This is a genomic window from Janthinobacterium sp. SUN211 (assembly GCF_030587315.1).
Classification (GTDB): domain Bacteria; phylum Pseudomonadota; class Gammaproteobacteria; order Burkholderiales; family Burkholderiaceae_D; genus Janthinobacterium; species Janthinobacterium kumbetense.
This window is the reverse complement of the sequence record NZ_JAPWIC010000002.1, coordinates 115343-346028: the sequence shown is the minus strand read 5'-3', so window position 1 is coordinate 346028 and position 230686 is coordinate 115343. Positions and strand designations below refer to the sequence as shown.

The window sequence follows — 230686 nt, the reverse complement described above, 5'->3', positions numbered from 1 at the left end:
GCGACTCGAACCAGGCGCGCGCCTATTTTGAGCAGCGCAGCGGCGCCATTACCGCCACCGACCGAATTTGACGCCGGCCAACTCCGCCGCCTGGCGGCACTTGCCGTCGCAAACCCGCTGCAAAAATATACTCCATACCATTAAAGAAGATTATGTCCGATCAAAACAAGCCAGCCACGCCCAAGCAGAACAAGAAGCCTGAAAGCAAATACCCGGTCAACATGACGGAAACCCCGTTCCCGATGCGCGGCGACATGGCCAAGCGCGAGCCGCAATGGGTACAGCAATGGCAAGACAAGAAAATCTACGAGCGCGTGCGCAAGGCTGCCGCCGGCCGTCCGAAATTCATCCTGCATGACGGCCCGCCGTACGCGAATGGCGATATCCACCTGGGCCACGCCGTCAACAAGATCTTGAAGGACATGGTCGTCAAGTCGCGCTCGCTGGCCGGCTTCGACGCGCCGTATGTACCGGGCTGGGATTGCCACGGCATGCCGATCGAGATCCAGATCGAAAAACTGCACGGCAAGAACCTGCCGACGGCCGAAGTGCTGGAAAAGGCCCGCGCCTACGCCAACGTGCAAGTCGAGCGCCAGAAGAAGGACTTTATTCGCCTGGGCGTGCTGGGCGAGTGGGACAACCCGTATCTGACCATGGCGCACGGCAATGAAGCGGACGAATTGCGCGCGCTGGGCAAGCTGCTGGAAAAAGGCTATGTGTACCGCGGCTTGAAGCCCGTCAACTGGTGCTTCGACTGCCAGTCGGCGCTGGCCGAGGCGGAAGTGGAATACGCGGAAAAGCGCGATCCCGCCATCGACGTCGGATTCAAGTTCGCCGAGCCGGAAAAACTGGCAGCCGCCTTCGGCCTGCCTTCCCTGCCGACCGATAACGGTTTCATCGTCATCTGGACCACCACGCCGTGGACCATCCCGTCGAACCAGGCGCTGAACGTGCACCCGGAAGTCAAATACGCGCTGGTGAAAGCCGAGCGCGAGGGCCAGCCGCTGCTGCTGATCCTGGCGCAAGACCTGGTCGTCGCCAGCCTGGCGCGCTTCAAGCTCGATGGCACGACCATCGCCACCTGCGACGGCGCGGCCCTGGCCGGCATCAGCTTCCGCCACCCGCTGCATGCGGCCGATGCCTTCTATGACCGTCTGTCGCCCTTGTACCTGGCCGAATACGTGACCACGGAAAGCGGCACGGGCGTGGTGCACTCGGCGCCAGCCTACGGCCTGGACGACTTCATCTCGTGCAAGGCGCACGGCATGAAGGACGACGACATCATCAAGCCCGTCATGGGCGACGGCAAGTTCGCCTCGACCCTGCCCCTGTTCGGCGGCATGACCATCTGGGAAGCGTCGAAGCCGATCTGCAACGCCCTGCGCGAAGCCGGTGCGCTGTTCGAAGTCAAGATGTTCGACCACAGCTACATGCATTGCTGGCGCCATAAGACGCCGATCATCTACCGCGCCACCTCGCAGTGGTTTGCCGGCATGGACGTGACGCCGAAAGACGGCGGCGCGACCTTGCGCGAAACGGCCTTGAAAGGCATCGCCGACACCGAGTTCTTCCCCGACTGGGGCCAGGCGCGCCTGCACGGCATGATCGCCAACCGTCCCGACTGGACCCTGTCGCGCCAGCGCCAGTGGGGCGTGCCGATGGCTTTCATCGTGCACAAGGAAACGGGCGACCTGCATCCGCGCACGCCGGAACTGCTGGAGCAAGTGGCCAAGCTGATCGAAAAAGGTGGCATCGAGGCCTGGCAGGCGCTGGACCTGGCTGACCTGATCGGCGACGAAGCGGCCATCTACGCGAAGAACAAGGACACGCTGGACGTGTGGTTCGATTCCGGCGCCACGCACCAGACGGTGCTGGGCGGCCCGCAAGCGCACGGTTCGCACTCGACGCAGCTGCAATTCCCGGCCGACCTGTACCTGGAAGGCTCGGACCAGCATCGCGGCTGGTTCCACTCGTCCCTGCTCGTGTCGTCGATGCTCAATGGCCGTCCGCCGTACAAGGCCCTGCTGACGCACGGCTTCACGGTCGATGGCGAAGGCAAGAAGATGTCGAAGTCGCTGGGTAACACGCTGGCGCCGCAAAAGATCTCGGACACCCTGGGCGCGGACATCCTGCGCCTGTGGATCGCCTCGACCGATTACACGGGCGAACTGTCGATCTCCGACGAAATCCTGAAACGCGTGACGGAATCGTACCGCCGCATCCGCAACACCCTGCGCTTCCTGCTGGCGAACACCTCGGACTTCAATCCGGCCACGGACGCCGTGCCGGTGGCCGAGATGTTCGAAATCGACCGCTATGCGCTGGCCAACATGGCCTCGCTGCAAACGCAGATCGAGAACAACTACGCGCGCTACGAATTCCACCCGGTCGTGTCGAAGCTGCAGACGTACTGCTCGGAAGACCTGGGCGGCTTCTACCTGGACATCCTGAAGGACCGCCTGTACACCTCCGGCCTGACGTCGCACGCGCGCCGTTCGGCGCAGACAGCCCTGTGGCACATCACGCAAAGCCTGCTGCGCCTGATGGCCCCGGCCCTGTCGTTCACGGCCGAGGAAGCGTGGGCCGTCTTCGCCGGCAGCGAAGCGTATGCCGCCAGCGATGAAACCATCTTCACGCAAACCTGGTGGCAGCTGCCGGAAGTGGCGGATGCGGCCGACCTGCTGGAGAAATACACGGCCCTGCGCGCCGTGCGCACGGACGTGACGAAGCAGCTGGAAGACTTGCGTACCTCGGGCGCCATCGGCTCGTCGCTGCAGGCGGAGCTGACGATCAAGGCCGCGCCGATGAAGTACAAGCTGTTGACGACCCTGGGCGAGGACTTGAAATTCGTCTTCATCACCTCGCAGGCCAGCGTGGCCGAAGTGGCCGACGAAGCGGCCGAGGAAATTGTCGTGGCCGCGTCGACGGCGCCGAAGTGCGAGCGCTGCTGGCACTACCGCAGCGACGTGGGCACGGACGCCGCGCATGCCACCCTGTGCGGCCGCTGCGTCAGCAACCTGTTTGGCAAGGGCGAAGTTCGCCGCTTCGCCTAAACAACGGCGTCAAAATCTGCTGCGCGTCGCGATTTGCGGCCTGCGATGCTCACCGTACTAGAGTACGGTTGCGCTTCTCGGCCACAAATCGCTGCCGCTCGCTACGATTTTGCCCGCCGTTGTATGCTATCCGTCCAACCGCCGCCTGCTGCCAGGCGGCGGCTTTATCTTCCCTGGAAAAATATGGCCACTAAAAACCGTTTTTCATCGAAACCGCAATCGCCGCTGACGCTGTGGCTGGGCATTGCCGCCATCGTCATCCTGTTCGACCAGATCACCAAGATCACGATCCTGAAGACCTTCCGCTATGCGCAGGAAATGGTCATCACCTCGTATTTCAACCTGGTGCTCGCGTATAACAAAGGCGCCGCATTCAGCTTCCTGTCCGACCAGGGCGGCTGGCAGCGCTATTTCTTCACCGGCATCGCCCTGGCGGCCGCCATCTACATCATCTACCTGCTGAAAAAGCACGCCGGCCAGCGCATGTTCTGCTGGGCCCTGTCGCTGATCCTCGGCGGCGCGCTGGGCAACGCCATCGACCGCCTGATGTACGGCCACGTGGTCGACTTCCTCGACTTCCACTGGAAAAGCTGGGGCCATTTCCCCGCTTTCAATATCGCCGACAGCGCCATCTGCATCGGCGCGGCCCTGTTCATCATCGATGAACTGCGCCGGGTAAACAAATAAACACGCAGGAGAACGGCATGGAACTGTCCGGCAAAAAAATCGTCCTGGGACTCTCGGGCGGCGTCGCCTGCTACAAGGCGGCGGAATTGTGCCGCGCACTCACAAAAGCAGGCGCCTCGGTGCAAGTGGTGATGACGGATGCGGCCAGCCACTTCATCACGGCCGTCACGATGCAGGCCCTGTCCGGCCACCCCGTGCACACGAGCCAGTGGGATGCGCGCATAGCCAACAACATGGCGCATATCGATTTGACGCGCCATGCGGACGCGATTTTGATCGCGCCGTGTTCCGCCGACTTCATGCGCAAGCTGGCGCACGGCGTGTGCGACGACCTGCTGTCGACCCTGTGCCTGGCCCGCCCATCCCACCTGCCCCTGCTGGTGGCGCCGGCCATGAACGTGGAAATGTGGCAAAACCCCGCCACGCAACGCAATGTGCAGCAGCTGCGCGACGACGGCATCAAGCTGTTCGGCCCGGCCGCCGGCGAACAGGCGTGCGGCGAAACGGGGCTGGGCCGCATGCTGGAACCGGAACAGCTGCTGACGGAGCTGATCGCCGCCTTCCAGCCGAAGGTATTGGCGGGCAAGCGCGTGCTGGTCACGGCCGGCCCCACGTTCGAAGCCATCGACCCCGTGCGCGGCATCACCAATCTGTCCTCGGGCAAGATGGGCTATGCGGTGGCGCGCGCGGCGCGCGAAGCGGGCGCCGAGGTGCTGCTCATTTCCGGCCCCACGGCCCTGGACGCCCCCTTCGGCGTGCGCCGCATCGACGTGCAAAGCGCACAGCAGATGCACGATGCGGTACTCGCCCACGTCGATGGCCAGCATGTCTTCGTCGCCGTGGCCGCCGTGGCCGACTGGCGCGTGGCCAACGCCAGCGAACAAAAGATGAAAAAGCAGGCCGACGGCTCCGTGCCGGAGCTGCAGTTCGCGCAAAATCCCGACATCCTGGCCACCGTGGCGGCGCGCACCAACCTGGCCGGCTATCCGTACTGCGTCGGTTTTGCCGCCGAATCGGAAAACCTGGTGGAATTCGGCTCGACCAAGCGCGAAAAGAAGGGCATCCCCTTGCTGGTCGGCAATATCGGCCAGAACACCTTTGGCCAGGATGACAACACCATCATCCTGTTCGACGAGGAAGGCCATACCGTACTGCCGCGCGCCCCGAAACTGAACCTGGCGCGCCAGCTGATTTCGGAAATCTCGAAGCGGCTGGCCAAGAATTCGCTGCTCAAATAACCTTTTATACGACTTAGCTTAGTTAGTTAGATTAATGAAAAATATCGACATCAAGATCCTCGACGCCCGCATGAAAGAAATGCTGCCGGCCTACGCCACACCCGGCAGCGCCGGCCTGGACCTGCGCGCCTGCATCGACGAGGCGATCACCATCGAAGCCGGCCAGACCGTGCTCATTCCCACGGGCCTGGCCATCCACATCGGCGACCCGTCGTATGCGGCCATGATCCTGCCGCGCAGCGGCATGGGCCACAAAAACGGCATCGTATTGGGGAATCTGGTAGGCTTGATCGACTCCGATTACCAGGGCCAGTTGATGGTATCGACCTGGAACCGGGGCCAGAGCGCTTTCACGCTCAATCCCATGGAACGCCTGGCGCAACTGATTATCGTGCCGGTGCTGCAAGTGGGCTTTAACGTCGTCGAGGAATTCGGCGACAGCGAACGCGGTGTTGGCGGTTTCGGCAGCACCGGCAAACATTAAGGATCGTCTTATGCCAGGTTTCCGCCATCTGATCACAGCCCCAACTTCGCTGCGCCAACTGGCCACTCCCCTCCTGCTGGCCAGTGCGGCCATGCTGGCCGGCTGTACCACGCCAACGACGCATGTCAGCGGCCCGTTCAACGTGGTGCCGGCGCCCGATGCGCCCGCCCCGACGGCGCAGCAAAAGGCGGCGCAGGAAGAACTGGTGAAGATGGTGGCCCTGCAGGACCGCCTGTCGAAAGTCTCGGCGCCCCTGCTGATCAACAATGCGGACCTGTGCAAGACGTATGCGCGCAACTTGCTGGGCTTCACGGCGCAGAACAAGTATTCCTACCCCGGCATCTATGCCGACGCGGCGCAGGCGGCTCTCGGCTACGGCGAACAGATGCAAGTCTCCGGCGTCTTGCCGGGCAGCGGCGCCGCACGCGCCGGCTTGCGCAAGGGCGACGGCTTGCTGGCCGCCGAAGGCAAGCCGCTGCCGGCCGGCCCAAAGGCGGAAGGCCCGTTTGGCGCCATCGTCGGCCCGCTGGCCTCGAAAAGCGCGAACCTGAACATGACCATCGCCCGCGACGGCCAGCAGCAGGACCTGAAGATTCCCGTCACGCGCGCCTGCGCCTTCCGCGTCGCCCTGGGCAATGCGGACAATATCAACGCGTATTCGGACGGCGCGCGCATCATGCTCACGCGCGGCATGGTCAATGCGGCGCAAAACGACGAAGGCATCGCCTTTGTCATCGCCCGCGAAATGGCGCACAACATCCTCGACCACGCGCGCAGCCAGCGCACGGCAGGGACGGCCGGCAGCATCATCGACAGCCTGGGCGCCGTGCAGCCCGACGTGTCGATGCTGACGGGCGCCGCCGGCATCAAGGCCATGCCGCAGGAACTCGACGTGCAAGCCGACACCCTGGCCATCTACCTGCTGGCGCGCGCAGGCTACAACGTCGACAACGCGGCCCGCTTCTGGCAGCGCCTGGCCACGCAAGTGCCGGCCACGGTCGCCAACGGCTACACGGCCCTGCATCCGGGTACCAACTCGCGCATGGCCGCCGTCAACCGCGCCGTCATCGACGTGCGCGCCAAGCAGGCGGCGAAGAAACCGCTGAAGCCTTAGAGCGCCTACCATAACCTACTGCGCGTCGCGCTTTGCGGTCTGCGATGCTCACTGTGCTCAATCCTGATCAAACAGGGTTTGCTCAGGCCCCCGGGAAGTTGGGGAAGTAGGTGCCCATGATCCAGGTCAGGGCACCGCAGAACACCACGGCTAGAAACAGGACAATGAGCAGCTTGCCGAACTTGGGAATACCCTCTTCTTGCGTCTTGACTTCATTTGACATGAAAATTCTCCGCAGGGTGGTGGAACAGGTAGTATATCCACAATCTTGAATACTTTTCCATACTTTGCCGCAAACATGCGGCATGTAACTCGCGCGCGCCATGGACAGCATCGACCTTGAAGTTCTGAAAACCAGCGCCGCCTGGCTCGCCGCCGGCCGCCGCTGCGAACTCGTCACCGTCATCAAGACCTGGGGTTCCAGCCCCCGTCCCGTGGGCGCCACCCTGGCCATCTGCGACGATGGCACGGTGGTCGGTTCCGTTTCCGGCGGCTGTATCGAAGATGACTTGATCGACACCGTGCGCGTGCACGGTATCGTGCGCAGGCGGCCCGAAATCGTCAGCTACGGCATCAGCGCCGACGAGGCGCACCGCTTCGGCCTGCCCTGCGGCGGCACCATCGAACTGGCCATCGAGCCGCTGCACGCGGGCAGCCGCGTGGCCGAACTGCTGGCGCGCCTGGAAGCCCATGAACTCGTCGAGCGCCGCCTCGATCTGCGCAGCGGCGCGGTCACCCTGCAGCGCGCCACGCCGGGCGCCGTGCTGGCCCTGGAAGACGGGGCGCTCACCACGCAGCACGGCCCGCGCTGGCGCCTGCTGATCATCGGCGCCAGCCAGCTGTCGCGCTTCGTGGCGCAAATCGCCACGGCCATGGATTACCACGTCATCGTCTGCGACCCGCGCGAGGAATACCGGGGCGGCTGGAACGTACCGGGCGTGCCCCTGCTGCACGCCATGCCGGACGACCTGGTGCTGGAATTAAAGCTCGACAGCCGCAGCGCCGTCGTCGCCCTCACGCACGACCCCAAGCTCGACGACCTGGCCCTGATGGAAGCATTGAAATCCCCAGCGTTCTACGTGGGCGCCATCGGCTCGCGCGCGAATAACGCCAAGCGGCGCGAACGGCTGCTGCAATTCGACGTCAGCGCCGAGCAGCTGGCGCGCCTGCACGCCCCCATCGGCCTGTACATCGGCAGCAAGACGCCGGCCGAAATCGCCATTTCCATCCTGGCCGAACTGACGGCCGTGAAAAACGGCGTGCCCGACGCGCTGCAGATCCAGCACGCGGCCGCCTTGAGCCCGCCCAACCCTGACCTCTGCGTGCGCTGAAGCCTGCAAAGCAAGAAACGGGATGCGCCAGCATCGTCCCCCTGATACCTTCCCTGACTTTGGCCCGCCATGACCCTGCTGCACTGGACCCTCCCCCTGCCCGCCGGCTACCGCCGCGACGACGTCATCGCCTTCCACAGCCGGGATACGCAAGCCGTGGCGGAACAAGTCACGCCGACAGGCCTGCGCAAGGGCATCCTGCTTGCCGGCGTACCCGTCGTACTGGACGTGGCCTTCACGCAGGATGCCGCCATCTGCCAGGCAGACCTCGACGACAATGACGACACCGTCGCCGACCTGCAAACGCCGCTGCACGGCGCCCTGCTGAACATCCTCGGCCTGCGCATCGACCCGCAGCCGTTCGCGCACCTGGCCGCCGCCGACCCGCTGCTGGCGCCCTTGATCCGCGTCAACCCGGGCTTGCGCATCGTGCAATCGGCCAGCCCCTTCGAAGCGCTGACCTGGGCCATCATCGGCCAGCAAATCAACCTGCCGTTCGCCATTTCCCTGCGCCGCACCTTCATCGTGCAGGCGGGACGCCAGCATGGCAGCGGCTTATGGTGCTACCCGGAGGCACGCGACGTGGCGCGGCTATCCGTCGAGGATTTGACGAGCCGCAAATTCTCGCGTGCCAAGGCGGAAACCGTGCTGCGCCTGGCGCATCTCGTCAACGATGGAGAACTGTCGCTGGAGCTACCCCCTTCCGGCGACGTGGCGGCCATTTCGCAGGCGCTGCTGGCCGTGAAGGGCATCGGCCCGTGGACCGTCAACTATGCGCTGCTGCGCGGCTACGGCTATGCCGACTGCTCGCTACATGGCGACGTGGCCATCCGCGCCGCCCTGCAAAAGCTGCTCGGCGAAGAGGTCAAGCCGGACATGGCGCGCACGGAGCAGTGGCTGCGCCAGTACGCGCCGCACCGCACCATGGCCGCCGCCCACCTGTGGGCCAGCCTGCACGCGCCGGAAAAAAATATTTTGCCGGCCGGGGAATAAACGGCGGGCGGCACGCGTCTATCCCTTGCAAGCCCCCAAAACCTCAAGGAGACCACCATGCGCTTTACCACTTTTGCCGCCACCGCCCTTTTCACCGCCTTGTCCGCCCCGCTGGCCTTTGCCGCCGACGTCATGCCCGCCAACGGCATGCTGGTCAACGCCAGCGGCATGACCGTGTATGTGTTCGACAAGGATATCGCCGACAGCGGCAAGAGCGCCTGCAGCGGCGGCTGCCTGGTGGCCTGGCCCGCCGTCATCGCCACCGAAGCGGCGCCCGCCGCCCCGTATGGCAGCATCAAGCGCGAAGACAACGGCGCCATGCAGCTGACCTACAAGGGCAAGCCCCTGTACCTGTACAAGGAAGACAAGAAACCGGGCGACGCGGCCGGCGACAATTTCAAGAACGTGTGGCACGTCGCCAAGCCTTAAGCACGCCATCCCGCCGCCACGATGACCACGCAAGAGGACAGCCGCCAGCTGCAAGCCTGCCTGCCCGGCCTGCGCCGCTATGCGCGCGCGCTGGCGGGCGCCGCGCACGCGGACGACCTGGTGCAGGATACCGTGGAGCGGGCCTGGCGCAAGTTCGACCAGTGGCAGCGCGGTGGCGAGATGCGGCCCTGGCTGTTTTCCATCATGCATAACCTGCACGTGGATCAACTGCGCCGCCCCGGCCTGGCGCTGCAGGAACTCGACGACGACGCCCTGCTGCCCGCGCCGGAGCGCGCGCCAGGGCAGGCCATCGCCATCGGCGAAATGGATGCGGCGCTGGCCCGTTTGCCGCTGGGGCAGCGCGAAGTCATCCTGCTCGTCGCGCTGGAACAGATGCCGTACGAGCAGGTGGCGTCCACGCTGGGCATCCCCGTCGGCACCGTCATGTCGCGGCTGTCGCGCGGGCGCGAGCGGCTGCGCGAACTGCTCGACGGCCGCCCCGCCGGCAGCCATGGCGCCCCTACCCTGAAAGTCGTGAAATGACAACGCAAGCCATCAGCGAAGCGCAATTGCACGCCCTGGCCGACGGCGTCCTGCCCGAGGAGCAGCGCGCGGCCATCGACGCCCACCTGCGCGCGCACCCCGAGGACGCCGCCAGGGTGGATGCGTGGCGCGAACAGAACTGGCAATTGCGCGCCCTGTTCGATCCCGTGCTGGACGAAACCGTGCCGCCGGCCCTGCGGCAGGCGGCATCGCCAGCGGCGGCAAACGGCGCCTGGCGCCGCCCCGCCATGCAGGCGGCAGCGGCCATCGTGCTGCTCATCGCCGGCGGCGCGGGCGGCTGGCTGCTGCGCGGCGGCGATGGCACGAGCGCCAGCGCCAGCCCCCTGACCCTGGCGCGCAGCGCCGCCATCGCGCATGCCGTCTACACGCCCGAAGTACGCCACCCCGTCGAGGTGGGCGCGGCACAGGAAGCGCACCTGGTGCAATGGCTGTCGAAACGCCTGGGCACGCAACTGCAGCCGCCCGCGCTGTCGCCACTCGGCTATCACCTGATCGGCGGGCGCTTGCTGCCCGGCGACGGCGACGGCCCCGTAGCGCAATTCATGTACGAAGATGGCGCTGGCAAGCGCCTGACCCTGTACGTGGCCAAGGAACGGGCGGGCAGGCAGGAAACGGCTTTCCGCTATACGCAGGAAAAGGATCTGAGCGTGTTTTACTGGATCGACGGCCAGCTCGGTTATGCCCTCTCGGCGAGCCTGCCCAAACGGGAACTGGGCAAGATCGCCGACGCCGTGTACGCGCAGCTGGAGCAAGCCCGCTAAGCCCCTCCATCCATGCGCAAGTGCGCTGAACGCCAGTCAAGTATCAGCCCAGCGCGCGCTTGAGTTCCGCATACGCGTCGACCAGCCGCTCCTTCGAATAGCCGCGATTGAGGCCACTCGGATTGGGCAAGATCCACACGCGCGCGCCGCCGAAGCGCTCTGGCTGCTCGCCCCACGCCAGCTGGCGTTTTCCCGTCATCGCCGCGTAGGCGGCCTTGCCCAGAAAGGCGATCCACTGCGGCTGCGCCCATGCCAGCTTGTGCCGCAGGCCCGCCGCCGCTTGCGCAAATTCGTCCTTCCCCACCTGATCCGCGCGGCTGGTCGGTCGTCCGACGGCCGCCGTCAAGCCCAGCCCGAAACCGAGCACGCTGGCATCGTCCTGCGGCGCCACCAGGTGCGGCGTGAAGCCGGCCAGGTGCAGCACGGGCCAGAAGCGGTTGCCGCGGCCGAGAAAATGGTGGCCGGCGGCCGCCGCGTCCACGCCGGGATTGAGGCCGCAAAAAACCACCTGCAAGCCGGGAGCGAGGATGTCGGGCAAGCCCGGCGCCGTTGTGGGGTATGTCATGGAAAACTCCGATATCAGAAGCCGCAGTATGCCACCGGCGCCATCTCCTGCAGCGCAGGGCGAGCGGTGCTACCATCCCCTACTGATGAGCTAATCCGTCTGGCGGATGGCCGTCGCGCTGTCCCGCACCATCCCCACTCCGAGGAATACACATGACGACCCTGACCATCAATGGCAAGCAGCACGACCTTGCACTGCCTGAAGACACGCCCCTGCTGTGGGCCCTGCGCGACGAACTGGGCATGACCGGCACCAAATTCGGCTGCGGCATGGCCCTGTGCGGCGCCTGCACCGTGCACCTCGATGGCGAAGCCATCCGCTCCTGCGTGACGCCCATGTCGGCCGCCGCAGGCAAGAAGATCACCACCATCGAAGCGGTGGGCGAAGACAAGGTCGGCCTTGCGCTGCAACAAGCCTGGCAGGAACACGGCGTGCCACAATGCGGTTACTGTCAGGCCGGGCAAATCATGTCGGCCACGGCCCTGCTGCACAAGACGCCGAGACCGAACGACCAGCAAATCCGCGAAGCGATGAGCGGCAATATCTGCCGCTGCGGCACCTACACGCGCATCCACGCGGCCATCAAGCAGGCTGCAAGCAGCATCCACGCAAAAGGAGCGGCCAAATGAGCATCCATGACACTGCCGCAGCACATTCGCCTGCGCGGCGCAACTGGCTCAAGGCCGCCGGCGCGCTGACCGGTTTGACCCTGTTGGCCGGCCCTTCCGGCCTCGTGATGGCGGCCGATGCCGTCAAATACGGCGGCGACAATATGGCTGGCGGGGTGGTCGACGACACCCTGGTCTTCCTGTCGATCGGCGCCGACGGCATCGTCACCATCGTGGCGCACCGCTCCGAAATGGGCCAGGGCATCCGTACCAGCCTGCCCATGGTGGCGGCCGACGAACTGGGCGCCGACTGGGCGCAGGTGCGCGTGCAGCAGGCGCCCGCCGACGAAGCGCGCTACGGCAGCCAGGATACGGACGGTTCGCGCAGCATGCGCCACTCGTTCCGCGCCATGCGCCACGTGGGCGCCACGGCGCGCCTGATGCTGGAAACGGCCGCCGCCGTGCGCTGGGACGTACCCGTGACCGAAGTGAAAGCCGTCAATCATGCGGTCGTGCATGCGGCCAGCGGACGCTCGCTGTCCTTCGGCACGCTGGCCGAAGACGCGGCCAAGTTGCCCGTGCCGCCACGCGCGCGCATCAGCCTGAAAACGGCGGGCGAGCTGCGCTACATCGGGCAAACCAGCACGCGCGGCATCGACTTGCACGACATCGTCACGGGCAACACCCACTTCGGCATCGACACGCGCCTCGATGGCATGGCGTATGCCGTCATCGCCCGTCCGCCCGTCTTCGGCGGCAAGCTGAAAAGCGTGGACAAGACGGCGGCCCTGAAAGTGCCGGGCGTGCTGCGCATCGTCGAACTGGCGGGCAGCCCGCCGCCGGCCATGTTCAATCCGCTGGGCGGCGTGGCCGTCATCGCCAGCAACACCTGGGCCGCCATCAAGGGCCGCGAAGCGCTGGTGCTGGAATGGGACGACGGTCCGAACGGCGCCTACGATTCGAAAGCCTTCCGCAAGACGCTGGAAGCGGCCGTGCGCCAGCCGGCCAGCCCGGCGCGCGACCAGGGCAAGACGGTGGCGACCTTGGCCGCCGCTCCCGCCGCGCGAAAATTCAGCGCCGAGTACTATCTGCCCCACCTGGCCCACGCCACCATGGAGCCGCCCGCCGCCACCGTACGCATCGCCAACGGCAAGGCCGAAGTGTGGGCCTGCGTGCAGGCGCCGCAGGCGACGCGCAGCAACGTGGCCAAGGCCCTGGGCCTGGCGTATGACGACGTGACCGTCCACGTGACCCTGCTCGGCGGCGGCTTCGGGCGCAAATCGAAACCCGATTTCGCCGTCGAGGCGGCGCTGCTGTCGAAAGCCATGGATGGCGCGCCCGTCAAACTGACGTGGACGCGCGACGACGACCTGCAGCACGACTACCTGCATACGGTATCGGTCGAACGGCTGGAAGCGTCGCTCGACGCGAAAGGCATGCCGACGGCCTGGCTGCACCGCACGGCCGCCCCCACCATCACGTCGACCTTCGCCGCCGGCGCGAACAAGCAGGCGCCGTTCGAACTGGGCATGTCGGCCATCAACGTGCCGTTCGCCATTGCGAACATCCGCGTCGAAGTGCCCGAGGTGCCGGCCCACACGCGCATCGGCTGGTTCCGTTCCGTGTCGAACATCCCGCACGCGTTTGCCATCCAGTCGTTCACGGCCGAACTGGCGCATGCGGCGAAGAAGGACCACCGCGACTACCTGCTGGCGCTCCTGGGCCCCGCGCGCAAGATCAACCCGGCCGACCTGTCCGACGGCTGGAACTATGGCGAAGATCCGGCGAAGTATCCGGTCGATATCGGCCGCATGCGCCACGTGATCGAGCTGGCGACGGCCAAGGCGGGCTGGGGCCGCAAGCTGCCCAAGGGACGGGGGCTGGGCCTGGCCGTGTCCTACAGTTTCGTCACCTATGTGGCGGCCGTGATCGAAGTGGAGATCAATGCGGCCGGCGAAGTCATCGTGCCGAGGGTCGACATCGCCATGGATTGCGGCCCGCAGATCAACCCGGACCGCGTGCGCTCGCAGATCGAGGGCGCCTGCATCATGGGCCTGTCCCTGGCCATGAGCGGCGAAATCAGCTTTAAAAATGGTCGGGTCGAGCAAAGCAATTTCCACGACTACGCCGTGCTGCGCGCCGCCGACGCGCCGCGCGTGATCCACACGCACCTGGTGCCGGGCACCCTGGACATGGAGCTGGGCGGCGTGGGCGAGCCGGCCACGCCGCCCATCGCGCCCGCCCTGTGCAACGCCATCTTCGCCGCCACGGGCAAGCGCATCCGCGCCCTGCCCGTGGGCATGCAACTGGCGAAGAAAGGCTAGCCGCGCCGCGCCGCCGGCAACTGCAGCAGCAAGGCGGCGGCGGCGACCAGGGCGGCGCCGGCCGCCAGCAGCCACATGGGCCAGTCCAGCAGGAGCAGCACCCCGCCCGTGGCGGCGCCGATGGCGCTGCCCAGGTACAGCGCTGATTCGTTGAGGGCGATGGCCAGGTTGCCGTCGCCCTGGCGCGCGCGCACGGCCAGCAGTCGCTGGTTTTGCGGCACTTGCAGGGCCCAGCCGGCCGCGCCCCACAGCACGATAGGCGCGAGCATCAGCCAGGCCGACCAGCCGGCCGCCAGCGGCAGCGCGCCCAAGGCCAGCGCCAGCAGCAGCAAGATGAGCCAGGTCAGTTTCGGCGCCGCCACCTTGTCCGCCCATGGCCCGACCAGCACGCTGCCAACGATGCCTCCCACGCCCCACGCCCACAGGAAAGGCGTGGCGGAGATCGCCAAGCCCTGCGCCGACCACGCCAGCAGCGGCGCGATGAAGGTGTACATGCCCAGGCTGGCGATAGCCGCCAGCAGCGACACGAGCAGGATGGCCAGCACCTGCCCGTCGGCCAGCAAGGCCAGCTTGCGGCGCAGCGAGATGGCCGGCGCGGACGATGCGGCAGGCAGCGCGGGCAGCTTCCACAGCAAGCCCGCCAGCGCCAGCGCACCGAGAAGCGCCACCAGCCACAGGGCCGCGGCCCAGCCCAGCTGCTGCGCCAGCAGCAAACTCAAGGGCACGCCCAGCACCGTGCCGCCCGCCATGCCGCCCATGATCACGCCGATGGCCTTGCCCCGCTGCTGCGGCGCCGACACGCCGGCCGCCGCCGCGATGCCCAGCGCCAGGTACACGCCCGCACCGATGCCGGCGATGGCGCGCCATGCCAGCAAACCGCTGAAACCGGGCGCCAGCGCGCTGGCCCCGTTAGCCAGCACGAACACGCCCAGGGCGACCAAAAGGCCGGAGCGCTGCGCGCGCGCCGGCAGCAAAGCCACCATCAGCGGCGAGCCGAGGCCATAGGCCAGCGTAAACGCCGTCACCAGCTGCGCCGCCATCGCCAGGGAAACGGAAAACGCGCCGGCGATCATCGGCATCAGGCCTGCCGTCACATACGACGCCATGCCCAGCGCGAACGCGCCCACGGCGATCAGATAGACGGTGGCGGGCAGCACGGCGGCGGAAGTGCCAGTACTGGCGTGAGAAGAATAGTCGGACATGGGCAAGCCTTCGGGAAGAAAGCAGGCATTCTGGAATACAATATAAACAATTACAATTTAACTGTTTATGCTATTACTGATAGCAACAGGCTTACCTGAAAGGCAGCACCATGCGCACTTTGGCCCGCACCCGCCACGAACTGGCCGCCTACCTGCAGGCGCGCCGCGCACGCCTGTCGCCGGAAGACGTGGGTTTGCCCGGCGGCGGGCGGCGCAGGACGCCCGGCTTGCGCCGTGAAGAAGTGGCGGCGCTGGCCGGCGTGGGACTGACCTGGTACACCTGGCTGGAACAGGGGCGCGACATCGGCGTCTCGAGCGCCTTTCTCGACAAGCTGGCCGAAGTGCTGAAACTGGACGCGGGCGAACGCCGCCACCTGTTCCTGCTCGCGCACGCGCGTCCGCCGGCCGAAGAGGGCAAGACGTTTTGCGTGGTGCCGCCGCCGGTGCGCCGCCTGATGCACGAACTGGCGCATCCCGCGTATGTGCTCAACCTGCGCTGGGACGTGCTGGCGTTCAATGCGGGCGCGGACGCCCTGTTCGGCTTCGGCGCGCATGTGCCGGCGCGGCGCAATCTGCTGTGGCTCTTGTTTACCGATCCGCTGCTGCGCTCGCGCTTCATCGGCTGGGAAGAGCAGGCGCCGCTGATGCTGTCGAGCTTTCGCCGCGACTATGCGCGCGCCACGCAGGAAGCGGACATTCACGCGCTGGTGGACGAACTGGAAAAAGTCTCGCCCGAATTCAAGCTGTGGTGGCGCCGCCACGACGTGCATGCGCCATGTGCTGGCGTGCGCTGCCTGGACGTCGGCGGCGAAGGCATCGCATATGAGCACACCTCGCTGACCATCGATGCGGACCGCCACCTGCGGCTGGTCGTGTATGCGCGCCAGCTGCCAGAGTAAACACCGCCGCACAACGAAAAAACCGCTGACCCTCTTGCGAGGAATCAGCGGCTTCGAATTGGTTGCGGGGACAGGATTTGAACCTGTGACCTTCGGGTTATGAGCCCGACGAGCTGCCAGACTGCTCCACCCCGCAGCAGAATTATATACCAGATTGTTGCGAGGCGTAAAGGGCAAGATTTGACAATTGCATGCGCGCCCCGCCTCGCGAAGATTGCCGATAGGCAGATGATGGGGTGCGCCAGGCGGAAATGAAAAAAGCCGCCGATCTTTTGCAAGAATCAGCGGCTTTCCGGTATTGGTTGCGGGGACAGGATTTGAACCTGTGACCTTCGGGTTATGAGCCCGACGAGCTGCCAGACTGCTCCACCCCGCACAAGAATTATAAGGGCAAACAGGTGACTTAGGCAATAGCTATCTCAACTTAGACCGCAATAGAGCCATTTTATTAAAAATGCGTTCCAAAGTGCGTCAAGCAGCTTGGCCAATTGCCGGTTGGCATTGTGTCCGCCCGTCACGCCACGCCGCACGCAATCGGTGTACAGTAAGCGGTGTACAGTAAGCGTTACACTAGACATCATTCTTTTCCTAAGCCCGCCCATGAAATTCTGCTCCGAATGCGCCCATCCTGTCAGCCTGTCCATCCCGGAAGGCGACAACCGTCCACGCTATGTGTGCGCCAACTGCGACGCCATCCATTACCAGAACCCGAAAATGGTGGTCGGCTCGATTCCCGTCTGGGAAGAGGATGGCCAGTTGCAGGTCTTGCTGTGCAAGCGGGCCATCGAACCGCGCCTGGGCTACTGGACCCTGCCGGCCGGCTTCATGGAAAACGATGAAACGACGTCGGATGCGGCCGAGCGCGAAACGGTGGAGGAAGCGGGCGCCAATATCGAACTGGGGCCCCTGTTCTCGCTGCTGAACGTGCAGCGCGTGCACCAGGTGCACCTGTTCTACCTGGCGCGCCTGCGCGACCTCGATTTCGCACCGGGCATCGAAAGCCTGGACGTGCAGCTGTTTACGGAAGCGCAGATTCCCTGGGATGACCTGGCCTTCCCCACCATCCGCGCCACCCTGGAACTGTTCTTTGCCGACCGCGTGAAAATCCGCGAAGGCGGCAGCTACGGCGTGCATACGGGCGACATCACGCGCCCGATGGCACGCACGGATGCAGAATAAGCTCCCCTCACCTGCCACCTTTGACGCCGCATGATTCCCTGGCTCGACATCCACACCCCGTTCCCCGACGTCTCGCGCGCCCTGACCGACGAGGCGCCCGGCCTGCTGGCGGCCGGTGCCGACCTGTCGCCCGCGCGCCTGCTCGACGCCTACCGGCGCGGCATCTTCCCCTGGTTTTCCGAAGGCCAGCCTATTTTGTGGTGGAGCACCGATCCGCGCATGGTGCTGATGACGGAGCATTTCAAGGTCTCCGACAGCCTGGCCAAGGCGATCCGCAAGGTCGAACGCAGCGCCGCCACGGACGGGCGCTGGCAGCTGCGCTTCGACGGCGATTTCGACGCCGTCATGCGCGCCTGCGCCGCGCCGCGCAAGGATGGCCCGGGAACGTGGATTTCCGACGAAATCATCGCCGGCTACACGGGCTTGCACAAGCTGGGCTACGCGCACTCGTCGGAACTGTGGCTGGACGGGGAACTGGTGGGCGGCGCGTATGGCGTGTCGATCGGGCGCATGTTCTATGGCGAGTCGATGTTCGCGCGCGTGACGGATGGCTCGAAGATCGCGCTGGCGCACCTCGTGCGCTTCCTGAAGGACCGCGGCGTGGCCATGATTGACTGCCAGCAAGAAACAAGACACCTGGCGTCGCTGGGCGCGGCGCCCATTTCGCGCGCGCGCTTCCTGGCCCACGTGCGCGTCGCCATTGAAGCAGCGCAAATCACGGATTGGCAGGCTGCACCGCCGGCATAAAAAAGCTATGATATCTCCACGCAGACTTCCATTGCCGCGGACAGACCAGACAGGATCAGCATGACGCACCTGAACGAACTACCGTTTGCCACCCTGCAGTTCTACACGACGGCGCCCTACCCGTGCAGCTACCTGGACGACCGCCAGGCCCGCTCGCAGGTGGCCACGCCCTCGCACCTGATCAACAGCGACGTGTATTCGGAACTGGTGCGCAACGGCTTCCGCCGCAGCGGCATTTTTACTTACCGCCCGTATTGCGATGGCTGCCAGGCCTGCATTCCCGTGCGCGTCGTGACGGGCGAGTTCACCCCGAACCGCAACCAGCGCCGCGCCTGGAGCCGCCACGCCGACCTGCAGGCGGGCGTGGCCACCCTGTCCTTCCTCGACGAGCACTACGAGCTGTACCTGCGCTACCAGAGCACGCGCCACGCGGGCGGCGGCATGGACCAGGACAGCCGCGACCAGTACGCGCAATTCCTGCTGCAAAGCCGGGTCAATACGCGCCTGGTGGAGTTTCGCGATGCCGAAGGCATCCTGCGCATGGTCAGCATCATCGACGTGCTGGCCGACGGCCTGTCGTCCGTCTACACCTTTTTCGATCCGGACGTGCCGGGCGCCTCCTACGGCACCTACAACGTGCTGTGGCAAATCGCCCAGGCCCGCGAACTGGGCCTGCCCTACATCTACCTGGGCTACTGGATAAAGCAAAGCCCGAAGATGGCGTACAAGATCAATTTCAAACCCTTGGAAGCCCGCATCAAGGGGCAGTGGGTCATCCTGTAAAAAAAGGGGCTCGCGCCCCTTTTTTCATGCCTGCCGTACCGGCTTACCTGCTCTTGTCCGGAAACGCAGGACGCTTGGGCTGCACGGGCGGATTCTTCGCCAGTTCGGCCTGGATCACCTCGATCGCCTTTTCCAGCTGCGGATCGCGGCCGGCGATGACGTCGGCCGGCGTTTGCTCGACGTCGATATCGGGCGGTACGCCTTCATTTTCCACGCCCCAGCCATTCTCGCGCGTCCAGAACGCCAGGTTCGGCGCCGTGATGAAGCCGCCGTCCATCAGCACGGGGAAGCCCAGTACGCCCACCAGGCCGCCCCACGTCGCCTTGCCGATCAGCGGACCCATGTTGTTTTTGCGGAACATCCACGGTAGCAGGTCGCCGCCCGAACCGGCCGTCTCGTCGATCAGCATGGCGCGCGGCCCCTGGATCGAGGCGGACGGCGTCTTCATGTCGGCGCCATAGCGCATGGTCCACCAGGCGATTTCCTTCTTCTGCAGGATCTCGATGTAGTAATCGGCCACGCTGCCGCCGCCGTTGAAACGCTCGTCGACAATGATGGCCTGCTTGTCCGCCTGCGGGAAGAAGTAGCGCTTGAAGTAGGTATGGCCCAGCCCCGCCGTATTCGGCACGTACACATACGCCACCTTGCCGCCCGTGGCCGCATTGACCTTGCGCATATTGCCTTCGATCCAGTCGCGGTTGCGCAAGGCATCCTCGGTCGGAACGGGCACCACGGTGATCGTGCGCGCGCCCTTGCCATCAGCCGACGGTCCCACGGTCAGGTCGACGGCCTTGCCGGCCGTATTTTCGAAGGCGCTGTAGATATTCGTCGGCGGCAGCAAAGGACGGCTGTCGACGGCCAGCAGGTATTCGCCCGCCTTGACGTTCAGGCCCGGCTCCGTCAGCGGCGCGCGCAGGGCCGGATTCCAGTTCAAGCCGCCATACACCTTCTTGAAGCGGTAATGGCCGTCGCGCACTTCATAATCGGCGCCCAGCAAGCCCCCCGGCACCTTCTTCGCCTCGATAAAATCGTCGCCGCCGCCGCCCCGGTGGTGGCCGACGGCCAGTTCGCTGCACATCCACTGTATCAACCGGTTCAGGTCCGCGCGGCTGGACAGCTCGGGCAGGAACACGGCGTACTTGTCGCGCATGGCCTTCCAGTCCATGCCATGCATGCCCGGGTCATAGAAATAATCGCGGTTGATGCGCCACACCTCGTTGAAAATCTGCGTCCATTCGGCGCGCGGATCGGCCTTCACTTCGATGGCGTCGACCTTGATCTTGCCCTCGCCCGGCGCCAGCAGCTTGCCCGTGGCCGACCCCATGGCCCAATTGTCCTTCTGGCGGTACAGCAGCTTCTTGCCATCGGCCGAGACTTCGAAATCATCGGCTTCCGCCACCACGGTTTCCGCCTTGCGCTCCTTCAGATCGAAGCGCTGCACGGCCTTCTTGCCGTCGCTTTCGCGCAGCAGGAAGATTTGCCCCGCAGCGCCAGCCGTCAGGCTGGAGAACTGCGCGGCCGGCAGCGGCAAGTCGACGATGCGCGTGGCGATGCCGTCGAAATCGATGTGGATCGGCGCCACCGGCGCCACGACCACTTTCGGGTCGTCGCGCCCCGTCTTCGGGTCGACCTTCGGCTCGCTCTTCGCTTCCGCTTCCCCCTTTGCCGTGTCTTTTTTACTCTCCGCGCCGGCCGCCTTTTCCTCGTCGCTTTCCTTGATCAGGGGCGACGGCAAGTCGCGCCGCAGCACGGCCATCCACACGGTGCGCGTCACCAGATTGTCTTCGTTCTGCTGCGAGAACCAGTTGTTGCTGGGGCCAGCATTCGTCGAGGCGAAGAAGTACAGGTATTTGCCGCTCTTGTCGAACACGGGCTGGGCCACGTCGGACAAGCCGTCGGTCACCGGCATCGACTTGTTCTGCTCGACGGAATAGATGTAGGCGCTGCGCGTGTAGGTGGGCGAATTGAGCGTATAGGCCAGCCAGCGCGAATCGGGCGCCCACGAGGCGCGCATGCTCTTGTCGACGCCATACATCGGCTCCGTGGCGATTCTTTGCACCTTGCCCGTGCCGACATCGATCACGTACATGCTCCAGCCATTGTCGGCAAATGCGATCTTCCTGCTGTCAGGCGACCAGACGGCGTTGTCATAGAAACCGCTGCCATTGAGCTTGAGCTTTTTCACGGCGCCCTTGCCGTCCTGCGAGCGCACATGCAGTTCATATTCTCCCGACTCGTCCGAGAAATACGCGACCGAGCGGCCATCGGGCGACCAGATGGGCGTGCGCTCGTGGGCGCCGGCCGTCTGCGTCAGGTTGCGCACGTCGCCCTTGTCGGCGGGGATGGTGACGATTTCGCCCCGGTATTCGAAGGCGATGCGCGCACCCGACGGCGAAATCGACGCGTCGCGGATGTATTTCGCGTTCTTGACCCAGCGGGGGCGCGCCTGCCCCAGGTCGCTGGCCACGGCGATGACCAGCTTGTGCGCCTGGCCGCTGGCGATGTCGAGCGAGTGCAGATAACCGGCCTGCTCGTAGACGATGGTGCCGTTCGCCGCCGACGCGTTCAGCACGGGGAAATCCTTGTGCTGCGTCAACTGGCGCACGGCTTTCGTCTTGACGTCGTAGGCAAACAGGTTGAATTCGCCGTTGCGGTCCGAGCGGAAGTACACGGTATCCTTGATCCACATCGGATCGACGTCGTTCGAGCGCGTCGTCGGCTGGGGGATTTTTTCAATCGATTTGTCGCTGGACGAAAACAGCCACAGCCAGGAATTGGTGCCGCCCCGGTAGCGCTTCCACTGCTTGAAGGCGGGCGCCAGCGGGTTGTAGGCGATGCGCTGGCCATCGGGAGAATACGTGGCGCGCGACGCGTTGGGGATTTCCAGCTGGGTTTCCACGCCGCCCGCCACCGGCACCGTGAACAGCTTCTGGAAGCGGTTGTTGAAGGCGGCGCGGGGCGAGGTGAACATCACGGACTGGCCATCGGGGGTGAACGATTGCGCCAGATCAACACCCGGGTGGAAGGTCAGGCGGCGCGGCACGCCGCCGGCGGCCGCGATCACATACACGTCGACATTGCCGTCGATGTTCGCGCTATACGCGATCAGGCTGCCGTCGGGCGAAAACACGGGGTTCGATTTGTCGCCCAGATCGGAGGTCAGGCGCCGCGCGCCGCCACCGTCCAGGTTCGATAGCCATACGTCGCCCGCATAGATGAAGGCGATGTGGCGGCTGGAGACGGCCGGTTCGCTCAGCATGCGGGTGTCTTGCGTATTGGGCAGTGCCAGGGCCGGATGGCTCAGCAGCAGTGCGCTGGCGGCTGCGATGGCGGTCAGGATGCGTGTCTTTTTCAATCGATGTCTCGCTTATGAAGTCAACAGAACAAAGAAAAAACAGGAAGGTCCACGGTCGAATGCGAATTAGCAAGGATTCAATATTGCATTAGACCAACAAGAACTATACACCCGGCAGCCGCGCGGAACACGGTAAAATACGCCACTTATTTCGCGCGCCGCCAGCCCTTCCCGGCAGCCCGCATACCTACTCAAAGCGCCCCATGTCTGAAAAATTCCTGTACTCCCTCGCCCGCCCCTTGCTGTTTTCGATGGATGCCGAAGCGGCCCACCATCTCACCCTGCCCGCCCTGAAACGCGCCAGCGCGCTGGGCCTGACGAAACTGGCCGGCAAACCGGCGGCGGACCCGCGCACGGTGATGGGCATCACCTTCCCGAACCCGGTCGGCCTGGCCGCCGGCCTGGACAAGGACGGCGCCTACATCGACGCGCTGGCCGACCTGGGTTTTGGCTCCATCGAAGTGGGCACCGTCACGCCGCGCGCGCAGGCGGGCAACCCGAAACCGCGCATGTTCCGCCTGCCGCAGGCGCAGGGCATCATCAACCGCATGGGCTTTAACAATGGCGGCGTGGACGCGTTTGTCGCCAACGTGCAGGCGTCGAAGTTCTACCAGAACCGCGCCGGCGTACTGGGCCTGAACATCGGCAAGAATGCCGACACGCCCATCGAGCGCGCGGCCGACGACTACCTGCTATGCCTGGAAAAAGTCTACCCTTACGCCAGCTATGTGACGGTGAACATCTCGTCGCCGAACACCAAGAATTTGCGCCAGCTGCAGGGCGCGTCGGAACTCGACGCCCTGCTGTCGCAGCTCAAAGATGCCCAGGCGCGCCTGGCGGACAAGCACAAGCGCTACGTGCCGCTGGCCCTGAAAATCGCGCCGGACATGGATGGCGAACAGGTGAAGAGCATCGCCGAGTCGCTCACGCGCCACCAGATCGACGGCGTCATCGCCACCAACACGACCCTGTCGCGCAGCGCCGTCGAAGGCATGCCGCACGGCGCGGAAGCGGGCGGCCTGTCGGGCGCGCCCGTGTTCGAGCTGTCGAACAATGTCATCCGCCTGCTGAAGGCGGAACTGGGCGACGCGCTGCCCATCATCGGCGTGGGCGGCATCATGCAGGGCAGCGACGCCGTGGCCAAGTTCGAGGCGGGCGCACAGCTGGTGCAGCTGTACAGCGGCCTGATTTACGCCGGTCCCGCGCTGATCAAGGATTGCGCGCGCGCGCTGCACGGCAAGCAGGCCCGCTAAGGACGGCGCATGGAAAAGATCAAGCTGGGTACCAGCAGCCTGGAAGTCAGCAGGATCTGCCTGGGCACGATGACCTTCGGCGAACAGAACACGGAAGCCGAAGCGCACAGCCAGCTCGATTACGCGCTGGAACGGGGCATCAACTTCATCGACACGGCCGAGATGTATCCGGTGATGGCCAGCGCGCAGACGCAGGGCAGCACCGAGCGCCACATCGGCAGCTGGCTGAAAAAAAGCGGCAAGCGCGGCAGCATCGTGCTGGCCAGCAAGGTGGCCGGGCCGAATTCGCGCATGCACTGGATACGCAAGGGAAAGACGGACCACGACGCGGTCAATATCCGCGCCGCCGTCGAAGACAGCTTGCGCCGGCTGCAGACGGAGCACATTGACCTGTATCAATTGCACTGGCCCAGCCGCAACCTGCCCATCTTCGGCGCCAGCGTGTACAACCCGCGCAAGGAGCACGCTTGCGTCGCCATCGAAGACACGCTGGCCGTGCTGGGCAAGCTGGTCGAGGAAGGCAAGATCGGCCACATCGGCGTGTCGAACGAATCGTCGTGGGGCGTGTGCGAATACATCAAGCAGGCGGAACTGAAGGGCTTGCCGCGCATCGCCTCCATCCAGAACCTGTACAACCTGACGGCGCGCCATTTCGAGACGAGTTTGCTCGACGAAACCTGCCACCGTGAAAATGTCAGCTTGCTGGCCTACAGCCCGCTGGCGTTCGGCCAGCTGACGGCGAAATACCTCGACGATCCGCAAGCCAAGGGCCGCCTGACGCGCTTTCCGGCCGGCTGGAGCCCCCGCTACGTGCGCCCCGCCACCATCGCGGCCGCCGGCCAGTATGCGGCGCTGGCCCGCGCGCACGGCTTGACGCCGGCGCAACTGGCGCTGGCCTGGTGCTACACGCGCTGGTTCGTGGCCTCCACCATCATCGGCGCCACCAGCGTGGAGCAGTTGCAGCAAAATATCGACGCCCATCAAGTCACCCTGTCGCCGGAACTGGTGGCGGCCGTCGACGCCATCCACGCCAGCGCGCCCAATCCGGGGCAGTAACCGCCCTGCGTCTGGCGGCGCATGCCGCCGCCAGGCTCCCCCCTCTCCTCGCAGATAGTCGTTTTTATACAACAGCTGGCAATTTACTGCTGTGCAGCATTGCGGCCTTGCCTTGCCCGGCCGTATGCTGGAAACGAGGCCATATGCGCTACTCGCGCCATGTTGACGTGTTTCAGATATTTATTGCATATCGATAGACAGAACGATTCGTAAGCACGCCACGTGCCCACTGTTAATCTGATTTCATCGTCGGACCGCCATGGTCCGCGTAACCACCAACCGAAGAGATATCGTCGATGAGTTCAAGCAACGCCCGCTCCCAGCTTCCCGCCCTGCCCGTAAAAACCGTTATCGCCGCCAGCCTGATCGCCTGCTTCAGCCTGCCCATGCAAGCGCAAGCGCAGCAAGAGCTGCCGGCCGAAGGCGAATTGCAATCGGTGGTTGTCACCGGCACCTTCGCCAAGAACCGCCGCACCATCGATTCCGAATCGCCGATCGACATCCTCACCTCGCGCGACCTGCAAAGCACGGGCTCGGCCGAACTGGCCACCGTGCTTGCGCGTTTGCTGCCCTCGCTGAACTTCGCCCGCGCCACGGGCGCCGACGCCAGCGACGCCGTGCGCCCTGCCCAGCTGCGCGGCCTGTCGCCCGACCAGACCCTGGTGCTGGTGAACGGCAAGCGCCGCTACACGTCGGCCGTCGTCAACGTCAACGGTTCCCTGGGCCGCGGCTCGGCGCCCGTCGACCTGAACGCCATCCCGCTGGCCGCCATCGACCACGTGGAAGTGCTGCGCGATGGCGCGGCGGCCCAGTACGGCTCCGACGCCATCGCCGGCGTGATCAACATCATCCTGAAAAAAGGCGCGGCCGGCGGCGACGTCGAAGTGGGCTATGGCCAGACGCAGGAACGCGACGGCAAGCAAAAATCCATCAAGGGTTCGGCCGGCTTCGCCCTGGGGGAGGACGGCTGGGTGCGCGTCTCGGCGGAAGTGGCCGAGCGCGACCCGACCAACCGCGCCGGCGCCGACTTCCGCAACCCACTGGAACCGCGCTACGGCAAGGTCAACCAGCGCTATGGCGACCCGGAAAGCAAGCCGGCGACGATTTTCCTCAACAGCGAATACCGCATCAGCGACAACCTCGACTGGTATGCCTTCGGCAACTATGGCAAGCGCGACACGTCGGCTGCCGCCACGTGGCGCACGGCGCTGATCCAGGATGCGGTCACCAAGGCGTATTCGCAGCGCACGCCGATCTACCCGGAAGGCTTCTTGCCGCTGCAAAACAGCACGCTGACGGACCAGTCCATCGTCACGGGCTTGCGCGGCGAAGCCGCCGGCTGGCGCTGGGATGCCAGCCTCAATTACGGCAGCAACAAGTTCGAGCTGGACCTGGACAACACGGTCAACCAGTCGCTGGGCGCGAACAGCCCCACGCATTTCTATGCGGGTTCGCTGAAAAACGAGCAGACCGTGTTCAACCTCGATGCGGCGCGCGAATTCCCCGTCGCCGCCTTCTCCGGCCCGCTGACGGTGGCCGTCGGCGCCGAAGCACGCCATGAAAAGTACAGCATCGGCGCAGGCAACGCAGCGTCGTACACGGGCGGCGGCTCGCAAGGCTTTGCCGGCTTCCGTCCTGCCAACGCGGGCAGCCATTCGCGCCACAACGAATCGATCTATGTGAACCTGGAAGCGGAAGCGACGAAGAAACTCTCGGGCGGCGTAGCCTTACGCCATGAGCGCTACAGCGATTTCGGCAGCACTACCTCGGCCAAGGGTTCCGCCCGCTATGCGTTCACGGATGCGCTATCCCTGCGCGGCACGGTATCGAGCGGCTTCCGCGCGCCATCGCTGGCACAGCAGTACTACACCATCACCACCACCAACTTCCAGGTCATCAACGGCAACAATACGGCCATCGAGACGGGCACCTTCGCCGTCAATACGCCGCAGGCGCGCGCCCTCGGTGCACAGGACCTGAAACCGGAAAAGGCCCGCAACTACAGCCTGGGCCTGCAGTTCCAGCCCAGCCGCAACTTCACGACGACGGTGGACGCCTACCGCATCGACATCGACAACCGCATCCTGTTCTCGGCCAACCTGGCGCTGAACGACAAGCTCAAGGCCCAGCTGGCCGCGCAAGGCACGCCGGTGGGCGCGGCGCGCTACTTCACCAACGCCGTCGACACGCGCACGGAAGGCGTGGACATCGTCAGCACCTACCGCATCGACCTGCAGGAGAAGGACCGCCTGGACCTCACCGTGGCGTACAACCACAACAAGAGCACGGTACGGAAAATCGCCGACAATCCGGCCATCCTGACGGCCAACAATCTGAAACTGATCGACCGCCAGAGCATCGACCGCATCACGGTGGCGTCGCCGAAGGACAAGTTCAGCCTGGCCGCCGACTACAGCTTCGGCATCTGGAATGCGCACGGCGTCGTGACGCGCTACGGCAGCTTCACCGTACCGCAAAATGACGTCAAGCTGGACCAGACGTACGACCCGCAATGGGTGCTGGACGTGTCCGGTTCCGTGAAGCTGGGCAAGAACTGGCGCCTGGTGGCCGGCATCGACAACGTCACCAACCGCTACCCGGCGCAAGTGACGAGCGCGGGCAACCTGAACGTCAACGGCACCCAGCCCTACAGCATCTTCGCGCCGAACGGCTTCAACGGCCGCTATTACTACGCCAAGGCCGGCTATAGCTGGTAAATGGCGCTCTGCCATGCAAAAAGCCTGGAACGCATCGCGTTTCCAGGCTTTTTTTTCATGCGTCAGCGCATGCGCCCGCAGGCGCTGCAGGCTCAGGCGCGGCGGCGCGCGGCAAATCCGACCAGGCCAAGGCCCAGCATCAGCATGCCGTAGGTCGCTGGCTCAGGCACTGCCGAAACCGAATTGAACGCGCGGAAATTGCTCAGGCCACGCGGCAGGTTGGCAATGGTGACAACCGTATTGGCGGCCAGCGGCGTGTCCCAGTGGAACAACAGTTCGCCACGGCCATAATGCACGGCCAGGTAGTCAAAGCTGGAGTTGACGGTGAACGAACCAGAGTTGCTGCTGGCCAAGTCGCCCTGGGCGGCAAAGACCAAGGAGCCGGTACCGCTGGACGGCAGGCCGAACGTGCTGCTGACCAAACTCTGGATGGCGGCCGCGCTTTGCGCGCCGGGCGGGTTGGCGCCGTCATAGACCCAAACCGAGTCCGCTGCCACGCTGCCATAGGTGACGGTCTTGCCGCCCACCGAAAAGCCCGTCATGGCAGGATCGGTGATTTCCACCCAGCTCGCCGCCTGGGCCAATGGCGCCAGGCAAGCCGCGGCGGTCAGGCAAAGCCCCAGCAACGCGCGTTTGGTCATGTTCATATATTTCCCTGATATAAATATTTCAATAAATGCAATATTGATTATTTTTCTGTCACTTCACATCGCAGAGCAAAAGATATCATTCAGGAAATCGAAATACAATAAAAGAAACAATTTTTACCATTGGCATTTTCAATTGGCCTTATCGATTTATGGCCGGTGCCGGCTATCGCGGGGCATGCCGCCCTCCCTGCCATGTCCGGGCGCCGCTCCTGGCAGCAGGATTGTTGTAGATCGGCACATGCCAGATAGCGGTGTAGCCCTGCGGCAACGGCAAGCCGGAAGGTAGGCGTGGTCATCCTGGCACGCAATCGGCTACCATGGGCGTTCCTCTTCTTGATGACGGATAACCATGCCCAGCTGGCACCTGGCCGACGCCGCAGAACTGGCGGCGCGCCATCCCTACACCTTCTACAAATCGCCGCCCGAGGCCATCGCCCAGGTGCGCCCCGGCGAGGTGGTCAAGCTGATCTTCGCCTTCCACAGCGACGATCCGCAGGCGCCGGGCGCCGAGCGCATGTGGGTGCTGGTCGATACGGTGGACGCCGGCGGCCACTTCACCGGCAAGCTCGACAACACGCCAGGCTACATCCGTGATCTGCAAGCCAAAGACCCCGTCGCCTTCGCGGCGCGCCACATCATCAATACGCAGCACGACGATGACGATAACCTCGTCAACCGCTATGCGGGCCTGTGCTTCGTCACGAAAAAAGTGCTGGAAGACGGCGCGCCCGTCGGCTATCTGTACCGCGAGGAACCGGACAACGCCGACGACAGCGGCTGGCGCTTCACGGCGAATGATGAAAGCGACAACTACATCAACGACAGCGCCAACGTGGCCCTCGTGTCGCTGGGCGCCGTGCTCGGCGTGGATGACCGCTTCATTGCGCTGCTGGACGCACCCGCCGGCGCGGCCTATGCCTTCGACCATAACACCCAACAATTCATGGCGGTTGACGAATGACAAGTGATGAACTGAAAGACGTTTGCGCGGCCCTGCCCGGCGCGCAAGCCGTGCTGTACGGTGCGCCGTCGAACATCCTCGTGTATGAAGTGAGCGGCAAGAAGTTTGCCTATTTTAAGACCAGCGCACCCGAGCAGTGGCGCTTCAGCCTGCGCGCCAGCGCCGGACGCTTTATCGAACTGACGGACATGCCCGGCGTGAAACCGGCCCGCTACATGGGCCGCTTTCACTGGGTGACCATCGTCGACGTGGCGCACTTCCCGTCCGATTACCTGGCGGAACTGGTGCAGGATAGCTACGCGCGCGCCGTGGCCAGCCTGACGCGCGCGCAAAGGGCTGCCATCGCCTAGAGGGCGTCCTCACCCGCCATGGCGCGGTCGATGTCTTCGCGCGTCAAGTCCGGCGCCAGCTGCAGGATGAACTCGTAGGCGTAGGCGCGCAGGTAGGCGCCCCGCCGCACGGCCAGGCGCGTCGTGTTGGTGGCGAACAGATGCGACGCTTCCACGGCCCGCAGCCCCTTGTCGCGGCCATGGTCGAAGGCCATCGAGGCGACGATGCCCACGCCCAGGCCCAGCGCCACGTATTGCTTGATGACGTCGGAATCCATGGCCGTCAGGATGATATCGGTCGCCACGCCCGCCTTGGCAAAGGCGTCGTCGATATGGCCGCGCCCCGTGAAACCCTTGTCGTAGGTAATCAGCGGATATTTCGCCAGGTCTTCCAGGCGGATGGGCGAATGTTCGAGCAGCGGATGGCCGTCGGGCACGACGATCAGATGGCTCCAGCGGTAGCACGGGAACGACACGAGGTCGGGGAACTGGCTCAAGCCTTCCGTGGCGATGCCGATATCGGTCTTGCCGGACAGCACCCATTCCGCGATGTGCTCGGGCGCGCTTTGTTGTAGCGCAATACGCACTTCGGGAAAAGCGGCGCGGAAGCTTTGCACCACTTTCGGCAGCGCATAGCGCGCCTGCGTGTGCGTGGCCGCCACGGACAAGGTCCCGCTGGTCTGGCCGCTGTATTCGAGGCTGGCCTGCTGCAGGTTTTCCGCCTCGATCAAGAGACGGTCGACGATCTTCAGGATACCCTTGCCCGGCTCCGTCAAGCCCGTCAAACGCTTGCCGTTGCGCTCGAAAATCACCACGCCCAGCTCGTCTTCGAGTTCGCGGATTTGCCGGCTCACGCCCGGTTGCGACGTGAACAGGGCGTTGGCCACTTCCGTCAGGTTATAGCCGCGGCGGGCCGCTTCGCGGATCGATCGCAATTGTTGAAAGTTCATGGCTATCCTGTATCAAGTTCGGGTGGGTTCAACAAATACATGGAGGCGTTTCGGGCGGACAACCAATGTCTCGCCTTCCTTCAGCTGCAGGTGGGTAAAACGCTCGTTCGACATCACCGCTTCGATCAGTTCGCTGTTATCCACGCGCTGCAAGTCCAGCTGGGCCAGCGGGCCGATCGCATGGGCGCGGCTCAGTTTCACGACGATGCCTTCCGCGCCCTGCGTGTAGCGGTCGATTTCCAGGTCGTGCGGACGCACATAGGCCGTACCCTTGCTGTCGCTCACGCCCGCGTAGTCGGGCACCTCGAAACTGGCGTCGCCCGTGGCCATCACGCCGTCATGCACGCGGCCGTGGAACAGGTTGACGTTGCCGAGGAAGCCATACACGAACGGCGACGCGGGGTGGTTATAGACTTGCTCTGGGGAACCGAGTTGCTCGACCGTGCCCTTGTTCATCAGTACGACCTGGTCGGCCACTTCCAGCGCTTCTTCCTGGTCATGCGTGACGAAAATACTGGTGACGTGCAAGTCGTCATGCAGGCGGCGCAGCCAGCGGCGCAATTCCTTGCGCACCTTGGCATCCAGGGCGCCGAACGGCTCGTCGAGCAGCAGCACGCGGGGCTCGACGGCCAGCGCGCGCGCCAGGGCGATGCGCTGGCGTTGCCCGCCCGACAATTGCGGCGGATAGCGGTCGGCCAGCCAATCGAGCTGCACCAGTTCCAGCAAATCCTTGACCTTGCGGCGGATCTGGTCTTCCGACGGGCGCTCGCTGCGCGACTTCACGCGCAAGCCGAAGGCCACGTTCTCGAACACGGTCATGTGCTTGAACAGCGCATAGTGTTGAAACACGAAACCGACCTGGCGCTCGCGCACATGGCGGTTCGACGCGTCTTCCGCGTCCAGCAGCACCTGGCCGCTGTCCGGATGTTCCAAGCCAGCAATAATGCGCAGCAAGGTTGTCTTGCCGCAACCGGACGGGCCCAGCAAGGCCGTCAGTTCGCCGGCGGGAAAGTCCAGCGAGATATTGTCGAGGGCGACGAAATCGCCGAAACGCTTGTGGATGTTTTTAACTGCGATGGTCATATCAGTGCTCCGTGGAACGTAAGGCGGAATCGTCGGCGTCGCTCTCGTTCAAACGCCACTCAATGAAGGCTTTCAGGGCCAGGGTCACCAAGGCCAGCAGGGCCAGCAGCGAGGCGACGGCAAACGCGGCGGCAAAGTTGTACTCGTTGTACAGAATCTCCACCTGCAGCGGCATGGTGTTGGTTTCGCCGCGGATATGGCCGGAGACGACGGACACGGCGCCGAACTCGCCCATGGCGCGGGCATTACACAGGATCACGCCATACAGCAGCCCCCACTTGATATTTGGCAAAGTCACGCGGCGGAAGGTGTTCCAGCCCGAGGCGCCCAGCACGATGGCGGCCTCTTCCTCTTCGCTGCCCTGCGACTGCATCAGCGGGATCAGCTCGCGTGCGACGAACGGGAAGGTAATGAAGATGGTGGCCAGCACGATGCCGGGCACGGCAAACAGGATCTTGATGTCGTGCGCCTGCAGCCACGGGCCGAACCAGCCCTGGGCGCCAAACATCAGCACATAGATCAGGCCGGAAATCACGGGCGAGACGGAAAACGGCAAGTCGATCAGGGTCAGCAAGATACTCTTGCCACGGAAGTCGAACTTGGCGATGCACCAGGAAGCGGCCACGCCGAATACCAGGTTCAGCGGCACGGCAATGGCGGCCGTGATCAGGGTCAGCTTGATGGCGGAAATCGCGTCCGGATCGATGATGGCGGCGATATACGCTTCCCAGCCCTTCTTGAACGCTTCCGCAAACACGGCCACCAGGGGCACGATCAAAAAGGTCGTCAGGAACAGCAGGGCAATGGTGATCAATACCGTGCGCACCCACAACGGTTCCAGCACGACGGGGCCGACATTCGGCTCGAAGCGGCGCGCCGTCGGGCGCGCATTGTCCACGCCAGCGATGGCAGTCGTATTCGTACTCATGATTTCTTCGCCTTTCCGCGCGTCCATGCTTGCAGCAGGTTAATCGTCAACAACAGCAGGAAAGACACCACCAGCATCACCACGGCGATGGCCGTGGCGCCTGCGTAATCGTATTGTTCCAATTTGGTAATAATGAACAGCGGCGTGATTTCCGACACCATCGGCATGTTGCCGGCGATAAAGATCACGGAACCGTACTCGCCCGTGGCGCGGGCAAACGCCAGCGCAAAGCCCGTCAGCAAGGATGGCAAGATCGTGGGGAAGATGACGCGGATAAACGTTTGCAATGAATTGGCGCCCAGGCTGGCGGCCGCTTCTTCCAGTTCCTTTTCCGCGTCTTCCAGCACCGGTTGCACGGTGCGCACGACGAAGGGCAAGCCGATGAAGGTCAGCGCCACCACCACGCCCAGCGGCGTGAACGCCACCTTGATGCCCAGCACGCCTTCGATGAACTGGCCGAACCAGCCGTTCGACGAATACAAGGCCGTCAGGGTGATGCCGGCCACGGCCGTCGGCAAGGCGAACGGCAAGTCGACCAGCGCGTCGATGATGCGCTTGCCGGGGAATTTGTAACGCACCAACACCCAGGCCAGGATGCCGCCAAACACCACGTTCAACAGGGCGGCGATCAGGGAAGCGCCAAACGTCAGGCGGTACGAGGCCATCACACGGTCGGACGTGACGGCGCTGAAGAAGGCGTCCCATGTCATGGTGAAAGTTTTCAGGAACACCGACGACAGCGGAATGAGAACGATCAAGGCCAGGTAAAAGAGCGTGAAGCCCAGTGACAGCTTAAACCCCGGCATGACACGAAACGGCGCTCCGCGCGCCTTGAGCGGTGCTGCTGATGCTGCAGACATAGAAACTCCTTCTTATTACATTTTTGAGTTATAGAGTGCAATAATCACATGCATTCGTTATAAAAAGAACTAACCATTTCTCATTTGCTTAGATGGATTTTGCATACTTGCCCTACGAATCGTTGGGCAAAAAAAAACGCACCGGTGAGGTGCGTTTTTGTGGGAACAAGAGCGCCGAATAAAACGTTCAGGGCTAGGCGCCTTGCCGAAGACAGTACGAATGTACGGCGAGGCAATGCAACAACGCCATGGACGTTTTTTCGGTGCTCTTATTTGTTTGGCTGCGGCGTGAGGCGCAAGTATGGCTTGGCTGCCGTAAATCCCTTCGGATATTTCTGCTTGATCACGTCCGGGTCTTGCACCGTCAGTGGAATGATGACGTCGTCGCCATCTTTCCAGTTGCCGGGCGTGGCCACCGTGTAGCCGTCCGTCAGTTGCAGGGCGTCGATGACGCGCAGGATTTCATTGAAGTTGCGGCCCGTGCTCAGCGGATACGTGAGGATCAGGCGCACTTTCTTGTTCGGGTCGACGATGAAGACGGAACGCACGGTGGCCGTGACGGACTGTTCCGGGTGAATCATGTCGTACAGCACCGATACTTTCTTGTCGACGTCGGCGATGATGGGGAAGCCCACCACCGTGTTTTGCGTCTCTTCGATATCCTTGATCCAGCTCTTGTGCGACTCGGCCGCATCCACGGACAGGGCGATGGCCTTCACGTTGCGCTTGTCGAATTCCGGCTTGAGCTTGGCCGTCAGGCCCAGTTCCGTCGTGCACACGGGGGTGAAGTCGGCCGGGTGGGAAAACAGCACCACCCAGGAATTGCCCGCCCACTCGTGGAACTTGAGGGGGCCGATCGAGCTGTCTTGTTCAAAATCAGGGGCGACATCGCCCAGGCGTAAAGTCATCGTGATCTCCTTGAGAGGTTGTGTGGCAATGGGATGTGCGTCGAATCAGGCTGCCTGACGGTGGCGTTTGTCGCTTTGCGCCAGATCAAACAGTGTTTGCAGTTGCGCCTGGCCATAGACCCAGTCACCAAGGCGCGACTCGGCGTTGATATGGCCCAGCGCACCGCCATCAATATACTTGCAATTCCAGCGCCGTGCCCACTGCGCCGCGTGTTCGGCCGTCATCCACGGGTCCGTCTGGCTGGCGATCAGGATGCCGGGGCAAGGCAGGCGCTTTTGCGGCAAGGCCTTGGCCACGCCAAACTTGTCGGGATCGGCCGGCCCCACCAGCAGCACGCCGGCCACGCCCTGCGGGTCGCGGGCCAGGCTGTGCGCCGTCGTCAGGCAGCCGAAGCTGTGGGCGACGATCAGGGTAGGACGCGCATCTTGCCGCCGCACCTGGTCCAGGCGCGCCGACCAGGTAGTCAGGTCGGGAGCGTTCCAATCGTCCTGCTCGACCCGCTCGAATTGCGGATACAGGCGCTGCCAGCGGCTCTGCCAATGCTCGGGACCGCTGTTATGCAAGCCCGGCACGATCAGTACCCGGTAATCGGAAAAGCTGCGCAGCGCCATGATGTGTCCTTGCGTGATCGATTCCGGCAAGCGTTGCCGCCTGCCAGTGAAGATTACTTCGGCTGATAGATCTGGTCGAAGATGCCGCCGTCGGCAAAGTGCGCCTTCTGTGCCGCCGTCCAGCCGCCGGCCACTTGCTCGATGGTGAACAGGTTGACCTTGGCGAACTGCGACGCGTATTTCTTCGCCGCCTTGTCCGTTGCCGGACGGTAGTAGTTCTTGGCGATAATGTCTTGCGCTTCATCCGTGTACAGGTAGTTCAGGTAAGCCTCGGCCACCTTGCGCGTACCGTGCTTGTCGGCAAACTTGTCGACGACGGCGACGGGCGGCTCGGCCAGGATGCTGACGGATGGCGTGATGATGTCGAACTTGGTCGGACCCAGTTCCTTGACGGCCAGGTAGGCCTCGTTTTCCCAGGCGATCAGCACGTCGCCGATACCCCGTTCGACGAAGGTGGTGGTGGCGCCGCGCGCGCCGGAATCGAGCACGGGCACGTTTTTATACAGTTTGCCGAGGAAATCCTTGGCTTTGGCTTCGTTGCCGCCCGGCTGGCGCAAGGCATAACCCCACGCGGCCAGGTGGTTCCAGCGGGCACCGCCCGAGGTTTTCGGGTTCGGCGTGATGACGGACACGCCCGGCTTGATCAAGTCATTCCAATCCTTGATGCCTTTCGGGTTGCCCTTGCGCACCAGAAACACGATGGTCGAGGTGTAAGGCGAGCTGTTGTGCGCCAAACGCTTTTGCCAGTCGGCGGCCAGCAGCTTGTGCTCGGCCAGCGCGTCGATGTCGTAGGCCAGGGCCAAGGTGACCACGTCCGCTTCCAGACCGTCGATGACGGCGCGCGCCTGCTTGCCGGAACCGCCGTGCGATTGCTTGATCTTGACGTTGTCGCCCGTCTTGCCTTTCCACTCCTTGGCAAACGCCGTATTCACATCCTGGTACAGCTCGCGCGTCGGGTCGTATGACACGTTGAGCAGGGTGATATCGGCAGCCTGCGCCGTTTGCAGAAGGGCAAACGCGCTGATGGCGGCGGCAGTGATGATTTTTTTCGACAGCATCTAAGATCCCCGTGTGGTTGAACTTTCAGAGCCACCAGATTACGGCGCTATGGCCGCAAAGAGAACGAAGCGTTTCGCCGTTTGATATACATTTTTCGCATATGGACGGCGCGCAACGGGGATAAAGCGGTTAATAGAAACGGTTGAACAGCACCACGGCCCACGCTGCAAAAGCCAGGATGCAGGTCAGCAGCACGGCCGCGCTGCCGAAATCCTTGGCGTTCTTCGACAGCGGATGGCGGTCCAGTGAGATGCGGTCGACCACGGCTTCGATGGCGGAATTGATCAGTTCGACGATCAGCACCAGCAGCAGCACGCCGATCAGCACCAGTTTTTCAAAGGCGGAGATGCGCAGCAGCAAGGCGATCACGGTGCCGACGACGAACAAACCGAGTTCCTGGCGGAACGCGTGTTCATGGCGCCAGGCCGCTTTCAAGCCATCGAGCGAGTAGAAAAAAGCGGAAAAAATCCGTTTCAAGCCACTTTTACTTTTGAATTCGTTTACAGGTTGCATAGTTTTCCATATGTAAAGCAGGCGCAGTGGGCACATTATGGGGGCGACATAGCACTGTGACCATTTATTCGCTGAATATCTCGGAACATTTCACTATTTTTTCACATCATGGTATAAAGAAGCATGAATACTGCATTGCACCAAATCCATCATGAAAATTGAACCGGTCGCTGCCCCGAAGACGACGATCCAGGTGATCGAACGCATGGTCGCCCTGCTCGATGCCCTGGCCAAATATTCCGACCCGGTCAGCCTGAAGGAATTATCCAAGGTTTCTGGCCTGCACCCCTCGACGGCGCACCGCATCCTCAACGACATGGTGCTGACGCGCTTTGTCGACCGCATCGAACCGGGCACGTACCGGCTGGGCATGCGCCTGCTGGAACTGGGCAATGTGGTGAAAAGCCGCCTCAGCGTGCGCGAAGCGGCGCTGGACTTCATGCGCCAGCTGCACAAGAAAACCCAGCAAACCATCAACCTTTCCGTGCGCCAGGGCGACGAGATCGTCTACATCGACCGCGCCTTTTCCGAGCGTTCGGGCATGCAGGTGGTGCGCGCCATCGGCGGGCGCGGTCCGCTGCACCTGACCTCGACGGGCAAGCTGTTCCTCTCCGTGGACGAGCCGAAAGCCATCCGCGCCTATGCCACGCGCACGGGACTGGCCGGACACAACAAGAATTCCATCACGGATCTGCAAAAGCTCGAGCGCGAGCTGAGCCTGGTGCGCGAGCGCGGCTATGCGCGCGACAATGAAGAGCTGGAACTGGGCGTGCGCTGCATGGCCGCAGGCATCCGCGACGATACAGGCAAGCTGATCGCCGGCCTGTCGATCTCGGCCCCGGCCGACCGCCTGCAGGATGAGTGGCTGGTGGATCTGGTGGAAACGGCGAACCAGATTTCCGTCACATTAGGTTATATCCCGCAAGACTGAGAACGCCTGACCAAACCTGCTGCGCGGCGCGCTTTGCGGCCTGCGATGCTCACCGTACTAGAGTACGGTTGCGCTTCTTAGCCACAAATCACTACCGCTCGCGACGGTTTTGTCAGGCGTCGTGACGACAACTTTCTGCATTAACCACCAGGCAGGCTCATGTTGGCTGGTTTCAAGGCTTCCAGCCACTTGCGCATGCGTCCCGCGTCAGCCGTACGCGACTGTTTCCCCTTGGAATCGAGGAAGACCATGATCACGGCCCGTCCTTCGATGACCGCCTGCATCATCAAACAACGTCCCGCCTCATTGATGAAGCCCGTCTTTTGCAAGCCGATTTCCCAGCCCGGATTGGCCACCAGGTGATTCGTATTGCCAAACTGCATGGGCTGGCCGCTGGCTTCGACGATGGCTTTCGGGTCCGTCGAGTACTCGCGCAGCAGCGGATGGCGGAAGGCGGCCATGGCCAGCTTGCCCAGGTCGCGCGCGCTGGCCACGTTCATCTTCGACAAGCCGCTGGAATCGACGTAATGCGTATCCATCATGCCCAGCTGGCGCGCCTTGCTGTTCATGGCGTCGACAAACGCCGGCAAGCCGCCCGGATAATTGCGGCCCAGCGCCGAGGCGGCGCGGTTTTCCGAGCTCATCAGGGCGATGTGCAGCATATTCGCGCGCGTCAATTGCGAGCCCACTTTCAGGCGTGAGCTGCTGAACTTGGCGCGGTCGACGTCTTCGTCCGTGATCGTCAGCAACTCATCCATGTCCTGGTGCGCTTCGACCACCACCAGGCCCGTCATCATCTTGGTGATGGAGGCGATGGGCAAGGCCACATTGGAATTCTTTTCAAACAGCACTTCCGCATTGGCCTGGTCCAGCACCAGCGCCACGCTGGACTTCAGATCGAGCGGATCGCGCGTCAGGTTCAGGCCGGCCAGGTCGCCCATGGTGGGCATCGGTGCGGCCATGGGCACGGCCACGCTGCTGACTTTTTGATAGATGACCTTGCGTTTGCCGCGCACCATGACGACCCGGCGCACGGTCTTTTCGCGCGGCGCGGCCGTCGCGCCCTTGCGCAGCACGACTTTGACTTTCTTGGTGTTGTGTTTCTTCGAGGCTGAGGATTTGCCGTTCGCTTCCTTGGCGTGCACGGCCGCAGCCGGCGCCAGTGCAAACAGCAGGGAAGCCAGGATACCCAGCGCAAGTTTAAACTTAGCCATTCGATAATTCCCCGTGAAGCTGTTGCCTTATTGCAGTGTAGCGAAATGCAGAGCAATCGCAAGCCTATTTAACAGTTAGGACAGTATTTATTGCAGCAATGAAATACAAATCGTTGGCGATCAGCAAACAAACTCATCCTTAACCGGCTGTTTTTCTCCGCCCGTCGCCAGTAATGTCTATTTGTCCATGAATTTAACAAAGCCGGCCAGCGGCTCGCGCTCCGTGTTCAGGCGGTTCTCGACCTTGTCCGGGTCGGCATAACCGAGGGCCATGCCGCACACCACCATTTCGCCGGCCGGCACGCCCAGTTCGTCGCGGATGATGTCATGGTAATGGATGAAGGCCGCTTGCGGGCACGTGTCGAGTCCCCGCGCGCGCGCGGCCAGCATGATGTTTTGCAAAAACATGCCGTAGTCGAGCCAGGATCCCTGCTCCAGTACCCGCTCGATGGTGAAGATCAGGCCCACGGGCGCATCGAAAAACTGGAAATTGCGCCCATGCTGGGCCGCCATGCCGGCCGTGTCGCCCCGTTCCAGACCCAGCAACTGGTACAGGTCCAGGCCGATCTTGCGGCGGCGCTCGATGAACGGCGCCGTCCACTGGCGCGGGTAATAGATATATGAGGCCGTGCGCGCGGGCGCATCGGGCGCCTTCGGTGCGGCGTAGGCGGCCAGGATGCGCTGCGACAGGCGCAGGCGGGCCTCGCCCGACAGCACATACACTTTCCACGGCTGCATGTTGGCGCCCGAAGGCGCGCGCGCCGCCACTTCCAGGATGCGCGCGATCTCGTCCTGCGCCACCGGCGTGGGCAAAAAGGCGCGGATGGAACGGCGCGACAGGATGACGCTATCGACGGCTTGCTGCGCCGCTGGTGTTTCCAATGCTTGCTTGTTCACTGCCCTGCTCTCCCGCTATAGCTTATTATTTCTTGACCACGAACACCACGCCGACCACGGCCACCAGCATGCCGGCGATGCCCAGCATATTAAAGGCTTCGCCAAACATCAGCCAGGCCATCACGGCCGTCGTGGGCGGCGTCAGGTACAGCAAGCCCGTCACTTTCGTCGCATCGCTGCGGCGGATCAGGGCGAACAGCAGGAAGATGGCGCCGATGGACAGCACGAGCACCGACCACAGCAAGGCGCCGATGAAATTCGCCGTCCATTGAACATTGCTGAAATGCAAGTCCAATCCTTCGTAATACAGGGCGAATGGCAAGACCACCACGATGGAAGCGGCAAACTGCACCACCGTGCCGGTGCGCAAGTCAAAGTGCGGACAGTGGCGTTTTTGGTACATGGTGCCGGCCGTCATCGACAGCAGCGCGAACACGCACAGCAGCACGCTTTCCACGGTCAAGCCCACGAGGTTGATCTTCGCATACACGACGAGGGCCACGCCCAGCAAGCCAAAGAACAGGCCCAGCCACTGGCGCGGGCGCACGGATTCGCCGATCAGGGGTGCGGCGCAGGCCGTCAGCACGGGCTGCATGCCGACAATCAGCGCAGACAGGCCGGCCGGCATGCCCAGCTTGATGGCGCACCACACGCCGGCCAGGTAGCCGGCCTGCATCAGGATGCCGGCCACGGCGATCTGGCGGAATTGGCCCACGGGCCACGGCGCGCGCAACAGCAGCACCAGCGGCAACAAAATGACCAGCACGCCCAGGAAGCGCAGCAGCAAAAAGGTCAGCGGCGGCGCATACGGCAAGCCGAACTTGGCCACAATAAAACCTGTGCTCCATAACAACACAAAGAAGCCGGGCAAGGCCATCGGCGCCAGGTTAGTCAGGAAAGAGGCTTTGCCGCTGGCGCCAGCCGCGGCGGGAAGATTGGACATGGTATCGACTCGGGAAACGGGATCGGCACCGGGGCGTTGCCCAGTGCGGGAGGCAAAGTCTAGCATGCTGCGCCGCGATCGTCCCCGCAGGCACTGGAAACGATAGTTTAAGCACAAACCATTAACAGGTAGAAATCAAATATTTCTCTTTAGAAACAATGACTTTTGATGCAAATCTATTCAATTGTTGCATCGCACAAGAATCGCTTGACTTACGTTTTTTTCGCCGTAGAATAGGGTTTGTTGCGTTGCACAATTCTTGTTCAGCTTGAAAAATTTAGATTCACCTGCTTTCCCAAACGGTACACGCAGCATCAAATTAACCAGATTTCGATTTTTTGGAGATTTATATGTTTTCAATTCCTGAGCAATTTTCGTCCGCTACCAAAGCCAACCTGGAAGCCCAATTCGCCCTGTTCTCGTCGCTGACGGGCAAGGCCTTCGAAGGCATCGAAAAGATCGTCGAACTGAATCTGACCGCTGCCAAGGCAACGCTGGAAGAATCGACCGCCGCCGCCAAGCAATTGCTGTCGGCAAAAGATCCACAAGAATTCTTCTCGCTGGCCTCTGCCCAAGCCCAGCCTGGCGCCGAAAAAGCCATCGCTTACGGCCGTCACCTGGCTGCCATCACGTCGGGCACGCAAGCCGAATTCAGCAAAGCTGCTGAATCGCAGATCGCTGAAACCAACCGTAAAGTCCTGTCGCTGGTGGAAGAAGTCACCAAGAACGCACCAGCCGGTTCGGAAAACGCCGTCGCCATCCTGAAAAGCGCCATCGGCAACGCCAATGCAGGCTACGAGCAATTCTCGAAAACCAGCAAGCAAGCCGTCGAAGCCATCGAAGCGAACCTGACGTCGGCCGTGAACCAGTTCACGCAAGCGGCTGAAAAAATCGTGCCGCGCACTGCCGCCAAGTAATTATCAAGCGACCGCCACGGCGGTCTGCTGTTATCGGCTCCTCCAGGCATCCATCCCGCACTTCCCCGACGGATGCCATTATGCCCCAGCCCAGCTGGGGCATTTTTTATGCCTGAACACTTCCCGAACGCGCTTACTCGCCCAGATACGCCGCCTTCACGCGCGGGTCGTCGAGCATGGCGGCCGCGTTGCCGCCCATGGTGACCAGGCCGGAATCCATCACATAGCCGCGGTGCGCCGCCTGCAGGGCCAGCCGGGCATTCTGTTCGACCAGCAAGATCGTGATGCCTTCGGACGACACCTTGCGGATCACCTCGAAGATTTTCTCGACCATGATGGGCGACAGGCCCATCGACGGTTCGTCGAGCAGCAGCAGCTTCGGATGGCTCATCAGGGCGCGCGCCATGGCCAGCATCTGCTGCTCGCCGCCGGACAGGGTGCCGGCCATCTGCGCCGCTCTTTCCTTCAGGCGGGGAAACACGTCGAACCAGCGGGCGATGTCGTCCTCGACGCCCGCCTTGTCCGTGCGCGTGTAGGCGCCCATCATGAGGTTTTCGCGGATCGACATGCGGGTAAACACGCCCCGCCCCTCCGGCACCATGGCCAGTTTCCTTTCCACCAGGTGGAACGATTTCGTGCCCTTCAGCGATTCGCCCAGGTAGCTGATCGTGCCCTCGATCTTGCAAGCAGGCAAAGTGCCCGTGATGGCTTTCAGGGTCGTCGTCTTGCCGGCGCCGTTCGCGCCGATCAGGGCGATCAGCTCGCCCTCGTTGACTTCCAGGTCGATGCCTTTCACCGCCTTGATGCCGCCGTAGGCCACGTGCAGGCCCGCCACCTTCAATATATTGCTCATGCGTGCGATCCCCCCAGGTAAGCCTCGATGACGGCCTGGTTTTGTTGTATTTCGGCCGGCAAGCCTTCTGCGATGCGCTTGCCATATTCGAGCACCGTGATGCGGTCGCACAGCCCCATCATCAGTTTCACGTCATGCTCGATCAGGAGCACGGTCTTGCCTTCCGCCTTGATTTTCACCAGCAACTCGCGCAGGGCCAGCTTTTCCGTCGCGTTCATGCCGGCCGCCGGCTCGTCGAGCGCCAGCAGAGTCGGGTCGGTGGCCAGCGCGCGGGCGATTTCCAGGCGCCGCTGGTCGCCATACGACAAAAAGCGCGCCGTCCGGTTGGCGAACTGGGCGATGCCGACGAAATCGAGCAACTCCATGGCCCGCTTGCGGATGGACGCCTCTTCCTCGCGCGCCGCCTTGTGGCGGAAGATGGCGCCGAAGACGCCCTGGTGCGAGCGCACGTGGCGCCCCACCATGACGTTTTCCAGCGCCGTCATGTCGCCGAACAAACGGATGTTCTGGAAGGTGCGCGCGATGCCCGCCTTGGCCACCTGGTGCGGCGCGGACGGCGAATACGGCTTGCCGGCCAGCTCGAAGGTGCCCGTGTCGGGCTGGTACAGGCCCGTGATGACATTGAAAAACGTCGTCTTGCCGGCGCCGTTCGGGCCGATCAAGCCATAGATCTGGCCCTGGCGGATGGTGATGCCCACGTCGGTGAGCGCCTGCAAGCCGCCGAAACGCTTGTTTACGCCGGCGATATTGAGAATGATCTGTTCGCTCATGTGATTCCCTCCCTTAAGCGGACACGACGCCGGTGGATTTGTTCGGCTGGTCCACATCGTGGTCGGGCCGGTCTTCGTGCTTCGGCGATGGCCACAGTCCCGCAGGACGATTGAGCATGATCAACACCATGGCCAGGCCGTACAGCAGCTGGCGCAGCACTTCCGCCTCGATCACCACGTGGCCGAACAGCGCCTGCTGGGCCGGCTCCACCACATGGCGCAGCACTTCCGGTATCGAGGCGAGGATCACGCCGCCGAGGATCACGCCGGGGATATGGCCGATGCCGCCCAGCACCACCATGGCCAGCACGGCGATCGATTCCGTCAGCGAGAACGATTCCGGCGAAACAAAGCCCTGGAAAGACGCAAACATGGCGCCAGCCACGCCGCCGAACGAGGCGCCCATGGAAAAGGCCAGCAATTTCACGTTGCGCGTGTTGATGCCCATGGCCTTGGCGGCGATCTCGTCTTCGCGGATGGCTACCCAGGCGCGGCCCAGGCGCGAATGCTGCAAGCGCTTGGTGAAAAACACGACGGCGATGCACAGGAAGAGGAACAGGAAGTAATAAGCGTTGACGGACGGCATGGAAAAACCGGCCACCGTCACGGTGCTGTTGGTACCCGCCTCGCCCGCCAGGTTGACGCCGAAGATGCGGATCGGATCGATCAAATTGATGCCTTGCGGACCGTTCGTGAAATTGATCGGATCGTTCAAATTGTTCATGAAAATGCGGATGATCTCGCCAAAACCCAGGGTCACGATGGCCAGGTAGTCGCCGCGCAGTTTCAAGGTGGGCGCGCCCAGCAGGGCGCCGAACAGGCCTGCCACGGCAGCGGCCAGCGGCACGATGATCCAGATCGACAGGTGGATGCCGTTTTCGCGGATTTCCGGCCCCATCAGCTGCACCAGGGATGCACCCAGCACCGGATATTGATTTACCACCGATTCGAGCAGGATGGCGAACTGGGGCGACGCCAGCAAGGCCGTCAGGTAGGCACCCACGGCATAGAAGGCGATGTAGCCGAGGTCGAGCAAGCCGGCGAAGCCGACGACGATGTTCAAGCCCAGGGCCAGCATGATGTACAGCAAGGCCACGTCGATGATGCGCACCCACGAGTTGCCGAACTGCGCGGCAAAAAACGGGAACACCATCAGCAGCGCGGCCAGGCCCAGCATGCCGGCGTAGGCTTTGGTCGGATTTTTCTTAGCGTCAAAATCGAGTAGTGCCATGATTCAGTCTCCCAGTTTCACATCAGGCACGGTCGGCCACACGTTCGCCCATGATGCCGGACGGGCGCAGGGTCAGCACGATGATCAGCACGACGAAGGCAAAGATATCCTGGTAGTGGCTGCCCAGGAAGCCGCCCGTGATGTCGCCGATATAGCCGGCGCCCAAGCTCTCGATAATGCCCAGCAAGACACCACCCAGCATGGCGCCGTAGATATTGCCGATGCCGCCCAGCACGGCCGCGCAAAAGGCTTTCAAGCCGGGGATGGCGCCCATGGAAAACTGGATGGAGGCGTAATTGGCGCCCCACATCACGCCCGCCACGGCGGCCAGCGCGGCGCCGATGGCAAAGGTGGCGACGATGACCTTGTCGGAATCGACGCCCATGAGGCCCGCCACGCGGGGATTTTCCGCCGTGGCGCGCATGGCGCGGCCCATTTTCGTTTTTTCCACCAGCAACACCAATCCGCCCATCGACAGCGCGGCCAGGGCCAGCAACAGCACTTGCGTTTGCGAAATCACAGCGCCCCCTATGTTGATGGGGTCCGTCGACAGCAATTGCGGGAAAGGCAAGGGATTGCGCGTCCAAATCATCATGGCGAAGGTTTGCAGCAGGATGGAGACGCCGATGGCGGTAATCAGGGGGGCGAGGCGGGGGGCATTGCGCAGGCGGCGGTAGGCGACCCGCTCGATGATGATGTTGACCAGAATACAGATGGGAATGGCGCCGAGGATGGCGGTGGCCAGTTTCAGATAGCCGGGCCAGTCCGGTACATAAATGCCCAGCAGCTTGAGTATGCTCAAGCCCACCATGGCGCCGATCATGAGCACGTCGCCGTGGGCGAAGTTGATCAGATTCAAGACGCCATACACCATTGTGTAACCGAGGGCGACTAAGGCATACATGCTGCCCAACACCAAGCCGTTGATGATCTGCTGGATGAATGTATCCATGATTGCCCTATCAAATATGCATTTTTCGGGAACAACTTCCGCCAGAACATGGGTCGCTGATACAAAAACGGCACCGGAGGAAGAATTCCTGCAGTGCCATCCCTGGACCGTTCTCACCAGCATGGTGCACGCACTCAAAAAGGGCGTGACCTTGCTTAGTCATAACGACAACATATTCAAGCTTGAGGCAATCATAACGATCTTTTGCAAAAACTAAGCTTGGAATAAATCGATCATTTCCGAATTAAATTCGGTTTTGAGGTAACTATTTCATCGATACTCAACAGCCGTACAGACTCAGGCGACGTCGCGCTTGAGGCCATCGAGGCCTTTCGGCATCGGGAACGTGACGGCTTCCTGTACGCCGTCGAGCGGGCGCACGCTCTTCACGCCGCACTCTTTCAAGCGGTCGATGACGGCTTGCACCAGCACCTCGGGCGCCGAGGCGCCGGCCGTCACACCCACGCGCAGCTTGCCTTCCAGCCAGGCGGGATCGATTTGCGAGGCATTGTCGACCATATAGGCAGGCGTGCCCATCTTCTCGGCCACTTCGCGCAAGCGGTTCGAATTCGAGCTGTTCGGGCTGCCCACGACGATCACCACTTCCACTTGCGGGGCCATGAATTTCACGGCTTCCTGGCGGTTGGTGGTGGCGTAGCAGATGTCGCCTTTTTTAGGCTCGGCGATATTCGGATATTTCGCTTTCAAGGCCGCAATAATGTCGCTAGTGTCGTCAACTGACAACGTTGTTTGCGAAACATAGGCCAGGCTTTCCGGATTGGCAACTTGCAATTTCGCCACATCCTCGAGCGTTTCCACCAGATGCATGCCCATATCGGCCTGGCCCATCGTGCCTTCCACCTCGGGATGGCCATCGTGGCCGATCATGATGATCTCGCGGCCTTCGCGGCGCATCTTGCTCACTTCCATATGCACCTTGGTGACCAACGGGCAAGTGGCGTCAAAAATGCTCAGGCCGCGCGATTCCGCCTCGGCGCGCACGGCTTTCGACACGCCATGCGCGGAAAACACGAGCGTATTGCCTGCAGGCACGTCATCGAGGTCGTCGATGAAGATGGCGCCCTTGTTGCGCAAGTCGGCCACCACATAGGCGTTGTGGACGATTTCATGGCGCACATAGATCGGTGCGCCAAATTGCTGCAAGGCGCGCTCGACGATTTCGATCGCCCGGTCGACGCCAGCGCAAAAGCCGCGGGGCTGGGCCAGTAACAGTTCCTTATCCATCGCTACTCCTTACAGGACCGAGATGAGCTTGACTTCAAAACGCAGCGGCTGGCCAGCCAGCGGATGGTTGAAGTCGAACAGGGCCGAGTCCTCGCGCATTTCGCGCAGCACGCCGGCAAAGCGGCCGCCGCCCGGCGCGGCGAAATCGACCAGGTCGCCGATCTTGTAGTCGGCGCCCGGCACGGAGTTCTCGTCCAGGGTGGCGCGCGAGACGGACTGCACCAGCTCGGGATTGCGCTCGCCGAAGCCTTCGCCCGCCGCCAGCTCGAACGTCTGGTGCGTGCCTTCAGGCAAGCCCAGCAAGCGCTGCTCGAGGAACGGTGCCAGCTGGCCCTGTCCCAGCATCAAGGTAGCAGGATTTCCGCTAAAGGTAGTGACAATATCAGTACCGTCAACAGTAGCAAGACGATAATGCAGGGTGAGGTAAGCCGCTTCGGTGACGACTGCTGGTTGCTCGTTGGACATAGTGAGTTTTCAAGTAGCTGATGCAAAACGATATTGTAAGCCACACTGGCCGCGCCTGCCCCATGGCTTCGTCAAAGAAGACCATGCCGGGGCACGCGCCGGTGACAAACAGGAGAACAGCATGGGCATCAAGGACTGGCCGGCCGGCGAACGGCCGCGCGAACGCCTGATCGAGGATGGCGCGCAATCGCTGTCGGACGCGGAATTGCTGGCCGTCTTCCTGCGCACGGGCGTGCGCGGCAAGAGCGCCGTGGAACTGGCGCGCGACACGGTCGAGCACTTCGGCTCCCTGCGGGGCTTGTTTGGCGCCAGCCTCGTGAGCTTTTCCGCCGTGCACGGCATGGGCAGCGCCAAGTTTGCCCAGCTGCAAGCAGTGCTGGAACTGGCGCGGCGCGCCATCATCGAAGACTTGCAGGCGGGCCAGACCCTCAATTCGCCGCACGCCGTGAAAGATTATTTGCGCCTGACCCTGGGCCACCTGGCGCATGAAGCATTCCACGTGTTGTTTTTGGACGTCAAGAACCGCCTGATCACGACCCAGGAAATGTTTCGCGGCACCCTCACCCACACCAGCGTGTATCCGCGCGAAGTCGTCAAGCAGGCGCTGCTGCACAACGCGGCCAGCGTGATGCTGGCGCACAACCACCCGTCCGGCGCGCCCGAGCCCAGCGAATCGGATCTATTGCTGACGCGCGCGCTGGTGCAAGCGTTGTCGCTGGTGGACGTGCGCATCCTCGACCATTTCGTCGTGGCCGGACGGCACGTGCATTCGTTCGCGGAACACGGCCAGATCTAGGCCAGGGCTGGCCAGGGCTGGCCAGGCGGCAGTTAACCATGTGTAAACAAGGACATACGTCACTGCAGCGAGACGCTTATCTAACAGTAAACAGCGCTGTTTACCAGTGCATTCCCCTATGAAGAAGGGGAAAAGTCAAATTGTTAAATTATTTCAATACAACATGACACAATTGTTTTTCGCAAGTCATTGATAAATCGGCTTATTTTGGATATACTCTCGTTTTTCCAATTTGGAATATCTTTAAGGAGTGCGCCATGGCACGTGTTTGCCAAGTCACTGGGAAGAAGCCGATGGTCGGCAACAATGTTTCCCATGCAAACAACAAAACCAAACGTCGTTTTTTGCCTAACTTGCAAAATCGTCGTATTTTTGTTGAATCTGAAAACCGCTGGGTCTCCCTGCGTTTGTCCAACGCCGGTCTGCGCGTCATCGATAAAGTCGGCATCGACGCCGTATTGGTCGATATGCGCGCTCGTGGCGAAAAAGTCTAATTAGCAGAATAAGGGAGCTATCATGGCAAAATCAGGCCGCGACAAAATCAAGTTAGAATCGACCGCCGGTACGGGTCACTTCTACACGACCACCAAAAACAAGCGTACGACGCCTGCGAAAATGGAGATCATGAAATTCGATCCTAAAGCACGCAAGCACGTAACGTACAAAGAAACCAAAATCAAGTAATTGATATTGTGTTCTGTAAAAAGAGCCGCTCCGATGAGCGGTTTTTTTTCGCCCTGATTTTCCTCCCGCCGCTCTCCCCTTGTGCCGGGACGAAAAAAAGGCCCTGGAAACCAGGGCCTTGATATGACGCAACAGCTTACTCAGGCATAGCTGCGCAGGCGCAAGGAAAAGTCTTGCAGCGACTTGATGCCCGACGCTTCGGCGCGCGTGCACCAGTCTTGCAGCTTTTGCAGCAATTGCTCACGCGTAAAGTGCGAACGCTCCCAGATGGCGCCCAGCTCCACGCGCATGTGGTGCATGGTTTCCAGCGCCTTGCTGTGCTGGAACAATTCCGACAGCTGTTCGTGGTGCGCATCGGCCAGCTTGCCCGGCTCGCGCTGCATCAGCTTGCGCGACGATTTCAGGAAGCGCTTTTCCAGTTCCGCCTTGTGCTTCAGGTGTTCCAGCTCTTCCTTCCAGGCATGCTTGATCGATTTCGCATACTTGGCCATCACGTCGTAACGGTTGGCGATGACCGATTGCAAGGTCTCGAAGTCCGCTTCCAGCTTGCCGTGCGAGAACTTCGGCTCCGGCGCCAGCTTTTTCACCTTGGCCAGGCCCAGCATTTCCAGCGCGCGGATATACGCCCAGCCGATATCGATTTCATACCATTTCGACGACAGCTTGGCCGAGGTCGCATAGGTATGGTGATTGTTGTGCAACTCTTCGCCGCCGATCAGGATGCCGAACGGAATGATGTTGGTGGCCGCATCGGCGCAATCGTAGTTGCGGTAGCCCCAGTAGTGGCCGATGCCGTTGATGATGCCGGCCGCCGTGATGGGGATCCACATCATTTGCACGGCCCACACGGAAATGCCGATCACGCCGAACAGGATGAAATTGATGACGAACAGCGACACCACGCCCAGCCAGCTGTACTTGGTGTACAGGTTGCGCTCGATCCAATCCGTCGGCGTGCCGTGGCCATATTTCGCCATGGTTTCCATGTTCTTCGATTCAGCACGGTACAGCTCGGCGCCTTCCCAGAAGACTTTCTTGATGCCGCGCGTCACGGGGCTGTGCGGATCTTCTTCCGTATCGCACTTGGCGTGATGCTTGCGGTGGATGGCCGCCCATTCCTTGGTCACCTGGCCCGTCGTCAGCCACAGCCAGAAACGGAAGAAATGGCTGGGGATCGCATGCAATTCCAGCGCCCGGTGGGCCTGGTGGCGGTGCAGGTAAATCGTGACGCTGGCGATGGTGATATGCGTGACCACCATGGTGTACAGGAAAACTTGCCATGCGGACAGATCGGTAATGCCAGTTGCCATGAACTGCAAAACGTCGTGTAAAACGGAACTCAATGTCATTACTACTACTCCAAGTGGACAGGGCGTGCGCACGGTCGCTCCAGTGACTCTGGAGGTCCGGCAGAGTTAATTTTAGGCGTGATTGTACGCCCTAATGGGTGCGGTCAGGCAAAATCGGAGGCAGGCAGCGAGGTTAAGGCTGGGTGCCGGATGGGGCGGACTCACCCTCTGCCGCGCTGGCGAGCGGGGCAGGAGGCGTACCAACAATACGCAATTCGCGTTGCGGAAACGGTACAGTGACCTTATGTTCCTGCAAGGTGCGCCAGATGGCGCGGTTCACATTCGACTTCACGCCGCCGGTGCCATTTTCCGGGTCCGCAATCCAGAAGCCGATCTGCACATCGAGGCCGTCGGCGCCGAAACGCACGAGGGTAGCCGATGGCGGATTGCTTTGCGACACACGCGGCACCTTGGCCGTCGCCGCTTCCAGCAAGGGGAAGATGACATCCAGATCCGTTTCATAGCCCACCGACACGGCCGTCGACAGCCAGACCATGCGGTTGCTCAGCGACATGTTCTGCACGCCGCCGGAAATCAGCATTTCATTCGGCACGATGGATTCAACGCCATCGCCACCCAATAACACAGTATAGCGCGTATTGATTTGCGTGACCTTGCCCGTGAATTGACCCACCGTAATCATGTCGCCGATGGTCAGGCTGCGGTCCAGCAGGATGATGAAACCGGACACGAAGTTCGCGGCGATCTTTTGCAAGCCGAAGCCCAGCGCCACGCCGAAGGCGCCGCCGAACACGGACAGCACCGTCAGGTCGATGCCCACCAGCGACAGGCTGACCAGCACGGAAACGAGGATCAGCACGGCGCGCCCCATGCGCGACAGCACCACGCGCAAGGAAGTGTGCAAGCCCTGCATTTTCATCAGGCGCTCGTCGAGCGAGGTACCGGCCCACATGGCCAGCACCAGCAGCACGGCCACGGAAATAGCGGCTTGCAAGATGGCAGCCACGGACACCTTGTTGCGTCCCAGCGGCACGACGATGCTTTCCAGGAAGGTGTGCAATTCCGGCCACAGGCCCGTGATGTACAGGGCCATACCGGCCCACACCACCACCGTGAAGATCTTTTCCAGCAGCAACATGGTCGGGCTGATGTCGCCGTGGCGGGCAAAAATGCGGCGCAGCACATAAAACCCGAAGCGCACCAGCGCCATCGAGGTGCACAGGGGAATGGCAATACTGAGCAGGTTCACGGACTGGAACTTGGCCAGGAAATGCTGCGCAATGCCCAGCAGCATGGCCGCCAGCACGGGCGTCAGGATGCGGATGAAACTATCCGTGCGCTGCAAGGTTTCCGGCGTGGCCGGGACAGTGGCCGCTTCCGCCCGCTGATGCAGGAACACGCGCAACTGCCGCACCAGCAGCCAGCTCAGCGCCAGGCAGGCGACGATGACCAGCGCCTGCCACAGGATGGCCGGTTGACGGAAATCATCGACAAAGTCAGTGATCAGATTCAGCAGTGGGGTTTCATTCATGGCGGATGCGGTCCGGAAGGTGAGACGGGTGGGACGGAGGTGATACGGAGGGGCTAGGCCCATGCCGCCAGGCGGGCTGGCGGCATTGAAAGCCGCCACTGCCAGGTGCAGCGGCGGCCCGTGACAGGCTTACTCGGCTTGTTCAGCGTCAGCATCGTCGGCCGGTTTTTCATCGGCGTAGACTTTTTTCGGCATGACCTTGCGCTCGAACACGGCGGCGAAGAAGCCGTCGGTCTGGTGCAAGTGCGGCAACAATTTCAGGTAGTCGCCCATTTCCAGCTCGATCTTCTGTTCGGCCAGCACCTTGCTCATCGGCACCAGGGTGAAGTCCGGATGGGCGGCCAGGAATTGCTCGGCGATAAAGTCGTTTTCTTCGTTCAGGAAGCTGCAGGTGGCGTACACCAGGCGGCCGCCGCCCTTGACCAGGCGCGCCGCGCCGGCCAGGATGGCTGCCTGCTTGGCTTGCAATTCCACGATCGAGTTCGGCTGCTGGCGCCATTTCACGTCCGGATTGCGGCGCAGGGTGCCCAGGCCGCTGCATGGGGCGTCGACCAGCACGCGGTCGATCTTGCCGGCCAGGCGCTTGATCTTGGCATCGCGCTCATGCGCGATCTGCACCGGATGCACGTTCGACAGGCCGCTGCGGGCCATGCGCGGCTTCAGCTTGGCCAAACGCTTTTCCGACACGTCGAACGCGTACAAACGACCCGTGTTGCGCATCAGCGCGCCCAATGCGAGGGTCTTACCGCCCGCGCCGGCACAGAAATCGACGACCATCTCGCCGCGCTTGGCGCCGACGATCTGCGACAGGATCTGGCTGCCTTCATCTTGCACTTCGATGGCGCCGCTCTGGAACAATGGCAGGTTTTGCAACGATGGCTTCTTGATCACGCGCAAGCCCAGCGGGGCATACGGCGTCGGCGTGCTGAGGATAGGCGCTTCGGCCAGGGCCAGCATCACGTCGTCGCGCGTTGCCTTGAGCGAGTTGACGCGCAAGTCCAGCGGCGCCGGCGCGTTCAGCGCATCGGCCAGCTTCATGGTTTCCGCTTCGCCGAACTGGGCGATCAGCTTGTCGAACAGCCAGGTCGGCATGTTGGCGCGCATGTTCGACGGCATCAGGCTGCGGTCGATCTGCGTGATGCGTTCCAGCCATTCCACTTCTTCTTCCGTCAAGCCGCCCAAGGAGTCGGCACCCACCGCTTCGGCCAGGCCGAGGATGGTCAAGCGGCGCATGGTCGGACCGCTGCCCGCTTCGGCGAAGTCCGTGAAGAACGATTTGTTGCGCAGGACGGCATAAATGCCTTCGGCGATGGCGCCGCGTTCGCGCGAACCGAGGCGCGGATGGTCGCGGAAATAGCGCGACAGGGTGGTGTCGGCCGGGGCCGTGAAACGTAAAATTTCGCGCAATACTTCTTCAGCATTGGCAAGTATCGCTGGTGGCAATCTCATTGTTATTCTTCCTGTAATATTTTATTGAGGGTCCACGCGGACCTGGCCATGCTCGACTGACAGTTTATCGTCAATGAACAGGCGGATGGCGCGCGGGTAAAGCAGATGTTCCTGTACCAGCACGCGCGCCGATAAGCTGTCTTCTGTGTCGCCTGGCAAGACTGGCACCACCGCGCTCGCCACGGCCGGGCCATGGTCAAGCTCGGCAGTCACGAAATGCACGGTCGCGCCGTGTTCCGTCACTCCCGCCTCGAGCGCCTGGCGGTGCGTCGCCATGCCCGGGAACAGCGGCAGCAGCGACGGGTGGATATTGAGCATGCGCCCCGCGTAATGCTCGACGAAGGGCGGCGTCAGGATGCGCATGAAACCGGCCAGCACGACCAGGTCGGGGGCGAAGCCGTCGATCACGGCTTGCAGCGCCGCATCGAACTGTTCGCGGCTGGCATAATCCTTGTTGGCAACGACTGCCGTCGCTATCCCGTGTTCCGCGGCAAAAACCAGTCCCTGGGCATCGGCCCGGTTACTGATGACGGCGGCAATACGGGCTGGCCATTGCTCGGCTTGCGCCGCGCGGACGACCGCTTCCATGTTGCTGCCGCGTCCGGAAATGAGGATAACGATATTTTTCATAGCGCGCATTGTACCCGCTATGGCGATGCGAATCTAGAAAGGCCGGTATTATTGTTGCGGCGCAACATGAGCGCCGGCGCGCCGCAGCCGCCCGGCGATGCCGGTTTTCACCTGCGCCGGAGGCCCGCTTGAGGGCGCTGCGGCAAGAGTAAGTATTTACTCAAACGAATAGAAGACGCGGAACGGGACTTTCTTCTCGGCCCAGTAGTCGGCCGCGTCGCGGAACACGTCGAGCAGGATCTCGCGCGCTTCCTTGTCGAATTTTTGCGTATTTGGCAATTGCTCGAGCACCACCAGGAAGCCCGTTTGCGTGCCCGCCTTGAACATGGTATCCGTCAGGCACAGGCGCAGGGCGTCGAAATTCTTCGCCAGGTTCTTCGGAAACAGGAATGCTTCTGCAATAATGCCGATGACTTGTTGTTTGGTCTGTCCAGCGTTGCAATGCGCATATAAAAAGTGCTGCCCGAGACGGATCGCCTCGTCTTGTAATTCGGTCACGCGAAAGGCACGGATGGACTGGACAAGGTTGGGCGGCACGGTTAGTAACAAACTCATTTTTCCCTCAAATCGACCTGTTATGTATGGATATCTTCTAGCTGCTCTTCTTATTGCATCCCCGCACGCGGGTCAATGCGCACGCGGTGATTCGATCTGTATCAACTTTTATGCGATTCAGTGCGATTTTATATAAGCCATACGCGTATTAGGGTAACGTGTTGTCCTGCATGAATCAACCCGAATATGATGTCAAACGCAAGATTTGTTACAAACCGCTGGTTTCAAGTCACTTCAACATCTTGTATCGATTGAAAGTGCATGTTACAGACTGTGGGGCAAGGGGCTTGGGCTGTTACATTTTGTTGCCACGCGAAACACTTGTCGCCGCCCGGCGGGATTACTATAGCCCCAAGTTGTAAAAAATACCCTGAAAGATTCTCTAGATAACGAGGTTACAAATGAACTTGCAAGCCAAATTGATGATGTCAGCCCTTTGTATCGGTGCATTGCCACTCGCCCAGGCCGCCGACTTTGAAGATTTCGGCAAGGTCGTGCGCGTCGTGCCGCAAGTGGAACAGATCAATCGTCCACGCCAGGAATGCCGTACGGAATACGTGCAAGTCCAGGCACCGCCGCAACAGCGCAGCGCTGGCGGCTCCATCGTCGGCGGTATCGCCGGCGCCCTGCTCGGCAGCCAGGTCGGCGGCGGCAATGGCCGCACGGCTGCGGCAGCCGCTGGCGCGATTGCCGGCGCCGTCGTCGGCGACCGTGTCGACAACCAGAACAACTACCAGGGCGGCATGCAGGAACAAGCCGTCAAGCAATGCCGTCAGGTCGACCACTGGGAATCGCGCAACAATGGCTACCAGGTCACGTACGATTACCGCGGCCGCAACTACACGAGCATCATGTCCTACGATCCGGGCGAACGCATCCGTCTGCGCGTATCCATCGAGCCTGCTCAACAGTAAGCGCGGCAACCGGCCCTTACCATGCCAGCCCCAGCGGCTGGCATTTTTTATGGCGCCCCGGCACGGGCTATAATGCGGCACACTTTCAGGCCGCCTTATGCTTATCAAACGAAAATCCATCGAACAAGTCGAATCCTCGCGCCCTGCGCGCAAGCCCCGCTACGCCCCTGTCACCCTGTCGGAAATGGATGGCGTGCGCTATCTGCATTTCGGCACGGAATGGGTGCAGGGCGCCATGCGCATCCGCAAGCCGGACTGGCCGGAACTCGAATACGCGCAGCAGATGATGGCGTGGATGCTGTGGATCGAACAGCCGCAGCGCCTCGCCCAGCTGGGCCTGGGCACGGCCGCGCTGACCAAGTTCTGCTACCGCCAGTTCCCGCAGGCGCAGGTCGAGGCCATCGAACTGAACCCGTCCGTCATCACCATCTGCGCATCGATGTTCAAGCTGCCGCCCAACGACGAGCGCCTGCACGTGCGCGAGATGGATGCGCTCGACTACGTCAATGATGACGCCAACCACGGCACGCTCGACGCCCTGCAAGTGGACTTGTACGACGCCACGGCGCGCGGTCCCGTGCTCGACAGCGCCGAGTTCTATTCCGCCTGTTGCGCCTGCCTGGCGCCGCACGGCATCATGACGGTCAACCTGTTTGGCGACCATCCCAGCTATGCAAAGAACATCAAGGCGATGAAGTTTGCGTTCGAACAGGTGATCTGCCTGCCGGAAGTCCATGATGGGAACGTGGTGGCCATCGCTTTCAAGACGAAAGTGGCACTCGATGCCGAAGCGCAAGCCGCCCTGCTCGAGCGCGCCAAGCAGATCGTCGCCGAGACCAAGCTGCCCGCCAAGTCCTGGGTCAAGGGCATCGTCAGCACCCTGTAACCGCCGGCAAGTCCAGGCAAGGCCGGCAGCCCGGAAAGGCGCCGGCCATGCCCGCATCCCCTCCTTCTCCCGATACGCCGCTGCAACTGTCGCAACTGCTGGCCTGGTTGCAGGAAGACGGCTTGCTCGACGCGGCGCAAGCGGCCGCCATCGGCGCCCAGGCCGCCCTGCTGCCGGCGCCGGCCCTGCATCCGCTGTGCAGCATCGCCCACGGCGCGCTGACGCTCGACACCCTGTGCGCCTGGCTGGCGCAACGCGCAAGCCTGCCGTATGTGCGCATCGATCCCCTGCACATCGATTTCAGCCAGGTGGCCGACGTCATGACGGCCGGCTATGCGGCCCGCTTCAACATCCTGCCCGTGGAAAGCACGCCGGAGCGCATCGTCATCGCCACGGCCCAGCCGTACGCGCTCGCTTGGCAGGCACAGCTGGGCAAGCTGGCGCCGCGCAAGCTGAGCCTGGTCATCGCCAATCCGCTGCACATCGCCGACGCCATCACGCAATTTTTCAGCCTGGCCAGTTCCGTCAAGGTGGCCCGGCAAGCCTCCACGCAAGACCTGGCGCTGCGCCAGAATGTCGAACAACTGGTGGAACTGGGCCGCAACAAGGGTAACCTGGACGCCAACGACCAGCACGTGGTGCGCATCGTCGACTGGCTGTGGCAATACGCGTTTGCCCAGCGCGCCTCCGACATCCATCTGGAACCGAAGCGCGACGCGGGCCTCGTGCGCCTGCGCATCGACGGCCGCCTGCACCAGGCCTACCAGTTGCCGCCCGTGGTCTTGCTGGCCATGACGGCGCGCATCAAGTTGCTCGGACGCATGGACGTGGTGGAAAAGCGCCGTCCCCAGGATGGCCGCATCAAGACGCGCAATGCGCAGGGCCAGGAAATCGAGCTGCGTTTGTCGACCTTGCCCACGGCCTTCGGCGAAAAGCTCGTCATGCGCATCTTCGACCCGGAAGTGGCCGTCAAGAGCCTGGCCGAGCTGGGCTTCCCACCCGCGGACGCCGAACGCTGGCGCCAGCTGACGGCACGCACGCACGGCATCGTGCTGGTGACGGGTCCCACCGGCTCGGGCAAGACCTGCACCCTGTACAGCACCCTGAAGGTGCTGGCCGGCAGCGAAGTCAATGTGTGCACGGTGGAAGACCCCATCGAAATGGTCGAACCGGCCTTCAACCAGATGCAGGTGCAAACCCAGGCCGGCATCGAACTGTCGTTTGCCGATGGCGTGCGGGCGCTGATGCGGCAAGATCCCGACATCATCATGGTGGGCGAAATCCGCGACCTGGCCACGGCCGAGATGGCCATCCAGGCGGCGCTGACCGGACACCTGGTTCTGTCGACCCTGCACACCAATGACGCGCCCTCGGCCGTCATGCGCCTGCTGGAACTGGGCTTGCCCGCCTATCTGCTGGAAGCATGCCTGGCCGGCGTGCTGGCGCAGCGCTTGCTGCGCTGCCTGTGCGCAGCCTGCAAGCAGCTGGACGCCGCTCCCGGCGCCGCTGCCTGGCAGCGCCTGACGGGCGGACAGCTGGAACGGCCGGCCGCAGCGTACCGCCCCGTCGGCTGCGCCCTGTGCCGGCACAGCGGCTACCTGGGGCGGGCCGGCATCTATGAACTGCTGGGCGTGACGGAAACGTTCGGCCAGCTGGTCAAGGCGGGCGCCGACCTGCACGCGCTGCGCCGCCAGAGCCTGCTGGACGGCATGACGCCGCTGCGCATCGCCGGCGCGCGCAAGATCATCGATGGCACGACCAGTCTCGACGAAGTGCTGAAGCTCACGGCGGCCCTGCCTTAGCAGGCCGGCACTTTCTCGCAGGAATGCTTTGCATTCTTTTTCAACTGATATATAATGCGGCCTCTTTCGGGTCGTTAGCTCAGCTGGTAGAGCAGCGGACTTTTAATCCGTTGGTCGCAGGTTCGAATCCCGCACGGCCTACCACGAATGCGCAGTACTAAAAAGCCAATCCTCCGGGATTGGCTTTTTTCGTTTCCAGCCCCCGGTTATACTGGCCCTTCGTCTTGCCAGCCCTGAAAGAAAAGCATGAAACTTGCCGCCACCCTCTTCCTCCTGGCCTGCGCCTGCCTGTCCGCACAGGCGCAAACACCCATCGTGCTCGACGGCCAGTACAGCGCGCGCACGGACGAGATGAGCCTGGAAATCATCGGCAACCGCGTCTGCTTCGCGCCCGACAAGGCGCAGTGGGGCCGTTTGCCCCGCCCTGCCGCCACGCACGATGCGTGGTTTTGTTTCAGCAACGATGGCGAGGCGCGGCGCCTGCTGCGCGTACCCGCGCGCCAGGCCGACAATTGCGGTTGGCAGGCGCGTGCGCGCATCGTCATTGATACGTATCAACCATATGTGGAGCAAGGCGACGGCAACGACATGGCGCGCCTGGCGTCGGTCATCAAAGTGGCGCAACCGAACGCCATCGCCTGCGAATAAATCAGTCGAGTTCGTATTCCTGCAGATAACGGGCGAACAGTTCCCCATCGGCCAGCGGGCACGCAAACCCCGCGCCCCAGTCGGCCAGCAGCAACCGTTCCTTCAAGGGCAGCAGCAACAGCTCGGGCATGCCATCGCTGCACCACAGGTCGCACACGATGCCCTTGTCGTCCAGGCCGGCGAACAGGGTTTCCGTGTGCTCGCTGCCAAAGGCCAGCACGTTCTTGCATTCCACCCGGTAACTGCTGTAGCCCGTGTAGACGGCGTCGTAGGGCGGCAAGGCGTCCGCCAGCGCCAGGCGCAGCTGGTCCGCCGTGAGGCCCAGCGCGCGCAGCGGCGACGGCGGCGCCTCGGGCACATACATGTCCGTCCAGCCGGCGCCGCTGCGGTGCGCGTCGGCGAACGCCTGCTGCTCGCCCATCTGCGTCAGACAGTGCTGTAGATTATCCAGCGGCAACAATTCGATCATGCAAAAATCGTCTTCGTGGTAGTACGCTTCCCGCATGGCTCAATTCCCCAGCAAATCTTGCAGTTGCACATTGCGCCGCGACGTCAGCCGGCCGGCCCAGGTCTCGCTCGTCACGGCTGGATAGCGCACGGCGCCAAAATTCATCCAGGCATCGCGGTACGCCAGCCACAAGCGCTGGGTGGCGCGGATGCCATCCTTACCCACAGCGCCCGCATGGGTTTCCGCCGGCTTTTTCATGAGCTTGCCGTAGATGGCGTTGAGTTCCTTGTCGAGCGCCGCCGCCTGTTCCTTGGACATGCTTTCTGGCAACTTGCCCGCTTCATACTCGCGCAGATCGTGCGCCAGTTGGTCGAGCTCGGCCGTGCGGGCGGCGATGCTCAGGGCGGCGCGCGCCGTGCCGCTCAAATCCGTTTCATTCGCCGCGCGCGCGTCGGCAAACTTGCTTGCCGCCGCCTGCAGCTTTTGCAGCGACGCTTGCGCCACGGCCGGCATGGCCGCACTGACCTTATCTGTCGCCTGCGCGCGCACGCGCTGCTTTTGCCGCGCATCGATGGCGCTGCACACGCCCATCATGTAGCCGCTGGTGATGTCGTCGCACAGGTCGATCATGCCGCGTCCGCTGGCATTGATCTGCTGCAAGTGCTCGATGCGTCCCCGCATCTCGGCCGGCGCCGCATCGATGCTGCACGCATACTTCAGCGCCAGCAACGGGTCTTTCTGCACGCCCTGCCCATTCTGGTACAGCATCATCAGCACGGCGCTGTTCTGCGTGGCCATGGCGCAATGGCGCGCGGGACGCCAGTCGGCCGGCTTGGGCGAGGACATACTCTTGGTATCGTAATACAGGTCCGTTGCCTGGCATTGCTGCAGGGACGCCACGGCGGACGGCGCCGGCAAGTCGGCCGGCGGCGCCGCATCCTTGACCTTCAGGCAAGCCGCATACCAGGCCGTGCTTTCCGCGTGACCCACGCCCATGGCGCTGGTATTCGGGTACGGTGCGGCGGCAGCGGCAAAAACCGGGGCGGCCAGCAGGCAGTTCGCGCCCAGCAATAGCGTTTTCAATAAGGGTAGACTAATTTTCATGTTGAATCGGCGCCAGCGTGAGTAAAGCGGCAAGTTTAACTGATCGGATACGCCCCACCCGTCCGCCATGCGTGCGCCGGCCTGGTAAGTAACGGTACACAGCCTTGGCAGTGCAGGAAACGATGGGCAATAATGTTGCCCGCTGTACTTTTTTCACTACTCCGGACCACGCCCATGACCTCACCCCGTCTTCGCCGTTCCCTCGGCTCGCTGCTGATCGCAGCGGCCTGCGCCTCGCTGGCAACGACCGTCCACGCCGCCAATACCAAGGCCACCACCCCAGTTGCCGCCACGCAGGCCAGGCACGCCATCACGCATGAAGACGTGTGGCTGATGAAACGGGTGGGCGCGCCCGTCGCCAGCCCCGATGGGCGATGGGCCGTGTTTTCCGTGGTCGACAGCGCCTACGACAACAAGGACCAATCGTCCGACCTGTGGATCAAGTCGCTGCTTGACGACAGCCCTGCGCGCCGCCTGACCTCTTCCAAGGGCGGCGAAAGCGCCGTGGCCTGGTCGCCGGACAGCCGCCAGCTGGTCTTCGTTGCCAAGCGCGACGGCGATGAAGCGGGCCAGATTTACCGCCTCGACGTGGCCGCCGGCGGCGAAGCGCAACGCCTGACCTCGCTCACCCTGGGCGCGCGCATGCCGAAATGGAGTCCGGACGGCAAGCAATTGCTGTTCATCAGCGACATCTATCCAGGCAACAAGACGGAAGCCGACGTCAAGCAAAGCGCGAAAGAGCGCAAGGAGCGCAAATACAGCGCCCGTTCGTATGAAACGACGGCGCCCCGCTATTTCGACAAGTGGCTGACCGACAAGCAGGTGCGCCTGTTCATCGTCGATGTGCAGCCTGATACGAAAGGTGAAAACACGCCGCGCGACATCCTGTCGGGCACGCAACTGGTCACCCTGCCGGGCTTCGGCGGCGGCCAGGGCGACGAGGGACAATCGCTGGACGCCGTCTGGACGCCGGACGGCAAAGCCGTCGTCTTCAACGCGGCCACCAACCGCGATGCGGCCCAGCGCGAAGCCGTCTACTCGCAACTGTATCTGCTGCCCGTGGCGGGCGGCGAAGCGCAGCGCTTGACGCAGGACAAACATAGCTACGGTTCCCTGAAATTTGCCGCCGACGGCAAGACCCTGTTCGCCCTCAGCGACGCGCAAACGCCCGGTAAAGTGTATGACGTGAAGCGCCTGGCCAGCTTCGCCTGGCCGATGAGCAACCCTGCACCGACCATCCTGACGGCCAAGCTGGACCGTTCGATCTCCCGCTTCGTGCTGCCCGAAGGCGGCAAGCGCGTCCTCTTCAGCTATGAACATGCGGGCCTGGAAAAGCTGTACTCGATCGACGCCAGGGGCGGCGACGTGCGCGAAGAGCCATCCTTGCCTACGGGCACCATCAACTCGCTGAGCAGCGGCGGCAAGGCCTTGGTCGGCGTGTGGGAGTCCGCCATCAACCCGCCGGAAATCTATGCCTTCAACGGCAAGCAACCGAAACGCCTGACGGCTTTCAATACGGACAAGGCAGATAAGATCGACTGGCAGGCGCCCGAGCACTTCTGGTTCACGACGGCCGACGGCCGCCAGATCCACAATATGCTCGTCAAGCCAGCCAATTTCGACCCGAACAAGAAATATCCGCTGTTTACTGTCATCCACGGCGGCGCGGCCAGCATGTGGCGCGACCAGTTCGTGCTGCGCTGGAACTATCATTTATTGGCCAAGCCCGGCTATGTCGTGCTGCTGACGGACTACAAGGGTTCCACCGGCTATGGCGAGGAATTCTCGCGCTCGATTCAATTCGACCCATTGAAGGGCCCGGGCGACGAAGTCAACCAGGGTGTCGATGAAGCCATCAAGAAATATCCATTCATCGACGGCACGAAACTGGCCGCCGGCGGCGCCAGCTATGGCGGCCACCTGGCCAACTGGCTGCAAGCGACCACCACGCGCTACAAGGCCATCGTCTCGCACGCGGGCGAAATGGACCTGATCATGCAGTGGGGCACCAGCGACGGAGGTTTCGGCCGTGAAACGAATGCAGGCGGCCCCGTCTGGTCGAACCTGCCCGTGTGGCGCGACCAAAGCCCGGTCATGCAAGCGGGCAACCACGAAAAAGGCACGGGCTTTACCACGCCGATCCTGATCACCGTGGGCGAGCTCGACTATCGCGTGCCGGCCAACAATGCCTTGATGAACTTTGCCGTGCAACAACGCCTGAACGTGCCGGCGAAACTGCTGGTCTTCCCGGACGAAAACCACTGGATTTTGAAGGGCGAGAACAGCCGCTTCTTCTACAGCGAACTGGAAGGCTGGCTGGCCAAATACCTCAAATAAGTCCTGAAACGTTCTTGAAAAATGAAAAAGCCAGGCTCCGCACACGCGGACCTGGCTTTTTTCATGCGGGCTGGGCGGAGGCCACGGCCGCCTTCTGACGTTGAATTGCCAGCACCATCAACGCGGCGACGAGGCAGGCGGCGCCGGCCGCGAACAGGGCCGGGTTGTAGGTCAGCATCAGGGTGCGGATGCGGCCCGCGCCATACGCGGCCACGGCGGCGCCCAACTGGTGGCCGGCGAAGATCCAGCCGAACACCATGCCCGCCCGCTCCCGGCCAAACGTGGCCCCCACCAATTTGACGGTGGGCGGCACGGTGGCGATCCAGTCCAGGCCGTAGAACATGGCGAACAGCGACAGGCCGTACAAGGTAAATTCCGAATACGGCAGCCAGAACAGCGACAAGCCCCGCAAGCCGTAGTACCAAAACAGCAATTTCCGGTTGTCATAGCGGTCCGACAGCCAGCCCGACAGGATCGTGCCGAACAGGTCGAAGGCGCCCATCATGGCCAGCACGGACGCGGCCGGCACGGCGGACAGGCCCGAGTCGCTGCACAGGGAAATGAAATGCGTCTGGATCAATCCGTTGGTGCTGAGGCCGCAGATGAAGAAGGTGCCGAACAGTATCCAGAAGGTGCGATTCGCGGCAACACTGCGCAAGATCAAAAAGGGCGTGGCAAACGTCATCTTCGCTGCTGGCGGTGGCGCCAGCGGCGTGGCCGGATCGGCGCCATACGGACGCAAGGCCACATCCTGCGGACGGTTGCGCATGCACAGGAAGGCCAGCACGGCGACGATGGCGCAGGCGGCAAACACGGGCATGACGGCCGTGCGCCAGCCGTAATGCTCGATCAGCCAGGCGCCCACGGGCAGGAACAGCAGCTGGCCCGTAGCCGAGCTGGCCGTCAGCACGCCCACCACCAGGCCCCGGTGCGTCTCGAACCAGCGGTTCGCCACCACGGCGCTCAAGACCAGCGCCGTCATGCCCGAACCGAGGCCCAGCAAGATGCCCCACAGGGCCACCAGGTGCCAGAACTGCGTCATGCGCGTGGCCAGCAGCATGCCGGCGGCGATCAGGCCCAGGGCCACGCAGATGATATTGCGCAAGCCGAAGCGCTCCATCAGGATGGCGGCAAACGGGCCCATCAAACCGAACAGCACGAAGCGCACGGCCAGGGCCGAGGAAATCTGCTCCGCATCCCAGCCGAATTCTCGGCTCAACGGTTGCATCAGCGCGCCCGGCAAGCCCAGCGCGGCCGACGAGGTTAATGCCGTGAGAAAAGTGATGGCGACGATGACCCAGGCAAAGTGGATGCCGCGCCGCTCCAGCCATTGCGAAAAAGGATAGGAAAGCATGCAGTCCCCATGAGAAAAGAGTTAGCCCAGCACCGCCTGCTGGCGGGCTTTTTCCCATGTTATATTATGATCGTAATTTATACAATCAAAAAAAGCTGGAGCTGCACTGCTGCGTGCGGCTCCAGCCCTGGCCTTAACATCTGTACAAAATGCGCTTACTTCACTTTCAAGCCATTCTTCACATCCGTCACGCCTTCCACGCCACGGGCCAGGTCGGCCGCTTTTTTCACTTGCGCCTGGGAAGGCACGAAGCCGCTGAGCATGACGACGCCGTTCACCGTTTCCACGTGCACATCGAGCGCTTTCAAGTCATTGTCCTTGACGAGGTCAGCCTTGATCTTGGTGGTGATGACGGAGTCGGCCACGGCCGTCTTCGTGCTGCCGGCCGCGTTGCGCGTCACGCAGGCAGCCTTGGCCGTCGCCTCCATGGCGTCGCAATTTTCCTTCGTCGTGGCGGGCGGATTTTGCGCCACATTGGTGCCGGCCCTGGCGCCCGTTTTCGCGTCGGCCAGGGCCGCCGTTTTCGCCGCCTTGGCATCGTTCATGCACGTGGTTTTATCGGCGCCAGTGCGGTCGCCGCACTTGGCCCTGGCCAGGTCATACTCGGCATTGGCGACGTCCTTGCGGGCCTTGCCCAGCTCGCGCGGCGTGTTGCGGTACTGGGCCACGGCGTCCGAATCGGCCTTGGCGCGCGCCACCCTGGCTTCTTCCACGCAGACTTTTTTCGCGTTGCCGCTATGGCTGTCGCAGGCGGCCTTGGCCTGCTTGTAATCACTGGATGCCTTGTCCGTCAAACTCTTGTATGAGGCATCCTGCGCATACGCGGGCGTGGCGGCAAGCAAGGCGCTGGCACTGGCGGCCAGCATGAGTGCGATCATTTTGTTCATGATGGTTCCTCTCTGGTTAATTGATGCCCAGATTAGACCCCTGCCGGACGCAAAGCTCCGTGCGACAGCACACGCTGACAGGCCATCCGCGTGAAAAATCATGTTTATTTGTCGCCGCTCAAGCCCTTCCGCCACAATACTTGCGCCTGTTCAAATGGTGAAGCGGAGTCATCAAATGCACCCGCGCCATCGGCCAGCGCCAGCCATGCCTGCGTGGCGTGCGAACCATCCACGGCCTCGCCAGCCGCGCGCACGCCGCGCATCCAGGCCAGCACCTGCTGGTACTGGCCGGGGTGGCGCCCATGCATCCAGGCCAGAGCCACCAGATCCGCATAGGCCTCTTCACGGCGCGTCTCGCACAACTCCTGCGCCAGCGGTGTCAACCTGCCCCGCTGCATGCTGAGCGGCTCGACAAAGCCGCGCGGCAAGGCATGCCAGTCGCCCTGCGCATAGCGCTGGCAATGGCCGATTTCATGCGCCGTCATCGCTTCGATCATGAAGCCGTCGCGCGCGGGCGGCACGCCCTGCAGGACAGTATCGGCCATGGCATTGCCGCGCAAGGACAGCACCAGCTTGCAGCGCCCGGCTGCGTAGCCCAGCGCCAGCGGCACGGCGCCGGGCGCCTCCTGCGGCTGCACGATGATATCGATGGGCAAACCTTGCGCCCGCGCAAACGCGATCACGGGCTGGCCCGCCTGCAGCCAGCGCACTTCCAGATCGGTGAGACTGGCGGCAGCCACGGCGGGCAAAGGAGATAGGGCGATGAGCAAGCTCATCAGTAAGAGCGGATTGGGCATGGGGTCGACAGGACAAATGGGGCAGCAACCATTGCAGGGTAAGCGGCGCGGATATTTCCACAAGGAAAAACTGGCAACTTTTCACAAATAAAGACGAAAAAAAACCGGCGCAAAGGCGCCGGCTTTTCACACTGAGAATAGTCAAGCTCGGGCTTATTTCTTCGCCGCCTTGTCCAGCGCGCGGGCCGTGACGAATTCCGGACGGATATCGTTGGGCACGGCCTTCATCTTGTCGAGCGCCACCTGCACTTCCGGGCGGATGACCACGTATTTGCTCATCATCGCTTGCGCGCGCGCATAGTCGCCCGTCGCCTCGATGGTCAGAAATTCGCGGTCCAGGTCGATCACGGCTTGCTTGATCTTGCCAAAATCGACGCCGAACTTGCCATCGCCCAGCGACACAAAGCCGCCCTTGTCGAGGATGTAATTCATCTGGATGGCCATGCCGCGCGCATGCGAATCCGTCAAGCCGAAATGCAGGGTGCGGAAACCGGAAGCGAGGAAAGTGTTGTACAGCTTGCGCTCGGCCACGTCGCCCTGGCCCAGGGTATCGTTCAACTGGCCCTTGTCCATCATGTAGCGCAGCGCAAACAGGCCCGTGATGTCGGCCTTGGCTTCTTCGATGGTGGAATACGCTTCCTTCAAGTCCTGGCGCGGCGTCGATGGCTTGCCGTCGACGATGGTGGCGTGCGGGCCCAGGCCGTGCATGATTTCATGCGCGAGGATGTGCGTGAAGAAGGAATTGAAATCCACGTCCTGCTGCGCTTCGGGCGTGAGCACCAGTTTCGAGATCGGCGTCAGGGTGGCCTTGAACTTGGCTTCCTGCACGTTTTTCAGCATGACGCGCTTGGAACCGCGCGCGCTGATGATGCGCTCGTCGTTCGGCAAGTTGTAGGCGGCCGTCTGCACGGCCATGTTGCCGTCGCCCGCGCCATACACTTGGTTGACCACCACCATCGGCGCCAGCGCGCCCACTTTCGGGTTGCGGTACTGGGCGTCGAGCGGCAGGTTGTCTTCCAGCTCCTGCATGTGCTTGGCGAAGAAGTTCAGTTTTTGCGTTTCTGCCTGGTCGCGGATGTTCACGTAGGCTTCGAAGGCGGCCTTGTAGCCGAACAGCTCGTCGTTATACGTTTCGTACGGGCCGATGGTGATGTCGACGGGCGAATCGAGGTCCATCCAGGCGAAGTCGGACGGCAGATAGTCGTTGTCGAGGAAAGCCTTGGCGCGCAGGGTCAGGAATTTCTTCAGCGATGCATTGTCCGTGGCGGTGGCCGCCTCGTCGAGCAGCTTGGCCAGTTGCTTCAGTTCCACCTTGTACTCGTCCGAGTATTTGATCGTCTGGTATTTGCCGTCCTTGCCCGCGCGGATGGTCGTGAAAAACCATTGCGCCTGCTGTTTGTCGTCTGGCGACAAACCATTCATCCACGTTTCCAGGCTGGCCTTGGTGGCGCCCTGCGGATAGAAATTGCCCGCTTCCGGCTTGTGCGCGGGAATCGTGATGCCGGCATAGCTGGCCGGCATGAACGAGGCGTGGGCGTCGAGCACCGACCAGGGACCCTTGTTGATCCAGAAATAGTTCAGACGGGCCTGGCCCAGGGCCGACTTGTCCTTCTTCAAGGCCGCCCACAGCGCTTCATTGCCGGACCAGCGCTGGCGCAGCTGCAGCACGTCGACCAGCTTGGCCGCCTCGACCAGCTTGGCGATGGCCTGGCGGTCGCCCGCGGACAGGTGCGTGACATCGGCCGTCAGCGCGACGGGCGCATAGCGGGCACTCATGCTGGTCAGCTGTTGCGCGGTGGCCGGGGTGGCTGGTGCGGCGGCTGGCGTCGCGGCGCAGGCGCTGCCGACGGCAGCGGTCATCAGCAGGGGAATCAGGATGTTTTTCATGGGGCCTCGGTGTATGGTTCACAGCAAGCAAGCGCCCCGCACCATCACGGCGCGGCCGCTTCCTTGTTCAGCCTGCGATTGTCCCACCTGCCCCATGGCATGGCAAGCGGCTTACCAGACCTTGTATACCTGTCCCGTCTGCGCCCCTTCCACGCTGCGGCTGTAAGCCAGGGCCACGCGGCTGGCGGCGACCGGTTCGAAGCCGTAGAAGAAGGGGCCATACGACTCCAGCGACTCTTCCAGCACCGTGGGGCTGACGACATTGATGCGCACGCCGCGCTGCAACTCGATGGCGGCGCCCCGCACGAAACCTTCCACGGCCGCGTTGGTCATGGTGGCGGCCGTGCCGAAGCGGATGGGCTGCTCGGCCACGATACCGCTCGTGAGCGTGATCGAGCCGCCGTCGTTCAGGTATTCCTGCGCCACCAGCGCCACGTTGACCTGGCCCATCAGCTTGCTGTCCAGGCCCAGCTGAAATTGCTCGGGCGTAAATTCGGCCAGGGGGCCGAAATGCAGCTTGCCGGCCGTGACGACGACGGCATCGACCTTGCCGATGCGCTTGAACAGGGCGCGCACTTGCGCGATGTCGCCCATGTCGGCCTGGTGCGTGCCACTGCGGCTGCCCACCTCGATGATTTCATGGCGTTGCGCCAGTTGGGCGGCGACAGCCGTGCCGATGGTGCCGCTGGCGCCGATGATAACGATTTTCATGATGCTTCCTTGTCTGGTTGAACGATGGAGCCAGTATGCGCCGCTTACAAAAAGGAATAAATACGCTAGAATTTACAAGATTACTAATCTACAGTTTGCAATCAAGGCGCCATGGATAAATTGCGCAGCATGGAAATTTTTGTCGCCGTCGTCGATGCGGGCAGTTTCACGGCCGCCGCCGAGGCATTCCAGATTTCGCCCGTGATGGTGGGCAAGCACATCAAATACCTGGAAGAGCGGCTGGGCGCGCGGCTGCTGGCGCGCACGACGCGGCGGCAAAGCCTGACGGAAATCGGCCAGCAATATGTGGAGCAGTGCCGCCAGATTTTGGCCAGCATCCATGCGGCCGAACGGGGTGCGGAAGCCATGCGCACGGCGCCGCGCGGCAAGCTGAAGATCACGGCGCCCGTGTCGTTCGGCAGCGAGTGCATCGCGCCGCTGCTGGCCGACTACCTCGATGCGTATCCGGAAGTGAGCCTGGAATTGAACCTGAACGACAGGACGGTGGACCTGGTGGAAGAAGGATTCGACGCCGCCATCCGCATCGGCAAGCTGGAAGATTCCGCCATGGTGGCGCGCGCGCTGCGGCCGTATGCGATGGTGATCTGCGCCGCGCCCGCCTACCTGGCCAGACACGGCACGCCGCGCACGCCGGCCGATCTGGCGCGCCACGAATGCCTCGATTTCATGCAGTGGACGCGCCATGTGCGCTGGCGCCTGGCCAGGAGCGGCGACGACGACGGCAGCCCCGTGCGCGAGAGCCGCTTCCGTTCGAACAATGGGCAGGCGCTGCGCGTGGCGGCCCTGCACGGCTTCGGCATCGTCATGCAGGCGGAAATCCTGATGGCCGGCGATATCGCCGCCGGCAAGCTGGTGCCGCTGCTGGCCGACTACGTACCGGCGCCGCGCCCCATGCACCTCGTGTATGCGCGCGACCGCCAGCCCACGCCGAAGCTGACGACTTTCATCGATTTTCTGCTGGAACGCTACGGGCCGGCGGCGACACCGCCGCCGGCCACGCTCACGTAACTGGAGGAGCCTAGTTGGCCTTTGCGGCGGGCGCCGACGCCAGCTTGGCCAGTTCGCCGTCCGGCTGCCAGCCGGCACCAAGGGACCTGGCCACGGCGACCGTCGCCAGCAGGCGCTGGGTCTTGATCTGCGCGGCGGCGCGGTCCGCCGCCAGCGAGCTGCGTTGCGCATCGGTCACGTCCAGGTAGGACGAGATGCCGCGCTCGTAGCGCGTGCGCGCCACCAGGTAGGCGCGCGCCGCCGCTGCCTGCGACAGGGCCTGGGCGTCGCCCTGCAACTGGCGCTGCTCCACATCGGACAGCGCATCTTCCACTTCGCGCAAGGCCGTCAAGAGCTTTGTTTCATGATTCGCCACGGCTTCCGCATAGCGCGCCTTGGACAAATCCAGGTTGGCCTGGTTGCGGCCACCGTCGAAGATGGGCAGGGACAGGGCCAGCGGACCAAAACTGAACTGGCGCGAACCGCCCTGCGCCAGGTCGCGCAGCTTTTCGGACGCATAGCCGAAATTGCCCGTCAATTGCAGCGAAGGGTAAAACGCGCCTTCGGCCACGCCCACCTGCGCATTCGCCGCGCGCAGGCCCGCCACGCTGGAAACCAGGTCCGGGCGGTGCGCCAGCAGGCTGGCAGGCAAGCCGACAGGGATACCTGGCGGCAGCGGCAGGCTGGAAGGCTCGGCGGCCACCGGCAGCTGCAGCGCCGACGGCGGCTTGCCCGTCAGGGTGGCCAGGCTGTTTTCCAGCTGGTTGCGCTGGCGCTTGACTTCATGCAGGTCGGCTTGCGCGTTCGACAGTTCCACTTTCGCGCGCGCCAGGTCCAGCTCATTCGTCAGGCCCGCGTTGAAGCGCGCCTCAACCAGCTGGGCCGATTCGCGGCGCGTGTCGAGCGCGCCATTCAAGATCGCCATTTCCGCATCCAGCCCCCGCAGCTGCCAGTAATTGCTGGCCACTTGCGCCGACAGCATCAGCAGCACGCCGTCGCGGTCCGCCTGCGCCGCCAGCGCCTGCGAGTCCGCCGCTTCGACCATGCGTTTGACGCGGCCCAGCAAGTCGACTTCATACGACAGCGTGCCGCCGACGGAAAAATTGTTGCCGCTGATGGAGCGGTTGCCCAGGGCCAGGCCCTGCGAGGTGTTGGCCGAGGTGCGCGAGTTCGAAATGCCCGTGCTGACGTTCACGCTCGGGCCCTGGTTGGCGCGCGCCGTGCCGCTTTGCGCCAGCGCCTGCAGCAGGCGTTCGCCGGCCGCTTTCACGCTCGGGTTGTCGCGCAGCGCGGCTTGTTCCAGCCGGTTCAGGGTGTCGTCGCCGAATACGTTCCACCATTCGGCCGGCAATTGCGCGGCGTCCGCGCTACCCGCGCCGTGGCGGAACGTGGCCGTGTCGATGCCGGCCAGATTGGCGGGCGCCTTGAAATCCTGGCCCACGGTGCCGCAGGCGGCAAGCAGCACGGCCAGCGAGGCGGCTGCGGCGATTTTGGTCATAACTGTGTTCATGATGTGTACCTTCTTGTTCTTGAGGTGCTGCACGTGCGGCCTGTGCGCGGTCAATGACCGCCGCCACCGCCACCGGGGGCTTTGAGTTTGTCGGCCAGCCACAGGGGCACGATACAGGCCAGCAGGATGGCGCCGACGAGGAAGAAGCCGTCGTTGTAAGCCATCACATACGCTTCGCGGCGCACGATGCCGTCGATCGCCTGCAAGGCCTGGTTGCCGGCCGTGACGGCGTCATAGCCCTTGGCCATGAACGAGGACGTCAACTGGTCGATGCGCAGCTGCGTGGCGCTGGAATACGCGTTGATCGCTTCACCCAGGCGCTGCGAGTGAAAGTGCTCGCGGGTGCTCAGGGCGGTGGCCAGCAGGGCGATGCCAATCGAGCCGCCCAGGTTGCGCGTCATGTTGAACAGGCTCGAAGCGGACGCCATGTCCTTCGGCGCGATACCCTTCATGGCGAAGTTCGACAGGGTCAGCATGACGAAGGGCTGGCCCAGCGCGCGCACCACCTGCGACCACAACAACTGGTCGTAACCGGTGGAAGCGTCCATGTAGGCATTCATCATGCACGAACCGCCGAACAGCAGCAGGCCGAACGAGCACAGGATGCGGTTGTCCACCTTCGACGACAGCTTGGCGACAAACGGCATGATGAACAGCTGCGGCAAGCCCACCCACATGATGACTTCACCGATCTGCATCGGCGAATAGCCGGCGATCTGGCCCAGGAACAGGGGCAGCAAAAAGGCCGAGCCATACAGGCCCATGCCCGTCACGGCCGACAGCACGGTGGCGACGAGAAAATTGCGCTGGCCGTACAGGGCCAGGTTGACGAACGGTTCGGCGCGCGTGGCGCTGGTGACGACCCAGCCCAGGATGCCCGTCAGGGCCAGCGCGGCGAAGGCGATGATGAAGCCCGAGTCGAACCAGTCCTTCGAATTGCCCTCTTCCAGGAAGATGGTCAGGCAACCGAGGCCCAGGGCCATGAAGAAGATGCCCAGCCAGTCGGCTTTCCAGAACAGCTTCAGTTGCATCGGCTCCTTGTCCAGGCCATAGATCATGCCGGCAATCAGCAGCACGCCCGGTACCCAGTTGATGTAGAAGATCGAAGGCCAGCCATACAGCTCGGAGAGGTAGCCGCCCAGAGTCGGGCCCATGGCCGGCGCCAGGGTGGCCGTCAGGCCGAAGATGGCCATGCCGACGGCGCGCTTCGACGCCGGCAGCTTGAGCATCACCAGGGTGAACGCCATCGGTATCAGCGCGCCGCCCGTAAACCCTTGCAGCATGCGGAAGACGATCATGCTTTCCAGGTTCCAGGCCGCCCCGCACAGGGTGGAGAACAGCAGGAAGAAGGCGGTGGTGCCGATCATGTAGGTACGCAGTCCGAACACGCGCGCCAGCAGCGCGGTGAGGGGAATGACGATAATTTCGGCGACCAGGTAGGCCGTGGAAATCCACGAGCCCTCTTCCTGGGTGGCCGACAGCGAGCCAAGGATATCCTTGAGCGAGGAGTTCGTGATCTGGATGTCGAGCACCGCCATGAAGGCGCCCAGCATGCCGGCGGCGACCGCCAGCCAGGTGCGCCCGGAGACTTTCTCGTCGATCACGGGAAACGCTGGCGGCTTCGCCAGCGTGGTGGAGGAGCTGCTCATGGAAGCTTAGCGGGTGGCGGTCTGGGCGGCAGGAGCGGCGGCGTGGCGCGCATCCTTTTCCGACACGGGCTGGTTCACTTCCACTTCGGCGATCACCGACATGCCCGGCACCAGGCGGCCATTCATGGCCTTGATGTCTTCCGGCTGGAAGACGATTTTCACCGGCACGCGCTGGACGATCTTGGTGAAGTTGCCGGTGGCGTTATCGGCCGGCAGCAGGGCGAACTGCGCGCCCGAGGCAGGGGCGAAGCTGTCCACGGTACCCACCAGTTTCTTGCCCGGCATGGCGTCGATCGTCACGTGCACGCTCTGGCCGCGGTGCAGGTCGGCCAGCTGCGTTTCCTTGAAGTTGGCGGTGACCCAGACGTTGTCCTGCACGATGGCCGTCAATTGCTGGCCAGGCTGCACGCGCATGCCCGTTTCCACGTTGCGCTTGCCGATGCGGCCGGCGACGGGCGCCAGGATGCGGTTGTATTGCAGCTGCTGTTCCGCGTCCTTCAATTGCACGCGCAGCACGGCCACTTGCGCCTTGGCCACGTCGCGCGCGGCCTGGGCGGCGCCGATCTGCGCCTTGGCGGCCGAAGCGCTGTCGCGGCGGGCGGCCAGGTCGGCCACGGCGCTCGAGCGGGCCGCATTGGCCGCGTCGAGTTCCGCTTTCGAGACGGCTTTCATCTGGCTCGTGTACAGCTGGCCATAACGCTCCGCATCCTGTTTCGCGCGCAGCAGCTGCGCGTCCGCTTGCGCCACTTGCGCCTGGGCGCCGCTGGCTTGCGCCTGCACCTGGGCGATCTGCGCATCCGCCTGCAGCACTTGCTGTTCGGCGCTGGCGATCTGCGCGGCGATCTGCTCGGTTTTCACGCGCTGGTCGAACGGGTCGAGTTCGGCGATCACGTCGCCCTCTTTTACGATTTGATTGTCGTCAATGAAGACCTTGGTGACGACGCCGGAAATACGCGCCGAGACGGGATGCACGTGGCCGGCCACATAGGCGTTTTCCGTTTCCACGAAGTAGTGGCTGCGGTACCACATGCGCGCGCCGGCGCCCAGGGCGACCAGGACGATCAGGCCGGCGATGATTTTCACGCGGTTATTCGGTGCTGCGGAGCTGGCGGAAGCGGCAGGCGCGGAAGATGCGGCCGGGGCCGCGGGTGGGACGGCGCTCAGCACCTTGTGCTCTGCTTGGCCTGGCTGGTTGGACATACTCGCTCCGGAAATGAAATGATGTAGGTTCATTATTGGGCAAAGAAAAGCCAAAGTCAAGAAATGAAACGATTGCATTTCATTTTAATTTGCACTACAGTGTGAGCCATCACTTACCTTCCCACTTATAAAGAGACCCAGACCATGCCCGATCCCGGCCTCAGCGATACCTTGCCAACCGATAAAGAATCCGACGAGACCGCCCAGGAGCTTTCCTGCTGCGGCAAGCCAGCCGGCCGCCCGCGCGCGGCCGACATGGAAGCGCGCATGGAAAACCTGCTGCACACGGCCGGTTGCCTGTTTCTGGAAAAGGGGTATGGAAAGGTCAGCCTGGAAATGATCGCCCGCGAAGCCCACGTGGCCGTGCGCACGATTTATGTGAAGTTTGGCGGCAAGTCGGGCTTGTTCAATGCCGTGGTGGAACTGCGCCGCGCCGCCTACTTCTCGACCATGCCGGCGCTGGAAACGGATATGCGGCCCCTGCCCACCATTCTGGGCGAGTTCGGCCTGCTGTTCGTGCAGCTCGTCACCATGCCGGCGGCGATCCGCCTGAATCGCATGGTGGTGGCCGAGGCGGCCACGCACCCGGAACTGGCGGAAACGTTTTACAAGGTGGGGCCGGGACAGACGCGCGAGATGCTGGTCAAGTTTTTCAGCCGGCCCGACATCGCGCCCCTGTTCCGCGCCGAACTGACGCCGTCCATGCTGGCGCTGCACCTACTCAATTGCCTGCTGGGCGACCAGATGTCGCGCCTGCTGTTCCCGCCACAGGCGCAACCGGACGTGGCGCAATTGCGCGCCAAGGTGACGGTCAGTCTCGACCTGTTCCTGCGCGGCACCCTGCGCCAGCCGCTGGCGGGCTGACGCGGGACGGCTGGCCGGCCAGGTCAGCCAGGGCGGCTGCAGTCTTCCGTCACCGCCGCGTCGGCGTGTTCATCGTTCAAGCCCAGCGCGCGCAGGAAAGGCTGGGCCGCCGATGCGCCATCAAGACTGAGTGAAGACTCACTTCCATCGTAGCGCTCGGGGCCATAGCGCATCAGGTCGAACGACGTCTCAAAGCGCTGCGCCAGGAAATACGTGCGGAAGTAATCGAAGGAAAACGCCACCTGGCCATCGGCCCGCAGCAGCAAGCCATGCGCATACAGCGGCGCCAGCCAGTCCCCGGCCGCCATGCTCCAGCCCTTCACGCCACAATAGTCGCCGGCAAAGCGCTCCAGCTCTGCCGCGCTGAGGAAGACGGTCTTCGCTTCGAACATCACGAACGCCAGCTCCATCAGGAATTCGCGCGCATCGGCAGCCGCGCCGGCGTCCACGCGCCGCGGCGCGCCCGCCATGCCCAGCAAGCCATCCAGATAGGCGCGCTCGCCTGCCAGTTGCGGCAGCAAGGTGGCAAACACATACTCGGCATCCACCTGCCCCGTTTCCTGCCCATTCGGCGTGTACAGCACCGACAGGGCGAAGTTCTTGCTCACGTCATCGAACTCGCGCAGGGACACCGTCCACTGCGTACCTGCCTTGCCGTCATCGGCCGCGGCCGCATCCGCACCGAACTCGAGTACGGCAAACGCCGCCATCTGGCCATGCGTACCGTACAGGCTGCCGGGATTGCTTTTAAACAAGATGCCCAGCGACTTCATCAGCGAACTGGCATCGCCCGTATGCTGGTGGCCATGGAACACGGCGTGGATATTCTTGTAGTGCGCGCGCTGCTCGGCACTGGCGTGCTCATCGGCGGAGAAAAAGCTGAAGCCGGCATTGCCCAGCGCCGCAGCCGCGACACCCTGCGCGCGGCTGCCCGGCACCAGGTAGAACCGCGCGCCGGGCAAGCTGGCCGCCTGCAGCAAGGGGCGCAGGAAGTATTCGTAGACATACACGGGCGTCGTACCGGCACAGGCGTCGGGCGCCACCAGCTGGCCCGTGAAGAAAATTGCATCGATCCTCTTGCCCGCCGCCAGAATAGCGGCCACATCCTGGTATAAGGCATGCAGCATCACGGCTTGCTCTTGCTCATCGGCCCGGCGCAAACGGACATCGGCAATATGGAGGGCGGTAAATTTTTTCATTGTTGCAAAACTTTCTTGGGGCCTATCCCAGTAGGGAGCGTCTTCTGCTGGCAGTTCATCAGGAGCGCGGACAAGGCGTGAGGAGCACGCGGGGCGAGCCACGCGACGACGGTCACCGCAGTCCCCGCTTCCGAGGAGCGCCAGCAGGGGATGCATTCATCCACCGGGGCAGGCTCTCATCGGTACAGCGGAACTTGACCGAACCCCACGCTGGCAACATTCCTGGAAAAATCACACGCTTCCATTGCAACAAAAAGAAGAACATGGTGACAGACCTCCATTCTGCCACTTTTTCCATACGGCAATACTCACCAATTTTCACATGGGGCGTATCCGCCACGCCCCATCTGCGATTTACGCTGCCAGGATCAAGGGATATAAAAAAACCCGCAATCGCTTGCGGGTTTTTTATACTGAAAATTAACTCTTTATCAGCGCTTGCGCGGCAGCGGCAAGTCCGTGCATACGCCTTCGTACACTTCCGCGGTTTTTTCAACCTGCAGATCGATTCACGCAGGGTCGGGTGCGGGTGGTAGCCCGCTCCAATAAAAAACCCGCAATTGCTTGCGGGTTTTTTAGTGTGACATGGTATGGCTACGGCATCAGCGCTTGCGCGGCGGCGGCAAGTCCGTGCACACGCCTTCGTACACTTCGGCGGCCATGCCGATCGACTCGCCCAGGGTAGGATGCGGGTGGATGGTCTTGCCGATGTCGGTGCCGTCGCAGCCCATTTCGATGGCCAGCGCGATCTCGCCGATCATGTCGCCCGCATGTGTGCCGACGATGGTGCCGCCGATGATGCGGTGCGTTTCCGCGTCGAACAGCAGCTTGGTGAAGCCTTCGGCGCGGCCGTTGGCCACGGCGCGGCCCGAGGCGGCCCAAGGGAAGTGGCCCTTCTCGACCTTGATGCCCTTGGCTTTCGCTTCGTCTTCCGTGATGCCGGCCCATGCCACTTCCGGATCCGTGTAGGCGACCGATGGAATCACCTTGACGTCGAAGTGCGACTTCTGGCCGGAAGCCGCTTCCGCGGCCACATGGGCTTCATGCACGGCCTTGTGCGCCAGCATCGGCTGGCCCACCAGGTCGCCGATGGCGAAGATGTTCGGCACGTTGGTGCGCATCTGGCTGTCGACATTGATGAAACCGCGGTCCGTCACTTGCACGCCGGCCTTGTCGGCCGCCAGCTTCTTGCCGTTCGGGCTGCGGCCCACGGCGACGAGCACCAGGTCGTAGATCTGCGGCGCCGGCGCCGTGGCGCCCGCTTCAGCCGCTTCAAACGTGACCTTGATGCCTTCCGGCAACGCTTCCACTGCGACCGTCTTGGTTTTGGTCATGATGTTGTCGAAGCGCTTCTCGTTGAACTTTTGCCACACCTTGACGGCGTCCCGGTCCGCGCCCTGCATCAGGCCATCCATCATTTCGACCACGTCGATGCGCGCGCCGAAGGTGGAATAGACGGTCGCCATTTCCAGGCCGATGATGCCGCCGCCGATGACCAGCATGCGTTTCGGGATCTGGCGCAATTCCAGCGCACCCGTCGAATCGACGATGCGCGGGTCTTCCGGCACGAAGGGCAGCTTCACCACGGACGAACCGGCGGCGATGATGGCTTGCTTGAACTGCACGACTTTTTTCGAGCCGTCGGTAGCCGTCACCTCGATGTGGTTCGCGGAGAGGAACTGGCCCACGCCCGTGACGACTTGCGTCTTGCGCGCCTTGGCCATGCCGGCCAGACCGCCCGTCATGTTCGAGATTACGCCTTCCTTGTACTTGCGTACCTGATCGATATCAATGGTCGGCTTGGCAAACGTCACGCCCGTGTTGGACATGTGCGCCGTTTCATCGATGACGGAAGCGACGTGCAGCAGCGCCTTCGACGGGATGCAGCCCACGTTCAGGCACACGCCGCCCAGGGTGGCATAGCGCTCGACGATGACCGTCGACATGCCCAGGTCGGCCGCGCGGAACGCCGCCGAATAGCCGCCAGGACCGCCGCCCAGCACCATCATGTCGACATCGATGTCGACCTGGCCGCTGTAATTGCCGGCCGGGATGGCGGCAACGGCTGCCGGTGCTGCCGCCGGGGCAGCCGCCGGAGCAGCTGCTGCAGGCGCAGGAGCGGCTGCCGGTGCAGCTGCCGCCGCGCCTTCAGATGCTTCCAGCACCAGCAGCGCGCTGCCTTCGGCGATCTTGTCGCCGACCTTGACTTTCAATTCCTTGACGACGCCTGCGTGGGTCGATGGAATCTCCATGCTGGCCTTGTCCGATTCGACCGTGATCAGGGACTGGTCCACCTTGATGATGTCGCCCACCTTGACCATCAGTTCGATGACTTCGACTTCCTTGAAGTCGCCGATATTCGGTACTTTTACCTCTACTGTGCTCATCAATCGCTCCTTACAGCAGAATTTTGCGCATGTCGGCCAGGACTTCGCCGAGGTACACGGAGAATCGCGCGCCCATCGCGCCATCGACCACGCGGTGGTCGTAGGACAGCGAGGTGCCCATCATCAGGCGCGGCTGGAAGGCCTTGCCATCCCATACCGGCTTGATCGAGGCTTTCGACAGACCCAGAATAGCTACTTCCGGCGCATTGACGATAGGCGTGAAGTGCGTGCCACCGATGCCGCCCAGGGACGAAATCGTGAAGCTGGCGCCCTGCATGTCGGCCGGTTTCAGCTTGCCTTCGCGCGCCTGCAGCGACAGTTCCGTCATTTCGCGGGCGATCTGCGAGACCGACTTCTGGTCCGCGCCCTTAATCACGGGTACCACCAGGCCATTCGGCGTGTCAGCCGCGAAGCCGATGTTGTAGTACTGCTTGAGGATCAGGTTTTCGCCCTTGGCATCCAGGGAAGCGTTAAACGCGGGGAATTTCTTCAGCGCGGCGACGGAGGCCTTGATGACGAAGGCCAGCATGGTCAGCTTGGCCGCATCCTTGTTCTTCGCGTTGGCCGCGTTGGTGTCGACGCGGAACGCTTCCAGGTCCGTCACGTCCGCTTCGTCGAACTGCGTGACGTGCGGGATCATGACCCAGTTGCGGTGCAGGTTCGGACCCGAGATTTTCTTGATGCGCGACAGCGGCAGCAATTCGGTCGTGCCGAACTTGCTGAAGTCCAGCGACGGCCAAGGCAGCAGATCCAGGCCCACGCCCGAACCGCCTTTGGCAGCGACCGGTGCGTTCGGCGCGGCGACAGCGCCCGACATCACGCCCTTGACGAAATTCTGCACGTCTTCCTGGGTGATGCGGCCCTTCGGACCGGAACCGCCCACGCGGGCCAGGTCCACGCCCAGTTCGCGCGCAAACTTGCGGATCGAAGGCGACGCGTGCGCCAGCTTGCCATTCACGGCAGGGGCGGCGGCAACTGGTGCCGGGGCAGCAGCGGCGACCGGCGCCGAAGCGACGGCGGCGGCAGGTGCGGCGGCAGCTTGCGCCGGCGCTGCGGCCGGGGCGGCAGCGGCAGGAGCGGCGCCACCGGTCGTTTCCACGACCAGCACCAGCGAACCCTTGGCCACCTTGTCGCCGACCTTGACTTTCAATTCCTTGACGATACCGGCGTGGCTCGATGGAATTTCCATGCTGGCCTTGTCCGATTCGACCGTCAGCAGCGACTGGTCGACCTTGATGCTGTCGCCCACCTTGACCATCAGTTCGATGACTTCGACTTCCTTGAAGTCGCCGATATCGGGCACGGTCACCTCGACCAGGGCCGGCGCGCCGGAAGCGGCAGGCGCTGGCGCGGGAGCGGCGGCTGGTGCAGCTTCAGCAGCCGGTGCAGGGGCGGCAGCGGCAGGCGCTGGCGCTGGCGCCGAGGCGTCGTCCGCCACTTCCAGCAGCAGGACCAGCGAACCTTCGGCGATCTTGTCGCCCACGTTGACTTTCAATTCCTTGACGACACCGGCGTGGCTCGATGGAATTTCCATGCTGGCCTTGTCCGATTCGACCGTGATCAGGGATTGGTCGACCTTGACCGTATCGCCTGGCTTGACCATCAGTTCAATGATCTCGACTTCCTTGAAATCGCCGATATCCGGGACTTTGACTTCCACAATGCTCATAGCTTGCTCCGTTATTTTATTTGTCAGATGGACCCGCACACACGCCAGGGCGGCACTTTCGCACCGCCCTGGCATCATCGGGTCCGCACAACGATTACTGGGTCACCGGATTCGGTTTGTTGGCGTCGATGCCGTACTTGGCGATCGCCTGCTCCACCACCGACACGTCGATCTTGCCTTCGTCAGCCAGCGATTTGAGCGCAGCCACGGTGACATAATAACGGTTCACTTCGAAGAACTCGCGCAGCTTGGCGCGGCTGTCCGAGCGGCCAAAGCCATCGGTGCCCAGCACTTTATAAGTGCGGCCCTTCGGCATGAAGGCGCGGATCTGTTCTGCAAACGCGCGCATGTAGTCGGTCGTGGCGACGATCGGGCCATCCGTGTCCTGCATCAGCGACGTCACGTAAGGCACGCGCTGCTCTTTCGACGGGTTGACCATGTTCCAGCGTTCCGCATCCTGGCCATCGCGGGCCACCAGGGTCAGCGACGGCGCCGACCACACGTCCGCAGCCACGCCCCAGTCGTTGGCAAGCAATTCGGCGGCGAAGATCGATTCGCGCAGGATGGTGCCGCAGCCGATCAGCTGTACGCGCAGCTTGGCGTCCGCCGGGCCTTCCTGCAGCTTGTACATGCCTTTCAGGATGCCTTCTTCCTGGCCTGGCTTGATGCCTGGCTGGGCGTAGTTCTCGTTCATGATCGTGATGTAGTAGAACACATCTTCCTGGTTGGCGATCATGCGGCGCAGGCCGTCCTGGATGATGACGGCGACTTCATGGCTGAAGGTCGGGTCGTACGGCATGCAAGTCGGGATGGTCGCGGCAAAGATATGGCTGTGGCCATCTTCGTGCTGCAAGCCTTCGCCGTTCAGGGTCGTACGGCCGGCCGTGCCGCCCATCAGGAAGCCGCGGGCGCGCATGTCGGCCGAAGCCCATACCTGGTCGCCGATGCGCTGGAAGCCGAACATCGAGTAGAAGGTGTAGAACGGGATCATGATGCGGTCGTTGGTCGAATACGACGTCGCCGCGGCGATCCACGAGCTCATGCCGCCCGCTTCGTTGATGCCCTCTTGCAGGATCTGGCCAGCCTTGTCTTCGCGGTAGTACATGACCTGGTCTTTGTCGACCGGCTCGTACAACTGGCCTTTCGGGTTGTAGATGCCGATCTGGCGGAACAGGCCTTCCATGCCGAAGGTACGCGATTCATCGACCAGGATAGGCACGACGCGCTGGCCCAGGTTCGGGTCTTTCAGCAGGGTCGAGATGACGCGCACGAATGCTTGCGTGGTCGAGATTTCACGGCCTTCAGGCGTCGCTTCGAGCACGTTCTTGAACGCGTCCAGGCCAGGCACGGGCAGGGTTTCTTCCGACTTCTGGCGGCGCTGCGGCAGGTAGCCGCCCAGGGCCTTGCGGCGCTCGTGCAGGTAGACCATTTCCGGCGCATCGTCGGCAGGCTTGAAGAACGGGATGTCGGCCAGCTTGTCGTCCGGGATCGGCAGCGAGAAGCGGTCGCGCATTTCGCGGATGGCTTCGTCGTCCAGTTTTTTCGTCTGGTGCGCCGTGTTGCGCGCTTCGCCGGACTTGCCCATGCCGTAGCCCTTGATGGTTTTCACCAGCAGGACGGTCGGCTGGCCCTTGTGTTCCTGGGCGATCTTGAAGGCCGCGTAGATCTTGTGCGGATCGTGGCCGCCACGGGTCAGACGCCAGATGTCGTCGTCCGTCATGTTGGCAACCATTTCCAGCAGCTTCGGATGCTTGCCGAAGAAGTGCTTGCGCACGTAGGCGCCGTCTTTCGCTTTGTAGTTCTGGTATTCGCCGTCGACGGTTTCCATCATCACGCGCTGCAGGATGCCTTCCTTGTCCTGTGCCAGCAGGGCGTCCCAGCCCGGGCCCCAGATGACCTTGACGACGTTCCAGCCGGCGCCGCGGAATTCGCCTTCCAGTTCCTGGATGATCTTGGTGTTGCCGCGCACAGGGCCGTCCAGGCGCTGCAGGTTGCAGTTGACCACGATGACCAGGTTGTCGAGCATGTCGCGTGCGGCCAGGCCGATCGCGCCCAAGGACTCCGGCTCGTCCATCTCGCCATCGCCGCAGAAGGCCCAGATCTTGCGGTTGTCGGTTTTCGCGATGCCGCGTGCGTGCAGGTATTTCAGGAAGCGCGCCTGGTAGATCGCCATGTGCGGGCCCAGGCCCATCGACACGGTCGGGAACTGCCAGAAATCAGGCATCAGCTTCGGATGCGGGTACGAGGACAGGCCCTTGCCGTCGACTTCCTTGCGGAAGTTCAGCATTTGCTCTTCCGTCAAGCGGCCTTCGAGGAAGGCGCGCGCGTAGACGCCGGGCGAGGAGTGGCCCTGGATGTACAGCAGGTCGCCGCCGTGGTCGGCCGTCGGCGCGTGCCAGAAGTGGTTGAAACCGATGCCCAGCATGTTCGCCAGCGAAGCGAACGAGGACAAGTGGCCGCCCAGGTCGCCGTCGGCGCGGTTGGCCTTGACGACCATGGCCATGGCGTTCCAGCGCATCCACGAGCGCAGGCGCTCTTCGTATTCCAGGTTGCCGGGGCAGTGTGCTTCTTGCTTGGTGGGGATGGTATTGACGTAGGCGGTGGTGCTGGAGAACGGGATCTGCGCGCCGCGGCGGCGGGCCAGGTCAACCATGCGCTCCATCAGGTAATGCGCGCGTTCCGGACCTTCATTTTCCAGAACGGCTTCGAGCGCGTCCAGCCACTCCTTGGTTTCCTGCATATCCGGGTCGGTGCCGATCTGTGTCGTTACCTGGTTCAGTTGAGCTGACATCTGTTGAGTCTCCTTTGTGAACGCCCCACCCCGATTTTCCGGATCGCTGTCGGACGGTATTTCGCTGATTATTTACTATTAAGTCGGTTTAGTGTGGGGATTCTAACAGCGTATTTACTATTTTTCAAATTACGATATAGCATTTCGTATTGTGAAATTGCCCTATGAGATTTATGCTGCACTGCCGCAAATTCTGCCCGGAAATTAGGGTGATCAGAGTAGCAAATAGCGCCGAAACCGGAAAACTTGCATGCCCTGGCCGCCCCTGCTCTACGAGCACATCAGCAAACCGAGTTAAAACCCCAGTCGTCCGCGCAGGCATACCGGGCCAAGCGGGCCTGAAAAATGTCGAGGGCAAGGCGCGGCGACGCAGACAGTACGCCAGTACGGCAAGGAGCTGCAACGCCGCCATCGGCATTTTCTCAGGCTCGCGTCTGTGGCCCGCTTTTATGCCGGGGCAGGCGGGCCTGAAAAATGTCGAGGGCAAGGCGCGGCGACGCAGACAGGCCAGTACGGCAAGGAGCTGCAACGCCGCCATCGGCATTTTCTCAGGCCCGCGTCTCCGGCCCGCTTTTTAACGTCACGGCATTGGCGCCAAAACCGCCCCTTTGCGCCGCCCGGCTTTATAATCTGACTTTTCCCTCCCACTGCTCTCAGCCTCCCTACCATGCCAGCACAACTGATCGACGGAATCGCCCTCTCCCAAAAACTGCGCAGCGAGATCGCCACGCGCGCCGCTGCCCTCACGGCCAAGGGCACCCAGCCCGGTCTGGCCGTGATTCTCGTCGGCGAAGACCCGGCCAGCCAGGTGTATGTCCGCAACAAGGTCAAGGCGTGCGGCGACGTGGGTTTCCACTCGGTGCTGGAAAAATATGAAGCGGACCTGTCCGAAGCGGACTTGCTGGCACGCATCGCCAGCCTGAATGCCGACCCGGCCATCCACGGCATCCTCGTGCAAATGCCCTTGCCCAAGCACATCAATCCGCACAAGGTCATCGAAGCGATCGCCACGACGAAAGACGTGGACGGCTATTCCGTCCTGAGCGCCGGCGAACTGATGACGGGCTTGCCCGGCTTCCGCCCGTGCACGCCGTACGGCTGCATGAAACTGATCGAAAGCACGGGCGTGGACTTGCGCGGCAAGCACGCCGTCGTCATCGGCCGCAGCAACACCGTCGGCAAGCCGATGGCCCTGCTGCTCTTGCAAGCGAACGCTACCGTCACCATCTGCCATAGCGCGACCCCGGACCTGGGCCTGTACACGCGCCAGGCGGACGTGGTCGTGGCCGCCGTCGGCCGCCGCAACACCCTGACGGCCGACATGGTCAAGCCGGGCGCCATCGTCATCGACGTGGGCATGAACCGCGACGACGACGGCAAGCTGTGCGGCGACGTGGATTTTGCCGGCATCAAGGAAGTGGCGTCGCACATCACCCCGGTACCGGGCGGCGTGGGTCCGATGACGATCACCATGTTGCTGATGAACACGGTCGAAGCCGCCGAGCGCATTTAAGAGGAGCACCTGAGACAATGCTCATGGTGGCGTTGCCTGGCCTTGAACATTTTTCAGGCGCTCCATATATGAAGACAGAATGGACGAACCGACGATGAATACCAACCCCCTGCTTGATTTTTCCGGCCTGCCACGCTTCGACGCGATCACACACGAGCATGTCACGCCTGCCATCGACACCCTGCTGGCCCAGGCGCGCGCCACGGTGGTGCAGCTGGAAGCGCCCATGGAAGAAGTGAGCTGGGAGAACTTCGTCACGCCACAGGACCAGATCGACGAAACCCTGGGCCGCGCCTGGAGCATCGTCAACCATCTCAACAGCGTGGTCGATACGCCGGAACTGCGCGCCGCCTACAATGCGAACCTGCCCAAGGTGACGGAATTCTGGACCGAACTGGAGCAGAACGACATCCTCTTCGGCAAATACAAGCAACTGCAAGCGAGCCCCGCTTTCGCCAGTATGTCGCCGGCGCGCCGGCGCATCGTCGACAATGCCGTGCGCGACTTCCGCCTGGGCGGCGCCGAGTTGCCCGAGGACAAGAAAGAGCGCTTCGGCGCCATCCAGGAAGAACACGCGGCCGTGTCGACGCGCTTTTCCGAAAACGTGCTCGACGCCACCAATGACTACAAGTTGCTGGTCGAGAACGAAGCTGACCTGGCCGGCTTGCCCGACGACGTGAAGGCTGCCGCGCGCGCCGCCGCCGACAAGGCGGGCAAGCAAGGCTATGAATTCTCGCTGCACTTCCCCTCGTATTACCCGATCCTGCAATTTGCCGACAACCGCGCGCTGCGCGAAACCATCTACCGCGCCAACGCCACCAAGGCATCGGACCAAGGCGACGTCTTCAGCAAGAAGGACGAGTGGGACAACACGCAGAACATCGTGACCCTGTTGCGACTGCGCAACGAAGAGGCACAACTGCTCGGCTACGCCAATTTCGCCGAAGTGTCGCTGGTCTCCAAAATGGCCACTTCGCCCGCGCAAGTCATCGCTTTCCTGGAAGACCTGGCCCAACGCGCGCGCCCGTTCGCCGAGAAAGACTTGTTAGAACTGAAACAATTCGCAAAGGAAGAACTGGGGATTGCCGAACTGCAAGCATGGGACGTGCCGTACGCTTCCGAAAAGCTGCAGGAACGCCGCTACGCGTTCTCGGCCCAGGAAGTCAAACAGTATTTCCCTGAACACAAGGTGATCGACGGCCTGTTCCGCCAGATCCAGAACCTGTTCGCCGTCGAGATCAAGCTGGATACGGCGCCCGTCTGGCACAAGGATGTGCGTTTTTACCGCATCGAGCGCGACGGCAAGCTGATCGGCCAGTTTTACCTGGACCTGTATGCGCGCGCGGGCAAGAGCGGCGGCGCCTGGATGGACGACGCGCGCGGCCGCCGCGCCGACGCGCAACACGTGCAAACGCCAATCGCTTATCTCACCTGCAACTTTACGGAACCAGCCGTGGTCGACGGCAAGGTACAGCCAGCCCTGTTCACGCACGATGAAGTCATCACCCTGTTCCACGAATTCGGCCACGGCCTGCACCACATGTTGACGGTGGTCGACGAGCTGGGCGTGTCGGGTATCGCCGGCGTCGAATGGGATGCCGTGGAACTGCCATCGCAATTCATGGAAAATTTCTGCTGGGAATGGGAAGTGCTCGAGCACATGACGGCGCATGCCGTCACGGGCGAACCGCTGCCGCGCGCGCTGTACGACAAGATGCTGGCGGCCAAGAATTTCCAGTCCGGCCTGCAAACCCTGCGCCAGGTGGAGTTCTCCTTGCTCGACATGCATTTGCACTATGACTACGATGCCAGCACGGGCCAGAGCGTGCAGCAGCTGATCGACGGCGTGCGCGCCAAGTTTTCGCTGCTCATCCCGCCGCCGTTCAACCGCTTCCAGAATTCCTTTGGGCACATCTTCGCCGGCGGCTACGCGGCTGGCTACTACAGCTACAAGTGGGCCGAGGTGCTGTCCGCCGACGCGTATGCGGCGTTCGAGGAAGCCAAGGTGCTGGGGCCTGCCGCCACCACGGCGGCGGGCAAGCGTTACCTGCAGGAAATTCTGTCCGTCGGCGGCTCGCGCCCCGCGCTGGAATCGTTCACGGCCTTCCGCGGCCGCGAACCATCGATCGACGCCCTGCTGCGCCACAGCGGCATGGCCGCCTGAGTCCGCCATGAGCCGCGTCGATTTTCACAGCAACGTGCCGGACAAGCTGGCCTACGCCTGCCGCCTGGCGCGCAAGGCCTATATGGCCGGCAACAAGGTCGTCGTCCTGGCGCAAGATGGCGCCCAGCTCGACGCTTTGAACAGCGCCATGTGGACCATTTCCGCCACGGATTTCCTGCCCCACGTGCTGGCCGGCGATCCGCTGGCGGCGCAGACGCCCATCATCCTGACCGATGACGCAACGACGGACTTGCCGCACCACGACATCCTCGTCAACCTGTCGCAGTTGCCGCCCGCTAATTACGCGCAATTCCAGCGCGTCTTCGAGATCGTCTCCATGGATGAGCAAGATGCGCAAGCGGGCCGCCAGCGCTTCCTGCACTACCGCCAGCAAAACGTGCAACCGACCCACTTCGTGGCAGGCAAGTCATGAGTGATCAACCATTCGACCAGGGCATCCCCCTGCTGACGGAAGTACTGCTGGGGCCGGAAGTACCGGAACCTGTCGCTCCAGCTGCGGCTGCGCCTGCCGTCGAGGAAGCGCCGGTGTTGCCCCCGAGCATAGTGCAACCCGACTGGGACGCCATCGAACAGCGCCTGACGCAGCGCATCCTGCACCAGGTGCAAGGCAAGATCGACCACCTGCTGGAAGAGCGCATTGCCCACGTCCTGCAGACGGCCCTGCAAAACGCCCTGATCGGCATGCGCGGCGCCCTGCGCGAAGACTTGCAGCAGTCTCTGGAACAGATCGTCGCGCATGCCGTCAGCCATGAATTAGGTCACCTGCACCCTCCCGCACACTAAGACACCTGCAAAAACCTACTGCGCGTCGGTATAGGCGGCCTGCGATGCTCACCGTACCCTGGTACGGTTGCGCTTCTCAGCCACCTCTCCCTTCCGCTCGCTACGGTTTTATCAGGTGCTGTCAGTTTACTAGGCATATTTGGCCTGATTTCTCTACACCTGTATCCCTCCCAACGCCATTCTTTGGTGCGCTCGCGCCTGCGAAATCGGTGCATCGCGCCTCACTTTGGTGATTGTTGCGACAAAATGCAAAAAGCCCAAAAAGCGGCTTTGCGCCGCCTGTTTTTTGTTGTACCTTCTTCAAATGCACCGCCCCTCGAAGCGGTTTTCACGAGACGCCGCCGTATCTTTATCCATTGGAGAATGTTTATGCTGCTCAAGACCAAAGTCCTTCCTCTCGCCGTCGCCCTCGCCTTTGCCGGCCATGCGGGCGCGCAGGAAATCATCAAGATCGGCCACGTCGCCCCGGTCTCTGGCGCCAGCTCCCACCTGGGCAAGGATAACGAGAACGCGGCCAAGATGGCCATCGAGGATTTGAACGCCAAAGGCTTCAAGATCGACGGCAAAGCCGTGAAATTCGTGCTGGTGCCCGAAGATGACGCGGCCGATCCCAAACAGGGCACGGCCGTGGCGCAAAAGCTGGTCGACGCCAAGGTCAACGGCGTCGTCGGCCACCTGAATTCGGGCACGACGATTCCCGCCTCGCGCATTTACTTCAATGCCGGCATTCCGCAGATTTCGCCTGCCGCCACCAACCCGACGTATACCCAGCAAAAATTCAACACGGCCTTCCGCGTGGTGGCCAATGACAACAAGCTGGGCGGCACCCTGGGCGCGTATGCCGTGGGCAAGCTGCAGGCGAAGAAAATCGCCGTCATCGATGACCGCACGGCCTACGGCCAGGGCGTGGCGGAACAATTCGTCAAGGGCGCCAAGAAGGCGGCGCCCGGCGTGCAAATTGTCGGCAAGGAATTTACCAATGCCAACGCGACCGATTTCAATGCCATTTTGACCAGCATCAAGTCGAAAAATCCCGACCTGATCTTCTTTGGCGGCATGGATTCCGTGGGCGGCCCCATGCTGCGCCAGATGAAGGCGCTGGGCATCAAGGCCAAATTCATGGGCGGCGACGGCCTGTGCACGGAACCGCTGGGCAAGCTGGCGGGCGACGCCGTGGGCGAAGACATGGTCACCTGCGCGGAAGCGGGCGGCGTGACGGGCGCGCAGCAAAAAGGCATGGACGATTTCCGCGCCCGCTACAAGCAAAAGTACAACATGGAAGTGCAGCTGTACGCGCCCTACGTCTACGATGCCGTGATGACCATGGCCACCGCCATGGCCGATGCCAAATCGTCGAAACCGTCCGTCTACCTGCCATTCCTGGCCAAGGTGCACTACCAGGGCGTGACGGGCCCGATCTCGTTCGATGCCAACGGCGACATCAAGGATGGCGCACTGACCTTGTTTACATATCGAGATGGCAAGAAGACCAAGATGGAAGTGGTCAAATAATAGAACCTACTGCGCGGCGCGATTTGCGGCCTGCGATGCTCACTGTGCATTCGCACAGCTCCGCTTCTCAGCCACAACTCACATCCGCTCGCTACGGTTCTTGCTGTCCGGCCACATAAGCCAGTAATCCTTCGGCCAGCGCGTCGAAGGTGGCGCGGCAGCGCAGGCTGCCGCGCAAGTCTTCATGCATGGTGACCCACGTTTCCATCGGCAGCGCAAACGCCTGCGGCAACACGCGCCGCAGGGCCGGATCGCGCGCTGCCAGCCCCGCCTGGCACACGCCGATACCCGCGCCCGCGCGGATCAGGGCCAGTTGCGCCAGATCGCTGTCGCTGCGCCAGGCAAAGTTTTCCCGCGAAAATCCCTGGAAGGCGGCGCCCGCGTTGCGCACGAAGGGGCTCGCTTCGTCGTAGCCGATGACGGCATGGCGCGCCAGGTCGGCCAGTGCCAGCGGCATGCCGTGCCGCGCCAGGTAATCCACGTGCGCGTGCAGGCCCAGTTCAATGTCCCCCACCTTGCGCGCCACCAGCTGTTCCTGGCGGGGCCGCAGCATGCGCACGGCGATGTCCGCTTCCCGGCGCAGCAAATCCTGCACTTTATTGCTCAATACCAATTCAATGGTCAAGTCCGGATGGCGCGCGCGCAACCGGGCCAGGATAGTCGGCAGCACTTCCACGCCCACCACTTCGCTGGCCGCGATGCGCACGACGCCGGCCACGCCCTGCCCTTGGCTGCTGGCGGCACGCTCCATCAGGGCGGCAGTGTGCTCCATGGTTTCCGCATGGGGCCGCAACGCCAGCGCCACTTCCGTGGGGAGCAAGCCCAGCTGGGAGCGCGTAAACAGGGTCGCTCCCAGCGCCTGTTCCAGCGCGGCGATATGCCGGCCGACGGTGGGTTGCGTGATGCCCAGCGCGCGGGCCGCGCCGGACAGGGAACCGTGCTTCAGCACGGCCAGCAGCGAACGATAGTATTCCCAGGCAATCGAATTGATCATACATAAATGTATAGCCTGTGGTCGATGCTCGTCAATTCCCAATTAACCTTGCGCGGCAGATACTGGCTCCATCAACCACACGGAGGTCAGGATGGAAAACACGAAAAACACGGCATTGGTACTGGGCGCCACGGGCGGCATCGGCGGCGAGATGGTGCGCCAGCTCCTGGCGGCGGGCTGGCAGGTGCGCGCCCTGACGCGGGGAGAAACGCCGTCGCCACGTGGCGATCACGTCGAATGGCTGCGCGGCGATGCGCTGTCGCGCGCGGACGTGCTGGCGGCCGCGAAAGGCTGCGCCGTCATCGTGCACGCCGTCAACCCGCCCGGCTACCGCCACTGGGGCCGGCTGGTGCTGCCCATGCTCGACAACACCATCGCCGCGGCGATTGCCGAAAACGCCACCATCGTGCTGCCTGGCACCGTGTACAACTTCGGCCCCGACGCCTTTCCTGTCTTGACAGAGGACGCGCCGCAGCGCCCGCTGACGCGCAAGGGCGCCATCCGCGTGGAACTGGAAGCGCGCCTGGAACGGGCCGCCACGCAGGGCGCCAGGGTCCTGATCGTGCGCGCGGGCGACTTCTTCGGCCCCCGCGCCGGCAACAACTGGTTTTCGCAGGGGCTGGTGAAACCGGGCCAGAGTGTGCGCAGCATCCTGTATCCGGGCGCGCCCGGCGTGGGCCACCAGTGGTCCTACCTGCCCGACGTGGCGCGCACGATGGTGCGATTGCTGGCCATGCGCGCTACCTTGCCCGCCTTTGCGCGCTTTCACATGGCGGGCCACTGGGACCACGACGGCCGGCAAATGACGGGCGCGATTGCCCGCGCGGTGGAGCAGGCGACGGGCGCCAAGCCCGCCATCCGGCGCTTTCCATGGTGGCTGGTGGCGCTGGCGTCGCCGTTCGTGGCCACCCTGCGCGAAATGCGCGAAATGCGCTATCTGTGGCAAACGCCCCTGTCCATGGACAATGCACGGCTGCTGGCCGTGCTGGGGCAGGAAGCGCATACGCCGCTCGACGAGGCCGTGCGGGCGACACTGGAAGGCATGGGCAATCTGAAGGCGACAGACAAAAAAAATGCGCCGGGATTGCCGGCGCGCTGACTGCAGGTACTGCGGCACAGATTATTTCTGTGCCAGTACCCATTTGACCAGGGTGTGGGCTTCAGCATCGCTCACTTGCGGGTTCGCTGGCATCGGGATCGCGCCCCAGGTGCCGGAACCGCCCTTCATGACTTTCGCCACGAGCTTGGCTTCCGCGTCTTTCTGGCCAGCGTACTTGGCTGCCACGTCCTTGAACGCAGGGCCCACCAGTTTCGTGCTCACCGCGTGGCAAGCCATGCAGTTTTTTGCTTTCGCCAGGTCCGGATTGGCCAACGCTGCTTGCGATGCCAGAGCCGATACGGTCAATACACTCACCAACATAAAACGTTTCATTGTCTTTTCTCCAAAGTTACTTCCTGCGGCATTTTACTGTGTTTCCGCAGATGCACCACGAGCCCAGATCAAGCGTTTCAATGTAGTAACGCAATGTAGACGAGAGGCAGTCATATTCTGCCCCATCTGCGCGCCCATGACCATGTTGTTTGTAAGGCGATGTAACGACAGCCGGCCCCGCGCAGCAGATCGGGGCCGGCTGTCTTACCTGCGCAACAAATCAGCGCTTCTTCAGCTGCGACAGGTCGCGCACGGCGCCCCGGTCGGCCGACGTCGTCAGGGCCGCATACGCCTGCAGCGCCTGCGATACGTAGCGGTCGCGGTTGACGGGCAGCCAGGCCGCATCGCCCTTCGCTTCCATGGCGGCGCGGCGCGCGGCCAGTTCGGCATCCGTCACGCGCAGGTTGATCGTGCGCTCGGGGATGTCGATGTCGATGAAGTCGCCCTCTTCCACCAGGCCGATGGCGCCGCCTTCGGCCGCTTCCGGCGACGCATGGCCGATCACCAGGCCCGAGGAACCGCCCGAGAAGCGCCCGTCCGTGAACAGCGCGCACGCCTTGCCCAGGCCCTTGGATTTGATGTAGGACGTCGGGTACAGCATTTCCTGCATGCCGGGGCCGCCTTTCGGGCCTTCGTAGCGGATGATGACGACGTCGCCTTCATGCACGGTGTCTTCCAGGATGGCAGCGACGGCCGCGTCCTGGCTTTCGAACACGCGCGCCTTGCCCGAGAATTTCAAAATGCTTTCATCGACGCCCGCCGTCTTGACGATGCAGCCCTTTTCGGCCAGGTTGCCGTACAAGACGGCCAGGCCGCCATCCTGCGAGTACGCGTGGGCCTTGTCGCGGATGCAGCCCGTGCTGCGGTCCGTGTCGACGGCAGCGAAGCGCTCCGACTGCGAGAACGCCGTCTGCGTCGGCACGCCGCCCGGCGCGGCGCGGAACAGTTCATGCACGGCCGGATTGTCCGTGCACATGATGTCGTTTTGCGCGATGGCGTCAGCCAGGGTGGGCGCGTGAATCGTCGGCAGGGTCGTGTTGAGCAGGCCGGCGCGCGCCAGTTCGCCCAGGATGCCCACGATGCCGCCCGCGCGGTGCACGTCTTCGATATGGTATTTGTCCGTCATCGGCGCCACCTTGCACAGGCACGGCACCTTGCGCGAGATGCGGTCGATATCGGCCATCGTGAATGCCACTTCCGCTTCGTGCGCGGCGGCCAGCAAGTGCAGCACGGTATTCGTCGAGCCGCCCATGGAGACGTCGAGCGCCATGGCGTTTTCAAACGCGGCCTTGGTGGCGATCGAGCGTGGCAGCACGCTGTAATCGTCCTGCTCGTAATGGCGCTTGGCCAGTTCGACGATCAGGCGGCCCGCGCGCAGGAACAGCTGCTGGCGGTCCGAGTGCGTGGCCAGGATGGTGCCGTTGCCGGGCAGGGCCAGGCCCAGGGCCTCGGTCAGGCAATTCATCGAGTTGGCCGTAAACATGCCGGAGCAGGAACCGCAGGTCGGACAGGCCGAGCGTTCGATTTCCGCCACGTCGGCGTCGGACACCGTGCTGTCGCCCGCCTTGATCATGGCGTCGACCAGGTCCAGCTTGATGATCTTCTGCGTGCCGTTGACCACCTTGACGACCTTGCCCGCCTCCATCGGCCCGCCGGAAATGAACACGACGGGGATATTGATGCGCATGGCGGCCATCAGCATGCCCGGCGTGATCTTGTCGCAGTTCGAGATGCACACCATGGCGTCGGCGCAGTGGGCGTTGACCATGTATTCGACGGAGTCGGCGATCAGGTCGCGCGACGGCAACGAATACAGCATGCCGCCGTGGCCCATGGCGATGCCGTCATCGACGGCGATGGTGTTGAATTCCTTGGCCACGCCGCCGGCCGCTTCGATTTCGCGCGCCACCATCTGCCCCAGGTCTTTCAGGTGCACATGGCCGGGCACGAACTGGGTGAACGAGTTGACGACGGCGATGATCGGCTTGTCGAAGTCGCCATCCTTCATGCCGGTGGCGCGCCACAGGGCGCGGGCGCCAGCCATGTTGCGGCCGTGGGTGGTGGTGCGGGAGCGGTATTGCGGCATGATGGACCTTCCAAAAGTGTTGGTGCCTGACTGTGCGGGCTTACAGAAAAATTTGCAGTAAAACCCTGCATGCAGTGGGGGTACGCCAGATTGCCTTGCGCGCGTCCCACTGTCAAATATATGATGCACGTGTCTGTGAGTCGTTTTATGTATCACAGCATCCGATCAGCATGGAAATGCATATGAATCTTGAATTACGACAACTTCGCTATTTCGTCACGGTAGCCGAGGAATTGCACTTCGGCCGCGCCGCCGCGCGCCTGCACATGACGCAGCCGCCCCTGTCGCAAACCATCATGGCCCTGGAAGACTTGCTGGGCGCGCCCCTGTTCGTGCGCACCCGGCGCGAGGTGCAGCTGACGCCGGCCGGCAACGCCCTGCTGCCCGAGGCGCGCCGGCTGCTGGCCCAGGCGCAGGACTTGCCGGCGCTGGTGCGGCGGGCCGCGCAGGGCGAGGCGGGGCGTCTGAGCCTGGCGTTTGTTTCCTCGGCCGATTACAGCGTGCTGCCGCCGCTGCTGCGCGCGTATCAGACGGCTTATCCGCAGGTGCAGATCGCGCTGCAGGAAGCCACGTCCGACCTGCAGCTGGACGAATTGCTGGCCGGGCGCACGGATGCGGGCTTGCTGATCCCGCCCCTGCCCGAGAAGGCGAAGGGGGAACTCGATTACCTGCCCGTGCTGGCCGAACCGCTGGTGCTGGCCGCGCCGTCCGGCCTCGACATCTTGAACACGCCGGGCCCCGTACGCCTGCGCGACGTGCCGGCCCTGCCCCTGATCATCTTCCCGCGCGCGATCTCGCCCGCCCTGCATGACGCCATCCTCGGCGTGTTCCGCGCGGCCGGCATCACGCCGCAGATCGGCCAGGAAGCGATCCAGATGCAAACCATCGTCAGCCTCGTCTCGGCTGGCATGGGCATCGCGCTTGTGCCACAATCGGTATCGAATCTGATGCGCCCGGGCGTAGAATACAGGCCGCTGCAGGACGCCACGCCGCTGGTGGAAACGGGCCTGGCCTGGCGCCGCGACAATCCGTCCGCCGTGCTGCAAGGTTTTCTGGCGCTGCTGCGCAAGCAGATCGGCGGTACTGCCAGTTAAATTAAGTGGCCGCTAAGGCAAAAAACCGCAAGCGCCCCCATACTACGCAACCTTAGCTTTAAACAAAGAAAGAAACCCCATGCTGATACACCCGATGCCCGACCCGATAGCCATCCAGATCGGCCCGCTCGCCGTGCACTGGTACGGCCTGATGTATGTGCTGGCCTTCGCCCTGTTCATTATCCTGGGCCGCGTGCGCATCAAGCAGCCGCATATCGCCGTGCTGGGCTGGAAGAAGGAAGACCTCGACGACATGCTGTTCTACGGCATGCTGGGCGTGGTGATCGGCGGGCGCCTGGGCGAAGTGCTGTTCTACCGCCCCGAATACTTCCTGCACAATCCGCTCGAGATCTTCATGGTGTGGCATGGCGGCATGTCCTTCCACGGCGGCTTCCTCGGCGTCATCCTGGCCATGTACCTGTGGAGCCGCAAGGCGGGCCGCAACCTGTTCGACGTGCTCGACTTCATCGCGCCGCTGGTGCCGCTCGGCTACGCGGCCGGCCGCCTGGGCAACTTCATCAATGCCGAACTGCCGGGCCGCATCGCCCCGGACACCCTGCCATGGGCCATGCAATGGCCGGGCATCCCGTATCCCGTGCACCCGTCGCCGATCTACCAGATGCTGGTCGACGGCATCCTGGTGTTCATCATCCTGTGGCTGTATGCGCGCAAGCAGCGTCCGCGCATGGCCGTGGGCGCCATGTTCACCCTGCTGTACGGCTGCGCGCGCTTCTTCACGGAATACTTCCGCACGCCGGACTGGGAAGTCGTGTGGCTGGGCGTGCCGATCACCTCGGGCCAGATGCTGTCCTTGCCAATGATCGTCGGCGCCATCGCGCTGCTCGTGTGGGCGTATAAAAGCCAGGTGATGGGCACGCCGCCCACCAAGGCCCGCCCCGCCAACACGTAAAACCGCTGTTCCCCCGATGGCGCGCCAGGCAGGCGCGCCATCCCCCTCCTCCGGCAACCTTTCCCTCAAAGCAGCACAATTTCCTTGCGGAATGAATCTTCACTTGCGATAGCGCAATGATCGCTTTACCCTGCAACAAGAGCAAGGCATGCAATCATGCTGTGTTGGCAATTCGAGCGGGGAGTCCCATCCATGCAGTATGCGAGGAAGACCACGACATTCTGGCTGGCGCTGGCGAGCGGCTACGTGCTGGCGCAGCTGGCCTTGACGGCCTGGGCCGGGACGCGCGGTCCCGCCGTAAGCTACCTGTTCGGCGTGACGGCGCCACTGCTGGCGCTGGCCGCCTGCTGCCGCAACGCCAGCCTGAGCGCACCCGGCGTCGTGCGCACGGGCTGGGGCCTGTTTGCGGCCGCCATGCTGTTCTGGAGCGTGGGCATGGCCCTTTCCGCCTGGCAAGACCTGAGCGGCCATGTGGCGTCCGACACGACGTATTTCTCCGATTTTGCCTATTTCATGTATGGCGCGCCCTTGCTGCTGGCCATTTCCTCGGTCAGCGACCGCCACCCTTCGCGCACCCTGCAATGGCTGGACGCCGTGCAAGTGCTGCTGGCTGCCTACCTGACCTACACGGCCATCTTTTCCGTCTCGCCCTTCGACCAGCGCTCGATCGCGCCGATACCCGCCAGCCTGCTGGTGACGACGTACAACGTGGAAAACCTCGTCCTGGCCTGCTGCGCCTCGCTGCGCCTGCTGGCGCACCGCCGCGATGGCGCACAAGGGCGTTTCTACCTGCTGCTCAGCGTGTTCCTGTGGTGCTACGCCGCCTGCGCGGGCGCCTATAATTACCTGACCCTGCACGCGCTGGCCGAATCCGGTCCCAGCGAGATACTGCCCAGCATGCCTTTCCTGCTGCTGGCGGTGCTGGCCATGCGCGTGCAGCCGGGCGAGGAAGAGGCGGCGCGGCCGCCGCGGCCGTTGACCTTGCTGATTGACAACTTCAGCCCCATCTTCTTCACGGCAGCCCTGCTGGGATTGGGATTCGTCGTGCTGCGCGAGAATTTTTACCTGGCGGCCAGCGCCCTGTTTGTCGCGCTGACGGTCCACGCGCTGCGCTCGGCCACCCTGCAAAGCCGCTACATGCAAAGCGAACTGGCCTTGCGCGCGGCGCATGACAAGCTGGAAAAGCTGTCGCTGACGGATGGCTTGACGGGCATCGCCAACCGGCGCTGCTTCGACCAGACCCTGCAGCTGGAGTGGCAGCGGGCCGCGCGCAACCAGCAAGCGCTGGCGCTGCTGATCATCGATATCGATTTCTTCAAAAGCCTCAACGATACCTTCGGCCACCCGTATGGCGACGCGTGCCTGGTGCAGATCGCGGCGGCCCTGCATTCCGCGCTGCCGCGCGCCAGCGACCTGGCGGCCCGCTTCGGCGGCGAGGAGTTTGCCGCCATCCTGCCCGCCACCGATGGCCCGGGCGCCCTGGCGGTGGCGCAGAAGATGCAGGAAGCGATCGCCGCGGCCGCCATCGCCCACGCGCCGTCGCGCGGCGGCCTGGTCACGGCCAGCATCGGCCTGGCCTTGAGTGACGCAGGACAAACGCCGGAAGCATTGCTGGCCGCCGCCGACCAGGCCCTGTACCGGGCCAAGCAGAATGGCCGCAACCGGGTCGAAGTCTAGGCTTTCAGCTTGCCGGTAATGACTTTCCATTGCGCCGGCGTCACGGGCGTGATCGACAGGCGGCTGCCCTTCTTCAGCAGCAGCATGTCTTCCAGCTCCGGCATCTGGCGCATCTCGGACAGGGGCAGCAGCGCCGTCTTCTTCAGGCCGCGCACATCGACGCTGATCCAGCGCGGCTGTTCAGGCGTGGCCTTGGCATCGAAATACTTGCCACCCGCTTCAAACTGGCTGTGATCGGGATACGCGCCGCTGGCCACTTCGGCCACGCCCGCCACGCCCGGCTGCGGACAGCTGGAATGGTAGAACAGCACGCCATCGCCCGGCTGCATGCCATCGCGCATGAAGTTGCGCGCTTGGTAGTTGCGCACGCCAAACCACGGCATGGTGTGCTGCGGCGCGGCCATCAGGTCGTCGATGCTCACTTCATCGGGTTCGGATTTCATCAGCCAGTATTGTTTCATGTTCACTCCCTATCAAAAGCAACAGGCGTAAAAAAACGGCTGAGCATGATGCTGCAACCGTTTTCTTTGTACTGCAAATTGGGCCCCGCCTGTGCCGCTATGCCGGCATCCCGAACCAAACGGTTCAAGGTGGTCACGTTAGTTCAATTTCGGGTTCGTCGAACGAGCGACGCTCACTCCCATCAAACAAAATTCGCAACCGATGCGCATAAATGGTTCAAGGAATATATGGCAATCGCGAACACCGCAGGGTAGACCCAAGTTTACTCCTTTGATCGCGCATCGCAAAGACAAATCGTCGCGTACGCGCTTAAAAAAGGTTTTCCTGGGGCGTCAGCGCACTATCCAATACTGTGTGCATGGCCGAGATTTTCTGCTTCACTTCCAGTATCGTCAATTCCGACAGCGGACCTTGCGGCGACTTCACGGACAGGAATTCCGCAGCCACGCCCAGGGCGGCCAGCACGGCGATGCGGTCGTTGCCCTTGACCTTGCCCGCGTCGCGGATGGCTTTCATTTTGCTATCGAGATAGATCGCCGCTTCGCGCAGCGCGCGCTCTTCGCCGTCGCGGCACACCATGCTGTAGGACTGGCCCATGATATTGACATCGACACGCGGCATTACGCTTCCTTCTCGTTCTCGGCAATATAGGCGCCCGCTTCCGAAGCGGCTTGCTCCAGGCCAGCTTGCACCAGTTCGGGAATTTTTTCCAGCAACGCTTCCACCCGCTCCTGCGCATCGCGCATGCGTTGCACGTACAGGGCGTTGTCGGCGGCCAGCGCGGCATTGTCCTTGCGCAATTGCGCGTTTTCACGGCGCAGCGCATGGGTCATTTCGGCCAGCAGGCCTATTTTGTCGGATAATTCGTTGAATTCGGAAATCATCCCGCCACTATAGGGCGGACGCTCCATGGGCGTCAATCGAATCACGCCGCTGTCACACATATTTACATCAATGCAGGGCAGTTGGCGGACAATACACGCTTTTTCCGGCGCTTTTCGCCATCTGCACGCATCCGCCAGCGCCGCGATGGCAGCGTTTTACTCGTCGACGTAATCGGGTTCGATATCCAGTCCGCCATAGCGGTTTTCGCAAGAGCGGCGCGTCAGCGTCTGTTGTCCACTCTTGCCGTCAAGCACCATCGTCAAGTCGCGGCAAGTACTGCGGTAGCTGCCAGGTTTGGCGTCCGTCCCCGAAGGCGTCAGGCGCACTGCCAGCGGCACCGCATTGCCCAGGCCCTTGTTGCTCCACTGGCGCGTCTTGCCATCCTCTTCATCCTTCAAGGTGCGCACGGCAGCCGTCAGCAAGGCTTTCTGTTCCTTCGCATTCAGCTTGGCGATGGTCACGTCGGACAGGAATGGCGGATACACGACGGGTGCTGGATCCTTGCCCTGCACATCCCAGTTGCCGCTGTTTTGCGAACAGGTGCGGCGGCTCAGGTCCTGCGACTTGCCAGCCGCCGTGACGACGAATTTCAGGTCGCGGCAGACGTGCGCCTTCAGGCTGTGTTCCGTCATGCCGGAGTTGCTGAAGTTATACGTGACTTTCACCAGCATGCCGCGGTCGCCGCCGTTGTCCCACACATGGGCTTCCTGGTCGTCGTCATCCTTGTTCAAGTCGTTGAACAAGTCATTGAGCAGCATGTTCTTTTCCAGCGGGGTCAGGGCCGCCACGGTGATTTCATCGACGATGGTGGGCGTTTGCGCGGCGGCATTGCCCAGGCAGGCGAGGCCGATGACGGTGACGGTGACGCCCAGCAGGCGCAGGGCGGGACGGGAAAGCGGGAATGGCATGGTTTCTTTCTGGCGCGAGCGGTGATATGTGGCGATATTGATATGCAATTGCAATCATCTTATCAAATTTCATAGTCAAACTCTGTTTCCTGTGCGTACAGGAACGCCCCCTCTCCGAACGACATGCTAGAGTCGCGCCTGTTGCTGACGCCCGGGAACGAGGCTTGTGCTGGCGCAAACCCTGTGTAGATGCAGGCTCTGCTCAGCATCTATCTATATGTTCCCCTTGAATAAGCCCTTGAAGTTGACCCTTAGCGTCCCTATAATTAGCACTCGTTAGTAGAGAGTGCTAACAAACTCTTTCGTAGCAATCCTCAGGACATGATGGTGTATGCCGGACAACAGCAGGGAACGCTACGCGGCGGGCGACGCCGCGATGCCACCACTGCCCAGCGCCGGCACGCACTCGATGACATGGGGTTTGCTTGACCGTTGCGGGCTGCTTTCAACGGCGGTCACTGAAAGCACGCCTGGCGCTGCGCCAGGCATGTATTCATTTAGCAACACCTATCCATTGAACTTTAAGGAGTTTTGTATGAATCTGCGCCCATTGAACGATCGCGTCATCGTCAAACGCCTCGACCAGGAAACCAAAACTGCGTCCGGCCTCATCATTCCTGATGCAGCTGCTGAAAAACCGGATCAAGGCGAAGTCCTTGCCGTAGGCAATGGCAAGATTCTCGACGACGGCAAAGTCCGTCCTCTGGATGTCAAAGTGGGCGACCGCGTCCTGTTCGGCAAGTACGCCGGCCAAACCGTCAAAGTTGACGGCGATGAGCTGCTGGTCATGCGCGAAGAAGACATCATGGCGATCGTCGTCAAGTAATTGTTTCCACGTTGTAGACAGATACATCCCGAAACTCAGGAGAATTGAACATGGCAGCTAAAGAAGTAGTATTCGGCGACGCAGCGCGCGCCAAGATGGTCGAAGGCGTCAACATCCTCGCCAACGCAGTCAAAGTAACGCTGGGCCCGAAAGGCCGCAACGTGGTCCTGGAGCGCTCGTTCGGCGCCCCTACCGTCACCAAGGATGGTGTGTCGGTAGCGAAAGAAGTTGAACTCAAAGACAAGCTCATGAACATGGGCGCGCAAATGGTCAAGGAAGTTGCTTCCCGCACCAGCGACAACGCCGGCGACGGCACCACCACCGCGACCGTGCTGGCACAAGCCATCGTGCGCGAAGGCATGAAGTTCGTTGCCGCCGGCATGAACCCGATGGACCTGAAGCGCGGTATCGACAAAGCTGTTGCAGCCACCGTCGAAGAACTGGCGAAAATCGCCCGTCCTTGCACCACGACCAAGGAAATCGCCCAGGTTGGCGCGATCTCGGCGAACTCGGACTACTCGATCGGCGAGCGTATCGCTGAAGCGATGGAAAAAGTCGGCAAAGAAGGCGTCATCACCGTAGAAGACGGCAAGTCGCTGAACGACGAGCTGGACATCGTTGAAGGCATGCAGTTCGACCGCGGCTACCTGTCGCCATACTTCATCAACAACCCAGAGAAACAAGTTGCCGTACTGGACAGCCCATTCGTCCTGCTGTGCGACAAGAAAATCTCGAACATCCGTGACCTGCTGCCGGTACTGGAACAAGTCGCAAAAGCTGGCCGTCCACTGCTGATCATCGCGGAAGACATCGAAGGCGAAGCGCTGGCGACCCTGGTTGTGAACAACATCCGCGGCATCCTGAAAACTTGTGCAGTGAAAGCCCCTGGCTTCGGCGACCGCCGCAAAGCCATGCTGGAAGACATCGCTGTCCTGACCGGCGGCCAAGTGATCGCTGAAGAAGTCGGCCTGACCCTGGAAAAAGTGACCCTGGCCGAACTGGGCCAAGCGAAACGCATCGAAGTGGGCAAGGAAAACACCATCGTTATCGATGGCGCCGGCGAAGCTGCCTCGATCGAAGCACGCGTGAAACAAGTGCGCGTACAGATCGAAGAAGCGACCTCGGACTACGACCGTGAAAAACTGCAAGAGCGCGTCGCCAAACTGGCTGGCGGCGTTGCCGTGATCAAGGTTGGCGCAGCCACCGAAGTCGAAATGAAAGAGAAAAAAGCCCGCGTTGAAGATGCACTGCACGCAACCCGCGCTGCCGTGGAAGAAGGCATCGTGCCAGGCGGCGGCGTAGCCCTGCTGCGCGCACGCGCCAACATCACGGTCAAGGGCGACAATCCTGATCAAGACGCTGGTATCAAGATCGTCCTGCGCGCAATGGAAGAGCCACTGCGCATGATCGTGCAAAACGCTGGCGAAGAAGCTTCGGTCGTCGTGGCAGCCGTACTGGCTGGCTCGGGCAACTACGGCTACAACGCTGCCAACGGCACGTATGGCGACATGGTTGAAATGGGCGTCCTGGACCCAGCCAAAGTGACCCGTTCGGCGCTGCAAAACGCCGCTTCGATCGCTTCGCTGATGCTGACGACCGACTGCATGGTCTGCGAAATCGCTGACGACAAAGCAGGCGGCGGCATGGGCGGCGGCATGGGTGGTATGGGCGGCATGGGCGGCATGGACGGCATGATGTAATGTCCGGCGGCCATCCGCGCAGGCGACGGCGCGACTGGCCGCATACGCAGGGACAGGGCTGGCAGACCAAAAGCTGCCAGCGCCTCCCGGCGGCCCCGAAAGCCACCTTCTACGGAAGGTGGCTTTTTTTCGCCTGGCGATTTGGCAAACCCGCTTCGCAAACCCGTTTGGCAAGCCCGGCGATTGCCGGCCTGTGCGTTTTGCTTTAGCATGGCCGCCATCGTCCCTCTTTCTCATGCTCACCATCATGCCGCCACGCGCCTCCTCTTCCAAAACCACCATCATCGCCGGCATCCTGGCCGGCTTGCTGGCCGCCGGGCTCGGCGCGTTCTACCTGCACCAGCAATCCGCGCCGCAGGCAGGCAATGCCCCGGCCGCGAGCAGCCAGACGGCGGCGCCGGAGCAGAACGCGCGCGCCATCGATGCCTTGATGGCTTTGCCGGAAATCAAGGCCTGGTCGGCGCATATCGAAAAGGCGTCGGGCGGCCGCGCCCATGGCGCCGTGATGGAAACGTCGCCCGAGACGCGCCTCGTCGATGGCGTCGCCTGTTATCAGCTGAGCTTTTTCGAAAATACGCCCGATGCGGCGCACCGGTGGGAGAGTTTCGTCGTCTCGCCCGACGGCAAGCGCATCCTCGTCGACGACATCGTCAGCGCTGAGCTGATCAGCCTGGAACAATGGCGCAAGGACAATGCGCCCATGCAGCGCGTCGCCACCCAGTAACACCCCTGCGCCGGCGACGGGCGCGATGGCCAGGGACGCTTGCCTTGCAGCACAAGCTTTACTTTCTGGCATCGAAGCCCGATACTCGCCCACATGCCAGCCATCACTGTCCGCCCCCTCGCGCCAGACGACGTTGCCGCCTACCGCGCGCTGCGCCTGGCCGGCATCGCCGAACTGCCCGCCGCCTTCTGCACCACGCATGCGGCGGAAAGCGGCTTGCCGCTGGCACAGATAGCCCAGCGCTTGCGCGCCACTTCCCACCAAATAATATTTGGCGCTTTCGACGAGGAACAATTGATCGCGCTGGCCGGCCTGCGCCGCGAACCGATTGCCGTCGTGCATGACAAGGCCAGCCTGTGGGGTGTGTACGTGGCACCGCAGGCGCGCGGACGCGGCGCGGGACGGCAACTGGTGCAGGCCGCCATCACCCATGCCTGCGCCATTCCCGAACTGGGCCGCGTGCGCCTGGCCGTGGCGCAGGACAACCACGCGGCATTGACCCTGTACCTCGCTTGCGGTTTTACCCTGGAAGACTGTCCCGCATCGGATGGCATGCTGCAAATGCAGCTGTGGCTGCCCCGCCCGGCGCGTGCAAGTGCCGAAAGTAATGTCTTTATGAAAATCAATACCTTACAAATCTCTGCGAAATAGCGGACAGGCCGTTTTTTCTGTTGCAAGCAAACGCGGCAGGCCTTAGCATCGCGGCTTACAAAAAAAACTTGGGGGAGAGCCAATGTCATCGGCCGAGACACAAACCGCCACGGGCAAAATGCCGCGGCAAATACCGTACATCATCGCCAACGAAGGCTGCGAACGCTTCAGCTTCTATGGCATGCGCAACATCCTGACGCCATTCCTCATCAGCACCTTGCTGCTGATGATCCCGATCGACCAGCGCACGGGCGAAGCCAAGCACGTCTTCCACACCTTCGTCATCGGCGTGTACTTCTTCCCACTGCTGGGCGGCTGGCTGGCCGACCGTTTCTTTGGCAAATACAACACCATCTTCTGGCTCAGCCTCGTGTATTGCGCCGGCCATGCCTGCCTGGCCCTGTTTGAAAACAGCGTCAACGGCTTCTATTTCGGCCTGTTCCTGATCGCTTTCGGTTCCGGGGGCATCAAGCCGCTGGTGGCCTCGTTTGTCGGCGACCAGTTCGACCAGACCAACAAGCACAAGGCCAAGCTGGTATTCGACCTGTTCTACTGGATCATCAACTTCGGCTCCTTCTTCGCCTCGCTGCTGATGCCGATGTTCCTGCGCGACTTCGGCCCGTCGATCGCCTTCGGCATCCCCGGCCTAATGATGCTGGCTGCCACCATCGTCTTCTGGATGGGCGCCAAGAAATACGTGCACGTGCCGCCGGCGCCGCCGAATCCCGATTCGTTCACCCGCGTGGCCCGCACGGCCCTGCTGGCCCGTGTCGACGGCGGTTCGCGTCCCGGCCTGTACGTGGCCTACGTCGGCGTGATCGGCGCCCTGTATGCGTTCTACAGCATTCCCGAATGGGGCTTCGTGATTGCCGCGTGTACCGCGCTGGTATTGCTGCTGGCCTTCGGCAGCATCGGCACGGCCATGCAGCTGGAACGCGCACGCGGCATCCACCCTGACGAAGCCGTCGAAGGCGTGCGCGCCGTGTTGCGCATCCTCGTCATCTTCGCCCTCGTCACGCCGTTCTTCTCGCTGTTCGACCAGAAGGCCTCGACGTGGATCGTGCAAGCGAACACCATGGAAAAACCAAGCTGGTTCCTGCCGGCGCAGATGCAGGCGCTGAACCCGATGCTGGTGATGCTCTTGATCCCGTTCAACAACCTGGTGCTGTACCCGATGCTGAACCGCTTCGGCCTGGAAGCGACGGCCCTGCGCCGCATGACGGCCGGTATCGGCTTTTCCTCGCTGGCGTGGATCGTCATCGGTCTGCTGCAGCTGGCCCTCGATAGCGGCAACGCCGTCTCCATCATGTGGCAGATCCTGCCGTACGCCCTGCTGACGTTCGGCGAAGTGCTGGTCTCGGCGACGGGCCTGGAATTTGCGTACAGCCAGGCGCCCGTGTCCATGAAGGGCGCCATCATGAGCTTCTGGAACCTGTCGACCACGGTGGGCAACCTGTGGGTGCTGATCGTCAACCGCAGCGTCATGAACGAAGGCGTGATCGGCAAGATCGCCGAGAGCGGCATCAGCGTGACAGCCTTCCAGATGTTCTTCTTCGCCGCCTTTGCCGCCGTGGCCATGCTGGCCTTCGGCCTGTATGCGAAGCGCTACAAGATGGTGGATAACTACCGCCAGGCGGTCATCCCGGCGAAAGCGTGATGCCGGTTTGATGTAACGCAAAAAGGGCGCCCTCGGGCGCCCTTTTTTACGTCGTCACCGTCGGCCCATCGCGCCCCGTGCGTGCGCGGATCTGCGCCACTGTTTCCGCCACGGCGATCAGCCCCGCCAGCGCTTGCTGGGTCGGCAAGTCATGCTGCGCCGGATCGGCTGCGTAGCGCTCCAGGTACAGGCGCAGGGTGGCGCCTTCGGTACCCGTGCCGGACAGGCGCAGCACGATGCGCGCGCCGTCCGTCATGATGATGCGGATGCCCTGCTGCGTCGCCACCGAACCGTCGACGGGGTCCGTGTAGCTGAAATCGTCGGCCAGCGCCACCGTGTAGCCGCCCAGCGCCTGGCCCGGCAAGGCGGCCAGCTGGCCGCGCACGGCTTCCATCAGCTGCGCCGCGCCGGCGCTGTCGATGTCTTCGTAATCGTGGCGCGAATAGTAATTGCGCCCATGGGTGGCCCAGTGGGCGCGCACGATCTCTTCCACCGATTGCTTTTTCTCAGCCAGCAGGTTGAGCCAGAACAACACGGCCCACAGGCCATCCTTTTCGCGCACGTGGTTCGAGCCCGTGCCGTAGCTTTCTTCGCCGCACAGGGTGGCCAGGCCCGCGTCGAGCAGGGTGCCGAAGAACTTCCATCCCGTCGGCGTCTCGTAGCACGGTATGCCCAGCGCGCTGGCGACCCGGTCGGCCGCGCCCGACGTGGGCATGGAGCGGGCGATGCCTTTCAGCCCGGCGCGGTAGCCGGGCGCCACGGTGGCGTTGGCGGCCAGGATGGCCAGGCTGTCCGAGGGCGTCACGTCGAAGCGGCGGCCGACGATCATGTTGCGGTCGCCGTCGCCATCCGAGGCGGCGCCGAAGTCGGGCCCATCGTCGGCCGCCATGATGGCGATCAATTCCTGCGCGTTGACGGGATTCGGGTCCGGGTGGCCGCCGCCGAAATCTTCCAGGGGCACGCCGTTGATGACGCTGCCCTTGGGCGCACCCAGCATGCCTTCCAGGATGGCCGTCGCATACGGGCCGGAAACGGCATGCATGCCGTCAAAGCAGATGCGCAAGCCGCCCGCGAACAGGGCGCGGATGGCGTCGAAGTCGAACAGCTGCTGCATCAGTTCCGCATAGTCGGCAACGGAGTCTATGACTTCGACCGTCATCTGTTCGATGCGCACCACTCCCAGGGTATCGAGGTCGATGTCGGCAGCGTCGCTGATGCGGTATTCGGTGATCGTTTGCGTGCGCGCAAACATGGCCTCGGTGACTTTTTCGGGCGCCGGGCCGCCATTGGCGATGTTGTACTTGATGCCGAAATCGCCGTCGGGGCCGCCCGGGTTATGGCTGGCCGACAGGATCAGGCCGCCGCTGGCGCCATGCTTGCGGATGACGCAGCTGACGGCCGGCGTCGACAGGATGCCGCCCTGCCCCAGCAGCACGCGCGCGTAGCCGTGCGCGGCCGCCATGCGCAGCACCGTCTGGATGGCCGCGCGGTTGTAATAACGGCCGTCGCCGCCCAGCACCAGGGTCTGGCCGCGGCAGTCGCCCAGCGTGTCAAAAACGCTCTGCACGAAATTTTCCAGGTATTGCGGTGCGCTGAAGACAGCCACCTTCTTGCGCAAGCCCGAAGTGCCGGGCCGCTGGCCGGCTATCGGCGCCGTATTGATGATTTGTATAGCCATCTTGCCTCCATATTAACTTCCCATGTTAACGCATGCCAGGCAAGCGGCAAAGCGTTGTACATCTGCCACGGTGCGCCAAGCCGCTTAGCACCACATCCCGGCATGACATATAATGAGAATCATTCTCATATGCGGCATTCCTGGCTGCGGACTCATACATCGGACGCCGTGGTTGCACGCTATTACCAAGAACTGTTGAACTTTTGCTGGCGCAGCTTGCGCAACCGCGAGGCCGCTGCCGACCTGGTGCAGGAAAGCTATGCGCGCGTGCTGGGTGAAGCGGCCGTGCGCGAACCGCGCGCGCTGCTGTACCGCACGGCGCGCAACTTGCTGATCGACAAGCACCGCCGCGCCGCCTTGCGCCAGCACGAGGAGCTCGACGCCCTGCCGGAGGCCGCGCATCCGGCCGCCCCCCGTCATCTGCAGCCGGAACAGGCGCTGGAAAGCAGCCAGGACTGGCAAGCCTGCGTGGCCGCCATCGACGCCTTGCCGCCCCGCTGCCGCGACGCCTTCGTGCTGCACGTGTTCGAGGAATTGCCGCACGCGCAAATCGCCGCGCGCATGGGCATTTCCGTGAGCATGGTGGAAAAACATATCGCGCGCGGCATGCTCAGTTGCCAGGCGCAGTTGCATTCTTTGCGGGAAGCCACATAATGGCGCCCATGACCGCCCACTCGCCCCGCCATGATTTCGGCCCCTCTGCCCAGGAGCAGGCGGACTTGCGCGAGTACGCCGACTTTGCCGCCACACAAGATGACGTGGCGCTGGCGGCCGCCACCTGGTTCAGCCGGCACGGCAACCTCGATGCGCAGGGCCAGTCGGCGTTTGCCGCCTGGCTGGCGGCCGATGCGCTGCACGCGCAGACATATGCGCAGCTGCAGCAGACCCACCGCGCAGCACGGCGGATTCCCGCGCAAGTCGCCGCGCGCTGGGCGGTGCCCCCGGCTGCGGCGCCATTGCCGCGCCGCCCGTTTCTGCGCTCCCTGCCGTATGCGGCCGCCGCCATGCTGCTGCTGAGCGTGGGCGCGGGCGGCTACCAGTGGTGGCAACAGCAAGCCGTGTTCAGCCAGTCATATGCCACCGTGCGCGGCCAGCGCCTGGCCGTCGCGCTGCCCGACGGCAGCCAGCTGCAGCTCGATACGGCCACGCAACTGCACGTCACCCTGTACCGCCAGCGGCGCGAAGTGCGCCTGGCGCACGGCGAAGCGCTGTTCCAGGTGCAATCGAAGCAGGGCCAGCCCTTCGACGTGCTCAGCGGTCCCTTGACAGTGACGGTGGTAAGCACGCAGTTTTCCGTGCGCAATACCCTCGAACACGACGGCAAGCTGCGCGTGGCCGTGCAGCATGGCCAGGTGCGCGTGGCGGGTGCACGGCAAGACCGGGTCGACCTGCGGGCCGGCCAGGGCGTCAGCAGCGATGCCAGCGGCCGCCTGTCTGCCATCGCCAGCCTGGCCCCGGGCAGCGTGGCGTCGTGGCGCGACGGCAGGATCACCTTCGACAATGTGCCGCTGGGCGCGGCGCTGGCCGAGTTCGAACGCTATGGCGACACGGGCTTCGTCGTGCGCGATCCCGCCGTCGCCAGGCTGCGCATCGGCGGCAGCTTCAGCCTGACCCAGCTGGACCGTTTCGCCGCAGCCCTGCCGCAGCTCTTGCCCGTGCAGATCGTGCGCAGCGGCACCGTCAGCACCATCGGCATGGCGCCGAAAGCCGCCGCGCAGGCACCGGCCATGCAACTGCAATAAATGAAAATAATTCGCATTCGCAGGTGAGGGTTTTCTCCGCTGCCGCGTCTACCAAGTTAATCGACAATAAATTAACCTGGAGAAATGCAACATGTGGTCCCCCCGCCTCAATCTGACACCCGCTCCCCTCGCCCTGGCCGCCATGCTGGCCTTGGGCAACATCCCCCTGGCACAGGCGCAAACCTTGTCCCCCGTCAAACTGGCCATCGCCGCCCAACCGCTGGGGCAAGCCCTGAATGAGCTGGCACGGCAAGCCAATCTGCAACTGCTGTTTGCGCCGGAACTGGTGGCCGGCAAGACGGCGCCTGCCGTCAGCGGCACCCTCAGCGTGGCCGACAGCCTGGAACGCCTGCTGGTCGGCAGCGGCCTGGCCGCCAGCATCGACGGCAACAGCGTCATCATCCGCCCCGCGCCCGCCGCCACGGGCAAGGTGGCGACCCTGGCGGAAATCACCGTCAGCGCGCGCCAGGACGCGACCATCGATACCGAGCTGACGAAGTCGTATGCGGCGCAAGCGGTGAGCATCGGCAAGGGCCGGCAAAGCCTGCGCGACATTCCCCAGTCCGTCTCCGTGCTGACGCGCCAGCAGCTGAACGACCAGAATTTGCTGAGCCTGGACGACGCCATGCGCGGCGTGACGGGCATCACCGTCGAAGCGAGCAGCACGGGCGGCAACCACGGCAATTTTTACTCGCGCGGCCATGCGCTTGACTCGGTGCAGGTCGATGGCGTGATGACGCCCGCCAGCACGGGTAACGACCTGTCGGCCGGCTACGGCCTGGCCATCTATGACCGCGTGGAAGTGCTGCGCGGCCCCGCCGGCCTGTTCCAGGGCGCGGGCGACCCGGGCGGCACCATCAACCTGGTGCGCAAGCGGGCGCGCGACACCTTCGCCGCCAGCGGCGTGCTCAGCGCGGGTTCCTGGGACCGCTACTATGCGGAAGCGGACGTCACCGGCCCCCTGAGCGCGGATGGCAAGGTGCGCGGCCGCCTGGTGGCCGCCTATGAACACCGGCGCTCCTTCGTCGACCACGTGTATGCGGAAAAACCGCTGCTGTACGGCACCGTGGCCATCGACGTGGCGCCGGGCACCGTGCTGACGGGCGGCGTCACCTGGCAGGAATACAAGGGCCGTCCCGCCTTCGGCCTGCCCGCCTATGAAGACGGGCGCCTGCTCGACGTGCCCCGCTCGACCTACCTGGACCCGGCCTGGAACCACATCACGGAAAAGGTCACGGAATATTTTGCCGAACTCGATCACAAGCTGGGCAACGGCGGCCAGTTCAAGGTGACCGCCCTGTCCCGCGAACAGGACGAACCATCGCGCCATTTCGGCTGGTCCGATTGTTCGGCAGACCCTGTCACGGGCGACAGCTGCCTGATCACCTGGAGCTACCGCAGCCACTGGAAGACGCAGGGACTCGATGCTTACCTGGCCACGCCCTTCCAGGCGTTCGGCCGTAGCCACGACCTGATCGTGGGCGCCGACTACCGCCAGGTGCACAAGAATTTCCGCTACGGCGGCGGCAAGGACACCCCGATCAACATCTTCCATCCGGATAACAATATCCCCCAGCCCAGCTACACTTTTACTGACGGCAACGACAACCGCACCAAACAGTTCGGCCTGTATGCGCGCACCCGCCTGCAGGCAACGGACCGGCTGGCCGTCAACCTGGGCGGGCGCCTGACGCACCGGAACAACCATACCATCAGCCGCAATACGTATTTCAACCAGTTCACCGACGTCAGCAACACCATCAAGGCCAAGTTCACGCCGTACGCAGGCCTGGTCTATGAGCTCGACAAGCAGGTATCGGCCTACGGCAGCTACACGCGCATCTTCTCGCCCCAGACCACCACGGACGCAGCAGGCCAAACCCTGAAGCCGCGCACGGGCCAGCAATTCGAACTGGGCTTGAAGGCGGAGCTGTTCGACAAGAACGTCAATGCGCATGCGGCCCTGTTCCGCATGGAAGACGAGAACCGCGACATGCCCGATCCGGCCAACCCTCTGTTTTCCATCGGCGCCGGCAAGATGCGCAGCCAGGGCCTGGAAGCCGAGCTGAGCGGCAGCCCCCTGCCGGGCTGGAACATCACGAGCGGCTATTCCTACACCAGCACGCGCACCCTCGAAGGCAGCGATGACCAGAAAGCGCAACTGTATTCCTTCATCGCGCCACGCCATAACTTCAACCTGTGGACCAATTACCGGCTCGCCGGCGCGCTCGACAAGATCAGCGTGGGCGGCGGCTTGCGCAGCGTCAGCAGCATGTACCGCCTGAACGGGCCCGTGAAATTCGAACAGGGCCCCGTCACCACGGTGGGCTTGCAGGCGGGCTACCGCCTCAGTCCCACGCTGGAGCTGTCGTTGACGGTGAACAACCTGTTCGACAAAAAGTACTACACGCGCGTGTGGGCCGCGTATGGTTCCAACTTCTATGGCGAACCGCGCAACGCCATGCTGACCCTGCGCGGCCAGCTGTAAACTCCGCGCTCCCGCGCACGCACGGCCGCCGCGTCACTGCGGTGGCCGTGCGCGTTTACAACATCACACTCTTGCATGTCTCGCAACCTCGCACTATAATAAGAATAGTTCTCATTCACATTTGGATTCCATTCGGAGTCTGCATCTCGCATATCCCGCCTGCCATCGACCGGCCAGGACGGCATGGCCGATGCGCAGCTGGATGACACGCTGCGCCAGCCAGGCATCCCTGCCAAGCAAGCCTTCCCATATCGATAACGCAAAAAGGTCGTTTCATGGCGCGAGCACGTTCGCTGGCCGGCGCTGCCGCCGCCACTTTTCGGTACTTTGCACCGCTGCGACAACCACGTTTCTCACCACAAACTAAGGCATACACCATGCACCTCACTTCCATCGCGCGCCTCGGCGCCCTCGCCGCCGCCCTGCTGGGCGCGGCCCTCGTTTCCGGCGCGGCCAGCGCGCACCAGATCTGGCTGCAGCAGGACGGCAAGACGGCCAGCGTGTACTTCGGCGAATTCGGCGACAACCTGCGCGAAGCCTCGCCCGGCTTGCTGGACAAGTTCAGCATCAAGAACGTGACGTGGGTGTCCGCCAAGGGCGCGCAACCGTTGCAGGCGAGCAAGACAGCCGGCGCGTTCATCCTGAATGGCAAGGTGGGCGCCGGCGAAAGCATCATCGTCGAGGAAGACAACTACCCGTCGTGGGAAGAGAAAAAGGATGGCAAGGCCACGCGCACCGTGTGGGTCCCGGCCGCGCGCCTGGTCGCCGACGGCAAGGCGCAAGCGCCCGCGCTGACCCTGGACCTGGTGCCGACCGGCAAACCAGGCCAGTTCCAGGTCAGCTACCAGGGCAAGCCGCTGGCGCAAGCCAAGGTCAACGCCGTGGTGCAGTCGGGCTGGGGCAAGGAAGTGTGGAGCGATGCGCAAGGCCTGGTCAGCTTCCCGCTGCCATGGAAGGGCACCTATGTGCTGGAAGTGCAACACACGGACAAGACGGCCGGCCAGCGCGGCGCGCAAGCCTATGACAAGGCCATGTTCGTGACGACCCTGAGCCTGGTGCAGCCGCAGGGCGTGACGCCGCTGCCGGCCGGCCCGGCCCTGCCACCGAGCAAGGATCACGACTGACCATGCAAGCGCCAGCCACCACTGAAAAAATGCCGCGCCTGCGGCTCTCCGCCGGGGCCGTGTACCGCCTCGGCGTGGCTTCGCGCAGCGTGGCGGCCATCGTTGGCGGCTACGTGCTGGCCGCGCTGGTCACCATGCTGCTGTCGGTGAGCCTGCCCATGGCCCGCTCCGAAGCCGTCATGACGGCCACCCTGCTGTCGTTTGCCATCTATACCTGCGCCGTGATGTGGGTCTTCGCCACGCGCAGCGCCCTGCGCGCCTGGCTGGGCCTTCTGATTCCCGCCGCCGTCATCGCCGCCATCCTGCAGTGGATGGACGCACTATCCTGGAGTCTCGCATGAAAGAAGGTTTCCGCCAGTCGATGGCATGGCTGCACACCTGGTCCGGCCTGCTCGTCTGCTGGATCTTGCTGCTGGTGTTTTGCGCCGGCACGGCCAGCTACTACCGCAATGAAATCACCCTGTGGATGCAGCCCGAACTGCATGGCGCCGCCGCCAGCGAAGTGACGACGGAAGTGGCGGCCAAGGTCGCGCAACAGGCGATGGAGGAGCGGGCCACGGGCGCCACGCGCTGGTTCATCAGCCTGCCCGGCGAGCGCAATCCCGCCACGCAGCTGGGCTGGAGCAAACCGTCGCAACCGGGCGAAAAGAAACGCGGACGGCGCGGCAATTTTCATAGCGAAAAGGCCGACCCGGCCACGGGCGAAGTGCTGTCCAAGCCGCGCGAGACGCGGGGCGGCGAATTCCTCTACCGCCTGCATTTCGACCTGCACTACATGTCCGCCATCTGGGGCCGCTGGATCGTGGGCTTCTGCGCCATGTTCATGTTCGTCTCCATCATCAGCGGCATCGTCACGCACAAGCGCATCTTCAAGGACCTGTTTACCTTCCGGCCGAAGAAGGGCCAGCGCTCGTGGCTGGACGCGCACAACGTGACGGCCGTGCTGGCCCTGCCCTACCACATGATGATCACCTACACGGGCCTCGTCACCCTGATGTTCCTGTACATGCCGTCCGGCGCCACGGCCGCCTACAAGGGCGACCAGGATGCCTTCTTTGCCGAAGCCTTCCCGGGCCGCTCGGACGAGCGCAAGGCGGCCGGCGTGGCCGCGCCGCTGACGCCGTTCGCGCCCCTCGTGCGCCAGGCGGAACAGCACTGGGGCGGCGGCAAGGTCGAGCGCATCTCCGTGAATAATCCGGGCGACGCCAACGCCACCGTGACGCTGTCGCGCGCGTCCGGACGCGACATGTCGTCGAAGCAGCCGTCGCTGGAATTCGATGGCGTGTCCGGCAAGCTGCTGGCCACCGACGGCGACGCGCTGCCCGGCGCGGCGGCCACGCACGGCGTGATGTATGGCTTGCACATCGCCCGTTTCGGCGGACCGCTGCTGCGCGCGCTATTCTTCCTGTCCGGCCTGGCCGGCTGCGCCATGGTCGCCACGGGCGCCTTGCTGTGGGCCGTCAAGACGCGCCAGAAACAGGCCAAGGCGCTGGCCGCCGGCAAGCGCGCCAGCTTCGGCCTGCGCCTGGTGGAAGCGCTCAACATCGGCGCCATCGCCGGCATCCCGATCGCCTTCGGCGCCTATTTCTGGGCCAACCGCCTGCTGTCGGTGACGATGGAGGACCGGCCGCAGGAGGAAATCGCCTGCTTCTTCGGCGCCTGGGCCCTGGCCGCCATCATCGCCCAGCTGCGCCCGTCGCGCGCCATGTGGCGCATGCAGCTGGCCGCCGGCGCCTTCCTGCTGGCGTCGCTGCCCGTGCTGAACGTCTTCACCACCGAATCGCACCTGGGCGTGACCCTGTTCCTGGGCCGCGGCCCCGTGGCGGTGGCCGCCTTCGACCTGGTGGTGCTGGTGCTGGGCCTGGGCCTCGCGTATGCGGCGTTCAAATTGAAACCGCTGCCCGTGAAGGCGGCCAAGGCACACAAGGCAACGGATGCGGTAAAACCGGCGCAAACGATGGAGGCCGCGTGATGGAACTGTTAGCCAATTTCCTCGTCTTTGCCTTGTGCTACGCAGGCCTGTCCTCACTGTGCCTGGCGATGGACCGCCACTACGCCGACTTGCACGGACGCGGCGCCGAACCGCCCGCGCCGCTGCGCCGCAGCCTGCAGTGGACGGGGTGGCTGGCGCTGGCGACCGGCCTGGCCTGGGCCATGCACATCGCCGGCGGCGGCTACGGCCTCGTCTACTGGGTCGGCAGCCTGACGGGCTGCGGCTTGCTGCTGATCTGGCTGCTGCCCTACGCGCCGCACCAGGCCATGCGCCTGGCGCGCCTCATCGGCGGCGCGGCCGTGCTGGCCGCCATCGCGCTGGCCGTGCTGTAGCGGGACTGGCTGCGCCGCCACGCGACGGTCATGCGTGGCGGCGCAGCAACAGCGCATTGCGCCGCCACGCCCGCCGCGCTAAAATGAGAATAATTCTTATTTGCATTAAGGTTTTCCCCACCATGCCAGGCAGTCCGTTCGCGCCCTCTCCCCTGCTGCCCACGCAGCTGGAAAACCATTACCGCGCGCACCACGGCTGGCTGGCACACTGGCTGCAGCGGCGCCTGGGCAATGCTTTTGATGCCGCCGACCTGATGCAGGATACCTTCGCGCGCCTGCTGGCCGGCGCCCCGGCACAGCCGCAGACACCGGCCCTGCGCGCGCCGAAAGCCTACCTGGCCACCGTCGCCAAGCACCTGCTGATCAACCACTTGCGGCGCCAATCGCTGGAACGCGCGTGGCTGGCAGCGCTCGCTGCCCTGCCCGAACAGCATCTGCCATCGACCGAGCAGCGCGCGCAAATTCTGCAGGCGCTGCAAGCGGTCGATGCCATGCTCGACGGCCTGAAACCGAAGGTGCGCACCGTCTTCATCCTGGCGCAGATCGAAGGCCATGCCTATGCGGACATCGCCGCGCAACTGGGCATCGGCGAGCGCTCCGTGAAGCGCTACATGGCCGAGGCGCTGACCGAATGCGTGCTGCTGGCGCCGGATCTGCTGCCATGAGCGCGGCCGCTCCACCGTCTCCTCTGCTGTCGCGCAAGGTGGCGCGCCAGGCCGTCGAATGGTATTTGCTGGAGCAGTCGGGCCAGGCCACGCCGGACGACCTGGCCGCCAGTGCGCAGTGGCGCGCGCTCGACCCGGAACACGCGCGCGCCTGGAACAGGGTGCAGCAAGTGAGCCAGACCGCCGGTCTGCTGCCGCCGGAGCTGGCCGTGCCTGTGCTGCGCCGTCCGCAGCGCCGCGTGGCCGTGCAGCTGCTGCTGGCGCTGATGGCGGCGCCCGCCGCCTGGCTGCTGGCGCGCCACGAGATACTGGCCGATTATCGCAGCGGCGTGGGCGAGCGGCGCGACATATCCTTGCCCGATGGCGGCACCCTGGTGCTCAACACGGACAGCGCCGTCGATGTGGCGTATGGCCCCGACGAACGCCGTCTGACCCTGCGCCGCGGCGAAGTGCTGGTGCAGACGCGCCCCGACCACGCGGGCAGCCGCCCTTTCATCGTCGCCACCTGCCATGGGCGCATCCGCGCGCTGGGCACGCGCTTCACCGTGCGCGTCGACGACGACGGCAGCCGCGTGACGGTGCTCGAACACGCGGTGGAAATCACGCCGCGCGCGCCCTCGGCCACCGTCCGCACGCTCATGGCGCACCAGCAAGGCCGCTTCGACGCCAGCCACGCCAGCCTGCCCACGTCGGCGCCGCCGCAAGCCGACGCGTGGGCGCGCGGCATGCTGGCGGCGCAGGACATGCGCCTCGACGCCTTCGCCTTCGAACTGTCGCGCTACCGCCCCGGCCTGCTGCGCGTGGAACCGCAGGTGGCGGGCTTGCGCCTGTCGGGAGCCTTCCAGCTCGACGACACGGACGCCGTGCTGGACAGCCTGGCGCGCATGCTGCCCGTCGACGTGCTGTACCGCAGCCCGTACTGGGTCACCATCGCGGCCCGCAAAAAATAACTTACAAAATTGGCCCCTTTTTTCACCGCTGCCTGTCCTGTGAGTATTACAACGACACTCACCGGAAAGGCAAGACCATGCACCCTCCTCGTCTGACTCCCCTCGCGCGCGCCATCGGCAGCGCCGTGCTCCTGCTGTCGCTGGCGCAGGCGCCGGCCATGGCAGCCGATGCCGCCGCCGCGCCAGTTGCCGCGCAAACGGCCTTCAACGTGCCGGGCGGCGAGCTGTCCGCCGCCATCGCCAGCTTTGCCATCGAGGCGAAGGTGAGCGTGGGCGCGGCTGCCGAACTGCTGCAAGGCGTGCGCACGCCGGGCCTGAGCGGCAGCTACACGGTGCCGCAGGCGCTGGCCCGCCTGCTGGCCGGCACGGGCCTCGAAGCACTGCCCAGCGGGGAGCGCAGCTACGTGCTGCGCAAGTCGGGCGCTGCCTCGCCCACCGCGCCGATCGCCGCCACGCTGGGCGAAGTGGCTGTCAGCTCCAGCGCCCTGCGCGACGGCACCACGGAAGGCAAGCGCGGCTACGCGGGCCTGACCAGCGCCACGCGCCTGAACCTGTCGCTGCGCGAAACGCCGCAAGCCGTCAGCGTCATCACGCGCCAGCAGATCGAGGACCAGGGCTTGAAGACCCTGCAGGACGTGCTGCTGCAGGCGCCCGGCATCACGGTGGACCATTCGTCGAGCACGCGCGAATACGACCAGGTGTTTTCCCGCGGCTTCGAAGTCACGTCGTACATGTTCGACGGTATCCCGACCAGCAAGAGCCTGGAAGCGCGTACCTACGACATGGCCATCTACGACCGCGTCGAGGTCATCCGCGGCGCGACAGGCCTGATCAGCGGCACGGGCAGCCCGTCGGCCGCCATCAACCTGGTGCGCAAGCGCCCGGGCCGCACGTTTGCCGCCACGGCCGGCGCGCAGCTGGGATCATGGGACCGTTACCGCGTCGAGGGCGATGTCTCGACGCCCTTGACGGCGGACGGCAAGGTGCGCGCGCGCCTCGTCGCCGCGCATGAAGACCAGCGCTCGTTCATCGACCGCTACCAGCAGAAAAAGGACGTACTGTACGCCATCGTCGAAGCGGACCTGTCGCCTTCGACGGTGCTCAGCGCCGGCATCAACTACCAAAAGGAAAAGCTCAAGGGCGCGGGGCGCGAATTCCCCGTGTTCTACGCCGACGGCTCGCAAACCCATTTTCCCCGCTCGATGAACGGCACGGCTGCGTGGAGCACGTATGACCGCGAACAGAACATGCTGTTCGCCACGCTCGACCACTATTTCGACAACGACTGGATCGCCAAGGTGGCCGTCAGCCGCAGCAGCAACCAGTACGACGCCCTGCAGGGTTTTTCCGGCAACGGCTACCCGGACCGCGTGACGGGCGGCGGCATGAAGCTGTGGCTGGCCAACTGGCACAGCAAGCCACAACAGACCTCGCTCGACGCGTACGTGAGCGGCCCGTTCCAGGCCTTCGGCCGCAAGCATGAACTGGTGCTGGGCGTGAGCGCCTCGGAACTCAAGACGAATGGCCCCATCTACCCGAACTGGCGCCTCGACGGCTACGACTACACGGTGCCGGATATCCACGCCTGGCATGGCGCCATGCCGGTGCCCGACTACAGCGACACGCGCCTGGGCTCCTCGTACGACAGGGAGCGGGAAAGCGGCGTGTATTCGACCCTGCGCCTGCGCCCGACGGACGCGCTGTCGGTGATTGTCGGGGCGCGGCTGTCGTACTGGAAGCGCGACATCCGCAGCGATTATTTCAACGACACGGACCTGTACGACGCCATGCGCGAAAACAGCAAGATCACGCCGTATGCGGGCCTGGTCTACGACCTGGGCCAGCACTGGTCGGCCTACGCCAGCTACACCAGCATCTTCACGCCGCAAAGCCAGCGCGACGTCAACAGCCGCTTCCTGGCGCCGCTGGAAGGCAAGAACTACGAAGTGGGCGCCAAGGGCGAATTCTTCGGCGGCAAGCTCACCACCAGCGCGGCCCTGTTCCAGCTGAAGCAGGAAAACCTGGCCGAAGCCGATCCGGGCAACATCTGGATCATCGGCACGGGCGGCGGCTCCTACGCCTATCACACGGTGAAGGGCGCCACCACGCGCGGCGTCGAGGTGGAAGTATCGGGCCAGCTGCGCCCCGACTGGCAGCTGACGGCCAGCTATGCGTATAGCCGCATCCGCAACGCCGCCGGCGAGCGCATCCAGACCAACCAGCCGCAGAACATGGCCAAGCTGTGGACCACGTGGCGCCTGGCGCAGGGCGTGCCTGGCCTGGTGCTGGGCGGCGGCGTGAACTGGCAGAGCGATATCTACATGGACGACCGCGGGCCGAACGGCGAACGCTTCACGCAGAAGGCGTATGCCGTGGCGGGACTGATGGCGCAGTACCAGGTCACGCCGCAGCTGATGGCGACCCTGAACGTGAACAACGTCTTCGACAAGAAGTACTACTCGACGGGCATGGGCGGCTACTATGGCGATCCGCGCAACGCCATGCTGTCGCTGCGCTATCAGTTCTGAATGGCTTCGCTGCTTTTGAGCAGCACCTCGATGCCCTCGGGCGCCATGGCGCGGCCCAGGAAATAGCCAAACGCCTCGTCGCAGCCCATCTCGGCCAGCAGTTCCAGCTGCTCGCCGCTTTCCACCCCGCCGGCGATGGTGCGCAATCCCAGCGTGCGCGCCATCGCCACGATGGCACGCACCATGGCGCCGTCGCCGCCCGGCTTGCCCACGTCGTCGACGAAGCATTTTTCGATCTTCACGGCATCCGTGGGAAAGCGCTTCAGGTAATTGAGCGAAGCGTCGCCCGTGCCGAAATCGCTGATGGCGATCGCCATGCCCAGCTGGCGGAACTGGCGCAATATCAGTTCGCAATTCTGGTTGCGGTCGATCAGGATGCCGGCGGCGATTTCCAGCTCGATGCAATGCCCCGGCACGCCGGCCGCTTCCAGCGCGGCGGCGAAATTGCGCGCGATGTCGCGCTGGTAGAACTGGCGCGCCGACAGGCTGACGGACACCGTCAGCATCTGCCCCTGCGCGATCCACCTGCGCGCCTGTTCCACCGCCGTGGCCATCACCCACGCTCCCACCGGCAGGATCAGGGCGATTTCCTCCAGCACCGGTAAAAAGTCGAGCGGCATCATCAAGCCCAGCTCCGGGTGCTTCCAGCGCAGCAGCGCCTTCACGCCCGTGATCGTGCGCGTCTTCAAGTCCATGCGCGGCTGGTAGAACAGGGCGAATTCATTGCGTTCGAGCGCGTGGCGCAAGGCCGTCTCGAGGATGGTGCGCGAATACGATTGCGTCTGCATGCGCGGCGCGTAGCGCAGGCAGGTGCCGGGCGCGTGGCGCTTGGCCGCATACATGGCCAGGTCGGCCTTTTCGATCAGCGCATTGACGTCGTCGTCATCGTCCGGGTACAGGGCCACGCCCACGCTGGCCGCCACCGACAGGCTGTATTCGCCGATGACGAAGGGGGCGGCGATGGCGCCGACGATTTTCTCGGCCACCCGCTCGGCATCGTGCGCCGTGCGCAATTCCGTCAGCAGGATGATGAATTCGTCGCCGCCCTGGCGCGCCACCGTGTCGACCTTGCGCACGCACTGCTGCACCCGGCGCGCGAACTCCGTCAGCACCTGGTCGCCCACGTCGTGCCCCAGGCTGTCGTTGATGGATTTGAAGCGGTCGATATCGACGAACAGCACCGCCAGCAACGCCTGGTGGCGGCGCGCGTAGGCGATGCCGTGCTCGAAGCGGATCTGGAAATGCAGCCGGTTCGGCAAGCCCGTCAAGCCGTCGTGGTGGGCGATGAATTCCAGCTGCTGCTCGGCGCGCCGGCGCGCCGACACATCGTGCAGCAGCAGCACCGCACCGCCCTGCGCCAGCGGTGCGCAGCTGTACTGCACGTCGATGCGCTTGCCGTCGAGATGGCGCAGCAGAACGGCGCCGCGTGCCACTTCCAGCACTTCCTGCTGCGCCACGCAGTCGCGCACCTGGCGCGCCGCATCGATGGGCGTGCCGTCATGGAACAGCGGCAGCAGCTGCGTCACGGGCTGGCCCAGGCCATCGTTGCCCAGCAGCCCGCCCATGGCGCTGGCGCGGGGATTCAGGTAGCGCACCACGCCAGCGTGGTCGGTGCCGACGACGGCCGCCGGCAAGGCGTGCAGCAGCGCCAGCGCATCTGCCATGCGCTGCGCCTGCGCCGCCTGCAGCACCACGCCTGTCGCATGGCGCAGGCGCCACGTGCGCGCCGCCTGCCACTGGCAGGCCAGCAGCACGCTCAGCATCACGGCCAGGGTCAGGCACAGCGCCAGCAGCAGCGTCGTCATGCGTCACCCGGCAGGCAAGAGGTGGAAGACATGCTTTTCCTTTGCAACGCGCGCCATGCGGCCAGGCGCAGAACCATGCGGAAAGGAAATAATATAAGAATTCCGGCGCGATATTTGCCTGATCGGGCGCCGCTTGACTGGTGTCAATCACGGCGGGGCGTGATCACTGTTGCAATCCTCCCACAGACAATCTCACCAATTATTGCAACAATTGCTGCGCAACACTAAAATGAGAATGATTCTCATTCTTGGGAGTCAACTCCATTCATCTGAGTCCCTGCGCCCACGCCAGGACCGCAGCGGCATGGCCAGGCAAGCCAGGCGCAACACTCCCCCAGCGACGCATATTTTGAAACAGGCATCCGCCTGCTTCATCCACCACATCATCGCGACACCGGGAGTAATCAATGACAATACACAGCGCACAGCGAAAGGCCGCCGCGTTGGCGCCGACCCTCATGGCCGCGGCCATTCTCGGCACCTTGGGTGCACCAGCCCATGGCCAGACGCAGCAGCAGGAACAGAATCTGCCCGAGGTGCGTGTCAACGCGCAGGCCGCCTCGGCCACCACAGAAGGCAACGGCTCCTACACCAGCGGCAGCATGAACGCGGCCACGCGCCTGAACCTGTCCGTGCGCGAGACACCGCAATCGGTCAGCGTCGTCACACGCCAGCAAATGGACGACATGAATATCCGCTCGGTCGAGGACATCGCCAATATCACGCCGGGTCTGAGCCTGAACAAGGGCGCCACCGAGCGGGCCAGCTTTTATTCGCGCGGTTTCTCGATCAGCAATTTCACGGAAGACGGCCTGACCATGTCGGCCGACGGCGACACCCTGGGTTTCGCTACCCTGGCCATGTACGACCGGGTCGAAATCCTGCGCGGCGCGGCCGGCATGCTCAATGGCGTGGGCAACCCGTCGGGCACGATGAATTTCGTGCGCAAGCGCCCCACGGCGCAGAACGAGGTGTCGCTCACGGGCAGCATCGGCCGCTACAACGACTACCGCGGCGAAGTCGATGCGCGCGGCGCACTGAACCAGGCGGGCAGCCTGCGCGGGCGCGCCGTGGCCGCCTACCAGGATACCGACACGTTCATCTCGAACTACCGCCACAAGCGCGCCCTGCTCTACGCCACCGCCGATGCCGACCTGTCGCGCGACACGACCCTGAGCGTGGGCTTTCACGTCAACGACGAGCGCAATCCCGGCTCCACGTGGTACGGCTTGCCAACGGCGCTCGACGGCAGTTTCCTGCCGCTCGACCGCTCGGCCAGCAACGCGCCCGACTGGACCTTCTGGAACAAGAAAAACACGCGCCTGTTCGCCGAACTCGAACACCGGCTGGGCGACGGCTGGAAGGTCAAACTGGCGGCGCAGGCGCTGCAGGACGAACTCGACTCCGTCGTCACGGGCATCGCCCGCGTGCCGAAGACGAATCTGTTCCGCCTCAGCGCGGCCAACGCCTTTGTCTACGACCGCCAGCAGCGCATTGTCGATGCGCAGGCAGCCGGCCCTTTCAGCCTGCTGGGCCGCCGCCATGAAATCGTCTTCGGCGCCAACTACCGCACGCGCGATACCGAGGACAAGGGCTACAAGTCGGTCCCCGACTACAGCTACACCTTCAACCCCGTGCGCTGGGATACGGGAGCGCCCGTGAAACCCGCGATCGGCACGTTCTATTATGGCCAGGACAGCAAGACGAAACAGACGGGCGTCTACACGACGGCCCGCTTCAGCCTGGCCGATCCGCTGGCCCTGCTGGTGGGCGGCCGTGTCGACTGGTACGACTATCGCGCCATCAACACGTTGTCGGGCGCGCGCTCCGGCTACAAGGTGAGCCGGGAAGTCACGCCATATGCCGGCTTGGTGTACGACGTCGACGCCCACCATTCGCTGTACGGCAGCTGGACCAGCATCTTCAATCCGCAAAGCGCCGTCGACAGGAATGGCGTGCTGCTCGATCCCGTCACGGGCATCAACATGGAAGCGGGCGTGAAGGGCGAATACTTCGGCGGCGCGTTGAACGCCTCGGCGGCCGTGTTCCGCATCGTGCAAAAGAACCTGGCGACCGCGCTGCCGCTGACGCAGTGCGGTCCCGGCCTGCTGTCTTGCTCCGAGGCGGCCGGTGAAGTGCGCAGCGACGGGTTTGAACTGAGCGTGTCCGGCGCGTTGACGCCGCGCTGGCAGGTGAGCGCGGGCTTTACCTACAACACGGCCGAATATGCCAAGGCGCAAGGCAGCAATGCCGTCGGCGCGCGCTATGCGGCCGAGCGCCCCAGCCGCCTGCTGCGCCTGTCCACCAGCTATCGCCTGTCCGATGCATGGCGCGTCGGCGGCGCGCTACGGGCGCAGAACCAGATCTACAAGACCAACAGCGCCATCCGCCAGGGCGGCTACGCGGTGGCCGACCTGAACGCGGGCTGGCAAGTGAGCCGCCAGCTCGACGTGCGCCTGAGCGTGACCAACGTCTTCGACCGCAGCTACTACCAGGCCATCAGCAGCATCGACAGCGGCAATGCATTCGGCGATCCGCGCAGCGCCGTGCTGACGGCGAAGTACACGTTTTAAGCCAGCGCCAGCCTGCCCGGCTTCAGTTCCGGCGTCGACGCCAGCGCCGGCGCCGCATGCAGCTTGAAGATGCTGACGGCGTCGGCCAGGCTGGCCGCCTGCTGCTGCAGCGCGTCCGCGGCGGCGGCGGCCTGCTCCACCAGGGCCGCGTTCTGCTGCGTCACGCCATCCATCTGGCTGATGGCGATGCTGATCTGTTCGATGCCGTCGCGCTGCTCCACGCTGGCCACGGCGATCTCGCCGATGATGGCGTTGACGCGCTGCACGCTGCTCACCACGTCATCCATCGTGCGCCCCGCCTGGCCGGCCAGCACGCTGCCCTCTTCCACCGTGCGCACGGATTCGCCGATCAACTGCTTGATTTCCATGGCCGCTGCGGCCGAGCGTTGCGCCAGGTTGCGCACTTCCGTCGCCACGACGGCGAAGCCGCGTCCCTGCTCGCCCGCGCGCGCCGCTTCCACGGCCGCATTCAGGGCCAGGATATTCGTCTGAAAGGCGATGCCGTCGATGACGGCGATGATGTCGACGATGCGCTTCGACGAGGCATTGATATGGCTCATGGTCTGCACCACCTGCGCCACGGCCTCGCCGCCGCGCTGCGCCACGTCGGAAGCGCCGCCGGCCAGCTGGCGCGCCTGGTCCGCGTTGTCGTTATTCTGCCGCACGGTGGACGTCAGCTCGATCATCGAGGCGGCCGTTTCTTCCAGCGAGCTGGCTTGCTCCTCCGTGCGCGAGGACAGGTCCATATTGCCGCTGGCGATTTCAGCGGACGCCGTGGCGATGGCGTCCGTGCCGGCGCGCACGCGTCCCACGATGGCGGCCAGGTTGCCGCTCATCGCTTTCAAGGCGCGCAGCAGGTCGCCGATTTCATCGCGGCTGCCGTCGGCCACCACGGCGCGCAAGTCGCCGGCCGCCACCTGCTGGGCGATGCCGACGGCCGCGCCCAGCGGCACCGTGATGCTGCGGATCAGCCACCACACCGTGATGGAGCCCACGACCAGGGTCACCAGCACGGTGGCCAGCATGGCGATGCTGGCGCTGCGGTGCGCGGCATCATCCTGCTCCTTCATCTGCGCCATCAGGGCGTGTGACTGCTTGCCGATGGCCGTGACGATGGCGTCGATCTGGCGCGTCGGTTCGCGGTCCATGCCCTTGACCAGCGCATCGACGGCCTGCGCGCTGTCGGCGCGCGCGCCGTCATACTTTTGCAGCGCCGCCAGGTAGCTCACGCCCAGCGCGTCGTGCGCCTGCAGCGCCTGCTCCACGGGTGCCGTGTCGAGTTTTAATGCGCCCATCATCGCCTGCAGGCTTTTCAATTCCTTGCGCGTCTGCGCACCGCTGGCGACAAACGCTTCGCGGTAGCGCTGGAAGGCGGCCGCATCGCCGCCGCGCAGCAGGATGTTTTTCCATTCCTGCACCTGGATCTTGAATTCCACCTGCGCGCTGCGCGCCGCGTCGACCGCTTCCGTCAGGGCCACGGAACGCTGCATGGCGTCCGCGCTGCGCGCACTGGCCGCATCGAGCGCGCTCCAGCCACGCGCGCCAACGAACACCAGCGCAAGAAAGAAGAAGGCGCCCAACAGACCCAGGCGGACGGAGATTTTCAGATTCGCGAGTTGCATGTGTTTCTCCCGGCGGCAAGAACAGGATGGCAACAAAGGCGCCACCAAAACTATCCAATTCTCACCAAATAGGGAAATCATGGGGCGCGCCCCGTGAAAAACCAAGCAGCGCTTTCGTTAGAGAAACACTTTCAACATAGAAACAACAAATTACAGCGCAAGGTTGACTGGATGGTCATGATTTTCCGTCACCGTCATGGTCATCCGGGCAAGCTTGCCCGTACCCGCATCAAGGCAGCATGCGGGTCAGTACATCGTCCTTGCGCACGCGGTGATGGAACACGGCGGCCAGCACATGCAGGCCCACCACGCCCCAGGCTACCCATTTGCCCAGGAAGTGGTGCACGATATCCACCGGCGCCTCGAAGCTTTCCCAGGTCATGCCGAAAGTCGTCGCCATCGACTCGAACAACGCCGTATCGCGAAAGCTGGGCACGGTAAACAGGCCAAAGTCGGTATGCAGGCCCGTGCCCACGTAGCCGGTCAGGGGCAGCACGATCAGCAGGCCATACAAGCCCCAGTGCGCGGCATGCGCCAGCCTGTGCTCCAGCGCGGAGCCGGGCGGGTCCTGCGGCTGCACGTCGAGCAGCCGCCACGCCAGGCGCGGCAGCACCAGCGCGCCCACCAGCAAACCCAGCATCCAGTGCACGTTCAATACCGCCAGCGTACCGGGCGCCTCCTCGTCCAGAAACCAGATCACATAGTAGACAACGACATACGCGCCGACAAAGGCGCCGGCGCTGGTCCAGTGAAAGAACTTGGCGAGCGCACCAAAACGGTCGGCGTTATTTTTCCATTGCATGGGGCGGTTCCTGGGAAGTGAAAGCGGATGCGGGGTCGGCCAACAAGCCAGTGAGCAGCTTGTCGAGGGCGGCCAGCGACATGGCCAGCCGCGCGGGCGGGTCGCCATCGGCTTCGGCGATCCAGAAGGCCGCTTCGGTCACGGCGCCATACAGCATGCGGGCCGTCACGCCAGTATGCGCAGGCAGCGCCACGCCTTCATCGATCAGCCCCTGCAGCGCCGCCTGCAACGCGGCGATGCCGACGCTCTGGTGCGCCTGCGGCACGTCGCCGAACATGGCGCGCGCATCCTGCAGGATGATGCGGCGCAGTTCGGGCACCAGCGCCAGTTCCAGGTAGCCCTGGCAGCGGCGGCGAAACGCCTGCCACGAAGAGGGCGTGGCGTCCGCCATGGCTTGCAGGCGCTCGCCAACTTCGCCCTCGAGCTGATCGATCACGGCAAGCAGCAATTTTTCCTTGCTGCCGAAATGGTGGTACAGCGCGCCGCGGGTCAGGCCGGCGGCAGCCGTGAAATCATCCATCGAGGTATTCGCATAGCCCTGCTCGGCGAACGCATGGCGCGCCGCCGCCAGCAGCCGGGCGCGGGTTTCCTCGATCATGCTGCTGCGGCTGCGGCGCGGGGGTGATACGGTGGAGACGGGCATGGACAGTCCTTTCACATACGTAGCGTATGTGAAAGCATGTTATTGACATACGTTGCGTATGTCAATGAAAAAATACCTGCCAGCGTCAGTGCGCAGCCGCTCCCGCGAACTCCGCGCGCAGCAGCGGATACAGCCGCCGGTAGCGCGCCAGGCGGTCGTCCAGCACGGCGGACGCTTGCGGCGCCACCGCTTCCTGCACGGGCGGGCGCGTGCACACCTGCGCGGGCGGCAAGCCCGTCACCGCCATCTGCGCCAGTCGCGCCGCGCCCATGGTGCCGCCGGCCACGCCATGGTCGTGGCGCAGCACGTCCAGGCCGGACGCATTCGCGCATAGCTGCGCCCAGAAGCGGCTGCGCGAACCGCCGCCCACGAATGACGCTTCCTTCAGCTGCGTACCGGCGCTGCGCAGGGCCGCGTTGCCGTCGGCCATGGCAAAGGCCACGCCTTCCATCGCGCTGTAGGCCAGCTCGGCGCGCCCGTGTTCCGTCGACAGGCCGAAAAACACGCCGCGCGCGGAGGCGTCGTTGTGTGGCGTGCGTTCGCCGCTCAAATACGGCAGGAAGATGGGCGCCGTGCGCGCCTCAACGTTTTCCGCCAGCCTTGCCAGTTCGCCGACGTCGCCCGACTGCGTCAGCCGCGCCACCCAACTGAGGCTGGAGGCGGCGCTGAGGATCACGCTCATCTGGTGCCAGCGCTCGGGCAGGCAATGGCAGAACGCATGCACGCCCTGGCCCGGATTCGGCGCAAAACCGTCGCTGCCGGCGAACAGCACGCCGGACGTGCCCAGCGACAGCAGGCCGGCCCCCGGCTCGACCACGCCCAGGCCCACGGCGGCGGCCGCGTTGTCGCCCGCGCCGCCGGCCAGCAGCACCGGATGCGCGATGCCCCACTCCTGGCACAGGGATGGGCGCACCTGTGCCGCAGCGTCGCTGCCTTCGACGAGGCGCGGCATATGCTCGCGCGTCAAGCCAGTAGCGGCCAGCATGCGCTCGGACCAGTCGCGCCTGGCCACGTCCAGCCACAGGGTGCCGGAAGCGTCGGACATGTCGGACACATACTCGCCCGTCAGGCGCAGGGCCACGTAATCCTTCGGCAGCAAGACCTTGGCCGTGGCGCGGAACAGCGAGGGTTCGTACTTTTGCAGCCACAGCAGCTTGGGCGCCGTAAAACCCGGCATGGCCTGGTTGCCCGTGATGGCGCGCGACTCGGGTACCAATGCTTCCAGTTCCACGCATTCGGCAAAGGCGCGCGTATCGTTCCACAGGATGGCCGCGCGCAGCACGTGCTGCTGCTTGTCGAGCAGGGTGGCGCCATGCATCTGGCCCGACAGAGCGATGCCGCGCAGGCCGGAAAACGCCACCGGCTGCGCAGTGCGGATGGCGGCGATGACGTCCAGGGTGGCATGCCACCAATCCTCGGGATTCTGTTCCGACCAGCCGGGATGGGGACTGGAGACGCGCAGGGGCACGCCGGCGCTGGCAAGGATGGACTGGGCGTCATCGGTGAGGATGGCCTTGACTTCGGAAGTGCCGATATCGATACCGAGATAAGTCATTTGATTCCAAAAGAAAGTTAAGAATGGCCGTCGCCGGACGGTTCGGGCATGTTCATCAGCAGGCAGGAGCGGAATTTCGACGGTGACATCTGCTTGTGCGCCAAAAACTGGCGGTTGAAATTGGAAAGGTTGTTGAATCCCGTGCGGTAGCAGATATCGGTAACCTTCATGTCCGTGTTCATCAGCAGCTCGCAGGCCAGCGCGATGCGCTCCTGGTTCACGTATTGAATGAACGAGGTGCCCGTATGCTTGCGGAAGAAACGCGTGAATTTCAAGGTGTTCATTTCCGCCACGTCGGCCACGTCCTGCTCGCAAAAATCGAGCGTGATGTTCTGCTTGATATAGGCCAGCACCAGGTTGATGGTGGACGACATGTAGCGCCCCGCCTGCGCCAGGTAGGTGACGCTGGCCAGCGGACGCCGCTCGCGGCAGTCGCACAGCTCGCCGAACAGGCGCGTAAACAGTTCGACGCGGCGCAAGCCCTGCGCCGTCGTCAATTCCTTCATCAGCGGCACCAGGCGCAGGCCCAGCGCATCGGGAAACTGCAAGCCCCTGCCCGCCTCGGCCAGCAGGGCTTTCAAGGGCGCCATCTCCGGGAACAGCAACGCGCAACGTTCGATGAAGTCGCTGGAAAACTGCAGCACCAGATCGCGCTCGGGCAGGACCACGCCTTCCGGCAGTTCGCTGACCCAGTTATGCGGCAGGTTCGGCCCTGTCAGGATCAGGTTGCCCGCCCCGTAACTGCCGATATGGTCGCCGATAAAAAATTTGCCATTCGATGTGATGATGAAGTGCAGCTCATACTCGGGATGAAAATGCCATTTCGCCACGGTGTGCGGAAAACCGTGCGCCCACGCGCGAAACGATTCGTGGATCGGTTTGTGGATCAGTTCCAGGTCAGGCGTCACGGCAGTTCCCTTGCGCAGTCTCGGTGCCAGCTATTCTAACCACTTACTGACCACTGAGCGCCACGGCCAGCCCGCTGTCGGCGTCGAACAGATGCATGTGCTCTTCATCGAAGGCCAGCGCCAGGCTCTGCCCTACCTGCGCCGCGCTGTTGGCCGCATTCGCCGGCAGCAGGGCCGACAAGGTCAAGGCGCCGCACTGAAAACTGATCAGCGCTTCCGCGCCCAGCAGCTCGACCAGGTCGACCACGCACGCCAGGCCATGCGTGCCGGCCGGTTCCTGCGTTTGTGCCTGTGTTTGTGCCTGCGCTGGTGCCGCGCGCAAGTGATTCGGGCGCAGGCCGAAGACCACGCGCGAACCCGCCGGCAGCGCGGCGAAGCGGGGCGAAATCAATGGCCAGCGGTAGCCGGCGCACACGAGCACCGTTTGCCCGCCCTCCTTTTCGACGACGCCATCGATGAAGTTCATGGCCGGCGTGCCGATGAAGCCTGCCGCGAACAGCGTGCGCGGATGGTTGTACAGGTCCGCCGGCGTGCCGATCTGCTCGATATGCCCGCCCTTCATCAACACCACCCTGTCGGCCAGGGTCATCGCTTCCAGCTGGTCGTGCGTGACGTACAACGTGGTGGTGCGCAGGCGACGGTGCAAGCGCTTGATGTCGGCACGCAGCTGCGCGCGCAGCTTGGCATCGAGGTTCGACAGCGGCTCGTCGAACAGGAACACTTGCGGCGTCTTGATCATGGCGCGCGCAATCGCCGTGCGCTGCTGCTGGCCGCCCGACATGGCGCGAGGCTTGCGCTCGAGCAGGCTGTCCAGGCTGAGGATGGCCGCCACCTCGCGCACCCGGCGCTCGATCTCGTCGTTCGGCACCTTCAGGCGACGCAAGCCGAAAGCGATATTGTCGTACACCGTCATGTGCGGATACAGCGCGTAATTCTGGAACACCATCGCCACGTTGCGCGCGCGGGGCGGCAAATCGTTGACGACGGCGCCGCCGATCAGCAGCTCGCCGCCGCTGATGTCTTCCAGGCCCGCGATCATGCGCAGCAAGGTCGACTTGCCGCAGCCCGATGGCCCCAGCAGGACGATGAATTCGCCGTCATCGATTTCCAGGTCGAACGGCTGCAGCACGGCCGTCTTCTCGTCATACGTCTTGTGCAGCTGCCTGCAGGCGATATTTGCCATGGTTAGTCTCCTGCCAGTTCGATCTGGATCTTGACGTCGCGCGGATGACACTTGGCCGCTTCCTCGAACGCCTGCACGCCGTCGGCAAAGCCGAAGGTGCGCGAAATGAAGGGCTTGACGTCGATCTTGCCGGAGGCCAGCAAGGCGATGGCGCGCGGGAAGATGTTCGCGTAGCGGAACACCGACTCGATGCGCACTTCCTTGGCCTGGATGGCGACGACATCCAAAGGCACCTTATCCGGCGGCATGCCGACCAGCACCAGGCAGCCGTTCGGGCACAGCAGGTCGACGATGTTGTCGTAGGCGCGCATGCTGCCGCTGGCCTCAAAGACGATGTCGGCGCCCCAGCCATCGGTAGCCTCGCGCACCGTGTCGGCCAGGCTGGCCTGGCGCACGTCGACCGTGGTCACGGCGGGATTGCCGGCGAACAGGGCCAGCTTTTCCGGCACCAGGTCGGCCAGGATCACGCGCGAGCAGCCGCCCGCCAGCGCGGCCAGGGTGTTCATGGCGCCGATGGTGCCCGCGCCGATCACCACGGCCACATCACCCGGCTTGATGGCCGCCTTTTTCGCCGCCTGCAAGCCGATGGCCAGCGGTTCGACGATGGCGCCTTCGCCGAAGCTGACGCTGTCGGGCAGCTTGAAGGTGAACGCGGCCGGATGCACGACGTACGGCGTGAGGCAGCCGTGGATGGGCGGCGTGGCCCAGAAGCGCACGGCCGGATCGAGGTTGTACAGGCCGCGCATGGTGGCCGGCGAATCGAACTGCGGCACGCCCGGCTCCATGCAGACCCGGTCGCCCACCTTCAGGTGCGTGACTTCCACGCCCACTTCCGCCACCACGCCGGAGGCCTCGTGGCCGAGCACCATCGGCGCTTCGACGGCGAAGGGGCCGATCCTGCCGTGCTTGAAGTAATGCACGTCGCTGCCGCAGATGCCCACGGTATGAATCCTGATTTTCACGTCGCGCGGGCCGACGGCGAGCGGCACGTCGATGTCGCGCAAGGTGATTGAATGCGCCTGTTCCAGTACGAGTGCTTGCATGATTGTCTTCCTTGTTTATCGTTATTTATGTTTGAGCATGGAGTTGAGCAACCGGCCCAGAATGCCAACGAACAGCAGCGGCGGCAGCGCCAGCAGCACGGTGGAAGCGTTCACAACGCCCCACGGCACTTCCTGCCCCATCGAGGTAAACGCCGACGCCACCACGGGCAGGGTCATGCTCTTCGACGAGGTGAGCGCCAGCGCGATCATCAGTTCATTCCAGACCAGCACGAAGCTGAAGACGATGCCGCCCATCAGGGTCTTCGAGGCCACCGGCAGGGCAACGTGCCAGAACACCTGGTACGGGCCGTAGCCATCGAGCGCCGCCGCTTCCTCGATCTCTTTCGGGATGCGTGCAAAGGCGGGAATCGACAGCCAGATGATGGTCGACAGGGTCACCAGCAGATACGTCACCACCATCGACAGGCGCGAGTCGTACAAGCCCAGGTCGATCCAGATCGAGATCAGCGGAATGGCGACGGCCACGGGCGGCAAGAAGCGCAGGGACAGCAGGAAGAACTGGATATCCTTCTTGGCCGGCACCGGATAGCGGGCGATCGCATACGCGGCCGGCACGCCCAGCACGGCGCCCAGGAGCACGGCCACGCCGACGATGGCCACGCTGTTGCCCAGTCCCGTCAGCACTTCCGGACTGGCCAGCACCTGCTTGTAGTTGGCCAGCGTCGGGCTGAAGAAAAAGCGCGGCACGGGCGTGACGATGTCCATCAGCTCCTTGAAGGAATTGAGCACGGCCCACAGGATGGGAAACAGCGCCACCAGGACGATCGCCGTGGTGATGGCAGTGGTGGTGACGGCGCCAAGGCCGCGCGTAACAGTCAGTTTTCCCATTTGGCGACCCGCTTCCAGAGTAAGGTAAAGATGACGGTGGTGGCCAGCATCATCAGCACGGCCATGCTGGACGCGTACGACACCTTGCCCATCAGGCCGATGCCTTGCGCATACGCGTACATGTCCAGCGTTTCGGTGGAGATGCCGGGGCCGCCCTTGGTCATCACGTAAATCAGGTCGAACGAGCGCAGCGACTCGACCATCTTGATGAACACGAGGCTCATGATGGGTACCTTCAGCATCGGCAGCGCAATGTACGCATACACCTGGAGCGTGCTGGCGTAGTCGAGGCGCGCCGCTTCCAGCGGTTCGGCGGGCAGGGTTTCCAGCAGCTTCAGGATGACGGCGCCGAAGAACAGGCCCCACTGCCAGATGTCGACCAGCGCCACCGCGTACAGGGCCGTGGCAGGGTCGGACAGCAAGGCCGTGCCGCCCAGGCCCACGCATTCAAGCAGCCAGTTCAAAATGCCCATCAGCGGCGAATACATGAACTTCCAGATAAAGGCGGCCGACACGCGCGGCAGCAGCACGGGCACGATCAGGAGCAGCGCGATGATGTCGCGGGTGCGGCCCTTGACTCTCTCGAACAGGAACACGGCCAGCAGCACACCGACGATCAGCGAGCCGGCCACGGTGACCACTTCCCAGATGGCCGACACCTGCACGGCGTTGACGAAGCGGCGGTCGCCGAACAGGCGGAGAAAATTGGCAAAGCCGATGTAGTCGCTGTCGCTGTAGCGCAGCACGCGGTTTTGCAGGGCCAGGTTGATGGCGGCGATGCTGGGCACCAGGCCCAGTATCAGCAGGATCAGCAGCGGCAGCGTCAGGAAGACGGCCGGCAGCCAGGTGTGGCGTTTTTTACGGATGGAATGCGGCATGGTCATGGCTTTCAAACGAGAACGGACAAGCAAACAGGCTGCGTCACGACACCTGACAAAACCGTAGCGAGCGGAAGGTAGAGGTGGCCGAGAAGCGGAACTGTGCTTTATGCACAATGAGCATCGCAGGCCGCCTATACCGACGCGCAGCAGGTTTGGTCAGATGTCTCTATTTGCGCTTGCTGGCCCGTTGCATCACTTCCGTCGCATACTCGTTGGCTTCATCGAGCGCGCTCTGCACATCGCCGCGCGTGCCCGTAAACACCTCTTCCAGCACGACGCCCAGGTTGTCGCCGATGTCCGGCCACTCGGGGCTAGGCCAGATGGTGACGCGCGAGACGGGCGTGGTGTCCGTCAGGCCAGCCTGGATCTGCGGCTTGACGTGCTTGCGGAAATAGTCGCTGTTGATGGTGCTGGTGCGGTTGTAGTCGCTGAAGACGTTGTCCTTCAGGCGCGCCTGTTCCTGCTCCTTGCCCGTGGCGAAAGCGATGAACTTGCCGGCCGCCTGGCGCGTGCATTCATCTTTGGCGCCCGTGGCGGAAATGGCCAGGCCATGGCCGTACGCGGCCGACGCCAGCGGCGCGGGCGGGCGCACGTAGCCGACCTTGTCGACCACCGACGATTTTTTCGGGTCTTCCATCCAGTCGGCGAAGGGCGTCGACTCGATCATGAAGGCCACCTTGCCCGACCTGAACGCTTCGAGCGCATTGCTCCAGTCGTAGGTGGCGCCGCCCGGCGGCGAATACTTGAACAGGTCGCGGTACAGGGTGGTCGCCTTGACGGCCTGCGGCGAATTGAAGGTCGGCACGCCGTCCTTTTCCCACTTGCCGCCGGCGGCCAGCATGAACGGCGACCAGCGCCAGACATTCATGCCCGAGCCGCGCTGGCCCCGCGCCGCCCAGCCGTAGACATTCGGCGGGCTGTTCATTTTCTTCACGGCGGCGACCAGTTCGTCGAGCGTCTTCGGCACGGCAATGCCGGCCTTTTCCAGCAGGTCGCGGCGGAAGAACAGGAAGTCGCTGCCGCCGATCAGGGGCGCGAAATACGCCACGCCCTTGTACGAGGCGACGGCGCGGCGGCCCGGCAGGAAGTCGTCGTAGTCGGCTTCCTTGGGCAGGTATTTGAGCAGGGGGACGACCCAGCCGGCCGTGGCAAATTCGGCCACGTTGGCTTCGTCGATGTAGTAGATCTGGTAGGAGCCGGCCTTGGTGGAAGCATCGAGCCTGGCCTTGGAGCGGCGGTCGTTTTCGCCGAAATAGCTGATTTGTACCTTGGTGCCGCTTTTCTTTTCATACTCGGCGAGGGTCTTTTCCATCACCGTCAGGCCCAGGCTTTTTTGCGCCAGCACCTTGATCACGGGCACCGAGCAGCTTTGCGCCGAGGCGTCTGCAAACCCGGCGGACATGAGGGCGCCCCATGCAACAGCAGTCATGATTTTCATAACACGTCTCCATTTTTATAGTCCGGCGGTTTTCCACCGGTAGGCCAACTATAAAAACAAAGACCGCGCGCCACCACTACAAAAGACGCGGCTTTCTAAATACTTTTTTTCACTTCACCGATACGGATTTTCCGCCTCAATCCTGGCGAAAATCCTTGCGGTAGATATTCGTCTCCCTGCCCTCCGGCGGCAGGCGCGAGAAACGTTCGAAGCGCAACCCCAGCTTGTTGAGCAGATTGATCGACGCCTGGTTCTGCTGCGAAGTGATGCCGTACAGGGTGCGCAGGCGCAGTACCTGCTGCGCGTGCCGCACGATGGCGGCCGCCGCCTCGTAGGCATAGCCCTGCCCCCAGTAGGCGGGGCGCACGGCATAGCCGATATCGGGGCCGGGCAGGCTGTCGCGCCGCACCAGGCCAGCCATGCCCACAGGCGCGCCATCGCTGCGGCGCTCGACGATGTACAGGGAATAGCCCTGCTCGCGGAACTGCGCCATCGGCCCCGTTTCCAGGGCCGCGCGGGCCGCCTCCACGGTGTGGAGATTACGCTGGCCGATGTTGGCGATCCACGACGGGTCGTTGACCAGCTCCAGGTAGAAGGCCGCGTCGTCCGGCGTCACGGTGCGCAGGCGCAGGCGCGGCGTCTCGCAGATGGTGATGGCGCCGCTCATGCCGGCCACTGCATCGGGTCGCTCAGCAGCTGGTACATTACGTAGGCGTCCACATAGCCCAGTTGCGCGTGGCGGTAGGCCAGCGGCAGGGTGGCGACAACCGTGAAGCCCAGTTTTTTCCACAGGGTGACGGCGGCCAGGTTGGTGCTGACGACGAAGTTGAACTGCATCGCCAGGTAGCCCGCGCGGCGCGCTTCCTCCATGCAGTGCACGCCCAGCAGGCGGCCCACGCCCACGCCCTGCGCGGCCGGGTCGACCATGAACGAGGCGTTGGCCACGTGCGAGCCATGGCCCGGCTGGTTCGCCACCAGCTTGTACATGCCCAGCAGCCGCTCCGTGCCCATCACGGCGACGAAGCTTTGCACGCCAGGGCCGAACCAGTAGGCGTGGCACGCTTCGCGCGTGGTATCGGCGGGAAAGGTATAGGTGTCGCCGGCGGCCACCAGCGTCTGGAAGATCGGCCACATGGCGTCAAAATCGGCTTCGGTGGCCGGGCGGATGTCAATTTCTTTCAAGGCGGTGCTCCCGATAACAAGTGATGGCTGATTGTATCAGCGCCCCAGGCGGAAATTCACGCTATCGGGCCGCCCCGGCAGGTGCAGGCGCGATTGTGCGCGGGGCGATTCGCTGACGACTTTCCCCCGGCGCAGCACCAGGCGCCGCGCCGCGCGCAGGCGCAGCGCTTCCACCGTCGAACTGCAATCGAGGATCAGCAAGTCCGCATGGCAGCCGGGCGCGATGCCGTAGCCTTCGAGACCCAGGATGCGCGCCGGCGTCTCCGTCACGGCCAGGAAGCAGTCGTGCATCGCTTTCTGGCCCGTCATCTGCGCCACGTGCAGTCCCATGTGCGCCACTTCCAGCATGTCGCCCGAACCGAGGCTGTACCACGGATCCATCACGCAGTCGTGGCCAAAGGCGACGGGAATGCCGGCGGCCAGCATCTCGGGCACGCGCGTCATGCCGCGCCGCTTCGGATACGTATCGTGGCGCGCCTGCAGGGTGATGTTGATGAGGGGGTTGGCGATGGCCGCCACGCCCGCCTCGCGGATCAGCGGCAGCAGTTTGCTCACATAGTAATTGTCCATCGAATGCATGGACGTCAGGTGCGAACCCGTCACCCGGCCCTGCATGCCAAGGCGCTGGCTGTGGAAGGCCAGGGTTTCGATGTGGCGCGACAGCGGGTCGTCCGACTCGTCGCAATGCATGTCCACCATCAGGCCCCGTTCGCAGGCAAATTCGCACAGCCGGCGCACGGATTCCGCGCCGTCGGCCATGGTGCGTTCGAAATGCGGGATGCCGCCCACCACGTCGACGCCCATGGCGATGGCGCGCTTCAGATTGTCGAAGGCGCCGGGGCTGCGCAGGATGCCATCCTGCGGGAAGGCCACCAGCTGCAAATCCAGATACGGCGCCACCTGGCGTTTCACGTCGAGCAGCGCTTCGACGGCCAGCAGGCGCGAGTCGCAGATATCCACGTGCGAGCGGATGGCCAGCAAGCCGCGCGCCACGGCCCAGTCGCAATACTGCAAGGCGCGGTCCACCAGCGCCTGCTGCGTCAATTGCGGCTTCAATTCGCCCCACAGGGCGATGCCTTCGAGCAAAGTACCGGAGGCGTTCACGCGCGGCAGGCCATAGCTGAGCGTGGCATCCATGTGGAAGTGGGCGTCGACAAACGGTGGCGTGACCAGGTCGCCGGCGGCGTCGATCTCTTGCGCGCCCGTCACGGGCAAGGCGGGGCCGACGGCGGCGATGTGGCCACCCTCGATGGCGATATCGATGGCGCGGCGCCCGTCGGGCAGGCTGGCATTGCGGATGACTAGGTCCATGCGGACACTCCTTCGGTTGACTGCGGTACCTGGTGCTTCCAGTGCATTGTCATCTTATTTCCTCAAGGATGCTGCAGTGCACGAATATACTCACTGGCAAAAGCGTAGCCATAGATTCCATGACAACGCTTTGCGCACGCGCAAACTTTCTGCAAATGCTGCCAGGCGCATGAATACAGCCAGCCCGTGGCAAACATGCGGCACACGCCCTTGAGAAAATAGCTTTCAACTAACTCGAATCACCGCTAGAATATTCATATTGCGTTGCATCATAAAAAGTCCATGATCAGCTTTTAGCGCGCTACCCACTTTACAAAACGCGGCCAACTCTGGTTTTCGGGATTTTGCAGAGCGTTTTGCCAGCATTTTAATCCGTACAAAGGAGTAAATATGTTTCCGCTTCCTGAACAATTTTCCAGCGCCGCCAAGTCGCAACTGGAAAACCAGCTGCAAATCTTCAGCACCCTCACCAGCAAAGTCTTTGAAAGCGCCGAGAAAATCATCGCCCTGAACTTGAACGCAGGCAAGGCCGCCCTGTCGCATACGGCGGAAACGGCGCAGCACCTGCTGGAAACGCAGGACCCGCGCGACTTCTTCAGCTATAGCACCAGCCAGGCCCAGCCGAACATCGAAAGCGTGCTGGCCTACAGCCGCCAGCTGTTCGGCATCGCCTCGAGCACCCAGGCTGAATTGCTGGCCTCGGCCAAGGCCCGCCTCGATGCGGTCGCCCCTGCCATCGCTCCAGCGCCTGCCGCAGCCAAGCCAACGCTGGCCGCCGTACCTGCGCCTGCGCCTGCAGCGGCACCTGCCCCCGTTGCCGCCAAGCCTGCCGACGTGGTCAAGCCTGCCGCCAAGGCAGCGCCAGCCCCCGCACCAGTCGCCGCGCCGGCAGCCAAACCGGAAGCGGCGCCTGCCAAGGTTGCCGAAAAGATTGCCGACAAGCCTGCCGTGAAAGCGGTCGAAGCCAAGCCGGCAGCCAAGCCTGAAGCGGCCAAGCCCGCACCGGCGCCCGTCGCCGCGCCAGCGAAAGCCGCCGCGCCAGCACCGGCCAAGCCGGCCGCGAAACCATTTCCTACGAGCAAATCGGCCAGCGCCGCCGGCAAGACCGTGGCCAAGGCCGCCGTGAAGCACACCCCTGCGCCAGCCGCCAAGCCGGCAGCCAAGGTTGCGCCCAAGGGCACGCCATCGAAACAGCTCGACATGCTGGGCGGCAAAGGCAGCGGTCGCAAGTAAGCCTCGCGCACGGCACTGATGCAGCAAAACAACGGGCTACGGCCCGTTTTTTGCGTGCCCGCCCACAGCGCGCTTTTCCGCCTTGTTGTATCCTACGCGTACTTTCCGTCCGCGTGCCCGTCCTTCCGCCCCGCGACACCCCATTATTCAAAACAAAAGGTAACCATGAGTTTATCGAGGCTCATCGCCGGCTTCGTGCGTCAGCATTGGCCGGCGTATGCCACCGCTGCCGTCATGCTGACAGGCGTGGCAACACTGACCGTCTGGATCCCGCGCCGCGTGGGCGCCATCATCGACGCCCTGGCCGCACACCGCATGACGGCGGCCGAACTGTGGCTTGAGCTGCTGACCCTGCTCGCCGTCGGCGTCGTCATCTACTTCCTGCGCGTGGGCTGGCGCATCACCCTGTTCAAGGCCGCCTACCAGCTGGGCGTGATGCTGCGCACGCGCTTCTACACGCGCATGTCGCAGCAGGGCGCGTCGTTCTACCAGAACCAGCGCACGGGCGACCTGATGGCGCTGGCGACCAACGACATCGACGCCATCGAAATGGCCGCCGGCGAAGCCATGCTGGCCGGCTTCGATGGCACCTTGACCCTGCTGATGGTGCTGGGCATCATGCTGCTGGGCGTGGACTGGCGCCTGGCCTGCATCGCCTTGCTGCCCTTCCCGCTGATGGGACTGGCCTTCTGGCGCATTTCCAGCCATATCCATACGGCGTCGACGGATTCGCTGAAGCGCTTTTCGGCGCTGAACGACCATGTGCAGGAATCGCTATCGGGCGTGCGCACCCTGCGCGCGCTGGGCCTGGAAGAGCGCAGCAGCAAGCAGTTTTCCACCCTGGCCGGCCACGCGGCCAACGCCAGCCTGACGGCGCAGCGCTGGGAAGCGGCGTACGAACCGGCCGTCGGCCTGACATTGACGGCCGCCACGGCGCTGACCCTGGGCCTGGGCGGCTACCTCGTGTGGCAAGACCAGCTGACCATCGGCGCGCTGACGAGCTTTTCCATGTACCTGGGCCAGCTGATCTGGCCCATGTTCGCCGCCGGCTGGGTGCTCTCGCTGATCGAACGGGGCCGCGCCGCCTGGCAGCGCCTGCAGCCGATGCTCGATGCGCCGCTGGCCATCGACGACCATGGCACTATTGATACGCTGACGCCCGGCCCCCTGCAATTGCAGGACATCGGCTTTGCGTATGCGGGCCAGACGGCGCCCGCGCTGTCCGGCATCTCGCTGCGCCTGCAGCCGGGCCAGACCCTGGGCCTGGTGGGCCCCACAGGCAGCGGCAAGTCGACCCTGCTGCGCGTGCTGCTGCGCCAGGTCACGCCGCAATCGGGCACGGCCACGTGGAATGGCCAGCCGCTCGACGCCTACACCCTGCATGCGCTGCGCGCGGCCATCAGCTGGGTGCCGCAGGAATCGTTCCTGTTTTCCGCCACTATCGCCGACAATATCGCCCTGGCCCGTCCCGGCGCCACGCGCGAGGAAGTGGAACGGGCGGCGCAGCTGGCCGACATCCATGCCGACATTTTGCAATTCCCCGACGGCTACCAGACCCACGTGGGCGAAAAGGGCATCACCCTGTCGGGCGGCCAGCGCCAGCGCGTGGCGATTGCCCGGGCTCTCCTGGCCGACAACGGCTTGCTGCTGCTCGACGATGCGCTGTCCGCCGTCGACACGGGCACGGAAACGCGCATCCTGCAGCACCTGGAAGAATTGCGCGCGCGCCGCCCCGAGCGCAGCGCCATCATCGCCAGCCACCGTCTGAGCGCCGTCGTCAACGCCGACCTGATTTTGGTGCTGCGCGACGGCCACGTGACGGAAACGGGCAACCACGACGCGCTGATGCAGCGCGACGGCTGGTACGCCAGCCAGTGGCGCTATCAACAACTGGAGGCCAGCCTCGATGCCATCTAAGACCGACCACGCCACCACCGCCACGCAATCCGTGCGCCGCCAGGCCGCGCAAGCCATCGGCCTGCTGCGCCGCGCCGCCGCGCCCGACCTGCGCCACCTGTACTGGGCCACGTTCTGGCTGATCCTCGCCGCCGCCCTGGAAGTGACGGGGCCGATCCTGGGCAAGGCCCTGATCGACCAGCATCTGCTGCCGCGCAATCTGGACTGGACGCGCATGTCCCTGCTGCTGGGCGGCTGCCTGTTGACGGGCTGGGTCGCTTCCGGCCTGCGCTACCTGCAGCTGGTGCGCCTGTCCGGCCTGGCCATGCGCTCGGTGCAGCGCCTGCGCGAAACCGTGTACCAGCACGTGCTGCGCTTGCCGATGAGTTTTTTCGACCGCGCCATCACGGGCCAGCTGGTCAGCCGCGTCACCAACGACACGGAGGCCGTGAAATCGCTGTACGTACAAGTGCTGTTCGTCATCCTCGACAGCTCCATCGTGCTGGTCGGCACCATGGCCGCCATGGCCTTCCTCGACTGGCGGCTGATGCTGATCGTGCTGGCCCTGCTGCCGGCCGTGCTGGTCATCGTCTTCCTGTACCAGCGCTGGAGCGCGCCGGCCGTCACGCGCGCGCGCGCCCTGCGCAGCGAAATCAACGGACAGATCGCCGAATCGATCGGCGGCATGAGCGTGCTGCAGGCGAATAACGCGGAAAAGCGCTTCGGCGCGCGCTTCACCGGCATCAACCAGGACCATTACACGGCGCGCATGCAGGAATTGCGCGCCAACGCCTGGCTGCTGCGCCCCGCGCTCGACATGCTCAACATCGTGCTGCTGGCCGTCGTCATCTTCAGCTTCGGCCGGCGCGAGATGGGCGCCGTCGAAGTGGGCGTGCTGTACGCGTTCATCAGCTACATCGCGCGCGTGATCGAACCCTTGATCCAGATCACCATGCAATTCAGTCAATTACAGCAATCTGTGGTGGCCACGGCGCGCGTCTCGGCCCTGCTGGACGAAGCGCAGGCGCTCGAACACGCGCAGGGAAGGGAAGCACCGGCCCTGCGGCAGACGAAAGCGGGCGTCGACCTGCCCGCCGTGGACATTTCCCGCCTGACGTTCGCCTACGTGGAAAACCAGCCCGTGCTGCACGACCTGTCGCTGACCATCCCGCAAGGCGCCTTTTTCGGCATCGTCGGCCACACGGGCAGCGGCAAGTCGACCCTGCTCTCCTTGCTGCTGCGCTTCTACCCCGTCACACAGGGCAGCATCGCCATCAACGGCGTCGCCCTCGACAGCATCGACAACGAGCATTTCCGCGCCGACGTGGGCCTGGTGCCGCAAGACCCCTTCCTGCTGGCTGCCTCGGCGCGCGAAAACATCGACATGGGCCGCGGCTACACGCAGCAGCAGATCGAGACGGCCGCGCGCGCCGCGCATGCGCACGACTTCATCGCCGCGCTGGAGCATGGCTACGACACGCCGCTGGGCGAAGGCGGCTCGCGCCTGTCATCCGGGCAGAAGCAGCTGATCGCGATTGCCCGCGCGCTGGCCGGCCAGCCGCGCATTTTGCTGCTGGACGAAGCGACGTCGCGCATCGATAGCCAGACGGAGCAGATCGTGCAGCTGGCCCTCAACGAATTGCGCGGCAAGGTGACCATCATCGCCATCGCCCACCGCCTGTCGACCATCCGCGAAGCCGACCGGATCATCGTCCTGAATCACGGCCGCATCACGGAAGCGGGGCCGCACGACGCACTGATGCAGATCGAAGGCGGCCTGTACCAGCGCCTGTACCTGCTGCAGCAGCTGGCGCAGTAAGGGGGCCTTGTCAATGCCTGCCGTGTGCACTTTCGCAAATTTCTGCGCACCACATGATATTTCTTGATTGCAACAGAATATAATCTGTTCAAGACAGGTGGTCATTGCGGGAGCGGGACGTTGGCAGGCAGACAGAGACGGGCATCATGGCGAAAGGCGCATTGGCTGCTGGTACTGGCCTGCCTGCTGCCGCCCGCCGTCCACGCCCAGGCCGGCAACCTGGAGCAGCAGATTGCCGCCGTGCGCGAAGATGGCCGCTTCGTGCCCGCGCGCGCCCTGCAGCGCCTGCAAGAGGTGGAAACGCAGGCGCGCAGCGCCCCCCTGCCCGTGCGCGCGGAATTCCTGACCCAGCTGAGCACCGTCCGCATGCGTCTGGGACAGAACGACCTCGCCATGCAGCTGGCCGAGGAGCTGATCGCCTACGCCCGCGCCAACAAGAACGACGTGGCGCTGGCGAAAGGCGTGCTCTGCAAGGCCTACATCACGTTTGCCCTGAACGAACGCCGCGCCTCGCACTTGCTGGCCTTCGAAGCGGAACGCATCGCCAACCGCACGGACGACTTGCCCGTGCGCGTGCAGGCGACCATCAGCGCGGGCCAGTCGTGGGCCGAGGAAGGCAATTTCCCGTTTGCGCTGGCCAAGCTGCAGGCGGCCGTCGACCTGGCGCGCCAGAGCAACTCCCCCACCAGCCTGGCCGCCGCCCTGAATGCCCTCACCCTGCTGTACACGCAGATGCGCGAATACGACAAGGGCTTCGCGGTGCTCGATGAATTGCTGGCCGTATCCGGCACCCTGGCGTCGCCGGGCCGCATGGCGCAAGCAAAGAATACGGAATACGGGCTGGCGCTCGACGCGCAGCAGCCGCAGCGGGGCCAGCGCGCCCTGCTGGCGGCCCTGGCGCTGGAACGCCAGCTGGACGCGCGCGGCATGGTGGCCGTTACCCTCGTCAACCTGTCGGACAGCTACCTGAAGGAAGGCGACTACGCGCGCGCGCTGCGCTATGCGAATGAAGCCATCACGGCGGGGCGCCTGGTCAACAATGAACAGGTGGAAGCGACGGCGCGCCTGAACATCGGCCAGGCGCTGATCGGCCAGGGACGCCTGCAGGAAGGCAAGCAAAGCGTGGCCACGGGCCTGGCCTACTACGAACGCACGGCCAACCAGCCGGACATGCAGGCCGTGCTGCTGGAATACGGCACGGCGCTGGAAAAGGCGGGCGACCTGCGCGGCGCCGTGACGGCCTACCACCGCGAGCGGGGCATCTCGAATAAGTTGTTCGAGAAACAACGGCAAAAAGCCGTATATGAGCTGCAAGAAAAGTATGAGGCGGAAAAGAAACAGCGCCAGATCGAGCTGCTGAGCCGCGAAAATCAGCTCAAGAGCACGGAAATCGACAACCGCCGCCTGCAGCAGCGCGTGTGGTGGCTGCTGGCGCTGGTACTGGCCATGGCGTCCGCCATCGTCGGCTTGCTGTACCGCAAGGTGCGCCACGCGAACGTGCAGCTGAAGGTGAAGAACCAGGAACTCAAGCGCCAGAGTTCGCGCGACCCGCTGACGGCCCTGTACAACCGCCGCCATTTCCAGGAATTCATGCGCAGCCATGCGGGCAAGCCGCAGCCGGCCTACGGCGGCGCCGATGTCGTGGGCGCGCTGTTCCTGCTCGATGTCGACCATTTCAAGCACATCAACGACCGTTACGGCCATGCCGCGGGCGACCTGGTGCTGACGACGATCGCCGAAACCTTGCACGACGTGTTGCGCGAAACGGACATGATTGTGCGCTGGGGCGGCGAGGAATTCCTCGCCTTCCTGCCGGCCGTCGCGCGCGACGGACTCGACGATATTGCGCGGCGCATCCTCAACGGCATGGCGGCGCAAAGCATCCACTACCAGGGGCAAGCCATCCAGGTGCATGTCTCCGTGGGATTCGCGCCCTATCCGCTGGCACCGCTGGGACGCCCGCTCACGTGGGAACGCAGCGTCAACCTGATCGACATGGCGCTGTACCTGGCCAAGGCGCACGGGCGCAACCGGGCGTATGGCTTGCGCGGTTTTCAGCAGGTGGAAAGAACGACCCTGGAAGCGGTGGAACAAGACCTGGAACGCGCGTGGCGCGACGGCTTTGTCGATTTGAGCGTGGTGCTGGGGGGAACGGACGGGGGCGATACTGCCGCTGCAGGCACGGCGACGCGGGGCAGCCAGGCTGGCGCCAGCGATGGCGTGACCGCAGCCGCCGTCACCTGACGACCGCTGCGGGGAGCGGACCGGCCGTGGCCGGCCCTGGCGATGTTATCGCGATGATTACTTGTGCGCGGCGTCCTGCATCTTTTCGCCCGCTTTTTCCACTTTCTTGCCGACGGCGTCGGCCGCTTCGCTCATTTTCTTGTCGGCGTCAGCGGCGACCTGGTCCATCTTGGCACCCGTATCGGCAGCGGCCTGGCTCACGGCAGTGTCAGCCTTGGCAGCGGCGGCCTTGATGTCGGCTTCAGCCTTGGCAGCGGCCGCATCGATCTTCTGGCCAGCCTGTTCCGCAGGGCCGGCGGCGACATCGCTCTTCTTCTGGCAGGCAGCCAGCGCCACGACCATCATCCCGGCGGCGCACACGGTCATCCAATTTTTGCTTACTTTCATGATATTCCCTTTCATTGTTATCAAAAGACACAGATCAGTTCGCAATATACACCTGCCTAAAATTTTCTAGCGTGCGCTAACGCACATAAAAACACGCTTTTGTGGCGTAGTTGTAAGCAATGGTATCTTGATATTTTTTAGCCATGTTTTCCCTGCGCAGGACCGGGCGCCCGATAGCCATCCGTCAGAGTGTGCAGGAAGGCGATCACGTCGGCGATCTCCGCCGCGTTCAGGGCGGGCGCCTGGCCCGGCTGGCGGTCGAACGGCGCTTCCACGTTCACGTTCGCTTCCATTCCCGGCGGCATATCGTTGTATTTCCGCACCTTGCCGTTCTTATCCTTTGGATACCACTTTTGCGGCGCCGTATCGCGCTGCACGTAAAAACGCAGCACCTGCTCCAGGCTGGTAAAGCTGCCGTTGTGGAAAAATACCTTGCGCAGGGCGACGTTGCGCAGGGACGGCGTCTTGAAGCTGCCGCAATATTCCTTGTGCTGCGTCAAGTCGGTGCGGTCCGGGCCGCACAATCCCAGGTCAAAGAACGCCGGGTCCGCATTGACCGGCAGCTTGCCGTTGCGCGGCACGCCGATATTGATCAAGCCGTAATCCGTAAATTGCGGGAAGGCGCCGCCGGCACTCACCTGGCTGATATGGCAGGAGGCGCAATTGCCCTTGCGTTCATCGTTGAACAGGGCCAGGCCGCGCGCTTCCTGCGGGCTCAGGACGGCCTGCTTACGCAGCACGGCGTCGTACTTGCTCGTGTAGGGATAGAAGTCGGCCGGGCTTTCCTGGAACACTTCCAGCGACATCAACGCCCAGCGCAGCGCCTGGCCCGGCTGTTCGAAAATATCCGCGCCATACGTCTGACGAAACTGCGCCGCCAGCGGGCCGGCCCGCAGCTTGGCGACGACGGCGGCCCCGTCGCGGTTGCCCATCTCGCGCGGCGACAGCAACGGCGCCAGCGCCTGCTCATGGCCGGACTGGGCACGGCCATCCCAGTTGCGCCCGCCCGTGGGGCCCGCGTCGACGCTGTCGTCGCCATCGTCGTCGTGATAGTGCTCGCTGAAGGCGGGCGCCGTCTGCAGGTAGCGCAGCGAGGGCGCCGCGCGCGTGCCCGCATCCTTCAATTCCGGGCCGCCCAGCTGCACCGCCAGCCCGTTCGGCGGGCCGTACGCATGCTCGGGACTGTGGCAGCTGGCGCAGGCCAGCTTGCCCGACACGGACAGGCTGGGCTCGAAAAACATGGCGCGGCCCATGGCCGTCATTGCCGCCACCGATGGCTGGCGCTTCAGGCTCGGCGCGTAGGCCGCGGCCAGGTAGGCGGGCGCGGGGGCGGCCCGGGCTTCCGGCGGCGGCGCGGGCTGGCAGGCGGACAGCATGCAAAGGGCAAGCAACAGAGGGGGTATCGTTTTCATCATGGGCTGGCAGCGTAGCAACGGCATGTGACAGCTGCGTGACAAAACCCCGCAAAACCTCATGTATCAAGTTCGTACATTACGTCATGTAACAGGAGCTGACATGTCACGCAGCTGACATATTGCCTGCCTAGCATGCGACGTTTTCCACCCAGAAGGCATGAACATGAACTTGCACGCAAAACCCTCCCTGCGGCCCCTGCCGTTGTTACTGTCGCTGGGCCTGGCCGCCTGCGGCAGCGACTATGCGATCACGCCCGGCACCCAAGGCCAGGTGATCGGCAGCTACTATGAAAACGCCCAGGTGTGCCTGGAAAGCGCCACCGCCAAGCTGACGTGCGACAACGCTTCCGCCACCGTGCGCACGGCCGCCGACGGCAGCTACACGCTGGACGGCCAGGGCGCCGTGCTGGTGGCCATCGGCACGGACGCCATCCGCCATGAAACCATCGGCGACAGCGGCAGCAAGGTGACGCAAAAACTGCTGCTGCGCGCTCCCGCCGGCCACAGCGCGTTTGTGAGCGCCCTGTCGACGGAACTGGCGCAAGTCATGGATGGCAACGGCGGCGACTTTGCGGCCGCCAGCAGCAAGCTGGCCGCGCGCCTGGGCGTGTCGGAAGCGGGCCTGGCGTCCGACTTCAACAAGGCCAGCGGCGACGAGCTGGCGAAACTGAAGGCGGAAAACGCCAGCGTGACGGCCTTGATCGCCAGCGCCAGCGCGCAAGCGGCGCCCGCCGACGCGCTGGCCGCCCTGAACGGTGCCCTGGCGCTGAACAATATCCAGACCATCGTCGTCATCTACGCGGAAAACCGCGGCTTCGACAATCTGTACGGCCTGTTCCCGGGCGCGAACGGCGTGCCGGGCGTCAACCCCACGTCAAGCTCCGCCTATGTGGCGCAGAAAGACATCGACGGCAGCACCCTGCCCGTGCTGCCGCCCACTTGGGGCGGCATGACAGCGGCGGGACAGAGTACCGTCATCACCCAGGCGCAATCGGCCAACCTGCCGAACAAGCCGTTCCAGATCGACGACGCCGCCAGCCCCCTGTACCTGCCGCAATCGGTGATCACGCGCGACCTCGTGCACCGCTTCTACAACAACCAGATGCAGATCAACGGCGGCGCCAACGACAAGTTTACGGCCTATTCCGATGCGGGCGGTTTGAGCATGGGCTATTACGACGGCAGCAAGATGCAGCTATGGGACATCGCTAGGCAATATGCGCTGGCCGACAACCTGTTCATCGGCGCCTTCGGCGGCTCCTTCCTCACGCACCAGTACCTGATCTGCGCCTGCGCCCCCACTTACCCGAACGCCGACACTTCGGTGGCCAAGGGTTCGATCGCCAAGATCGACGTCGACGCCAAGGGCAACTTCCTGCGCCTGACGCCATCCGCCACGGCGCCGGGCACCGTCCTGAACGGCGCGCCCGCGTATGCCAATGACGGCGCGCTGACGCCGGCCGACAGCACGGGCATGTTCTATGCCGTCAACACCATGCAGCCGCCATTCCAGCCAAGCAGCAACGCCCCGGCGTCTGGCGACAGCAGCAAGCTGTATGCGGACACGGGCAAGGCCACCACCCTGCCGCAGCAGACGCAGACGAATATCGGTGACTTGCTTTCAGGCAAGAACATCGACTGGGCCTGGTATGCGGGCGCCTGGAAAGACACGACGGCCCTGGCGACGGCCAGCGCGCGCGCCGGCAGCTTCCCGAATCCGCCGAACTTCCAGTTCCACCACCAGCCGTTCAATTACTTTGCGAACATGGATCCGGTGAAGGCGCCCGCCTACCGCGCCGCCCACTTGCGCGACTTCGACAGCCAGTTCCTCAGCGATGCCAGCGCCGGCAAGCTGCCGCCCGTGGCCTTCTACAAGCCGCAGGGCAACTTGAACCAGCACGCGGGCTATGCCAGCGTGGCCGACGGCGACGCGCACATCGCCAGCGTCATCGCCCAGTTGAAGAAAAGTCCGCAATGGAAGAACATGCTGGTCATCGTCACCTACGATGAAAACGGCGGCTTTTACGATCACGCGGCGCCGCCGAAGGGCGACCGCTGGGGTCCCGGCACGCGCGTGCCCGCCATCCTCGTCTCGCCGTATGTGAAAAAGGGATTAGTTGATCATACGCAATATGATTCGGCCTCCATCCTGCGCGCCATCACGCACCGTTTTGCGTTGCCCGTGCTCGATGGCTTGAGCACGCGCGACAAGGCGCTGGTGGCCAACGGCGGCAAGCCGATGGGCGACTTCAGCGCGGCGCTGGCGCTGGTACCGCAAGAGTAATCGCGCTCGCCGACAGGCGCGACGCCCGCACGGCCTGGCCGCGGTGGGCGTTTTTCATGCTGGGATTATTGGCCCGCTGCCGGGGCCGCATCGAGCAGCGAACGCTCGAGCAATTGCGACAACGCCGTGCGCAGCGTCTGCGTGCGCGCCGCCAGTTCCGGCCGTTTGTAGCGCTCGGCGGCGATCAGGCTGTTTTCCAGGCAAACCCGGTCCGACCTGGCCAGGCAGGCGTCGGCCAGGTCGAGCTGGGCGCTGGCCAGTGCCACTTTCACCTTGGCATCGAGTTCCAGGGTGTCGGGATCGTCGCCCCATCGTTTCACGTAGGCGGCCAGGCGCGTGGCGGCCAGATCCGGCTTGCCCCCATCGAGGGCCTGGCTGACGCTGTCTTGCAGCGCCGTCCACGCCTGTGCCCGCTGCTGTTGCCTGTCGCAGGCGGCGGCGGACTTGGTGATGCTTGCCTGCAAACGTTTCAGGTGCGCGGCGGGCGCCTTGGCGCTTTTCAGCACGGCCAGCGCGCTGCGCGCCCCGTCCAGGTCGCACTGCGCCGCCAGCGCCGTGGCGGCCTCGACCTGTTCCGCCACGCTGGCTGGCTTGTCGGCGGGCTTGTTGAAGAACCAGATACCGGTCAATACCACTGCCGCCGCGATCCACGTGCGCAAGCGCACGGGCGGGCGCGGTGGCGGCACCGAACCCTTGACGGCCGGTTTCGCGGGCGGCGCCTTGGCCGGCGCGGCAGGCGCTGGCGGGATTGCCTGGGGAACGGGTGCGGGCTGCGGCGCGGGCTGCGGCATGGGAGCAGGCGCAGGCGTGGGAGGCGCGACGGGCACGGGCGGCGGCATGCGCGGCACCGGCGGCGGCGCCACGGCTTTCTCCAGGACAGGCGCTTGCGCTATCTGGCGCGCGCCGCAAAACGGGCAATGCGCCACGCGCAGCGGCAAGGTCCGGCCGCAAGCGGCGTTGATGCAAACGTCATTCACTGTTTCAAGCACATTCCAACCTTTTCCTGGAGTCATTCCACTGCGTTCTGCCGCAATATTACCTTACGCAAGCACGGCAACGGCGCAACGGCGCCGTGTTTCATGGCCTTGATACCGATCAAAAAGCATCCGCCGCAGCGGTCTAAGCTACCAGCAGCGGCCAAGGACAAGGAGAACGCCATGCCAGCCCACCTGATCATCGAGGACGGCCAACCCTGGTGGTGGGACAGCGCCGATATCTGGGTCGTGCCGGGCAATGATCCGAATGGCCCGCCCGGCGCGCCCATCGCCGGCACCAGCAATTACCTGTGGGGCCGCGTGCACAACACGGGCAACGGCGCCTCGAACGGCGTGCGCGTGGACTTTTACTGGGCCGACCCTTCCGGCCAGATCGCCGTCGGCGCCGCCACGCAGATCGGCTCCGCGTTTGCCGACTTGCCGCCGGGCGCCACGCAGGAAGTGCTGTGCCTGGTGCCCTGGGTCCCCGTCATCGTCAATGGCGGCCACGAATGCCTGCTGGCCGTGGCCCACGGCGCGGGCGACATCAACCCGCTGCCCGATCCCCTGCCCAACGGTTTTCCCTTCCAGCCCACCTTGCACGAGCAGATTGCCCAGCGCAATGTCACTGTGGTGCTGGCGGCAAGGCGCGCGCAATCGCTGTCCATCGCGGTGGCGGCCCTGCCCCGCGCAACGAAAAAAGTGGAATTGCAGATTGAGCAGGGCGGCGAGCTGCCGGAACACTTGCTGGCCACCCTGGGCCTCGAGCGCTGGCAGCCGGCCAGGGACGCCCGCCTGATAGCGGGCCTGGCGCGCACGCCCCACTGCAATGGCGATGCGCCCGGCGAGCAAAAGCTGGCGCTGGAAGTGCCGCGCGGCCAGGCGCAGGCCGTGTACCTGAGCGTGCGCGCCGAAGCCTTGCCGCCGCGCCAGTATGCGCTGCTGCGCGTGCTGGAGAGCCAGGAAGGCAAGCTCATGGGCGGCATCACCTATATCGTCACCGATCTCGAGAAAGAGCAAGCGCAAGACCAGCAAAGCCCCGAGGAGCAAGCATCATGAGCGATACCCCCCTGCAGGTGCTGACGCGGCCGTTCGCAATCGAGCCCGTCACCAATATCATGCTGCCCGATGGCATCTTCGACAATGCCATCTATGGCTTGCGCATCGCCGCCCACGTCACCAATATGTCCAGCAGCGCCCTGAACAATGTCACCGTGTACCTGGAAAGCGTGGGCGACCCCGGCATCGTGCCCGTGGCGCGCACCTTCTTCTTTGCCAGCATTCCCGCCGGCGCGGCCATGCTGGTGATGTGGGATGCCGACTTCCAGCATGCGGCGCCCGGCAAGAGACTCGTCAGCTTTGTCGCCAAGGCGGACGGCTACACGCCGCACCGCTCGATCCAGCAAATCTTCGTCTCGCAGACGCGCTTCGACAGCGCCACCAACACGTACACGTGCACGGTCGAGGAAGGTACACTGGAACTGTCCAAGCCGCAAGGCCACCTGCCGGGCAAGCGCTGGGGCAGCACGGGCACGGATGGGAAGGAGTGCCGCTGCCCGCCCGGCCTGGGACCGATCGTGCCTACCGGCATGACCCTCGTCTGGACGCCGAACCCCGCCTATGCGGGCACGCATGGCGAGCTGCCGTTTTCCGACCCGTGGTGGAAGATACTCGCCATCATCATCGCCATCATCGCCGCCCTGGTGGCCATCATTTCGGCCGCGCTCGGTTCAGGCAAGGCCAGCTTCAGCGTGGGCGGTCCGTTCGAGGAAACCGATCCCAGCGTCGACTGCTGCTCGCTGGAAGGGGCCGGCTCGGGCCAGCCCGAATTCACGGTGGCGGGCGTGGCCTCGGCCATCGCCTCGGGCGCCATCGCCGTCGCCTGCTCCGATATCGCGGACCCGTTCTGGCGTGGCCAGGAAGCAACACCGCCAGCCGCCGGCGAACTGACACTGGCCGAGCGCGTGGTGGCGAAATGGGTGCTGCCGGAAGCGCCGAATGCGGGCCTGCCCTACACGGCCGACATCAGCTGGCAGTACGAGCGCTTCACCACGGGCGCCACCTACCAGCATGCCGTGAGCGAAACGCAGGTCAACATCCACCTGGCGGGGCCCGTGGAAACGGATACGCCCGCCGTCGTGCAAGCCTACGAACCGCTGTGGCTGCGCGCCAGCTTCAAGCGCGACAATGGCAATGTCTTCCGCGGTACAGAGCTGTATGCCTTCGTGCTGTTCCAGGCGCCGCAGGGACTGTATTTCGTCGAATCGCTGACCGACGACGGCCTGGGCTTCGATCCTGGCGCCAACGATGGCGTCTACGCAGGCAGCCTGGACTTGAAGCGCGCTTACCGCACCTTGCTGCAATATGATCAAAAGGTCTACGGCACCTGGCGCGTCTTCGTTTTCGCCCAGGACGTCAACCTGACCAAGCCCGGCACGCCGCCCGAAATCGCCGCCCAGCACATCGGCGGCATGTTCGTCGCCAGCGCCATCGAAATCACCTTCGACGACACCCTGCCCTGCCCGCTCAAGGCGCAGGCGAATATCGTGGTGGTGTAGTGATAAGCGAGGTCAGGCGTAGGTCGCGCAGGTCGGATTAGCGCCAGCGGCGCCATTGGATACTCATGCGCGCAGACCAGGAGCCGCTGAGAAAATGCCCAGGGCCAGGTGCCGCCCCGAAGACAGTACTTCAGTACAGCGAGGTAAATGCAGGGCAGGCAACAACGCCCAGGGCGTTGTATCCGCCGCTCTTAAACTTTAACGCTTTCAGGTTTCGCTATCACCGTGCGCGGAATGATATCCGTTGCCGGGCAAGTCTCCATCGCATCCGAATACGCGAGCCAGCGCTGCAGGCTTTCCATGCGGCGGATGGTGATGCCCTTGCCATTGATATAACCGATCTGCTCGAAATTGGCAGGGCTGGTGGTCAGTTTCGACACGGTGGGCGCATTATCGACCAGCCGGTCGTAGGCCTTGCGCGCCTTGTGTTCCCACTTGGCCAGCACGGGATCGTCAAAGCGGTTGCTTTCAAAATACACGGTGATGGTACGGTCGTGGTTGGCAAAGCCGACGATGGCCGCACCCTTGCGTATGGTCAACAGGACATCTTCCTTGACGCCCGTGACGGGAACGAAGACGGCGGCGCGCCCATCCGTATCCGGCCGCTCCATGGGAATATCTTGTCCGATTATGCTCATCACTTCACACTCTTCATCATCGCCTGTTGGCTTGTTGTCCCTGCATCACTGGAAGCGAGCCGCCGTGCGCATGCGTTTGCCGCTGCGCCGGGCCACTCCCAGGCTCGCTGCCATGCCCTGCAATACCATTTATCAAATAATACATTGCTGGAAAGCACTACACAAGTAATCAGGGGCGCGGCAGCCGCCTGCCCTCCGCCGGATGGGGAATGGTGTGGCCAGTGGCAATCACCTTATAATGCTGCGATTACTTCACGTCCCCCACCTCCGCACCATGACGCTTCCCGAGAATGACACCAGCCGGCTCGACGCCATCAGCGCCGCCGCCACCGAAGTGGCCGCGCAAAACGTGGCCGACCTGCTGGCCATGGCCATCTGCCACCGCCCCGACGAACCGGCCCTGATCGTCTGCGACAAGCGCAGCTGGCTCAATGTCGTGCTGACGGAAGCGTATCGCCAGGCCTTGCCGGACGCCGCCTTCATCGATTTCGACGACGTCACGCCCGACGCCGTGCTGGCCGCGTTTGCCGAACTGCCGGCGGGCAGCCTCGTCGTGCTGATCCAGTCGACCAGCTTCCGCCTGGAAGCGTTCCGCATCCGCATCGAGCTGTTCAAGCGGGGCCTGAAAGTCATCGAACACGTGCACTTGTCGCGCATGCCCGGCGTGCAGGGCTTGCACTACATCGCCTCGCTGGCCTACGACCCCGCCTATTACCGCGGCGTGGGCCATGCGCTCAAGGCGCGCATCGACGGCGCCCGCCACGGCATGGTCGAGAGCGGCGGCGAGCAGCTGGTCTTCGCTTCCCCGTTCGAATCGGCCAAGCTCAATATCGGCGACTACAGCGGCATGAACAATATCGGCGGCCAGTTCCCCCTGGGCGAAGTGTTTACGGAAGCGCAGGACCTGGAAGCCGTCAATGGCCGCGTGCGCATCTTTGTTTTCGGCGACACGCACTTTATGGTCAACCGCCCCGACACGCCGATCACCCTGATCATCGAAAAGGGGCGCGTGACGGGCACGGAGAACGCCACGCCGGAATTTACCGCCATGCTGGAAATCATCCGCGCGCACGAAGGCGAAGTATGGGTGCGCGAACTGGGCTTCGGCATGAACCGCGCCTTTTCGCGCGAACAGCTGGTCAACGACATCGGCACGTATGAACGCATGTGCGGCATCCATCTGTCGCTGGGCGCCAAGCATGGCGTCTATACAAAACCCCAGTTCAAGCGCAAGGATGCGCGCTACCACGTCGATATCTTCGCCGTCACGCAAGCCGTTTATCTGGACGACGAGCGCGTGTACGCGGATGGCGCGTGGACGGTGGAACCGGTCGCCTTCAACTAATTAAAAAAACCGGCCGCCGCCAGCTCGCGGTCCCACGGCGGCACGGGCTGGTATTCGGCCACCAGGAAATCGATCAGCGCGCGCACCTTGGGCGACGGCTGGCGGCTGGCCGGATACAGGGCGCTCAAGTGATTCAGGGGCAGCTCCCAGCCGGACAGCACGGGCACCAGGCTGCCATCGAGCAGGTTGCGCCAGGCGAGGAACGTGGTGCTGTAGACGATGCCGAGTCCCCGCTGCGCCGCCTGGTGCAGCACCAGGCCATTGTTCGCAGTAAAACCCGCCTGCACGCGCACGCTCACCGCCTCTTGCCGGTCTCCCTCCCCGCGCTGGAAATGCCAGTTCGTACCATCCGTCAGGTGGCTGAAATGCAGGCACTGGTGCTGCAACAGCTCTTGCGGCGTCTGCGGCACGCCCCATTGCGCCAGGTAGGCGGGACTGGCGCACAGCACTGCGCGGCACGGCGCCAGCGGACGCATGGCCAGCGCACTGCTGTCCGGGATGCCGCCCACGCGTATCGTCAAGTCAAAACCGTGACGTATCGGGTCGAGCAGCGCATCGTCGACAAACAATTCGGCCTGCACCTGCGGGTGCAGCAAACTGAAACGGGCGACGGCGTCGGCCAGCCACGCGCTGCCGAAACTCGATGGCGCCTGGATCCGCAGCGGCCCGGCCAGCTCCGCCCCGGCTCCCGCCTGCGCCACATGCGCCACCATGCGCGCCGCTTCCTGCGCCTGGCTGACGGTGGCCATGCACGGCGCCAGGTAAGCGCGGCCCGCGTCCGTCAGGCTCACTTCGCGCGTGGAGCGGTGCAGCAGGCGCGCATGCAGGCGCTCTTCCAGCTGCATGATGGTCTTGCTGACCATGGCGCGCGTCAGTCCCAGGCGCTGCCCGGCCACCGTAAAGCTGCGCTGGCGCGCCACTTCGACAAAGATTTCCATCGCTTTTAGTTGATCCATGTCAAGGATTGTCTTCGCTTTGGCGACAATCTGTCAACCGCAGGGCAATTGTTTGCCGCCCTCGCCCATCCTACAATGGCGCTTTCCATTGACCTCCGGAGCCGCCGCCATGCTAACGATCGAACAACAAGAACAATACCAACGCGACGGCTACCTCATCCTGCCCGGCTTCAAGGGGGCGGACGAAATCGCCGCCTTGCGCGCGCGCGCCGAACAGATTGTCAACGAATTCGATCCCAGCGTCAGCCAGTCGATCTTCACCACGCGCGACCAGGCGAAGAACACCAACGATTATTTTCTCGCTTCCGACAACACCATCCGCTGCTTCTTCGAGGAAGAAGCGTTCGGCGCGGACGGCCAGCTGAAGCAGGCCAAATCGCTGTCGATCAACAAGATCGGCCACGCCATGCATGACCTGGACCCCGTCTTCCGCAGCTTTTCGGCCGACCCGAAACTGGCCGCAGTGGCGCGCGACCTGGGCCTGGCAGATGCGCAGGTATGGCAATCGATGTACATCTTCAAGCAGCCCGGCATCGGCGGCGAAGTGCGCTGGCACCAGGACGCCACGTATTTCGAGACCACGCCGATCAGCGTGACCACGTTCTGGTTTGCGCTGGAAGACGCCACCCTGGAAAACGGCTGCCTGTGGGCGGAACCGGGCGGCCACCGGGGCCCGCTGCGCGAACGCTTCATCCGCAACGGCGACGCCGTGCGCGTGGAAAAACTCGACGCCACGCCATGGCCCGACGACAGCACGGCCGTCCCGCTCGAAGTCAAGGCCGGCGCCCTCGTCTGCTTCCATGGCTTGCTGCCCCATTACAGCGCGCCGAACCGCTCGCCCGTCTCGCGCCACGCCTACACCCTGCACGCCACGGACGGCCAGACGGAATACGCGGCCCACAACTGGATCCAGCGCAACGCAACGTTCCCCGTGCGGGGCTTCGTCTGATGCGCATCGACGTCTTTGCCGCCCACTGGGGCAATAACGAGCTGCCGCCCGACGTCTTCATCGACAAAGTGCTGGCGGCCGGCTTCGACGGCATCGAAATGTCGCTGCCGCTGGACGCCACCCTGCGCGAGGAATGGACGGACCGCATCGCCAAGGCGGGACTGCAGCTGATCGCCGCGCAGTGGGAAACCGTCTTCCACAGCGACTTCGATCTGCACCGCGCCGCCCTGGCCGAACTGCTGGAAAACGCCTGTTTGGCGCGCCCCGTGCTGGTCAACACGCACACGGGCAAGGATTTCTATACGCCGGCGCAGAATGCGCAGCTGCTCGACCTGGCCGCCGCCATCTCGGAAAAGCACGGCGTGCCCATCGTGCACGAAATCCACCGCAGCCGCTTTTCCGGCCATCCGATGCTGCTGCTACCCTACCTGGCGCAGTATCCCGAGCTGCCATTGACGGCCGACCTGTCGCACTGGTGCTGCGCCTGCGAATCGCTGCTGGAAGACCAGCCGCAGGCCCTGGCGCAGGTGCTGCCGCTGGTGCGCCACGTGCATGCGCGCGTGGGCCATGCGCAAGGGCCGCAGGTCGCCGACTTCCGCGCGCCGGAAGCGAAACAGGCGCTCGACGCCCACCTGGCCTGGTGGGATGCCATCGTCGCCCTGCGCCGCGCGGCCGGCGCCGAGCGCATGACGTTCACACCGGAATTCGGCCCCGCGCCGTACACGCAAACGCTGCCCTGGACGCAGCAGCCAGTGAGCGACGCATGGGAACAGAACGTCGCCATGCTCGATCTGCTGCGCACGCGCTACGCCGGCTAAGCGTCCGTGTCCCGGCGCCGGATCGCCAGGTCCGGCGCCGCGCATTGCAATTAGGTAGTGCGCTATATATACTGTCCCCATGGATACCACCACCGCCCCCAATCCCTTGCACCAGGTGCCGCGCCTGGACAGCCAGCTGTGCTTTGCGCTGTACTCGACCTCGCTTGCCATGAACAAGCTGTACCGCAAGCTCCTGCGCAAGCTCGGTCTCACCTATTCGCAATACCTGGTGATGATGGTGTTGTGGGAACGCGACGGCCTGACGGTGTCGGAAGTGGGCGAGCGCCTGTTCCTCGACTCGGCCACCCTGACGCCCCTGCTCAAGCGCATGGAGCAATCGGGCCTGTTGACGCGCACGCGAGCCTCCAGTGACGAGCGGCAAGTCATCATTTCCCTCACGGAACAGGGTGACCAGCTGCGCCACGAGGCGGCCCTGCTGCCCGAAGCCATCCTGACGGCCAGCCACTGCAGCGTGGAACAGGTTGTGGACATGAAACAACAGCTGAACCAGTTACGCGACAGCCTGATGAAAAGTGAGTAAAAGCGCCGCTTTTCCAAGCAAAATCAGGCAAAGTTCTCCCCTGACAGCGCCAGGCAAAAGCTGGCGTGAAATCCGCCTTTCTTTATTACAAATCGATACATGGATGGCCCCGCCCTGCGTATAGAATAGTTGCCACTATTTCCTTACAACAACATCAGGGTGAATATGCGCATACCTTTCGGCTCCGTAGCCTCGTTGGCTCTGTGTTTTACCGTGTCGGCCTTCGCGGCCGAACCATTCGACGACAAGTTCCGCCAGCTCGAAGAGGTGCTGCCCACCCCGAATACCTACCGCACCGCCTCCGGTGCGCCGGGCCACGCCTATTGGCAGCAACGCGCCGACTACACGATCCGCGCGACGCTGGACGAAGCCAAACGCGAGATCGCCGGCAGTGGCACCATCACCTATCATAACCAGTCGCCCGACACCCTCGGTTACCTGTGGGTGCAGCTGGACCAGAATATCTACAAGCCCGATTCCGACGCGCGCCGCATGACCACGGCGCCCTCGCGCCAGGCGTGGGCCAAGACGACGGGCGAAGAGACCATGAAGTTCGAAGGCTTGCGCGGCATCCTCGCGCGCGGCGACTTCCAGGGCGGCTTCAATATCCGCCGCTTGACAGGCGCGGATGGCCAGCCTTTGAAATATGTAGTGAACCGCACCATGATGCGCATCGACTTGCCGCAGCCCTTGAAGCCAGGCCAGGATTTCGTCTTCCAGATCGACTGGGATTACCGCATCAACGAACAGAAGGTGTTGGGCGGGCGCGCCGGCTATGAAGTCTTCGACGACAAGAACGCCCTGTTCGAAGTGGCGCAGTGGTTCCCCCGCATGGCGGCCTATTACGATGCGGCCGGCTGGCAGCACAAGCAGTTCCTCGGCTCCGGCGAATTCACGCTGGAATTCGGCGACTACGACGTGCAGCTGACCGTTCCTGCCGACCATATCGTCGCCTCCACGGGGGAGCTGCAAAACCCGCAGGAGGTGCTGTCTTCCGCGCAGCGCGAGCGCCTGGAAAAGGCCCGCGGCAGCGACAAGCCCGTCGTCATCGTCACGCAGAAGGAAGCCGAAGCGGCCGAAAAAACAGTGAGCCGCGCGCAAAAGACGTGGCACTTCAAGGCGGCCAACGTGCGCGACTTCGCCTGGGCCTCGAGCCGCAAGTTCATCTGGGACGCGCAGGGCTACAAGAAGGGCGGCAGCGATGTGATGGCCATGTCCTACTATCCGAAAGAGGGCAATCCCCTGTGGGAAAAGTACAGTACGCAAGCCATCGTGCACACGATTGAACAGTACAACAAGTACAGCATCGACTATCCGTATCCGACGGCCATCTCCGTCAACGGCCCCGTGGGCGGCATGGAGTATCCGATGATCTCGTTTAACGGCCCCCGCCCGGTGAAAGACAAGAAGACGGGCGAGCTGACCTACTCCAAGCGCACCAAGTATGGCCTGATCGGCGTGATCATCCACGAAGTGGGCCACAACTACTACCCGATGATCATCAACTCGGACGAACGCCAGTGGACGTGGATGGACGAAGGCCTCAACACCTTCGTGCAATACCTGGCGCAGCAGGCGTGGGAAGAAAACTACCCGGCCTCGCGCGGCGAACCGCGCGAGATCGTCGACTACATGCGTAGCCGCGACCAGGTGCCCATCATGACCAATTCCGAGTCCCTGCTGCAGTTCGGTAACAACGCCTACGCCAAGCCGGCGGCGGGCCTGAACATCCTGCGCGAAACCATCCTCGGGCGCGAACTGTTCGACTACGCGTTCAAGGAATATGCGCAGCGCTGGAAGTTCAAGCGCCCCACGCCCGCCGACTTTTTCCGCACCATGGAAGACGCCTCCGGCACGGACCTGGACTGGTTCTGGCGCGGCTGGTTCTATACGACCGACCCGGTCGACATCAGCATCGACGGCATCAGCGAATATGGCGTGAGCTCAAAAGATCCGGCAACGGAAAAAGCGTGGAAGAAGGCGCAAAAGGACGCCCAGCCGGAATCCGTCACGAGCCGCGCCAACAAGGGCATGCCGCGCCGGGTCGAGGCACATCCGGAGCTGAAGGATTTCTACAACCAGCACGACGATTTCACGGTGACCAACAAGGACCGCAACGCCTACGCCGAAGCGCTGGCCGCCCTGGAACCGTGGGAAAAGGACTTGCTGAAACAGGGCAAGCACCTGTACCTGGTCGACCTGTCGAACGTGGGCGGCATGGTCATGCCGCTGATCCTCGAAATCGAACTAAAAAGCGGCAAGAAGTACGTCGAGCGCGTGCCAGCCGAAGTGTGGCGCTACTCGCCGAAGAAAATCACCAAGGTCGTCATCACGGATGAACCGATGGTGGGCCTGGTGCAGGACCCGTACTGGGAAACGGCCGATATCGACACGAGCAACAACGCTTGGCCGCGGAAAATCACGCCATCGCGCCTGGAACTGTTCAAGAGCGAGAAGTCGCCCAAGGATAACCTGATGCGCGATTTTCATACGCCGCTGAAAGGCAAGAATGGCGGCTCGGCCAAGAGCGACGAGGCGTGAAGCGCTGGCGCCTGCTCGCTTGCGCCACGCTGGCCTGCGCCAGCATGGCGGCGGGCGCCCATAATTTCCACATGGGCATCGCCGATATCAGCTATAACCCGGCCAGCGGCAGCACCGAAGTGGTGCATACCTACACGGGCCACGACGTCGAGGCGCTGCTGACCAATCTGTACCAGCGCCAGTTCGACCTGGGTCAGGAAGACAGCGAAGCGGCCCTGCGCCGCTATGTCGAAAAACAGTTTTACCTCGTGGCGCCGGACGGCAAGCGCCTGCGCCTGAACTGGGTCGGCATGAAGGTCAATGCCGACAACGTGGTGATCTTCCAGGAGCTCGAACGCACGCGCCTGGCGCCCGCCACGCGCATCCACAACCAGCTGCTGATCGACTTCCTGCCCAGCCAGCGCAACACCCTCAACGTGCAGGACAGCGGCGCCATCCAGACGCTGATTTTCGACCGCCAGAACACGGAACTGCCGATCCGCTAAACACCGGCAAACTGCCGCCACACCCATACACCAATGACGCCACGCTCTCTGCCCCTCCTCCTCGCCGCCCTGTTTTTACCTGCCGCCGTCCACGCCGACGACATCTTCCAGCGCGTGCTGGTCGACGGTTCGCGCCTGAACCAGCTGGGCGTGGCCGATTCGGCCAACGCGGGCAGCGTCACGCAAAAGCAGCTCGATGCGCGCACCAGCTACCGGCCCGGCGAACTGCTCGAAGCCGTGCCGGGGCTGATCGTCAGCCAGCATAGCGGCGAGGGCAAGGCCAACCAGTTCTACCTGCGCGGCTTCAACCTCGATCACGGCACGGACTTGCGCACCACCGTCGACGAGATGCCCGTCAACCAACGCAGCCATGGCCACGGACAGGGCTGGACGGACCTGAACTTCCTGATACCCGAACTGGCCATGCGCCTCGATTACAAAAAGGGGCCATATTCGGCGACGCAAGGCGACTTTTCCTCGGCGGGAGCGGCGTCCGTCGTGTATGCGAACCGCCTGACGCAGGGCGTCGCCAGCGTGGGACTCGGACAAAACGGCTTTCGCCGCGCCCTGCTGGCCGATTCGCCCGATGCGGGCGACGGCAGCCTGCTGTACGCGCTCGAAGCGCAGCATAACGATGGCCCGTTCACGCAACCGGACCGCTACCGCAAGCTCAATGGCGTGCTGCGCTACAGCGAAGGCTATGCCAACAACGGCTTCAACGTCACGGCCATGGCGTATGACGCCAGCTGGAACGCCACCGACCAGATTCCGCTGCGCGCCGTGCAGGACGGCACGTTGGGCCGCTTCGACGCCATCGATGCCAGCGACGGCGGCAAGGCGCAGCGCTACAGCCTGTCGGGCGCCTGGCGCCAGACGACGGACGACGTGTCATCCAGGGTCAGCGCGTATGTGATCGCCAACCGCCTGGCCCTGTTCTCGAATTTTACGTATGCGATGGACGATCCCGACAACGGCGACCAGTTCGCCCAGCCCGACCGGCGCGTGACGGCCGGCCTGGATGCCAGCCACACCTGGCACCGCCACACGGACAGGGGCAGCAGCGACACCACCATCGGCCTGCAGCTCCAGAACGACAATATCCACAACGGCTTGTACAACACGCGGCAGCGGCAGATCCTGTCGACCACGCGGCAAGACCACATCGTCGAGTCGAGCATCGGCGTGTATGGCGAAAACAGCACGCGCTGGTCGCGCTGGCTGCGCACCGTGGCCGGCCTGCGCGCGGACGCCTACCGCTTCGACGTGCGCAGCGACCGCGCCGCCAATTCGGGCACGGCCAGCGACCATTTGTTCAGTCCCAGCCTGAGCGTGATCGCGGGACCGTGGCGCGATACGGAAGCGTATCTCAACATCGGCAATGGCTTTCACAGCAACGACGCGCGCGGCACGACGATCACGGTCGACCCGAAGACGGGCGAGGCGGCCGACAAGGTCACGCCTTTGGTGCGCTCGCGCGGGCTGGAACTGGGCTTGCGCAGCGCCGCCATCGCCGGCCTGCAAACCTCGCTGTCGCTGTACCGCCTGGACTTCGATTCCGAGCTGCTGTTCATCGGCGACGCGGGCGCCACCGAGGCGGGCCGCCCCAGCCGCCGCTACGGCGTGGAGTTTTCCAGCTACTACAAGGCGGCCAGCTGGCTGTCGCTAGACCTGGACCTGGCGTATGCGCGGGCGCGCTCGCGCGGCAGCGACCCGGTGGGCGACTTCATCCCCGGCGCCATCGAAGGCGTGGCCCAGCTGGCCATGACGGTGACGCCGCCGGGGCCGTGGTCGGGTTCCTTGCGCCTGCGCTACTTCGGCCCGCGCCCGCTGATTGAAGACAACAGCGTGCGCTCCGCGGCCAGCGTGGGCTTGAACGGGCGTATCGCCTACCAAATCGACAAGACCTTGCGCGTGGAAGTCGAAGGCTACAACCTGGCCAACCGGCGCGACTCGGCCATCGACTATTACTATGCCTCACGCCTGCCCGGCGAAGCACAACCCGTCGACGATATCCACTTCCATCCGGTGGAATCGCGCTCGCTGCGCCTGACCCTGGTAAAGAATTTTTAACTCAACAAGAATAATTCCTGTCTCACTGCACAGGAAACGCCGCGAAGTCGTAGAATGCCAGGCTGGATAAACTGAGACAGGCCGCGTTCCGGCCCGCACCGCCATGAGCACTTCCGCACCGATCTTTACCGACCCTTCCCACGTCAAGGAAGCCTTGCGCGATGACGGCTATGCCGTCCTGCGCCCGCAGGATGTGGCCGCGCTGGCCGGCTGCCCGCTGGCCGCGCTGCGCGCGCTGGAAGGGAGCTGGAATACCCTCCCACTGGACAATTACCTGAAGGATGGCGGCCGCTATCGCCGCCGGCGCCACTCGTGCTTCGTGCAGGATGGCGAGCGCCTGACGCAGACGGCGCACCGTCCGCACTGGCAACCGGTGGAATACAACGCCCTGCACGGCGGCATGCACCGCCTGTTCGAACCGGTCGAAGCGGCTATCGTTGCGCAAGCGGCCTGGCAGCATCTGATCCGCGCGCTGGGCGACGCCTGCTCGCAGGTCAAGGGCAGCCAACCGTGGTTCATCGAAGCGCACCAGTTCCGCATCGATACGACCGATGGCATCGGCCGCCCCACGCCGGAAGGCGCGCACCGCGACGGCGTCGATTTCGTCGCCGTGCTGCTGATCGGGCGCGAACAAGTCAAGGGCGGCGAGACGCGCATCTTCGAGGCCGATGGCCCCAACGGCAAGCGTTTTACCCTGACCGAGCCGTGGTCGCTGCTGCTGCTCGACGATGCGTCTGTCATCCACGAATCGACGCCGATCCAGCCGATCGGCGAACATGGCCACCGCGATACGCTCGTGCTGACTTATCGCGCAGGCCAGTTCCAGGGCGAAAACTGACAAGCGGCCACAGCATTCCCTGTGGCCAAAATAGTTACTTGGAAGTTACTTTTGCAGACCTAAATCCGATATAGTCATACGATGTCGATATTGCGCGCTCACCGCGCCCAGCATCACCACACTGAAATTCTAGGAGAGGTCTGTGGACTCCAACAACCAAATCAAGCCTGACGAAATCGAGATCCTGATCGTCGAGGATAGCCCGACCCAGGCGGAGCGCTTGCGCCGCCTGATCCAGTCCCTGCACTATAACGCGCGCGTGGCGGCCAATGGCCAGCTGGCCCTGGCCGCCATCCGCGAGCGCAAGCCGCACCTGGTGCTGTCCGACATCGTCATGCCTGAAATGAATGGCTACGACCTGTGCCGCGCCATCAAGTCCGATCCGACCTTGCGCGACATCCCCGTGATCCTCGTCACCTCGCTCAACGATCCGAAGGACATCATCCGCGGCATCGAGTGCGGCGCGGACAATTTCATCCGCAAGCCCTACGCGGAAGACTACCTGCTCAACCGCATCAGCCACATGCTGATGAACCAGAAGCTGCGCAAGAACCAGAATGTGGAAATCGGCATCGCCCTGTACCTGGGCGACCAGAAGCACTTCATCAATGCGGAGCGCCAGCAAATCCTCGACCTGCTGATCTCCACGTATGAACAGGCGGTGCAGGTCAACGGCGAACTGCAGGCGCGCGAACGCCAGGTGATCGAGCTGAACATGCGCCTGGCGCACCATGCGGCCGAACTGGAAACCATCAACCGCGAAATCGCCCTGAAAAACCTGGAGCTGGCCGAGGCGAGCCGCATGAAGTCCGCCTTCATCGCGAACATGTCGCATGAATTGCGCACGCCGCTCAACGCCATCATCGGCTTCACGGGCGCGCTGCTCATGAAACTGCCCGGCCCCCTGACATCCGACCAGGACAAGCAGCTGAACACCATCCGCGCGAGTGCGCGCCATCTGCTCTCGCTGATCAACGACATCCTCGACGTGGCCAAGATCGAGGCGGGCAAGCTGACCCTGTCGATCGAACCCGTGCACTGCCAGGAACTGATGGCCGACGTGGCCGACACCCTGCGCCCCCTGGCCCAGCAAAAGGGCCTGGCGCTGGAAATGGCGCTGGGAGAAGAAGGCCAGCCGCCCGCCATCATCGACACGGACCGCCGCGCGCTGACGCAAATCCTCATCAACTTGCTCAACAACGCCATCAAGTTCACGGAACAGGGCACGGTGCGTATCAGCCTTGCCCAGCGCGACGAAGACGGCGTGCTGGTGACGGAAATGAGTATCGCCGACAGCGGCGCCGGCATCAAGGAAGAAGACCAGGCCAAACTGTTCCAGGCCTTCTCGCAGCTCGATTCCACCTCCACGCGCCACGTGGAAGGCGCGGGACTGGGCCTGTACCTGTGCCAGAACCTGGCCAACGCCATCGGCGGCGCCCTGTTTTTCAACAGCGACTACGGCTCCGGCAGCACGTTTACACTGGCTCTGCGTAGCAAGGCCTGAGTTTCTGTGCGCCGCAGCATGAAATTTTGATTTCTTGCCATCCAAGACTGACCGATACAGTAGTTCTACGGTATTGCACCGCACCATTTTCAGCGCTATAGTAGAACTGTCTCCTCCAATTCGTTCTCCGAACATTGGATTACGCCCGCGAATACAACCGCGGGCTTTTTTTTGCCTGCGTTTTCCCTCATCTTCACCTTTCCTTAACTAAATCAAACGATTTAGTTATATCAATCGTTTGAGATATGTGATTAAATCTCCGGCATGATTGAAAAAAACGCCACCCCCACTTCCCACGCCGACGAGGGGCGCAAGCCCCGTTCCGACGGCGAACAGTCGCGCGAGCGCCTGCTGCATAGCGCCATCCGCCTGTTTGCCGAGCAGGGCTACGCCAAGACGTCCACGCGCGAACTGGCGCAGGCGGCCGGCACGAACGCGGCGGCCATCAGTTATTACTTTGGCGACAAGGCGGGCCTGTACCGCGCCGCCTTCGCCCAGCAGTCGCCGAACCCGCAAGACAATATCGCCCTGTACGAACAACCGCATTTCACCTTGCGCCAAAGCCTGGAAGGCTTTTATGCGCAGCTGCTCGCCCCCATGCAGCAGGGCGAGATCGCGCGCGACTGCATGCGCCTGTGGTGCCGCGAGATGCTCGAACCGACGGGCCTATGGGCGCGCGAAATCGACCAGAATATCCGCCCTGAGCACGAGGCGCTCACGCGCGTGCTGGCGCGCCACCTGGGCGCACCCGACGACAGCGACGATATGCACCGCCTGGCCTTTTCCATCGCTTCGCTCGCCCTGCAGCACATGGTGGGTGCGGAAGTGCTGCAAACCTTGCGCCCGCAGCTGCTGGAATCGCCGCAGGCCATCGACACCTGGCTGGCGCGCATGACCGACTACGCGCTGGCCATGGCCGACGTGGAGCGCCAGCGCCTGGCCCTTCCTCCCTCTCCCCCTACCGCTCAACGACAAGCAGAAAGACCAGCATGACGACTATTCGATGCACCGTTCAACGTGTCCTGGCCGCCAGCATCGTGCTGGCGCTGGGCGGTTGCGCCCTGCAGGGGCCGCCCGCAGCGGTGGCCACCAGCGCGCCCGCGCAGTGGCAGGCGCCGCTGCCGCATAACGGCAAGCTGACGGACCTGGCCAGCTGGTGGCAGGGCCAGGGTGACAGCCTGCTGGTGGAATTGATCACCGACGCGCAGCAGGTCAGCCCGACCATCGCCGCCGCCCGCACGCGCATCGTGCAGGCGCGCGCGGACAGAGTCGCCAGCGGCGCCGCGCTGGCGCCCGCGCTCGATGCGACGGGCAGCGTGGTGCGCACCAGCCAGCAATCGGCGCAGCCCGGCGGCACCACCTCGCAGGCCGCGCTGCAGGCGTCGTGGGAAATCGACGTCTTCGGCGCCAACCGCGCCACGCGCGATGCGGCGCAGGAGCGCTACGACAGCGCGCGCTCTCTCTGGCATGAGGCCCGCGTCTCGGTCGCCGCCGAAGTGGCAAACCAGTATTACGCCTTGCGCACCTGCCAGCAACTGCAGGCAGTGTCCGAACAGGATGCCGTCTCGCGCCGCGACTCGGCGCGCCTGACGGAACTGAGCGCCGGCGCCGGCTTCCAGCCTCCCGCCAACGCCGCTCTGGCCCGCGCCAGCGCCGCCGAAGGCGCCAGCCGCGCCATCGAACAGCGCGCCGCCTGCGACGTGAATGTCAAGGCGCTGGTGGCCCTGTCGGCCATGCCGGAAGCGTCGCTGCGCGAGAAGCTGGCGGCCAGCCCGGCGGTCCTGCCCTCGCCCGTGGCGATTGCGCAACTGCCGGCGCAAACCCTGGGCCAGCGTCCCGATATCTACAGCGCCGAACGCGAAGTGGCGGCCGCCAGCTTCGAAGTGCGCGGCGCGCAGGCGCAGCGCTACCCGCGTCTGAGTCTGGCCGGCTCCATCGGCAAGGGCAATATCCGCGCCGGAGGCACCAGCATCACGGCCAGCACCTGGAGCATCGGCCCGCTGGCCGTCAGCCTGCCCATCTTCGACGGCGGCACCCGCCGCGCCCAGGTCGATGCGGCAACGGCGCGCTACGACGAAGCCGTGGTGAAGTACCGTGCCGGCGTGCGCCAGGCCGTGCGCGAAGTGGAAGAAGCGCTGGTCAACCTGGCCAGCACGGACGCGCGCAGCGGCCACGCGAAAACGGCGCTGGAAGGCTATCGCGTGTCGTTTGTCGCCACCGAGGACCGCTACAAGAATGGCCTGGCCAGCCTGATCGAACTGGAAGACGCGCGCCGCACGCGCCTGGCCGCCGAAAACACCGTGGTCAACCTCGAACGCGAACGCAGCGCCGCCTGGGTAGCGCTGTACCGCGCCGCCGGCGGCGGCTGGAACAGCAGCAGCGCCATCGCCAACAACGCCCCCTGACGGATACGACAACATGAAAAAAATGACCTTGAAACCGATGGCTCTCGCCCTTGCCGCCCTCTGCATTGTGCTGGGCGCCGGCGTTACCCTATATTCCCCGTCCTCCACGGCGGCCGACGACGCCAAGGATAAGAACGCGGCGCAAAAACCGGCGCTCACCGTCACCACGGCCAAGCCGCAGACGGCCAGCCTGCCCATCAAGCTGAAGGCCAACGGCAACGTGGCCGCCTGGCAGGAAGCCGTCATCGGCAGCGAATCGAACGGCTTGCGCCTGACGGATGTGCGCGTGAATGTCGGCGACGTGGTGCGCGCCGGCCAGGTGCTGGCCGTGTTCTCGAATGACACAGTCAATGCCGACGTGGCGCAGGCGAAGGCCGCCGTGCTGGAAGCGGAAGCAAATGCCGCGGAAGCCGCCGCCAACGCGCAGCGCGCCCGTTCGCTGCAAAGCACGGGCGCCATCAGCGCGCAGCAGATCAGCCAGTACCTGACGGCCGAACAGACGGCCAACGCACGCATCGCGTCCGCCAAGGCGCAGCTGGCGTCGCAACAGCTGCGCCTGAAATACACGCAGGTGGTGGCGCCCGACAGCGGCATTATCTCTGCGCGCTCGGCCACCGTCGGCTCCGTCGTGGGCGCCGGCACGGAACTGTTCCGCATGATCCGCCAGGGCCGCCTCGAATGGCGCGCCGAAGTGACGGCCACCGAGCTGCTGAACCTGAAAGCGGGCACCCTGGCGCAAGTCAAGGCAGCCAATGGCAGCGTTTTGACGGGCAAGGTGCGCATGATCGCCCCTACCGTCGACCCGCAGACGCGTTCGGCCCTCGTGTACGTCGACCTGCCGGCCAGCACCGGCAATAATGCGCCGTTCAAGGCCGGCATGTACGCCAGCGGCGAATTCGAACTGGGCACCTCGGGCGCGCTGACGGTGCCGCAGCAGGCGATTGCCGTACGCGATGGCTTCAGCTATGTCTTCCGCCTGAATGCCGACCAGCGGGTCAGCCAGATCAAGGTGCAGGCCGGACGGCGCCTGAGCGACCGCATCGAGATTTTAGGCGGCATCACGGCCGACACCACCATCGTCGTCAGCGGCGCCGGCTTCCTCAATGACGGTGACCTGGTGCGGAATGTTCAAAACCCGGTGGCAACCCCGGTCGCAGCGGCTGCCAAGCCGGCCGCAGCGAAGAAGTAAGGAAAAACCATGAATTTTTCCTCCCTCTCGATCAAGAATCCGATCCCGGCCATCATGCTGTTCGTGCTGCTGACCCTGGCCGGCTTGCTGGCCTACAAGGCCAATCCGGTGCAGGATTTCCCCGACATCGAACTGCCCATCGTCACCGTCAGCGCGGTGCTGCCCGGCGCCGCGCCGGCGCAGCTGGAAACGGAAGTGGCGCGCAAGATCGAAGACTCCGTCGCCACCCTGCAAGGCGTGAAAAACATCTACACCAAGGTGCTCGATGGCGTCGTCACGGTGACCGTCGAATTCATCCTGGAAAAGCAGATCGCCGAAGCCGTCAACGATGTGCGCGACGCCGTCGCGCGCGTCAAGGCGGACATGCCGGCCGAGCTGCGCGACCCCACCGTCACCAAAGCGTCCACCGCAGGCAGGGTGGTGCTGACCTTTATCGCCACAGCAAAACCAGGCGTCGACAATCCGCTCGACGCGCCTGACCTGTCCTGGTTCGTCGACAACACGGTGGCCAAGCGCCTCCTGACCGTGCCCGGCGTGGGCGCCGTCACCCGCGTGGGCGGCGTCTACCGCGAGATCCAGGTGGAACTCGACGAGGCGCGCATGGCCGCCTTGAAAGTGTCGGCCCTCGACGTCTCGCGTCAGTTGCGCCTGGTGCAGCGCGAAGCGCCCGGCGGCCGGGGCGACATCAGCGGCGCCGAGCAGTCGGTGCGCACCATCGCCACCGTGAAAACGGCCGATGAACTGTCGCGCGTGGAAGTGCCGCTGCCGGACGGGCGCCACGTGCGCCTGGACCAGGTGGCCACCGTGCGCGACACGGTCGCCGAACCGCGCGCGCTGGCCGAGCAGGATGGCAAGACCGTCGTCGCCTTTGAAGTGTTCCGCACCAAGGGCGCCAGCGAAGTGGCCGTCGCCAAGGGCGCGCGCGACGCCATCGCCGACCTGCAGAAGGAAAACCCGAATGTCGTGCTGCAGCAGTCGATCGACAATGCCTTCCCCGTCGAGGAGAACTTCGACGGCTCGATGGAGCTGCTGTACGAAGGCGCGCTGCTGGCCGTGCTGGTGGTGTGGTGGTTCCTGCGCGACTGGCGCGCCACCTTGGTGGCCGCCGCCGCCCTGCCCCTGTCCGTGATGCCGGCCTTCCTCGGCATCTACTGGTTCGGTTACACGCTCAACACCGTCACCCTGCTGTCGCTGGCGCTGGTCGTCGGCGTGCTGGTCGACGACGCCATCGTGGAAATCGAAAACATCGAGCGCCATCTGCGCATGGGCAAGTCGCCCATGGAAGCGGCCATGGAAGCGGCCGACGAAATCGGCATGGCGGTGATCGCCACCACCTTCGCGCTGGTGGCCGTATTCCTGCCGACGGCCTTCATGAGCGGCATTCCCGGCCTGTTCTTCAAGCAGTTCGGCTGGACGGCCGTGCTGGCCGTACTGGCCTCGCTGGTGGTGGCGCGCCTGCTCACGCCGATGATGGCAGCCTACATATTGAAACCGCTGCCGCACAAGGAAGAACAGGATGGCTGGCTGATGACGCGCTACCTGCGCGTCATGCGCTGGTGCCTGAACCACCGCGGCACCACGGCCATCGCCGCTGCCCTGTTCTTTATCGGTGCCATCGCGCTCGTGCCCCTGCTGCCGACGGGCTTCGTGCCGGCCGCCGACCGCGCGCAGACGCAGATCAACCTGGAACTGCCGCCCGGCTCCACCCTGGGCGAAACGCAAGCCGTGGCGGCCCTGGCGCGCGATGCGGCCATGCGCACGCCAGGCATCCAGGGCGTCTTCAGTTCGATAGGCGGCGGCTCCAGCGGCGACGCCTTCGCCCCCGGCGCGGCGGCCGAGGCGCGCCGCGCCGTGCTGACCCTGACCACCGTGCACCGCACGGAGCGCAAGGAATCGATGGCGGGCCTGGAAACGCAGCTGCGCCACAAGCTCGATGCCATTCCCGGCGCGCGCTTCACGGTGGGGCCGCCCGACACGGGCGTCAAGATGCAGCTGGTGCTGCGCTCGGAAGACCCGGTGGCGCTGATGGCGGCGGCACAGAAAGTCGAGCGCGAGCTGCGCGGCCTGAAAGGCATCGGCAACGTCAATTCCAGCGCTTCGCTGGTGCGCCCGGAAATCATCGTGCGCCCTGATTTTGCCAAGGCCGCCGACCTGGGCGTGACGGCGGCGGCCATCGGTGAGACGGTGCGCGTGGCCACGGCCGGCGACTACGACACGGACCTGACGAAAATGAACCTGCCCGAGCGGCAGGTACCGATCCGCGTCAAGCTGCCCAACAGCGTGCGCGCCGACCTGGCCGCCATCGAGCGCCTGACGGTGCCCGGCAAGAATGGTCCCGTGCGCCTGGCGAACGTGGCCACCGTGACGATGGAAAGCGGCCCGGCGCAGATCGACCGTTTGAACCGCAGCCGCAACGTCACCCTCGACGTGGAACTCGGTTCGCGCACCCTGGGCGAACTGAATGAAGAAGCGCGCGCGCTGCCGTCGATGAAAAATCTGCCGCCATCCGTGAAGATCGCCGAACTGGGCGACGCGCAGGAAATGGCCTCGCTGTTCGCCAGCTTCGGCCTGGCCATGCTGATCGGCGTGTTGTGCATCTACTGCGTGCTGGTGCTGCTGTTCAAGGACTTCATGCAGCCGGTGACCATCCTGGCGGCGCTGCCGCTGTCGATCGGCGGCGCTTTCGTGGCCCTGCTGATCACGGGCAGCGCCCTGTCGATGCCGTCGATGATCGGCCTGATCATGCTGATGGGGATCGTCACCAAGAACTCGATCCTGCTGGTCGACTATGCGATCCTGGCGCGCCAGACTGGCATGAACCGCTTCGATGCGCTGGTCGACGCTTGCCACAAGCGCAGCCGGCCCATCCTGATGACGACGATCGCCATGGGCGCCGGCATGATGCCGCTGGCGCTGGGCTGGGGCGCCGACCCCAGCTTCCGTTCGCCGATGGCCATTACCGTCATCGGCGGCCTGATCACGTCGACTTTACTGAGCCTGCTGGTGGTGCCGGCCGTATTCACCTACATCGACGACCTGGAGCACCTGCTCAAGCGCGGCATGGCCAGACTGCGCCGCCAGAAGGCGCCGCTGCGGCGCGATGACAAGGTGGCGCTGGAAAAATAAGCGCCGCCACCGTTTGCAAAATCGCCCCCTGCGGGCAAGGAAGCGAAGGACCGGCCGCCAGGCCGCGCTCCCTCGCTTCCATCTATCTGGCATACTGGGCCCATTCTCCATGAACGCAATCTGCCCTGCCTATGAATTACCGCACCCCGCTCGTCCTGTTAATGGTATCCGCACTGCTCGGCGCCTGCTCGGACAAGACCGCCCCCGCCAGCGCCGACGCGGCAGCTGACGTGGCAAGCGATGTCCCCGCAGCCGCGGAGGCAGCCGACACGGCATCGGCCGAACACGTGCCGCCGCCGGCCGCCACCGCGCCCAGGACGGAAGCGATGAACACGCCGCAGGCGCGTGAACGCGAAGCGGGCATGATGCGCGCAGTCTTCGGCAAGGACTACCGCAGCGACAGCGACGATGCGCTGGCCGACCTGTCCGATCCGGACAACCATGTCGACAAACTCAGTTACGTGGTCAGCGCCGTCAGCCACAAGCTGCTGCCCGATGGCCGCGCCATCCTGGTGGCGAATGCGGAAACGGCCAACACGGAAGGCACGGCGGAATCGGCGCATGCCTCGCCGGGGCTGTTGAACGTCTTTTTCCTGGCGCCCAAGGGCCAGCCGGAAGACGGCCAGTGGCAAGTCGTGAAACGCCTGGAAAACATCGCCGCCCTGGGTTCATCGGGGCAGCTCGGCGAAGTCCACTGGGTCATGCTGGGTGCGAACAAGCCGGGACTGGCGATACGCCATGGCTATACGGGCCAGGGTTACACCATCACGCAGCTGGCCCTGTTTGAAATCGGCGACGGCAAAGTGACGGCGCTCGATGGCGGCATCGACCTGTATTCGGACAATATGGGCGCCTGCGGGCCTGACACGGACGAGTGCTGGATGGTCGACGGCAAGTGGCGCTTCGCGGCAGCGCGCAATGGCGGCGCCTACGACGACTTGCTGATCGATTTCAAGGGCGCCTCCGAGAAGATCAAACCGGGCGTCACGGTCAAGCCGGACGAAGACCCGCCGCGCATCGCTACGCCCTTGAACGGCCACGCGCGCTATGGCTTCGATGGCAAGGGGTACAAACTGGTCGAGGGCAAGAATACGGTGCCTGGCGTCTGAACTAGGCACCGGCAAAAAATCAGCGGCGCGCCGCCTCCAGGCGCGCCAGCAGCGGCGCATACATGGCACGCGTATGGCTGCTCCAGCGGGCCATGGCGCTGTCGATATCGAGCAGCAGGCGTTCCGACAATACCTTGTCGCCCTGCTGCAGCGCCCAGATCGCGCATTCGGCGCGGCACTCGAAGCTGTTGTAGCGCGCCAGCGCATCGTCGAATTCCGCCTTCGCCTCCGGCTGGCGTCCGCTTTGCGCCAGCGCGCGCGCCGTCAGCAGGGACACCATCTCGGGACGGAAATGGATATCCGTGCGACGGATAAACTCCAGGTGCGTCAAGGCCTCGGCGCCGCGCCCACATTCCAGGTAGGCGCGTGCCGCGCCCAGGCGGATTTCCAGATCCGAGGAAAACGCTCCCTGCAGGCAGGCTTCATACGTCGATGCCGCTTCCTGCGCATCGCCCGCTTCCAGCTGCGCGCTGGCCAGGCGCATCTGGTTCTGCGCCGTCGGCGTGTACTCGAAAGCGGCTTTCGCCTCGCGCAGTTCGCGATTCGGATCGAGCACTTGCACGGCCACCGAAGCTACCTTGCGCGCGCCTTGCGGCAGGCGCGAATTGGGCAGGTAGATGGCGAAGAAATACACCACGCTGCCCAGCAGCGGAAACATGAATAAAATGAGCAGCCAGTACAACTGCTGCCCGTTGCGCACCACGTGAATCGCAAAAAACAGCGCGATCAGGATGTGGATGCCTATGCCAAAAATCGTCATGTTACAACCTCGTTCGTGACGGGAGCCGCTGGCACCATGCCGCCGCTTTCCCTGGCTCAATATTACACCGGCCGTCGCGGCAAGCCCGTCGGGGAGACACGCGAACGGCGAAAAAAAAGCAGGACAGCCGCGAGACCGTCCTGCTTTCCTGGCGCGCCTATGGGCGTCAGAACGTGCTGATGGCGTTCAGGAACCAGCCCCGGCTGCGATACGACAAATCCGTCAAATCGTCCGAGAAGGTCGTGAAGTTGTAGCCGATGCCGATCTTGGCGTGCTTCGCCACATGCCGGTAGACGCCGACCAGGGCGCCGGCACGCGCATCGCCCGCCTCGCGCGCCTTCAGCCTGCGTCCCTCGATCAGGGCATCCCACTCCTTGACGATATGGAAGTCGGCGCGCAGCACCAGCAATTCCGCGCGGCTGGAAAACCACTCGCCTTGCGTCTTCGACGCGCGCAACTGGCCCGTGCGCACGCCGAATTTCCCGCCCAACGACAGCCATGGCCGCACGTCATACGTCGTATCGACATTCAGGATATGGCTTTTCTGCGTGTAGTCGAGCACCCCGCCCGTGACGCCGTCGACCTGGCCTGGCGATGGCAGGTTATAAAAGTACGTGTACTTGAACAGGGTATTCCAGCGGTCGTTGTCGACCGGGCGATAGGCCGCTCCCGTCACCACTTCCGTGTAGTCGCCATCGTAGAAGGCGCCCCGCGTGGAACTGCTGCGCGACAGGTTGAACTTGCCCAGCAGGCGCCAATCGCGGTCCAGCTGGTAGCTCAGCGCATTACGCGTCAGCCACACCTTGCGGTGTTCGCTGTTCGCGTCCGTGACGCAGCCGCCATCAGCCGGCACGGTGGCGCAACTGCCATCCACCGTCCCCAGCGACTTCGTGCGGTCCGTGCGGAACTCCAGCGCACTGGAAAACTTCAGCCGCTCGTAGGCATATGCCGCCGTCAGGCCGATGGCGTCGCGCTTCAAGTCGCCCGACAGGGGATTCGACAGCGTGCCCGTCTCGAACTTGATGCCCGTGGTCCAGCGCTCGGTGGGCGCCAGGTCCACGCCGAACGCGTGCGTCAGGCTTTGCGGCCCCGCGCCATTGCCCCAGCGGCTTTCCGCAAACAGGCCCGCCTTCTCGTTCAGGCGGTAGCGGCTGCCCGCCGTCAAGGTAGACTGGCGGCCGCTGTAGTTCACATCCGGCGTTTCCGTTTCCATGCGGTAGTTCAGGTAAACGCTGCTGCGCTCATCCATCTGCATGTTGCCGAACAGCTGGCCGCCCACGCCGCCGCTGCCGCCCGACGCTTCCGCCCCCAGGCGCAGGCGTTCGCTCACTTGGTAAGTGCCACCCAGTCCCGCGCGGTCATTCAGGGCGCGGTTGCCGCTGCGCGACAAGGTATGCTGCACGAAGCCGTACATGTCCCACGGCGCGTACAGCAATCCTGCCACGCGCGCCGAGGCCACGCCGGAAGCGAGCGTGGTGTCGGGGCCGTACTGCGGACCGCCAGCCATGCCCGCCTCGCGGCCCTGCGTCACCAGCTGGCCCGTGATGCCGCCTTCCAGTCCCTGCTGCGGCACGATGTTCGACGCCGGCGTCTTTTCCAGCGCGCCATCCCGGGCTTGCTGGCCCTCCTGCAATGGGCGATAGTCGACGCGCAGCACGGCGTCGCTGCGCCCGCCATCCTGGCTCAGGATGGCGCTGGCATTGTCCCTGCCCAACGCATTGTCGCGGCGGTCGTGCCGCAGGCCTGCCGACACGCCCCACTCCGCATCGAGCTTGTGGCGCAGCGCCGCTTCCACTGCGCGCGCATCCTGGCTGGTGGCCGTGCGGTCATCCGCCTTCAGCGACACTTCCGTGCGCTCGCCCAGCGGCACGGTCGCCGCCAGGCCCGTTTGCCTCACGGCCTCGCCGTTCAGGGTCTGCATGCCCGGTCCCGCGTAACCGGCTTCGCGGTCCTGCCAGTAGGCGGCGATGCGGCCGCGCGCCGCGCCGCCCAGGTCGGCCAGGTCCAGCGCGCCGTCGAAGCGCTTCGCGTTGGCAGGGCGGCCGCCCGTCGTCGTCTGGTTGAAATCGAAGCCGCCGCTCGATGAACTGAGCACGCTGCTGGCGTCGCCGCTGGAACGGGCCGCCTCGGCCTTGATCCAGGTACCCGGCTTGTAGCGCAAGGTCAGGTCCAGCTCCTTGAGGGTCTGGTCCGAACCCTGTTCGCCCTGGTGATAATTGCTGGCCCCGATGCGCACATGGTCGTTGAACCAGTGGCTGGCGCGCACCCCCACCGAGGTGCCGGAAATGGCGCTCAGGCCCGGCACATACTCATACGTCGCCACCAGGTACACGGGATTGCCGCTCAGGCTGGCGCTTTGCACCAGCGCGCCGCCATCGGCCACGGAGGACAGCGGCGAGCGCAGGGTCAGGCGTCCCTGCAGGTAGTTGATTTCATAATCCTGCGAAGGCGTCAGCTGGATGCGCTCGATCACCAGGCCCGAATCCTTGTCGCGCACTTCCACCCACAGGCGTTCCGAACCTTGCGTCAGGTCCAGGTGGCGCAGATAGTATTGCGAACCGCCCGTGCCGCGAAATTCCTCGCGCGACTGCAAGGTGCCCGGCGAAGCGGCAAAGGCGTTGACCGTGCTGGCCTTTTCGCCATGGCTGGTGCTGGCGGCGCCATTCCACAACAGGTTGGCGCCATACAGGCCGCGGCTGTACTGGGCCAGTTCCGAGCCGCTCCAGGTGGTCTGGAAATTCCCCCACATGACGGACGAATCGCCTTTTTCCAGGCGCACGTAAAAGCGCCCCTGGGTAGGCGCATCGTCGACGGTGGTGCTGTCGTCGCCGTACACGGGATAGTATTTGTCCGGATCGATGCGGCGCAGCAGGTAGTTCGGGTCCTTGCTCTGGAAATTGTGGAACAGGTCGCGCAGGGGCTGCTCGCGCGTGTCGGCGCTGGCCGTCAGCAGGTAGTCGCCCTTGATCTTGCCCTTCAAGTAAAACGCGCCGCGGCCGTCGGCCCAGGTCTCGTTCCGGTAGTGCTGCGTGTCGCCCGTGACCAGTTCCGCCGGTCCCTTGGTGCGGTCGCGGCCAATGGTCAGGTCGGCCAGCGCCACATAGAACCAGTCGCTGTCGGCGATATTCAGGTTGCGGCGGAAGGTCATGCCGGCCCCGCTGCCATCCTTCACGGCCACTTCCACCGTATGCGGTCCAGGACGCATGATCTGGCGCATGGCGAACTTGCCGCTGACGTCGACCGGCACGACCATGCCCAGCGCCGTCACCTGCTGGCCAGGCTTGATCTTCTCGCCGCTGATGGTGACGCTGCCGCCCGATGCATCGATATTGCGCAAGATCAGGCTCGACTCGCCCCAACCGGCCAAGGCATCGCCGCCGGCCTTCTTGCCCGGCGCTTCGGGCGGCGCCGCATCGAGCAGGCGCAGTGGCTGCAAACGCGTCTCGTCGAACTTGCCGCCTGCGTCGTAGACGCGCAGCAGGTAGCCGATCTGCTCCGGCGCATCGGCCGGTGCCTGCCAGGCCGTCGCTTCGCCCATCGTCGCGGGCACAATCGCAAATGGCTGCTCCTGCGTGCTCTGTCCCTTGGCGAAGATGCGGATCTCGGCGCGCTGCTGGAAAAATGCGTAATTGGTGTACGTGCCAAAACGCACAGGCGCCTGGCGCTGCGCATAAGGCGCTGCCAGCCAGACATTCAAGGCCGGCGCCACATTCAGGGGGTCGTACTTGACCTGGATGTCGGAACGCTCCAGCGCCACGTCGACGCAGCGCTGACGGTCCGCCTCCTGCTGCGGCGTATCGGTGTCCTGCACCACGCCGTCTATGCTGATGGAGAAGGCTGCATCGCGGTTGGCCAGCTGGCTGGCGACGGCGCAATCGTCGACCTGCACCACCGTCTCGATGCGCTTCGGCGGTGCGGCGGCGACAGCCGGCAGTTCGACGGCTTCCTCGTACCAGGCACGGATTTCCGTGCGGCGGTTCTGCGCCATGCCTTGCGGCGTGGCGTTCGACGCGATCGCTTCGCTCTCGCCCTTGCCGCTGGCGGAGAAGGCCGACGCCGGCAAGTCCAGCGCGCGCATCAGATAGGCCGTGACGGCCAGCGCGCGCGCCTCCGACAGATGCTGGTTGGTCGGGAAAGTCGGCTTCAACCAGGCGGCGATGCGCTGGTTGTCCGTATGCCCGATCACCTGCACGCGCACCTTCTGCTTGCCGCGCAAACGTGCGGCAAGCGCGTCAAGCCGGGCCGTGGCGGCCGGCAGCAGCACATCGCGGCCGGACTCGAAATTGGTGCCCGACAGCAGATCGTCGAAGGTCACGCTCTGCTGCGCCGGCGTGGCCGGCGGCACCGCTTCCAGGATCACGCGACGCTCGGCGCGACTCAGGCCAGACGGCGCCAGGCCGCTGAAAGCGGGCGACTCCTGCTCACCGCTCGAGGGTTGCTGCGCCCCCATGCTGTGGCTCCGGTCCAGCATTTTCCCGCGCAGCGCATGCTCGTTTGCCATTTGCGCATGCGCACCCAGACAGACAAAGCCTATGCTGCCGAGCAAATACACGAGCCGTTTGGGGACCGGCCTGGCCGCCGCTTTGAAGGTGCCTTGATTGCTAACGTTCATGGTCATTTTCGGTTTCATTGTGCGCCCTCGATCTCGATGACGAGGGGATATTCGTTTTGCAGTGCCTGCCAGCGCGCCTGCATCTCACTTTCGATCGCCTTGCTGCGGCGCTGCGCCAGCGCGGCATCGCCGCCAGCGGCATACGCGATGCGCAGTACCGATGGCTTGGCGCGCAGGCTAGCCACCAATCCTCCGATGCGTCCGGCCCATTCCGGCTGCAAGGCCGTTTCGCCCGCGACGAATGCGGCGTCGCTCAGCTCAAGACGCACGACACGGTGGATGGTGGCGCCGAAGTTCAGCTTGACCACCTTGCCTCGGGTCAGGCGCACATCGCGCGGATTTTCCGTCGTGACGCGGTAGCCGCTCGGCAGGGTGCGGTCATCGAGCTTCATGACGAAGTTCGAGCCGCGGTCCGCATTCGGAATCGCCGGACAAGCCACGTGGAAGCGTCCTTCCGCATCCGTCGTCACCAGCAAGCCGCGCGCCGTCGCCATGCGCACGCCGGCAATGCCCGCCTCGCCGTCATCCTGGTAGCCATTCGCGTTCCGGTCGTCGAACACCTTGCCGATGATGTCGGGACAATCGAAAGTGGCATCCGGCACCACGCGCACCGTGGCGGTAGCCAGGTTGGAAATACGCGTCTCGCCCGTCGCTGCCCAGGCCTGGTTGACGTATTCGCCATCGCCAACGCCGCTACCCACCATCAGCATCAGCTTGTAGGTCTTCTTCTCCTTCGGCGCGAAACCGCTTTCCTTCCAGCGCAAGCTGCGGCCATCGACGACAGGTTCCGCCGGCACGCCATTGCGGGTCGCGCTGCCGACGCGGTACTTGAAGCCGGCCGGTATCAGGTCGCGCACCTCCATCGCGCCCAGGGTCGCCGCCTGCGGATTGCTGGCCGTGATCGTGTACGGCACCAGGTCGCCGCGCGTGACGTTCAGCATCGGCGTCGCCTTCGTCACCATGATGCTGTCGCTGCCCAGCGGGTCGAGCGGGATATGGTTGTTCAGGATCGGTGCCGAACCGCCATTCGTGATGACAAAGCTCAGGTAATACTGCGTGGTCCTGGCGCCTCCGGCGACCAGTCCCGTGCAGTTGTTCGGATCGAGTTCCATCTTCGTCGACAATGCCGGCGCCAGCTCGCTGGCCTGGATAAAGGCCGGATCCGGCACCAGGCCCACTGTCAATGGTCCCTTGCAGGCCGGCAGGCTGCCGGACGGCGCCAGCAGGTAGTTCGCCGGCGCCACCACGCTCAGCGTATACACGCCGCTGGGGAAGCCGTTCTGCAGCAGGAACTGATACATGCCGTCGCTGCCCACGGTTTGCGTCTGCTCGGCAATACCGCCCACCAGGTGCGTGGCGCTGTCAAAACCGGCAGGGCCGCTGATCGACACCACGGCGCCAGCCACCGGCTTGCGCGTCACGGAGTCGTACACCACGCCGGCCGGATCGAGCGGCAGATTCTGCTCGACGACACGGTCGCCGTCGCGCAAGGTCAGGTTGGTGATGCGGCTACCGCCCGGCACCACCACGCCTTCGCCTCCCGTCGACACGGGCACATTCGGCATGTTGTTGCCATCCTTGAGGAAGGTGATCGCATAGCCGGAACCCGTCGGCAAGCCACTCGCCTCGTAGCCGGGGCAATGCAGGTTGTCGAACTGGTAGAAGCCTTTCTCGTCCGTGATGGCGCGGCAGATCAATTTGCCTTCCTGGTGCAGCTCGGCCGTCCAGCCAGCCACGCCAGCCTGGCTGCCGTCGAGCGGACGCACACGGCTGCCGTCGCGGTTCAGCCATACGTAGCCGTTGATGATGGGCGGCTTCAATTGCGGGATGCCCTTCTCGCCGAACAGATAGCCGCGCATGTCGTCGCCCGCCGCCAGCTTGATGCCGGTGATCGTATCCTTGTTGCCCACGCCGACAGGCTTGCTGGCGTTGGCCGTGCCCACCGATCCTGGCAGCACCGCCGTCTTGCCGTCCACATAGCCGGCCGGCTGCGTTTCCGTCAGGGTGTAGCCGGCGGCGTCGCTGACCGGCACCGTGTCGAACAGATAGCTGCCGTCGGCACCCGTCAGCACGCTCAGTTTGACGGGCTTGCCATCGACGGACGTGCCGCTCAGGACCACCGTCACGCCGGCAATGCCTGACTCGCCATCGTTGCGGATGCCGTCGTTATTCAGGTCGGCATACACCACGCCGCCGATCTTGCCCAGCATATGGCGTTCGCCAAACAGGTAGCCGCTCGCCTGCGTCGCCACCGGCAGCACGATGTCGCCGATCGTGTTATGTTCCGGCGCCGCGCCGAAGCTGGCGTTGTTCACCTTGCCGCCGGCGCTGCCGGCCATTTCGCGGCCGTCGAGATACACGGCAGGCTGGCTTTCCAGCAGGCTGTAGGTACCGGCAGGCAGGCCGTCGAAGCGGTAGCTGCCATCGCTTCCCGTCACCACCGTACGGGTCAAGCCGTTCGCGCCGCGCACAGTGATTTCAATGTCGGCAATGCCCGCTTCCCCCGTGTCCATGGCGCCGTTGTCGTTCAGGTCGCGATACACGAAACCCCGCAACGACGACACCTGTTCGCGGAAATCATAGCCGCTGCCATTGCCCTGGGGCGGCAGGACGATGCCGCTGACGACATCCACCACGCCGGTACCGACCGGTTTGCCGTTGATGCTGCCGACAAAGGTACCCGTCGCACCCGGATAATTCCCCAGGCCGGCCGGCTGCGTTTCAGTGACCGTGTAGCCGGCAGGACCGGATGGATACAGGCCAGGGAAGGTGTAGCTGCCATCGGCGTCCGTGACGACGGTGACATTGACCGGCTTGCCGTGGCTGTCGATGCCGCTCAGCGTCAGGCTCACGCCAGGCAAGCCTTCGCCCTTCTCGTAGCTGCCGCTGTCGTTCGCATCGCCGTACACGCGGCCGGAAATACTCGCCGCCTGCAGTTCGCCGAAGTCAAAACGCGTATGGCTCTTCGCCGCATCGAATGGAATGCGCGCGATCGTATTGGCCGTGCCGATGTCGCAGGCCGGATTGGCGCAGGAGGCGGCGCCGTCGATCAAGCCCTTGCGCTGGCGTCCGTCCAGATAGGCGGCCGGCTGCGTTTCCACCAGCGTATAGCCGGCCGCATTCGCGTGCGGCAGGTCACGCAAGCTGTAGCTGCCGTCGGCGGCCGTGATGGCCGTGCGGTTGACCGGCGTCACGCCATCGCGGGCGATGCCGGTCAGGGTGATGGTAACGCCGGCGATGCCCGCGGTTTCACCCGCATCGCGCACGCCATTGTCGTTCGCGTCGACGTAGACGGCGCCGCTGATGGCGCCTGTCTTCTCGCCGAAATCGTAGCCCGTCAATTGCGCGCCTGGCGCCAGCGCGATGGCGCTGACCACGTTGGCCACGCTGGCATTGCCGCCGCCATTGCCGGCCGCCTGGCCCGCATCGGCGTAATTGACCGGCTGCGTTTGCGTCACGGCATAGGTACCGGCGAGCAGGCCGTCGAAATGGTAGGCGCCGTTGGCATCGGTCAGTACCGTCACGGGACCGCCTGCGCCACCGGTCAGCGTCAAGGTCACGCCCGCCAGCGGCGTGTCGCCGCTGCCGGCCGCGCCATTGCCGTCGACGTCGAGGTAGACCTTGCCGGCGATGCTGCCCGTCAGTTCGCCAAAATTGTAATCGCGCGCGCTGCCGCCGTTCGGCAGCACGATGCCGTTGAACTGGTCGAAACGGGGCGCACTGCCGCCGATGCGGCCTGTCGCGACGCCATTGACCGTGCCCACGCTTTCCGCGCCATCGAGGTAGGCGGCAGGCTGGGTTTCAGCCACGGCATAGCCGTTGCCGTCGCTTTGCGGCAGGCCCGTGAAGCTGTAGCCGCCGTCGGCCGCCGTTTGCAGCGTGCACAAGGCAGGCACGATCACGCTGCAGACGTCGAAGCCGTCCGCCGTGGTGCCCGACAGCGTGACCGTCACGCCGGCGATGCCCGTTTCGCCCCCATCCTTGCGGCCGTTGCGGTTCGCATCGATATACACGTAACCGGACAGCGACTGCGCCACGCCCCCAGCCGCGCCTGGCGCCTGGCCGAAATGGTAGCCCGTCGCCGTGGCGCCGGGCAGCAGTACGATGGCGCCGGCAGTGCGGATCGCCGCACCCGGCACGCCCGTGCCAGGCACGCGCACGGCGCCGTCGATCAGGCCACCGAGGCTGCCTGCCTGCGCACCCGTGTGATACAGGCTGGCCGGCGGCGTGACCGTCACGGCATAGCCGGCAGCGTCGCTCGGCGCCAGGCCGGCAATCAGGTAACTGCCATCGGCGCCCGTCTGGAAGGTGCAGCTCGGCACGGCAATGCCGGGACAGACGGGATGACCGAGATGGTCGTTGCCGCTCAGGGTCAGCGTGACACCGGCCACGCCCGTGCTTTCACCACCCTGGCGCACCGCATCGCGGTTGCTGTCCATGTAGACGCTGCCGGCAATCGACGCCAGCGCCAGTTCGCCGAAATTGCGCTCGGTGTAGCTCAGGCCCGGTTCGATGCTGCCGATGACGATGCCTTCCGGCGCCGCGCGTCCCGCGCTGTTCGCCACGACATTGCCGGCGCCGTTCTGCTCCTTGCCATCCGCATGGCCGGCAGGCTGGGCCAGTTCGGTCACCGTGTAGGATTCTCCCAGACGGCTAGGCGGGACATTCGTGAAGCTGTATTTGCCATTGGCATCGGTGGTGGCCGTGCACGCGCTGCCCATCGCGACGCACACGTCGGCGCCCCAGAAGGTCAGGCCGGAGAGCTTCACCTGCACGCCGGCGATGCCATTTTCGCCCGCCTCGCGCAAGCCGTTGTTGTTCTTGTCGGCGTACACGTAGCCGCTGATGGCAGCATGCGCGTATTCCTGGAACAGGTAGCCCGTCGCCGCCGTATTCGGCGCCAGCACGATCTGGCCGATGGTGTTGTGCGCCGCGCTGGCGGAACAGTTGGCGCCGTTGTCGCAGCTGGCCGGCGGCGGCGTGCCACCGGCCGTGCCCGCGACTTCAAACAGGTCGGCGTAGCTGGCCGGCTGTGTCTCGACGAGGGTATAGCCGCCGGCCGCGGAGCGCGGCAGGCGGTCGAACAGGAAGTCGCCGCTGCTGGTGCTGAGGGTCAGCGGCGCGCCCGCCGTGCCGATATCGTTGCCCCAGAAATCCTGGCCGTACAGCGAGAACGTCACGCTGCTGGTGATCTTCTCACCGGCATCCATGCCGTTGCTGCGGTTCGCATCGTTATACACGGAGCCGGCGATGCTCGACTTGACGATCTGCACGTCGACGCTGGCACTGTTGTTGCCGGCGTTCGGATCGCGCGAGGTGCCCGGCGTCGGCACGATGCTGGCGGTATTCGTGATATTGCTGGCGAACGGTCCCGCATAGGCCGGGTATGGCGCCTTCACGGGGATGGTGATGGAGACCAGGTTGGCCGTGTCGGCGGCGCCCGAGGCAATCGGCAGCACGCCCAGCGTGCAGGTCACGGTGACCGGCGAACCGCCGCTGACGCAGTTGTTCAAGGTCAGCGAAGCGCCCGAGCCAAGGCGTGCCGTCGGTGCGCCCGTCAGCACGAAGCCGGCCGGCAGCACGTCGGTGACGACCGTGCTGGCCGCCAGGGCGGGACCCAGATTCCCCACCACCAGGGTGTAGCTAAAGGGCTGGTTGATGCTGAACGGCGATGCGGGCGAAACGGTTTTCGACACCAGCATCAGGTCGGTCTTCGGCAGCACGGTGGTGGTTTCTTCCACCACGTTGTTCGTCGCCAGCTTGTCGCCGGCAAACGGCGCAGCACCCGTTTCCAACGATTCGACGCTGGCGTTGATCTTGTAGGTGATCGATCCCAGCGGCGCATTGCTGACGGGACCCGTATCGAATTTCAGGCCGAACACGCGGCTGGCGCCGCTGGACAGCGTGCTATCGCCGGGCACGCTGGCCAGGTAGCACACCAGGTTCGTGCCCGCGCCGCCCGGCTGGCTGCACGAGGCGCCGGCCGGCAAGGTGGTACCGGCGGCATTCCACAGCATGGTATACGGCACGGCCGCGCCGTTTTGCGGCGGCGGCACGGGCGTGACGACCAGTTTCAGGCCGGTGGCCAGCGACGGCCCGTTGTTTTGCACGGTAACCTTGTACACCAGCGCATCGCCGAACGGGCTCTGTTCATAGCCCGTATCGACGGCCGACACGCTCAGGTCCAGCTCCTTGCTGATCACGGTGACGGTGGTGCTGTTGCTGTTATTGGCCGCGTTGCTGTCGTCGGTCGTCGTGCTGATGGTGGCGCTGCTGGCATAGGCCGCGTCGACCGCATCGGGGTACGGGAACACGGGGATGACAGAGAAGATCAGCTGGCGCGTCTCGCCGTCGCCGAGTCCAAAGGTCCGGCATTCGATGCCGGCCTGTCCCGCATAAGGCGCACCGCTGAAGGCGGGCACCAGCGTGCATTGCGCGGCGCTGCCCGCGATGCTGGCCGAGCCGGCCACATACGCCATGCGGGCAGGATCGATGACCTGGCGCAGCACCACATTGGCCGCGCTGCTGGGGCCATTGTTGCGGATCGAGGTGGTGAACACCAGCGGCACGCCGACGCGCACGGGATTCGGCGCACCAGCCATCGCCGTGACGCCGACGTCGGCCTGCGGCACCACGGTGACGGTGGCGCCGGAGCTGTTATTGGCCGCATCGGTGTCGATGGCATCCGGGCTCGATACCGTGGCGGTATTGAGCAAGGCGCCGTCCTTCAACGGGCGATTGAGCGTGATGGTGATGGTGCGCGACGCGCCATTGCCCAGGTTCAGCAGCGTGCACGTGATGGTCGACGCAAAGCTGCAGCTTTCGCCTGCGCCGCTGCCGGCCAGCACGACGCTGCCGCCCGTGGTGCCGCCGCTGCCGTTGTACCAGTGCGGCAAGGCGTCGACCACCTTGACGGTCGGTGCGCTGTCCGGGCCAGCATTGCTGACCACCAGGGTATAGCTGAAGGTATTCGAGGCGGCCGGCAAACTGACCAGGGACGCCGTCTTGACGATGGCCAGGTCGACGTTCAACGGCGTCGATGTGACGCTGGCGGTGTCGCAATTGCCCGTGCTCGCATTGTCCGGCGGCTGGTGCGCCGACCCGGCGGCCATGCCGGTACAGGCGGTATTGCTCAAGGTGCCGGAAAACCCCGCTTGCGCGCGCGTGGTCAGAACCAGGGCAGGCAGTTTCGCGCCGCGCGCCAGGCTGCCGGAAATCGTGTAGGTGCAGGTCACCAGCTGTCCCGCCGCGCTGCACGTCCAGCCCGCGCCGCTGGCGCTCACATAGCTTTCTTGCGGCGACAAGGTATCGGTCACGGTCACGGTGCCGCTGGCGGCACTGGTGGAGGTGCTCGCATTGGTGACCGTGATGGTATTGGTGATCAGGCCATTGGCCGCAACCAGTCCTGGCGACTTGCTCTTGCTCAGGGTCAGGTGGGCGAATGGCGCGACGATGGTGTAGGTGGCCGAGGCGGGATTGTTCAAGCCGTCGAGCGGGGCGCTGCGTGCCACGTCCACCACATTCGCGCCGCCCGTCGCACCCGTGGCGACGGTCAGCGGAATCAGGAACTTGGAAGAGGTGGCGCCCAGCGCCAGCGCGCCGACATTGCAGGTGATCGTCTGGCCAGCCTTGGCGCAGCCGGCCGGCAAGGTACCGATCGTGAAATCGCTGGACACCGTCGTCTTCACGGTGACGCCGCTGGCGTCCTGCGTGCCGCTATTGACGGCCCACAGGTTCAGGCTGACCGCCTCGCCCTGCGTCAACGAGCTCAGGCCGCTGGCGTTCGACACCAGGGTTTGCCGGGCATCGAGGTCGGTGCCCGGCTTGACCGTGACGATGACCTGGCTAGGTCCGTTGTTGCCGTCTTCCGGATCGCCGGTCTGCAAGTCGCTGGAAGCCACCGACGCGCCGTTGGTGATGGTGCCGGCGATGCTCTTGACAATGCGCCCGCCGATCGTGATGGGGGGAGCTTGCTGCCCGACGCCGATGGCTGCGCCGCTGTAGGTACAGGTCAGCACGGTGCCCGAACGGACGCATGCCCAGCCCGTGCCGGACGCCGATGCGTAGGTAAAATCTGCGCTGGCCGGCAAGTTGTACGTGACCTTGAATTGCGATGCGCTGTCCGGACCGGCATTCGCCACGTCCACCCGGTAGCCCACCGTTGCGCCGGCCGCTGCCGTACAAGCGGCGGGACAACCGCTCAAGCCCGTCGTGCCGCTGGCGGCGACGCTCAGGTCCGCGCCCTTGATGACGGTGACCGTCTTGATCGAATCGTTGTTGAAGCTGTTGCCGTCCGTGTCCACGTTGACAAAGGACACGCTGGCCTTGGTCACCACGGCAGACGCCGCCGAGCCCGTGCCGCTGAAATTGACCGTCCAGTTCGCGGTCTTGCCCAGTCCGCTGCGCGTGCAAGTGAGCAATTGCGGACTGGCTGCCAGATTGAAGGTGCAACCGGCCGGCGCCGTGCTCGACGCAAAATTCACATTGGCGGGCAATTCCACCGCCAGGCGCACGGTGCCCGTCGCATCGACCAGGTCCTCATTGTTCGTCACCACCACCGAAAAGCTGGCCTTGCCGCCACGCGGCACGGGGTCCGGCGCCTGCAGGTAGGCGGAAACGGACAAGTCGATTGCCGCCGCCGACGCCGTTCCCGCCGCGCCAAGGGTGCAGAAACAGGCGATCAGCCATAACAGGCGCTGCAGGAGACCGCGCGGCCCTCCCCGCTTGCAGGAGATCAGACAGGAAAAGATAGTGCGCAAAAAGGAGGACATAGGCATGGCAGTCGTCAGGGGGTTGTGCGGTGTGCTGCAACGGCACTTCCGGCCCAGAAAAAACAGCGAACGGCCTGCTTTTTCACCCTGCGGACATGGCAAGGCGGCACGAAAGTCAACAAATACTCAATGTGTAATTTATGACAACATTGATGATTTGCGACATTCTGGTGCATTTTTTAATGCTTTACAAGCAATAAAAATATTAAAAAATTAATCAATTGAGATTAAGCAAGGAAATGAAAAAATCACTCAAAGGCACTTGCACTCATGCTAACAAATGTGTCTATTTTGTTATTTTTTCAAATTGGTACTACGGCAGGTTTTTTGGCATCACGCCCCTGAAATGATAGAAAGCGAGGCTAAAGATGCCAATTTCGCTCAATATGCCACTATGTACTCTAGCGTACATATCAGAAAGAAAAGTGTTTCCCATGTGATACTAAAAATAATTCAAATGACAATGTTTATTGGTATCACAGGCGCAGCACGGCAGAAATCGCAAAAGAATTCCATGTGGAAATTTTTTATGTACTGCAACGTGAAAATGAAGTTGTGAAAATACAACAAGAAAGATCGGCGGCGCGCCGTCGCGGACAGGGGAAACGCGGGGAGTTTTGGGAAAGGGCGGCAAGACGTTACCGAAGCGCCTGCATCCAGGCAAAAAAACCGGATGCTGCGACAGGAGGGAGCAGGCGCTTGTCCCGGCAGAGGGATCCATCCCCTGCCGGGACAGCCGGGACAAGCGTTAAGGGCGGGCCGTTGCCGCCCAGCCGCCGCCCATGGCCCGGTACAGGTCGACCGAGGCGACGAGGATGCGCGTCTTCAGTTGCAGCAGCCCCACGTCGGCGCTGTACAGGGTGCGCTGGGCGTCCAGCTCTTCCAGGTACGAGGCATAGCCATTGCGGTAGCGGTTATGCGCGATGCGCAGGGTGTCCGCCGCCGTGGCGCGGCGCGCGTCGTTTTCCACGGCCTGCTGCTGGAGGCGGTAGATGGCGCCCAGGCTGTTCTCCGTTTCGGCGAAGGCGTTGCGCACCACGTTTTCATAGGTGTACGCGAGCTGGTCGCGCTGCGCGCCTGCCGCATCCGTCTGCGCCTGCACGCGCCCGCCGTCGAACAGGGGACCGGCCGCCAGCGCCGTCAGCCGCCACAGGGCCGTGGGCGCATGCAGGAAATCGGTGAGCGTCGTCGCTTGCCCGCCGCCGACGGCCGTCAGCTTGAACGAGGGCAGCAGCTGGTCGCGCGTGGCGGCCAGGCTGGCGTTGGCGGCCGCCAGGTTGTGTTCCGCGCGCGCGATGTCGGGCCGCCGGCGCAGCAATTCGGACGGCAGGCCGGCCGGCACGCCCGGCGCCGCCAGTTCGGCCAGCGGCAAGCCGCGCGCGATGGGGCCGGGATTGCCGCCGACGAGGACGGCCAGCGCGTTTTCCTGTTCAAAGATCTGCCGCTGCAGCTGCGGCACCTGCTCGGCCGCCGCATGATATTCCGATTGCGCCTGCAGCCATTCCAGCCGCGAGCTGTAGCCCACCTCGAACTGCTTGCGCGCCAGCTCGCGCGACTGTTCGCGCAGCTGCAGGGTCGATTGCGTGAGCGCCAGCTGCGCGTCGAGCCCCCGCAGATTCAGGTAACTCGTCGCCACGCTGGCGGCGATCGACAGGGCCGCCGCATCGAGGCTGGCCTGCTCGGCGCGGTAACTCTCGCCCGCAGCATCGCTCAGATTGGCCAGCCGGCCCCACACGTCGATTTCATAGCTGGCCTGCAGTTCGGCCTGGAAGACATTCGTCACATACGGTTTGCCGCTGGACGCCAGGGTGCGCGTGCGCGTGGGCGAGCCGTCGAAGGCCAGGTTGGGCGCGCGGTTCGCGTCGGCCTGCGCCAGGCGCGCGCGGTATTCCTGCACGCGGGCGCGGGCCACGCGCAAGTCGCCGTTGCGCGCCAGCGCCTCGCCCACTAGGTCGCTCAAGACCGGATCGCCGAACGCTTGCCACCACAGCTGCTCCACCTGCGCGCCATCGGAGGCGGCAATGAGCACCGGCGCACCGTCCGCCTGCGCGCGCCAGCCGGACGGCAGCTGCAATGCCGATGGCGGCTGCAAGGGCGCGTTGGCGGCGCAGCCGGCCAGCGCCAGCGCGCCGGCCATCAGCAGGACATGGCGCTTCATGGCTTGGCCTTCTTCGGCGGTGGCGGCGGCGCCGGATTGTCCGCCGAGTCGTTCAACACGGCGGACGTGTCGACGCTGACCACCACCGACATGCCGGGCACGAGCCGGCGCGCATTCGCCTGCCCCGCGTCGATGCGGATGCGCACGGGAATGCGCTGGGCGATCTTGAGGTAATTGCCCGTCGCGTTATCGGCCGGCAGCACGGAAAACTCGGAACCGGTGGCCGGCGAGATGCGCTCCACCTGGCCCGTCAGCACGGCGCCGTCGAGCGCGTCGACGTGGAAGGTGGCGCTCTGCCCCTCCTGCACGCCGTTCATCTGCGTTTCCTTGAAATTGGCGATCACCCACATCTGGCGCGGCACCAGCGCCATCAGCTGCGCACCCGAATTCACGTACGCGCCCTGGCGCACCGTCACCTGGCCCAGCTGGCCGTCGGAAGGGGCCACGATGCGCGTGTTATCGAGGTCGATCTTCGCCGCCTTGACGGCTGCCTGCGCATTCGCCACGGCCGCTTCCAGGGCCTGCTTGTTGACCACCACGGAATGCACGCTTTGCTGGGCGATGTCGAGATTGGCCCGCGCCTGCGCCAGCGCGGCCGCCATCTGCGCCTGCGCGGCGCGCGACTGATCGTGTTCGCGCTGCGACAGGGAACCGTCGGCCACCAATTGTTCCACGCGATTGAGGTCGGCGCTGGCCTTGCGCGCCTGCGCTTCCGCATTGGCCAGCGCCGCCTCGCTGACGGAAATGCCCGCCTGCGCGCTGGCCTTTTGCTGCGCCCAGTTCGACAGCGCCGCCTGCTGCGCCGCCAGCTGGGCCTGCGCCTGCTCGTAGCGCTGCTGGTAGATGCGGTCGTCGATGCGCACCAACAGCTGGCCTTCCTTGACGTCCATGAAATCCTGCACCGTCACTTCCACCACGTAGCCGGACAGCTGCGTGCCGATGATCGTCACCTGCCCCCGCACGGTGGCGTTTTCCGTCGTCACGACGGGGCTGGTGAAGGGCGGCAGCCGCCACGCGTACAGCACGATCAGCACGCCCACCAGGGCCACGGCGGCAAAGGCCAGCGCGGACAGCCACTGGTGGCGCCGGTCCGGCTGCGCCGTGGAAGGGGCGGCGGGTACGGCTGCTGGCGCCGCCGATGCAGGTGCGGGAGGTGGCGGTGGATTGTTATTTTCTGTCATTGCTCGGTTCCGAATTGGTAATGGGGACGATGGCCATGGCCGTCTGCGCATCGCGCACGGGGCCGACCAGGCGACGCGCGCCGGTGGTGATGCGGGTCCAGGATTGGCTGACCAGCATCCAGATCAAGGTGACGATGGCGACGCCGGCGATCATCAAAAAGACATCGTTATAGGCCAGCACATTGGCTTCGCGCGTGGCGATGGCGCCCAGGCGCGCCACGCCCTGGGCGCTGCGCAAGGCAGGATCCGTCAGCACGCCGCCGTAGCTCGCGGCGCCGGACTGCACGCGCGCGGCCACCTGCGGGTCGAGCATGGTGAGGTGCTCGACCAGATAGCTGGAATGGTATTTTTCGCGCGCCGTCTGGATGGTGCCGACGATGGCCGAGCCGAGCAAGCCGCCCAGGTTCTGCGTCATGGTAAACATCACGGAAAAGCTCACCAGGTTGCGCGGCTCGGCGATCACGGCGCCCATGCCGGCCACCATGGTAGGGCCGAGGAAATACGTGCCGCCAAAGGCCAGCAGGAACTGGCTGACATACATGTTGACGGGGCGCGTCTGGCTGGTGGCGTGCGCGTCGATCAGTGCGCCAGCGGCGATCAGCAGCAGCGCAAACATCAGCGAGCGGTTCAGGGTGGCCGGATTGATCGTCAGCGCGCTGACCACCAGGCCCGCCACGCTGCCCAGCAGCACCACGATGAACAGGTTCTGCATCTGGTCCGTGTTCAAGCCCAGCGCCTGCAGGAAGCCCACGGCCCCCGTCGATTCAGACAGCACGATGCGAAACAGCAGCACGGACAAGAACAGCTTGGCGATCTTGCCCGTGGTGAGCCAGCGCGTGTTGAGCAGCGGGCGCGCGCGGTTATGCTCGATGGCCAGCGACGCGGCGATCAGCACGATGGAACACGCCAGACATACGCCCACCCATTCGGATTCCATCCACCACGCCGTGCGCCCCTGCGCCAGCACGGCGCACAGCAGGGCCACGCCGGGCGCGAACAGGATGAAGGTGAGGAAATCGAGCGGCTCGAACGTCTGCACCCTGTCGCCGGGCGGCAGTTTCAGGGCCAGCACGCAGCCCAACGCCAGCAGGGCCAGTCCCAGCTCGAACAGGTACAGGCCATGCCATTCGCCGATCTGCAGCAATTCGGAAGTGAAGATGCGCGCCAGCGGCAGCGCCAATTGGGCAAAACCCAGGCCCAGCACCACACCTTTCAGGCGGTGCCGCGCGGGAAACGCCTGCAAGGTGTAGTACAGGCCCAGCACGCCCAGCGCGCCGCCCACCATGCCATGCGCGGCGCGCACGGCGATCGCCGACGGCAAGGTATTCGCATACAAGTGGGCGAACGTCACGAGCGCATACAGCACCAGGAACGCTTCCGTGAACAGGCGCAGGCCGAACTGCTGGCGGAACTTCACCAGCAGCAGATTCATGGACACGATGGTCATCACGTAGGCGGCCGGCAGCCACTGCATCTGGTAGGCATAGGCAGCCAGCGAACCTTGCAGGTTCAGCAGATTGGCCGTCACCAGGCCGTTGCCCAGTCCCCCCGTCAGGGCGACGATCAGGCCGACGATGAAGTACGCGACACGCTTGGGCGTCGAATGTTCGGGCATCGATGGCGACCCGGGCAAGGTCGGGCGTTCGCCCGGCCCCCAGGTACGAGGTGTGTACTTGTCCATGCGGTAATCGCGATCCGGTTTGCTGAAGCCGTTCCTTGCTGCCGTTATATAAATAGTTGCAAATGAACAGTTCTAGTCAGCAGCATATCACCGCAGGACGTTTTTATTGTTTACATTGTTGCATGGCGTTGCGCCTGCAACGCAGTAGGCAACGGGGCCGGCGGATCCGGCCCCCGTGCCGATACCGCCACTCACACCCGCGGCGGGTCCGTCTCGCGCGCAAACGCCCGGTGCGCGGCCAGCGCCTTCTTGAAGGCCGCCACGGCTTTCACCACGTCGCCGGACGGTGCGACGATGATGGCGGGATCAGGCTTGCCATCGGGCAATATCACCGGCACGCCCGCCTTGTCCAGCAAGTCCTTGCCCGCGCCGACAGCCAGCATGGGCTTGCAGTGGCGGTATTGCAGGCGCAGGAAGTCGAGCGCGTTGGCGTCGCCGCCCAGCTGCTGCACGGCGCCCTGGCCATCCGGCAGCACGACGGCGTCGAACAGCACGGACGGTCCCGTCTCGAGCGAGATTTCCACGTCGAGCGGCGCACCGCCGCTGGTGTCGACTTTCCCCAGGTGGCTGCCCACCAGGCGCGGCACGGCGCCATCGGCCAGCAGCGAGGCATAGATATTGCGCACCTGCGCGCCATCGCTGCCCGGCCCCACCAGGATCGCCACGCGCAGGGTATGGATGCCGGTCTTGCCGGGGCGGAAAAAGAGCGACAGGGCCGGCGACGGCGGATACGTGGGGATCGGCAGCATGGAAGCGCGCGGCATGACGGGCGGCAGCGCCAGGCCCAGGCCATCGGCCAGGCGCTGCGCCAGGGTCTCGTCGACATTGCGCAGCATGGCGACGATGCGCTTGCGGATGGCCACCGTCTGCACCTTGCTCAGTTCAAAGCGGAACGCATGCACGATATGGTCCTGTTCCACCGGCGTCTGGCTGATCCAGAACAGGCGCGCCTGGCCGAAGTGCTCGGCGAACTTCTCGGGCTTGCCGCGCACCTTGTCGCCTTCGGTCGCGGCGGGAAAGCTGTTGAAGCCTTTCGCGCCCGCCTGGAACGGACAGCCGCCCGCCAGGGAATTGGGTTCGTACGCGACCCGGCCCCGGTTGATGGCCTGGCGGTGGATGCCGTCGCGCTGGTTGTTGTGCAACGGCGCCAGCGGCGAGTTGATGGGGATTTCATGGAAATTGGCGCCGCCCAGGCGCGTGATCTGCGTGTCGACGTAGGAGTGGATGCGCCCCTGCAGCAGCGGGTCGTTGCTGAAATCGATGCCGGGCACGATGTGCGCCGTGCAGAACGCCACCTGCTCCGTCTCGGCGAAAAAATTGTCGGGATTGCGGTTCAAGACCATCTTCCCGACGGGGACCAGCGGCACGAGTTCTTCGGGAATCAGCTTGGTGGGGTCTAGCACGTCGAAGGGGAACGCTTCGGCCTGCGCTTCCGTGAAGATCTGGAAGGACAGCTCGTATTCGGGATACGCGCCGCACTCGATGGCTTCCCACAGGTCGCGCCGGTGGAAGTCGGAATCGGCGCCGCTGAGCTTGACGGCTTCGTCCCACACCAGCGAATACGTGCCGGCCATGGGCGACCAGTGGAATTTGCAGAAGACGGACTGGCCCTTCGCATTCACGAGGCGGAAGGTATGCACGCCGAAGCCCTGCATCATGCGGAAACTGCGCGGGATGGCGCGGTCCGACATGGCCCACATCAGCATGTGCGTGATTTCCGGCGACAGCGAGGCGAAGTCCCAGAAGGTGTCGTGCGCGCTGGCCGCCTGCGGCATGCCATTGTGCGGCTCGGGCTTGACGGCGTGGATCAGATCGGGGAACTTCATCGCATCCTGGATGAAGAAGACGGGGATGTTATTGCCGACCAGGTCCCAGTTGCCCTCGTCCGTATAAAACTTCACGGCGAAGCCGCGCACGTCGCGCGCCGTGTCGGTGGAACCGCGTTCGCCGGCCACCGTGGAAAAACGCACGAAGACGGGCGTGCGTTTGCCCGCCTTGGCGAACGGCGCGGCGCGCGTGTGCCTGCTTTGCTCCTTGTAGCATTCGAAATAGCCGTGGGCGGCCGAGCCGCGCGCATGCACGACGCGCTCGGGGATGCGCTCATGGTCGAAGTGCGTGAGCTTTTCGCGCAGGATGAAATCTTCCATCAGGGTGGGGCCGCGCAAGCCCGCCTTCAGCGAATTCTGGTTGTCGCCCACGGGCACGCCCTGGTTGGTCGTCAGCACGCAGCCGCTGTCATCGCTGCGGGCGTGATCCAGCGAATTATTCAACGCATTCTCGCCCAGCGCGGGCTGGCCATCGCCCGTCTTCGGGGAAGGTACCGTTTCGCCCGTGGTGCTGGCCGTGGCCAGCGCTTCGCCGCTTGCCACATGCACGCCTTCGGCCGGCGTGCGCGCCGCCTCGCCATACTGGCCCTCCTCCTTGGGATTGACGGCCATGGCGGCGGACAGTTGCTGGCCGGCGTCCGTCTTTTGCAGCAGCGCGCGGGTCAGGTCATTGTCCGCACCCAGGCTGTTCGGCGCATTGCTGTCGGATGGGCCGGACATGCTGCTCAATACGGAACCAGCACCGTCCGTGGACGGCGTTTTCTTGTTGGTAGCCATTACATCTCCTGTGAGTAGTCTGCCCCGGGAGAACGCTACAACTCCCTCATTCAGCGCACGAACAGGGCAATCAAAACAATGATGGGAATAGGTACACCGATCAACCACAACAAAATGGAGCGCATCTTCACTCTCCTTTACGGCCTGCTACTAGCTACTACCTTGTGCGCGTGGGCGCTGCTTCCTCCGCCATCACGGCGAGGGGAACAGCGCCCACGACAAATACCGGCCAGGAAGGCGTAAAACTTATTTACGCGAACCCAGCAATTTCGACAGGCCATACCCGGCCGCTGCCGCAATCAGCAGGGACACGGCCGGCCGTTCGCGCACGTAATCGCGGCCCGTCTCGCCGGCGCGCTGGCAGGCGGCGCCCAATTGCTTGCCGCGCGCCATCAAGCGTTCGGAAGCCTTGCTGACGCTGTCGCTGACCTGGTCGATGCGGTCGCCCACCTGGTCCACGCCGTCGTGGGCGCGCGTGGCCATCTTGTCGGCCAGGGGCTGGGCCTGACTTGCCACCTTGTCGATCGTGCGGTGCAAGTCCTGGCGGGTATCCTGGGCGGTGCCGTTGATATCGGAGCTGGTTTTTTCAATCGCGTTCATGATGGTTTCCTTTAACAGTGAATAATTTCAACCATGCTCGATGCCGTGACCGAATCATGATTCTCCTCGCTTCTGGGAAAAAGAAGCGGCTAAACGCTGCCGGGCTGAGCCATATCAAACAGTGGATCAGCAGCAAGCTGTTGGCACTACCTTAACCGCGCCTGCCACACGCCACCGTGCGCTGCCACACCTTGAAGGCCAGACTTAAATGCCTGCCAGAAATAACAACCCGTGCCGGCCTGGTGCGGCGGGCGGGGAGTAACGCTGCCTGATGCATGGTCCGCCCCGACGAGAAAGCCGGCCCCATACAAATGCATGGATTTTTATGCAGACTTTACGCATAATGTAGGTACCAAAATACATACATCAAGACAAAATGCCTCCGTCTAAATCCATACAAAAAGATGACCATGCAAGCGCGTGGATCATGCCGTTCGTGCAGCACGGCGGTCCGCGCTACCTGCAGATCGCCGACATGCTCGAGCGCGCGCTGTCCGGCGGCAGCCTGCGCCCGGGCGACCGCTTGCCGCCGCAGCGCAGCCTGGCCGCCCTGTTCCAGGTCGACCTGACGACCGTGACGCGCGCCTACGACGAAGCCAAGCGCCGCAACCTGCTGGAAGGGCACGGCGCGCGCGGCACCTACGTGGCGGCGCCGAAGGTGGAATTGACGCAGATGCTGGACCTGAGCATGAACATCCCGCCGCCGCCCGTGGGCGTGGATTTCGACGACCTGCTGAAACAGGGCGTGGCGCAGGTGCTGATGCGCACGGACAGCGATATGTTGATGAGTTATCACCTGGGCGGCGGCAGCAAGGCCGACCGCGCGGCGGGCGCCGCCTGGCTCGCGCCCATGTTCGGCAACGTCGATGGAGAACACGTCGTCGCCTGCCCCGGCGCGCAGGCGGCGCTGGCGGCGCTGATTTTGACCCTGAGCCGGCCCGGCGACGCCATCTTGACGGAGCCGGCCGTGTATCCGGGCTTGCGCTCGGCGGCGGGGCAGCTGAACCGCAAGGCCGTCGTCGTGGAAACGGATGCGGATGGCATGCTGCCCGAAGCGCTGGAAAAAGCTGGCCGCAAGCACCGCGCGCGCCTCGTGTATCTGAATCCCACCCTGCAAAACCCCACGGCGCACACCATGCCGGCCGCGCGCCGCCTGGCCATCACGCAAGTGGCCCAGCGCTGCGGCATGCACATCATCGAGGATGACCCGTACTGGCTGCTGGCGTCCGATGCGCCGCCGCCCCTGGCGCATTACGCGCCCGCCCACGTATCCTACATCGCCACCCTGTCGAAATGCCTGGCGCCGGGCCTGCGCATGGCCTATACCTTGATCGCCGACACGCAGCTGCGCGAACGCTTCCTGGACGCCCTGCGCTCTTTCAGCCTGATGGCCACGCCCGTGACGACGGCGCTGACGACGCAATGGATACACGACGGCTCCGCGCACGCGCTGCTGGCCGGCATACGCAGCGAAGCCGATGCGCGCCAGGACGTCATCCGCACCATCCTGACGGGCGCCACTCACCCGCGCAGCGATGGCATCCACGTGTGGTTTTCGCTGCCCGGCTACTGGACCTCGCGCGAACTGGCCGCCACCGCCCGTGCCCAGGGCGTGGCCGTCACGGCGTCCGACGCCTTCTACGACAACCGCCCGCCGAACGCCATCCGCATCTCGCTGGGCAGCATCCGCGACCGCGCGCGCCTGGCCAGCGCATTGAAGAAATTGTCGCTGCTGCTGGCGCACAAGCCTGCCGTGCGGCGGGAATTCGTCATTTAACGGCGCAACCGCGCATCCACCGAATACTTGCCCGCGCCGCCGATGGCAATCGTGCCGAAGACGATGATCAGCAACCAGCCGAACTGGCCGTCTGCGATGCTCCAGTCCGGGTGCACGAGCAGCATCGACACGCCCAGCAGGGGCAGGCAGGCCAGGCGCGTCAGCAAACCGGCGGCGACCAGCAGCGGGCAGAGGATTTCCGCGAACAGGGCGCAATACAGGGTGACGGCGCGGCGCGCCGCGCAAGGCCGCGCTCAAGCCGCAGGCACGGCCGGTCGCCCGCTACGCTGCTGCACTACGATCAGGGCCCCCAGCAAAATCAGGGGCACGGCCAGCGCCACGAAACCGAAAGCCAGGTAGGCAAAGGCGGCAGCGATGGCGCCCAGGGCAAAGGCCAGCAGCGGCCAGAAGAACTTCCCGCAGCGCGCATGGGTAGCGCCATCGGCCGCGCCGCGCAGCACGTCGACGGTGTCGATGACGATCTGCGTCACGTTACCCGTCATCATGGAAGTGGGCGCCAGATGCGCCAGCAGCAGCCGGCTGGTGGCGCTGTGCACACCCATGGCGGCCGTGCCCAGCAAACCGGCCGCCATGGCCATGGAACTGACATCCTTGCCGATCGGTTCGGCCAGGCAGCCAAACACCATGAAGCCGGCCAGCAAGGCCCACTGCAGCAGCATCGCCAGGGTCAGTGACGGGCCGGCGCGGCGCTCCACGGCCAGCACCATCAGGCGCGTGACGGCGACGCCGGCGATAAAGGCGGGGAAAGCGAGAAACTTCAACAGGATGGACGCGCGCGATGCATCCGCCAGGGCGGCGCCGATCAGCACGAAGTTACCCGTGACATGGGCCGTAAACAGGCCAAACAGGGCAATGAAACCCAGGGTATCGACATACCCCGCTAAAAATCCCAGGCTGGTGCCGAACAAGCGGCTATGTGGTGGCTGATCCATCGAATGACTCCTGATACCGTGCAATGCACTAAAAAACGAAAAACGCGCCAGGGAAGCGCCCTGGCGCCGATGCCTGCATGGTAAGCCATGTGACCGGCCGCCGCCCCCGTCCTTCGGCCAGTGCGTCCGCTCCACCTGATCTTTTGGCCCGTGTTCAAGCGCCGCCCGCTACACTGGACGAGGTGACTTGCGCGCCGCGCACGCCGGCCTGTTAGCGTACGGCTCCCGTCTGGCCAACGACCGCCACGGCATCGCCGACTTTGCCATCAACAGCCTGGGACGCAATGCAGAAACAAAGGGCGCCACCTTGTCGGGCATGGCGCTGGGATAAGGCACACTTTCTGAGCGGCGCTCAGTCCCAGCAGACTGACAGCACGGCATAGCCCTCCGAAGGCTCAGGAGCGTTGGCGGGCTTGCCGTATGGCCAGCCAGGAATGACGCCGTCGGCTTCCATGCCGGCGATCCAGCCTTCCACCTCGTCCTGGCGTGCGGACGTGAAGATGTGCACGTTTTCCGCCGGCGGGAAGCATTTCGCGTCCACGTCCGCCTGGCCATAATCGCACCAGTCCTGGTGCAAGCCGACCAGCACCTTTTCCACGTCCGGCCTGGCGGCGATCTCGCGGAACATGTCGTACAGCTGCGCAATCGGCGGGCGGCCATAGCCCCACTGGTTCGGCGCGATCGACTCTTCGTCGGCATTGCCCGCAAAGTAAAGATCGAGATCGACCACGGGTGGCGTATCGCCATCGTCCACACCGGGCGAGGTCAGGTACTGGTAGATTTTGTCGGGCATGGGCAAGGTTCCATTGATATGAAAGACAATGCCATATTGTAATCTGCAGACCGCGTATCCAGCCAAAGCACCGCGCCGGGGTTCGAGTGCGCGGCAAGGTGATGGCGACATACGCCGTCCAGATGCTGTGCCCCCTGATCACAGCAGGCTGCATGCCATGCCGCTGAAATCGAGGACAACAAAAAACCCGCTGACTTTTGCAAGTGAGCGGGTTTTCTGATGAAACTTGGTGCCGTTGGCCGGAATCGAACTGGCGACCTTCACATTACGAATGTGCTGCTCTACCAACTGAGCTACAACGGCGAAGACCCACATTCTACAAACAATGCACAAAATTTGCTAGTGTCAACGCGAACTTTTTTGCATTTTTTTAGCGGCCCGGCTGCAGGCCGCTGAAAATCGTGGAAAAGTGCGGCTTTTACTCCGCGTGGTAGGCGGTGACGCGGGCCACTTCGTCTTTCGAGCCGAGGAACACGGGCACGCGCTGGTGCAGCTTGTGCGGGGCGATGTCCATGATGCGCTGCTGGCCATCGGTGGCGGCGCCGCCGGCTTGCTCCACGATGAAAGCCATCGGGTTCGCTTCGTACATCAGGCGCAGCTTGCCGGGCATCGACGTGTCGCGCAGGTCGGCCGGGTACATGAAGATGCCGCCGCGGTTCAGGATGCGGTGCACGTCGGCCACCATCGAGGCGATCCAGCGCATATTGAAATTGGTGCCGCGCGGGCCCGTGTCGCCGGCCAGCAGTTCGTCGACATAGCGTTTCACGGGCGGATGCCAGTGGCGCGCGTTCGACATATTGATGGCGAATTCCTTCGTCGTCGGCGGAATCTGCATATTGCTTTGCGTGAGCACCCACGAACCCATCTCGCGGTCCAGGGTGAAGCAGTTCACGCCATTGCCGAAGGTCAGCACCAGCATGGTTTGCGGACCGTACACGGCGTAGCCGGCCGCCACTTGCTTGCTGCCGGCTTGCATGAAGTCCTGCTCCGTCGGCTCGCCCATGCCTTCCGGTGCCTTCAGCACCGAGAAAATGGTGCCGATCGAGACGTTGACGTCGATGTTCGACGAGCCATCCAATGGGTCGAACAGCAGCATGTATTCGCCCTTCGGATAGCGGTTCGGGATCGGGTGGATCGATTCCATCTCTTCCGACGCCATGGCCGCCAGGTGGCCGCCCCATTCATTCGCTTCCAGCAAAATCTCGTTGGAGATGATGTCGAGCTTTTTCTGCACTTCGCCCTGCACGTTTTCCGTGTCGGCCGTGCCCAGCACCTCACCCAGCGCGCCCTTGCTGACGGCGTGGCTGATGGTTTTACAGGCGCGCGCAACGACTTCGATCAGCAGGCGCAGTTCGGCCGGAATGCTGTTGTTCGAGCGCTGCTCTTCAACCAGGTATTGCGTAAGACTGATGCGTTTCATGAAATCCCTCTGTTTTAATAGCTTTTTGATAAATTTTTACGGTGTTAATTGGCCAATGCCTTGGAAACGACTTCCATCACGTCATTCGACAAGCTGGCCTGGCCGGCGACTTTTTCCAGCGCGTCGCGCATGTGGCTTTGCAGTGCGGGCACGTAACGGCGCCAGCGGTCCATGGAGCGTGCCAGGCGGGCTGCCACTTGCGGGTTCAGGGCGTCGAGCGCGATGACTTGCTCGGCCCAGAAGGCGTAGCCGCTGCCGTCAGCCGCATGGAATTGCGACGGATTGCCGTTCGTGAAATTGAAGATCAGGCTGCGCGCGCGGTTCGGATTTTTCAAGGTGAAGGCCGGATGCGTCATCAGCTGGCGCACGGCTTGCACATCGGTCGATGGCGCGGCAGCCTGCATGGCGAACCACTTGTCGACCACCAGCGCTTCGTTCTCGAAGTCGGCATAGAAACTGGCCAGCGCCGCCTGCGCGTGCGATGGCGAACCCGAATGGATCAGGGCGCCCAGCGCTGCCGCGCGGTCCGTCATGTTGCCGGCACCGTCGAACTGCTGCTGCGCCAGGGCCAGCTCTTGCTCGCCCGGCGCGATCAGCAGATAGGACAGGGCCAGGTTTTTCAGCGCGCGCTTGCCGGCCGACAGGGCGTCGGGACTGTACTCGCCCGGCGTCTGGTTGGCGTGGTATTGCGCCAGCAGTTCAGGTTTCAGGGCCGCCGCGATGGTGCGGCGCATGAACTGGCGCGCCGCGTGGATCGCTTGCGGGTCGACTTGCGCCATGCGCTCGGCGATGATGGTTTCCGACGGCAGGATCAGGGCCAGCTCGCGGAAGGCGGGATCGAGCGTGTCGTCGGCCAGCAAGGCGCGTTGCGCTTCGATGAAGGTGTCGTCCAGCGCCAGGTGCTCGCCGGCGGCGACGGCGCCGGTCAGTTTCAGCAGGCGCTCCATGGCCAGGCGCTGGCCCGCTTCCCAGCGGTTGACCGGGTCGCTGTCGTGGCGGAACAGGTGCAGCAGTTCCTCGTCGGTGTAATCGTATTCCAGCACCACGGGCGCGGAAAAGTCGCGCAGCAGCGACGGCACGGGCAACTCCGTCACATTCGTGAAGCGGAAAGTCTGCGACGCTTGCGTCAGTTCCAGCACGACGCTGGCAGCGCCGTTCGACACGACGCCATCGACGTGCAGCGGCAGGTCGCGACCATCGGCGGCCAGCAAGCCGACGGTGACGGGGATGTGGAAAGGCAGTTTTTTCGGCTGGCCCGGCGTGGCGGGGCAGTTTTGCGCCAGGGTCAGCTCGAACGTCTGGCTGGCCGCATCGTAGCGCGTGGATGCCGTCACGACAGGTGTACCCGCCTGGCTGTACCAGCGCTCGAACTGGCTGAAGTCGCGGCCATTCGCATCGGCCATGGCGGCGCGGAAGTCGTCGCACTGCACGGCCTGGCCATCGTGGCGCTCGAAATACAGGTCCATGCCCTTGCGGAAGCCGTCGCGGCCCACGAGGGTCTGGTACATGCGCACCACTTCGGCACCCTTTTCGTAGATCGTGACCGTATAAAAGTTATTGATCTCGACGAAGGAATCGGGACGCACGGGATGCGCCATCGGGCCCGCGTCTTCGGGGAACTGCGCCTGGCGCAGGGTGCGCACCTGGTCGATGCGCGTGACGGCGCGGCCCGTGTCCGTACCGATCATGTCGGCCGAGAACTCCTGGTCGCGGAACACCGTCAAGCCTTCCTTCAGCGACAGCTGGAACCAGTCGCGGCACGTCACGCGGTTGCCGGTCCAGTTATGGAAGTATTCGTGGCCCACCACCGCTTCGATGCCCGCGTAATCGACGTCCGTCGCCACGCGCGCATTGGCCAGCACATACTTGGTATTGAAGATGTTCAGCCCCTTGTTTTCCATGGCGCCCATGTTGAAATCGCCCACGGCGACGATCATGAAGCGGTCCAGGTCCAGTTCCAGGCCAAAACGCTCCTCGTCCCAGCGGATCGAGTTTTTCAGCGACTGCATGGCGTAGTCGGTTTTATCCAGGTTGCCGTCTTCCACCCACACTTGCAGCAGCACTTCGCGGCCCGACTTCAGGGTATAGCGCTCTTCCTGGCATACCAGGCGCGCCGCCACCAGGGCGAACAGGTAGGACGGCTTCTTGAACGGGTCTTCCCACTTGGCGTAATGACGGCCATCGCCGAGGTCGCCCTCTTCGATCAGGTTGCCGTTCGACAACAGCACCGGATACTTGTCCTTGTCGGCGCGCAGCATGACCGTGTACTTGGCCATCACATCCGGGCGGTCAGGGAAGAAGGTGATGCGGCGGAAGCCTTCCGCCTCGCACTGCGTGAAGAAATTATGGTTCGACACATACAGGCCGGACAGCGAGGTATTCTCCTGCGGCGCCAGCACGGTTTCGATATCGAGCGTCACCTCGTCCGGGGCCTTGGGGATGGTCAGCATGCCGGCCGTCAGCTTGTACTGCGACGGCTTCAATACCTTGCCATTCAGGCGCACCAGCACCAGTTCGATGTGTTCGCCGTGCAATTCGATGCTGCGGCTGGTGCTGGCCGGGTTATGGCGCATTTGAATCCGGCTCGCCACCACTGTGCGGGCGGGATCGAGATCGAAACCAAGTTCGACGCTGTCGACCAGGAAGCTGGGCGGCGTGTAATCTTTGCGGTAAATCGTCTGAGGGCTGTCTGTGCGCATAGGGATTTGGGTGGGAGCGGAGGCAAAAGCCTATTTTACCAACACCAGCCCCCGATAGTCGCGATTCAGGTCAGGAATGTTGGATTCCCTTACACGCAGACATGCCAGGTAACATTCTGTAATAATGAATAGAAACAAATAGAACTATTCTTATAATACTAAGCGAAGAATTGCGTCTACTAATCAGGAGGTCATGCAATGAAACGATATCTCACCATCATGATGGCCGCATTGACCGTGTTGCTCACCGGATGCGCCACCACCATACGCAGCGATGTGACCGTCTTCCATGAGTGGCCTGCGCAATTGCAGGACAAATCATATGCATTTGAAGCGCCGGCGGCCGAAGACGACACGCTGGAATACCGCAGCTACCAGAACCTGGTGCGCGCGGAACTGGCCAAACACGGTTTCGGCGAAGCGTCCGGCCCCGCGGCAGCCAATTTGCGCGTGGCAATGAATTTCTCCACCGTCGACTACCCTGAGCGCGTGCTGCAAGCGTCCGACCCATTCTGGTATGGCCCCGGCTACTGGCCTGGCCGCTACGGCTACCGCTACGGCGCATGGCCAGGCTATGGTCGCTTTGGCTACAACCCCTACTGGTATGGTCCGATGGACGTGGAAGAAACCGTACGCCATAAATACGAACGCGAATTGCGCGTGACGATCAATGACCGCAACGGCAAGAAACTCTACGACGTAACCGTGCAATCGACCAGCAACAAGCGCGCCACGTCGCAAGTAATGCCCGCCATGGTCGCCAGCGCCTTTGCCGACTTCCCCGGCCAGAGCGGCGTGCCCCGTAAAGTGGAAGTCAAGGTAGAGTAATTATCTGGCAACACTAAAAAAACCGGCTTGTGCAGCGATGCGCAAGCCGGTTTTTTTATGTCTACGAATAATACGCTTCGGCGGCAAAGGTCAGCGCGCCAATCAGGGCCACGGCCAATAGCAGCACGATCAGCAGGCGGCCGAACTTTGGCGTGCCATCATTGCCGCCGCTCATGGCACGATGATGGTCGAACCGGTCGTCTTGCGCCCTTCCAGGTCCGTGTGCGCCTGGGCGATATGGGCCAGGCTGTAGCGCTGGTTGATCTCGATCTGCACTTCGCCGCTGCTGACGACGCCGAACAGCGAGGTCGCCATCTCTTCCAGGTTCGCGCGGTTCGAGGCATAGCTGAACAGGGCAGGACGCGTGATGAAGAGCGAACCGCGCGACGCCAGTTCGCTCAAAGTGAAGGCCGGCACGGGACCGGACGCGTTGCCGAAGCTGACCATCATGCCCAGCGGCGCCAGGCAGTCGAGCGAACCCGTGAACGTATCCTTGCCGATGGAATCGTACACCACGGAGACGCCCTTGCCGCCCGTGATCTCGCGCACGCGCTCGACGAAGTTTTCCGTGTTGTAGTTGATGACATGGGCCGCGCCATGCGCCTTGGACAGCGCCGCCTTTTCATCGGAACCGGCCGTGCCGATCAGATTCACGCCCAGCACCTTGGCCCACTGGCAGGCGATCAGGCCCACGCCGCCCGCGGCCGCGTGGAACAGGATGGTATCGCCCGCCTTCAGGGCCACCGTGCGATGAAACAGGTATTGCACCGTCAAGCCTTGCAGCATCATGGCGGCGGCCGTATCGAAGCCTATGCGCTCGGGCAACACCAGCAGCAGGGCCGCCGGCAGGTTGCGCTGCTGCGCATACGCGCCATTGATGCGCGCCGCATACGCCACCCGGTCGCCCACCTTCACTTCCGTGACGCCCTCGCCCACCGCCTCGACGATGCCCGCCCCCTCGACACCGAGGCCATTGGGCAGCGGCTGCGGATACAAGCCCGTGCGGAAATACACATCGATGAAATTGAGGCCGATGGCCTCGTGCTTGACGCGCGCCTCGCCGGGACCCGGCGGCGGCAGTTCCACATCCACATATTCCATCACGTCCGGGCCGCCCACGCGCTGTACGCGGATGGCTTTGGTGGTAATCGTTGCGCTCACAATATGCTCCTTGAAGAAGAATCGGGAAAACGTCAGGCGGCAGCGCTGGCCCGCGCCTGCAATTGCGACAGCACCAGGTGCGCCGACGACAGATTGGTCGCGCACGCCACGTTGTGCACGTCGCAGGCGCGCACCAGGGCATTGATGTCCGGCTCATGCGGCTGCGGCGTCATCGGGTCGCGCAGGAAGATCACGCAATCGATCAAGCCTTCCACCAGCAGCGAGCCGATCTGCAAGTCGCCGCCGAACGGGCCGGAATGCTTGCGCTCGACCGCCAGGCCCAGCTCATTGATCAGGCGGCCGCCCGTGGTGCCCGTGGCCGACAGTTCACAACCCTTCAAAAAGTCCAGGTATTCGCCCGCCAGGGTAATCATGTCATCTTTTTTCTTGTCGTGGGCAATCAGGGCGATGCGTGTTTTCATGGTGGGGACATTTTCAGTGGGTGGAGGAATTATTTCTTTTTCGACAGCAAGTAAATGCCGGCCAATACCAGGCTGGTGCCAGCCAGTTGCCAGTTGGTGATCGGTTCATCGAGGATCATGGCGCCCAGGAACAGGGTCGACACGGGCCCTATCATGCCGGCCTGCGAAGCGACGGGTGCGCCGATGCGCTCGACGGCGATCATCGTCATGAAGACGGGCATCACCGTGCAAAAGATGCCATTGAGCAAAGACAAGCCGTACACGGGCATGGGTTGGATCAGCAGCTCGACGGGGCGCAGGATGAAGAATTGGGCGATGCAGGCAAAGCTGGCCACGCACATGGCATAGCTGACGAGGCGCATCGAGCCGATGCGTTTCACCAGCTCGCCCGAACCGAGCAGGTACACGGCGTAGGCACAGGCCGAGCCCAGCACCAGGGTCGAGCCCAGCGCCACATTGCTGGCGCCGCCCTGCAAGTCGTGCACGAACACCAGCACGATACCGCAGTAGGAGGTGAACAGGGCCAGCCACTGCAGGCGGCTGATGCGCTGCTTGAAGTACACGGTGGTAATCAGGAGCACGAAAGTAGGCGTAAGGAACAGGATCAGGCGCTCCAGGCCCACGGAAATGTATTGCAGGCCCAGGAAATCCAGATAGCTGGACAGGTAGTAGCCGACGAGGCCCAGCCCGACGAGGCGCCAACGGTCGCTGTTTGACAGCGGCGGCTCCGTGCGCATCTTCCAGCAAGCGATGACGGCGAACACGGGCAGCGAAAAGATCATCCTGAAGGCGATCAGGGTGACGGCGTCGATCTGGTAGCGGTACAGCAGCTTGGCGACGATGGCCTTGGTGGAAAACAGTACCGCCCCGCCTACGGCGATGGCCAGGCCACCGAGGTAGACGGAACGGGGAATCGATGAAGGGGATGCTTGCGGGGAACTGGAGCTCATGCCCAGATTGTAAGGCAAAAGCCGGGGCCAGACCCGGCGGGACTCGGCGTCCCCGTCTGGCCCCGAATAAAACCGGCGGCGGATTAAGAGACCACCACCGCCGCCGCACCTGCCGTCACCGTCGCCGTCGTCACGCGCGCAATCACGTTCGACGGCGCCGCCGTACCGACCAGTTTATTCACCTGCTTGAACTGCGCCACCAGCTTGCCCGGCGTCAAGGTGACCACCGTGTAACCCTGCGCATCCGTGTTCAAATGCTTGATCCATGGGTTGTTGCCCAGGCCGGATAATTGCTGCGCCAGGCCCAGCAAGGTTACACTGAAGTCAGTGCTCGCTTTCAAGCCAGCCTGCACGGCAGCGACAGTCGCGTCCAGCTGGGCTTCCGGCACACCCTTGGCAGCCAGGGCGCCGCGCAATTGCACGCGCAATTGCTCCAGCAGGCTGTCGACGGTGGGCGCCGCCTTGCCCATGGTGTAGTCGAGCAGGTTGATGTCGAGATTGACCGTGCCCAGGCCCGTGACAGGAATGGCCAGCGGATAGCTGACGAGGGTACCGATATCGCCCATGCTGCCGGCGGCCGACTTCAGGTAGCTGAAGAAGGAATCGGAGCTGACGCCAGCCGACACCAGGTCCACCATGACGGGCGTGCCGCCGCCGGCCGCGTCGAAATCGTCGCTGACCGTGCCCGCAAAAAACGAGTGGATATCGCCCGTGATGGCCACCACGTTGCCGATGGCATTGGTTTTCAGGTGCGCCATCAGGTTCTTGCGCTCGCTGTTGTAGCCATCCCATTGGTCGCAATTGAGCAGGAAGCGCGTGAAGAATGGCGTCAGCGCGGCTTGCTGGCCGGAAGCGGCGACAAAGCTCGATGCGGCGCCCTTGGCCTGTACGTCGGGCTTGATCCAGCCGAAGGCGATCACTTGCGCGGCGGCGGCCGGCGAGCCGCTGTTGTAGGCAGCCACCGTGATGCCGGCCTGGGCCGCGCTCAAACCGGCGCCCACGGCAGCGGCGCCCTGCGCGCCGGCGTTCGCTGCGGCGCCGGCAATCGCCATGGCGGCGGCCTGCGCCACGCTTGACGATGCGCCTGCCGTCGAAGCGGCCACGATGGCGGACGCCAGCGGCACGCTGCCGCCCACCAATGGCAGGGTGCTGGCGATGGCTTTGCCCACGTTGGCCATGGCGCCTAGGGCCAGCAAGGTGGCGATCGCATCCGTGCCATTCAAGCCCATGCGCAGCAACGACACTTCATTGCCCCACAGCTTCCAGGTCGCCGTGGCAGCCTTCATCTTGCCCTTCCACCAGTCGCGCTGCGTGCTGCCCAGCATGCCCACTGCCGCCAGCGGATCGGCGCCGGCCTTGGTGGCGGCCGCCATTTTCTGCCCTTCCACGCTGTCGAACAGCGCTTGCGGCACCAGGTAGCGGCTGCCGATGCTGCCCAGCGGCTTGCCCGTGGCGGGATTGATGGTCGACTCGGCGATCGCATGGTCGGCACGGTACAGGCGCTCGTCCGTCATCACCAGCTGCATCAGTTTGCCGAACTGGAAATCGCGGTAAATCTGAATATTCTGGAAGGTCGTCGCGGCCGCGTCGAACGTGACGTCGGCCGGCATGTATTCGAACCAGGCCTGGTTGGCGCTGCGGCGGCGGGCCGGCTGGTGCAAATCGCTGCCGTCGGTCGCCACGATGCCTTCATAGGTGGACGCATCCTGCCAGGCGTCGTCCGTGAATTCGTGGTCATCCCAGATGGCGATGAAGGCAAAACGCTCGTGCACGGCTTGCAGACGCGCATCGGTGCGGTATTTCTTGTACAGGTAGCGGTAATCGGCCACGGTGGTCGCGTATTTGGCGTCGGACGTGCCGCTTTTATACGTGCCGTCAGGCAATTTCAGCTGGTCGTGGCGGCTTTCCACGGCGCCGCTCTGGAAGGCCTCGCCCACCGTTTCATAGATGTAATCACCCAGGTGGACGATAAAATCGAGCGATTCGTTGGCGGCGATGTGCGACAGCGCCCCCCAGTGGTTGATGCTCCAGTCCTGGCACGTCAGGTAAGCAAATTGCAGCTGGGCAACGTCACTGGTCGCGGCGGGCGCCGTCTTGAAGCGGCCCACGTTCGAGCGCACGTCGCCGGCGATGAATTGGTAAAAATACACCTGACCCGGCTGCAAGCCCGTCACCTTGTGGCGCACGGTATTGTCGAAATCGGCTTTCAGCGGCAATTTCGCATCGACGATGGGCGTGCCGGCCAGGGCCGTATTGCCGCCCAGGGCGGCCGTATTGTCGCTGGCGCTGACGATCAGGCGCACGGCAACCTCTTCCTTGCCGGCCACGGCGGGCGCGACGGCGTCGAAACTGGCTGGCACGACGCGCGTCCACAACATGGCGCTGTCGGCGCGCGGGTCGCCCGAAGCCACGCTTTGCGGGAATTTCCAGTCGCTGCCCGAGGCCAGCGGCACGCCAGGATCGCTGTAATCGGTGCTGCCGCAGGCGGCGAGGCCGACAGTGGCCACGGAGACGGTAATAAAGCCGCCCAATTTCAGAAATTGCCGCCTGTCCATTTGACTTGCCATGATGTCGCGCCCTCGATATGGTGAAAGCGCGTCACTTTAGCAACAGATTGTGTCATCCTGATGACGGGGCCGCGCCGCTTCGCAGGGGGCCGATATGCTAAAATGTCGGCCACAATTGAACACCCGTCTAAGGAAGATTCGACATGGCAGGACATAGCAAATGGGCCAATATCAAGCATAAAAAGGCTGCCACCGATGCCAAGCGCGGCAAAATCTGGACGCGCCTGATCAAGGAAATCACGGTCGCGGCCCGCATGGGCGGCGCCGACGCCATCACCAATCCGCGCCTGCGCCTGGCCGTCGACAAGGCCGCCGATGCGAACATGCCAAAAGACAACGTCCAGCGCGCGATCAACCGCGGCAGCGGCGGCGTCGATGGCGCCAACTATGAAGAAGTGCGCTACGAAGGCTACGGCGTGGGCGGCGCAGCCGTCATCGTCGAATGCATGACCGACAACAAGGTACGCACGGTGGCTGAAGTGCGCAACGCCTTCAACAAGAACGGCGGCAACATGGGCAACGAAGGCTCGGTCGCCTTCATGTTCCAGCACTGCGGCCAGTTGCTGTTCGCGCCGGGCACCGATGAAGACAAGCTGATGGAAGCGGCCCTGGAAGCGGGCGCCGACGACGTCATCGCCGATGAAGAAGGCGGCTTCGAAGTGGTCACTCCCGTGCATGATTTCGCCGCCGTCAAGGAAGCGCTGGAAGCGGCCGGCTTCAAGGCCGAAGTGGCCGAAGTCATCATGAAGCCGGCGACGGAAACCGTCTACACGGGCGACGACGCCATCAAGATGCAAAAGCTGATCGATGCGCTGGAGCTGCTGGACGACGTCCAGGAAGTATTTACGAACGCCCTGATCGAAAACTAGGCACGGGGTAAAAAAGTCCATGGCGGCGTTGCATGGCCTCGCCGTACTAGCCGCACTGTCTTCGGCCATGCGCCTTGCCCTGAACATTTTTACCGCGTGCCAGGCAATATGTTAAACAAGGGCGGCACTGCCGCCCTGCAACCCACACTGAACGAACGGTTCCTATGAAAATTCTGGTAGTCGGCTCTGGCGGCCGCGAACACGCCCTGGCCTGGAAACTGGCCCAGTCCGAACGCATACAGATGGTGTATGTTGCGCCGGGCAACGGCGGCACCGCGCGCGATGCGCGCCTGGTCAATCTCGACATCAGCGACCCGCAATTGCTGGCCGACTTCGTTCAGCAGGAACACATCGGCCTGACCGTCGTCGGTCCGGAAGTGCCGCTGGCAGCGGGCATCGTCAACCTGTTCCGCTCGCGCGGCCTGAAAATCTTCGGCCCCACGAAAGAAGCGGCGCAGCTGGAATCGTCGAAAGACTTCGCCAAGGCCTTCATGCAGCGCCACGGCATCCCGACGGCCGCCTACCAGACGTTTTCCGACGTCGCTCCCGCGCACGCCTATGTCGACGCCGTGGGCGCGCCGATCGTCATCAAGGCCGACGGCCTGGCCGCCGGCAAGGGCGTCGTCGTTGCCATGACCCTGGAAGAAGCGCATCAGGCGGTCGACATGATGCTGTCCGATAACCAGTTCGGCGACGCCGGCGCGCGCATCGTCATCGAGGAATTCCTCGCCGGCGAAGAAGCGAGCTTCATCGTCATGTGCGATGGCAAAAACATCCTGCCGCTGGCCACCAGCCAGGACCACAAACGCCTGAAAGACCATGACCAGGGCCCGAACACGGGCGGCATGGGCGCGTATTCGCCGGCACCCATCGTCACGCCGGCCATGCATGCGCGCGTCATGCGCGAAATCATCGTGCCGACCATCCAGGGCATGGCCAAGGACGGCATCACGTTCACGGGCTTCCTGTATGCGGGCCTAATGATCGACGACAAAGGCACGCCGAAGACCCTGGAATTCAACTGCCGCATGGGCGACCCGGAAACGCAGCCCATCATGGCGCGCCTGAAGACCGACCTGGTGACCGTCATGGAGCACGCCGTCAACGGTACGCTCGACGCCGTGGAACTGGAATGGGACCGCCGCACGGCCGTTGGCGTGGTGATGGCCGCCGCCGGCTACCCGGACGATCCCGTCAAGGGCACCTCCATCGGCGACATCCCGGCCGAAACGCATGATTCCGTCACCTTCCATGCGGGCACCCGCATCGAGGGCGAGCGCCTGGTGACCAACGGCGGCCGCGTGCTGTGCGTGGTGGGCCTGGGCGACAGCATCAAGATGGCGCAGAAACAAGCGTATGAAACCGTGGAAAAAATCCATTTCGACGGCGCGCAGTACCGCCGCGACATCGGCTGGCGCGGCCTGAAGCACTAAGCACGCCACAGGCGGCAAACGGCAGGGCCGGCGCGGAATGCATCCGCCCCGGCCCTGTTTTGATTGGCGCGCCGGGAAAACGGACCTTGCGCTAAGATTTTTCCTTTCAGACAAAGTTGCAGCCCATGACCAGCCACGTCCATCCCGCCCTCGCTCAGGTACGCCAACTCCGCCTGATCACGGACAATGAACTCGACGACGCCATCGCCGAACTGGAAATCCTCGCCCTGGACGAGGAAGACGACGTCGACATGCCACGACTGGCCGCCGGCGCAGGTCCCGCCGAGGCCCTGGCATGGCTGCTGCGCACTGACCTGCTGCCACAGGACGACTTCCTGCGGCGCGTACAGGATCTGCCGCGCCGGCATGGCGGCGAAGCCCTGCTCGAGCGCCAGCAACTGGCCGCCGACGCGCTAAAGCTGGTCAACGGCCAGGCCATCGACACCCTGTACGACGAAGACCTGATCAACCAGTGGCAGCGCGATGCCGCCCACGCCAGCTTGCCGGAGAAGCGCCTGCTCGCCTCGCCGATTGACGCACTGCGCGAGATGCTCCGGCAAGGCACCTTGACGGCGCAGCAATTCGAGCTACTGCGCACGCGCCAGCACGGCTCGGAGCTGGGCCGCATCATCGTCGATGGCGCCGCGCGCCAGGCCCGCCGGGAACGCCCCGCCTATGCGCGCCCGGGAACGTGGGTGATGGCCGCGCTGCTGGTTCTGGTACTGGCCTTTGCCGGCCGCGCCATCGTCTCCTGGCAGGCACCCTCCCCCGCCGCAGCCCCCGTCACCGGGCAGGGCGTCGAGCGGCCCGACTTGCAGCAGCGCGCCGTGCACGCCGTGGAAAGCGCGCGCCTGCCCGGCGCCGGCGCGGACCTGTCCATCACGGTGGTGCAGGACGATGCCACGCCACCGGCACGCTGATCCACAACACAAACGCACAGCGCAAGCGCCGCCCTATCACAAAAACGCGTAACAGGGTACAATCCGTCCTTACTTTTTTATTTCGGCCTCGTCGGCCCACGCGATGTCGTCAACTCCCTCTCCTTCGGCCGTCAAGGCCTATTTGCTCGATTTGCAAAGCCGTATCGTGCAGGCGCTCGAAGCGCAGGACGGCAAGCCCTTCCTGACCGATGCCTGGCAGCGCCCCGAGGGCGGCGGCGGCATTTCGCGGCTGATCGAGGAAGGCAATGTGTTCGAGCGTGGCGGCGTGAATTTTTCGCACGTCACCGGCGCCACATTGCCGCCATCGGCAGCGGCCGCGCGCCCTGAACTCGGTGGCAAGGCGTGGGAAGCGATGGGCGTGTCGCTGGTGCTGCATCCGCGTAATCCGTATGCGCCCACGGTGCACATGAATGTGCGTTTCTTCACCACCGTGAATGCCGATGGCGAACCCGTATGGTGGTTCGGCGGCGGCATGGACCTGACGCCGTATTATGGCGACGCAGGCGACGTGAAGCACTTTCACCAGGTGTGCCATGATGCGCTGGCGCCGTTTGGCGAGGAACTGCATCCGAAGTTCAAGCAGTGGTGCGACGATTACTTCTACCTGAAGCACCGGCGCGAAGCGCGCGGCGCGGGTGGTATTTTCTTCGACGACTTCAATGCCCTGGGCTTTGACGACAGTTTCGCCATGATGCGCAGCGCCGGCGACGCCTTCATCGACGCCTATGTGCCGATCCTGGCGCGCCGCAAGGACACGCCCTACGGCGAACGCGAACGCGACTTCCAGTGCTACCGGCGCGGACGCTATGTCGAGTTCAACCTGGTGTTCGACCGCGGTACGCTGTTTGGCCTGCAGTCGGGCGGACGCACCGAGGCGATCCTGATGTCGATGCCGCCCGTGGTCAAGTGGCGCTACGACTGGCACCCGGAAGCGGGCAGTCCCGAAGCGGCGTTGTATACTGACTTCCTCGTGCATCGCGACTGGCTGCAGGCGTGAACCCAGGTAGCAGGGCATGCGTGGCGCTGCTCGGTGGCAGCTACGATCCGGTGCATATGGGCCATGTCGCGCTGGGCACGCATTTTTCCAGCCTGCTGCACGCCGATGAACTGCGCGTGATTCCGGCAGGCGCGCCCTGGCAAAAAAGCAAGCTGGGCGCCACGGGCCAGCAGCGCGCCGAAATGGCCGGCCTGGCGTTTGCCGGCCTGCCCCTGCCGGTCGTGATCGACCGCCAGGAAATCGCGCGCAGCGAACATGGCCAGGCCAGCTACACCATCGATACCTTGCGCCAGGTACGCGCCGAGCTGGGCCCGCGCGCTTCCATCGTTTTCCTGATGGGCGCCGACCAGCTGCAGCGGCTCGCGACATGGCGCGAATGGCAGCAATTATTTGAATACGCGCATATCTGCGTCGCGGCCCGCCCCGGCTTCGCGCTGAATGACACCGCAGTGCCGCAAGTGGTCGCCGACGAATTTTCGCGCCGCCTGGGGTCACTGGAAAGCATCCGCAACACGCCGCACGGTCTGACTTATCTGGCACAGGACTTCGCGGTGGATATCTCCGCCACCGAAATACGTGCGGCATTACAACGGGGGAATCGGGCAAACCCGCTTGTTTCCCCGCTAGTGCTAGACTATATTGAACAACATAATTTATACAAAAGCTAAATGGACATCAAAAAACTGCAAACCCTCGTCGTTGACGCCCTTGAAGACGTCAAAGGCCAAGACATCGCCGTCTTCGAAACGAGTCACCTGACCAGCCTGTTCGACCGCATCGCGATCGTTTCCGGTACCTCGAACCGTCAAACCAAGGCGCTGGCCGCCTCGGTGCGCAACAAGGTCAAGGATGCCGGCGGCGACATCATCGGCATGGAAGGCGAGGACACCGGTGAATGGGTGCTGGTCGATCTGGGCGACATGATCGTCCACATCATGCAAGCGCCTATCCGCGCCTACTACCGCCTGGAAGAAATCTGGGGCGATACCCCGGTCAAGCTGGGTGCCGCCAAGCGCGCGCCGAAAAAAGCGGCCGGCGACGAACCGAAAAAGGTCAGCGGCCATCTGGCAGCAAGCAAAGCCAATGTGGAAGCGACGCCCGTGATCGAGAAAAAGGCGCCTGCCAAGAAAGCTGCGGCAACCACCGCCGCCAAGAAAGCCCCGGCGAAAAAAGCCACTGCTTCCAAAGCCGTCGGCAAGACCGTGAAAGTCGCGCCAACCAAGACCGAAGCTGCCGCAGTGAAAGCGCTGAAAGCGCTGCCGGAGAAAAAAGTGCGCGCCCCACGCGCGGCCAAGCCGGCAACCGATGCTGCACCGGCAAAAACCGTGATCAAGCGTATCAAAAAAGTCGAAGCGTAAGCCTCGATGCAGCTCATCATCGCTGCGGTCGGCCATAAAATGCCGGCCTGGATAGAGACGGGCTTCGCGGAATACGCGAAGCGCATGCCGCCGGAATTGCGCATCGTGCTGAAAGAAATCAAGCCGGTGGAGCGTTCTGGCAGCAAGACCGCAGCCACGGCGATGGCGCTGGAACGCGAACGCATCGAAGCCGTCCTGCCCAAGGGCGTGCGCATCATCGCCCTCGACGAACGCGGCAAGGACCTGACCAGCGTCGGCCTGTCGCAGCAGCTGATGGCGTGGCAGCAGGATGGCCGCGACACGGCCTTCCTGATCGGCGGCGCCGACGGCCTCGATCCGCAACTCAAGGCACGTGCCGAAGGCATGCTGCGCATTTCCAGCATGACCCTGCCGCACGGCGTGGTGCGCGTGATCCTCGCCGAGCAGCTGTACCGCGCCTGGTCGATCACGCAAAACCACCCCTACCACCGCGTCTGAACTCCCCCATGAAACCGGCCGATAACAAGATCTATCTCGCCTCCAAAAGCCCGCGCCGGCGCGAACTGCTGCGCCAGATCGGCGTCGATTTCGAGTTGCTGCTGCTGCGCAGCGACGGCCCGCGCGGCGCCGACGTCACCGAGGAAGTCTTCCCCGGCGAGTCGGCGCTCGACTATGTGGCCCGCGTGGCGAATGAAAAAGCCGCCTTCGCCTGGGACCTGGTACGCCGCCGCCACCTGACCCCGCGCCCCGTGCTGGCGGCCGATACCACCGTCACCATCGACGGGGTCATCCTCGGCAAGCCGGCAGACCGGGCCGAGGCCGTGGCCATGCTGCAGCAGCTGTCTGGCCGCACGCACGAGGTACTCACCTCGATCGCCGTGCACTACAAGGATTTCGCCGAGCAGCGCACGCAGATCTCGCAAGTGCGCTTCGGCGTGCTGTCGCCCGCCTCGATTGCCGCGTATTGCGCCACGCCGGAACCGTACGACAAGGCCGGCGGCTATGGCATCCAGGGCAGCGCCGCGCTGTTCGTCGAGCACATCGAAGGCAGCCATTCCGGCATCATGGGCCTGCCCCTGTACGAAACTGCACAGTTGCTACGACTGGCAGGTTTGCCCCTGCCCTGATCGGGTATGATGTCATTCGTTGCCTCCACTCCCGCGCCTCCATGAACGAAGACATCCTGATCAATATCACGCCGCAAGAAACGCGCGTCGCCCTCATCCTGCAGGGCGCCGTGCAGGAATTGCACATCGAGCGCACGCTCACGCGCGGCCTGGCCGGCAATGTGTATTCCGGCAAAGTGGTGCGCGTATTGCCGGGCATGCAGTCGGCCTTCATCGACATCGGCCTGGAACGGGCCGCCTTCCTCCACGTGGCCGACATCTGGGAAGCGCGCGGCCACGACGGCCAGAACGCCACGCCGGCGCCCATCGAGAAAATCCTGTTTGACGGCCAGGTACTGACGGTACAGGTAATCAAGGACCCGATCGGCACCAAGGGCGCGCGCCTGTCGACGCAGATTTCCATCGCCGGGCGCATGCTGGTGTACCTGCCGCAGGACAAGCACATCGGCATCTCGCAGAAGATCGAGAAGGAAGCGGAGCGCGAGCAGCTGCGCGTGCGCCTGCAAAGCCTGCTGCCCACCGATGAAAAGGGCGGCTACATCGTGCGCACCATGGCTGAAGACGCGTCCGACGCGGACTTGAAGGCGGACGTCGACTACTTGAGAAAAACCTGGAGCACGATCACGCACGGTGCGCGCACGCGTCCCGCCACCAGCCTGCTGCACCAGGACTTGAGCCTGGCGCAACGCGTGCTGCGCGACTTCGTCGGCGATGAAACGGCCACCATCCAGGTCGATTCACGCGAAAACTACGTGAAATTGCGCGAATTCGCGGAAATCTACACGCCCAGCGAACTGACGCGTTTGCAGCACTACACGGGCGAGCGCCCCCTGTTCGACCTGTACGGCGTGGAAGAAGAGATCCTGCGCGCCCTGGGCCGCCGGGTCGACCTGAAATCGGGCGGCTACCTGATCGTCGACCAGACGGAAGCGATGACCACCATCGACGTCAACACGGGCGGCTTCGTCGGCGGACGCAATTTTGCCGACACGATTTTCAAGACCAACCTGGAAGCGGCGCACGCCATCGCGCGCCAGCTGCGCCTGCGCAACCTAGGCGGCATCATCATCCTCGACTTCATCGACATGGATAATGCCGAGCACCGTAACGCCGTGCTGGCCGAACTGAAACGCACCCTGTCGCGCGACCGCACCAAGGTCTCGGTGAGCAATTTCTCGCCGCTGGGCCTGGTGGAAATGACGCGCAAGCGCACGCGCGAATCGCTGGCCCATATCCTGTGCGAACCATGCCCCGCCTGCGCGGGCAAGGGACAAGTGAAAACCTCGCGCACGATCTGCTATGAAATCCTGCGCGAACTGCTGCGCGAAGCAAAGCAGTTCAACCCGCGCGAATTCCGCATCCTCGCCTCGCAGGAAGTCGTGGATTTATTTCTCGAGGAAGAATCGCAGCACCTGGCCATGCTCGGTGATTTCATCGGCAAGAAAATTTCGCTGCAGGTGGAGAATGCCTACCACCAGGAGCAGTACGACGTGATCCTGATGTAGTCATGCCGGGCACCACCGCCTTCTGGCGCGACCCGTCTCTCCCTCACGTGGAGAGCCGGCGCGCCTGCCACAGCCGGGCTTGCTACAAGCCCCACAGCCATCCCACGTTTTCCATCGGCGCCGTCGACTCTGGCGGCAGCATCTTCACGGGCAGCAAAGACGGCAAGGTCGCACTCGGCAATGGCAGCCTGGTGCTGGTGCCGGCCGGCTGCGTACACGCCTGCAATCCCCTGCCTGACGCCCTGTGGAGCTACCAGATGCTGCATCTCGATGCGCACTGGCTGCAGGCACACGCGCCGGCGCTCGATGGCGATACGGCGGCGGTGTTGCAGTGCCCGCTGCTGTACGCGCAGTTTTGCGCCATGAATACGCTGCTGTTTTCAACGGTCAGCGCGGTGGAGAAAAATGCGGCGCTGCTGGCGTTTCTGGTCGCCTGCACCAGCGCCTGTGCGGATCTGCTGCCTTCGGAACGCAAGCCGCTGCCGCAGCAGCTGGCGCCCGTGCTCGCAACGCTGCAGGCGCTGCCCTCGGCCAGCCTGCGGCAACTGGCGGAGGCAGCAAGCCTGAGCCCGTATCAATTGATCCGCGCCTTTCGCGCCGCCACGGGCCTGACGCCGCATGCCTACCAGCTGAATATGCACGTCAACCGCGCGCGCAGTCGCTTGCAGGCCGGGACGGCGTTGGCGCAACTGGCGCATGAACTGGGCTTTGCCGACCAGAGCCACCTGCAGCGCGTGTTCAAGGCGTATGCGGGCATCACGCCGGGGCGCTATCGGGGCCAGGGCAGCTAGAACGCCTGCAATTTTCTTCAATACAGGCTGTCGCCAGCCCCGGCATACTCGCGCATCGCCATTGCCGGAGCCAAACTCCATGCAGGATTTTCTCCTCATCGCCGCCGCCCACTTTCTTTCCCTGCTGTCGCCCGGTCCCGATTTTTTCCTGATCGCGCGCACCTCGCTGGCCCACGGCTGGCGCGGCGCCGCCGGCACGTGCGTGGGCATTACCGTGGCCAATGCGGTGTTTATCGTGGCGGCGTTTGCGGGACTATCGGTGCTGCGGGCGGGCAGCACGGCATTCATGCTGGTGCGGCTGGCGGGATGCGCCTATCTGCTGTACCTGGGCTGGCTGTTCCTGCGCCATGCGGGCAAGAGCAGCCTGGAGGCAAAGCCCGCCACCGGCAAGGCGCGCTGGCGCGGCGGTGTCGCGATGGGGTTTGTCTCCGCCATCCTGAACCCGAAGAATGCGCTGTTCTATGTCAGCCTGGCCACCGTGCTGGCCGCCAGGCAGACGAGTCCCATTGCGATGGTGGCGTATGGCGCGTGGATGGTCTTTGCCGTGCTGGCGTGGGATATGGCGGTGGCGCTGGCCATCGGCAGCGCCGCCCTGCGGCAGCGCTTTGCGCGCGCGCTGCCGTCGCTGGAACGGCTATCGGGCGTGGTGCTGATCGTGCTGGCGCTGGTGCTGCTGGCGGATCAGGCTGGCAGCGGATCCAGGTAAAACACGGCATACACTTTCAAGGGCGTGGTTTCCGTCGCCTTTTCCGAGCGCACGACGGAGCAGTCGTCGGCGGCCAGGCTGCGCCAGTTCTGGATGCCCGCCTTGGCGAACATGGCGTGCGCGGCGGCATTCGCGGCCAGATCCAGCACCAGGCAGGCGTTACGCGGGCCGGCGCCGTAGTTGACAGCGCGAATTTCAATGCCGAAGGTCGTCATCCACGGCTCCCACAAGCCTTTTTCCTTGCCGGCGGCCATGCGCTCCAGCATTTCGCCAAAGCTCAAGCCTTTCTTGACGGTGCTGCGCAGGGCTTCCAGCGACGGCGCCAGGCGGGGATCGGGCTGCTTGTTGCCGGCGCGGATCTCGGCGATCGCCTTCAATTCCTTGATGATGGCCGCATCGCGCTCCGTGTAATCGCGCATGCGCGCGTAAAACTCGGCATCGAGGAAGGGATTGACAGTCAGCTTGGCGACGCCCTCTTCGCGGCGTTTCGGGGAAGGCGTGTTGGTTTTGGTCATGGCGATAGAGGGGCAAAATACGTTGAGGGGCGCCAGTGTACCACCTTGCAGCGGCGCGGCCCCAGGCGCGGCCTCAGCCCCGGGGAGCGGCCGTCGATTCGCGCACCACCAGCTCGGGTTTCAGGCGCACGTCGAGCACGGCGGAGTCGGGCGAATCGATGGTTTGCAGGATCAGCCGGGCCGCTTCCGTGCCGATGCCGTGGTGGCGGATGCGGATGGTAGTCAGGGGCGGGCGGATCATGTCCATGTAGGGCATGTCGTTGTGCCCCACCACGGAAATATCTTCAGGGCAGCTCAAGCCCAGTTCGCGGATGGCGTCGTAGCAGCCGAGGGCCACCAGGTCGCTGCCCGTCACCACGGCCGTCGTCCGCGGCGATTGGCGCAGCAGCTCCAGCAGGGCTGCCTTGCCGCATTCGCGCGAATAGCCGCTGCTTTCAAACACGAACGCTTGCGAGGGATCGAGTTCGCTGGCCTGGATGGCGGCCAGGAAACCGAGGCGGCGCACGTGGCCCGTGGACAGGTTTTCCGGGCCGGCAATATGCGCGATATGCCGGTGGCCCAGCGCCAGCAAGTGTTCCACGGCCAGACGCATGCCGACCACGTCGTCGCTGACGACGCAGGAAGCGACGCCCGTCTCGTCGCTGCGGTTGACGGTCACCACCGGCACATTCTGGTCGATGCACATCTTGATGACGGGATCGTCGCGCCGTGCGGTAGCCAAAATCAGGCCATCGACCTGCTGCCCCAGCAGGCGGTTGATGACGAACAGCTGCTCTTCCTCGTCGGCGCCGACATTGGCGACGATGGCCAGGTAGCCATGCTTGCGCAAGCCTTCCTCGATGCCCAGAAGAATCGGCGGAAAAACCGCGTTGGTAATGTCGGGCAAAACCACGCCGATGATGCGCGACTTGCGCGTGACGAGGGTGGAGGCGGCGCGGTTCGGCCGGTAACCGAGCCGGCCTGCTTCGGCCAGCACGCGCGCGGCCACCTCGGCGCTGACCATTTGCCGCGTTGCCGGGTTCATCACGCGTGAAACGGTGGAAAAGTGCACGCCACTGGCCCGCGCGACGTCGCTTAAGGTGGGGTTCTTGTTTGTCATGGGCTTCCCGGATCGCAATACCGTGATTTTATCGTAAAAATTCCCCATTCCGTCAAAAACCGAGCAAACGCTTGCATTGAGATAAAGCCATTTCCCAAAGCGGTTTTGACACTCTTAAGTACAATCCAGCCTTGACAGCGTGCAAACGCTTGCATAACATGGCTCGGATTGACCACTCGGGCCCTGTATGCCCTTCCCAGAATTCCTATGTCTACTTCGCACAGCAAGCACGCCGAACAGAACGGCGAAACCTTCAACCTGAAAGAAGCCGCCCTCGCCTATCACGCCGAACCTCGCGCAGGCAAGATTTCCGTCACGCCAACCAAACCGCTGGGCGACGCCCGCGCGCTGACCCTGGCGTACTCGCCGGGCGTGGCCTTCGCCTGCGAAGCGATCGTGGAAGATCCGCGCACGGCCGGCACCTACACGTCGCGCAGCAACCTGGTGGCCGTGATCACCAACGGCACGGCCGTGCTGGGCCTGGGCGATATCGGTCCGCTGGCCAGCAAGCCGGTGATGGAAGGCAAGGCTTGCCTGTTCAAGCAATTTGCCGACGTCGACGTGTTCGACATCGAACTGGCCGAGAACGATCCCGACCTGTTCATCGACACCGTGGTGCGCATGGAGCCGACCTTCGGCGGCATCAACCTGGAAGACATCAAGGCGCCGGATTGCTTCTATATCGAACAGCAATTGCGCAAGCGCATGAACATTCCCGTCTTCCACGACGACCAGCATGGCACGGCCATCATCGTCGCGGCCGGCATCCTGAACGGCCTGGAACTGGTGGGCAAGGATATCGGCAACGTGAAAGTGGCCGTCTCGGGCGCTGGCGCGGCCTCGATCGCCTGCCTGGACTTGCTCGTCTCGCTGGGCCTGAATAAATCGCTGCTGAAAGTGTGCGACAGCCAGGGCGTGATCTACCCGGGCCGCGATGCCAATATGGAAGAGAACAAGGCGCGCTACGCGAACGACACCAGCGACCGCGACCTGGCCGACGCCATGGTTGGCGCCGACATTTTCATCGGCGTCTCGAAGGGCGGCGTGGTGAGCGCGCAGATGGTCGAATCGATGGCCGCCAAGCCGCTGATCTTTGCCCTGGCCAATCCGCATCCGGAAATTGCCCCGGAAAAAGTGCATGCCGTGCGCGACGACGCCATCGTGGCCACGGGCCGTTCGGACTACCCGAACCAGATCAACAACGTGCTGTGCTTCCCGTACATCTTCCGTGGCGCGCTCGACGTGGGCGCCACCACCATCAATGAAGAGATGAAGCTGGCCTGCGTGCGCGCCATCGCCGCGCTGGCCAAGGAACCATTGCCGGGCCATAGCACCAGCGCCCTGACGCCGCTGCAACTGATTCCATCGCCGTTCGACGAGCGCCTGCGCAGCTGGGTCGCGCCTGCCGTGTCGCAAGCGGCCATCGCCACCGGCGTGGCCACCCGCGTGCCAGCCACCGCCTGAAACGCATGACCGGCCTTGCGGCCTTGGCAAAATAACAGCAAGTTACCATTGCTTACAAAAAAACCATGGCTGAAAACCATGGTTTTTTTCATTTCCCCCTTGAGATCGCCCGTGCAGTTATCAAAGAGTAAAATTCCAGGGACGTTTTTGTTGCCACCTTCGATTACAATGACGCCTACTTTATGTTGCTACAGTTGCCATAATGGCGACGACGTGCGTTACCAAGGATATTCATGCTCGGCCTGACCTCTGTTTGTGTTTTTCTCTTTTCGGCATTAGCGCTGGCTGTCACCAGCGGATATTCATTCGGAGCCCTGGCCCTTCTGCTCGCGAGCACCTGCCTGCTATGGAAACGTCCCCGCCTGAACTTGCAACGCCAGGATTATCTGCTGCTGAGCACCCTGTTGCTATATTTCTGTGTTTTCACTGCCAACATGCTGTACCACGCAGATCCGGCGCGAGAACTCGACATGCCCTTGCGGGCACTGCTGGCCGTACCTGTCCTGCTGCTGCTGCTGGCATATCCGCCCCGGGCAGAGGCCTGGTGGGCAGGTGTAGCCATCGGTGCGGTTGCAGGCACAATATTAGCAATTTGGCAATTTTTTATGCAGGATATGCCACGTCCTCTTGCAGCAACCAGTAACGCGATTCATTATGGCAATATCAGCATCTTGCTTGGTATGTTGGCCATGTGCGGGCTCGACTGGGCCAGCACGCAACCTCACCGCTGGTTATGGAGAGCCGTCTTGCTGTTGGGCTGTTTGGCAGGCATCGTCGGTTCCATCATCAGCGGCAGTCGCGGTGGTTGGATCGCCTTGCCCGTCTGCCTGATTTTCTTGGTTATACACCACAGCAAGAAGCATGGAAAACGCTATCTGGTCATTGGGCTACTGGCCCTGGCGGGCCTTTCCATCGTGGCCTACGTTTTTCCACATTCGACGATCAAAGAACGTATTACCCTCGGCATTTCCAACCTGCACACATTTGAGGATCGTGGTGAAGTCAATACCTCCATCGGGCAAAGGATCGAAATGTGGCGCACCGCGATCGACATGTCCCAGCAACACCCCTGGACAGGCCTGGGCCGCAACGGGTATATGGAACAAAAATCGATGCTGGTGGCTGAAGGCAAAGCGAACATTTCCATACGCAGGCATACCAATGCCCACAACGACTACCTCGATGCCTTGGTCAAGCGCGGCATTATTGGTGTCCTGGCCTTGCTGGCGCTCTTCCTCGTTCCGTTGTCCCTGTTTGCCCGCGCCCTGCGCCACAGTGCCCCTGGAGCTCAGCCATATGCGCTGGCAGGCGTGGTACTGTGCACCTGCTACATGATTTTTGGTCTGACGACGAGCTCGCTCACCCTGAATATCGGCATCATCATGCTGGTCTTCCCGATGGTGATGCTATGGGCCATGCTGCGCCAGCAGGAACGCACTGCCTGAGCTCGTTTTTCGCCTGACCGTTTTTGCTGTCCCCTGCAAGGAACCATACCGATGCTCACGCCCGACCTGAAGCGTCTCACTGCGCTGCACGCGCCCTACAAGAAACACCTGGCCCTGGCCTTGCTGGCGATGGTCGTCACGGCGGCCACGGAACCGCTGCTGCCATATGCGCTCAAGCTGCTGCTCGACAATGGCTTTGGCGGCAAGGTGAATTTTTCCTTCTGGCTGGTACCGCTGATCGTCATCGGCATCTTTGCCATGCGCGGCGCGTCGACGTTCGCCAGCAGCTACCTGATGAGCTATGTCTCCACGCGCATCCTCAACGAGTTGCGGCGCCGGATGTTTGCCAGCATGCTCAACTTGCCCATCGACTTCTACAACACACACACGGTGGGCAAGGTCATCAACTCCATCATGTTTGAGGTGCAGCAGATCATCGAGATGGTGACCAAGGTGTTTACCTCGATCGTGCGCTCCTCGCTGACCGTGCTGGGCCTGCTGGCGTGGCTGCTGTACCTGAACTGGGTGCTGACCCTCGTGACCCTGGTGCTGCTGCCCCTGCTGACCATCGTCGTGCGCACCACGGGCAAGCGCCTGAAAAAACTCAACCGCGACTCGCTGGCCGTCAATGCCGAGCTGACCCAGGTCATCGAGGAAACCACGCGCGCCCAGCAAGTGATCAAGATCTTCGGTGGTCAGGACTACGAAAAAGCGCGCTTCGAAGAGCGTGCCGAGCAATTGCGCCGCTACAGCATGCGCATGACCACGACCTTTTCCGCCACCGTGCCCATCACCCAGGTGATCACGGCAGCCGCCGTGGCCCTGGTCATCGTGATGGCCCTGTTCCAGTCGGAGCAGGGGCAGATCACGGTCGGCGGCTTCGTATCCTTCATCACGGCCATGTTGATGCTGCTGACACCGTTGAAACAGCTGGCCGAGGTGAATGGTCCCTTGCAGCGCGGCATGGCCGCCGCCGAGGAAGTCTTCCAGCTGATCGACAAGACGCCGGAACGCACGGGTGGCACGCCGCTCGCCGGCCGCAGCAAAGGTCGCATCGAATTCAAGGACGTGAGCTTTGCCTACCCCGGACATCAGGAGCCGGCTCTGCGGCACATCGACCTGAGCATTGCGCCAGGACAAACGGTCGCCTTTGTCGGCATGTCCGGCGGCGGCAAATCGACCCTGGTCAGCCTGCTGCCCGGTTTTTATTCGGCCAGCAGTGGCGAGATCTTGCTCGATGGGCAGAATATCGATGCCATCGCCCTGACCAGCCTGCGCAGCCAGATCGCCATGGTCAGCCAGCAGGTGGTGCTGTTCGACGATACCCTGGCCGCGAATATCGCATATGGCGATGCAACGCCGGACCGGCAGCGCATCGAAGCGGCCGCCGCCGCCGCCTTCCTGTCGGACGTCATCGACGGCTTGCCCGATGGCCTGGAAACGCGCCTGGGCGACAATGGCTCGCGCCTGTCCGGCGGCCAGCGCCAGCGCGTGGCCATCGCCCGCGCCATCTACAAGGATGCGCCCATCCTGATCCTCGATGAAGCCACCTCGGCACTGGATACGGAGGCGGAACGGGCCGTGCAAGCGGCACTGGAACACCTGATGCAAGGAAAAACCACCTTAGTTATTGCTCATAGGCTATCAACAATTGAACGTGCGGACCGTATCGTGGTATTGTCACATGGGAAAATAATGGAAACCGGCAGTCACCAGCAATTATTGGATGCCAACGGCGCGTATGCCAATCTGCATCGCCTGCAGTTTTCCCAGCAAGTGGTTTGACACCATCGACCGAATACCTGAAATCGTACTGATACATGACGCCTTTGATTCCCGCCGAACTTCTACAAAAGTCGGACAAAATTCTTTTCATCGCCCATCTGGCGCTGGGAGACTTTACCTACCTGCAAAACGGTTTCCGCGCCTTTGCCGCGGCCTATCCCCATATCCAGATCCACCTGTGGGTCGATGAAGTCCGCCGCACGTCCGACTCCAGGCAATGGGAAGGCTTGCGCACCTATTCGCTGTACGACTGGGTGGAACAATCGGGCCTGTTCGCCAAGGTGTACCGCAAGACCTACAGCCCGGCGCTGTACGAAGAGTCACTGCGCGAAGCCCAGGCGGAACACTATCCTGTCGTCGTGTCGCTGGCCCACGTGCGGCCACAGCAGTATGCGGACCTTGCCCGCGCGATCAGCCCGCACGGGCTGGTGATCGGCACGCGCAAACCGTTCAGTCCGCTGCGCCCCTGGCATTACCTGGCCTACCGCAAGATCGATGCCGTGCTGGCCTCGTATGCGGGACAGGATGCGGGCGAGCACCATATAAGCAGCGTATATGCGGACTGGTTCCGTCAATTGACGGGCCTCGACATTCCCGAGGCCGAGCGCTATCCCTTCGTGCACATTCCCGAGCACGCACTGCAGCAGGCGCAGGAGCAGCTGGCCGCCTGGGGCTTTGCCCCGCGCCAGGGGCCGCTGGTGCTATTGAATCCGTTTGCCAAGTCGCACAAGCGCGGCTGGCCGCTGGAGCGCATCGCCGAACTGATCGCGCGCATGCAGGCGATGCCAAAGTGGGCAAATGCCTGTTTCCTGATCAATGCCATGCCGCAGGAACTGGCCAAGGTGAATGCCGTCGTGCAGGCGCATGGCTTGCCGCGTACGCAAGCCTTCAGCGCCGTCGACAACTTTTTCCAGCTGCCGGCCATGCTGGCGCAATGCGACCTGATTATTTCGGTGGAAACGTCGATCATGCACCTGGCGAACGCCGTGCATGTACCCGTGGTGGCGCTGATGCGCAAGAAGAATCCGGAATGGGCGCCGTTCGACAGCGCCAACAGCACCGTCATCACGGTGGCCCGGCGCAGCGACTGGGTCAAGGCGATTTCGGTCGATCAGGTATTGCAGACCATCGCCTAGACAACGCGGCAGCGGCTAGCCGGTGCCCAGCATGCTGATGCGCACTAGGTCGGCCACATTGTCGACACCCAGCTTGTCCATCAGGCGCGCCTTGTGCACTTCCACCGTGCGCACGGAAATACCCAGCGCCGGGGCGATATCGCGGTTGTGCTGGCCCGTCACCACCAGATGCATCACTTCCCGCTCGCGCGGCGTCAGGGCGCGCAGCAAGGCCTGCCCCTCCACCTGGCGCAGCAATTGGCCGCGCGCATGCGCCTCGCGCGAAAACGCTTCGTCGATGGCGGCCAGCAGCTTGTCGTGGTCAAACGGTTTTTCCAGGAAATCGCTGGCCTGCGCCTTGAAAGCCTGGCGTGCCAGGGTGACGTCGCCGTGCCCCGTGATAATGATGATGGGCAGCATGCATTTCAGCTCCAGCAAGCGGCGCTGCAGGCTCAGACCATCCATGCCGGACATGCGGATATCGACCAGCAGGCAGCCGGCCCACTCGGGCCGCCAGCTGTGCAGGAAATCCTCGCCGCAGGAAAATAGGGCCGTGCGATAGCCGCGTATGCCCAGCAGCAAACCCAGCGCATCGCGCACGGCGGGATCGTCATCCACGATAAACACTGTCAAATTACTTGTCACCATACTCTCCTGTAGCGGCCGCGCTGGCGCGCGCCAGGGGCAGGACAAAACGAAAAATGCCATGCCTGCCCACTTCGGCCCATAGCTGGCCGCCATGCGCTTCGACGATGCTGCGGCTGAGCACCAGCCCCAGGCCCAGGCCGCTGGCCTTGGTCGAGACGAACGGTTCGAACAGGCGTGCCGCCAGGCTATTGGAAATGCCGGGGCCGCTATCCTCCACGGACAGGCGCAGCCGCCCGCCTTCGAGCCGCTCGGCAGAGACCGTGATGCGGCGCCGGCCGCGCGGCTGGCCCATCACCGCATCCTGCGCATTGGCCAATAAATTACGCAATACCAGCTCGATTTGCAGGCGGTCGGCGTTGACGGCCAGCGGCGACGGCGGCGCCAGCACCAGTTCGATGCCGTGTTCATGAAACAGCGGCGTGAACTGGCGCGCCATGCCCTCGATCAAGGCGCTCGCCTCCACCGCTTCGAGCTGCATCGCGCCGGTGCGGAAAAAGTCGCGCAGGCGGCGCACCACGTCCGCGGCGCGTCCCGATTCGACGATCATATGTCCCACGGCGCCCTGCAGCAGGGCGCCAGTCTCGCCCCGTTCCAGCAAGTATTCGCACGCCTTGCCATAGGTCGACAAGGCCGTCAGCGGCTGGTTCAGCTCATGCGCGAGCGCCGCCGCCATCTCGCCGGCGGCCGCCAAGCGCATCGTGTGTTTCAATTCGTCGGCCACCTGGCGCATTTCATCGACGACGATGCCGATAAAAAACCCCACCAGCGCCAGCACGGCATCGAGCAGCTGCAATTCATAAAACTGGATATCGACCGCATGCGTCCATTTCACCAGGGTAATGATGCATAGTTGCAATACAAACACGGCCAGCACGGCGCCATGCAAGCCCTGGCGCGAGGCGGCCCAGATCACGGGAAGAAACAGGAAATAGAAATGCTTGTATTCGGAACGCACGATGGAGCCGAAAAGGCTCCACAGCACGAAGCTGGCGAGGGCCAGATACGCCAGGGTTTCCCAACGCCAGACGGCGGCATGCAGGCGTTCGCGCCCCCGCTCGCTGAACAGCACCCAGATCAGCGGCATCGATACCAGCATGCCGACCATGTCGCCGATGCCGAAGCGCCAGACTGCCGTCCCCCATTCGCCGGCCGGGATGCGTCCCGTCAGCGACAGCAAGGAAATGTAGCCGAGCGCATTGAGCACGGTGCCCAGCAGCACGATGGCAACCCAGGCGCTCAGGCGGCGCCGGTTGTCGAAGATGTCGCTGCTGCTGAAACTGCGGCGCAAGACTGCGCCGATACCGCCATAGCCGAGCATCAGCCACGCCGAACAGAGCAAGGTCAGGGGCAGGCCTGCCGGCATGCCGCGCACCAGCACCTCGCCGGCCACCAGGGCGATAAACCACGGCAGCGCCGCCTTGCGGCCGTGGATCAGCCAAAATACCAGGCCCAGCGCGGGATCGGGATTCCACGGGGTGATGTTCAGCCCGTACATCGGGTCGATATACGTGGCCCAGTCAAACAGCAGATACAGGCCGACAAAGGCGGGATACGGCAGGTAGCGGGACAGGAATGGGCGCATAACGGTGTTTTTTAACTGTCCCGCATTATGCATCGCAAGCGTGCGCCACGCCATGCCATCTTGCGTTATAAGCACACAAAATAATTTTCATGCAATATCGCAAGGCGCGCCGACAGAATCAGGCCTCGGCCAGCGGCAGGCGCACCTCCACCAGCAAGCCCAGGCCACCATTGCCTCTGTGCAACTGAATCGTGCCGCCATGCTGTTGCACGACGGAAGCGACGATGGACAAGCCCAGGCCGCTGCCCGGCTGCGCCTGCTGCGGCGCGCGGAAAAAGCGGTCGAACACGCGTTCATACAGCGCCGGCGCGATACCCGGCCCCTGGTCGGCCACATGCAACACGGCCTGGCCCCGCTCCGCATGCAGCGACACCGTCACGCTGCTGCCGCGCGGGCTGTACTTGATGGCATTTTCCACCAGATTGTCGATCAGCGACACGAGGCTCTCGCGCTGACCGGGCACGCTGAGCGAAACGCTGGCTTGCAATTCAAGCTCGATATCGCCCGCCTGAGCCAGGCCGGACAGGGCCGCCAGGCGGTCTTGCAGCAAGGTATCGAGCGCCTGGCGCCGCGGCAGCTCGCCCCCGCCGGCCTGCACTTCGCTGCGCGTCAGCTGCAGCAACTGCCCCACCAGGCGCGCGGCCCGGTTGCCGCTGTTCAAGATACCGTCCAGCAGCTCTTGCTGGCGAGCATCATGCGCCTGTCCCTGCAAGGCCTCGACATTCACGCGCATGGCCGCCAGCGGCGTGCGCAGCTCATGCGTGGCGTCGGCGATGAAGCTGCGTTCGCGCGCGGCACTGGCATCGACCCGCTGCAGCAGGGCATTGATATTGTCGACCAGCGCCGCCAGTTCGCCATGCGGCGGCTTGAACGTCAGCGGACGCAGATCCTGCGGCCCGCGCGCCGCCACCTCCTGCGCCACCTTGCGCCACGGGCGCATGGCAAGGCGGATCGACAGCCAGGCCGGCACCAGCAGGAACGGCAGGCTGATCAGCAACGGCAGCAGGTAGTAGCCGCGTGAATTGATCGTGATGAAAAATTGCCAGGCGCCGCCCACTTCCAGCACGGTCACGCGGGTGGCCCCTTCGGCCAGGCTGCGGCTGCGCCATGCCTGGCCCTTGACGTACACCACTTCCATCTGTTCCGGACCGGCGCTGCGGATGCCGCTGGGCGCACTCGGCGACTTGTAGACCAGCTTGCCCTCGCGCCAGACCAGGATGCGCGGCGCCAGTTCCGGCACCTTCCCCATTTCAAATTCCTCGCGCAAGGCTTCGTCGATGGCGCGCAAGCTTTGCTCCTGGCGCACGGGCTGGTCAGCCAGGTTGTCGGCCACGCTGATAATGGCGTGCAAGACCCCGCGGGTCACATTGCTCGCTTCGCTCGTGCCCTCGAACAGCACATATGCCACGGCCAGGCTCCACAACACGGTCAGCATCAGCATTTGCGCCATCATCAGGCGGCGCACCAGGGTGGGCCGGCGCAGCATGGCCCAGAAACGCCCCATCATGCGCCGGCACCCGGCGGGACGGATGTCTCGCCCTGCTGATCGATGACATAGCCGACGCCGCGCACGGTACGGATATAACCCTCGCCTATCTTGCGGCGCAAGTTGCCCATATGCACATCCAGGGTATTGCTGGCATTGGCCAGCCCGCCGGGCAGGATATGCTCTTCCAGCACGCGGCGCGTGATGACCCGGTTGGCGCGCATCAACAAGGTTTTCAGCAGGGCATATTCGCTGGCCGTGAGCTCCACGGGCCGTCCATGCACGCTGACCCTGCGCGTGGGCACCTGCAGCAGCAGGCCGCGCAACTCGATGGTGTCGCCATCGAAACCATAGCTGCGGCGTGCCAGGGCGCGCACGCGCGACAGCAGCTCGGCCAGCACGAAGGGCTTCACCAGGTAATCGTCGGCGCCGCCGTCCAGGCCCCGCAAGCGCTGCTCCAGCGTATCGCGGGCGCTGAGGATCAGCACCGGCAGGCGCGCCGCGCGCAGCCGGGCCAGCAAATCGAGGCCATCGCCGTCGGGCAATCCCAGATCCAGCAGCACCAGTTCGCAACTGTCGTGCTCGATGCTGCGCGCCGCATCCTCCAGACTGCGCACCCAGACCACTTGCATGCCCTGGTCGCGCAGGGCGATCCGCACGCCATTGCCCAGGTCCATATCGTCTTCAATCAGCAGTATCTTCATGGTGAGTATTAAACCACCGCAAGCTGAAGAATGGGTAAAGAAGCGCTCTTCATCCAATCTTAATAAAAGGCTCATTTTTCCTTCATGGCAAGGATAGATACTGTCGGCAGTCAATCGAGCCACTCCGGACTCGGTTCTCCACCTGACGGAAAATTCCATGCACGCACCCACAACCCTGCTGACCGCGCTGGCACTCGCCAGCGGCATGATCCTCAACCCGCTGGCCGCCGCCGCGGCCGAACCGGCCCCGCAAAATGTCTTCACCATCGGCGGCGGCGTCGCTGCCGTGTCCAGCTATTCCGGCGCCGACAAGCTGTCGGCCTCGCCCCTGATCATCCTCGATTACGCCATGGCCAATGGCCTGTTCTTCAGCACTTCGCGCGGCATCGGCTATGGCGGCCAGGCCGGCCCCTTCAGCTACAGCGCGGCATTGGGCTACCGCGGCAACCGCGAAGACCACAAGCGCAATGGCGCCAATGGCTGGGGCGGCAGCGACTACCTGAAGGGCATGGGCGAAGTCAAGGGCAACGCCAGCGCCCTGCTCAGCGCGGGCTATTCGCCCTTGCCGGGCCTGTCGCTGAGCGTGTCGAGCGACATTCCCCTGTCGAACCGCGAAAATGGCGCGAATGTGCATTTCGGCGCGGCGGGCCAGATCTACAGCCGGACCGATGCCAAGGGCGCGCAGCAGGATAGCGTGACCATCGGCGGCCAGCTGGGCTGGGGCGAGCGCAAGTACGTGCAGACCATGTATGGCGTGACGGCCACCCAGGCCGCGAACACCTCGTTCAAGCAATACACGCCCAAGGGCGGTTTCTATGAAGCACAGGCCACCATCAACTGGGAGCACCGCTTCGATGCGCGCTGGGGCATCAATACCCTGGTCGGCGTCGAGAGCCGCCTGGGCGACGCGGCCAAGAGCCCCATCGTGCAGCGCAAGACCTCCCCGGTCGGCGCCGTGTACGTCACCTACCGCTATTAAAACCGTGACGACATAAGGGAAACCCGTACGCTGTTTCGCCAATTTACAGAGGGAAAGGGCACCGATAAGATGGCGCGGTTTCCCCCTTCCCTTGACGTCCCTCCATGCATGCTTCGCGCCTTGCTCCGCAACGCCATGACCGCGCCCCAGACAGCGCCGCGGCCACCCACGGCACCGGGAGCCAGGATACGCTGCAGCTCCTGCTGCCGGTCAAACGGGCCAGCGACATCGTCTTTGGTGCGCGCTACGCCAAGCGGCTACAGGAATGGGGGATATGCGTGAGTGTCAGCCTGCTGCATGTGACGCCAGCGCAGGCACGCCCCGCCATAGGCCTGCCGCAGCAAGACGCAGCTGAAGACGCCGGCAGTACGCTCACGCTGGCAACCGAGCAAATCATGCACGAGGCCGGCTTGTACCTGAGCCGTTCACATATTGACTTCACCACCCACATTTTTTCCGGCGAAATCATTTTTACGATACTCGACACGGCCGAAATGCTGGGATGCCATGAAATTGTCTTACCTGCCATTAAGAAAAGTTCCTGGCGAAACCGATTCTCGGACGCCCTGGCGCGCAAGCTGGCCCGCGCCAGCCGTAGCGCCACCGTGCTGCTGGCCAATACCGATGGCATGAGCTGCCCGCCGCTGCGCTGAAGCACGGCCCGCAGCCACCACCGTTCCCATTCACCAAGGAAAATGCCTGATGACACAAGCAATTACTCTGCATGCTGGTCTCACCAATATGCCCCCGGGCATCGCCCGCCTGCGCGAGCTGTTCAAACTGCAATTGCGGGCACGCCTGCAGCAGCGGCAGACGCGCATCTGGCTCAAGTTGCTCAATTCCCACCCCGTCTTTGGCGACCTGTTGCAAGCCTACCCGCGCCTGGTCCACAAGGTGTACCGGCATTACCTGAGCAAAAGCCTGTCCTGCCAGCAACGAGTCTCCATGCTGGTCGACCACTATCATTTCATCCTGCAGCAAGGCTGGGGCAAGCTGATGGTACAAGCTGCGCACCAACCGGTCATGCTCGCCACGGTACCGGGAAAATCCGGTTCGCTCTACCATCTGCGCCTGTCTTCGCTGTTCCGCATGGACCGCGAAGGCGAGATGGTCTTGCAACTGATCCATGATGACGATGTGCTCTACACAGTGGTCTTTACCTTCTTCGGCTGCCGCACGCGCGCACCCAGCGATACCGGCGTGGGCATCGGCTGCATCCAGGGTCCGCAGGGCGCGGAAGGCTTGCGCCGCGTGCGTGAAGCCACGCGCGACCTGCACGGCATGCGCCCCAAGTTCCTGATGATACGCCTGGTACGTCAACTGGCATACGAGCACGGTTGCCGCACCATGCTTCTGGTCGGCAATGCCAACCGGGCCGGCCACCATTCGGCAAAGAAGAATGGACGGCTGCTCGCTGACTACAATGCATTGTGGCAAGAACTTGGCGCCACGGCCCGCAGCGATGGCGACTTTGAGTTGCCATGCGAAACGCTTCCTGCGCTCGTCCTCGAAGAGATCGCGTCCAAAAAACGTTCGGAAGCACGCAAGCGCCACGAACTGACCTTGAACATGATCGACAGCCTGCGCAACGGCCTGGCATCGCATCGCAGCCATGTCCACGTCGCCGTGCCCGGCATCGTCATGGCCGCCAATGACACCCAGCACCCGGCCGAATTCGACGACGAGCACTTTTCCGCCGCAACCTGACCCTCTCCCTGGTATTGGCCAGGCGCCCCGCCCCCGCGCCAGCAGTCATTCCTCCACGCAATACCCCAGTTCGCCTCCCGCACGTGCGCAAAAAACCATGCGCCGCACATTCCTGTTACGCTAGCAAGATCGGTGTGCATTCCTGGCGCGCCGGTTCCCCCAACGCTTACTAGGAGGCAAGTCATGCGCGTAGACATCTACCGCCGGGCCGAGCACGACGGCATTTTTTCCTACCTCGCCGTGCCGGAAGGAAAGCTCATTCCGGAAGAAGTTACCA

Annotated in this window: 192 protein-coding genes, 4 tRNA genes, 1 other RNA gene and 2 pseudogenes (2 of these 199 cut by a window edge); 104 read left to right on the top strand and 95 right to left on the bottom strand. The window is 63.8% G+C overall.

Going from position 1 to position 230686, the window contains the following annotated elements:
- The 6 genes from O3301_RS07235 to O3301_RS07210 form a co-directional block, all read left to right on the top strand.
- Positions 1–71: the end of a bifunctional riboflavin kinase/FAD synthetase gene (locus O3301_RS07235; RefSeq protein WP_077407919.1), read on the top strand. It extends 901 nt beyond the left edge of the window; only the last 71 of its 972 coding nucleotides appear in the window; its start codon lies beyond the left edge, outside the window; it ends in the stop codon at positions 69–71.
- 81 nt (positions 72–152) lie between these two features.
- Positions 153–3053, top strand: coding sequence for an isoleucine--tRNA ligase (gene ileS / locus O3301_RS07230; RefSeq protein ID WP_305056000.1), 2901 nt, complete (start codon positions 153–155; stop codon positions 3051–3053).
- 183 nt (positions 3054–3236) lie between these two features.
- A complete protein-coding gene (lspA, locus tag O3301_RS07225) occupies positions 3237–3740 on the top strand; it encodes a signal peptidase II (RefSeq protein ID WP_077407922.1) in 504 nt (167 codons plus the stop codon).
- Between the two features lie 17 nt (positions 3741–3757).
- Positions 3758–4978: a bifunctional phosphopantothenoylcysteine decarboxylase/phosphopantothenate--cysteine ligase CoaBC gene (gene coaBC, locus O3301_RS07220; protein WP_305055999.1), complete on the top strand. Its 1221-nt coding sequence runs from the start codon at positions 3758–3760 to the stop codon at positions 4976–4978.
- A gap of 34 nt (positions 4979–5012) precedes the next feature.
- Positions 5013–5462: a dUTP diphosphatase gene (dut, locus tag O3301_RS07215; protein WP_099666823.1), complete on the top strand. Its 450-nt coding sequence runs from the start codon at positions 5013–5015 to the stop codon at positions 5460–5462.
- Between the two features lie 10 nt (positions 5463–5472).
- On the top strand, positions 5473–6576 hold the full coding sequence (locus O3301_RS07210; protein WP_305055998.1) for a M48 family metallopeptidase: 1104 nt from the start codon (positions 5473–5475) through the stop codon (positions 6574–6576).
- Between the two features lie 82 nt (positions 6577–6658).
- Here O3301_RS07210 and O3301_RS07205 read toward each other — a convergent pair whose 3' ends face one another.
- Positions 6659–6799 carry a hypothetical protein gene (locus O3301_RS07205; RefSeq protein ID WP_162835767.1) on the bottom strand — a complete coding sequence of 47 codons (141 nt, stop codon included), beginning with the start codon at positions 6797–6799 and terminating at the stop codon, positions 6659–6661.
- 100 nt (positions 6800–6899) lie between these two features.
- Here O3301_RS07205 and O3301_RS07200 point away from each other — a divergent pair, with 100 nt between their 5' ends.
- From O3301_RS07200 to O3301_RS07180, 5 genes are all read left to right on the top strand, one after another.
- On the top strand, positions 6900–7907 hold the full coding sequence (locus tag O3301_RS07200; RefSeq protein WP_305055997.1) for an XdhC family protein: 1008 nt from the start codon (positions 6900–6902) through the stop codon (positions 7905–7907).
- 69 nt (positions 7908–7976) lie between these two features.
- A complete protein-coding gene (locus O3301_RS07195; RefSeq protein ID WP_305055996.1) occupies positions 7977–8900 on the top strand; it encodes a DNA-3-methyladenine glycosylase in 924 nt (307 codons plus the stop codon).
- A 57-nt stretch (positions 8901–8957) separates the two neighbouring features.
- Positions 8958–9329: a hypothetical protein gene (locus O3301_RS07190; RefSeq protein WP_305055995.1), complete on the top strand. Its 372-nt coding sequence runs from the start codon at positions 8958–8960 to the stop codon at positions 9327–9329.
- Between the two features lie 21 nt (positions 9330–9350).
- A complete protein-coding gene (locus O3301_RS07185) occupies positions 9351–9872 on the top strand; it encodes an RNA polymerase sigma factor (RefSeq protein ID WP_099666818.1) in 522 nt (173 codons plus the stop codon).
- Positions 9869–10654, top strand: a complete 786-nt coding sequence (locus O3301_RS07180; protein ID WP_305055994.1) for an anti-sigma factor — start codon at positions 9869–9871, stop codon at positions 10652–10654. The genes O3301_RS07185 and O3301_RS07180 overlap by 4 nt, the downstream gene beginning before the upstream one ends.
- A 43-nt stretch (positions 10655–10697) precedes the next feature.
- Here the strand turns inward: O3301_RS07180 and mug are convergent, their stop codons facing one another.
- Entirely contained in the window at positions 10698–11219 is a 522-nt protein-coding gene (mug, locus tag O3301_RS07175) for a G/U mismatch-specific DNA glycosylase (protein WP_305052950.1), read from the bottom strand.
- Between the two features lie 152 nt (positions 11220–11371).
- Here mug and O3301_RS07170 point away from each other — a divergent pair, with 152 nt between their 5' ends.
- Both O3301_RS07170 and O3301_RS07165 read left to right on the top strand, forming a co-directional pair.
- Positions 11372–11848, top strand: a complete 477-nt coding sequence (locus tag O3301_RS07170) for a (2Fe-2S)-binding protein (RefSeq protein ID WP_289903870.1) — start codon at positions 11372–11374, stop codon at positions 11846–11848.
- Positions 11845–14151 (top strand): xanthine dehydrogenase family protein molybdopterin-binding subunit, encoded by a 2307-nt coding sequence (locus tag O3301_RS07165; RefSeq protein WP_305055993.1) that lies wholly within the window; start codon positions 11845–11847, stop codon positions 14149–14151. The genes O3301_RS07170 and O3301_RS07165 overlap by 4 nt, the downstream gene beginning before the upstream one ends.
- On the opposite strand, the gene O3301_RS07160 is transcribed toward O3301_RS07165, so the two are convergent.
- Positions 14148–15353: an MFS transporter gene (locus O3301_RS07160; RefSeq protein WP_305055992.1), complete on the bottom strand. Its 1206-nt coding sequence runs from the start codon at positions 15351–15353 to the stop codon at positions 14148–14150. The genes O3301_RS07165 and O3301_RS07160 overlap by 4 nt on opposite strands.
- Before the next feature lie 110 nt (positions 15354–15463).
- Between O3301_RS07160 and O3301_RS07155 the strand changes: the two genes are divergently transcribed.
- A complete protein-coding gene (locus O3301_RS07155) occupies positions 15464–16252 on the top strand; it encodes a helix-turn-helix transcriptional regulator (protein WP_289903867.1) in 789 nt (262 codons plus the stop codon).
- Between the two features lie 59 nt (positions 16253–16311).
- On the opposite strand, the gene O3301_RS07150 is transcribed toward O3301_RS07155, so the two are convergent.
- Both O3301_RS07150 and O3301_RS07145 read right to left on the bottom strand, forming a co-directional pair.
- A tRNA-Met gene (locus O3301_RS07150) sits at positions 16312–16388 on the bottom strand.
- Between the two features lie 163 nt (positions 16389–16551).
- Positions 16552–16628, bottom strand: a tRNA-Met gene (locus O3301_RS07145).
- 224 nt (positions 16629–16852) lie between these two features.
- Between O3301_RS07145 and O3301_RS07140 the strand changes: the two genes are divergently transcribed.
- Genes O3301_RS07140 through O3301_RS07130 form a run of 3 tightly spaced genes read left to right on the top strand, consistent with a single transcriptional unit; the run spans position 16853 to position 18961 of the window.
- Positions 16853–17431 carry an NUDIX hydrolase gene (locus O3301_RS07140; protein ID WP_099666811.1) on the top strand — a complete coding sequence of 193 codons (579 nt, stop codon included), beginning with the start codon at positions 16853–16855 and terminating at the stop codon, positions 17429–17431.
- A 30-nt stretch (positions 17432–17461) separates the two neighbouring features.
- Positions 17462–18178 (top strand): leucyl/phenylalanyl-tRNA--protein transferase, encoded by a 717-nt coding sequence (gene aat, locus O3301_RS07135; RefSeq protein ID WP_251350684.1) that lies wholly within the window; start codon positions 17462–17464, stop codon positions 18176–18178.
- Between the two features lie 60 nt (positions 18179–18238).
- Positions 18239–18961 carry an arginyltransferase gene (locus O3301_RS07130; RefSeq protein ID WP_099666809.1) on the top strand — a complete coding sequence of 241 codons (723 nt, stop codon included), beginning with the start codon at positions 18239–18241 and terminating at the stop codon, positions 18959–18961.
- A gap of 43 nt (positions 18962–19004) precedes the next feature.
- On the opposite strand, the gene O3301_RS07125 is transcribed toward O3301_RS07130, so the two are convergent.
- Complete coding sequence (locus tag O3301_RS07125) at positions 19005–22316, bottom strand: S41 family peptidase (protein ID WP_305055991.1); 3312 nt, start codon at positions 22314–22316, stop codon at positions 19005–19007.
- A 203-nt stretch (positions 22317–22519) separates the two neighbouring features.
- Between O3301_RS07125 and O3301_RS07120 the strand changes: the two genes are divergently transcribed.
- From O3301_RS07120 to O3301_RS07110, 3 genes are all read left to right on the top strand, one after another.
- Positions 22520–23569: a quinone-dependent dihydroorotate dehydrogenase gene (locus O3301_RS07120; protein ID WP_099666807.1), complete on the top strand. Its 1050-nt coding sequence runs from the start codon at positions 22520–22522 to the stop codon at positions 23567–23569.
- Positions 23570–23578: 9 nt separating this feature from the next.
- Positions 23579–24625, top strand: a complete 1047-nt coding sequence (locus O3301_RS07115) for an aldo/keto reductase (protein ID WP_305055990.1) — start codon at positions 23579–23581, stop codon at positions 24623–24625.
- A gap of 296 nt (positions 24626–24921) precedes the next feature.
- Positions 24922–27342, top strand: coding sequence for a TonB-dependent siderophore receptor (locus tag O3301_RS07110; RefSeq protein WP_305055989.1), 2421 nt, complete (start codon positions 24922–24924; stop codon positions 27340–27342).
- Positions 27343–27434: 92 nt separating this feature from the next.
- Here O3301_RS07110 and O3301_RS07105 read toward each other — a convergent pair whose 3' ends face one another.
- Positions 27435–27989, bottom strand: a complete 555-nt coding sequence (locus tag O3301_RS07105; RefSeq protein WP_289911248.1) for a PEP-CTERM sorting domain-containing protein — start codon at positions 27987–27989, stop codon at positions 27435–27437.
- Positions 27990–28341: 352 nt separating this feature from the next.
- On the opposite strand from O3301_RS07105, the gene O3301_RS07100 reads away from it, so the two are divergent.
- Complete coding sequence (locus O3301_RS07100; protein ID WP_305055988.1) at positions 28342–28953, top strand: DUF2185 domain-containing protein; 612 nt, start codon at positions 28342–28344, stop codon at positions 28951–28953.
- Positions 28950–29303 carry an MmcQ/YjbR family DNA-binding protein gene (locus O3301_RS07095; RefSeq protein WP_305055987.1) on the top strand — a complete coding sequence of 118 codons (354 nt, stop codon included), beginning with the start codon at positions 28950–28952 and terminating at the stop codon, positions 29301–29303. The genes O3301_RS07100 and O3301_RS07095 overlap by 4 nt, the downstream gene beginning before the upstream one ends.
- On the opposite strand, the gene O3301_RS07090 is transcribed toward O3301_RS07095, so the two are convergent.
- The 8 genes from O3301_RS07090 to O3301_RS07055 form a co-directional block, all read right to left on the bottom strand.
- Complete coding sequence (locus tag O3301_RS07090; RefSeq protein WP_034785189.1) at positions 29300–30232, bottom strand: CysB family HTH-type transcriptional regulator; 933 nt, start codon at positions 30230–30232, stop codon at positions 29300–29302. The two genes, O3301_RS07095 and O3301_RS07090, sit on opposite strands and share 4 nt — an antisense overlap.
- A gap of 12 nt (positions 30233–30244) precedes the next feature.
- On the bottom strand, positions 30245–31315 hold the full coding sequence (locus tag O3301_RS07085) for a sulfate/molybdate ABC transporter ATP-binding protein (protein WP_034747519.1): 1071 nt from the start codon (positions 31313–31315) through the stop codon (positions 30245–30247).
- Position 31316: 1 nt separating this feature from the next.
- Positions 31317–32243, bottom strand: a complete 927-nt coding sequence (gene cysW / locus O3301_RS07080) for a sulfate ABC transporter permease subunit CysW (protein ID WP_034785420.1) — start codon at positions 32241–32243, stop codon at positions 31317–31319.
- Entirely contained in the window at positions 32240–33049 is an 810-nt protein-coding gene (cysT, locus tag O3301_RS07075) for a sulfate ABC transporter permease subunit CysT (protein ID WP_099408869.1), read from the bottom strand. The genes cysW and cysT overlap by 4 nt, the downstream gene beginning before the upstream one ends.
- A gap of 323 nt (positions 33050–33372) precedes the next feature.
- Entirely contained in the window at positions 33373–34011 is a 639-nt protein-coding gene (locus O3301_RS07070; RefSeq protein WP_034785187.1) for a peroxiredoxin, read from the bottom strand.
- A 45-nt stretch (positions 34012–34056) separates the two neighbouring features.
- A complete protein-coding gene (locus O3301_RS07065) occupies positions 34057–34623 on the bottom strand; it encodes an alpha/beta hydrolase (RefSeq protein WP_225242381.1) in 567 nt (188 codons plus the stop codon).
- A 53-nt stretch (positions 34624–34676) separates the two neighbouring features.
- Positions 34677–35681 (bottom strand): sulfate ABC transporter substrate-binding protein, encoded by a 1005-nt coding sequence (locus O3301_RS07060; protein WP_099666802.1) that lies wholly within the window; start codon positions 35679–35681, stop codon positions 34677–34679.
- A 130-nt stretch (positions 35682–35811) separates the two neighbouring features.
- Positions 35812–36195, bottom strand: coding sequence for a diacylglycerol kinase (locus O3301_RS07055; protein ID WP_251350676.1), 384 nt, complete (start codon positions 36193–36195; stop codon positions 35812–35814).
- 151 nt (positions 36196–36346) lie between these two features.
- Here O3301_RS07055 and O3301_RS07050 point away from each other — a divergent pair, with 151 nt between their 5' ends.
- Positions 36347–37126, top strand: coding sequence for an IclR family transcriptional regulator (locus O3301_RS07050; protein ID WP_099666800.1), 780 nt, complete (start codon positions 36347–36349; stop codon positions 37124–37126).
- A gap of 140 nt (positions 37127–37266) precedes the next feature.
- Here O3301_RS07050 and O3301_RS07045 read toward each other — a convergent pair whose 3' ends face one another.
- From O3301_RS07045 to O3301_RS07035, 3 genes are all read right to left on the bottom strand, one after another.
- Complete coding sequence (locus O3301_RS07045; RefSeq protein ID WP_289916897.1) at positions 37267–38340, bottom strand: serine hydrolase; 1074 nt, start codon at positions 38338–38340, stop codon at positions 37267–37269.
- 177 nt (positions 38341–38517) lie between these two features.
- Positions 38518–39237, bottom strand: coding sequence for a nitroreductase (locus O3301_RS07040; protein ID WP_099666798.1), 720 nt, complete (start codon positions 39235–39237; stop codon positions 38518–38520).
- 25 nt (positions 39238–39262) lie between these two features.
- Entirely contained in the window at positions 39263–40180 is a 918-nt protein-coding gene (locus O3301_RS07035) for a DMT family transporter (RefSeq protein WP_369812177.1), read from the bottom strand.
- Between the two features lie 350 nt (positions 40181–40530).
- Here O3301_RS07035 and O3301_RS07030 point away from each other — a divergent pair, with 350 nt between their 5' ends.
- A complete protein-coding gene (locus O3301_RS07030) occupies positions 40531–41097 on the top strand; it encodes a phasin family protein (RefSeq protein ID WP_099666796.1) in 567 nt (188 codons plus the stop codon).
- Between the two features lie 133 nt (positions 41098–41230).
- Here O3301_RS07030 and O3301_RS07025 read toward each other — a convergent pair whose 3' ends face one another.
- The 6 genes from O3301_RS07025 to O3301_RS07000 all read right to left on the bottom strand — a co-directional run bounded on the left by O3301_RS07025 (position 41231) and on the right by O3301_RS07000 (position 46613).
- Positions 41231–41950, bottom strand: coding sequence for an ABC transporter ATP-binding protein (locus tag O3301_RS07025; protein WP_070256673.1), 720 nt, complete (start codon positions 41948–41950; stop codon positions 41231–41233).
- The gene (locus O3301_RS07020; protein WP_099666795.1) at positions 41947–42720 is read right to left on the bottom strand and encodes an ABC transporter ATP-binding protein; all 774 of its coding nucleotides are present in this window, start codon (positions 42718–42720) and stop codon (positions 41947–41949) included. Before O3301_RS07020 ends, O3301_RS07025 begins: the two co-directional genes overlap by 4 nt.
- 13 nt (positions 42721–42733) lie before the next feature.
- The gene (locus O3301_RS07015) at positions 42734–43951 is read right to left on the bottom strand and encodes an ABC transporter ATP-binding protein (protein WP_305055986.1); all 1218 of its coding nucleotides are present in this window, start codon (positions 43949–43951) and stop codon (positions 42734–42736) included.
- A gap of 22 nt (positions 43952–43973) precedes the next feature.
- Positions 43974–44903: a branched-chain amino acid ABC transporter permease gene (locus tag O3301_RS07010; protein ID WP_077407985.1), complete on the bottom strand. Its 930-nt coding sequence runs from the start codon at positions 44901–44903 to the stop codon at positions 43974–43976.
- Between the two features lie 297 nt (positions 44904–45200).
- The gene (gene ispH / locus O3301_RS07005) at positions 45201–46148 is read right to left on the bottom strand and encodes a 4-hydroxy-3-methylbut-2-enyl diphosphate reductase (protein ID WP_099666793.1); all 948 of its coding nucleotides are present in this window, start codon (positions 46146–46148) and stop codon (positions 45201–45203) included.
- 9 nt (positions 46149–46157) lie between these two features.
- Complete coding sequence (locus tag O3301_RS07000; protein ID WP_070224501.1) at positions 46158–46613, bottom strand: peptidylprolyl isomerase; 456 nt, start codon at positions 46611–46613, stop codon at positions 46158–46160.
- A gap of 121 nt (positions 46614–46734) precedes the next feature.
- On the opposite strand from O3301_RS07000, the gene radC reads away from it, so the two are divergent.
- The 3 genes from radC (at position 46735) to rpmG (ending at position 48093) form a co-directional block, all read left to right on the top strand.
- Complete coding sequence (gene radC, locus O3301_RS06995) at positions 46735–47409, top strand: DNA repair protein RadC (protein ID WP_099666791.1); 675 nt, start codon at positions 46735–46737, stop codon at positions 47407–47409.
- 257 nt (positions 47410–47666) lie between these two features.
- Entirely contained in the window at positions 47667–47903 is a 237-nt protein-coding gene (gene rpmB, locus O3301_RS06990; RefSeq protein ID WP_010400928.1) for a 50S ribosomal protein L28, read from the top strand.
- A 22-nt stretch (positions 47904–47925) separates the two neighbouring features.
- Entirely contained in the window at positions 47926–48093 is a 168-nt protein-coding gene (rpmG, locus tag O3301_RS06985) for a 50S ribosomal protein L33 (RefSeq protein WP_010400929.1), read from the top strand.
- A 140-nt stretch (positions 48094–48233) separates the two neighbouring features.
- Here the strand turns inward: rpmG and O3301_RS06980 are convergent, their stop codons facing one another.
- From O3301_RS06980 to O3301_RS06960, 5 genes are all read right to left on the bottom strand, one after another.
- Positions 48234–49403 (bottom strand): fatty acid desaturase, encoded by a 1170-nt coding sequence (locus O3301_RS06980; protein WP_369811458.1) that lies wholly within the window; start codon positions 49401–49403, stop codon positions 48234–48236.
- A gap of 172 nt (positions 49404–49575) precedes the next feature.
- Positions 49576–50934 carry a mechanosensitive ion channel family protein gene (locus O3301_RS06975; RefSeq protein ID WP_099666790.1) on the bottom strand — a complete coding sequence of 453 codons (1359 nt, stop codon included), beginning with the start codon at positions 50932–50934 and terminating at the stop codon, positions 49576–49578.
- Between the two features lie 129 nt (positions 50935–51063).
- Positions 51064–52383 carry an RsmB/NOP family class I SAM-dependent RNA methyltransferase gene (locus tag O3301_RS06970; protein WP_099666789.1) on the bottom strand — a complete coding sequence of 440 codons (1320 nt, stop codon included), beginning with the start codon at positions 52381–52383 and terminating at the stop codon, positions 51064–51066.
- A gap of 21 nt (positions 52384–52404) precedes the next feature.
- Entirely contained in the window at positions 52405–53013 is a 609-nt protein-coding gene (gene purN / locus O3301_RS06965; RefSeq protein WP_099666788.1) for a phosphoribosylglycinamide formyltransferase, read from the bottom strand.
- Positions 53014–53169: 156 nt separating this feature from the next.
- A complete protein-coding gene (locus O3301_RS06960) occupies positions 53170–53568 on the bottom strand; it encodes a barstar family protein (protein ID WP_034747450.1) in 399 nt (132 codons plus the stop codon).
- Positions 53569–53969: 401 nt separating this feature from the next.
- Between O3301_RS06960 and O3301_RS06955 the strand changes: the two genes are divergently transcribed.
- The 5 genes from O3301_RS06955 (at position 53970) to O3301_RS06935 (ending at position 57818) form a co-directional block, all read left to right on the top strand.
- Complete coding sequence (locus tag O3301_RS06955) at positions 53970–54482, top strand: glycine zipper 2TM domain-containing protein (protein ID WP_034785134.1); 513 nt, start codon at positions 53970–53972, stop codon at positions 54480–54482.
- A 97-nt stretch (positions 54483–54579) separates the two neighbouring features.
- Positions 54580–55368, top strand: coding sequence for a spermidine synthase (locus tag O3301_RS06950; RefSeq protein ID WP_305055985.1), 789 nt, complete (start codon positions 54580–54582; stop codon positions 55366–55368).
- Positions 55369–55415: 47 nt separating this feature from the next.
- A complete protein-coding gene (locus O3301_RS06945; RefSeq protein ID WP_305055984.1) occupies positions 55416–57170 on the top strand; it encodes a GspE/PulE family protein in 1755 nt (584 codons plus the stop codon).
- Positions 57171–57238: 68 nt separating this feature from the next.
- Positions 57239–57314, top strand: a tRNA-Lys gene (locus tag O3301_RS06940).
- Positions 57315–57416: 102 nt separating this feature from the next.
- Positions 57417–57818 carry a hypothetical protein gene (locus O3301_RS06935; RefSeq protein WP_305055983.1) on the top strand — a complete coding sequence of 134 codons (402 nt, stop codon included), beginning with the start codon at positions 57417–57419 and terminating at the stop codon, positions 57816–57818.
- A 1-nt stretch (position 57819) separates the two neighbouring features.
- Here O3301_RS06935 and O3301_RS06930 read toward each other — a convergent pair whose 3' ends face one another.
- Both O3301_RS06930 and O3301_RS06925 read right to left on the bottom strand, forming a co-directional pair.
- Positions 57820–58287, bottom strand: coding sequence for a hypothetical protein (locus O3301_RS06930; protein WP_305055982.1), 468 nt, complete (start codon positions 58285–58287; stop codon positions 57820–57822).
- 39 nt (positions 58288–58326) lie between these two features.
- The gene (locus tag O3301_RS06925; RefSeq protein WP_305055981.1) at positions 58327–59370 is read right to left on the bottom strand and encodes a lysozyme inhibitor LprI family protein; all 1044 of its coding nucleotides are present in this window, start codon (positions 59368–59370) and stop codon (positions 58327–58329) included.
- Between the two features lie 174 nt (positions 59371–59544).
- On the opposite strand from O3301_RS06925, the gene O3301_RS06920 reads away from it, so the two are divergent.
- The gene (locus O3301_RS06920) at positions 59545–61707 is read left to right on the top strand and encodes a S9 family peptidase (RefSeq protein ID WP_305055980.1); all 2163 of its coding nucleotides are present in this window, start codon (positions 59545–59547) and stop codon (positions 61705–61707) included.
- A gap of 61 nt (positions 61708–61768) precedes the next feature.
- On the opposite strand, the gene O3301_RS06915 is transcribed toward O3301_RS06920, so the two are convergent.
- The 5 genes from O3301_RS06915 to O3301_RS06895 all read right to left on the bottom strand — a co-directional run bounded on the left by O3301_RS06915 (position 61769) and on the right by O3301_RS06895 (position 67343).
- The gene (locus tag O3301_RS06915) at positions 61769–63061 is read right to left on the bottom strand and encodes an MFS transporter (protein ID WP_305055979.1); all 1293 of its coding nucleotides are present in this window, start codon (positions 63059–63061) and stop codon (positions 61769–61771) included.
- A 155-nt stretch (positions 63062–63216) separates the two neighbouring features.
- Positions 63217–63948: a BON domain-containing protein gene (locus tag O3301_RS06910; protein ID WP_305055978.1), complete on the bottom strand. Its 732-nt coding sequence runs from the start codon at positions 63946–63948 to the stop codon at positions 63217–63219.
- 104 nt (positions 63949–64052) lie between these two features.
- Positions 64053–64745, bottom strand: a complete 693-nt coding sequence (locus O3301_RS06905) for a hypothetical protein (protein WP_305055977.1) — start codon at positions 64743–64745, stop codon at positions 64053–64055.
- 153 nt (positions 64746–64898) lie between these two features.
- Complete coding sequence (locus O3301_RS06900; protein ID WP_305055976.1) at positions 64899–66632, bottom strand: hypothetical protein; 1734 nt, start codon at positions 66630–66632, stop codon at positions 64899–64901.
- Between the two features lie 111 nt (positions 66633–66743).
- Complete coding sequence (locus O3301_RS06895; RefSeq protein ID WP_099388869.1) at positions 66744–67343, bottom strand: short chain dehydrogenase; 600 nt, start codon at positions 67341–67343, stop codon at positions 66744–66746.
- Between the two features lie 111 nt (positions 67344–67454).
- On the opposite strand from O3301_RS06895, the gene O3301_RS06890 reads away from it, so the two are divergent.
- A complete protein-coding gene (locus O3301_RS06890; protein ID WP_251350662.1) occupies positions 67455–68372 on the top strand; it encodes a LysR family transcriptional regulator in 918 nt (305 codons plus the stop codon).
- 10 nt (positions 68373–68382) lie between these two features.
- Here the strand turns inward: O3301_RS06890 and O3301_RS06885 are convergent, their stop codons facing one another.
- From O3301_RS06885 to O3301_RS06875, 3 genes are read right to left on the bottom strand one after another with little or no spacing between them, the layout of a single operon-like run.
- On the bottom strand, positions 68383–69861 hold the full coding sequence (locus O3301_RS06885) for an efflux transporter outer membrane subunit (protein WP_305055975.1): 1479 nt from the start codon (positions 69859–69861) through the stop codon (positions 68383–68385).
- Between the two features lie 50 nt (positions 69862–69911).
- Positions 69912–71510: a DHA2 family efflux MFS transporter permease subunit gene (locus O3301_RS06880; protein WP_077408028.1), complete on the bottom strand. Its 1599-nt coding sequence runs from the start codon at positions 71508–71510 to the stop codon at positions 69912–69914.
- A 6-nt stretch (positions 71511–71516) separates the two neighbouring features.
- Positions 71517–72710 carry an HlyD family secretion protein gene (locus O3301_RS06875; protein WP_251350661.1) on the bottom strand — a complete coding sequence of 398 codons (1194 nt, stop codon included), beginning with the start codon at positions 72708–72710 and terminating at the stop codon, positions 71517–71519.
- 144 nt (positions 72711–72854) lie between these two features.
- Between O3301_RS06875 and O3301_RS06870 the strand changes: the two genes are divergently transcribed.
- A complete protein-coding gene (locus O3301_RS06870; RefSeq protein ID WP_305055974.1) occupies positions 72855–73574 on the top strand; it encodes a TetR/AcrR family transcriptional regulator in 720 nt (239 codons plus the stop codon).
- 23 nt (positions 73575–73597) lie between these two features.
- On the opposite strand, the gene O3301_RS06865 is transcribed toward O3301_RS06870, so the two are convergent.
- The 4 genes from O3301_RS06865 to aceE form a co-directional block, all read right to left on the bottom strand.
- Positions 73598–74773, bottom strand: coding sequence for a hypothetical protein (locus O3301_RS06865; protein WP_305055973.1), 1176 nt, complete (start codon positions 74771–74773; stop codon positions 73598–73600).
- A gap of 602 nt (positions 74774–75375) precedes the next feature.
- Positions 75376–77160: a dihydrolipoyl dehydrogenase gene (lpdA, locus tag O3301_RS06860; protein WP_305055972.1), complete on the bottom strand. Its 1785-nt coding sequence runs from the start codon at positions 77158–77160 to the stop codon at positions 75376–75378.
- A 10-nt stretch (positions 77161–77170) separates the two neighbouring features.
- Positions 77171–78829: a dihydrolipoyllysine-residue acetyltransferase gene (gene aceF, locus O3301_RS06855; RefSeq protein WP_305055971.1), complete on the bottom strand. Its 1659-nt coding sequence runs from the start codon at positions 78827–78829 to the stop codon at positions 77171–77173.
- Positions 78830–78923: 94 nt separating this feature from the next.
- Positions 78924–81620, bottom strand: coding sequence for a pyruvate dehydrogenase (acetyl-transferring), homodimeric type (aceE, locus tag O3301_RS06850; RefSeq protein ID WP_251350656.1), 2697 nt, complete (start codon positions 81618–81620; stop codon positions 78924–78926).
- 667 nt (positions 81621–82287) lie between these two features.
- Between aceE and folD the strand changes: the two genes are divergently transcribed.
- The 5 genes from folD to O3301_RS06825 all read left to right on the top strand — a co-directional run bounded on the left by folD (position 82288) and on the right by O3301_RS06825 (position 87613).
- Positions 82288–83133, top strand: a complete 846-nt coding sequence (folD, locus tag O3301_RS06845) for a bifunctional methylenetetrahydrofolate dehydrogenase/methenyltetrahydrofolate cyclohydrolase FolD (RefSeq protein WP_099666771.1) — start codon at positions 82288–82290, stop codon at positions 83131–83133.
- 79 nt (positions 83134–83212) lie between these two features.
- Positions 83213–85297: a M3 family metallopeptidase gene (locus tag O3301_RS06840; RefSeq protein WP_369812176.1), complete on the top strand. Its 2085-nt coding sequence runs from the start codon at positions 83213–83215 to the stop codon at positions 85295–85297.
- A gap of 7 nt (positions 85298–85304) precedes the next feature.
- Entirely contained in the window at positions 85305–85730 is a 426-nt protein-coding gene (locus tag O3301_RS06835) for a DNA polymerase III subunit chi (RefSeq protein WP_305055970.1), read from the top strand.
- A complete protein-coding gene (locus O3301_RS06830) occupies positions 85727–86101 on the top strand; it encodes a hypothetical protein (protein ID WP_289911277.1) in 375 nt (124 codons plus the stop codon). The genes O3301_RS06835 and O3301_RS06830 overlap by 4 nt, the downstream gene beginning before the upstream one ends.
- Before the next feature lie 369 nt (positions 86102–86470).
- Positions 86471–87613 carry a branched-chain amino acid ABC transporter substrate-binding protein gene (locus tag O3301_RS06825; protein ID WP_070257968.1) on the top strand — a complete coding sequence of 381 codons (1143 nt, stop codon included), beginning with the start codon at positions 86471–86473 and terminating at the stop codon, positions 87611–87613.
- A gap of 91 nt (positions 87614–87704) precedes the next feature.
- Here O3301_RS06825 and O3301_RS06820 read toward each other — a convergent pair whose 3' ends face one another.
- Positions 87705–88607: a LysR family transcriptional regulator gene (locus O3301_RS06820; protein ID WP_305055969.1), complete on the bottom strand. Its 903-nt coding sequence runs from the start codon at positions 88605–88607 to the stop codon at positions 87705–87707.
- 91 nt (positions 88608–88698) lie between these two features.
- Here O3301_RS06820 and O3301_RS06815 point away from each other — a divergent pair, with 91 nt between their 5' ends.
- Positions 88699–89706 carry an NAD-dependent epimerase/dehydratase family protein gene (locus O3301_RS06815; RefSeq protein ID WP_305055968.1) on the top strand — a complete coding sequence of 336 codons (1008 nt, stop codon included), beginning with the start codon at positions 88699–88701 and terminating at the stop codon, positions 89704–89706.
- A 21-nt stretch (positions 89707–89727) separates the two neighbouring features.
- On the opposite strand, the gene O3301_RS06810 is transcribed toward O3301_RS06815, so the two are convergent.
- Both O3301_RS06810 and ilvD read right to left on the bottom strand, forming a co-directional pair.
- Positions 89728–90039: a c-type cytochrome gene (locus tag O3301_RS06810; protein ID WP_099666767.1), complete on the bottom strand. Its 312-nt coding sequence runs from the start codon at positions 90037–90039 to the stop codon at positions 89728–89730.
- A gap of 220 nt (positions 90040–90259) precedes the next feature.
- Positions 90260–92125, bottom strand: a complete 1866-nt coding sequence (gene ilvD / locus O3301_RS06805) for a dihydroxy-acid dehydratase (RefSeq protein ID WP_289898712.1) — start codon at positions 92123–92125, stop codon at positions 90260–90262.
- A 182-nt stretch (positions 92126–92307) separates the two neighbouring features.
- Between ilvD and O3301_RS06800 the strand changes: the two genes are divergently transcribed.
- The 3 genes from O3301_RS06800 (at position 92308) to O3301_RS06790 (ending at position 95806) form a co-directional block, all read left to right on the top strand.
- Positions 92308–93219, top strand: a complete 912-nt coding sequence (locus O3301_RS06800) for a LysR family transcriptional regulator (protein WP_289911280.1) — start codon at positions 92308–92310, stop codon at positions 93217–93219.
- A 79-nt stretch (positions 93220–93298) separates the two neighbouring features.
- Positions 93299–94129: a prolipoprotein diacylglyceryl transferase gene (gene lgt, locus O3301_RS06795; RefSeq protein ID WP_077408057.1), complete on the top strand. Its 831-nt coding sequence runs from the start codon at positions 93299–93301 to the stop codon at positions 94127–94129.
- Positions 94130–94285: 156 nt separating this feature from the next.
- Positions 94286–95806, top strand: coding sequence for a diguanylate cyclase (locus O3301_RS06790; protein WP_305055967.1), 1521 nt, complete (start codon positions 94286–94288; stop codon positions 95804–95806).
- On the opposite strand, the gene O3301_RS06785 is transcribed toward O3301_RS06790, so the two are convergent.
- From O3301_RS06785 to O3301_RS06765, 5 genes are all read right to left on the bottom strand, one after another.
- Entirely contained in the window at positions 95803–96267 is a 465-nt protein-coding gene (locus O3301_RS06785) for an EVE domain-containing protein (protein WP_099666763.1), read from the bottom strand. The two genes, O3301_RS06790 and O3301_RS06785, sit on opposite strands and share 4 nt — an antisense overlap.
- Positions 96268–96345: 78 nt before the next feature.
- A non-coding RNA gene (ssrS, locus tag O3301_RS06780) (6S RNA) lies at positions 96346–96523 on the bottom strand.
- Between the two features lie 54 nt (positions 96524–96577).
- Entirely contained in the window at positions 96578–96889 is a 312-nt protein-coding gene (locus O3301_RS06775; RefSeq protein ID WP_034747344.1) for a cell division protein ZapA, read from the bottom strand.
- The gene (locus tag O3301_RS06770; protein ID WP_289903818.1) at positions 96889–97152 is read right to left on the bottom strand and encodes a DUF904 domain-containing protein; all 264 of its coding nucleotides are present in this window, start codon (positions 97150–97152) and stop codon (positions 96889–96891) included. Before O3301_RS06770 ends, O3301_RS06775 begins: the two co-directional genes overlap by 1 nt.
- A 156-nt stretch (positions 97153–97308) precedes the next feature.
- The gene (locus O3301_RS06765) at positions 97309–98061 is read right to left on the bottom strand and encodes a hypothetical protein (protein WP_305055966.1); all 753 of its coding nucleotides are present in this window, start codon (positions 98059–98061) and stop codon (positions 97309–97311) included.
- Between the two features lie 535 nt (positions 98062–98596).
- Between O3301_RS06765 and groES the strand changes: the two genes are divergently transcribed.
- From groES to O3301_RS06740, 5 genes are all read left to right on the top strand, one after another.
- Positions 98597–98887, top strand: a complete 291-nt coding sequence (gene groES, locus O3301_RS06760) for a co-chaperone GroES (RefSeq protein ID WP_010400979.1) — start codon at positions 98597–98599, stop codon at positions 98885–98887.
- Positions 98888–98937: 50 nt separating this feature from the next.
- Positions 98938–100587, top strand: coding sequence for a chaperonin GroEL (groL, locus tag O3301_RS06755; RefSeq protein ID WP_034786546.1), 1650 nt, complete (start codon positions 98938–98940; stop codon positions 100585–100587).
- A 247-nt stretch (positions 100588–100834) separates the two neighbouring features.
- The gene (locus O3301_RS06750) at positions 100835–101311 is read left to right on the top strand and encodes a hypothetical protein (RefSeq protein WP_305055965.1); all 477 of its coding nucleotides are present in this window, start codon (positions 100835–100837) and stop codon (positions 101309–101311) included.
- Positions 101312–101404: 93 nt separating this feature from the next.
- Entirely contained in the window at positions 101405–101962 is a 558-nt protein-coding gene (locus O3301_RS06745; RefSeq protein WP_305055964.1) for a GNAT family N-acetyltransferase, read from the top strand.
- Positions 101963–102080: 118 nt separating this feature from the next.
- Positions 102081–103619 (top strand): oligopeptide:H+ symporter, encoded by a 1539-nt coding sequence (locus O3301_RS06740; protein WP_171985176.1) that lies wholly within the window; start codon positions 102081–102083, stop codon positions 103617–103619.
- A gap of 46 nt (positions 103620–103665) precedes the next feature.
- Here the strand turns inward: O3301_RS06740 and O3301_RS06735 are convergent, their stop codons facing one another.
- Positions 103666–105297, bottom strand: a complete 1632-nt coding sequence (locus O3301_RS06735) for an alpha-D-glucose phosphate-specific phosphoglucomutase (protein ID WP_305055963.1) — start codon at positions 105295–105297, stop codon at positions 103666–103668.
- A 168-nt stretch (positions 105298–105465) separates the two neighbouring features.
- Between O3301_RS06735 and O3301_RS06730 the strand changes: the two genes are divergently transcribed.
- From O3301_RS06730 to O3301_RS06685, 10 genes are all read left to right on the top strand, one after another.
- Positions 105466–105951, top strand: a complete 486-nt coding sequence (locus O3301_RS06730) for a sigma-70 family RNA polymerase sigma factor (RefSeq protein WP_289903810.1) — start codon at positions 105466–105468, stop codon at positions 105949–105951.
- A gap of 8 nt (positions 105952–105959) precedes the next feature.
- Positions 105960–107039: a FecR family protein gene (locus O3301_RS06725; RefSeq protein ID WP_305055962.1), complete on the top strand. Its 1080-nt coding sequence runs from the start codon at positions 105960–105962 to the stop codon at positions 107037–107039.
- A 91-nt stretch (positions 107040–107130) separates the two neighbouring features.
- On the top strand, positions 107131–109527 hold the full coding sequence (locus O3301_RS06720; RefSeq protein ID WP_305055961.1) for a TonB-dependent receptor: 2397 nt from the start codon (positions 107131–107133) through the stop codon (positions 109525–109527).
- A 377-nt stretch (positions 109528–109904) separates the two neighbouring features.
- The gene (locus O3301_RS06715) at positions 109905–110651 is read left to right on the top strand and encodes a DUF4198 domain-containing protein (protein ID WP_289916938.1); all 747 of its coding nucleotides are present in this window, start codon (positions 109905–109907) and stop codon (positions 110649–110651) included.
- Between the two features lie 2 nt (positions 110652–110653).
- Positions 110654–110992 (top strand): DUF3649 domain-containing protein, encoded by a 339-nt coding sequence (locus tag O3301_RS06710; protein ID WP_251350631.1) that lies wholly within the window; start codon positions 110654–110656, stop codon positions 110990–110992.
- Positions 110989–112623 carry a PepSY domain-containing protein gene (locus O3301_RS06705; protein ID WP_305055960.1) on the top strand — a complete coding sequence of 545 codons (1635 nt, stop codon included), beginning with the start codon at positions 110989–110991 and terminating at the stop codon, positions 112621–112623. The genes O3301_RS06710 and O3301_RS06705 overlap by 4 nt, the downstream gene beginning before the upstream one ends.
- Positions 112623–112976 (top strand): DUF3325 domain-containing protein, encoded by a 354-nt coding sequence (locus O3301_RS06700; protein WP_305056383.1) that lies wholly within the window; start codon positions 112623–112625, stop codon positions 112974–112976. Before O3301_RS06705 ends, O3301_RS06700 begins: the two co-directional genes overlap by 1 nt.
- 122 nt (positions 112977–113098) lie before the next feature.
- Positions 113099–113641 carry a sigma-70 family RNA polymerase sigma factor gene (locus O3301_RS06695; protein WP_305055959.1) on the top strand — a complete coding sequence of 181 codons (543 nt, stop codon included), beginning with the start codon at positions 113099–113101 and terminating at the stop codon, positions 113639–113641.
- Positions 113638–114591, top strand: a complete 954-nt coding sequence (locus O3301_RS06690; protein ID WP_305055958.1) for a FecR domain-containing protein — start codon at positions 113638–113640, stop codon at positions 114589–114591. Before O3301_RS06695 ends, O3301_RS06690 begins: the two co-directional genes overlap by 4 nt.
- A gap of 77 nt (positions 114592–114668) precedes the next feature.
- On the top strand, positions 114669–117119 hold the full coding sequence (locus O3301_RS06685; protein ID WP_305055957.1) for a TonB-dependent receptor: 2451 nt from the start codon (positions 114669–114671) through the stop codon (positions 117117–117119).
- Here O3301_RS06685 and O3301_RS06680 read toward each other — a convergent pair.
- Complete coding sequence (locus tag O3301_RS06680; protein WP_289903795.1) at positions 117110–118924, bottom strand: bifunctional diguanylate cyclase/phosphodiesterase; 1815 nt, start codon at positions 118922–118924, stop codon at positions 117110–117112. The two genes, O3301_RS06685 and O3301_RS06680, sit on opposite strands and share 10 nt — an antisense overlap.
- A gap of 407 nt (positions 118925–119331) precedes the next feature.
- Between O3301_RS06680 and O3301_RS06675 the strand changes: the two genes are divergently transcribed.
- On the top strand, positions 119332–121497 hold the full coding sequence (locus tag O3301_RS06675; RefSeq protein ID WP_305055956.1) for a TonB-dependent siderophore receptor: 2166 nt from the start codon (positions 119332–119334) through the stop codon (positions 121495–121497).
- Here O3301_RS06675 and O3301_RS06670 read toward each other — a convergent pair.
- The 13 genes and pseudogenes from O3301_RS06670 to O3301_RS06610 all read right to left on the bottom strand — a co-directional run bounded on the left by O3301_RS06670 (position 121494) and on the right by O3301_RS06610 (position 134914).
- A complete protein-coding gene (locus O3301_RS06670) occupies positions 121494–123119 on the bottom strand; it encodes a methyl-accepting chemotaxis protein (protein ID WP_251350624.1) in 1626 nt (541 codons plus the stop codon). The two genes, O3301_RS06675 and O3301_RS06670, sit on opposite strands and share 4 nt — an antisense overlap.
- Before the next feature lie 229 nt (positions 123120–123348).
- Positions 123349–123921, bottom strand: coding sequence for a cytochrome b (locus O3301_RS06665; protein WP_305055955.1), 573 nt, complete (start codon positions 123919–123921; stop codon positions 123349–123351).
- Positions 123905–124564, bottom strand: a complete 660-nt coding sequence (locus tag O3301_RS06660; protein WP_305055954.1) for a TetR/AcrR family transcriptional regulator — start codon at positions 124562–124564, stop codon at positions 123905–123907. Before O3301_RS06660 ends, O3301_RS06665 begins: the two co-directional genes overlap by 17 nt.
- Positions 124565–124649: 85 nt before the next feature.
- Entirely contained in the window at positions 124650–126119 is a 1470-nt protein-coding gene (xylB, locus tag O3301_RS06655) for a xylulokinase (RefSeq protein ID WP_305055953.1), read from the bottom strand.
- A gap of 17 nt (positions 126120–126136) precedes the next feature.
- Entirely contained in the window at positions 126137–127027 is an 891-nt protein-coding gene (locus O3301_RS06650) for an AraC family transcriptional regulator (RefSeq protein ID WP_034786532.1), read from the bottom strand.
- A gap of 55 nt (positions 127028–127082) precedes the next feature.
- Positions 127083–128210, bottom strand: a pseudogene (locus O3301_RS06645) (ABC transporter ATP-binding protein); the annotation flags it as partial.
- Positions 128211–128212: 2 nt separating this feature from the next.
- A complete protein-coding gene (locus O3301_RS06640) occupies positions 128213–129253 on the bottom strand; it encodes an NAD(P)-dependent alcohol dehydrogenase (RefSeq protein ID WP_305053003.1) in 1041 nt (346 codons plus the stop codon).
- A 21-nt stretch (positions 129254–129274) separates the two neighbouring features.
- A complete protein-coding gene (locus O3301_RS06635) occupies positions 129275–130102 on the bottom strand; it encodes a carbohydrate ABC transporter permease (RefSeq protein WP_305055952.1) in 828 nt (275 codons plus the stop codon).
- Positions 130090–130980: a carbohydrate ABC transporter permease gene (locus tag O3301_RS06630; RefSeq protein ID WP_305055951.1), complete on the bottom strand. Its 891-nt coding sequence runs from the start codon at positions 130978–130980 to the stop codon at positions 130090–130092. Before O3301_RS06630 ends, O3301_RS06635 begins: the two co-directional genes overlap by 13 nt.
- 169 nt (positions 130981–131149) lie before the next feature.
- Positions 131150–132421: a sugar ABC transporter substrate-binding protein gene (locus tag O3301_RS06625; RefSeq protein ID WP_369812175.1), complete on the bottom strand. Its 1272-nt coding sequence runs from the start codon at positions 132419–132421 to the stop codon at positions 131150–131152.
- A gap of 136 nt (positions 132422–132557) precedes the next feature.
- The gene (locus tag O3301_RS06620) at positions 132558–133088 is read right to left on the bottom strand and encodes a GNAT family N-acetyltransferase (RefSeq protein WP_305055950.1); all 531 of its coding nucleotides are present in this window, start codon (positions 133086–133088) and stop codon (positions 132558–132560) included.
- Positions 133085–133603: a GNAT family N-acetyltransferase gene (locus O3301_RS06615; protein WP_099666740.1), complete on the bottom strand. Its 519-nt coding sequence runs from the start codon at positions 133601–133603 to the stop codon at positions 133085–133087. Before O3301_RS06615 ends, O3301_RS06620 begins: the two co-directional genes overlap by 4 nt.
- Positions 133604–133639: 36 nt before the next feature.
- On the bottom strand, positions 133640–134914 hold the full coding sequence (locus tag O3301_RS06610) for an amidohydrolase family protein (protein WP_305055949.1): 1275 nt from the start codon (positions 134912–134914) through the stop codon (positions 133640–133642).
- Positions 134915–135304: 390 nt separating this feature from the next.
- Here O3301_RS06610 and O3301_RS06605 point away from each other — a divergent pair, with 390 nt between their 5' ends.
- The 4 genes from O3301_RS06605 to O3301_RS06590 all read left to right on the top strand — a co-directional run bounded on the left by O3301_RS06605 (position 135305) and on the right by O3301_RS06590 (position 142106).
- Positions 135305–136147, top strand: a complete 843-nt coding sequence (locus O3301_RS06605; RefSeq protein ID WP_305055948.1) for a phasin family protein — start codon at positions 135305–135307, stop codon at positions 136145–136147.
- A gap of 165 nt (positions 136148–136312) precedes the next feature.
- On the top strand, positions 136313–138064 hold the full coding sequence (locus O3301_RS06600; RefSeq protein WP_305055947.1) for an ABC transporter ATP-binding protein: 1752 nt from the start codon (positions 136313–136315) through the stop codon (positions 138062–138064).
- Entirely contained in the window at positions 138054–139862 is a 1809-nt protein-coding gene (locus O3301_RS06595; protein ID WP_305055946.1) for an ABC transporter ATP-binding protein, read from the top strand. Before O3301_RS06600 ends, O3301_RS06595 begins: the two co-directional genes overlap by 11 nt.
- Positions 139863–139982: 120 nt before the next feature.
- Positions 139983–142106, top strand: a complete 2124-nt coding sequence (locus tag O3301_RS06590; RefSeq protein WP_305055945.1) for a GGDEF domain-containing protein — start codon at positions 139983–139985, stop codon at positions 142104–142106.
- Positions 142107–142163: 57 nt separating this feature from the next.
- Here the strand turns inward: O3301_RS06590 and O3301_RS06585 are convergent, their stop codons facing one another.
- Positions 142164–142493, bottom strand: a complete 330-nt coding sequence (locus tag O3301_RS06585; RefSeq protein WP_289903778.1) for a hypothetical protein — start codon at positions 142491–142493, stop codon at positions 142164–142166.
- Positions 142494–142630: 137 nt separating this feature from the next.
- A complete protein-coding gene (locus O3301_RS06580) occupies positions 142631–143932 on the bottom strand; it encodes a cytochrome-c peroxidase (RefSeq protein WP_369812174.1) in 1302 nt (433 codons plus the stop codon).
- A gap of 139 nt (positions 143933–144071) precedes the next feature.
- Between O3301_RS06580 and acpA the strand changes: the two genes are divergently transcribed.
- On the top strand, positions 144072–146192 hold the full coding sequence (gene acpA, locus O3301_RS06575) for an acid phosphatase (protein ID WP_305055943.1): 2121 nt from the start codon (positions 144072–144074) through the stop codon (positions 146190–146192).
- A 65-nt stretch (positions 146193–146257) separates the two neighbouring features.
- On the opposite strand, the gene O3301_RS06570 is transcribed toward acpA, so the two are convergent.
- Positions 146258–147181: a hypothetical protein gene (locus O3301_RS06570; protein WP_305055942.1), complete on the bottom strand. Its 924-nt coding sequence runs from the start codon at positions 147179–147181 to the stop codon at positions 146258–146260.
- 168 nt (positions 147182–147349) lie between these two features.
- Between O3301_RS06570 and O3301_RS06565 the strand changes: the two genes are divergently transcribed.
- Both O3301_RS06565 and O3301_RS06560 read left to right on the top strand, forming a co-directional pair.
- Positions 147350–148225, top strand: a complete 876-nt coding sequence (locus O3301_RS06565) for a hypothetical protein (RefSeq protein WP_305055941.1) — start codon at positions 147350–147352, stop codon at positions 148223–148225.
- Positions 148222–149724: a hypothetical protein gene (locus O3301_RS06560; protein WP_305055940.1), complete on the top strand. Its 1503-nt coding sequence runs from the start codon at positions 148222–148224 to the stop codon at positions 149722–149724. The genes O3301_RS06565 and O3301_RS06560 overlap by 4 nt, the downstream gene beginning before the upstream one ends.
- A 191-nt stretch (positions 149725–149915) precedes the next feature.
- On the opposite strand, the gene O3301_RS06555 is transcribed toward O3301_RS06560, so the two are convergent.
- Entirely contained in the window at positions 149916–150335 is a 420-nt protein-coding gene (locus tag O3301_RS06555; RefSeq protein WP_077408133.1) for a hypothetical protein, read from the bottom strand.
- Positions 150336–150636: 301 nt separating this feature from the next.
- Between O3301_RS06555 and O3301_RS06550 the strand changes: the two genes are divergently transcribed.
- The gene (locus O3301_RS06550) at positions 150637–151707 is read left to right on the top strand and encodes a hypothetical protein (RefSeq protein WP_305055939.1); all 1071 of its coding nucleotides are present in this window, start codon (positions 150637–150639) and stop codon (positions 151705–151707) included.
- On the opposite strand, the gene O3301_RS06545 is transcribed toward O3301_RS06550, so the two are convergent.
- Complete coding sequence (locus O3301_RS06545) at positions 151704–152663, bottom strand: LysR family transcriptional regulator (protein WP_305055938.1); 960 nt, start codon at positions 152661–152663, stop codon at positions 151704–151706. The two genes, O3301_RS06550 and O3301_RS06545, sit on opposite strands and share 4 nt — an antisense overlap.
- Before the next feature lie 109 nt (positions 152664–152772).
- Between O3301_RS06545 and O3301_RS06540 the strand changes: the two genes are divergently transcribed.
- From O3301_RS06540 to O3301_RS06480, 13 genes are all read left to right on the top strand, one after another.
- Positions 152773–153612: a phytanoyl-CoA dioxygenase family protein gene (locus O3301_RS06540; RefSeq protein WP_305055937.1), complete on the top strand. Its 840-nt coding sequence runs from the start codon at positions 152773–152775 to the stop codon at positions 153610–153612.
- A complete protein-coding gene (locus O3301_RS06535) occupies positions 153612–154430 on the top strand; it encodes a sugar phosphate isomerase/epimerase (RefSeq protein ID WP_305055936.1) in 819 nt (272 codons plus the stop codon). The genes O3301_RS06540 and O3301_RS06535 overlap by 1 nt, the downstream gene beginning before the upstream one ends.
- A gap of 79 nt (positions 154431–154509) precedes the next feature.
- Positions 154510–154971, top strand: coding sequence for a MarR family winged helix-turn-helix transcriptional regulator (locus tag O3301_RS06530; protein ID WP_289911319.1), 462 nt, complete (start codon positions 154510–154512; stop codon positions 154969–154971).
- Positions 154972–155136: 165 nt separating this feature from the next.
- Positions 155137–157512 carry a M1 family metallopeptidase gene (locus tag O3301_RS06525; RefSeq protein ID WP_305055935.1) on the top strand — a complete coding sequence of 792 codons (2376 nt, stop codon included), beginning with the start codon at positions 155137–155139 and terminating at the stop codon, positions 157510–157512.
- Positions 157509–157997: a DUF6702 family protein gene (locus tag O3301_RS06520; protein WP_305055934.1), complete on the top strand. Its 489-nt coding sequence runs from the start codon at positions 157509–157511 to the stop codon at positions 157995–157997. The genes O3301_RS06525 and O3301_RS06520 overlap by 4 nt, the downstream gene beginning before the upstream one ends.
- 33 nt (positions 157998–158030) lie before the next feature.
- Positions 158031–160067, top strand: a complete 2037-nt coding sequence (locus O3301_RS06515) for a TonB-dependent receptor (RefSeq protein WP_305055933.1) — start codon at positions 158031–158033, stop codon at positions 160065–160067.
- 103 nt (positions 160068–160170) lie between these two features.
- The gene (locus tag O3301_RS06510) at positions 160171–160905 is read left to right on the top strand and encodes a 2OG-Fe dioxygenase family protein (protein WP_289916970.1); all 735 of its coding nucleotides are present in this window, start codon (positions 160171–160173) and stop codon (positions 160903–160905) included.
- Positions 160906–161047: 142 nt separating this feature from the next.
- A complete protein-coding gene (locus O3301_RS06505) occupies positions 161048–162409 on the top strand; it encodes a hybrid sensor histidine kinase/response regulator (RefSeq protein WP_099666722.1) in 1362 nt (453 codons plus the stop codon).
- A 264-nt stretch (positions 162410–162673) separates the two neighbouring features.
- Positions 162674–163402, top strand: coding sequence for a CerR family C-terminal domain-containing protein (locus tag O3301_RS06500; protein WP_289916971.1), 729 nt, complete (start codon positions 162674–162676; stop codon positions 163400–163402).
- The gene (locus O3301_RS06495; protein WP_305055932.1) at positions 163399–164814 is read left to right on the top strand and encodes an efflux transporter outer membrane subunit; all 1416 of its coding nucleotides are present in this window, start codon (positions 163399–163401) and stop codon (positions 164812–164814) included. Before O3301_RS06500 ends, O3301_RS06495 begins: the two co-directional genes overlap by 4 nt.
- Positions 164815–164827: 13 nt before the next feature.
- Positions 164828–166003, top strand: coding sequence for an efflux RND transporter periplasmic adaptor subunit (locus O3301_RS06490; protein WP_305055931.1), 1176 nt, complete (start codon positions 164828–164830; stop codon positions 166001–166003).
- 9 nt (positions 166004–166012) lie between these two features.
- On the top strand, positions 166013–169129 hold the full coding sequence (locus O3301_RS06485) for an efflux RND transporter permease subunit (protein ID WP_305055930.1): 3117 nt from the start codon (positions 166013–166015) through the stop codon (positions 169127–169129).
- Between the two features lie 131 nt (positions 169130–169260).
- Positions 169261–170238: a hypothetical protein gene (locus tag O3301_RS06480; protein ID WP_305055929.1), complete on the top strand. Its 978-nt coding sequence runs from the start codon at positions 169261–169263 to the stop codon at positions 170236–170238.
- Positions 170239–170257: 19 nt separating this feature from the next.
- Here O3301_RS06480 and O3301_RS06475 read toward each other — a convergent pair whose 3' ends face one another.
- From O3301_RS06475 to O3301_RS06465, 3 genes are all read right to left on the bottom strand, one after another.
- On the bottom strand, positions 170258–170998 hold the full coding sequence (locus O3301_RS06475) for a tetratricopeptide repeat protein (RefSeq protein ID WP_099666716.1): 741 nt from the start codon (positions 170996–170998) through the stop codon (positions 170258–170260).
- A 166-nt stretch (positions 170999–171164) separates the two neighbouring features.
- A complete protein-coding gene (locus tag O3301_RS06470; protein ID WP_305055928.1) occupies positions 171165–175610 on the bottom strand; it encodes an OmpA family protein in 4446 nt (1481 codons plus the stop codon).
- 14 nt (positions 175611–175624) lie between these two features.
- Positions 175625–184234 carry an SdrD B-like domain-containing protein gene (locus O3301_RS06465; RefSeq protein WP_305055927.1) on the bottom strand — a complete coding sequence of 2870 codons (8610 nt, stop codon included), beginning with the start codon at positions 184232–184234 and terminating at the stop codon, positions 175625–175627.
- A 151-nt stretch (positions 184235–184385) separates the two neighbouring features.
- Between O3301_RS06465 and O3301_RS06460 the strand changes: the two genes are divergently transcribed.
- The gene (locus O3301_RS06460) at positions 184386–184598 is read left to right on the top strand and encodes a hypothetical protein (protein ID WP_305055926.1); all 213 of its coding nucleotides are present in this window, start codon (positions 184386–184388) and stop codon (positions 184596–184598) included.
- Positions 184599–185129: 531 nt separating this feature from the next.
- Here O3301_RS06460 and O3301_RS06455 read toward each other — a convergent pair.
- From O3301_RS06455 to O3301_RS06435, 5 genes are all read right to left on the bottom strand, one after another.
- On the bottom strand, positions 185130–186539 hold the full coding sequence (locus tag O3301_RS06455; RefSeq protein WP_305055925.1) for an efflux transporter outer membrane subunit: 1410 nt from the start codon (positions 186537–186539) through the stop codon (positions 185130–185132).
- On the bottom strand, positions 186536–187720 hold the full coding sequence (locus O3301_RS06450; protein ID WP_305055924.1) for an HlyD family secretion protein: 1185 nt from the start codon (positions 187718–187720) through the stop codon (positions 186536–186538). Before O3301_RS06450 ends, O3301_RS06455 begins: the two co-directional genes overlap by 4 nt.
- Positions 187707–189401, bottom strand: a complete 1695-nt coding sequence (locus O3301_RS06445) for an MFS transporter (protein WP_305055923.1) — start codon at positions 189399–189401, stop codon at positions 187707–187709. The genes O3301_RS06450 and O3301_RS06445 overlap by 14 nt, the downstream gene beginning before the upstream one ends.
- Positions 189402–189592: 191 nt before the next feature.
- Positions 189593–192004, bottom strand: a complete 2412-nt coding sequence (locus tag O3301_RS06440; RefSeq protein WP_305055922.1) for a catalase — start codon at positions 192002–192004, stop codon at positions 189593–189595.
- Positions 192005–192250: 246 nt separating this feature from the next.
- On the bottom strand, positions 192251–192604 hold the full coding sequence (locus tag O3301_RS06435; protein WP_077408176.1) for a YqjD family protein: 354 nt from the start codon (positions 192602–192604) through the stop codon (positions 192251–192253).
- A 376-nt stretch (positions 192605–192980) separates the two neighbouring features.
- On the opposite strand from O3301_RS06435, the gene O3301_RS06430 reads away from it, so the two are divergent.
- Positions 192981–194381: a PLP-dependent aminotransferase family protein gene (locus O3301_RS06430; protein ID WP_099666708.1), complete on the top strand. Its 1401-nt coding sequence runs from the start codon at positions 192981–192983 to the stop codon at positions 194379–194381.
- Here O3301_RS06430 and O3301_RS06425 read toward each other — a convergent pair.
- Both O3301_RS06425 and O3301_RS06420 read right to left on the bottom strand, forming a co-directional pair.
- The gene (locus O3301_RS06425) at positions 194378–194602 is read right to left on the bottom strand and encodes a DoxX family protein (protein WP_354669656.1); all 225 of its coding nucleotides are present in this window, start codon (positions 194600–194602) and stop codon (positions 194378–194380) included. The genes O3301_RS06430 and O3301_RS06425 overlap by 4 nt on opposite strands.
- A gap of 33 nt (positions 194603–194635) precedes the next feature.
- Complete coding sequence (locus O3301_RS06420; protein ID WP_289903741.1) at positions 194636–195334, bottom strand: YoaK family protein; 699 nt, start codon at positions 195332–195334, stop codon at positions 194636–194638.
- 187 nt (positions 195335–195521) lie between these two features.
- On the opposite strand from O3301_RS06420, the gene O3301_RS06415 reads away from it, so the two are divergent.
- A complete protein-coding gene (locus O3301_RS06415; protein WP_305055921.1) occupies positions 195522–195665 on the top strand; it encodes a hypothetical protein in 144 nt (47 codons plus the stop codon).
- A gap of 21 nt (positions 195666–195686) precedes the next feature.
- Here the strand turns inward: O3301_RS06415 and O3301_RS06410 are convergent, their stop codons facing one another.
- The 4 genes from O3301_RS06410 to pepN form a co-directional block, all read right to left on the bottom strand.
- Positions 195687–196127: a hypothetical protein gene (locus O3301_RS06410; RefSeq protein WP_289911338.1), complete on the bottom strand. Its 441-nt coding sequence runs from the start codon at positions 196125–196127 to the stop codon at positions 195687–195689.
- 227 nt (positions 196128–196354) lie between these two features.
- Positions 196355–196430: transfer RNA gene (locus O3301_RS06405), tRNA-Thr, on the bottom strand.
- 115 nt (positions 196431–196545) lie between these two features.
- Positions 196546–197547, bottom strand: a complete 1002-nt coding sequence (locus O3301_RS06400; protein ID WP_077408194.1) for a class 1 fructose-bisphosphatase — start codon at positions 197545–197547, stop codon at positions 196546–196548.
- A gap of 44 nt (positions 197548–197591) precedes the next feature.
- Positions 197592–200246: an aminopeptidase N gene (gene pepN, locus O3301_RS06395; RefSeq protein WP_305055920.1), complete on the bottom strand. Its 2655-nt coding sequence runs from the start codon at positions 200244–200246 to the stop codon at positions 197592–197594.
- 198 nt (positions 200247–200444) lie between these two features.
- On the opposite strand from pepN, the gene O3301_RS06390 reads away from it, so the two are divergent.
- The gene (locus O3301_RS06390; protein ID WP_305055919.1) at positions 200445–201074 is read left to right on the top strand and encodes a DUF4136 domain-containing protein; all 630 of its coding nucleotides are present in this window, start codon (positions 200445–200447) and stop codon (positions 201072–201074) included.
- A gap of 171 nt (positions 201075–201245) precedes the next feature.
- Here O3301_RS06390 and O3301_RS06385 read toward each other — a convergent pair whose 3' ends face one another.
- From O3301_RS06385 to O3301_RS06370, 4 genes are all read right to left on the bottom strand, one after another.
- Positions 201246–202175 carry a quinone oxidoreductase gene (locus O3301_RS06385; protein ID WP_305056381.1) on the bottom strand — a complete coding sequence of 310 codons (930 nt, stop codon included), beginning with the start codon at positions 202173–202175 and terminating at the stop codon, positions 201246–201248.
- A gap of 92 nt (positions 202176–202267) precedes the next feature.
- Complete coding sequence (locus O3301_RS06380) at positions 202268–202657, bottom strand: methylglyoxal synthase (protein WP_034786684.1); 390 nt, start codon at positions 202655–202657, stop codon at positions 202268–202270.
- 29 nt (positions 202658–202686) lie between these two features.
- Positions 202687–203607: a DMT family transporter gene (locus O3301_RS06375; protein WP_289917050.1), complete on the bottom strand. Its 921-nt coding sequence runs from the start codon at positions 203605–203607 to the stop codon at positions 202687–202689.
- 83 nt (positions 203608–203690) lie between these two features.
- Positions 203691–206162 (bottom strand): alkaline phosphatase, encoded by a 2472-nt coding sequence (locus O3301_RS06370; RefSeq protein WP_305055918.1) that lies wholly within the window; start codon positions 206160–206162, stop codon positions 203691–203693.
- A 155-nt stretch (positions 206163–206317) separates the two neighbouring features.
- Between O3301_RS06370 and O3301_RS06365 the strand changes: the two genes are divergently transcribed.
- From O3301_RS06365 to O3301_RS06315, 11 genes are all read left to right on the top strand, one after another.
- Positions 206318–207043: a YebC/PmpR family DNA-binding transcriptional regulator gene (locus O3301_RS06365; RefSeq protein WP_077408206.1), complete on the top strand. Its 726-nt coding sequence runs from the start codon at positions 206318–206320 to the stop codon at positions 207041–207043.
- 164 nt (positions 207044–207207) lie between these two features.
- On the top strand, positions 207208–208476 hold the full coding sequence (gene purD / locus O3301_RS06360; protein ID WP_305055917.1) for a phosphoribosylamine--glycine ligase: 1269 nt from the start codon (positions 207208–207210) through the stop codon (positions 208474–208476).
- Positions 208477–208601: 125 nt separating this feature from the next.
- The gene (locus O3301_RS06355; protein ID WP_305055916.1) at positions 208602–209396 is read left to right on the top strand and encodes a hypothetical protein; all 795 of its coding nucleotides are present in this window, start codon (positions 208602–208604) and stop codon (positions 209394–209396) included.
- A 103-nt stretch (positions 209397–209499) separates the two neighbouring features.
- A complete protein-coding gene (hemF, locus tag O3301_RS06350) occupies positions 209500–210414 on the top strand; it encodes an oxygen-dependent coproporphyrinogen oxidase (protein WP_305055915.1) in 915 nt (304 codons plus the stop codon).
- Positions 210411–211082 (top strand): nicotinate (nicotinamide) nucleotide adenylyltransferase, encoded by a 672-nt coding sequence (gene nadD, locus O3301_RS06345; protein ID WP_305055914.1) that lies wholly within the window; start codon positions 210411–210413, stop codon positions 211080–211082. The genes hemF and nadD overlap by 4 nt, the downstream gene beginning before the upstream one ends.
- Positions 211083–211772, top strand: a complete 690-nt coding sequence (gene rsfS / locus O3301_RS06340; protein ID WP_305055913.1) for a ribosome silencing factor — start codon at positions 211083–211085, stop codon at positions 211770–211772.
- A gap of 6 nt (positions 211773–211778) precedes the next feature.
- Positions 211779–212249 carry a 23S rRNA (pseudouridine(1915)-N(3))-methyltransferase RlmH gene (gene rlmH / locus O3301_RS06335; RefSeq protein ID WP_034747108.1) on the top strand — a complete coding sequence of 157 codons (471 nt, stop codon included), beginning with the start codon at positions 211779–211781 and terminating at the stop codon, positions 212247–212249.
- An 8-nt stretch (positions 212250–212257) separates the two neighbouring features.
- Positions 212258–212878 (top strand): nucleoside triphosphate pyrophosphatase, encoded by a 621-nt coding sequence (locus O3301_RS06330; RefSeq protein WP_305055912.1) that lies wholly within the window; start codon positions 212258–212260, stop codon positions 212876–212878.
- Between the two features lie 41 nt (positions 212879–212919).
- Positions 212920–214383, top strand: a complete 1464-nt coding sequence (gene rng, locus O3301_RS06325) for a ribonuclease G (RefSeq protein ID WP_099666686.1) — start codon at positions 212920–212922, stop codon at positions 214381–214383.
- A 2-nt stretch (positions 214384–214385) separates the two neighbouring features.
- Entirely contained in the window at positions 214386–215174 is a 789-nt protein-coding gene (locus tag O3301_RS06320; RefSeq protein ID WP_305055911.1) for an AraC family transcriptional regulator, read from the top strand.
- 79 nt (positions 215175–215253) lie between these two features.
- A complete protein-coding gene (locus O3301_RS06315) occupies positions 215254–215880 on the top strand; it encodes a LysE family translocator (protein WP_305055910.1) in 627 nt (208 codons plus the stop codon).
- Here O3301_RS06315 and O3301_RS06310 read toward each other — a convergent pair.
- Both O3301_RS06310 and O3301_RS06305 read right to left on the bottom strand, forming a co-directional pair.
- Complete coding sequence (locus O3301_RS06310; RefSeq protein WP_305055909.1) at positions 215856–216395, bottom strand: hypothetical protein; 540 nt, start codon at positions 216393–216395, stop codon at positions 215856–215858. The two genes, O3301_RS06315 and O3301_RS06310, sit on opposite strands and share 25 nt — an antisense overlap.
- A gap of 73 nt (positions 216396–216468) precedes the next feature.
- The gene (locus O3301_RS06305) at positions 216469–217494 is read right to left on the bottom strand and encodes a LacI family DNA-binding transcriptional regulator (RefSeq protein ID WP_099666682.1); all 1026 of its coding nucleotides are present in this window, start codon (positions 217492–217494) and stop codon (positions 216469–216471) included.
- A 207-nt stretch (positions 217495–217701) separates the two neighbouring features.
- On the opposite strand from O3301_RS06305, the pseudogene O3301_RS06300 reads away from it, so the two are divergent.
- From O3301_RS06300 to O3301_RS06285, 4 genes and pseudogenes are all read left to right on the top strand, one after another.
- Positions 217702–218940: pseudogene (locus O3301_RS06300) on the top strand (malic enzyme-like NAD(P)-binding protein); the annotation flags it as partial.
- Positions 218941–219191: 251 nt separating this feature from the next.
- On the top strand, positions 219192–220403 hold the full coding sequence (locus tag O3301_RS06295; RefSeq protein ID WP_305055908.1) for an O-antigen ligase: 1212 nt from the start codon (positions 219192–219194) through the stop codon (positions 220401–220403).
- Positions 220404–220454: 51 nt separating this feature from the next.
- A complete protein-coding gene (msbA, locus tag O3301_RS06290) occupies positions 220455–222188 on the top strand; it encodes a lipid A export permease/ATP-binding protein MsbA (protein WP_289917069.1) in 1734 nt (577 codons plus the stop codon).
- A gap of 35 nt (positions 222189–222223) precedes the next feature.
- Positions 222224–223324 carry a glycosyltransferase family 9 protein gene (locus O3301_RS06285; protein WP_289917072.1) on the top strand — a complete coding sequence of 367 codons (1101 nt, stop codon included), beginning with the start codon at positions 222224–222226 and terminating at the stop codon, positions 223322–223324.
- 15 nt (positions 223325–223339) lie between these two features.
- Here O3301_RS06285 and O3301_RS06280 read toward each other — a convergent pair whose 3' ends face one another.
- From O3301_RS06280 to O3301_RS06265, 4 genes are all read right to left on the bottom strand, one after another.
- A complete protein-coding gene (locus O3301_RS06280) occupies positions 223340–223921 on the bottom strand; it encodes a response regulator transcription factor (protein ID WP_305055907.1) in 582 nt (193 codons plus the stop codon).
- A gap of 16 nt (positions 223922–223937) precedes the next feature.
- Complete coding sequence (locus tag O3301_RS06275) at positions 223938–225533, bottom strand: ATP-binding protein (RefSeq protein ID WP_305055906.1); 1596 nt, start codon at positions 225531–225533, stop codon at positions 223938–223940.
- A 118-nt stretch (positions 225534–225651) separates the two neighbouring features.
- Positions 225652–227040: an ATP-binding protein gene (locus O3301_RS06270; protein WP_305055905.1), complete on the bottom strand. Its 1389-nt coding sequence runs from the start codon at positions 227038–227040 to the stop codon at positions 225652–225654.
- The gene (locus O3301_RS06265) at positions 227037–227723 is read right to left on the bottom strand and encodes a response regulator (protein ID WP_289911354.1); all 687 of its coding nucleotides are present in this window, start codon (positions 227721–227723) and stop codon (positions 227037–227039) included. Before O3301_RS06265 ends, O3301_RS06270 begins: the two co-directional genes overlap by 4 nt.
- 157 nt (positions 227724–227880) lie before the next feature.
- On the opposite strand from O3301_RS06265, the gene O3301_RS06260 reads away from it, so the two are divergent.
- The 4 genes from O3301_RS06260 to O3301_RS06245 all read left to right on the top strand — a co-directional run.
- Positions 227881–228702 (top strand): MipA/OmpV family protein, encoded by an 822-nt coding sequence (locus O3301_RS06260; RefSeq protein ID WP_289898810.1) that lies wholly within the window; start codon positions 227881–227883, stop codon positions 228700–228702.
- A gap of 104 nt (positions 228703–228806) precedes the next feature.
- Positions 228807–229355 (top strand): universal stress protein, encoded by a 549-nt coding sequence (locus O3301_RS06255; protein WP_305055904.1) that lies wholly within the window; start codon positions 228807–228809, stop codon positions 229353–229355.
- 49 nt (positions 229356–229404) lie between these two features.
- The gene (locus O3301_RS06250) at positions 229405–230409 is read left to right on the top strand and encodes a VirK/YbjX family protein (protein WP_305055903.1); all 1005 of its coding nucleotides are present in this window, start codon (positions 229405–229407) and stop codon (positions 230407–230409) included.
- Positions 230410–230592: 183 nt separating this feature from the next.
- Positions 230593–230686 carry the beginning of a DUF6139 family protein gene (locus O3301_RS06245; RefSeq protein WP_092713976.1) on the top strand. Its footprint extends 137 nt past the window's final position, so only the first 94 of its 231 coding nucleotides appear in the window; its start codon is at positions 230593–230595; its stop codon lies off the right edge, out of view.

Excerpts from the sequence above, each read along its gene's own strand:
- coaBC (WP_305055999.1), top strand. The coding sequence starts at position 3,758 with ATGGAACTGTCCGGCAAAAAAATCGTCCTGGGACTCTCGGGCGGCGTC.
- O3301_RS06880 (WP_077408028.1), bottom strand. The coding sequence starts at position 71,510 with ATGAGCAGCTCCTCCACCACGCTGGCGAAGCCGCCAGCGTTTCCCGTG.
- O3301_RS06475 (WP_099666716.1), bottom strand. The coding sequence starts at position 170,998 with ATGACGATTTTTGGCATAGGCATCCACATCCTGATCGCGCTGTTTTTT.
- O3301_RS06285 (WP_289917072.1), top strand. The coding sequence starts at position 222,224 with ATGACGCCTTTGATTCCCGCCGAACTTCTACAAAAGTCGGACAAAATT.
- O3301_RS07180 (WP_305055994.1), top strand. The coding sequence starts at position 9,869 with ATGACAACGCAAGCCATCAGCGAAGCGCAATTGCACGCCCTGGCCGAC.
- O3301_RS06660 (WP_305055954.1), bottom strand. The coding sequence starts at position 124,564 with ATGCCCGTCTCCACCGTATCACCCCCGCGCCGCAGCCGCAGCAGCATG.
- O3301_RS06550 (WP_305055939.1), top strand. The coding sequence starts at position 150,637 with ATGACGCTTCCCGAGAATGACACCAGCCGGCTCGACGCCATCAGCGCC.
- O3301_RS06500 (WP_289916971.1), top strand. The coding sequence starts at position 162,674 with ATGATTGAAAAAAACGCCACCCCCACTTCCCACGCCGACGAGGGGCGC.
- O3301_RS06770 (WP_289903818.1), bottom strand. The coding sequence starts at position 97,152 with ATGATTTCCGAATTCAACGAATTATCCGACAAAATAGGCCTGCTGGCC.
- O3301_RS06830 (WP_289911277.1), top strand. The coding sequence starts at position 85,727 with ATGAGTGATCAACCATTCGACCAGGGCATCCCCCTGCTGACGGAAGTA.
- groES (WP_010400979.1), top strand. The coding sequence starts at position 98,597 with ATGAATCTGCGCCCATTGAACGATCGCGTCATCGTCAAACGCCTCGAC.
- O3301_RS06890 (WP_251350662.1), top strand. The coding sequence starts at position 67,455 with ATGGATAAATTGCGCAGCATGGAAATTTTTGTCGCCGTCGTCGATGCG.
- O3301_RS06705 (WP_305055960.1), top strand. The coding sequence starts at position 110,989 with ATGAAAGAAGGTTTCCGCCAGTCGATGGCATGGCTGCACACCTGGTCC.
- O3301_RS06315 (WP_305055910.1), top strand. The coding sequence starts at position 215,254 with ATGCAGGATTTTCTCCTCATCGCCGCCGCCCACTTTCTTTCCCTGCTG.
- xylB (WP_305055953.1), bottom strand. The coding sequence starts at position 126,119 with ATGACTTATCTCGGTATCGATATCGGCACTTCCGAAGTCAAGGCCATC.
- O3301_RS06595 (WP_305055946.1), top strand. The coding sequence starts at position 138,054 with ATGCCATCTAAGACCGACCACGCCACCACCGCCACGCAATCCGTGCGC.
- O3301_RS06935 (WP_305055983.1), top strand. The coding sequence starts at position 57,417 with ATGAAACTTGCCGCCACCCTCTTCCTCCTGGCCTGCGCCTGCCTGTCC.
- O3301_RS06775 (WP_034747344.1), bottom strand. The coding sequence starts at position 96,889 with ATGCCGCGTGTCGATGTCAATATCATGGGCCAGTCCTACAGCATGGTG.
- O3301_RS06700 (WP_305056383.1), top strand. The coding sequence starts at position 112,623 with ATGGAACTGTTAGCCAATTTCCTCGTCTTTGCCTTGTGCTACGCAGGC.
- O3301_RS06710 (WP_251350631.1), top strand. The coding sequence starts at position 110,654 with ATGCAAGCGCCAGCCACCACTGAAAAAATGCCGCGCCTGCGGCTCTCC.
- O3301_RS06310 (WP_305055909.1), bottom strand. The coding sequence starts at position 216,395 with ATGACCAAAACCAACACGCCTTCCCCGAAACGCCGCGAAGAGGGCGTC.
- O3301_RS06400 (WP_077408194.1), bottom strand. The coding sequence starts at position 197,547 with ATGAAACGCATCAGTCTTACGCAATACCTGGTTGAAGAGCAGCGCTCG.
- O3301_RS07060 (WP_099666802.1), bottom strand. The coding sequence starts at position 35,681 with ATGCTGTCGAAAAAAATCATCACTGCCGCCGCCATCAGCGCGTTTGCC.
- mug (WP_305052950.1), bottom strand. The coding sequence starts at position 11,219 with ATGACATACCCCACAACGGCGCCGGGCTTGCCCGACATCCTCGCTCCC.
- hemF (WP_305055915.1), top strand. The coding sequence starts at position 209,500 with ATGTCGTCAACTCCCTCTCCTTCGGCCGTCAAGGCCTATTTGCTCGAT.
- O3301_RS06895 (WP_099388869.1), bottom strand. The coding sequence starts at position 67,343 with ATGAAAATCGTTATCATCGGCGCCAGCGGCACCATCGGCACGGCTGTC.
- O3301_RS06980 (WP_369811458.1), bottom strand. The coding sequence starts at position 49,403 with ATGGCAACTGGCATTACCGATCTGTCCGCATGGCAAGTTTTCCTGTAC.
- O3301_RS06605 (WP_305055948.1), top strand. The coding sequence starts at position 135,305 with ATGTTTCCGCTTCCTGAACAATTTTCCAGCGCCGCCAAGTCGCAACTG.
- O3301_RS06765 (WP_305055966.1), bottom strand. The coding sequence starts at position 98,061 with ATGCCATTCCCGCTTTCCCGTCCCGCCCTGCGCCTGCTGGGCGTCACC.
- O3301_RS06455 (WP_305055925.1), bottom strand. The coding sequence starts at position 186,539 with ATGAAGCGCCATGTCCTGCTGATGGCCGGCGCGCTGGCGCTGGCCGGC.
- radC (WP_099666791.1), top strand. The coding sequence starts at position 46,735 with ATGGGCATCAAGGACTGGCCGGCCGGCGAACGGCCGCGCGAACGCCTG.
- lpdA (WP_305055972.1), bottom strand. The coding sequence starts at position 77,160 with ATGAGCACAGTAGAGGTAAAAGTACCGAATATCGGCGACTTCAAGGAA.
- O3301_RS07100 (WP_305055988.1), top strand. The coding sequence starts at position 28,342 with ATGCCCAGCTGGCACCTGGCCGACGCCGCAGAACTGGCGGCGCGCCAT.
- O3301_RS06690 (WP_305055958.1), top strand. The coding sequence starts at position 113,638 with ATGAGCGCGGCCGCTCCACCGTCTCCTCTGCTGTCGCGCAAGGTGGCG.
- rng (WP_099666686.1), top strand. The coding sequence starts at position 212,920 with ATGAACGAAGACATCCTGATCAATATCACGCCGCAAGAAACGCGCGTC.
- O3301_RS06865 (WP_305055973.1), bottom strand. The coding sequence starts at position 74,773 with ATGAAAAAATTTACCGCCCTCCATATTGCCGATGTCCGTTTGCGCCGG.
- O3301_RS07195 (WP_305055996.1), top strand. The coding sequence starts at position 7,977 with ATGACCCTGCTGCACTGGACCCTCCCCCTGCCCGCCGGCTACCGCCGC.
- O3301_RS07205 (WP_162835767.1), bottom strand. The coding sequence starts at position 6,799 with ATGTCAAATGAAGTCAAGACGCAAGAAGAGGGTATTCCCAAGTTCGGC.
- rpmB (WP_010400928.1), top strand. The coding sequence starts at position 47,667 with ATGGCACGTGTTTGCCAAGTCACTGGGAAGAAGCCGATGGTCGGCAAC.
- O3301_RS06885 (WP_305055975.1), bottom strand. The coding sequence starts at position 69,861 with ATGAACACAGTTATGACCAAAATCGCCGCAGCCGCCTCGCTGGCCGTG.
- O3301_RS06270 (WP_305055905.1), bottom strand. The coding sequence starts at position 227,040 with ATGATGGGGCGTTTCTGGGCCATGCTGCGCCGGCCCACCCTGGTGCGC.
- O3301_RS06790 (WP_305055967.1), top strand. The coding sequence starts at position 94,286 with ATGCTGTGTTGGCAATTCGAGCGGGGAGTCCCATCCATGCAGTATGCG.
- O3301_RS06565 (WP_305055941.1), top strand. The coding sequence starts at position 147,350 with ATGCCAGCCCACCTGATCATCGAGGACGGCCAACCCTGGTGGTGGGAC.
- O3301_RS07140 (WP_099666811.1), top strand. The coding sequence starts at position 16,853 with ATGAAATTCTGCTCCGAATGCGCCCATCCTGTCAGCCTGTCCATCCCG.
- O3301_RS06625 (WP_369812175.1), bottom strand. The coding sequence starts at position 132,421 with ATGAAAATCATGACTGCTGTTGCATGGGGCGCCCTCATGTCCGCCGGG.
- O3301_RS06715 (WP_289916938.1), top strand. The coding sequence starts at position 109,905 with ATGCACCTCACTTCCATCGCGCGCCTCGGCGCCCTCGCCGCCGCCCTG.
- O3301_RS06800 (WP_289911280.1), top strand. The coding sequence starts at position 92,308 with ATGAATCTTGAATTACGACAACTTCGCTATTTCGTCACGGTAGCCGAG.
- ilvD (WP_289898712.1), bottom strand. The coding sequence starts at position 92,125 with ATGCCGCAATACCGCTCCCGCACCACCACCCACGGCCGCAACATGGCT.
- O3301_RS06735 (WP_305055963.1), bottom strand. The coding sequence starts at position 105,297 with ATGGCTATACAAATCATCAATACGGCGCCGATAGCCGGCCAGCGGCCC.
- O3301_RS07090 (WP_034785189.1), bottom strand. The coding sequence starts at position 30,232 with ATGAACTTTCAACAATTGCGATCGATCCGCGAAGCGGCCCGCCGCGGC.
- cysW (WP_034785420.1), bottom strand. The coding sequence starts at position 32,243 with ATGAGTACGAATACGACTGCCATCGCTGGCGTGGACAATGCGCGCCCG.
- O3301_RS06560 (WP_305055940.1), top strand. The coding sequence starts at position 148,222 with ATGAGCGATACCCCCCTGCAGGTGCTGACGCGGCCGTTCGCAATCGAG.
- O3301_RS06355 (WP_305055916.1), top strand. The coding sequence starts at position 208,602 with ATGACCAGCCACGTCCATCCCGCCCTCGCTCAGGTACGCCAACTCCGC.
- O3301_RS06460 (WP_305055926.1), top strand. The coding sequence starts at position 184,386 with ATGGCAGTCGTCAGGGGGTTGTGCGGTGTGCTGCAACGGCACTTCCGG.
- O3301_RS06910 (WP_305055978.1), bottom strand. The coding sequence starts at position 63,948 with ATGAACAAAATGATCGCACTCATGCTGGCCGCCAGTGCCAGCGCCTTG.
- O3301_RS06480 (WP_305055929.1), top strand. The coding sequence starts at position 169,261 with ATGAATTACCGCACCCCGCTCGTCCTGTTAATGGTATCCGCACTGCTC.
- O3301_RS06670 (WP_251350624.1), bottom strand. The coding sequence starts at position 123,119 with ATGCAACTCGCGAATCTGAAAATCTCCGTCCGCCTGGGTCTGTTGGGC.
- O3301_RS06970 (WP_099666789.1), bottom strand. The coding sequence starts at position 52,383 with ATGAGATTGCCACCAGCGATACTTGCCAATGCTGAAGAAGTATTGCGC.
- O3301_RS07165 (WP_305055993.1), top strand. The coding sequence starts at position 11,845 with ATGAGCATCCATGACACTGCCGCAGCACATTCGCCTGCGCGGCGCAAC.
- O3301_RS07030 (WP_099666796.1), top strand. The coding sequence starts at position 40,531 with ATGTTTTCAATTCCTGAGCAATTTTCGTCCGCTACCAAAGCCAACCTG.
- O3301_RS06390 (WP_305055919.1), top strand. The coding sequence starts at position 200,445 with ATGAAACGATATCTCACCATCATGATGGCCGCATTGACCGTGTTGCTC.
- O3301_RS06745 (WP_305055964.1), top strand. The coding sequence starts at position 101,405 with ATGCCAGCCATCACTGTCCGCCCCCTCGCGCCAGACGACGTTGCCGCC.
- O3301_RS06610 (WP_305055949.1), bottom strand. The coding sequence starts at position 134,914 with ATGGACCTAGTCATCCGCAATGCCAGCCTGCCCGACGGGCGCCGCGCC.
- O3301_RS07170 (WP_289903870.1), top strand. The coding sequence starts at position 11,372 with ATGACGACCCTGACCATCAATGGCAAGCAGCACGACCTTGCACTGCCT.
- O3301_RS06630 (WP_305055951.1), bottom strand. The coding sequence starts at position 130,980 with ATGCCGCATTCCATCCGTAAAAAACGCCACACCTGGCTGCCGGCCGTC.
- O3301_RS06955 (WP_034785134.1), top strand. The coding sequence starts at position 53,970 with ATGAACTTGCAAGCCAAATTGATGATGTCAGCCCTTTGTATCGGTGCA.
- O3301_RS06810 (WP_099666767.1), bottom strand. The coding sequence starts at position 90,039 with ATGAAACGTTTTATGTTGGTGAGTGTATTGACCGTATCGGCTCTGGCA.
- msbA (WP_289917069.1), top strand. The coding sequence starts at position 220,455 with ATGCTCACGCCCGACCTGAAGCGTCTCACTGCGCTGCACGCGCCCTAC.
- O3301_RS07070 (WP_034785187.1), bottom strand. The coding sequence starts at position 34,011 with ATGACTTTACGCCTGGGCGATGTCGCCCCTGATTTTGAACAAGACAGC.
- O3301_RS06435 (WP_077408176.1), bottom strand. The coding sequence starts at position 192,604 with ATGAACGCGATTGAAAAAACCAGCTCCGATATCAACGGCACCGCCCAG.
- O3301_RS06430 (WP_099666708.1), top strand. The coding sequence starts at position 192,981 with ATGCCTCCGTCTAAATCCATACAAAAAGATGACCATGCAAGCGCGTGG.
- O3301_RS07210 (WP_305055998.1), top strand. The coding sequence starts at position 5,473 with ATGCCAGGTTTCCGCCATCTGATCACAGCCCCAACTTCGCTGCGCCAA.
- O3301_RS06260 (WP_289898810.1), top strand. The coding sequence starts at position 227,881 with ATGCACGCACCCACAACCCTGCTGACCGCGCTGGCACTCGCCAGCGGC.
- O3301_RS06900 (WP_305055976.1), bottom strand. The coding sequence starts at position 66,632 with ATGAAAAACATCCTGATTCCCCTGCTGATGACCGCTGCCGTCGGCAGC.
- O3301_RS06420 (WP_289903741.1), bottom strand. The coding sequence starts at position 195,334 with ATGGATCAGCCACCACATAGCCGCTTGTTCGGCACCAGCCTGGGATTT.
- O3301_RS06905 (WP_305055977.1), bottom strand. The coding sequence starts at position 64,745 with ATGCCCAATCCGCTCTTACTGATGAGCTTGCTCATCGCCCTATCTCCT.
- O3301_RS06555 (WP_077408133.1), bottom strand. The coding sequence starts at position 150,335 with ATGGAGCGGCCGGATACGGATGGGCGCGCCGCCGTCTTCGTTCCCGTC.
- O3301_RS06600 (WP_305055947.1), top strand. The coding sequence starts at position 136,313 with ATGAGTTTATCGAGGCTCATCGCCGGCTTCGTGCGTCAGCATTGGCCG.
- O3301_RS06380 (WP_034786684.1), bottom strand. The coding sequence starts at position 202,657 with ATGAAAACACGCATCGCCCTGATTGCCCACGACAAGAAAAAAGATGAC.
- folD (WP_099666771.1), top strand. The coding sequence starts at position 82,288 with ATGCCAGCACAACTGATCGACGGAATCGCCCTCTCCCAAAAACTGCGC.
- O3301_RS07065 (WP_225242381.1), bottom strand. The coding sequence starts at position 34,623 with ATGGCGCTGCGCAGCTTTTCCGATTACCGGGTACTGATCGTGCCGGGC.
- O3301_RS06875 (WP_251350661.1), bottom strand. The coding sequence starts at position 72,710 with ATGTCCAACCAGCCAGGCCAAGCAGAGCACAAGGTGCTGAGCGCCGTC.
- O3301_RS06915 (WP_305055979.1), bottom strand. The coding sequence starts at position 63,061 with ATGCTTTCCTATCCTTTTTCGCAATGGCTGGAGCGGCGCGGCATCCAC.
- O3301_RS07185 (WP_099666818.1), top strand. The coding sequence starts at position 9,351 with ATGACCACGCAAGAGGACAGCCGCCAGCTGCAAGCCTGCCTGCCCGGC.
- O3301_RS06525 (WP_305055935.1), top strand. The coding sequence starts at position 155,137 with ATGCGCATACCTTTCGGCTCCGTAGCCTCGTTGGCTCTGTGTTTTACC.
- O3301_RS06495 (WP_305055932.1), top strand. The coding sequence starts at position 163,399 with ATGACGACTATTCGATGCACCGTTCAACGTGTCCTGGCCGCCAGCATC.
- pepN (WP_305055920.1), bottom strand. The coding sequence starts at position 200,246 with ATGCGCACAGACAGCCCTCAGACGATTTACCGCAAAGATTACACGCCG.
- O3301_RS07055 (WP_251350676.1), bottom strand. The coding sequence starts at position 36,195 with ATGCAACCTGTAAACGAATTCAAAAGTAAAAGTGGCTTGAAACGGATT.
- O3301_RS06620 (WP_305055950.1), bottom strand. The coding sequence starts at position 133,088 with ATGAGCGGCGCCATCACCATCTGCGAGACGCCGCGCCTGCGCCTGCGC.
- O3301_RS06740 (WP_171985176.1), top strand. The coding sequence starts at position 102,081 with ATGCCGCGGCAAATACCGTACATCATCGCCAACGAAGGCTGCGAACGC.
- O3301_RS06685 (WP_305055957.1), top strand. The coding sequence starts at position 114,669 with ATGCACCCTCCTCGTCTGACTCCCCTCGCGCGCGCCATCGGCAGCGCC.
- O3301_RS06920 (WP_305055980.1), top strand. The coding sequence starts at position 59,545 with ATGACCTCACCCCGTCTTCGCCGTTCCCTCGGCTCGCTGCTGATCGCA.
- rlmH (WP_034747108.1), top strand. The coding sequence starts at position 211,779 with ATGCAGCTCATCATCGCTGCGGTCGGCCATAAAATGCCGGCCTGGATA.
- O3301_RS06330 (WP_305055912.1), top strand. The coding sequence starts at position 212,258 with ATGAAACCGGCCGATAACAAGATCTATCTCGCCTCCAAAAGCCCGCGC.
- O3301_RS07130 (WP_099666809.1), top strand. The coding sequence starts at position 18,239 with ATGACGCACCTGAACGAACTACCGTTTGCCACCCTGCAGTTCTACACG.
- O3301_RS06320 (WP_305055911.1), top strand. The coding sequence starts at position 214,386 with ATGCCGGGCACCACCGCCTTCTGGCGCGACCCGTCTCTCCCTCACGTG.
- O3301_RS06445 (WP_305055923.1), bottom strand. The coding sequence starts at position 189,401 with ATGGACAAGTACACACCTCGTACCTGGGGGCCGGGCGAACGCCCGACC.
- rsfS (WP_305055913.1), top strand. The coding sequence starts at position 211,083 with ATGGACATCAAAAAACTGCAAACCCTCGTCGTTGACGCCCTTGAAGAC.
- O3301_RS06265 (WP_289911354.1), bottom strand. The coding sequence starts at position 227,723 with ATGAAGATACTGCTGATTGAAGACGATATGGACCTGGGCAATGGCGTG.
- O3301_RS06820 (WP_305055969.1), bottom strand. The coding sequence starts at position 88,607 with ATGATCAATTCGATTGCCTGGGAATACTATCGTTCGCTGCTGGCCGTG.
- purN (WP_099666788.1), bottom strand. The coding sequence starts at position 53,013 with ATGAAAAATATCGTTATCCTCATTTCCGGACGCGGCAGCAACATGGAA.
- acpA (WP_305055943.1), top strand. The coding sequence starts at position 144,072 with ATGAACTTGCACGCAAAACCCTCCCTGCGGCCCCTGCCGTTGTTACTG.
- O3301_RS07050 (WP_099666800.1), top strand. The coding sequence starts at position 36,347 with ATGAAAATTGAACCGGTCGCTGCCCCGAAGACGACGATCCAGGTGATC.
- O3301_RS06750 (WP_305055965.1), top strand. The coding sequence starts at position 100,835 with ATGCCGCCACGCGCCTCCTCTTCCAAAACCACCATCATCGCCGGCATC.
- O3301_RS07095 (WP_305055987.1), top strand. The coding sequence starts at position 28,950 with ATGACAAGTGATGAACTGAAAGACGTTTGCGCGGCCCTGCCCGGCGCG.
- O3301_RS06925 (WP_305055981.1), bottom strand. The coding sequence starts at position 59,370 with ATGAAAATTAGTCTACCCTTATTGAAAACGCTATTGCTGGGCGCGAAC.
- O3301_RS06305 (WP_099666682.1), bottom strand. The coding sequence starts at position 217,494 with ATGACAAACAAGAACCCCACCTTAAGCGACGTCGCGCGGGCCAGTGGC.
- rpmG (WP_010400929.1), top strand. The coding sequence starts at position 47,926 with ATGGCAAAATCAGGCCGCGACAAAATCAAGTTAGAATCGACCGCCGGT.
- O3301_RS06485 (WP_305055930.1), top strand. The coding sequence starts at position 166,013 with ATGAATTTTTCCTCCCTCTCGATCAAGAATCCGATCCCGGCCATCATG.
- groL (WP_034786546.1), top strand. The coding sequence starts at position 98,938 with ATGGCAGCTAAAGAAGTAGTATTCGGCGACGCAGCGCGCGCCAAGATG.
- O3301_RS06640 (WP_305053003.1), bottom strand. The coding sequence starts at position 129,253 with ATGCAAGCACTCGTACTGGAACAGGCGCATTCAATCACCTTGCGCGAC.
- O3301_RS06540 (WP_305055937.1), top strand. The coding sequence starts at position 152,773 with ATGCTAACGATCGAACAACAAGAACAATACCAACGCGACGGCTACCTC.
- ispH (WP_099666793.1), bottom strand. The coding sequence starts at position 46,148 with ATGGATAAGGAACTGTTACTGGCCCAGCCCCGCGGCTTTTGCGCTGGC.
- aceF (WP_305055971.1), bottom strand. The coding sequence starts at position 78,829 with ATGAGCATTGTGGAAGTCAAAGTCCCGGATATCGGCGATTTCAAGGAA.
- aceE (WP_251350656.1), bottom strand. The coding sequence starts at position 81,620 with ATGTCAGCTCAACTGAACCAGGTAACGACACAGATCGGCACCGACCCG.
- O3301_RS06545 (WP_305055938.1), bottom strand. The coding sequence starts at position 152,663 with ATGGATCAACTAAAAGCGATGGAAATCTTTGTCGAAGTGGCGCGCCAG.
- O3301_RS06835 (WP_305055970.1), top strand. The coding sequence starts at position 85,305 with ATGAGCCGCGTCGATTTTCACAGCAACGTGCCGGACAAGCTGGCCTAC.
- O3301_RS06385 (WP_305056381.1), bottom strand. The coding sequence starts at position 202,175 with ATGGAATATGTGGATGTGGAACTGCCGCCGCCGGGTCCCGGCGAGGCG.
- O3301_RS06510 (WP_289916970.1), top strand. The coding sequence starts at position 160,171 with ATGAGCACTTCCGCACCGATCTTTACCGACCCTTCCCACGTCAAGGAA.
- O3301_RS07160 (WP_305055992.1), bottom strand. The coding sequence starts at position 15,353 with ATGTCCGACTATTCTTCTCACGCCAGTACTGGCACTTCCGCCGCCGTG.
- ileS (WP_305056000.1), top strand. The coding sequence starts at position 153 with ATGTCCGATCAAAACAAGCCAGCCACGCCCAAGCAGAACAAGAAGCCT.
- O3301_RS06375 (WP_289917050.1), bottom strand. The coding sequence starts at position 203,607 with ATGAGCTCCAGTTCCCCGCAAGCATCCCCTTCATCGATTCCCCGTTCC.
- O3301_RS07020 (WP_099666795.1), bottom strand. The coding sequence starts at position 42,720 with ATGAGCGAACAGATCATTCTCAATATCGCCGGCGTAAACAAGCGTTTC.
- O3301_RS06255 (WP_305055904.1), top strand. The coding sequence starts at position 228,807 with ATGCATGCTTCGCGCCTTGCTCCGCAACGCCATGACCGCGCCCCAGAC.
- O3301_RS06950 (WP_305055985.1), top strand. The coding sequence starts at position 54,580 with ATGCTTATCAAACGAAAATCCATCGAACAAGTCGAATCCTCGCGCCCT.
- O3301_RS07000 (WP_070224501.1), bottom strand. The coding sequence starts at position 46,613 with ATGTCCAACGAGCAACCAGCAGTCGTCACCGAAGCGGCTTACCTCACC.
- O3301_RS06870 (WP_305055974.1), top strand. The coding sequence starts at position 72,855 with ATGCCCGATCCCGGCCTCAGCGATACCTTGCCAACCGATAAAGAATCC.
- O3301_RS06470 (WP_305055928.1), bottom strand. The coding sequence starts at position 175,610 with ATGAACGTTAGCAATCAAGGCACCTTCAAAGCGGCGGCCAGGCCGGTC.
- aat (WP_251350684.1), top strand. The coding sequence starts at position 17,462 with ATGATTCCCTGGCTCGACATCCACACCCCGTTCCCCGACGTCTCGCGC.
- O3301_RS06440 (WP_305055922.1), bottom strand. The coding sequence starts at position 192,004 with ATGGCTACCAACAAGAAAACGCCGTCCACGGACGGTGCTGGTTCCGTA.
- O3301_RS06675 (WP_305055956.1), top strand. The coding sequence starts at position 119,332 with ATGACAATACACAGCGCACAGCGAAAGGCCGCCGCGTTGGCGCCGACC.
- O3301_RS06785 (WP_099666763.1), bottom strand. The coding sequence starts at position 96,267 with ATGAAACAATACTGGCTGATGAAATCCGAACCCGATGAAGTGAGCATC.
- O3301_RS06580 (WP_369812174.1), bottom strand. The coding sequence starts at position 143,932 with ATGCCGTTGCTACGCTGCCAGCCCATGATGAAAACGATACCCCCTCTG.
- O3301_RS06515 (WP_305055933.1), top strand. The coding sequence starts at position 158,031 with ATGACGCCACGCTCTCTGCCCCTCCTCCTCGCCGCCCTGTTTTTACCT.
- O3301_RS07035 (WP_369812177.1), bottom strand. The coding sequence starts at position 40,180 with ATGTCCAATCTTCCCGCCGCGGCTGGCGCCAGCGGCAAAGCCTCTTTC.
- O3301_RS06365 (WP_077408206.1), top strand. The coding sequence starts at position 206,318 with ATGGCAGGACATAGCAAATGGGCCAATATCAAGCATAAAAAGGCTGCC.
- O3301_RS07120 (WP_099666807.1), top strand. The coding sequence starts at position 22,520 with ATGTCTGAAAAATTCCTGTACTCCCTCGCCCGCCCCTTGCTGTTTTCG.
- O3301_RS06960 (WP_034747450.1), bottom strand. The coding sequence starts at position 53,568 with ATGAGTTTGTTACTAACCGTGCCGCCCAACCTTGTCCAGTCCATCCGT.
- O3301_RS06930 (WP_305055982.1), bottom strand. The coding sequence starts at position 58,287 with ATGATCGAATTGTTGCCGCTGGATAATCTACAGCACTGTCTGACGCAG.
- O3301_RS07045 (WP_289916897.1), bottom strand. The coding sequence starts at position 38,340 with ATGGCTAAGTTTAAACTTGCGCTGGGTATCCTGGCTTCCCTGCTGTTT.
- O3301_RS06680 (WP_289903795.1), bottom strand. The coding sequence starts at position 118,924 with ATGACGACGCTGCTGCTGGCGCTGTGCCTGACCCTGGCCGTGATGCTG.
- lspA (WP_077407922.1), top strand. The coding sequence starts at position 3,237 with ATGGCCACTAAAAACCGTTTTTCATCGAAACCGCAATCGCCGCTGACG.
- O3301_RS06250 (WP_305055903.1), top strand. The coding sequence starts at position 229,405 with ATGACACAAGCAATTACTCTGCATGCTGGTCTCACCAATATGCCCCCG.
- O3301_RS07110 (WP_305055989.1), top strand. The coding sequence starts at position 24,922 with ATGAGTTCAAGCAACGCCCGCTCCCAGCTTCCCGCCCTGCCCGTAAAA.
- O3301_RS06410 (WP_289911338.1), bottom strand. The coding sequence starts at position 196,127 with ATGCCCGACAAAATCTACCAGTACCTGACCTCGCCCGGTGTGGACGAT.
- O3301_RS06945 (WP_305055984.1), top strand. The coding sequence starts at position 55,416 with ATGCCCGCATCCCCTCCTTCTCCCGATACGCCGCTGCAACTGTCGCAA.
- O3301_RS07085 (WP_034747519.1), bottom strand. The coding sequence starts at position 31,315 with ATGACCATCGCAGTTAAAAACATCCACAAGCGTTTCGGCGATTTCGTC.
- O3301_RS06295 (WP_305055908.1), top strand. The coding sequence starts at position 219,192 with ATGCTCGGCCTGACCTCTGTTTGTGTTTTTCTCTTTTCGGCATTAGCG.
- O3301_RS07155 (WP_289903867.1), top strand. The coding sequence starts at position 15,464 with ATGCGCACTTTGGCCCGCACCCGCCACGAACTGGCCGCCTACCTGCAG.
- O3301_RS06725 (WP_305055962.1), top strand. The coding sequence starts at position 105,960 with ATGACCGCCCACTCGCCCCGCCATGATTTCGGCCCCTCTGCCCAGGAG.
- O3301_RS06665 (WP_305055955.1), bottom strand. The coding sequence starts at position 123,921 with ATGCAATGGAAAAATAACGCCGACCGTTTTGGTGCGCTCGCCAAGTTC.
- O3301_RS07025 (WP_070256673.1), bottom strand. The coding sequence starts at position 41,950 with ATGAGCAATATATTGAAGGTGGCGGGCCTGCACGTGGCCTACGGCGGC.
- dut (WP_099666823.1), top strand. The coding sequence starts at position 5,013 with ATGAAAAATATCGACATCAAGATCCTCGACGCCCGCATGAAAGAAATG.
- O3301_RS06720 (WP_305055961.1), top strand. The coding sequence starts at position 107,131 with ATGTGGTCCCCCCGCCTCAATCTGACACCCGCTCCCCTCGCCCTGGCC.
- O3301_RS06490 (WP_305055931.1), top strand. The coding sequence starts at position 164,828 with ATGAAAAAAATGACCTTGAAACCGATGGCTCTCGCCCTTGCCGCCCTC.
- O3301_RS06450 (WP_305055924.1), bottom strand. The coding sequence starts at position 187,720 with ATGACAGAAAATAACAATCCACCGCCACCTCCCGCACCTGCATCGGCG.
- O3301_RS07015 (WP_305055986.1), bottom strand. The coding sequence starts at position 43,951 with ATGGCACTACTCGATTTTGACGCTAAGAAAAATCCGACCAAAGCCTAC.
- O3301_RS07010 (WP_077407985.1), bottom strand. The coding sequence starts at position 44,903 with ATGGATACATTCATCCAGCAGATCATCAACGGCTTGGTGTTGGGCAGC.
- O3301_RS06370 (WP_305055918.1), bottom strand. The coding sequence starts at position 206,162 with ATGGACAGGCGGCAATTTCTGAAATTGGGCGGCTTTATTACCGTCTCC.
- lgt (WP_077408057.1), top strand. The coding sequence starts at position 93,299 with ATGCTGATACACCCGATGCCCGACCCGATAGCCATCCAGATCGGCCCG.
- O3301_RS06815 (WP_305055968.1), top strand. The coding sequence starts at position 88,699 with ATGGAAAACACGAAAAACACGGCATTGGTACTGGGCGCCACGGGCGGC.
- O3301_RS07190 (WP_305055995.1), top strand. The coding sequence starts at position 8,958 with ATGCGCTTTACCACTTTTGCCGCCACCGCCCTTTTCACCGCCTTGTCC.
- O3301_RS06695 (WP_305055959.1), top strand. The coding sequence starts at position 113,099 with ATGCCAGGCAGTCCGTTCGCGCCCTCTCCCCTGCTGCCCACGCAGCTG.
- O3301_RS06825 (WP_070257968.1), top strand. The coding sequence starts at position 86,471 with ATGCTGCTCAAGACCAAAGTCCTTCCTCTCGCCGTCGCCCTCGCCTTT.
- cysT (WP_099408869.1), bottom strand. The coding sequence starts at position 33,049 with ATGCCGGGGTTTAAGCTGTCACTGGGCTTCACGCTCTTTTACCTGGCC.
- O3301_RS07115 (WP_305055990.1), top strand. The coding sequence starts at position 23,579 with ATGGAAAAGATCAAGCTGGGTACCAGCAGCCTGGAAGTCAGCAGGATC.
- O3301_RS06275 (WP_305055906.1), bottom strand. The coding sequence starts at position 225,533 with ATGCGCCCATTCCTGTCCCGCTACCTGCCGTATCCCGCCTTTGTCGGC.
- O3301_RS06530 (WP_289911319.1), top strand. The coding sequence starts at position 154,510 with ATGGATACCACCACCGCCCCCAATCCCTTGCACCAGGTGCCGCGCCTG.
- O3301_RS06635 (WP_305055952.1), bottom strand. The coding sequence starts at position 130,102 with ATGGGAAAACTGACTGTTACGCGCGGCCTTGGCGCCGTCACCACCACT.
- O3301_RS07105 (WP_289911248.1), bottom strand. The coding sequence starts at position 27,989 with ATGAACATGACCAAACGCGCGTTGCTGGGGCTTTGCCTGACCGCCGCG.
- O3301_RS06840 (WP_369812176.1), top strand. The coding sequence starts at position 83,213 with ATGGACGAACCGACGATGAATACCAACCCCCTGCTTGATTTTTCCGGC.
- O3301_RS07200 (WP_305055997.1), top strand. The coding sequence starts at position 6,900 with ATGGACAGCATCGACCTTGAAGTTCTGAAAACCAGCGCCGCCTGGCTC.
- purD (WP_305055917.1), top strand. The coding sequence starts at position 207,208 with ATGAAAATTCTGGTAGTCGGCTCTGGCGGCCGCGAACACGCCCTGGCC.
- O3301_RS06535 (WP_305055936.1), top strand. The coding sequence starts at position 153,612 with ATGCGCATCGACGTCTTTGCCGCCCACTGGGGCAATAACGAGCTGCCG.
- O3301_RS06975 (WP_099666790.1), bottom strand. The coding sequence starts at position 50,934 with ATGAATGAAACCCCACTGCTGAATCTGATCACTGACTTTGTCGATGAT.
- O3301_RS06585 (WP_289903778.1), bottom strand. The coding sequence starts at position 142,493 with ATGAAAGTAAGCAAAAATTGGATGACCGTGTGCGCCGCCGGGATGATG.